Here is a 230686-nt window from a genome sequence, read left to right on the forward strand (position 1 = left end):
GGGTTTTTGGTGGGGCCCGGCCGGCTGATATCCAACTTCCACACGCGCGCCCCCCCCCCACCAAACCATTCTCCACCAAACAATCCAATTGTTAGCCGCATTAATATTTGGGTTGGGTAAAGAGGATTTTGTTTCTTAAGCAAAGAATTTAGTAGGATAGAAAAATAATTTCAGTATAAGAATCCAAACGAACATCACTACTTCCCTGATTTCAACTTAATCGATACAGTAGATGCTTACCCGTTTCATCACAGCCATTGTTGCGCTTACGATCGGAAACATGCCATTCTGCACGGAAAATTTTTAAAAAAAGGGGAGGTTCAATAAGTGGTGATCGAAAAACAGCTCTATACGTTTATGCTAGACCATTCACATCACATGGCGGAAGATTGGCTTCAAAGCAGAGCCACAGAAGAATATTATATTTATTCGCTTAACGCTTCAAAAGAGATTGAAAGTACGCTTCGAAAACAGCATATTAAATTCACCAATATGCTCGCTGACTGCATGATGAGTGGGCACGATCCTTATCCGTGGGCCAAAGAACTCGCCCAACAAAGGAAGAGTGCTGGCGTTCCGCTTATTAAAATTCTTCAGAATTTCAACCGCTGCCGAGAGATTTCCTGGCGGTATATCCAGCAGTTTGCCGATTCCTATGCCGAAGACGTCCGCACCTCTCACATCGGTGCGTGGAGTTTACAGTTTAACCGTGCTTTTGACCGTGTGATTGAAGTTTTCACCAGCCATTATCACCAATTCGACGATGCCGTAACATTCGAGCATCGAAACATGATCCAGATGGGAGTCCCCGTTATCCCCATTACTGAGAACATTGGAATTTTGCCGCTAGTCGGTGAATTGGATACATTTCGGGCCACTTTCATTCAGGAGCAGACACTAAACAAGGCAAGCAGCCTGAAGCTTCAGTATTTGATCATTGATCTGTCCGGTGTCTATACTCTCGACACCACGGTAGCCGATGAGCTCTTTACGGTCATCAAGCAGCTGTCCTTGCTCGGCATCAAAGCAATCATATCTGGAATTCGTCCGGAGATTGCACAAACCAGTATCAAGCTTGGTTTGAATTTCTCGGATATCTTAACGTTTGGAAGTCTTAAAGTCGCCTTGGCCCATTTACTTGAACCTAAGAAAAAAGTGAAGATTTAGGTTAACTGAATTTGAATTGCCGCAGAGTCTTCTATTCATTTAATCTTAGTCATTCAAAGTTCACAGCCTGTCTTTTAAAATGCTTCTTCATGGACTATGGAAGATTACAATAAAGCAAAGTTTAGGGTAGTTAATAGACTTTTTTTACCTCTGAATAGTACGTTGCCTCAATCCCCTATCGCCGAGCTTTCCTTCAAACACGATACCTATACTTTTAATTCCCAATGTTTCGAGATCACTAGGTTTTTTCTGCCAACACACAAAAACCGAATCATGGCCTTTTTAAAAGCATCTTAGATTCGGGGTTACAAACACTTTTCTTATTTTAATATAATTCTTCCCTGAACATCTGTCCTTTTCTTAACTTATGCTTTGGCCACAAATAAAAGGGCCGTAATTGATGAAAATAACTTTTTTCTAAATTAAACCAAACAACCTTCGCTATTTAATTTATGGGAAAATAACAAATATTATTTTACATAAATAGCAATGAAGAATAAAAGTAATTTAGAGGTCCCTTTTCTATACCCCTTATACCTTCCACCCCAATTCGTTAATGTAATAGTTTAATAGTTTTTTATAGTTTTCACCGTACTTCTCGTCCAATTCCTTGCTGAAGTCCTGTTCGATCTGCTGCATGATCAGGTCATGGTAGAAGCCATTTTTAAGCATCTCAATTACAGCTGGATGATCTGTCTCTGCCGAAGACGGTTTGAGTGTCCCGCCAAAGCTCCCTATAAAAGCTGTTTTTGAATCGCATAGAAGAGAGAATTTACGTTCATCTGTATGCCATTGATCATCTCTTTGGCGGACGATCACATTTTCCAAGGGTATGCTTGTTTCTCCAATCGATATGAGCACAACCGTTACTCCCCGTTTTTCTGCGTCGAGCAGTACGTCTTCCATCCATGAAAGGTCCTCTGCCCAGATTTCAGCTACAATCGATGTTTCCGCATTGGCGATCACTCTGCGGAGTGCAAGATCAAGTCCCCTGTTTCCCTGCCAATTATAAAAGGCGGGTGCAGGCTGCGGAGGAGTCTTCAATTCTTGGATAAGCACTTTGGACGTTTGCTCAAATTCTGTTTGAAAAAGACGCACCAAATCCTCGATCGGCACGGCATTGTATCGAACCGAATCTCCCTCCTTGCTTCGGCATGCGCCTTTTTCCGCGAGAGACCTTAGCGCGGAATACACATTTGCCCGTGACACCGCTACCCTTTTCGCCACTTCATAGCCTGTCAGTTCAGGTTCTTCGTGCAATGTGATATAGCATTTAGCCTCGAGTTCCGTCATTCCTAGTTTTTTCAATAGATCAATCATTATTTTCCCTCCGATTATTTCGGTGCCAGGCACCGCAGTAGTGTTTCTTAAAACTACTAAAGAGGAGTATTTTATAATACTACTTAATTTTATTCTACTTTATGATAGCCGAATATTCCATTATTTTTCATCTTCCTGTTGAATGATTGCCACAAATTTTAACGTTCGGTGTGTGCCTGGAGGAATTGCAATCGGATCTTAGTGATGGCGAGCCTTATGAAGGCAAAGAACAGATACACGTGTGCGTGATCAAGATGAGTAGCCTTGCAGAAAAGGCACCAACACAGGTTACTTCCTATAAACTTAGTCCCCGTACGCTCATTGTTGTCCGAGAAGGAGTTTTAGTTGCCATCGAAAAGCAATTGATCTCTTTTGAATTGATGAAACGCTGAAGGTATCTAAGCTACAGCTGGAAAAAGGCCTCTTGCAGCAATTTGATGACTATGTTTCTATATTGAATGCAGATATCCTGGATATTTTTGTGGACTGGGACTTCGAACTGGATAACAGTGTGATTACGTTCATTTTAAAACCAAAAGAATAACGTGCGGCAGTAATGAATTGGACAATGTGTGGCAAACATGAGCCGAAGAGTGAAGGGCGTCCTTTTCTTTTCGGCTCTTTTTGCGTCCGGAAAGAAGTGAAACGTGAACTCAAGAAATATTAACATTGTGTTTTAAGAGAGCTAAACATACTTAGCAAGTTATAACAAGGGGTTTTGTCGATATGGCTGACAAACACGAGATTTTGTTGTTTATGAAAGAGCTTCGTCTATTGCTTCAAGATTACAGTTGATGCAAGAAAGGGTTTTTCAGAAAAAACCGGTGAGGACATCCTGTTTTCAGCCACCATTGTTTATGAAGAGCAGCTTAGCCGATCAGATGAAACTAGCGAGCCGGACCTGTTAGAACGGGATGGTTAACAGCAGTAAATCGGGAGGAAGCAACGAATACTATATTAGGAATAAAAGAGGCGTCCTGTTTGAAAAAATGATCTGAAATGTCATCATAAAACTAAAAAATTCAGGTGGAACTCGATGGATAAATTGAAAGCAGAAAAGGATTTAAGCAGTTATATCGGAAGAATTCTTAGAGATCATTTTGGAAGAGGACCTGGCTCTGTTTTTGTAACACTGTCCAAACCCTATGTGACAATGTACTTTACAAAATTTCTTTCACCCACCGAACGTTCACTGCTTAACACCAACCAGGCAGCTTTTATCCAAAAGATACGGGATATGCTGATGGAGCAGGTCATTGGGGAAATTACGGATTACCTTAAACTGCAGCTTGGGATCGATGTTCAGGAATTTTATTATGATTGGAACCTGGACACTCAGACAGGGATTTTTCTTGCTGTCAGTAAGGACTCACCGGACAACCTATTAGCCGGTGCTTATAAAAACCAGGAGCAGGTTCATACGGAAATCGACCGGATGAGCTTTGAGGCGGAAAAGAGCCCCGAAGGAATTTCGTCCTACCTGCTGAATGCCAGAACGCTAATTATTTTCCGCGACAAAATTTTGGTTAGTATTGAAAAAGAAATGATCGCTCTGGGGGCCGATGAAACGCTCCGAATCGCAAAGCGGAGGCTGGAAAGAAGGCTGCTGGGTGAACATACGCCACAGCTGGAGAAGCTTCTTGGCACCACGATTGCTGACTATTTTATTGACTGGGATTTTGAGCTTGACCGGAGCGCTGCGATATTAATATTAGAACCAATTTCATAAGGGCAGCAACAAGCTAGGATGGAACTAGATGTAAGCCAAAAGGAAGGGCGTCACAGCCCTCTTTTTGGCGTTTTTTTATGATGTGCAGCAAAGGGGATGGTACGCATGCTACATGATCACCACTTAGGAAATTTAACAGGAAAACAAAGGGTAATGCGCTATGCTGGATAATGCAATCATTGTCAATATTCACTCTGAACAGGATATCGTGGCTGCAAGACAGCATGGGAAACGACTCTCCAAAAAGCTGAAATTCTCAACGATCAACCAGATTCGGATTACTACGGCTGTCTCAGAACTTGCCAGAAATATTTATTTATACGCAGGAAAGGGCAAAATAACGTTTGAATCCCTTTTTAAACAGCAGAAATCCGGCATTAAAATCATTGCTTCTGATCAAGGGCCCGGGATCAAAGAGGTTCGAAAAGTGCTGGAAGACGGCTACTCTACCTCAGGGGGCCTTGGAATGGGGCTGCCCGGGGTAAAACGGCTGATGGATGAATTTATCTTCGATTCACACGACGGGGCTGGCACGACCATCACTGCCGTAAAATGGGTGCAATGACGGTGAAAATCCAAGGTGTGTGATGGATCTGCGCCTTATTTTGACAAATGTTTGTCATTTGCTTCAACTCAGTTGACTACCGGCTCCGTATACCCCATGATGTCAAGTGTGAGTATATATTACTAAAGGAGCTTTTCTATGGATAAAGCCTTTAAAGGAATGGCCGTCTTTACAAGTGTCATCATGTTCTTATTAATGATCGCCGGAACTCTTGTGACTGACACAGACTCCGGCATGGGATGCGGCAGTGACTGGCCGCTGTGTAATGGTAAATTTATTCCCGAATATACCGTCGCAACAATGATTGAATATACCCATCGCCTGATCACAGGTTTTGCAGGGATTGTCGTTATTATTTTCTCCATCTGGGCATGGCGCCGTTACCGCGGCATCCGTGAAGTGAAGGGTCTTGCCATTCTTGGAATCAGTTTTATTATCGTAGAATCCATTATTGGTGCAGCAGCTGTTTTATGGCCGCAATCGGCTGAGGTTCTTGCGATGCATTTCGGATTTTCGCTGTTAGCCTTTACAGGTGTAGTTCTCTTGAGTGTGTTTGTCGTCCAAAAGGACAGGTCCCATTTGCTCGTTAAAAGCGCCGTATCGAAGCGTTTTAAGTGGTTTGCCTGGATTACGGTCGCTTATGCGTATCTTGATATCTATTCCGGTGCGTACTTGCGCCACGTAAAAGCAAGCCTGGCGTGTACTGATTTTCCTGGCTGCTATCCCGGCAATTTCTTGCCGCTGGCCGGCCTGCCGGGTATTCACTACCTTCACCGTATGGCAGCTGTCGTACTGTTCTGTCTTGTACTTGGATTGTTAATCTACTCCTACAGGCATTTGCGCGGCAACCGGCCGGATCTTTATTACGCATCACTTATCGCGTTTATTTTAACTCTCTTACAGGGTGTCAGCGGCGTGCTCGTCGTTCTGACCCGCTTGAACATTTTTGCTACATTGTCTCATTCAGCGTTAATCACTCTGCTGTTTGCGGTGCTGTTCTATATTGCATTGCAGACGAGGAAAAAACCTGAATAATGAAGAAAAACGGTCCAGGACGAGAAGCCTGGGCCGTTTTTTTATGTTGCTTGTACTTAGCCAGATGAAAATGATTGCGTCGAAACGAGTCAATTCATGTCGAAAGGAATCCAATCGATAATAACAATAGAATATCGATAATATATCCGTTTTATCGATAATAAAAGCCTTGGACAGTGGATGGACAAGATAAATAAGCTGAAAATCCTCCTAAACATGCAGTAAAAAGGCTTCCCACACCTCACAAAAGCCGAAATGCCACGGTTTTAAGCGTATGTAGAACTATTTACTTATTTATTCATCAAAAACACTTCAAATCTTTCAAAAAAAGCTAAAAAACGCAGCATATGAGAAGAGCAAAATAAAAGCCACAGAAGAACACACCTTCTGTGGCACTTAACTTTATTTCACATGCAAAAACTTCACGCAGACCGGATAAGGAACGAACGCATCCGATTGCAGGAGCGCCAGTTTGCCTGTATTTTCGTCTCTTGAGAAAAGAACAAGGTTGCCGGATTCCTGATTGGAAGCCACGATAAATTTTCCGGAAGGATCGAGCATGAAATCACGCGGCCAGTCGCCTTCTGTCGGCGTACGGTCGACAAATGATAATTCGCCTGACTCCTCTTTCACGCTGAAGATTGCGATGCTGTTGTGTCCGCGGTTACCTGCGTAAACAAAACGGCCGTCGGAAGAAACATGAATCGCACTTCCTTGGTTGTTTTCCGTAAAATCTTCAGGAATGGTGGAGATGGACTGAAGGATCGAAAAGCTTCCATTTTCTTCGTTGTATGCCAATACAATGACTTCTGAACTGAACTCGGTCATAAGGTAAGCTATTTTACCGTTCGGATGGAACTCGAGATGCCTCGGACCGCTCCCAGGCTTCACAGACAGGCTGCTCACCTCTTTTAGCTCTCCGTTGTAAAGTTGATACGTGATAAGCTTGTCGATTCCAAGATCAACGACCGCTGCATATTTTTCATCCGGGGTAAAACCTGCATAGTGAGTGTGCGGCTTTTCCTGTCTTTCATCGGGGCCAGAACCTTCATGCTGGATAACGGAAGTTGCAGGGTGCACGCCTTTTCCTTGTTCGACCGCCAAACGCTCAACCGTTCCTCTGTGATAGTTGGCCGTCAGTACGTTGCGGTTTTCGCGATCCACACTGACATGGCAAGGAGAAGCTCCCTCTGTCAGCTGGCTGTTCAGCAGTGTCAGCCCTCTTGATTCATTGGTGATCGAGTAAGCAGCAACGCCTCCCATATCTCCGTCCTTTTTTACGGCATAAAGGTATTGATTGTCTTCACTGATCGTTAAGTATGTAGGATTCCCCAGTTGAGCTGCTGCTTTAATATCTGTAATTCTGCCTTCTTCTGTATCGAGCGTAAAAGAGTAGATACCTTTGCTTTCACCTTTAGTATAGGTTCCGATATAGCCTGAGTACTTTGTCATCGTGATGATCTCCTCTCTAAAATTCTGATTTCTTAAATTTTAACACAAGCAGTCACAAAGAAACCTGTTCGAACCCTTATTGTTCGCGCAAAAAAAGCATGATATTCATTCCGAATACCATGCTTGAAGGTTTTATTCGACCGCATCCTCTGCTGTCCAGGCTGCTTTTGTGAGCGATTTTTCGAGTTGTTTTACCGCTTTTTTGAAGGCTTCAGTGTCCTTTGCCTGCTGTGCCTCAACCAATGCAGGCAATGGCTGAGCAGCGTAACCGGTAGTGAGTCCCGGTGCGAAGATCTGATGCTTGAACCAGCTTCGGCTCGCAAGTCCCTGTTTGCTGATCAGGTCACGCTCCTGCTGGATCAATGCGGAGTTCAGCTGTTTCCATTGCTTCGGCTTCCCTTTTCCGCTGTTCAGAAGGCCCTGGCTGTAAGTTTCCAGTTGATTCGAGGCTTCTTCCCACTCTTTCGCCTTTGCTTTTAAGCCGCTGATATCCACACCAAGTGTTCCGTCTTTCTCCACGTCAGCAAGCAGTTTTTGCACAGATTCCGCATACTCGGAGTATTGGAACGGAAGAACTTGTGCGTTGGCCAGCCTCAGGGCCATTAGACCGGTAAAACGACCCGCTGCAGCCTGATGTTTGTAGCCAGGATCAAAAAACCGTTCTACGGAATCGGAATTATCGTAGGCACTGTGATAAAGGCCGCCCGCTGCACCAAAGCCGACATCAGCAGAAGGCACACCGAGATGCTGAAGAAAAGCCGTGTAGTCTGAGCCGCTGCCCAACAAATCGATCTCTTGTTCTTTGCCGTCGTTGCGGGCAAGCATATCGTCATAGACGGACAAACCTGATCGGGGTTCTGTGACCTTTTTGGCCACATCATAGATCAAAGGATTTAGAGAAGGCACAGCACCAGCTCCGAAAAACTGTCCAGCGATGCCGTCCATGTTAATGTAGGCTACCGCATTCCTGGTCAGGTCTTTTTGATACTGTTCTGCATATTCAGTAGAACCGAGCAGTCCGTATTCTTCCCCGTCCCATCCAGCAAGGACGATCGTACGGTCCGGACGCCAGCCGTTTTCGTACATCTTGCCAAGGGAACGGGCCATTTCCATGATCGTGGACCAGCTGGAAATGTTATCACTTGCACCATACGTCCATGTATCCCTGTGGCCGCCGATGATGATTTTTTCGTTCGGATACTTGGCTCCTTTAAACGTCACGGTAATATCATGAATCGGTTTTGTTTCATACTCAATATCAAGGTTAAGGCGAACCTTGGAAGCTTCATTTCCGAGGTGATATTTAAAAGGAAGGCCTCCCTGCCATGCTTTCGGCGCCTCTTTGCCGCCCATGGCCTGAAGCAGTCCTTGTGCCTCGCCGTAGGAGATCGGCGTTGTCGGGATTCTTGGCAGAGAATTGGCTTTATTGGCCTGGATTCGTTTCACACCGTCGACCGATGCTTTCCCAGGAGTCAGCGGATCGCCCGGGTAACGGTAGATATAGAGGATACTTCCGCGCTGGATAGCATCTTTCGGGCGCCACGGTCCATCAGGGTAAACCGGCCCTTTGACATAGCCGTCATCTTTCGGATCGGAATAGATTAAAACGCCTTTCGCTCCGTATTGGGAGGCAAGATCCGGCTTCACGCCGCGGAAGTTTTTGCCGTAGCGGACGATGACGATCTTATCTTTGACCGATACGCCCTGCATGGCCAGTTCTTTGAAGTCTTCAGGGGTTCCATAGTTGGCATACACAAGCTCTCCTTCTACATCGCCTGAAGGGGAATAGGCGTTATAGCCTTCTACGACTTCGTTTTTAAAAGGCGTGCCTTTCTTTAAATCTTCGGTGACTTTGAGTTCTCGCTGAAACGGAGCGGTCTGGGTGATGGAGATGCTGTTGGGGTGGGATAGGTAGACATCGTACGTGTGGACCTTCGGCTTTAAGCCTGCTTTCTTCAGTTCGTTGAGCGCATATTGGACGCCGGCATCATTGCCCTTCGTGCCGACCAAAGCCGGACGTTTGCTTAGCGCTCTGCCGTACTTCTTGATCGAGTTTTCCTTTACACCGTTCTGGAATTTCGTTTCAAACTCTGTCTGCCATTGAGACTTGTCCTTCGCAAAACCTGTCAGATCCTCTTGCTTCGTCTGTGCGGATGCATGTGTGAAGGGCAGAGCTGCGGATGCCAAAAGTGCAAGCGCCATGCTGCTTGCCAGGTACTTCTTCCTAAGTGAGCCGGAATTTTTACGTTTTCCCAATCCTAAAACCTCCCTCGCTTTTTGACTATATTAGTAGAAGTCTGTAAATTCAGTCAATTTTTTACGTACGATTTGGAAAAAAATGAATCATTAGTCTTGCGAGGGGGTAAATGTTTGGTGCCAGGCACCGCTTTTTGACATATGTCAAAAGACGGTGCCTGGCACCAAAACATTTGAAACATCTCTAGTTTTTCAGGAAGAAGCACAGCGCTCTTGGCAGATCGTCCTTCCAGAAGATCCAGCGGTGCTCTTCGTCTTCCACATGATAATCAAGGGAAAGCTCTTTCTCCCCAAACACCTTCATCATGCTTTTGTTGCCGTCATAAATATGGGCGATTTCCCCGGTAACCGGCGACTTAAAGTTATTCTCCCGCTCACCGACTACCTGATAGATCTTCCAGTTCGGCTGCTGGATCTGACGCCGTGCATCCTCCGCCATCTCGTCATCAAATGCGGCTGACTGCAGCATGAGGTGAGACCATATCTCCGGCTTTTTTATGGCGAGATAAAGTGAGATGACTCCAGCAAGCGAATCACCGAGTGATCCCATTTTGACCACGTTCATATTGATGGCCTTCAGCTTCTGCTGCACGTCCGGCAGCACTTCGTTATAAAAGAAGTCGGTAAATGCCTCAAAGTGCTCGCCGTCCGGATGATACACCTCTCTTCGCTGTGATGGAGATCCCGGGCTTACCGCTACCATGACGAGGTTCTTGGCGAGTTCTGGCTTTTCCTCCAGCAGCTTTTCAAACGTTTCCTGGAGTCCTCCGAGTTTCATGTAATAATAACCGTCCTGCACGAAGAGAAGCTGGACATCCCCTTCCTGAAGCTGATCAGAAAACAGCCACTTCACGTCAATCTCGCGGTTTAACTGGCTGCTGTGCATTCGATTTTCGTTGATTAATAGACTAATTGGTAACCCTCCTGACTGACTGCTCTGTTTTATCCAAGAATTATCATAGCATGAAAGGGCCTCGCAGTTAAATTGCCCTATGAAAAACAATTCAGGACAGGCACAATGAGTTTTTTGAAAAAAGTGGTGAAAAATTCGCTTTTTCATGTTTTACAGACAGAATGAAGCGGCAAAAAGGGGAAAAACACCCTAATTCATCATAAAATTCGCGGCTGAGAGCGGTGGAAATGGGTTCCGAGCCTATATATTATTGATTTCTACATTATCGAAAACGGCAATTTTATTATCGATTCACTCCATTCGTTCTTTGAACATAAAAAACAGCCGCGCTTAACTGTAAACACGGCTGTCTTTCGAACTATTCTCCTGCTCCCTCAACGGCTTTTTCTTTTTTAATAAAAAAAGTAAGTACAATTCCAATGAGAGAAAGAACAGAAATGACCATAAAAGCAATGTTCGCGCCATACATATCCGGATGAGCAATGTCAGGGAGATGTTTGGCCGTTTCTTCGGTCGTCGTCATCACCGTAACAAGGATCGCTGTACCAACAGATGCAGCAATCATCCTCATCGTATTATCCATGGCCGCTCCATGAGGAATGAGCCGTTTTGGCAGCTGATTTAACCCGGCGGTGGCCGCTGGCATCATGACCATGGACAAGCCGAACATACGGACTCCATACAATACGGTGATATACGTGAACGATGTCGCCGGCCCTAAAAAGGAAAAGGCGAACGATGACACCGTAATGATGGTTAATCCGGTTAGCGCCAGCCATTTCGCTCCGATCCGATCAAAGATCCTGCCCGTGATTGGTGACATCAGACCGGTGATCAAGGCACCTGGCAGCAGTGCCAGACCTGCTTCAAACGCTGTGAAGCCTCTCATGTTCTGCATAAACAACGGAATGATTGTTTCCGCTCCGATCAATCCCATAAAGGTGATCATTCCAATGGAAACAGTGATTGGGAAGATTCCTTTCGTGAAGACACGGAACTCAAGCATCGGGTGTTTCAAGCGCAGCTGCCTTGTAATAAACAGCACAAGTGCTGCTGCACCCACCAAGAGGGAGATCACCGTACTCTTCGCCGTCCATCCGTAATTGCCCGCGCACGTAAACCCGTACAGCAGACCTCCGAAACCAACCGAAGACAAAACGATGGAGAGAACATCCACTTTCGGTTTCGTCACTTCTGTCACGTTTTTCAAAGCAAAATAGGCGATCAAAATATCAATAAGTGCGATCGGTAAGATTATAAAAAACAGAACTCTCCATGAATAATGAGAGGTTACCCAGCCTGATAAAGCGGGACCGATCGCTGGTGCAAAGGATATGACGAGACCGATTAATCCCATGGCTGCGCCGCGCTTATGCACAGGGAAAATCATTAAAAATACAGTTTGCATCAGCGGAAGCATGACCCCTGCACCGCTCGACTGGATGACCCTCCCAAGCAGCAATGTCTCAAAATTAGGGGCAAATCCAGCCACTAATGTACCAAAAGCAAATACGCTCATGGCGGTGATAAAAAGCTGCCTCGTTGAAAAGCGTTCCAATAAAAAAGCACTGACAGGAATCATGATCCCGTTCACGAGCATGAAGACGGTAGTCAGCCACTGGGCGCTGTTTGCTGTAATGTGCATCTCTTTCATAACCGGCGGTATCGCTGTGATCATAAGAGTTTGGTTCAATATGGCGATAAAAGATCCTGCGAGCAGGAGCGCTACGATGGTAGACTGTTTATAACTTGATGTTTCCATTCCTTTTTTGAGCCTCATTCCCTTTTATATTTATATTTTTGTCTTCATCTTATCTTAAACGTTTACGTATAGCTATTGAGCCGACTTTCTTTTTTGTGGTGTCAGGCACCGGCTTTTTACATATGTCAAAAAGCGGTGCCTGGCACCCTCAAACGTCCGAACAAAAAACCACCCTGCTTTGCCGCCGGGCGGAACAGGGTGGTTTTCACTTCGTTACTTCGTCTGTCTTACTTCACTGTCACTTTCACGGCTTTGCTTTCGCGTTTAGCGGCATCCGTCACCGTTACGTAAAGGACAGTGCCTTTCTTTTGTTTCTTGATGCTGGCTTTAAAGGTTCCTTTTGCGCTTACTTTTGTTGAAGAGATGACCTTTTTGGCTTTGTCTTTCACTTTGATCGTTCCGTTGGCTACTGCTTTGCCCGTTACTGCGGTTGATTTCGTCGTTACTTTATCCACTTTTGGCATATCAGGAGCCGGAGCTTTTCCTACCACTGCTTTCAGGGCTGTTTTTTCAGACCCGGAAGCGTTGGCAATCTCAACGTGGAGCACTTGGCCTGCTTTTTGAACCGGAATTTTAACGGCAAATGTTCCTAACGCGGGTACCGTTGTTTTTCCAAGCACTTTCTTGCCGTTCTTCACGGTAACTTTAGATCCTTTCGCTGCGATACCGGAAAGGGTGTTCAGATTATCAAGAACCGGGTTCACTTTTGCGTTGAGTTTAACCGCACTAAGTGCACTGAATGCATCCAATCTTCCCCATCCTGATGCTTCATCATAGCCTGGAACCGGTTTTGGTCCTTCTTCATATTGGTCATCCGGCTTATCGACTTCGCCAAAGGCAATATCATCCGCACTCTGTGTTAGAACTCTTTTAATATCTTTTGCTTTTAAGCGCGGGTTCTCAGACAGCAAGAGCCCTGCAACCGCTGCAACGTGCGGTGTGGCCATGGACGTTCCTGACATATACGTGACGTTTCCGTTTGGCACAAGACTTGGAATGTTGGAGCCCGGTGCTACGAGATCCAGTCCTTTGCCATAGTTGGAATAGTCGCCCACGACATCCATATCATTTGTTGCGCCAACACCGATCGCGTACTTCGAAGAACCTGGATAGCCGACCATGGAATCGCCGTCGTTTCCAGTCGCTGCAACAATGGTCGCACCTTTGTCAGAAGCATATTTCATCGCATATTCAAGCACACGGCTGTATTCGCCGCCAAGGCTAAGGTTGATGACCTTTGCCCCTTTATCTGCCGCGTATTTAATTCCCTTTGCGATCTGTTCGGTATCCCCGGAGCCAGAAGCGTCAAGAACTTTAACCGGAAGAATTTGTGCGTTCTGGTTGATTCCTGCCATGGAGTAGCCATTGTCCGCGGCTGCAGCGATGATGCCGGACACGTGAGTACCGTGGCCCATATCATCCAATGGAGCCTCACCAGATGTGACAAAATTTTTCCCGAGGTCAACACGTACTTTGTCTTTCAAATCAGCGAGGGTATAATCTACCCCGGTATCAACAACCGCGATCAGTGAGCTGTTCAGGTTTGATTGATCCGCGAGCTTTTTCATCGGTTCAAAATTGATGTCTGCTCCTGCAGCACCTTCATTTTTCCCTGTATTCTTCAGTGACCATTGATCGTTGTACTGAACATCATTGGACATGGAGTGATAATGCTGAACAGGTTCAACAAATTCTACGCCCGGCAGCTTTGCAAGCTTTTCCGCTGCTGCTTTTACTGACGCTGCTCCACTTTTTGATGTGGCGCTGTATTTGCCTGAATCATCTGCTCCATCCACGTTCACCACATACATGCTGCCAAGAATTTTATCTTCGGATTTGAATGCCGATTTTGCAGCTGATTCGATGCCAAAGGTTTGAAGCTTGTTGTTTATTGACTTGGTGGTATAGCCGTCTTTCATTTTAACAATAAGTTTGCTGGACATTTCTTTCGTGCTTTGCGGAACGAGTTCTGCTTTTCCTAAAAGATCAGAAAGTCTCTCGCCTGCAAGCGAAGAAACGCCTACCTGCTTGCCGATTTTTTCGATATCGTCCTTATAAGCATCAGGAGAGGCTTTCAGCACAATATCATAAAGTTCCTTGATCGAGTTCTGGTCTTTGCTGGAGAGGACATACGTGCTTTGTGCTCCGTTCTCTGCCAGTTCATTAAATAAAGGTTTTAGAGCGACAAGATTGTTGAACACATCCTGGCGAAGATCCTTGCTGAACACCATCTTTCCTACGAGGAATGGTGCGGTATTGTAATAGAGGGAGGAAAGAGATCTGCCTTCCTCAGTCTTTGACAGCAAGCCGTCACGCAGCTGGCGAAGCTGTGTTAAAAGCGCTTTTCCAGATTTCTGCTGTCCGGCACTCATTTCTACCGGGCATTCTTCTTCCCCAGCTGACTCAACGGATGGCGGAAGTTTTTCGCCTTTATAGCCGAGCGTGTAATTTGCTTTTTTCGGCTCAGCAGAAGCCGGCGGATCCTCAGGTGTTTCGGTATCTTCACCGAGGTATTCCACCTTTATGTAATAAGGTCCCTGCCATGCATACGGCACGACCAGCTTTACCGGTTTATCAGGTGTTTCGGTCGTTGTAAAGCCGCGATACATGCTAAATGTTTCATCATTTCCTGCTTTTTCAATGCTTGGATATACGGAAATGCTTAAATTTGCATCACTAGTTAATGAGATTCGCATATGAGAATCTTTTTGAATATCCTCTTGATTCGGTGTAATCTTGTACCATTGTGTTTGTTCAGGCTGGTCGAACGTTCCATCCACCGTTTGATCTTTCTCGAACGGTGCCGCTTTTTCAAGGGAAGAGCCGCCTTCTGCCTTCGCTACACGTGCTGCCGCTGGTGAAAACATGCCTGCGATCAGCGCGAATACAAGTAATAAGGCCGTCATACTCGATGTCTTTCTCATTCTCATTTTGATGCCTCCTTGGGTTATGGTCAAAAAAAGAAAAGGGCCTGTTTCGTCCATAACGCTATTTAAACACATTCAGCAGATTAATAGGTAAAATCTTCTAAAATTAACAGAAAAACATTCTATCGGCCTACTTAAACGGCTTCAGTTGCCGTAAAACGGTAATTATTTCCTACTCTGTTACCAAAACTAGCAAACCATATTTTTTATAAAAATTTACATTCTCGTCATTGAGGATCAGCTCAGTCCCCTTTCATTGATTTTTATGGGAAAATTTGCTTTAGTTAAATAAAGAATCATAACAAGAATGACGGAAGATCCGCCAAAGAAAGGAAACGATCCTCTTGTTTATTACGTTAACCATGCTCGTCATCGGACTGATCTGCGGTTTTGTCGGCGTCGGCGGAGCAGGTTTTATCATCGCTATATTGGTGCTTTTTCATATTCCGATCCACACCGCGCTCGGCACATCGCTTGCCGCCATGGCCTTTACAACACTGTCAGGAGCCTACAGCCATTTGAGGGAAGGAAACATATCGCTCAAGGCCGGCGTTTGGACAGGCGGATTTGGAGCCATCGCTGCTTTCTTCGGTTCCAGGCTGTCCTCCCTCATCCCCGGTGAACATCTGCATTATTTGACAGCTGGCATGCTGTTCCTGTCAGCAATCTTGTTTATTTTGCGTTTCTTTATGATGAAGCGCAAAGTGGAGGAAGTCATCGATGAAACGCTGGGCTACCCTACCTTGCTGGTAAAAGCGCTTCTGCTCGGTATGACAACCGGGCTTTTATCCGGAGCGTTCGGCATCGGTTCTGCCCCGTTCATTCAGATCGGGCTCATGCTGCTGTTCGGGCTGTCCATCCGCCAATCAATCGGAACAACGATGCTCGTTATTCTGCCGATCGCGGCTGGCGGCGGGTTTGGGTACATTATGGAAGGCTATCTTGATTTAATGCTGCTGTTTCAGGTGCTGGCCGGTACGATGGCTGGTGCTTACCTTGGCGCCAAACTGACGAAGTTTGCTCCGAAACCCGTGCTGAAGACTGCGATGGTTGCCACGCCGGTGGTCGCTGCGCTGCTGATTTTGTTTGAGTAGAGTGGTTTTTGGGGAAACGAAGTGCCGAAGAGGGCTTTTTTGAAGCGTTTTGCTTCAATTAAGCGCTCTTTTTTTGTTTTGGAGCGAAGAAATCTGATTAGCATTCGTAAAAAGCTTGCGAAACAGGGAGATAACGTAGTGGATCTAGAAAGCCTTCGTGAGTTTTTTTCAGGAATACGCGCCGATTGGGTTAAAATACGCGCGAATCTTCTCGTTTTACGATCCAATCTTCCCAAAATACACGCCAATCTAAAAAAATAGAGTGCTGCTCGCACTCTATTTTTTATTTTAAAGGATTGCAGTGCTTCATCGCTCCAACGCGAAGGGATATTTCTGAAATGCTGTTAACGCGATTGTGATTCCTAGAGGTTAGCGCCAGTTTTCACCCCTGAAATAAAGCTCCATGACGATTTATTATCGAAATTAGCTTTTTATTATCGAAAAAGCAATTTTATTATCGAAAATCTCATTTTATTATCGAAAACCTCCATTTTATTATCGATCCGTTTATACGCGACACCATTCGACAAGTTTTGACACAATGATTTCCGCAGCAACCTACCACCTCCACCAAAAAAAAGGCGGCCCTCAAGGAACCCCCTCTTTCTTCTTCTATATTAACTTGCTGACATCGAGATAGCCTTTTCCTTGCGTATTCCCCGGCAATCCCCAGTCTTCAGCGCTATTAAGCAGCTTTTCTTTTACTTCGTCAGGCGTCAGTTCCGGATTTTGCTGGAGAACGAGCGCTGCCACACCCGCACAGATCGGTGTTGCCATGGAAGTGCCGGAAAGTGAGAAGTAATTCTCGGCTACACGGCTGCTCTTAGAAACCTTGTCCAAGTAAGAACCCGGCGAACGCAGTGAAACAATATTGACGCCCGGGGTCAGAAGGTCTGGCTTTGTTATTCCGTCAATCGTAGGACCTCTGCTGGAAAAATCGGCAGGAATATCATCCGTGCGTTCAATCGTATTTTGATCGTCCATCGCGCCGACCGTAATGACTTTCGGGCTGATTCCTGGACTGGAAATCGTTTTTTCATCTGGTCCTTCGTTGCCGGCAGCGATACAGACAACGATCCCTTGTTTCCAGGCTTCTTCTACTATTTTTACAACAGGATCTTCAGCAGCTGGCTGAGTCGCCTGGCTTCCAAGCGACATGGAGATAATTTTAATCCCATACTTCTCTTTATTATCAATGCACCATTGCACACCCGCAATAACGGTGGACAATGAACCAGAGCCCGTCTTATTCAGCACTTTTACGCCTACAATGTTCGCTTCCGGCGCAGGGCCTTTGTATTTTCCATCCGACAAGTAGCCGTTTCCTGCTGCATCCCCTGCACAGTGTGTGCCATGCCCATTATCATCGTAGGTTTCTGATTTTTGGTTTACTAAATCCTTAAACGCTGCAATACGGTCTTTCAGATCGGCGTGAGGATAGACCCCAGTATCGACTACCGCAATCGTGACATCCTTTCCTGTGACTCCGGATGAGTTCAGGACATCCGCCCGAATGGAGGGTGAAGCCTTGTCCAGCAAAGCTTTAACTTCGCGGTCATGGTGTATTTTCTTAATATGAGTGCAATTATTTAAAAGTTCCTCTATCACATTGGCAGTTAATGTCGCAGAGCAAAAAGGAATACTTGTGAACTGATGATGGACGGCACACTTACGATTGCCTGAAACCGTCTGATAAACTTGTTCCAGCCCTAAAGAGCATGCGTCACCCTCTTCATAAAACTCAATAATCACCGGCAGTTTATTTCTCTTTTTCAATCGATTTTCCAGCATGGTATGAAGAAAACAGGGAACTTTTTGAAACGGCCGATATAAATTTACGAGCTGTAAACGCATTGACCGGTCCAGCTTATTGGCATGCTGGCGAACCACTTTTATCATAGAAAAACCAAACACCGTTTTTCCCCCTTTGTTTAGAAGTTGTACTATTCTATGAAATCTGCAAGAAAGGGAAACGGTGTTTGTCCATGCTTTTACTAGATTGTCGAAAATGATAGAATCGCCCTTATGTAAGTAGAGCGCCGGACGGGACTTTGTCCCATCCATCCGCTCAGCGGTGATGACGAGCCCTCGAGGGTTCATCTCAGCAACAGTATGAATTTCAATAAAAAGGACAGCTCCTTGGAAGAGCTGCCTCAATAATGCTTGTTATCTACTTTTTAGAGGGGGCCTTATCCTTCGGCCCGTGCCCGATACCGCGCAGGATTTGCAGGAGAATGTAGATCCCGCGGTTGATCTCAGGGTCGCGCAGTGCTTTCAGCAATCCGAAGAACCCTACATTTTTCACTGCGGGCACTTCTGTTCCTTCTTCCTTTTCCTTCCTCGTATACCGGGCTGTGAGGTGGTCGATGCCTTCAAGATTCAGCATGCCGAGCAATTCTATTAATCGGGTGGCATTATGCAGGATGGTAGAATTCGGTTTTTGATTGGCTTCATACGCAATGTTCCCCATGATGTGCTGCTGTTGGGAGATCATCGCGTTCAGCATGGACATGTTGCCGGTCTCATGCAGCAAAGAGGAGAATCGGATCGTCTCCAGCATCGCCTCCTTATTGTCAGACAAGGCATCCAGCAGTTCGTTCAGATTGTCTTCTCGTATTTTTTCCTTTGGTATCTCCATGCGTTTGATGTCCTTGATCCGCTCAGCCATCTTGTCTAACCTCCTTGCTTCCAGGGTAAATATAGTCTTTTCGATCCCACTTCTTCTGGACGTTCACGCCCGGCTGGGGATTGCGGTGCCCGCGTCTGTAATTGAACAGAGGCAGCGGCGAATCGCCCTTCTTCTCCAGCACCTCCACTTTTGCCGGAATCTCTTTGTAAGCCGGGGTGTTCGTATCTTTATCCGTATCGTTGTTCGTTAAATAGTTGATGGCACTCTTGCCGTTGTCATTAAGCGGCAGGTACATCTCGTTTCCGAACACTTCAGGGGAAACATGCACACGGGCTACCGTTTCACCTGAAGGGTTTTCCATCCGAATGGCCGAGCCTTCTTCCATTCCATATTTTTCAGCGGCTTCTTCGGATACAGCGATCCATGAGTTCGGCACTTTCTTGCGGATGCCTTCTGTATGGAACGTCATGTTGCCTTCATGAAAATGCTCGAGGATCCGGCCGTTATTAATATGAAAGTTATGTTCTTCCGTCGTACGATATTGGTGGACGAATTCCAAAGGATGCAGTCTCGCCTTTCCGTCATCAAAATGAAAACCTTCTGTATAAAGAAGCGGTGTATCCGATCCATCCTCACTGACCGGCCATTGCAGGCTCTTGAATCCTTCGAGGCGTTCGTAGCTTACACCTGCAAACATAGGCACGAGGCTTGCTGCTTCCGCCATGATGTCGGCAGGAGAAGAATAGTTCCAGTCAAAGCCCATTTCTTTTGCTATCTCACAATAGATTTCCCAGTCCGGCTTGGATTTGCCAAGCGGGCTTAACGCCGGGTACAAGCGCTGAATCCTTCGTTCTGTATTCGTAAACGTCCCTTCTTTTTCAAGGCTTGGAGAGGCTGGCAGAACAACATCCGCGTACTGTGCGGTATTCGTTAAAAACATTTCCTGTACGACGAAAAAGTCCAGCTTCTCAAAAGCATTGGTCACATAGTTGATATTGGAATCCACGACACCCATATCCTCGCCGGTCACGTACAGGGCTTTGAGCTTGCCGTCATGTATGCCCTGCACCATCTCATGGTTGTCCATTCCTTTTTCTCTCGGCAGGTCGACACCCCACGCTTTTTCAAACTTTGCAGCGACTTCATCATCCGTTACCTTCTGATACCCCGGGAGCGTGTCCGGCATGCTTCCAAAATCACTCGCACCCTGCACATTGTTGTGGCCGCGCAGCGGATAGGCTCCGGTTCCCGGACGACCATAGTTGCCTGTCACTAGCAAAAGATTGGAGATGGCAGTCGATGTATCAGAACCGATTTGGTGCTGGGTCACGCCCATCGCCCAGCAGATGCATGTTTTATCTGAATCGGCGATTGCTTCTGCCGTTTGGATCAGAACCTCCTTAGAGATCCCGGTGATTTCTTCCGCCATTCCAAGGGTAAAAGGCTGCAGGCTTTCTAAATATTCTGCATAACCGTTCACCTTTCCAGATAAAAATTCTTTATCATGCCATCCCTGGTCGATGATGTATTTCGTGACCGCGGAAAGCCATACGAGGTCTGTCCCAGGATTCGGATGAATGTAAAGATCGGCCCGTTCCGCCATCTCATGCTTGCGAAGATCGGCTACGATCAGCTTCTGGCCGAACAATTTATGTGAACGCTTGATTTTAGAAGCAAGTACGGGATGGGCTTCTGCTGTATTGGAGCCGATCATGATGACAAGCTCCGCGTTTTCAAGGTCCTTCATGGAACCGGCGTCACCGCCATAGCCGACGGTCCTTTGAAGACCCATCGTAGCTGGAGACTGGCAGTAGCGTGAGCAATTGTCAATGTCATTCGTGCCGATGACCTGTCGGGCCAGCTTTTGGATCAGGTAGGATTCCTCGTTCGTCGCTTTGGAAGAAGCAATGAAAGCCAGCGCATCCGGTCCGTGTTTTTCTTTGATCTCTTTAAACTTTTCCGTGATCAGACTGATCGCTTCGTCCCATTCGACTTCTTTAAAATATTCTCCGTCACGGACGAGCGGCCGGGTCAGGCGGGCCTCACTGTTGATATGGCCCCAGCCGAATTTCCCTTTGATGCAAGAGGAGATGCCGTTGGCCGGAGCTTCCTCTACCGGTTCGATTTTCAGGATCTCCCGGTCTTTTGTCCACACCTCAAAGCTGCAGCCTACTCCGCAGTAAGTACAAACGGTCTTCGTTTTTTCGATCCGGTCTTCCCTCATCTTCGCTTCAGAGTCTGAAACGGCAAACAGCGGGCCAAAACCAGTCTCCGCCTCCTTTGTCACTTCGATCATGGAACGCAGATAATCAGGACGGATATCCGTCAGAAAACCCGCTTGCCCCTGCATGCTGTTCTCCATTAAGGCGTTGCACGGACAGACCGTGACACATTGTCCGCAGCTGACACAGGAGGATTCCTCAATCGGTACATTGTCATCCCAAATAACCCTCGGCTGCATGAGATCCCAGTCGATCGAAAGGGTTTCATTGACCTCAACCGTCTGGCACACCTCCACACATCTACCGCACAGGATACACTGATCCGGGTCATACCGGTAAAACTGTCCGTGGTCTATGTCATATTCCTTCGGCTTAAACTCCTTAATCTGATGCTCGAGGCCCATATCTTTGACCGTGTTATGAAGGGTGCAATCTCCATTATTATTGTCACAGACCGTACAATACAGTTCATGGTTCTCCAGGATATTATCCATTGCATTGAACTGTGCTTCTTTTACCTCAGGAGTGCTCGTCCTGATGTCCATCCCTTCCTCCAAAAACGTCCCGCAGCCTCTTTTTACCTCGCCGTTTACAAGTACGGCACACGTATCGCACGTTTCGATGCTTCCCAGGCTTTCATGGTAGCAGACGTGAGGAATTTCAATGTTCTTATCAAGCAGGAGCTGAAGAACCGTCTGTCCTTGATCTGCCTGGTACTGCTCTCCGTTTACAATGGCTGAAACCTCTTTTTTCATGAAACTCCTCCTTTTTTTGTTAGGCTGTTTTAGTAACCATTACTGTTCTTAGGAGTGGTTGATTTCCGTTTCAGGATGCTCGCTTTCCGCGGGGCGAAGCTTAAGCCTTACCGGCGCAAGCGCCTGCGGGTCTCACCTGTCCCGCTTCTCCCGCAGGACAAGGAAGGCTTCGGCAGCGTTATATCGCACGAAGAAAATGTGAAATTCATTTTCGAGGAGTCTCGCACCTTGCACTCCAATCAACTTAGCGATGAAGATTATCTACAAGAATGCGCTCCAGAAGAAACCACGGCTGCTTTCGTCATCCTTGTTGCTTACTGAGAGTGGTTGATTTCCGTTTCAGGCTGCTCGCTTTCCGCGGGGCGTGCGCTGAACCCCTCGGCGCTTGCGCCTGCGGGTTTCACCTGTCACGCTCGTCCCGCAGGAGTCTCGCACCTTGCACTCCAATCAACTTGTCAATGAAGGTTCTTTACAAAATGGCCTTTAGTTATTAAAAAGGTAAAACTTTTATCACGAAATTATAAAAAGTAAATAGCTAACTTTATGAATTATCCAGCAAAAAAAGATACACGGAAATGATAAGCCACGAATAGGGAGTGAAGCCTCCTTAATAGACAAGTAACTGCACATAAACGCTCCGAATCATTCATGGGTTCACCTCACTCTTCCCGGATTGGTTAGTCTGCTCCTATCCTTGTTTCATTTCCCTCATTAACGAACGCGATAAACTATTTAAACGTAAAAATTATGATGATTAACGTCAATGTAAGAGTTCAACGTTTTATTCTGGGCAAAGAGGGGATTAAACACATAAAAGACCGTTTACATACAGGCAGCTGCCTGCCACTCTTTGCTGCTTCTAAGATCCCGCCTCCATTCAGCTGAAAGGAGTTCCTATGAAAAAAATCTTGTATTTGTTCAGCAGTTTCTGCCTTCTTTTTATATCCGGCTGTTCCTCGATCGATGTGCTGAATCCGAAAGGAAGCCAGGGTAACGAACAACTCTCCTTAATTAAACTGAGCATTTATATTATGATGCTCGTCATTATCGTCGTTGTTGCTCTCTTCATCTGGTTTGTCTATAAGTACAGAGCAAGGCCAGGCCATCAACCCTTCCCCCGCCAGGAAAACCGCAATAAAAAACTGGAGATCACGTGGACCGTGCTTCCATTCATCCTCCTCTTCATACTTGCCGTTCCAATGGTGAAGAGTGTATTTGGAGAAGCTCAGATGGACAATTCCAAAGCTATGAAAATAAAGGTTACAGCGAGTGAATTCTGGTGGAAATTCGAATATCCGGAAAAAGGAGTCGTCACCTCTCAGGAGCTTCACCTTCCAAAGGATCAACGCGTGGTCCTCGAACTTCATTCCAAGGATGTCATCCATTCGTTCTGGGTGCCGCAGCTTGGCGGCAAGCAGGACCTCATTCCCGGACGGACAAACAAACTCGCCATCACACCAGAGAAAATCGGCACCTATCAAGGGAAGTGTGCAGAATTTTGCGGGACCGGCCATTCTTACATGCGGTTTACCGTTAAAGTGGACAGCAAACAAGATTATGAAAAATGGCTGGATCACATGAAAAAAGACCAAAGCAGCGGCCAAAAGCTCAGTGCTGACGAGACTGAAGGCAGAAAGCTCTTTGGTAAGAACTGTTTAAGCTGCCATGCAACAAGCGGATTAACTGGAGCTGACAAAAAAGGTCCGAATCTGACTGACTTTGGTGACCGGGATCATGTGGCAGGAGTGTTAAAAAATACTCCGCCAAATCTCAAACAGTGGCTGAAGGATCCTGAAAAAGTAAAACCAGGCTCACATATGCCAAAACCTGAAGGGCTCAGCGAACACGACTACACAGCGCTTTCCCACTACCTGCAGACACTCAAAAAATGAGTCATCCAGTAACGAAGGGGGTCCAACATGTCGATACCGTTTTTCAGCACACACATCAAACTTGCTTCTGATATTATAGCGGCAGACCTTTCAATCATCGTCATGATGATCACAGCATTTGTTTTTCTTACCGTCGCGAAAAAATGGAAAGCCCTCTGGATGTTGATTCGGACGACCGATCATCGTAAAATCGGGATTCTGTATATCGCTTTTGGGTTTCTATTTTTCCTGCGCGCCGGCCTTGATGCCATGCTCATGCGAACCCAGCTCGCTTTTCCGGACTTCCATTTTTGGGTCTTTCATGGCGAAAAGTACAATCAAGTCATGACGACCCATGGTACGCTCATGATCTTTTTTGTCGCCATGCCTTTCCTGATCGGACTGATGAACATCGCTGTTCCACTGCAGATCGGGACACGGGATATGGCGTTTCCTTTCTTTAATTCCCTAAGCATGTGGCTGTTCGTAATAGGCGGTGTGCTCATTAATTTGAGCTTTGTTTTGGGCGGTGCCCCTTCCGCTGGCTGGACTTCGTATGTCCCCCTTGCCGCGGATAAGGATATTGCCGGAAACGGAACAGCCTTTTATGCAATGGGCTTGCAGGTATCTGGAATTGGAACGATCATGACGGCCATCAATTTCATCGTCACGATCTTGAAGAACAGGGCACCCGGCATGGGATTCATGAAAATTCCTCTGTTCACGTGGTCCGCTCTGATTACCTCGATTCTCATTCTGTTGGCTTTTCCGGCATTAAGCGCCGCCCTGATCATCCTTATCTTTGATAATCAGTTCGGAACTCAAGCTTATGACGGAGGAAGCGGAAGCCCGGTACTTTGGCAGCACTTATTCTGGGCGTTCGGCCACCCGGAGGTCTACATTGTCATTCTGCCGGCATTCGGTATTTTTTCCGAGGTGATCGCCACCTTTTCATCCAAACGAATCTTTGGCTATTCCTCCATGGTCTTGTCCATGCTCGTCATCGGCTTTTTAAGCTTCATGGTCTGGATTCACCACATGTTTACAGTAGGGCTCGGACCGCTCGCAAACGTTGTGTTTGGAATCACCTCCATGCTGATCGCCGTTCCGACGGGGATTAAAATTTTTAACTGGCTGTTCACATTGCGGGGCGGCTCCATCCGCTTTTCAACGGCCATGCTCTTTTCTCTCGCCTTCATCCCCTCCTTTGTGATCGGGGGCGTAACCGGGGTCATGCAGGCTGTCGTTCCTGCCGACTATCAATATCATGATTCCTATTTTGTCGTTGCCCACCTTCATTACGTGATGATCGCAGGCACCATTTTCGGGGCATTTTCAGGATTCTATTATTGGTGGCCCAAAATGTTCGGCTATATATTGGACGAGAAGATCGGGAAATGGCAGGCGTGGACGTTTATCATCGGCTTTCATGTCACCTTCTTTCCGATGCACATTTCAGGCTTGAAGGGCATGCCGCGGAGAACCTTCACCTACCTGCCCGAAGACGGCTTGTTTGAGCTCAATTTCATCAGTACGATGGGCGCCTACTTAATGGGCATCAGCGTGCTGCTGTTTGCTTGGAATCTTTTCTTCAGTTATCGAAAAAAAGAGAAAAAAGGGGTTGCCGATCCATGGAACGGCCGGACGCTGGAGTGGGCGGTATCCTCGCCTTCCTCCCACATGCGCTGGCCGCGTGCCCCGCTCGTCCGGGATCTTGAAGCCTTCTGGCATGAAAAAGAACGGGGAGACGGCACGCTGATTCCTTCTGCGAAAGAAGAGAGTCAAATCTTTGTAGAGAAACCGACCATCCTGCCTGTCCTTCTCAGCGGCGGTTTTTTCACCCTTTCATTCGGGCTTATTTTTGAAGTTCTGTGGATTGCAGTCATTGGAGCGGTGGGAATTCTCTTGCTGATGGGCTGGCGGTCGATTTCTTTTGAGCGGAACATCAAGCTGTACACAAGCAAACAGCTGGAGAAAGCCATCAGAAAGGAGGAAGGATAAATGGGTATGGAGACGACTGTGCAGGAGACGGCCGAAAGTGTTGTTGAACATCATTCCCAAAGAAAGACAGCGATGTTTCTTTTCATTTGTGCGGAAGCCGTTATCTTCGGCTGTTTGTTTGCAACCTATTTTGTCATGCTGCATCACCAGGGTAACGGGCCAGGTCCTAACGAGTTCTTTCACTTTAAAAAAATAATTCTTCCTACGATCCTTCTCCTCTCCAGCAGCCTGACCTGGTACTTTGCCGATGAAACACTGCGAATGAGAGAAAGCGGCAAAGCGCTGATGTTTACCGCGCTGACTGCCGCGCTCGCTCTCGGGTTCCTTAGTTTAGAAGTGTTGGAGTTTCTGCAGAATGTGAGTGACGGAAACACGCTGTCTCGAAGTCCATTCGTGTCCTCCTATTACCTGCTGGTCGGACTGCACGGCTGCCACGTCCTGTTTGGAGTCTTGTGGATGGGTCTCCTGCTGATGCATGTGAAGACAAAAGGTGATACCGAAGCGAACCGAGGCCGCTTTGCTTCGTTTGGGATCTACTGGCACTTCGTCGACTCCGTTTGGGTATTTATTTTCGTTCTGCTATATGGATTAGGGGAGTTTTTGTAAGAAAAAGCCCGTCCCACTGCGAAAAAGCGGGTCGGGCTTTCGTTCATTTCGTTGTTTATTGAGGGTTGAGGAAGCAAGTGAGAGGTTTACTGGCGAGAATGAGAAATTTACTGGCCAAATCGTCATATTTACTAGCCAAAATCAGAAAATACTGGCCAAAACAGAGGATTTACTGGCCAAACCGGAATTATGGTAAACTAGCGGTCGGCCTTTGTCACTCTATCCCTCGCAATCCCTCAAAACAGCACTTTACCTGGTTATCGCAGAATAATTTTTTTCAATCTCAGTAAGCTCGACTCTCCTGCCCTCTTTATGAGAGAGTGCAGCCGCTTCGTTCACTAGCGTCAAATTACGAATGTCCTCTTTGGTTATGGCAGGAGCCGTATTGTTCGTAATCGCGGCCACCCATTGCTCCATCGCTGAAGGCAATGCTTTTGGCAGCTGATCGGACATGATGACGCCTTCTTTTTCCACACGGTCGCTGATCAGCTCTCTCGGTTCGCGGTTCTCGATCAGCAGTGTGCCTTCGGTTCCGTAAAGCTCGAGCTGATCCGGGCATCCGTAGGAAAGGAATCCGGTCTCAATGGTTCCGAGCGCGCTTGATTCAAACTCAACGATGACAACTGCATTGTCATCTACGTCATGGCGGTTGGTCTGCTGCAGACGTGCCGTCACTGCTTTTACTTTTCCGCCTAAGCGGTTGGAAAGATAGATCGGATGCGCACCGAGATCGATGAGTGCCCCGCCGCCTGCCTCTTCTTTGTTAAAAAATTGCCCAGGCAGCCAGCCATGCTGGCTTTCTTCTGTCGGGACAGCACCATGATGGGCTACTCGGCAGCGTACCGACGTCAGATTCCCGAGACAGCCCTCGTCCAATATTTTTTGCGCGTAAAGGTAGAATCGTTCTGTAAGCCTCGGCAAGGAAACCATCAGCTGAACGCCTGCCTCCTCCACCGCTGAAAAGATTTCATCGCACTCTTTCACTGTTGGAGCCAGCACTTTTTCCGTAAAAATGTGCTTGCCATGCCTTGCAGCAGCGGTGATGATCTCGGTATGAGCGGTCGTTGGCGTCGTCACAATGACCCCCTGCACGGAAGGATTGGAGAGCACTTTTTCCAGATCGGCTTCAAACGGCACACCAAGCTCTTGAGCCCACTGTTCGCCCCGTTCGCTGTTTTCATCCCAAACGACGCTGATGTTGATGTCCTTGTTCTCGCTTGCTTCCTTCGCGTAATCCTTCGCATGAACATGCCATTTGCTTAATAGTGCCACATTGATCATCTATTCCAGCTCCCTTTATGTATGAATATGTATGACTCCCTTATTTCCCGTTATAGCCCCCTTGGAAACTTGGCGGCCATTTTTACTGGCCGATTTCCTTCAGCCGCTTCTCCACTTTAACGAAAAGCAGGACGATGAACAGCAGCATCACTCCCATCGTGGCAAACACCCCTGCCAGCTCGTTTTTTATCAATAGACTGAAGACCACGCCGAACACTGCCATCGCCACACCATATTTAATCATAAGGCCGGCACAATACGTATTGGCTTCGTTCCAGAGCTTCTCATTCTTCATGGAACGAAACGTGCGATAGCCGTACAGTGGATTGATTTTGGCCGGAGGCTTCACTTTCATGAAAAGTCCAGCTAAAACGAAGATTACACCAATCAGCAGACTGAACAGCAGGTTGGCCATCATCCATTCCCCCTCTTTTCTTTTTCCCTAAAAATACCATATGTTCATCAATAATGCTTCTTTTTTTTGCTTGTTGTTTGAGCGTTGGGTGATGGGTCGCTAGTTTACGTAATCCAGTTTTGGCGGGTAAATGTGCAATTCTGGCGGGTAAAATTCTCATTTCGGCGGGTAAATCGGTTGTGTCCGCGGGTAAACACTGCAAAACGGCGGGTAAACCCATATTTCCCGCCCGATCAAAAAGGATGACGCCCGCCCAGGCGCCATCCTTTTCTCTTTTTATCTAACTTTCGCTACAATCTTGCCCTTCACGTGGCGTTCGGACAGACGCACAAGCGCTTCTGGAACTTCCTCGAGTGAAACGGTCTCTTTCAGCATGGAATCAAGCTTTCCTTCTGCCATCAGCTTGAGCATTTCGTCTCCCATGATGGCGAGGTCTTTTTCTGAGCGCTCGTCGTTGGACTGATGGGCCGCACCTAAAGCGATCTCGTGGTAAGAAACGACTTTGGTGAAGTGTTAAAGGCATCTATGTGGGCACCTTGACGGTGAAAGGATTTGTCAAAGAAGGAACACCGTTTTCACCAGAACATATCGCAGACACTTTTTACACGATGAACCAAGAGCGCTCTGAGACAGAAGTCGCTTTTGAAGGAAAATAAAAAGACCCCAGGAGGAAATCAAATGAAAACTTTAGTTATTGCCGCTCACCCAAATATGGAAGGATCACTTGTAAACAAAACATGGATGAATCGTCTTCGTGACGAAGAGGATGTAACGGTTCATGAATTGTATGCTGCTTATCCTGATGGAAATATTGACATGGAGCGTGAACAAGAGCTTTTGCTGGCGCATGACCGCATCGTCTTCCAATTCCCGCTCTACTGGTACAGCAGCCCTGCTTTATTAAAAGAATGGCAGGATGTTGTGTTGACTTACGGATGGGCTTACGGCGCTGAAGGCACTAAATTGCACGGCAAGGAATTCATGCTAGCGATCTCAACCGGCGGACCGGAAGAAGCGTATCAAGCAGGAGGCTACAACAACTACAGCCTTAATGAACTGCTGAAGCCGTTCCAGGCGACTGCTAACCTGACAGGCATGCGTTACCTCCCTGTCTTCAAAATACAGGGCGTCCGCATATTAAATGAAGCGCAAGTGAAAGAAACCGCTGAAGCGTTGGCAGCTCAAATTAAAGCTCAGTTTTAATTGATATGGTGCCAGGCACCCCTTTTTGACATATGTCAAAGAGCGGTGCCTGGCACCGTTTTTTTAGTTTGCCTTTTGATTTTTACTTTTATTCTTATTTTTAAAATACGCCACTATGAAGACAATGATAGGGAAAATGTATTGAAAAGGAAGATGCAATAAGAGCGGAATGATCCCGATTCCTTCTTTAATATGCTCAGAATAGTTGCTTGCCATTGTCATGGACATGAAAAGTACGACAAGCCCGAGCGGATAACTCAGCCTGGAAGCCGGTTTTACGTTGAAGAGGTTCGCCGTCCCTATTACAGCCACGTACAAAAAGAGACTTATCTTAAAAAAACCTCCCACGACTAAAGCAATCATGAAATAGACATCCAGGCGCTCCAAAAAATCAGCGACCTGGATGGTTTGGATGGTGCTCAGCAAAGGGAATTGAGACAGTGCTGTAAGATTCACACCAAGGATGCTGATATTGAACATCATGACCAGAGCCAGCGACAGCCCACTGACAACAGTGGCAAGCACACTGGCGTTCCTCAGCTTTTTGGCATCCTCCACATAAGGAATAATCATCGTAAACACAAGGAGTTCTCCAAAGGGAAAATACAGGGACTCTTTTAGGGTGGTTTTAATAATCGGCTTCCAGCCGTTTTCTAGCACAGGCTGCAGGTTGTGGATATCAATTACTCCAGAGAATAATACGAGGATCACACCAGATCCTGCCAACAAATAAATGAAGACCAAAAAGAGTTCTCCTGTTCTCGCCAATACTTCAATTCCTTTTGAGACGGTATAGATAATGACCAGGATCATTAAGGTGTTGGCGATTAAAAGGGGTGTTTCAAAGTAAGCAAATGTCAGCAGCATGGTGCCAAAATCCCGCAAGACCCTTCCCGCGATATAAAGGTTATACAGCATGTACAAATAGGCAATCGGACGCCCGATTCCTTTGCCTACAACCTTTTGAAGGTATTCTGTCGGCAGCATGTCCGGGTAAAAACAATACAGCCGGTAACAGATGAAAAAAAGCCCTAATCCCCCAAGCATCCCCAGCAGGATAACGATCCACGCATCCTGCTTGGCTTCGATCCCCACCGCTACAAGCAGGGCACTGCCCAGCTCAAATAATAGAATGAGGACAAACAGCTGATATGGTGTTATTCTTGCTTTTTCCATTGCTTTGCCCCCTTCTTTTTATTTCTCATCTGTGAGATAAGAATTGTTCCTCAGAGCGGTTTGGCGAACGAAGGCATGGACCTTCACCTTAATGTTTGCTTTCGAAAAATAATCCTCCTCCCATTTTCCCGAAATCCTTTTCCATGTGTCAGGCTGCGAACGATGGACCGTATCCCCGAAGCCGAATATATCGGTTTTTTTATGTTGTGCCTCTTTTATGGCGCTTCTAATCTCTGCAGCGATCTCCTTTTCAAAACCTTTCTCCAATTGTGCGATCACATGCGGGTCTTTAAGATTAACAGGCACATCCGTTTCCCCTATATTTCCTTCGGTTTGTACACTGACAGTAAGCTGGGTACTTCCTTTCTTAACGGAAGAAGAAATCTTCGTGTTCTGCCGGAGTACTTCAAAAGCAATCGCTTCCTTCCTCCCCTTTTTGTTTATATTAACTTCTGTTTTTTGAGTCTTGTTCATCACCCAGACGGCTCCTTTGGCTTTCCTCCCATAGAGCCAGCCCTTAAGCTTTCCGCCTTTAAATAAAGCCAGGCCATCAATTTGGGGAGCTGCCTGGGGTGTTGACTGCGTGATGTTCTCAACGCGTTCTCCGATCGCACTAGAACCCTTTAAATAAAACCCGCTGATGACGGGCTGTTTTCCGTCATCCAATAAATCTTTTACCACATCCAATAAGGTTACATTGATCGCCTGCCCCCATACTCTTTCGGAGAACCTCAACAGTTTGATCACTTTGTTCGCTGGAACTTTATCGATGGCTGTCAGTGTTTTTACAATATCACTTGCCTTTGCCTTATGAGCGATCACGATGGTCGCTGTATTCCGGAACGTTGCATCCCTGTCAAAGGCATCCAGGATTGGATTCAACCCTTTTTTCTTCGCCAATTCGTCACTGACGACCAGCAGATTCGCATGGGCATAATAGAGGTTTCTCGAAACTTTGGTAGACATGCGGCGGCTGATCTCATCCATATTATTCCCTGTTGTCGAATACACGGAGACGGCATTGCCGCTGCCTCCACCTCCCCCTTGGAACCCTCCTGTCACATTGCCTGGATTAACAAATTGAAAGGTGCCTAAATATCTTCCTTTTTTATCAAGATCAATGCCAACCGCAGAGACGAGGGCCAGATCGTTCAGCTCTTTTTTGCTCCAGCAGCCTGAAAGCAATGAAAGCAGCAGTCCCACTGTGATAAAAACGATCACGCTACGTCTCATTTTGATCACCTTCATTTTCTGTAACCAGAATCCGTCTCTGTTCCGGCTCCGGTTTGCTCATATTGTCTCCATCACGCTGCTGGTTGGGTCCGCTGATGTAGGCCGGCCGTTTCGTTCCCGTCCACATGGGAGCCCGGATAAACGTGTCTCCCACTTCAGCAGGGATAAGCGGGGCAAGAGGTGACATGTAAGGAACGCCGAAAGATCTCAGGCTGCATAAGTGAACGACCAGCATGATAAAAACTAAAAGCATGCCATAAAAACCAAAGGTAGCGGCACTGATCATAAAAATAAAACGAAGCAGACGGGCCGATATCGCGATCGCAATGGACGGAGTGGCAAAACTGGCGATCGCGGTAATTGCTACGATAATGACCATGGCAGGCGATACGACTCCCGCCTGAACCGCTGCCTGTCCGATAACAAGGGCACCGACGATGGAGATGGCAGACCCGATCGCTTTAGGCATTCGGATTCCCGCTTCCCTCAGGATCTCAAACGTAACTTCCATGATGAGTGCTTCCACAAAACTCGGGAAAGGAACGGCTTCCCGCTGTGCGGCGATGGCAATCAAAAGCTGGGTCGGAATCATCTCCTGATGGAAGGTCGTTGCGGCAATATAGGTCGCTGGTCCGATGAGCGAGATAAAAAAGACCAGAACCCGCAATAATCTTATAGCGGTGGAGATGTAAAAACGTTCGGTGTAATCTTCAATCGACTGAAAAAACTGCACAAATACGGCAGGTCCGAGAAGAACGAACGGTGTTCCGTTAACGAAAACTGCAAAGCGCCCTTCCAATAGATTGCCCGCAACCGTATCCGGACGCTCGGAATAGTACAGGGTAGGAAATGCTGTAATGGATTGGTCTTCAATGAGCTGTTCGATATACCCGGACTCCAGAACTCCATCGATATCGATTTTATTAAGCCGTTTACGAAGCTCAACAATCACCTCATCCTTCGCTATTCCTTTGATATACATGATGGTGACGTTGGTTTTGGTCACTTTTCCAATTTTCATGGATTCGGTCCATAGCAGGGGATTCTGAATCAGTCTTCGGACCATGGATATGTTCGTTTCGATATATTCTGTAAATCCTTCTCTTGAACCTCGGATCGCCCGTTGTGTACTCGGTTCTTCAATGGAACGTTTTTCTCCGCCTTCTGTACATGCCCGTACGGCCGAAGAAAAGCCATCGACAAAAATAATCGTGTCCCCCGCCATGAGAGATTCGAACAAAACAGACCAATCATCAACCTGCTCTATGTTACCAAGAGGCACGATTTCCTCCACCATCGCCGCCAGATTTTTTTGATCTGGATCTTGAACACCAGGTTTCAGTATCGATTCGATCAAAAGGTCCTGAATGGTCTGCTGGTCCGTTATCCCCTTCACATAAACGATTGCTGTGCGGGCGTTAAACCGGGGGGAATGATTAAAAATTCGAATGATAACTTCACTGCTTTTTCCTGTCTGTGTTTTAATGATTTCAATATTCTCTTCAAGAACTGGCGAAATGGGAGAAGATGTTTGCTTTTTTTGCTTCTCTTCCTCTTGAGAAGGTTTATTTTTTTGAAGTGGTTTCTTTTTGAAAAAAGAAGGCATAAGAAGCAAAACCTTTCTACGTAATTTTCTTTTAGGCTTTCCTTGGCTCCTCTTCCTTATTCTGTTCCTTTCTTAATGGATCGTGTTCATTCGGGAGATACTATGTGTGCGGAGTGTGATAGAACGATGAAAATCCTGGGTATTACCCTATCGATGTTTATACTATTGACGTGTTTTTCTCTGACTTTGGATATCTACGAAGGATTTGATATGAAAACAGCGATCCTTAATGCCTTGTCTCCTTTCAAAGTAATGGAACTCATAGAAATCTGTGTTGTCTTTGTATTACTCGCTTTTTTTATAGCACAATCGGTCTTACAGCTGTTCACGAAGTACAAAAGTCAAAGGAGATCATAGAGCAATAAAAAAAAACGGTGCCAGGCACTCGCTTTTGACACATGTCAAAAAGCGGTGCCTGGCACCGTTTCACCGTTCTAGGTTAACTGTATATTCTTCAGAGCTTCTTTTCTGCTTAGTGGCTGGAGTTGCGTAGAGTTCACGAAATCGATGACGAAATCGGGGTTGGTCTTGGCATATTCCCTCAATGCCCAGCCGATCGCTTTGCGGATAAAGAACTCTTTGTTCTCCTTCTGCTGCTCAATGACGTATTTTAAGATGTCTTCATTCGTATCTTTTTTATAGCCTAGCTGATAAAGAATCGCAGTCCGGTTCAGCCACATGTTCGGTGAATGAATCCATTTCTCCACCAATTCCTGTTCCCGATGCTTGAACGTTTGTATGTAATGTCCCATATGGTGCTTGGCGATATGATCCACTGTATCCCACCACGACTTTTCAGTGATCGTGTTCTCTAATGCCTTAAGATCGTCTTCCTGCATGCCCTTCTTCAGCTTGTCCACAAAAAACATGCCCATGTACTGCATTTCTCGTTCTCTGTAGTTCCAGCATTTTTTCGTCACTTCCGGGATGCTCATCTCAGGCAGCCCGTACATTTTCACATGATTCTTCATAACCTCCTTCATGATCGGTGACTTCAAGCCGTAAAAGGTAAATTTATTCTTCATGTAAGACTGCATCTTTACCGCATCGGCCGGATTCTGCCTGCTTCGTATTTCTTCATGCAAGGTTTCAAGGTACGTCATCGTCATCTCCGTTAACCCCCTCAACAGTAGTTCCCTAAATTATAACAGAAAGGGTGCCAGGCACCAGCTTTTGACATATGTCAAAACGCGGTGCCTGACACCCTCCATTAACTCAACCTCTTCCTTCTTCCCACAAAAAACTTGCCAATATAGTAAGCCAGCACGGCGAAGACCGCCATGATCCCGGTATACGTAGAAATAACAAACAGGGCGCTCACATCGCCCCCGAAGCCATGCTCCCGGCCTCCAAAGTCTTCCCGTTCGCGTCCGCCGCCTCCCATATCACCGTCACCATCGAATCCAGAAGGCCGTTCTCCCTTGCTGAACGATCCCGGTGCCGGACTTCCCGATTGACCGCCATCACTCGTTCCGCTTGCCTGCTCTCCAGGACGCGGTCCGCCGAATCCCTGTCCGCCGCCGTCTCCATCCATGTCAGGCCTCTGCCCGAATGCCCCCTTGCCACCTTCAGCCATCGCCGGCTGCCCGCCGCTTGAAAAGATGCCGAACACACTCACCGGTCGTGAAATAAACCCTGTTTCATAGATCTGAAAGACACCAAACAGCAGAACAACTGCCATCGCTCCATTAGCCGCCCAGCCCATCCATTGTTTCGGTTCCTTAATGGAAAAGATGCGTTTCCAGACGTTGATGACCCATTTCCAATGCATGCCGACATGAATTCCCACAATGATCAAGGTCAAGAACGATAACGATATGTGCAGCAGCTTAAACCAGCCTTCATTTCCTATATTGATATTGGGAAAGAGCACCCTTGAAACAAAAATTCCGCTTACCATAATGATGGTCATACATACTAACAGTACAAGATTTAATCCATAGCTAAACCGTGTTTTTCCTGGCAATTTCTTATCGAATAGTTTCAAAGAAACATTCTTGATCCATCGCCAGTTCAAGGCCATGTGAGTCAGAAACGCAACCCCGATCGCCGTTCCTGCCACTTCGTGAAAGGTCATCCCGCCAAACACTCTCTTGTTAAACAGCAAAACAAACGTAATACTCATCGCCAAGTCCAAACCAAACTTTACATAATTGAGCTTTTTCATCTTTCATCACTTCTGTCCATTTCTTTATAGGAGCAACTTTAAACGGGTTTCCTTAAGATAACCTTAATTTTGAAAAATCTGGTTGCTTTCTTTCTCCTTCTTCTTTATAATCACTAAAAAACAACACATTTTCGATGAGGAAGAGAGTAATCCTGCATGCAGAGAAAAGCGAGTCAGGGACGGTGAAAGCCTGGCGGATGCTGTACGATGAACCGCACTTCTGAGGAGCCAGCCTGAACCAGTAATCCGTAGGGCGGCCGGGGAGAACCCCGTTATCAACGCCAAAGCAGGTTCTTTTTTGAACAATAAGAGTGGTACCGCGGGTCATACATCCCGTCTCTAAAATTTTTTAGAGACGGGATTTTTTTATTTTTCCATAAAAATGATTACAAGAGGTGGTCAACACTATGTCGGAGCTCAAAAAGGAATTTGCCCAACTTATCTCACATCAGCTTAAGGATGTGCCAGGTACAGAAGATATTGAAAAGCTGATCGAAATACCGAAGCACTCGGTGCAAGGAGATATCGCCTTCCCTTGTTTCACTCTTGCAAAAACGCTAAAAAAAGCGCCCCAGCTCATCGCGTCCGAACTCGCATCCAAAATCAGCTCCCCGCTTTTTGAAAAAGTGGAAGCACAAGGTCCCTACATGAACGGCTTTTATAAAAGAGAAATGGTCAGCAAGGAGATCGTCACAGACATTCTTGAACAAGGCAGCCATTACGGATCAGCCAAACAGGGCAGCGGAGAACACATTACGATCGACCTCTCCTCTCCGAACATCGCCAAGCCTTTTTCCATGGGGCACCTCCGCTCGGCCGTCATCGGAAACGCAATCGCCAACATTACCGAAAAATGCGGCTACAAGCCTGTCCGCATCAACCATATCGGTGACTGGGGAACACAATTCGGGAAGCTGATCGTGGCTTACAAGCGATGGGGCAGCGAGGATACGGTGAAGGAGAATCCGATCAAAGAGCTTCTCAGCCTTTATGTGAAATTTCATAAGGAAGCTGAAACACAGCCTGCCCTTGAGGATGAAGCGCGATACTGGTTTAAAAAGCTCGAGGAAAAAGACGAGGAAGCGACAGCCCTTTGGAAATGGTTCCGTGAAGAATCCCTCAAGGAATTTTCAAAAATCTACTCGCTGCTGGATATTGAGTTTGATTCATACAATGGCGAAGCATTTTATAACGATAAGATGGAAAATACGGTGACTCTATTAAAAGAAAAAGGGCTGCTTACGGAATCTGACGGTGCGGAGGTTGTCCGCCTTGATGAGTTCAACCTCCCGCCCTGCCTCATTAAGAAGTCGGACGGCGCTACCATCTATGCGACCCGGGACCTGACGGCAGCCCTCTATCGCCAGGAAACCTATCATTTTGCAAAAAACTTGTATGTCGTCGGACACGAGCAAAGCCTGCATTTCCAGCAAATCATCCTTGTTCTTAAAAAGATGGGCTATCAGTGGGCCGAGGAGATGATCCATATCCCGTTCGGCTTCATTTTAAAAGACGGTAAAAAAATGTCGACCCGAAAAGGCAAAGTCGTACTTTTAGAAGAAGTCATCCAAGAAGCGATTACGCTAGCCAGACAAAATATCGAGCTGAAGAACCCTGGCCTTTCCAACAAAGAGAAAGTGGCTGAACAGATCGGTGTTGGTTCTATTATCTTTCACGATCTGAAGAACGAAAGACTGAACAATATCGAGTTTTCACTTAAAGATATGCTGAAATTCGAAGGGGAAACAGGTCTGTATGTTCAGTATGCACACGCACGGGCCTGCTCCATCCTGAGAAAAGCCGGAAACGTGAGCTGTATAAACACCGGGCTTGAGGATGACTACAGCTGGGAGCTGGTAAAAACGCTCATGGAGTTTCCCAGGGTCATTCAAAAAAGTCTCAGACTCTATGAACCTTCCCAGATTGCCAAGTACTTGATCGACGTGGCTCAGGAGTTTAATGCATTTTACAGCCACATTAGAGTGCTTGAGGAGGATGAAACCCTCGCAAGCCGTGTCTCACTCGTCAATGCCGTAACCATCGTACTAAAAGAAGGTTTGCGCCTCCTCGGCATTAAAGCCCCTGATGAAATGTAACGCTTAAAGCGGCTGTCCAGAAAGTCGAAAATTGACCTTCAGGCAGCCCCTTTTTGGCTTGAAAAATCTTCAATGAAAAGTTAATTGAAGTGGAAGATGCGAGACTCCTGCGGGACTAGCGTGACAGGTGAGACTCCCGCCAGTGCTTGCACCAAGAGGCTCACCGCACGCCCCGCGGAAAGCGAGCAGCCTGGAACGGAAATCAACAGCTTACAGACTTCTTGGACAGCCCCTTTTTATTTTATATAAATATTCCGAAAAAAACCCTTGCATAAATGAACATAAAGTAACATAATTGAACAAAAGCTAATGATAAGGATGAACAGAATGCTCCCGTTAGAACGAAAACTAGAAATCTTAAAACGAACCGATAAAGAAGGAAAAGTTCAAATTGAACAGCTGGTTGAAGAACTGAACGTTTCTGGTATGACGATCCGAAGGGATCTGGCCCAGTTAGAAAAGGAAGGGAAAGTCATCCGGACCCACGGAGGGGCTGTTGCAGTGAACCCGCTCATCCCGGAAACCCCCTATCAAAACAAATCGATGACCAGGGTGAACCAAAAACACCTGATCGCCAAGTATGCGGCTAGCCTGATTCCGGAGGGGGCACAGATTCTATTAGACTCCGGGACAACCACTCTGGAGATTGCCAAAGTGATCAAAAACAGAGACGACTTAACGATTGTGACCAACGATCTGAAGATTGCCGCTGAACTGATCGAAAGTCCATCGGAGATCATCTGTACGGGCGGCACCCTGCAAAGAGGAATTGGTTCGTTCGTGGGCCCTCATGCACAGGACCTGCTTAATCAGATCCGAGTCGACCTTTTATTCATGGGCACGCACGCTATCAATCTTGAAAAAGGGCTTACCGCTCCAACAATGGAAAAAGCCTTGATTAAGAGATTGATGGCTGACGCAGCCACTACAACTTGGGTCGTAGCAGACTCTCAAAAGTTCAACAAAAGCTCTTTTTCACAAGTATGTTCTCTGGAAAAGATAGAAGGCATCATTACCGATGCAGAGTTAACCCCTGAAGATACGGTGCGATATGGAGAAATAACCTCCATATATACCGTAAAAGAAAACGAGGTGAGTCATGGATGAGAATTGCAGTGATCGCCGATGATCTGACAGGCGCCAACGCGACGGGAGTACTTCTGACCAAACAAGGTATATCAACAGCAACCATCCTGCATGGCTTCTCCCCGCAAACGGCCTATAACTATGACGCGATCTGCATTGACACTGACAGCCGCTACACCCCGAAGCACGTAGCGTACAAACGAGTTTCAGATATTATCGGCAGCCTGTCGGGACAGGGCGTAGAGCTCTTTTGCAAACGCATCGACAGTACAGGCCGAGGAAATATTGGCGGTGAAATCGATGCCTGCCTGGATGCTTTGGGAGAAGATTCCGTTGCCGTCGTTATGCCGTCCTACCCTGTGTCTGGACGAACAACCGTTGGAGGCTATCTGCTTGTGAACGGCACGCCAGTCCAGGAAACCGACGTGGCTAAGGATCCGCAAGCACCGCTGAACGAGTCGCACGTTCCTTCCATTATTAGCAGACAATGCGCCAAGCCTGTGGCCACCCTGGAGATGAATGAAGTCCTGCAAGGATTGTTCCAGCTCACTTCCTGCCTTCAGGAAAAAATCAGTGATGGCAGCCGGGTCATCGTAGCAGACGCCGTGAATGAAGAACAGATAGAAGCTGTCGCCAAAGCGATGGCGGCTCTGGATGTGACGTTCGTTCCTGTCGATCCGGGACCGCTGACTGCCGCTTATGTAAAGGAAAAATACAGCGGTTCTCCCTTCACACCGAAGATTTTGCTCACGATCGGCAGCTGTACGTCGGTAACTGGAAAGCAGATTCATCATCTGGCTGAAAACCTGCCGCTGCATACCGTTTATATCGATCCTTTAAAACTGGCAAGGGATGAGAATGGAGAAAGAGACGCAGAAATTGTAAGAGGAATGAACGAAGGGCTGCGGCTGCTGGAGGAACAAGCAGTTGTGCTGGTTACGACTTTCCAGGAGGATGCCCCGCTGCTTGATCTTCAGGCAATTGCCAAAGAGCAGCTCACAACCGAAGCATCGCTTGCCAGAAGGATTACAGACGGCCTTGCCATCATCAGCCAGAGAATCATCCAAAAAAGCAGAACGAGCATCAGCGGATGTTTTTCAAGCGGAGGAGATGTGACTGCTTCAATATGCGCCGCCGGTAAAACCCATGGCATTCAGCTGCTTGACGAGGTGTTTCCTCTAGCCGCCTACGGAAGGTTTATCGGCGGCTACCTCGACGGCCTGCCTGTCGTAACAAAAGGCGGCCTGGTAGGCAGTGAATCTGCGATTACAGAATCCGTTTTATTTTTACAGCGGCAGCTCACAAAAAAGACAAATGAAAAGGAGATATTATCATGACACAATATACTGCTAAACCAATCATTGCCATTCCTATGGGGGATCCTGCCGGAATCGGGCCTGAAATCAGTGTTAAGGCACTCGCAAAAAAGGAAATCTATGACCTTTGCCGCCCTGTTCTGATCGGGACAGCCTCCGTTGTTGAACAGGCGATGACCTTTGCTGGTGTTTCTCTTGGGCTGAATCCCATCAATGACCCCGCAGAAGGAAAATATGAATTCGGAACAATCGATATCGTTAATCTTGAGAATATAGATATCAGCCAGCTGAAGATCGGAAAGGTTCAGGCGATGTGCGGCCAAGCCGCTTTTGACTATATTGAAAAAAGCATTGCCTTTGCCAACAATGGGCTGGTTGACGCCATTGCCACCACACCGATCAATAAAGAATCCTTGAAAGCCGCAGAAGTGCCGTATATCGGACATACCGAAATGCTTGCCGGCCTAACGGGTGTAGACGATCCGCTAACCATGTTTGAAGTGCGTTCATTGCGGATTTTCTTCCTGACACGACACTTATCACTGAAGGATGCGATCGGCCAGATTACTGCTGACCGTGTGCATGATTATTTAGTCCGCTGTGACGAAGCACTAAAGCGTCTTGGAATTGAAAGTAGAAAAATGGCAGTAGCCGGCCTGAATCCTCACAGCGGTGAGCATGGACTGTTCGGCTCGGAAGAACTGGATGAGATCGGCCCGGGGATTGAGCGTGCGAAGCAGCAAGGCATCAATGCATTTGGCCCTGTCCCTGCAGATTCTGTTTTCCATCAGGCACTTCACGGAAAATATGATGCAGTGCTCTCCCTTTATCATGATCAGGGGCATATCGCCGCTAAGATGACCGATTTTGAACGTACGATCTCCATCACCAATGGCTTGCCGTTCCTTCGTACATCAGTCGACCACGGCACAGCGTTTGACATTGCAGGCCAAGGGATCGCGGGCTCTGTCAGCATGGAGGAAGCAATCAAGCTGGCTGCTCAATATTCTGTTCATTTCCGTACACTGAAGGTCTGATTTTAGAAAAACGAGAGAGGAATCACCGCCTCTCTCTTCTTCCAAAAACAAATGTAAACGGTTTCTTTTTCAACAATTTTAAAAACAGGAGGGGTTACGATGGCTTCAGCAAAATGGGGTAAGATCATCCCGGTCGCATTTATCATGTACATGCTCGCATATATGGACAGAATCAATATTGGTGTCCTGATGCCTTATATTCAAAAAGATTTGGACATTTCCTCGTCAGCCGCCGGGGATATTGCCGGAATTTTCTTTGTCGGTTATTTGATCCTGCAGATTCCCGGAGGCATTTTGGCCACGAAGTGGTCAGCGAAAAAGTTTATCTTCATTCTCATGATCCTGTGGGGCCTTGCCGCGATGGCAACAGGCTTTGTTCAGACAGAAGGCCAGCTGAAATTTGTCCGTTTTCTTTTAGGAGTTGCGGAAGGCGGGGTCTGGCCGGCTGTGCTTGTCCTGCTCGCCAACTGGTTTACCCTTAAAGAACGAGCAAGAGCCAATGCGTTCTGGATGGCTTGCCTGCCTGTATCCGCCATGCTGATGGCTCCCCTGTCAGGCCTTTTGCTTAAACATTTCGACTGGAAGACGGTTCTGATCTTGGAAGGTGTACCACCGCTGATCTGGGCGTTCGTCTGGTATGCCATGGTCAAAGATAAGCCTTCTGAGGCCAAATGGATGAGTGACCAGGAACGGAACGAGCTGACGGCTGAACTTCAAAATGAACAAAAAGGCGCCGTAAAATCATCCGGATACGGTGCAGCGTTTAAGAACATGACCGTATGGGGACTCGTCGTTATGTATTTCTTCTGGATGACCGGCTTCTACGGATACACCCTGTGGGTACCGAGCGTGGTCAGCACATTTACGAAAGACTCTGCAGTCATGGGCTGGCTGACGGCGATTCCGTTTACCTTCGCACTGGTAGGAATGGTCCTTAACTCTTATTGGTCCGACCGGCGCATGAACCGGGTGCAGCACGTGGTCATTCCTTTGCTGATTGGTGCTGCTGCGATGGTAGCAGGGCAATTTGTGGAATCACCCGCCCTTCAGATGATCTTGTTATCCATTACGGCGATTGGTGTCTATGCGCCGTACGGACCGCTTTGGGCGATTCCTACAGCGATCATTCCTGCAGGCATTGTGGGTGCGGCTCTCGGCCTGCAAAACGCCATTGGCAACCTCGGCGGCTATAACGGCCCAAAATTTGTCGGGCTGTTTAAAGACTTAACAGGCAGCTTCCATGCCGGATTCTATTTCCTGGCTGCTTCACTCGTACTTGCTGCCATCATCACACTTATTCTGGGACGGTCCATCCAGGCCAGCCAGAAGGCTTCATCAGACAAGCCAAAAATCCATAAAATCTCGTAGCATTTCAAGGCTGGTTTCTTACGGGCGGTCCACCGCTCCCGAGGAACCGGCCTTTTTTTCGTTCATTTATGTAAAAAGGCTTTCAAAAAAAGAAAAATTGAAATTTACTAAAATCTTTTGCATTTACCCTTGAAAAAAATTATTTAAGCATGTTATTATCGAATAATGAATTCGACACTAGATTCGACATCAATCGACATGAAGTAAATATTCACAATATTCTTATTCGGAGGTTTTTTTCGTGTCTACTAAAGCTCAGTCTTCACATACATTGATTATCGGCCTCATGTTATTTGCTCTTTTTTTTGGAGCAGGCAACTTAATCTTTCCAGCAATGCTCGGACAAACTGCAGGAACCAACGTCTGGATTGCGACAGCCGGTTTCTTGATTACTGGAGTCGGTGTACCGCTGCTCGGTGTTTTTGCTTTCGGAATTTCCGGCAGCAACGACCTCCGGGCGATGGGAAATCGTGTACACCCTTGGTTCAGTGCTCTTTATAGTTTTGTTCTTTATTTAGCAATCGGTCCTCTTTTTGCTTTGCCAAGAGCAGGAAGTGTTTCTTTTGAGATTGGTGTTAAGCCCTTTTTGCCAGAGAACAGCGGTCATTTGCCGCTTCTCATCTTCACGGTCGTCTTTTTCAGTATCACATGTGCCCTTTCACTTAATCCTTCAAAGATCGTTGATATCGTAGGTAAGATTTTAACGCCGCTTAAGCTTTCGTTCATCGGAGTGTTAGTAGCCGCTGCCTTCATTCATCCGATCGGCCCGATTCAGGCGCCTGCGAAAGAGTTTGTTCAAAACTCCTTCTTTAAAGGATTTCAGGAAGGTTACCTGACGATGGACACATTGGCTGCCTTCGTTTTTGGTATTATCATCATCAATGCCATCAAAGAAAAAAGAGGCAGCGATAAAAAAGTCATCGCAAGAACTTGTGCAAAGGCAGCTACCATTGCAGCTGCTGTATTGGCGATCGTGTACACATCCCTATCGTACATGGGAGCTTCCAGTGTTTCTGAACTTGGCCATTTAAGCAATGGCGGAGAAGTTTTATCAGCTGTAGCCAATTACTATTTCGGCTCTCTCGGGAATGTATTTCTCGGACTCATGATTACAGTAGCATGTCTGACAACCAGTGTTGGATTAGTTACAGCATGTTCCGCTTATTTTCACAGTGTTTTTCCGAAAATCTCATACAAAGCATTGGCTGTTATTCTTTCCTCTTTCAGTGCATTAACAGCAAATCTCGGATTGAACGAGCTGATCGCCATCTCAGTTCCTGTGCTGACAGCGATCTATCCGCTGGCCATCATGCTTATTTTCTTAAGCTTCGCCCACAACCTCTTTAAAGGGCGCTCAGAAGTGTATCAAGGAAGCTTGCTGTTTACCTTTATCGTTAGTCTATTTGATGGATTAAATGCAGCTAACCTATCGATAGATGGTGTGAATTCCTTTTTCTCAAACATCCTCCCTCTTTATGACACAGGGCTTGGATGGATTCTGCCGGCAATCGTTGGAGCTCTCCTGGGCTATGCTGTTAGTCTTGTAAGATCGAATGATACGGTTCTTCATTCTCATAAAGAAACCAGAAAAGTTTCATAATCAAATTAGATATAAAAAAGCTGAATGAGCAATCTCATTCAGCTTTTTTGTGTCCCTTTCACCGGTCGGGTGCATCTTCAACATAATCAGAGGTCGTAAAAGCCCCAACTGGAGGTGCCTGATTCTGCTGGGATGATTGCCCGCTCCCGCCGTTTAAATAGGCATTCGTTGAAGCTACCCATGTTCCATATTCACCCGCCAGCATAGATGTCGGCTTCATGTAAAGACGCCCGTTGATCAGATAATGGCGTGTGGTAATCGAGGGATCATCATAAATGAACAGATTGCCTGAAAAGGTGGCATAAGGTGAATCAAAAGAGATCTGTCTTGTATTTTCGGTCCAATATCCCTGAATTGGAACCGGAACTCCCCGAAAATTGAGGGTGCCCATTATTTTATTGTTTTCTATGGAGTTGAGGACGACCGTTCCCCAGATGAGCGGCCTGCCGCCGACATCCGCACTGATTCCCCATCTCGATGGAACTGGTAAGGCTATCATTGCTGCTTTCTCCCCTTTATGTTTAAGAAATTCAGCTTTCTTGCCAGTATATGTGCGGCCTGGGAGAATGCTCACCAACTGAATCGTGTATTACTTCTGACTGGTCAGCAGCTCTCCTGAACCCATGATGACGCTGCAGCCGCCAATTTTAACTTCCTCATACTCCCTTTCTTTGCGAATCGTAATATCAATGATGCTTGGTCTTCCCATTTCAAATCCCTGTTCACTTCGAATACGATAAACTCCTTGTTGATTCTGGGCAATGTCCGTATGCTCAACAATATAAGCACCTAATGGGCCGCTCGCTGCCCCTGTCGCAGGATCTTCAGGTATCCCCATCGCCGGTGCAAACATCCGGCTGTGTACAGTGGATAAAAAACTGAGTTTTTACTGTGATTCATGAAGCAATTTTTTAATGACCGGGACAGGATCATGCATCATTTATTGCAGCCGTAAGCTCTCCGGCGAAGGAGAGCTTATTTTGCTGCGATCAAGTTTTGCACGGCACTATCCAGAGATTGATCCGCCTGGAGCAAGCATTCTTTTTCGTTTTGAAGGGTCTTTTCCATATTAAAAAGGTCTTCCTCACGCTCCGCAATCATCCGCATTACTTCGTCCGGATTAGGTCCGCCCTGAATCTTGCGGCGTTTGACGAATTCACGTGGACAGACGATTCCCTTCCATTCTTCTTCTGTCAAGGCTGCAGGATAGATGCTGCTGATCCATGCGTTCGCTGCTTCCACCTCAATATCGTTCAATTCTTTTCCTGCTGATGTACACTGTTTCGCAACGGCGCTCGCGATCTGGTGCGCTTTTCGGAACGGGACACCTTTATCTCGAGCCAGCACATCTGAAAGTTCTGTAATCGTGATGCATGATTGGTTCGCACGCTTGCCGATCTTTTCTGCATCAACCTCCATCGTCCGGATGACGGCATGCATGAGCTGCAATACCCGTGATGCCTTCTCATAGCTTCGATACAGATGAGGCTGCAGGTCGTCTTCCGTGTCCACGATGTCTCCAAACGGTGTATTATGAATCATCTGGATGGCTGACATCGCTTCACCAGCTGCTGAACTGGCAAGGGATCTGGAATGCTCGATCGACACTGGATTCCGCTTTTGCGGCATGATGCTGCTGATCTGTACGTATGGATCGGCAACACGGATGACCCCGAATTCCCGGGTCGCCTGAAGAAGCAGGTCCTGGATCCAGCGGCCTGCGTTGATCATGAGTGTCATGACTGCAGTTGCCGTCTCCAGCAGATAGTCTCCGCCAGCAATGGCATCATAGGAGTTCTCTACAATACTACTGAACCCTAAAAGTTCTCGGACCCGGTCGCGGCTGATTGGAAAGCTTGTCGTGGAAAGGGCAGCGGCGCCCAGAGGTGAACGGTTGACTCCTTCATACGCGGACCATAGGCGATGAATGTCTCTTATGACGACATCATAGATGGCCAGCAGATAGTGGCCGAGCGTAGTCGGCTGAGCCGGCTGTGTATGGGTATAGGCGGTCATGACCGTTCCGGCGTGTTCCTTCGCCTGCTCCAGGAGGGCCTCGCCGAGCAAGAGTGTGTTTTGAATGAGTGTAAGTATATGATTCCTCAGAACAAGACGGTACATCGCTACTCCCATATCATTACGGCTCCTCGCAATATGAACCTTTCCTGCAAGGTCGGCACCTATTTCCTCTGCAAGCCGGCTTTCCATCATAAAAAATAAATCTTCATAAAGAGGATCATAATTCAGCTTGCGGAAATCGATCTGCCGTACCTTTTCCACACCTGAAAGAATCGCTCCTGCCTCATCTTTCGCCAGGATCTGCTGTTCAGCCAGCATGACCACATGCGCCCTGTGAATCGCGAACATCTCCTTAAACAGATAGTCCCGCTGATCGTTAAATACATGCCTCAGAAGGTGTTCCTCGTAGGTTTTTCCGGGAAACGAGCTGCCATCTTCGTGGATGAATTCATCCCTAGTTTTCACTTTTTTTCCTCCTTGTTTTTAGAGAGAGCGTTCGATCAAGTAGATACACCATCTTATGAAGCAGCGGATTGATGGGTTATGAAGACAAAAATGCACCTCCTGCTTGTGAACAAGCAGGAGGTGCTGAATTACTATCTATACTATGGCCGCTTTGGAGCCAATTCCACTGCTTGACGAAGCGCTTCGGTCATGCTTTTTTCATCTGCTATACCTTTACCTGCAATGTCGAACGCGGTTCCGTGGTCCACGCTCGTCCTAATAATAGGCAATCCGACTGTGATATTTACGCCTGCATCCAGTCCCAATACTTTGACCGGTCCATGGCCCTGATCGTGATACATGGCGACGACAATATCAAAATCACCGCGGACCGTGCGGAAAAATAGTGTATCAGCAGGAAGGGGGCCAACGACATTAACGCCTTCTCTTTGTGCCTTTTGCACTCCAGGTATTACTTTCTCTTCTTCCTCACCATATCCGAACAGACCGTTTTCCCCAGCATGCGGATTAATTCCGCAGACTGCGATCTTTGGCGACTCAATTCCTGATTTCTTCAACGTCTCATCTGCTAGTTTAATAACACGATAGACCCGCTCAGGATTAATCATTTTTACGGCATCAATGATACCGACATGAGTGGTAACATGAATGACTTTTAAGTTAGGAGCCGAAAGCATCATTGAAAATTCATCTGTTCCCGTCAGCTCGGCCAATATTTCAGTATGGCCCGGATACTTATGGCCACCTTTATGCAATGCTTCTTTGTTTAAAGGCCCAGTACAAATCGCATCAATCTTTCCTTTATTCGCAAGGTCAATCGCCTTGCTTAAATATTCAAAAGCCGCATGACCAGCAATAGGCGAAACCTGCCCAACCGGAAGATCTTCAGGCACCAGGTTCAAATCCAGACAATACACCGTACCATGTGTGAAATTCAAGTTTTCAAGTTCGTCTTCCGTAATCGTTTGAACTGTAAGGTGGCTATTCACATAGCTCTTTGCCCGCTCAAGAATTCGGGTGTCGCCAATGACAAACGGACGAGATAATTCATAGATTTCTGTGCTTGCAAGGCTTTTCAGAATGATCTCCGGACCCACACCGGCAGCATCTCCCATTGTAATTCCGACCATACTTTTATTTTGATTCATGCTCTAACACCTCTCCTGTCATATGTTTCAACGCTTGGACTAAAGAATTTTCATTGCCGAATCCGCCGGCCTTTGTAACCGTCCAGTACCGGCGTTTTTCATCACTTGCTATTCCTAACGGAAGCCCTGGCTCCACCTCAGACCGCAGTTCCATTTGGGACAACCCAACTTCCGAACAGACCGCCTTGGCCGTATCTCCGCCTGTAAGCACCAATCCTTCAATTGAAGGCACCCCATTAAGCAAAGAACGCGCGATGATGCCAAGCTCCCTTGAAATCATTTCCCCGATCTGATTTTTATGCAAACCCAAGTCCCTGCCAAGCTCCTGAGCTGCTGAACGGTTTTCATCTGAGCCATCTACATAAAGGACAAGATGGCGTTTTTCTGGAACCTGTTTTATTTTTTCGATCAGGCTCTGCAGATCATACGTCTTCCTGATAAGTTCTGACGGATCCATTTCCAACATCAGGGAGTCAGGCATTATACCAACCTTTCCTAGCTGTCCTTTTGTCGTTTGTGATAAGCTCGCCGAGACAGTAAGGGTCTGGCTCACATTGAGCTTTTCTCCTAAACCCTGTGGTTGAGCTGCTAGACCAAGAACAGCTGGAAGGTACTCGATCAGGCCAGCTGATCCTGCCCACACGGTTTTTTTATTTAATGCAGAAAAAACATAAGCCGCTTTCTCCAAATGCTTATCCGTTTCAGCATCACAGACAAACCAGGATACCCCCTCATCCAAGGACTCTAAAATTTTGGCCAAAACCTCTTCTTTCGAACGTGATAACAGAACGCTGTTCACGACGAAGATTTTATGATGAGCATACTTCTCGAGCAAAGCAGGGATATGGCTCTCCGTGACCGGTGTTTTCGGATCTTTGCCAAACTCGGTCGTTTCCACAGGCCGGCCGTCAACATATTGGGTGCCATTGATCGTCTGTCTGTTTAACTTTGGATATGCGGGAGAAATAACAAGCATTTCCGGCTTGAACACCTCATATACCGCTGCCAGTTCTGAACCGATATTGCCGCGAAGAGTAGAATCTATTTTTTTATAAACATGTACTTCATCCCGTTCCTTTACGTGGGAAGCCGCTTGTAAGATACGTTTGCAGGCTTCTTTTTCACCAAGAGCTCTGCTGTCAGTATCATATATTGCCACATCTGCTGCAGCAACTAGTGATTGGGAAAGATCCAGCCAAACGATTGAACGGAAGCCCTGTTTGGATAATTGGACACCCGAATCGTTGGCGCCTGTCAGGTCATCGGCAAGAATAAATAATTGCATTGATGAAAACTCCTTTATGAATGACGTCCAGTACATTTTTTAAAATTCTAAAAATTACTACCCCTAGTATAGCGTATTTTTCAAGCTAACTTAGCGACGGCAAAATGAAAAGATCAGACAAAGGAAAACTGGATTTTCCCATTCATCTCATTCTTAAAGAAATAGACGAAAGAGGAGTAGGGGGTTTGAAGGGGCAGGTAGTTTACATAATTAGAGTTTGGACAGTATTTGTGCGACTTTGGACAGTAAATGGCTTGGTTTGGACAGTATTTACCCTTTTTTGGACAGTAAAAGTGGATATCTGGACAGTAAATGAATTTGACAGGCATGTTCCCCCGTCAAATTCCCGCTCCGCAGGCAAAAACCACAACAAAAAAGCGTTCAGAACATGGAAAGTAACGTTCTGAACGCAAAAACAAAGCATTTTTACTCCAATTCATCACCAAAAGGACCAGAAAAGACGGGGAAGAAAATGGTGCCAGGCACCGGGATTACACAAGTGTGTAATTCGGGTGCCTGGCACCATTATAGTTAACTAGCCTTCAACTAACACAAGGGATTTGTCGTCGTAGTTGCGTTCGATGTGCTTCTCGCCCCATGCACACAGAGAATCGAGGATCTCCTGAAGGGACCAGCCGTAATCGGTAAGATAGTACTCCACTTTCGGCGGGATCTGCTGGTAGATCTTGCGTTCGATCACACCGTCTGCTTCCAGCTCGCGAAGCTGCTGAGTCAGCATCTTTTGTGTGATTCCAGGCATGGAACGCTTCAGTTCACTCGTTCTTTTTGTTCCTTTTGTAAGGTGGCAAAGAATAACGACCTTCCACTTGCCCCCGATCACTTCCAATGCTGCTTCAACCGGAATGTTATATTTCTTCATCTGCCTTCCTCCTCTTACAGTTACTTTTTTATACTATAGTTCAAAACGAACCCTATAATCGATATTAAACCGTATAAGACTTCTCGTATCATACCATAGGATTGCTTCTGTTTCAATGCCTCCTGTATAGGCACCTTCAAGTACCTATAGCACCACCGGGTTCCTACCGTACCAAGAGGTGGCTGTGGTACTTGAAAGTGCGTACTTCTCAATACTTCCGCTATGCTCCATAATAACCCTAGTCAGCCGCACAGATTCATTGGGCCCCTGTGCGATGGATATGCTGGCCACACTCATTTCTATCATGTTGAAGGGGGATTTATTATGGTTTCATATACTGTTTCACATAAAACCCAGCCATCAGAGAAAAAAGGAACGTTTGCGCTGCTCGCTCTTGCGATTAGTGCATTCGGAATTGGTACAACAGAATTTGTGCCAGTTGGCCTGCTTTCTTCTTTGGCTGATGACTTAAATGTTTCAATTACACTTGCTGGATTGCTCATTTCCGGTTATGCACTCGGTGTTGCATTCGGTGCTCCCATTCTGACTGCAGTTACTAGCCGTTTAAACCGGAAAACACTTTTGCTTCTTCTTATGCTCGTATTTATTGTCGGAAACACGGCGGCCTCGTTAAGCCACAGCTTTGCTTTATTGTTAGCAGCCCGTGTCATTACTGCTTTTTCACATGGCGTATTCTTTTCAATCGGATCGACCATTGCAGCTGATCTTGTCCCGGAAAATAAAAGGGCAAGTGCCATTGCTATCATGTTTACAGGTCTTACCGTAGCGACCGTAACCGGCGTGCCGCTCGGAACCTTTATCGGCCAGACGTTCGGCTGGAGAGCAACTTTTGCTGCCGTTGCCTTGCTTGGTGTCATCGCCTTTATCGCTAGTCTATTTTTGATTCCTAACAATTTAAAAAGTGCTTCAAAAGCTTCTTTCAGTGATCAATTCAAGCTGATCACCAACGGAAGACTGCTTCTTGCGTTTTCTATTACAGCGCTTGGCTACGGCGGAACATTTGTAGCCTTTACATTCTTGGCACCTATTTTAGAAAAAATTACAGGCTATCATCCTAAATCAGTAAGTATCATTCTGCTTGTATACGGGGTAGCAATCGCCATCGGAAATACGATTGGAGGAAAAGCAGCAAACAAGAATCCAATCCGTGCCTTGCTTTGGATGTTTGTTATCCAGGCCATCGTAATGTTTGTTCTTTTCTTTACCGCTCCTCTAAAAGTGGCCGGAACAGTAACGATCGTCATCATGGGACTGTTTGCATTCATGAATGTGCCTGGCTTGCAGGTATATGTTGTGCAATTGGCTGAAAAATATGTTCCATCTGCTGTCGATGTAGCTTCTGCCATCAACATTGCAGCGTTTAATGTCGGGATCGCAATTGGTGCCTACGTCGGCGGACTTGTCGTCGATTCCATCGGCTTGATTCATACGCCATGGGTTGGCGGACTGATGGTCGTTGGTGCTGTCCTGCTCTCTGCATGGAGCGGAGCGTTGGAACGAAGAACAGTGAACAAATAAGGAAAAGAGGGGTGCCTGGTGCATTCCTCTTTTGTGTTTATTTGGGTCGTGCTGAGATGTCGATAGTTTACATAACATTCTTTTCGCGGGTATTTTGCTTATTTTGGCGGGTAAACCGTTCATTTCCGCTGGTAAATCTCATGCCGTTCTGCCCGGCTTCTAAGCTTTAATAGAGCTTGCTTCCTCCATGATTTTACGGCGTGTATGCTCACTCCCTCTTCCTCTGCAATTTCGGCTTCTTTCATCTGGAGAAAAATCTTTTTAACCACCCATTTCCGCTGGTTCAGGGTCAGATCTGACAGATACATCTCCAATACTTCATTTTCAAGGGGAAGAACGCCCCCTTCAAAAGGTATGGTTTCTGTAAGCTCCAGGCTGAACCCGACATGAACGGCTTTATATTTGGCTTCCTTTTTTAGTTGCTCGAGCATTTTTCCTCTAACCGTTCGATAGGCAAATGGACCAAAGTCTCCTTTATTTTGGTCAAACCGTTTGAATGCTTCCCAAAGACCAATAAGTCCTACTTGGTAATACTCATCATAACGCCCGGTAACACCAAGGGACTGGATTTGCGATTTAATCAAGGGATCGAACTGAAGAGAGAGATTTTCAAAACTGGTTTTCATCTTATTTCATCCTTTAAAAAAGACACGTGCCTTACGTTTTATTCCGCCGGTAATCTAAACATAAAGCTCCATTTTCAGGCTGTCATATGATCAAAAGGGCAAAACCGTACGGGTAAAAGGGATGAAAATGATGTTTTCGAGAGGGGTAATGGAGGTTTTCAAAAGGTCATGATTAGGGGTTTGGTTATTTTCATTTATTTTTTATAGAGATGCCTCTTTTTTCACGGAACTTGCTATTTATAGGTGAAAGGAGGTGATGGACATGGCAACCACAGCAATCCAGGATACACAGCTTCGCATGGTGTTTGATGCAGGGATGGATGGCGATAAGCAGCTGTACAAAAACAAAAATTTTTCCAACGTAAAAACCTCTGCTTCGGCTGATCAGCTTTATGCGGTAGCAAACGCTCTTTCCCCTCTTCAGCAGCTGCCTTTAATCTCTGTTGAACGCAATGACTCACACAGCATTTATGCGTAAAAGACTATGAAAAACCAGGCATGATTCTATGGAAAGGAGGATACTAATATGGCTAAAACGTTGGAATTGCAGTTCCTTAACGAACAGGACAAAACGGTGACGATTTCCCTTGATGCTCCGAAAGAACCAGTGGATCCGGCCGCTGTCAAAGCCGCCATGGATACCATCATCGCCCAGAACATCTTCGTTTCGAACGGCGGAGATTATGTGAAGAAGAAGGGCGCCCGGGTCACGGACCGCACTTCAAGCGATATCGTTCTTCCATAACAGCGCAGTATGAACAAACCCCAATCGGCCGTCTTGCTGGTTGGGGTATCCTGCTTATAGGAGGTTAATAAAATGGAATCGTGGCTCTCTTTCGTAAGCGATGTTGGCTTTCCAGTGGTGGTGACGCTGTATCTTCTGCACCGGATCGAAGGCAAATTGGATACACTGAACCACTCCATCCTGTCCCTGGCCGAACGGGTGCAAAGATAGCACAAAAAAAGCCTTGTCCTCCTGATATGGAGAGCAAGGCTTTTAATTATTGCTGAAGAGTTTTGGCAAGGGCAATTGCACCGCACAATCCGGCATTGTCGCCCAGCCCCGGCGGTACGATAAAGTCTTGAATGTTTTCCTCGGTAAGCTGCGGATGCTGTACATAGCCGTTGAGCGTATCCAGCACTTTTTTGCGGATGAGAGGGAAAAGCTGTTCCTGCTTCATCACGCCTCCGCCAAGAACCATCTTCTTCGGAGAAAGAATAAGAATGTAGTTTACAAGAGCCTGGGAGAGATAGTGGGCCTGATATTCCCAGACTTTTTCTTTGCCTGCAAGCTCGATGCCCTTCTGGCCCCATCTCTTTTCAAGAGCCGGCCCTGCCGCCATTCCTTCCAAACAGTCTTTGTGGTACGGACAGCTACCTTCAAAATGATCTTCGGGATGTCGTCTGACTAAGATGTGTCCCATCTCGGGGTGAGTCAAACCGTGAAGGAGCTTGCTCTCTGTGATGGCGCCGACTCCAATGCCCGTTCCGACGGTCATGTAAATGCAGGAGTCCAAGCCTTTCGCTGCTCCCCATTCCAGTTCACCGAGCGCGGCTGCGTTCACATCCGTATCAAAAGCCACCGGAACGAGAATGTGCTTCTGAATTTCTCCAACCAGGTCGTACTGGGCCCAATGCGGTTTTGGAGTACTTGTGATGTAGCCATATGTTTCGCTGTTCTTGTCCAGGTCAACAGGTCCGAACGATCCGATGCCCATCGCACTGATCTCTTTATCGCGGAAAAAATCAACCACCTGGCCGATCGTTTCTTCCGGAGTGGTTGTCGGTATGCTGATCCGCTCAAAAACCTCTCCGTTTTCATCACCGATACCGCAAATAAACTTCGTGCCTCCCGCCTCTATCGCTCCGAGTCTCATACCATTTCCTCCTATGCCTATTATTGGTGCCAGGCACCGCTTTTTGACATTTATGTAAGAGAGGGTGCCTGGCACCGGCCGTTACACACTTGTGTAATGGCGGTGCCTGACACCCTGTTAATTCTTAGCTGCTGTGTGATGTTATGAAAGATGCGTTTCCTTTAAGAGAGAATTTCTTTACGGTAGATGGAACGATGAAATGGTCTCCCTTCTTGAACGAAGATGTCCCATTTTGCGTCTCGATCTCCCCTTCTCCGTCAAGAACGCTGACTAGAAGATACATAGGGTTCTCCAGGTCCAGCGCTGTGCCGTTCAATGCCCAGTGGTAAACGGTAAAATAGGATTCTTTGATCAGTTTTTTCACTGTCAGATCTCCCTGTTTGTTTTCAACAGGCTGGAAGTGGGCGTCCTCATGGGGAATCATCGCCACTTCAATTGATTGCTTAATATGAAGATCTCTTGTGTTGCCTTGAGCGTCTTTACGGTCATAATCGTAAACTCTGTATGTTACGTCAGAGCTCTGCTGGGTTTCAAGGATCATCGTCCCTGCCCCGATGGCATGAATGGTGCCGTTCGGAACATACACGAAGTCACCCGGCTGTATTTTTATTTTACGGAGAAGCTTGTCCCACTGCCCGTTGTCTACCATCGCCTGAAACTCATCCTTGGATTTTGCATGATGGCCGTAAACGAGCTCGGATCCTTCCTCGCAATCTATGATATACCAGCATTCGGTTTTTCCAAACGCCTCATGCTCTACTCGCTGTGCATATTCATCATCTGGATGCACCTGAACAGAAAGATCTGTTTTTGCATCCAAAATTTTAACGAGCAGCGGAAAGTCGTCTCCTTCCTGACCGGCAAAAAGCCCCCTGTGCTTTTGCCACGCCTCGTCCAGTGTCAAACCTTTAAGCGGACCATTCAATATAGTGCTTGGACCGTTCGTATGAGCAGAAATCCCCCAGCATTCACCCGTCGTCTCTGACGGAATCTGATAGCCGAAAGTCTCTCTTAGCTTTGTTCCTCCCCATATTCGGTCTTTAAATACCGGCTGCAAAAAAATCGGTTCCGCGTACATACCAACATCCCCTCATAGTTTCATCCAATACAATAGATACAGCTTCTATTTTACATTATTCCTGGGGGATAGTGAAACGTAGAGAGGAGGATTATCTATGGAAAATAAACACATTGCTGCTTAGTTTTGATAGAGGGCCACCCGCGGCCATACAGCAGTCCAATCTTTCTTTCGCAAGCGTTGTTCGTAAATGGCGTAAAACTCCCTTGATTCTTTAAAAAGTTGGGTAGGCCTCACTTCCATGGCAAGCACATCTTCCATTCCGCAGGGAGCTGTTATAAGGAGCCGATCCTGTTCGTCCAGTTTCGCTCCCAGAGCCGTTGGCGTTTCAGGGAATTTAGAAATAGCGTCCTCTGAAGAAACGTACGGCTGCAGATTATTGATCACATGCATCCTCGCCTGGTTTTTCACGGACCAGGGAACTTCCGGCATAAGCATTCTTAGCCTATCCTCGAGTATTTTTTCTTCACTTTCTTTCGGATGTTTCGGGTCAAAATAAATGACATCCACATCTTGAAGGGGTGTCTTTTTTTCAAATCCATGAAGTGCATCCCAAATCGCTGAACGGATCACTCCCGCACATACCCACCAATCGGGCAGCTGCAGCGTCTTGACCGCTTTTAATATCTCCATCAACCATGGATCATTTTCAAGGAAACGCTCGACATCTTTCTGATTTCTAAGGCTCATCATTTCTCTCCTTTTTAGACATAAAAAAAGCAGCTGCAGTTTTGGCTCCGATGCTTTATTTCACTTGAGTTATCGTCAGTTTATAGCTTTGCGTACTCCAATGATTGTTTTCTTCGTAAATTTGCAGATAGGATGTTCCAGGCAACACGGTATACGTAAAGGACTCAGTGCCGTTCAATCCTCTGTCGTTTGTCCTTCTGGCATCGGCAGGCTCTCCCTTAATGGTATGATCCATCCAGACTGTGCCGTCCATTCCGGAAACTCCGCTCAGTTCCGCCTTTACCGTCATTTTTTTGGTTGAGGAAAATTTAAACCAGTCACTGTCCATCGGCATATGATAGCGGTCGCTGTATGTCTTGCCCAGCTTGATAGATTTTGCCTTCCCCCTGCTGTTGCCTGCGTCTGCTGTGATTTTTGGAAGCTTATCAGAGAGCGCTCTGTCAGCTCTTGCCCTTCCATAGCCAGCAACGATGTTCCAATAAACTTTATAAGCAGGCAGCCTGGTTGCATTTTTTTCTAGCAAATATTCGATTTGACAGGACGAATAATCGGGATGCTTGCTTAATAGAAGTGAAGCCACTCCACTAACTGCAGGGGCAGAGAATGACGTCCCGTTAACCGATTCAAACGAGCCGGTTCGATTGGTGGTCCAGATATTCTCTCCCGGCGCGGTAAGATCAAGCCGCGGTCCATAGTTCGAAAAATCGGAGACACGATCTTTTTCATTGGTAGATCCAACCGCTAGTACTTCTGGGTAGGCAGCGGGATAACTGACCTTCATATGCTCGTTTCCTGACGCCGCAATCACTAGGATCCCTTTGGAGTATGCGGTTAAAATCATTTCATATACAAACTGGCTGTAATTTGTGCTCCCCATGCTGATGTTGATGATATCCGGCTTTTGGCTGATGGCGTACTTCAGCCCATCTAAAAAGTCAAACAGTGTTGCTCCTGCTGTGTTGCCGATTCTAATTGGCAGTATCTTTGCGTAAGGGTTGATGCCTGCCACTCCGGTAAGATTGTTGCTTTTGGCAGCAATGACACCGGACACCTTGGTGCCGTGGCCGACCCTATCCATTGGGTCAGCATCTTTTTCGTATGTATCGTAGCCTTTTAATGTCTGTCCTTTCAGATCAGGATGCCTATAGTTTACGCCTGAATCCAAAACAGCGACGGTCACCTTTGAACGTTTTTTTGCTGCCTTAAGGTTGTCCCAGGCCCGCGGCACCCCCATTCTTGGCAGTGACCATTGTCTGGCATAGAGCTTGTCATTCGCCTTAGAAAATGCTGTGAAAATAAAATTCGGTTCAGCGTCTTCTACCAATGGAGAATTGCGAATCCTGTCCAGTGCAGCCTGATAGTTAGCTGTATGCGGCAGCTCGATCGTATATATATTTTCCTTCTGCAAGTTGGCAGATGTGTTCTTGATTCTGTAGCTTTTCTCAAGCGCAGCAGCAAACTGTCTATTTCTTAATTAACGATAATCTGGCGGTCGTGAATGCCGGTTGTTTCATTGTCTGCAGCTGACAGAAAGGCGGAAGTCCTGTTTTCCTTTGAAAATGAACTGAGTTTGCGGTCCAGCATTTCCTGGTCATACGCTTCAGCAGAGATTGAAAAAAGCAGCAATAACAATACTGCCAGCAGGACCGTTGCCAGCGTCTTCTTTAACTTATTTTTCATTGTCCCTCCGTGCAAAAATATGTAAATTCATCTATAATTTTACCTTATTTTAGCAATGTAGCAAGAGGTAATGTCGGTGCCTGTAATGTCGGTGCCTGGCACCGGTGTTACATACATATGTAAAGGAGGTGCCTGGCACCTCTCCCTCTTAGCTCTTATATGTTTTGCTTCCCCAATAAAAGATGCTGTGCCCGTTCCATCTGATTTTCTCAGCCTTCCCGTTGTATCGTTGTTCGTAATGAAGATGCGCTCCTGTAGAACCTCCCGTGCTTCCAACCGCTCCAATCTTTTGGCCCTGCGTAACCTTCTTTCCGACAGAAACATTTATGGCACTCAAATGCCCGTATAAAGTCTGCCATCCTCCGCCATGATCAATAACAATGTATCTTCCATAACTGCGCCTTCCTAGATTTTTAACTTTAACTACTTTTCCCGCAGCTGAAGCGATCACCGTATCTCCCTCATCATACAAACGGTTTAGATCAACCGCATTTTGAGGGTTATGGTTCATTCTCGTTTGCCCGATCCAAACTTGTCCTTCTGGAAACGGTATCCGGAAAACCGGTGAAGCGTCTACCTTTTTAAATGGGGTTTCGAGCAAAACAGCAGCCGTACACAGCGGAATGATAAAGAAAAACATTAGTTTTACTTTTGGCATCTGTTTGGATTCTCCTTTTCAAGTTAATGGGGTGTGAATTCACTATGTAATTGGAATATCTTCTTTTAGGGTGCAGTAAAATCCAAAAATTACTGATGGGAAAAATGTGTAAAAAAAATGGTGCCAGGCACCGCGCATTACACACTTGTGTAATGGAGGTGCCTGACACCAAAATATTAGATGATTCCTTGTTTTGCCAAGGATGATTGAGGGCTGTTTTTTGAAACTAAACTCAAAAGAATGTACGCCGCAAGCGAAAGAACGACCGGCAGGACTACAGTATGCATTCCCCACAAATTAGGGGCAAAGGTATCCAGAAGGATGTAGGAAAGCACACCTGTAACGATGGACCCCACTGCACCTGCTGCATTTCCTCTCCTCCAATAAAGACCGAGGACGACAGGCCATATGAAAGCTGCTTCCAATCCTCCGAAAGAAAACAGGTTCAGCCAAATCAGCAAATCTGGAGGATTCAGAGCCATGATGAATACCAGAATTCCGATGATGGCAGTCACTGAAAAACTAAGCCGTTTAACCGATTGCTGGCTGGCTTCCGGTTTGATGTAATTAATATAGATATCCTTAACAATCGATGAGCTTACAATCAGCAGGATGGCGTTCACCGTCGACATGACAGCAGCAAGCGGTGCTGCGAGCACGATACCCGCAAGCCACCCTGGCAATACTTTCAGTGCGAGCATCGGCATCACCTTATCACCGATTTCCACTCCTGGTATGACAACTCTCGCAAACACTCCGGTCAAATGCATCCCAAGCATGATAAATCCGACGACAAACGTCCCGATGATCATGGCCTGATGCATCGCTTTTGAATTCCTATAGGACATGGCCCGGACAGAGATCTGCGGTAGGCCGACCACTCCAACCCCTACAAGCAGCCAGAATGAGGAAACATAAAGCGGCGTCAAAGACTTGTCTGCTCCATACGGTGAGATCAAGTTCGGGTTTTCAGCAGCAAGCGTTGAAATGATATGAGGAACACCTCCGCCAGCTATAATGGTTCCCGCGAGTATAACGAGCGTGCCGATAAACATAACGATTCCCATTAGGGTATCCGTGATTACGACTGCACGAAAGCCGCCCGCTATGACATAAACAAGAACGGAAAACGAAAAAATCAGCAGTGCCACAGGGTAGGAAACACCAGTGAATGATTCGATGAGCCGGCCGCCGCCTACCCACTGCGCAGCCGTTGCAGAAAACAAGAAGATGCTGATGCTTGCCGCGGAAAAAATAACGACCCATTTGTTTTCATAGCGTGCTTTTAGAAAATCAATAAGCGTGACTGCGTCGATCTTCCTGGCGACAATCGCAAACTTTTTCCCCAGAACAGCAAGGGTAAAATATCCGGTCACAAGCTGCGCCATCGCCAGCAGCACCCAGCCAAGCCCGAGCTTATACGCGATGCCGGGCCCGCCAATAAAGCTGCTCGCACTTCCGTAAGTCGCTACCATCGTAAGGGCTAGAACGAAGCCCCCGAGGTGCCTGCCTCCCAGGAAATAGTCCTGTAAAAACCCCGAACCACTCTGTACCTGGCGGGAGGTATAGATTCCGACGACAAACATTCCGATCAAAAAGGCAAGTAAAGGGATGACCACTTCCCAGTTCATCGCTGCTCCTCCTTTAGGTTCTGCCGTTCAGGTTCACCTTCAAAAGGGACGTCTTTGAAGAAAAATTTGACCATGATGTATACCAAAATAGAAAACACAATAAAACCGGCGACACAGCTGTAGAAGAACCATGCCGGCAAACCCCATATGTAGTGATACTCCTTAACCGGTTTACCGCCAAGCCCGTAGGCAAATGCGTACCACCAGATAAAGTTCAGAACGGCTAGCCCGATGCCCATCAGCGCTTCCCGATTGGATATTTTAAATCGCGGATCCATCTCAACAGCTCCTTTCAGAATCCGTCAGTTTTTGTAGATCAATGTGTCTATTATGCCATAAAATACTGTCATTTTCTCGGTGGTGTCTTGTACTTGGTTTCTATGTGCACTTTGTGGTGCCCTCTTTGTGGTGCCAGGCACCACGTTTTGACACTTGTGTAAGAGCGGTGCCTGGCACCAAAAAGGCCCCAAAAATAAAACAGCCTAGCTATTCGAAGCTACGCCGTTCGTATTCCTTATTTGATCGGCTCGATTGGGCCGCGCAGTTCCCCGCCCGGACTAAACTCCGAATAAACATTCACATAAGCATTTCCTTCGATGATCTCTTCCACAAGCCTAGACAAGGGCATTCCTTGAAGTGGTCCAATTAAATCATTACTGGTTATGCTCCCTGTTACAATCCCTGTATTTAAGCTGATGCCAGGTTTTATAGAGCCAAGAAGATAAGCGGTAACGGGACCGTTTTTCCCTGGTTGTCCTAAATGAATGCGCGCTTGAGTTAACTTCCTTAAATTATTAACCTGAAGCCGATAGTGCAGCTTGGTTCCATTGGAGCTTAGGACAAATTCTGTGGTGCCTGATGCCCGGGTGCCAACAGGGGGAACTACATGGTCGCCTTTTAACCTGCATAAAAAATTTTTCAACAACAATCCAACCACTCCTTTCCGATAGCTATTGACAGTATATTCAGGAAAGGAAAATAAGCTTGTTTATTCATCTAGAATTTTCAAAAAATAATTTTTATCGAGGTCAAATCGGTTGGTGGATTCTTGCGCATTTCCCGGGACATTTTTTTACAAAAACAAACAAAGAAATGTGATTCTTCACTTTTCTCGTAAAAACTCTGTAAAAACTATCAAAATTGTCAAAAAATATACTATATATTGAGAAAATTCAATAGACACTGTCCTATATCTAGTATAAAATGGGAATATATAGTGATAGTTACCTGGACGTGAAGTTATAAAACATTTTTCTGTATAGGGGGAATGGATATGACTCATCAAAATATAATAAAATTAAAACTTGAGATCGATGCCATCCGCTTAACTATGTACGTAATGAGCACCCGCGTAAACAACCTTGCAGACCCGCTTCTTGTACAGTTAAGCCAGCTGCTAGACCAAAAACTAAACGAATTGAATCAATGTGCATAAAGCTGTCACCCTATTTGGGGACAGCTTTTTTAGTTGGGTGCCTTTAGTGGGTGCCAGGCACCGCGTTTTGACACTTGTGTAACTGCGGTGCCTGGCACCCACTACGAATGCTAGTCTATGAACCGTTTACGTATGTCCGGTGTGGGGATCATGCAGTGGTCCTTTTTGCCGAACCATCTGTAACGGTTCTTGGCAATCCAGGAATATAGCCCATCGCGTAGCGGCTTAGGGATAACAACAAGAATATAGGCCACACTCCACAAGCCCCCGAGATCTCTCGCAATCTCAAGAGCTGCCGTTGATCTTTGATAGATAAGGCCCTTTTTTATATAAACGAGACTTTCAAAATCTTGTACAGGAAGAAGGAATTCACTGAGCAGCCCCTGGCCGGCATCCGATTGCAGGGAGCCAAATGAAATTCGCCCCTTCTTATCCTGTCTGATCAAAAAATTAACGATTCCGTTGCAAAAATTGCAGACGCCATCAAACAGCAAAATTGAGCCGTCCCTTTGCTTATCCCTCATGCTTGCCCCTCCCCTTCCTTACTTAAGATTCAAACCGTTACTTAAAACCAGCTCGTATGGACGTTCGCCTTTTGTATTTAGTAATTCACGCGCATGCCCTTCACCACAAGGGGAACAAAAATGAAGCTCGCAGCCCTCCAGTTCTAGTACAGCACATTCCGCCTGAAGGCCTTCATTGGTATATCCGGTACCTGCGGACAATCCTAGCCAGTCCTGCCAGAGCGAGGATGTTTTCTTCGCATCCTCTACAATGATGGACAAATGATTCATTTTCAAATCCCCTGCCGGATGGCTGCCGATGATACCTTTCTGCCGAAGGTCCGTTTCCCGATCTTTGTCCGGCTGCAGCCAGTCTATGAAAAATGGAGGCAGCAGTTTATCTTCGCTATCATGATTGGTTATGAAAAGCAGCTTCCAGCCTAGAATGCTTCCATCCTGTCGTTTGCGGCTTCCTGGAAGCAGCCTTGTCTCTAACCCTTTCTTCTCCAGCTGCACCTTTACCTCTTCTATTCGATTGGTGCGGATCGCAAACTGGCCTGGTCCCTGTTTGTCAGGCAAATCGCGCAGAAGCTGGCCGATCAAAGGGTTTTCCTTCGCCTGCTGGGCAATCTGCCCATTTTCAACAGCTAAAAACTCTACATAACTCAAGCCAAAATAGCAGAGTGCATTGAAGGTTCCCCAATTTTTATGGCTCCCGCCCTGAGAAGCGTAGAGACCTTGTTTTTTTAAAGCATCAATATGATTATTCAGTTCTTTATCGGTAAAGTACACAAGATGGTCAAACGCGAATGCCATGTTAACTCCTCCCGAAACTTTTATCTACTCTAAAATTACCAAAGTTGAAGGCAAAAGGAAAAAAATTGGTGCCAGGCACCGCGATTACACACATGTGTAAAGACGGTGCCTGGCACCAATTAAGGCACCAATCGAACCAATTAAAGGAATTTACGCGGTCTGCTCATTACCTGCTTTTTTGCTGACAGCAAGCGGACGTGTAAGGGCACTGACGATGAGAAGGACGATGATGTTGACCAGCAAGGCGACGATGCCGATGTTCAAATCTTTGACAGCTTGGGGGAGCATAGGCAGCAAGATTGCGAGCGTTGTTCCTTTGATAGAAACATAGGCCACCACGGCTACACCGCAGGCAATGCCGGCAAACGCTCCCTGCTTGGTCACGAAGGGCTTTTTCGCCAGACTGAACAGCAGCGCCGGGAACAGCTGGGTAACGAGGCTGTATCCCATCAGCAGCAGCGTAACTATGGTATCTCCGCCTTTAAAGGTGAAGAAAACGGCGATGAGCGCCATGACCGGCACAAGGTATTTTGCCAGCTTGGCCACTTGCTTGTCCGTTGCAGAAGGTGACACGACTTTATAAACATTTTTCGCAAAAAGGGTAGAAGCCGCCATGAGTAGCAGCGAACCTGGAACCAAAGCGGTAAGCAGTCCGGCCGCTCCGATCAATCCAATAATCCACGGATCGAACGTCTGGACAGCAAGCTTGAACAGTGAAAGATCGCCATCTGGCCCTTTCAATCCAGGAACTTTTAAGATCGCGGCAAACCCAACAAACATGACGAAAAGCAAGATGAGAGAATACAGCGGCATGAAGACTGCATTTTTGCGGAACACTTTTGCATTTTGAGCGGTAAAAGAGGAGGCAAACGTATGCGGCCACATATAAAACCCGAGGGCCGTCAATAGAACGGTAGAGATAAACCAGCTGACGCTCATACCTTCGCTCGGCAAAGCAAGAAAGCCCGGCCTTGCGGCTTCGATGGATTCAAACATGGGCTGAAAACCGCCGTAATGGTGGATGGGAAGATATATTCCAAGAAACAGTACGATCGCTAAAATCATGAAATCTTTTAAAACGGCCGTCCAGGCTGAACCGTGGATGCCAGAGATCATAACGTACACCGTCACGGTAATTACACCGATCCACACCGCGGCAACCGGCGAGATTTTTCCATATGAGGCTTCTGATACGATGATTCCCAATCCTTTCAGCTGCAGCACCAGATACGGAATCATAGCGACGATGCCGACAAGGGACACAAATACACCGAGGTAGGGACTTTTGTATTTGCTGACGAAAAAATCAGACTGTGACACGAGTTTGTTTTCATTGGCGTATTTCCAGATTGCGGGAAGCAAAAAGTAGGAAATGACATAGGCAAGTGCGCCGTATGCCAGGATGTATAATGACGGGCCGCCTTTTCCATACGCCCAGCCGCTTCCGCCAAGAAACGTAAACGTCGTGTAGATTTCTCCTGCCATTAAAAGGAACACGAACATCGTACCAAAACCCCGTCCCCCGACGCTCCATTGCTCGAGGTCCATATCTTTTCCCCGTTTGGCACGGACTCCAAGGTACAAGGACAGAATTAAAAACAATGCGAGTATGATCAGTGATGTGTTCATTTAGTGCTCCTCCTTGTTCACCGGATCTATTTTGTAAATAAGAGCCATCAAGGCGGCTGTAATCAAGACCCAAAGCAGGATCCAAAACATGAGGAAAGGCATACCCAGTACATAAGGTTCAACCTTGTTGGCAAAAACAAGCCCTCCAAACATCCCGATAAACGGCAATACCGCAATCCAATGAATCAGTTTCATGCGCCCGCCTCCTCTTCGTTTCTGTACAGCATTTTTTCGGCAGCCCGAACAAACATGGCGACCCCTTGCTCTAACGCATCTTCATCAATGGTAAAACGGGCGTGGTGATGCGGGTAGGTAATTCCTTTCGCCTTGTTGCCCGCGCCGGTAAAAAAGAAGCAGCCGTCCGCTTTTTGAAGGTAAGCAGAAAAATCTTCGGCAACCATATTCGGTTTCATCAATTCAACTTGCTCAGCTCCGTATAGTTCTTCAGCTGTCTCGTGAAGGAAGCGCGTTACCTCATCCTGGTTGATCACTGCCCGGTACCCATTCTCGTAGCGGAACTCATAAGCTGCTCCATGAGCGTCGGTTATTCCTTTGATGACCTGCTCCATCAGCTTGGGTGCCTGTTCCCTGACCGCGGGGTTAAAGCTTCTGACCGTCCCGCAAATCTCCACAGAGCCAGGGATGACATTATGTGTCGTCCCGCCGGTAAACTTTGTAACAGAAAGAACAAGCTGCTCCAGCGGATCGGTGTTTCGTGAAACAATGTGCTGAAGGTTGGTCACGACCTGTGAGGCGATTGCAATGCTGTCGATCGTTTGATGCGGAAGCGCTGCATGGCCCCCTTTTCCGTGAACGGTCAGAAAAAACGTATCTGGTGCTGCCATCATAGGCCCATAAACAATCCCGATTTTCCCTACTTCAAGCGGTGACCAAAGATGGGTCCCAATTACAGCGTCTACACCGTCCATCACGCCTGCCTGTACCATCTCCTCGGCGCCACCAGGGTAAAGTTCCTCTGCATGCTGAAAAATAAAACGGATTTCGCCTTGAAGCTCGTCCTTTTTCTGAGATAAAATTTTAGCCGCTCCAAGCAGCATGGCTGTATGCCCGTCGTGGCCGCACGCATGCATGACACCAGGCCTTCGGGATACAAAATCAAAATCGTTTTCTTCCATAATCGGAAGTGCGTCAATATCCGCACGAATGGCAAGCACACGGCCGGGTTCATTGCCTGTCAGTGTTGCCATTACACTGTTCTTCGTTGGACGGGAAAGCTCAAGATTTCCAAACGATTGAAGCATCTGGTAAATAAATTGGGACGTCTGTTCTTCGCTGAATGACAGTTCCGGATACATGTGAAGATGCCTGCGCCACTTCACAACCTGATCTTTTACCCGCTGACTCTCCTTTACTGCTGTTAACGTTCTCATGATTCTCCCCCACCTTCCCATCGATATGAAGGCCATTATATAAGAAGATTAATAGTTTGAAAAGAATAAATATACCGATTTTTCTGATATTTGAACCCGTTCTCATGGTAGCGATGTCCTAAGGCGGTGCCAGGCACCTCGATTACACAAGCATGTAACGGCCGGTGCCTGGCACCCACCGCCCCGTTTAATAATTATGATGTTTAGGGAAGATGATAAGAAAAAGGAGGCTGAGGATAATGGATGCGAAACGAGAAAACAACGGCGAACAAAATGACCTGCAACAGCAGGATCTCAGCAGTAATGAGGATTTTTCCCAAGACAAAGTATATGAGGAATTAGAATTTTCCGATCAGGCAGTCATCAGCGGTATCGTACATCATCTAGTACATCCTGGAGAAGCAGAAGAAGACTGCGAAGAAGAAACCACATAAAAAATGGTGCCAGGCACGCAAATTACACACTTGTGTAACAGCGGTGCCTGGCACCATGCATTTTGGTACGATGCATTTATTTTCTATGACCTCACATCACGCTTCTGGAAGACGGCAAACGTGATCACAAGGAAGACCGCCGTATAGGCTGCGAGCATGCCCAGGGAGAAGGAAAGTGACATACCTTTAACGAGCTGCATCCCTTCATCAAGATATTGGGTCAAATCCATGTTGGGAAACAGCGTGTATTTTGCCCATGATTTTCCGCTGAATATGGTTGTAAGAATGTTACCGGCAAACATAATGAACATGGAAACACCAATCGCCACAGAGCTGCTGTAAAACAGTGTGGAAATCATGAAGGCTAATGCAACAAGCACGGCGAATTCGATGAATTCCAGCCCCATGTTCGCCAATACATAATGGGAGATCGATTTTTCTTGGACTACCCCATCGACATTCGTCAAATACGGCTGGTCCATTCCGCCAAACCCATAGAATACACTGCCGATCAGCCATGTGGATACGATAAGAACGATCCACAATAAGAAGGCGAATCCAAGGGTAGCCAGAAGTTTGGAAAGCAGGATCTTCCAACGGCTGTATGGCCGGATCAGCAGCATTTTTACGGTACCCTTCGCAAATTCGGTTGCCACAATGTCACTCGCTACTACAATAACAAACAATCCCAATAACGAGGACAGCGGCGAAAAATCTTTCATAAACTTCCAGCTTGTTGTTTCATAAGGAGAGATATCATGCTTGATGGCGTATTGATTCTGTTTATACTCCGTTTCCAATGACTCCCTGAACATTTTGGGCGTTTTATCCTTTTTAGCCTGAGCAATTTCCTTTTTCAGTTCTTTATTCTGTTCCGTCAGCTCTTGCTTCCATTTTGCTTTTACCGACTCGTCTTCTGTAACCTTGCCGTAGATCGCCACGCCCAAAACGATAAGTATGGGAAGTGCAATAAACACCCAAGTTCTTACCCTGCTGAAAATTTTGACCCATTCATTAGTGACCAGTGACAGAAACTTCATTTAGATCTCCTCCTTTCCCCGTCATTTCAAGGAACCTTTCTTCCAGCGTTTTCTTCTTCAGTTGAATGCCGTATACCATAAGTCCTGCCATGACGAGCCTTTTATTGATATCACCGATCGCATCCGGCTGCTGGATCTGTAAAACGAGTTCATTCCCTTCCACCACAACCGGGATATCCGGAAGCTGTTCACCGAGAACCTCTTTCGCTTTTAAAAGATCGCCATCCACTTTGAAATGTACGGTGGCGTCTGCCTGATCGGTAACGTTGGTTACGTTATCTATCCGAACAAGTTTTCCGTGCTGAATCACAGCGACACGGTCACACATCAGTTCCATCTCCGCTAAAATATGGCTGGAAACGATGACTGAAGTCCCTTGATCAGCAAGCGCCCGCAAATAATTTCGCAAATCATGCATCCCTTGAGGATCAAGCCCGTTCGTCGGTTCGTCCAGAATTAGAAGTGAGGGATTGTGCAAAAGAGCCTGGGCTACACCGAGCCGCTGCCTCATGCCGAGCGAGTAGGCTTTTACCTTTTTATGAATGGCATACTCCATTTCCACCAGCTTCACGACCTCATCGATTCGCTCTTTCGTCACTCCTGGCATGATGCGTGCATATTGCATCAGGTTTTTGTAGCCTGTCAAATAGTCATACATTTGCGGATTTTCTACGATGGCCCCGATCTGTTCCATCGCTTTTTCATAGTTCTTGCGGATATCCAGGCCGTTCACCAGGATTTCTCCTTCTGTCATCGAAATCAAACCGACGATCATACGGATCGTTGTCGTTTTCCCCGCTCCGTTCGGTCCGAGCAGTCCAAAGATTTCCCCCTTTTGAACACTGAACGAAAGATTGTCTACTATATTTTTGCCTTTGATCCGTTTCGTTACCTGTTTTAATTCCAGCGTATGTACCGTTTCCATAATTCCTCCCTGTCCCCTGTTTCATCATTTCAGAATTTTTATCTAGTTTCCAAATAATAACATATCGCACTCTGTTTTACGGGTCAATCTCGTTAATAGTTTCATAAGTTTATAAAAAAAAGGTGCCAGGCACGCAAATTACACAAGTGTGTAATTGCGGTGCCTGGCACCTTTTTACTGGATCAAAAGAAAAGAACCTAAAGATTGCAGCCTGACGTCTCCTTTGAACGTTTCACCTGTTATGGCGTCCTTCCAGGTGCCCTTTGGCAAGGAGACCCGGTGACTTGCTGTCGTTGAATGATTCATCACACATAAGAACTTGCTGCCGGCCTCTCCATCCCGTATTACCATTTCAACATCGTCCGGCAGTTCGATCGTCTGTACGCCAGCCTGAGCAAAAATGTCTCTGTACAGCCGCACAAGAAAATAATCTTCTACCGCTGTACCGATATAATACACGTTGCCTTTTCCGTACTTGTTCTTCGTGATCGCAGGTGTACCTTCATAGAAAGCGTCCCTGTAGACGGCGAGGACCTCGGCCGATTTCGGCTCGATCAAGTCACACCACACTGTGGCCGGCGACATGATGTCCATGATGTTCCCCGCTATTCCCGTTACACGTGTCTGCTGGCCGGTCTGAAGCGACTCGTACTCGTGGACTTCGATGCCTGCAAGCTCTCCAAGTTCTCCGGGAAGCGTCATTTCTGTAACCGCATTGTTCGGCTCTTTCACCCCTGCCCGATAGGAAAGCACCACCGTTCCGCCATCTGCCGCATACTTCTTCAGTTTTTCCGTAAATACCGGATTGGTTAAAAAGTAAACGGGAACGATGACCGTTTTCAGCCCGTCAAGGCTGCTCTCCGGAGAGACCATATCAGTAGCCGCGTTCAAACGGTAAGCACCGGAATAGAAACGAAGCATCTCCTGCTTATGGGTAAACGCATCACTCTGCGGCTGGATTCGCCAAGCCCAGGCATTTTCCACATCGTAATACACACCGACTTCTGCTTTATATTTAGTGGCGATCCACTCATCTCCGAATACTTTCAGAGCATTGAATACTTCTTTCACTTCTTCAAACTTTCGCCTCGGCTTACCGTCGTGATCCAAGATTCCATGGCAGAATTCTTCGGTTCCGAAACGGGCGGCGCGCCACCTGAAATAGACGATCGCCTCCGCTCCCCGTGCAATAGCCTGGTACGTCCAAAGCTTGATGTGCCCTGAACGAGGCAGGTAGCCGATATGGCTCCATCCTTGTGCCCCGGATAGCTCCTCAAGCACCCAATAGCCTTTTCCGTCTTTTGTTGAACGGCAAAGATCATGCTGCTGGGCAATCGCGGCAGGCGGAATCGGTTCAGGTAGACCGCCCCAGACCGGGTAGTTGTCAAAGGATATGAAGTCGAGGTCCTTCGCGATATCCCGCTGTTTTAGGGCAAGTTCGGTAAAGACAAAATTATGGGTGATAAACTGCTGAACTGAAATATGCTCTCTTAAAATATCAGCCTGCAGCTTGTTGTACGCTGTATAGCTGTCTGCGCAAAACCGGTCAAAATCAAGCAGCAGACCCGGATTATGTTCCTGAAATACTTTCCGGGGAACAGGGATCTGCTCCCACGCCGTATAGGTTTGGCTCCAGAAGACCGTACCCCATGCTTCATTTAATGCATCCAGGCTGCCGTATTTGTTGCTGAGCCATTCCTGAAACGCCATGCGGTCTTCATCACCATAGCTGCGGTCCGATTTTTCATGGCCGTACTCGTTATCCGTCTGCCAGCCGATGACATCAGGATGCTGGCCATATTTCTCGGCCAGTTTGCGGACAATTTTTCTGGTGAATTTCTGATAGGTCTTGCTGTTCACCGTATAATGCCGGCGAGCACCGAAAGAAATCTTTACACCGTTCTCATCAACCGGCAAAATTTCAGGATACTGATGCGCCATCCATGCAGGAGGAGTCGCTGTCGGCGTACCGAGGATGATTTTTATCCCGTTTTCTGTAAGCAGATCAATCGCCTCATCAAAAAGGGAAAAATCGTACACTCCTTCTTCCGGCTCCATCAGCTGCCAGCCGAATTCGGCGATTCGCACCACATTAACTCCAAGCTCCTTCATCAGTCTTACATCTTCAGGCCATCTGGATTTTGGCCACTGTTCCGGATAATAATCTACTCCTATAAACATGCCGCTCACTCCTTTGTCTCTCTATTCTTTCACCGAACCGTGCAAAATACCAGAGATAAGCGGTTTTTAAAGCAGAAGTAAGAAAATCAAGACCGGTGAAGTAAGTACGGGACATTCGAACGCTTCTTCAGTTTCTTTCTTATCTAATGAGGATATCCGGCCGTCGCAGTGTTTGTCCTTCGAATGTTACTTCAAGGTAGGGCCATCCCCCGGTTTCGGTCAAAATTTCAGCTTTATTTTGTTGAATGAGGACGGTGTCTTCTGATTTCACACCGGGCAGCGAAGGATTCCATGTGAATACCATGTTTTCCTTCACCTCAGTTTCTGATTCCATTGTTGCGATAAACTCTCTGGAGTCATATCCAGTTGGCCCTCCTTGATGGAGGAGTTTCCAGTCTTCCGGATGGCCCTCTTCCACGTACTGCTGTATCCCTTTTTTGAACACTTCACCAACCGTTGTACCAGGTTTAGTAGCGGTTATAAAAGCCGCATCAATACGAGCGAGTTTTTCTTTATGATCAGACAGTTCCTGAGACAGCGGCCCGAAATGTACAACCCTTGTCAGGTTGGCGACAAGCCCCTCACGCTCACCGCAAATCACCAGCAGCCCATGCTTTTTCAGTTTCTTAGAAGTAGGAACCGGGTGGCGGTAGGAATAGATGCGTTCATCTGTAGCAACAAGCAAAACTTGAAGCCTGATCCCCTTAGATATCGCCTGTTCTGCCACCATCCCGGCAATTTCATGTTCCGTCTGCCCAGGCTCCATCTTCCGGCAAACCGATTCAAGTGACCACGCCGTATCCTGGCACAGCTTGCGGTAACGCTCCACTTCTTGTTCATCTAATATGGATCGAACACGTTTCAGTTCCTCCGTCATGTCGGCATAGTCTTTAAACGGCGTATCCGTCCCCATCCTTTTCCCTATTCCAAGTTCAGAGATCAAATGATCAGAGCCTTTAAACCACTCATCCGTCACCACTTTAACTTCATGAGAAAAATGGGAGAGTTCTTCTTCCTTTATGCGCCGTTCTTCCATCTTGGTCGTCACCACATAGATCTCATCTTCAAAAATCACAAGATCTGCAACACCTTCCGTGATTCCAAGCACGATCTGGTTCTGGCGGCCGCTTGTTACCCATGAAAAATGGTTCCGTTTTCTCAGCAGTATTCCGTCCAGATGGTTTTCTTTCATGATGTTTCTGATCTTACCTAGAGCCATTGTCCGGACCTCCATCGGCATAACCGTTCGGATGATGGAGATGCCAGTTCCAGGCGTGTTCTACCATTTCATGGACATCAGGATATTTTGGAACCCAGCCCAGTTCATCCTTTGCTTTTTGAGAAGAAGCAATAAGAATCGCAGGATCGCCTGCTCTTCGCGGAGAAGAAACAGCTTCGATCGTTCGGCCTGTAACCGTTCTGCATGTATCGATCACCTGCTTCACCGAGAACCCCTTACCGTTGCCGAGGTTGTATACGCCGCTCTCTCCAGTTCTCTTTAATTTTTCGAGAGCCAGGCAGTGAGCGTCAGCCAGATCCATCACATGGATGTAATCCCGGACACAAGTACCGTCTTCTGTCGCATAGTCCTCCCCGAATACAGAGATATGCGGCCGTTTTCCAAGGGCGGCTTCAAGAATGATCGGAATCAGGTGAGATTCGGGTGTATGATCTTCTCCAATTCCTCCTTTTGGATCGGCGCCTGCCGCATTAAAATACCGGAGAGCGACTGCTTTCAGCCCATAAGCCTGATCTGCCCAATGAAGAAGTCTTTCAATGGCCAGCTTCGTTTCTCCATAAGGATTGGTCGGAAGCGTCCGGTCGCTTTCCTGAATAGGGACGGTCTCAGGTTCCCCATAGACAGCGGCAGTAGAGGAGAAGACAATGTTTTTCACGCCATTTTTCACCATGCGGTCTACCAGATTCAATGAACCCGCCACGTTGTTCTGGTAATAAGGAATCGGATCTGCAACACTCTCACCTACAAGAGAGTTGGCCGCAAAATGTATAACTGCTTCAATGTCATTTTCTGAAAAAACGGTATCCAGCAAGGCGCTGTCATGCAGATCTCCTTCATATAACGGAACATCCTTCAGCACAGCCTCCCGATGCCCTTTTTGCAGGTTATCCAACACGATGACTTCTTCGCCTTTTTCACGCAGACACAATACGGTATGGCTGCCGATATAGCCTGCTCCTCCGGTTACCAATATGGCCATTATCTCTTCACCTCTTTGATTTCTTTTACACCGTCTCCAATTTCACAAACATAAAAGTCAGGCGATAAACCCGTTTGTTGTTTGTAGTTTGCTGCCACGTTCTGTTTGAATGCTTCTACCTGTCCGTCTTCCACGACGGAAATGGTGCAGCCGCCAAAACCAGCGCCGGTCATTCTCGTACCTATGCAGCCGGGCTGCTGCCCCTGAATGTCAAACAGTGCGTCAAGCTCCAGTCCGGTCACCTCATAATCGTCACGCAATGAAAGATGGGACTCCTTCATATACAGGCCAAACGCAAGTAAATCTCTATTTTCGAGTGCTGCTACGGCTTTTTGAACACGATCATCTTCAGTAACTACATGTCGGACACGCTTTTTAATCGTTTCATCAGCCAGATAGGCTTCCATTTTCTTAAACTGAAGAGGGCGAAGGTCACCGAGTGCATTAACATCCTCTATATGCCTTTGGATGATTTCCAGCCCTTGTTCACACTGTGCTCTTCGTTCATTGTACTTGGAGTCTGCAAGCCCTCTTCTTTTATTTGTGTTTGTGATGACAAGCTTGTATCCTTCGATTTCAAGAGGAATCAATTCAAACTCATAACTCTGGCAATCTAGAAAAACAGCATGGTCTTTCTTTCCGAATCCGACCGCAAACTGATCCATAATTCCGCTGTTTACACCGATAAACTGATTTTCCATCCGCTGGCACAGCTTGGCGAGCTCCAGCATGGGCAGTTCCTCTTTTTCCAATACTGAAAAACCAAGCGCACTGGCCATGCCTATCGATGCAGAAGAAGAAAGGCCCGCACCATTCGGAATATTGCCCGCGTATAAAACATCAGCCCCTGAGAGCTGGATACCCAGCTTCTGCAATTGCTGCAGGATACCTTTCGGATAATTTGCCCAATCGTCAGCCTTATCATAGACAATGGGCTGTTTTGTATCGATTGAAACCTCCAATGGGAAGTTCTCACTCTTCAAACGGTAGACACCATCGTTTCGCTGGCGAATGGCCATATAGGTTCCAATCGTTAATGCAGCTGGAAATACAAAACCGCCGTTGTAGTCGGTATGTTCCCCAATTAAATTTACGCGTCCGGGTGCAAAGAAAAGTCGTACTCTGTCGTTATTTCCCGGAAAATATTCTTGAAATCGTTTCACCCATTGGTTCTCCACGGCTTATTCCCCCTTACTTTCACTGTAACGCTTGATACATTGGCGCAGGATTTCTGCATTTTCTTCCACTTTGGTTGGATTAGCTGCTGCCCATCCTCCTGTTTCAGAGGAGGAATTAAATTTTAATTTGTCGTTAGCACGAAGCGGAGGATAGAACTCGATGTGAAACCGATAAAAATCCTTATACGGATCATTAGAGTTCGATGGACGCTGATGCATGACCATCATGTAAGGAAACAGCTTGTCATAGATTTTATCCATACCTCCGACAAGTTCTTGAAGCATATCCCCCAGTTCCGTTCTTTCTTCCTCCGTGAATTCGGTCAGTGCAGTCTTCGCTTCTTTGCTGACAATGTAAGCTCCGTACGGATAGTCCGTAAAGAACGGAATGAACGCAATAAAATGCTCACTTTCCAACAGGACACGCTCCCCGAACCGCTTTTCCTCGGCTACCATATCATCAAACATGTTCCGTTGGTTTTCTTCAAAATACTCTTTGCATGCTTCCAGCTCCGTTTTTACTTTTAACGGAATAAAAGGGTAAGCATACACCTGTCCATGCGGGTGAGGCATTGTAACCCCAACTTCCTCTCCGCGGTTTTCAAAGATCATGACATACTCATGATTCGGATCCTGATCCAGTTTGACGAATGTATCCGTCCAAAGGTTCATCAGCTTTTTCATATGATCTTTGGACAAATCAGGAATCGTGTCATAGTGGCCCGGTGAATACAGCACCACTTCGCACTTTCCATACGCTTCTTTCGTCTGATACAACCCGCCTCCTACTCCATCTGGTTTTGGAGGGTTTGGTGAAAGCACAGGGAAATCGTTGTGATACAGATGCACCTCATAGTTATCGGGAACTTTCCCGGATCCCGGGCAGAACGGACAAAAGTCTTTCGGCAAATGCGGTCTGTTCTGCCGGCTGGCAGCCACCATCGTCCAGTCTTTTAATAAAGGATTATATCTTAGCTCAGCCATACAAGCGCCTCCTGTCTTCTCTTTTTATTAATTTAATTAAATAAGTAGAGGGGTAAAAAGGGAGATGTGCCCCCCCCTTTACTTGTTGATCTTACGGTTTTCATTCTTAATGTTCTGAGAAGCTTCTTTTAAAGACATTTTTCCTTCATCCGTACATCGGCTTGTTGTTAAAGTATTCGTTGTTCTCCTTAAAATAAGCGACCTCTACGATCTGGCCAGCTTTCTGCACGGGTGTTCATCGCTTATACAGATTTCCCTGATTGAAGATCGCTGAATCAAAGCCCGCGATCCTGAACAGCCGGCAAGCATTCGGGTCAGCAATGCTGATATTGCTGCGAGCTTTCTTTTCAACAGGTTTTGTAAACGCCTTCCATGATCGTTAAAAGATACTTTGTTAAATTAAATTATTAAGTTTTAATTAGATTAACACACACTCTATTATTTGCATACTCCCATCTTAATGCTAGTCTTCTCTATCCGTATAATTGGAGATTTCAATTAGGTTTTCGTCCGGATCTCGAATATAGACAGAGTTAATCCTGCCCGCCGCCCCTGTTCGCGGTACAGGTCCCTCAATAACCGGCACTCCTTTTTGATCAAAGTGAGCGAGTACAGAAGTTAAAGGAAATTCAGTGATAAAGCAGAGGTCTGCTGAACCTGGAGTTGGGGCGTGTGCTTTTGGTTCAAATTCTTTGCCTGCTTGGTGAAGGTTAATTTTCTGGCTGCCGAATTTGAGTGCTTTTCGGTTTTTTTGAAAAGTAATGATCTCCATTCCTAATACATCATTGTAAAAATCACACGTTCTATCAATATCTTTTACGGTTAGAACAAAGTGATCCAAGCTGTTAATCTTCAATTCACTTCCTCCTTTTTGTCCCGGAATCAGGCAGTTTAAAGATATATAAATTTTATCCTATTCTATCGGTTATCGACAGCTTGATGGCTTCTGTTCAGAGCACAAAAATAACTGTATAATATATATTAATTAATTAATTAAATTAACTTGAGGTGTTTTCATGCAACGCGGCACGTTTCAATTGATGAAGTCGTTAAACCGGAACATAATACTGAATAAAATCCGTCTGGATGGACCCATTTCACGTGCACAGATCGCCAAAGATACGAAGTTGACGCCGCCTACAGTCAGTTCTATCGTAAAAGAGCTGATCGACTCGGGAATGATTAAAGAAAGTGAGCAAGGCGAGTCCAAGGGAGGGCGGAAGCCGACCATGCTGATCATTAATGCCGATAGCTTCTATGTTATCGGACTGGATGTAGGCCCTAAGGACATTAAGACCATCCTGACTGATTTAAACGGCAAGGTGCTTGAGTTTCATGAAAAGGTTCTTTTCAGTCCGCTTTCGAATCATGAGCTGCTCGATATCATGAAAGCAGAGATTCAGCAGATTATGGAGCAGTATGGTGAGGAAGAAGAGAAAGTGATCGGCATCGGCGTAGGGATGCATGGTGTAGTGGATGTGGAGCAGGGCATTTCCCTTTATGCACCAAACCTGAATCTGAGAAATATCCCGATAAAAGAGGAACTAGAGGTCAGATTCAGCCGTACGGTTAAGGTGGAAAATGATGCAAAGGCACTTGCTCTTGGCGAAGTTTGGTTTGGAAATGGAAACGGTGCGGACAGTGTGGTTGCGGTCAACGTCGGGACCGGCATAGGAGCCGGGATTGTGATAGATGGAAAACTGTTTCATGGCGAAAACTTTATTGCCGGAGAAATTGGACACATGACGATTGACATCGGCGGAAAGCAATGCAGCTGCGGCAACTACGGATGTCTTCAAACACTTGCAGCCGGCCCTGCCATAGCTGAAAAAGCGCAAAAAGAGGTAGCGATCGGAAGAGAAAGCATCTTACGGGAGATGGCCGATCACGATTTAGAGAAAATCGATGGAAAAATGGTTTACGAAGCAGCACTCCAGGGAGATGAGCTGAGTGTTCAAGTCTTGAAATCAACCGGGATCTATCTTGGGATCGGGCTGACAAACTTAATCCACCTCATGAATCCTAAACGGATTATTATTGGCGGAGGAGTATCCAATGCAGGAGATTTACTGATGGACAGCTTGAAGGAAACGGTTCAAAAGAAGGCGCTGACCGAAGCCGCAAAACATACCGACATCAGACTGTCTAAGCTTGGAAACAAAGCGACGGCAATCGGTGCCGTTTCTCTATTGCTTGTTGAATTGTTTTCGGTGAAATAAGAAAAGCTCCAGGGCGCTGGAGCTAAACATTAAAAAAGGTGCCAGGCACCCTGAAGGAATCAGGGACCTGGCGCCTTTTTATGTTATTTCTTTGTGATGATTACATTCTTCTCAACCGTGTTTCCGCCAAGGTCTGTCAGTTCAAGATGAACGGTATTTTTACCTTTTTTCAGGGAAACCTTTTGGCTGATTTTCTTCGTTAATGCTCTCTTTGCAAACGGCTCTTTAAAGTAATGGCGGTATGCCGCATTGTCGTTTACGAAGAAGCGCATCTCATCAAAGTTGTCCGCAAGCGTAATTTTAAGTGTTGCTGTTTTCGTTTTGCTTGACACTGTTTTCGGTGCATCTACTTTAATCGTTGGAAGAGTTGAATCCACAATCACCTGGCGGCTGAAGGCCACTCGGTTTCCGCTTTTATCAATCGCTTCAACCTTGAACGATTGGATGTTATCAGAAGTATAGGTAATCTTCTTGCTGAAATCGTACTGCTGTTTTGGTGCATTCCATACAAGCTTTGCAGGTTTGCCGTCGATCATGAATGATTTCAGTCCAGAATCATCCGTCACATGTCCGGTTACAGTCACTGTTTTGGAAGAAGTGATGCTTAACGCTTCAGGTGAATCTACTGTGACACTTGGTACGCTTGTATCTTTCCCGCTCATATTAACATTTTTCATTACTGAGTTACCTGCATAGTCGTAAGCAGCAAGAACTACTTTCGCGTGGCTAGGAAGGTCATTCAGCTTATATTCGCTTGCAGAAGAATCAAGCGGCTTGGAAAGAACGCTTTTTCCGTTAACTAAAACATCGTAGTAAGCTACGCCTGTTCCTTGATCGCCCGCTGTCCAGGAAAGCGTATGGCTATCTGCATTCCATTTTGCAGTAACAGCAGGATCTTTCGTATCGACATACACAGGGAACAATGCTTTTTGCCACTTAGCTTTCGGATAATCAACCACTGAACTTACTTGGTAGTAGTACAATCCGTCTTTTACTTTAGAACCATTCACCGTTCCATCCCAGGCAGCTTCTGTGACAGGAGTATACCCAGGTTCAGAACCGCCGTCATAATAGTTCTTCACCACATCTTCTTGTGTATCCAACTTGCGAAGTGATGTTTTATTTCTGTCAAGGATGGAGTATTCCACTTTTTTCGCGTTTCTTAGGAAAGAAAGCACCGGGAACGCTTCATCATAAAGCCCGTCTCCATCAGGTGAGAAAGAAACTTTATCTTTTAACACATTTTTCGATGCATCGCTTCCAAGGAACTCAAAGTCATCGTTCACTTCAGCAGCCAGGCCTGTCACTCCGTAGAACGTGTTGTCGTCATATACAGGAGCGTCAATGATCGGTGCTTTGTCCCATTTTCCGTGGAAACCAACGTATGGAACGCTTAGCTCAGGATATTTGTTGCCTGCATCTATTAATCTTACAAAACCTTCTACAAAGTAGCCGTTTTTGAAGATTTTGTCGAGCGGCATGTCATTAGCCCAGTCTACGGTATCTTTTAGATCGACCGTAACATTTACAGTTGCTGTGCTTTTTGCTTTGATCGCAATACTGCTCGCTTTCTTAGAACCAGAAGTGAAAGAAATCGGGAACGTTCCTCTATTCGGATCCTCTGAATCTCTTGTTCCATTTTTAAAGATTCCATCTGCTTCAAGCAGGTTCATGCCTTGAAGTGCAAGGTCTGTTTGAACATTGCCCGCAAGCTTGTACGTTACGTCTTTGGAGCTGTAGTTTTTAAGATTTAAAGTAAAGGTGAATTTATCGCCTACTTCTTTTACGGCTGCTTTTCCTTCACCTGATTTTGCTTCTGTTACAACCACTGGAGTTTTCATTGCCGCATGAAGGTCCATTAATCCTGCACCTTCAAGGCGTGGAGAATAGTAGTTTCCAGTTTGGCTCTCTGTATTGAACAAGCCATGATCGGCTTGCGGTCTTGATGTGTTCATTAAGATGTTTTTGGCGAGTTTAACGCGGGTTGCCCCTTTAACTTTGAAATCTTTGTCCACTCTTTCCATCACGAGAGCAGCACCGCCGGCAACATGCGGAGCAGCCATGGACGTTCCACTCATCACCCCATATTGGTTGTCGTTAAGCGTTGAATAAATCTTCCCGCCTGGTGCAGTGATTTCCGGTTTAAAGTCAAGGTTCGGTGTCACGCCCCATGAACTGAAATCAGACATCTCTCCTGCGTTTGGATTGGATGCGGAAATGGCTTTACCATCAAAAATCACTTCAAGCTTCTTGCCTTCTTTCGCTTTTGCTTCGAGCTGGTTGCCGTCAGCAATGCTTAAAGACACAAGAGGAATCGCCGGTTTGTCGAGGGCCATGTTGACGTAATCGCCATGGTCCACTCTACCTCGGATAATCACGCCTGCTGCGCCTTGCTTTTCAGCTTCGTGCTGAATCTTGGCGTAGTTAAAGTCACCGTTTCGGACAACGAAGACCACTTTTTCCTTCACATCTTTGCCTGTATAGTTAGGCGGGCTGCCGTCACCGACATAAACGACTTCCATCTTATCTTTATCAAACGTGCCGATCGGATTTGGAGATTCCTGCTTTTGGTAAGCAATGTATCCCATATCTGCTCCGTCTACTTTTAAGTTCATGCCTTCAAGTGTAAGCTTTGTGTTTTCAAGTGAAGCAACTTGAAGAGCTTGTCCGATCAATCCAGGAGACCCAACTACTCCTGTATCTGGATTAGACGGATAAGGGTTTCCTGCTCCATGTCCTGCGTAAGCAGAGTTGCCTGCAGAAATGGCACAAAGAATACCGTTGTTCGTTGCGTTCTGAATCGCTTTTTCCTCAGGGTCATCATGCTGTACGAATGCAGCTATTGATCCAAGGCTCATGTTGATCACATCAGCACCGAGTACAATCGCATCGTCGATCGCTTTAATATAAATATCACTGAACGTGGACGGCATTCCAGGGTCGTTTCCGAATACTTTAAGCGCTAAAAGCTGTGCTTCAGGAGCCACACCTTTAATTCCGCCATTGTCTTCGTCCCCGTTCGCTCCGACAATCCCTGAAACGTGCATGCCGTGCATGGAAGCACCAGGGCCAAGGTCGCGGATTTCATTGTCATGGTCCGCATAGTTGTATCCGTAAGGTACTTTTTCAGTAAAGTAGCTGCCTTTCAGTCCTTTGGAGTCTTTAAGGCCGTTCACTTTCCCGGATGTCAGCTTCACTTTTGTATCAGGGCTGAGCACCATATCTTTATGTGAAGGATCGATGCCAGTGTCGATAACAGCCACGACCGTTCCTTCACCTTTATATCCATAGTCCTGCCATGTTTCTTTTGCATGGATGATATCCTTGCTGTACAGCATGTTCGGCTTGTCCCCGTTAATTGACTCAGGACGTTTATATTCATGCGCAATATGTACATCTTTCACACCGTCAAGCTTTTCGATATCTTTAATATCACCATATTTGACTTCACCACTGAAGCCGTTAAGTACAGTTGTAAAGCTTTCCTTATACGATACCGGGATGTCTTCCTTCGCGATGTCCTCTTTCACTTCTTTTTGTCCATTGGCCAATTTTTTGGTCAGCGACGTTTTTTCGCTTGAGCTCAACGAACTGTAGCGCTTGTTTTGTGCCTGCGCATACTGAATCGCTGGTTTTTGATCAAGTTCGACTACTACGCGAACCTTATCATTTTTGCCGTATTTCTCTTCTTGAGGCAGTTTTTTAAGATCCAGGCCTTGAGGCTTTGTTCCCGCTGCCTTGCTGTGAGACGGCAGATTCCCCTGAGCATATGCCAGGTTGGAAAACGTCATGATAAATGCTGTCATCAACGCAATCCGTTTCTTCATCCAGTTTCCCCTTTTCTCTGTTTGAATTTTCTCTGGGTGAATGATCTTGCTGCTTTAAAAAACCAAAATTTCCATAATTTTAGTTTAATTCCATTATTCAGAAATCGCAATTTATATTTATTTTTTTTGATTTCTTTTTTTGGGTGCCAGGCACCGTGCGTTACATACTTGTGTAATAGCGGTGCCTGGCACCTCATATGCTTGTATGAATGGAAACGGGGAGGGATGGACAGCATGGATTCGTTGACGATGGCCGTTGTGGGAGTGATTTGCTTTCTTGTTTTTACTGGTTTGGTGGGATACGCCCAGACAGGATACCGCCTGAAGATGTGGATCAGAGAACTTCAGGAGCTTGAATCACAGGGAACGGCACAGCCGCGGTCCCGCTGGATACAGCGTGTTTGTTCGGATTACAGGCAGTATCATCTATCAGGAGTCTCATCATTGAATTCACAGGCGCTGATTGAAAAGCACCTTTTCCAGGAACGCATCCCTCTTCTTGGACTGATGCGCGTTCCTGTTGGAAATATCCAAAAGGTTCTGCAGCAGCTGCCGGCTTTTACGATTATTCTCGGTGTGCTCGGCACCTTTATCGGCCTCACTCTATCTCTCCTGTCCATGCAGGATACGCTGTTCAGGCTCGGAAGTTCTGCCTCTGGCCCGAATATGACCATGAACTCCATCATCTCATCCTTAACTGCTCCTTTTGAGGGAATGAGCGTTGCTTTTATAACAAGTATCGCGGGTATAGGAGGGGCCCTTATCCTCAATATTCTCCAGACAGGCTTTCTGTCCAGGGGATCTTCCCTTACGTACCTGCAGGGCAAGGTGATGTCGGACTGTGAAGTTTACCTGGACCATGCCTTCAACTGTCTTCTTTTACAGGAAAAGCCGCAGGATTCCGCCGAACGGCTGCTTGATCGCCTTGCAGCCAAAGTTGAGGAGAGCTTCCAAAAAAGCGTGGGCCATTTCGGAGCCTCTATGACAGAATTTACAGCTGGATTAAAAACCGCCATGGAGGACGTAAAAGGAATCTATGAAGCACAGCGTCTTCACAGTGAATCGTTTGCGGCTTCCGCATCAACTCTTGAACAGTTCGGCCTGCAGTTCCATAAAACCATTGAAAAACAAGATTCCATGCATAAAGCGGTCGACCAAAGCATTTCGGTGCTGGCCGCCCAGATCAAATCATTTGAACAGCAGCTGCAAAAAAGCACGGAACGCCAGAATGCAGGGCAGCAAACATTTGAGCTCCTGATCCAGCGTTCCGATAAAGTGCTGGCTGAATCACAGCGCCGCTCAGAAGAATTCGCCGGAAACATGGCACGCGCCCTTCAGGAACAGCTTCAGCACTACGCTAATCAGCATGATGCACTGGAGAGCAGGCTGGGACAGAAACAGGAGGAATGGTACTACCGCTATTCCGAAAAACAAGGAGAATACGGCAGAGCTGCCGCTGACTTCGCGTCCTCTGTCCAGCAGCTTGAAAAGGGCTTCTATAATGCCGTTGAACATATGAAGCGTGACTTTGTCGAGCAGATCCGGAATGTGCTGGAGCGAGAACGGCAGCTCAGCCAGCAATCCGGTCCGCAGCGAGGCGATGATATGAGAGAACTTGCCCGTACCCTTGAGAACCTTTTCCACGGGCTTTCCCGGGATTTTACGAGCAGCAACCGCACCCTTGGCGACATGTATCATCTTCTTCAGCGCATGTATCAGACGGCTATGGATAATCAGACCGTCTATGACTCCCGTGACCGGGACAATGAGTCAAGGCTTATCAGTTCGCATGAAATTAAAAGGCGGTGATGAACCGTGCGCGCCCGGAAAAACGTTTTTGCAGAACAGCCTCAGGAAGAAATCTACTGGCCCAGCTTTACGGACATGATGGCCATGATGGTGCTCATCATGATTTTCATTGCCATACTCGCATACGTCCAAAGTATTTATAACGCCTATGATCAGTCACAGATCAAACAAGAACTGCATCAGGTAGCGGATGTTAAAAAACACATCTCGGACCTGATTGAAAAACAGCTTGAACAGAATGTAGGAAAAGATAAAGTTGTACGCGGCCCGAACAATACGATCTCTGTAGAAGGAAACATATTATTTGATACGGGGAGCGCCGAGGTCAGCGCACAGGGCAAGAAGGTACTGAACCCTTTGGCTGATGCACTCGCCGCCATCATCGACGAGAAGGATATGAGTAAATATCTTTATATTATCCTGGTGGAGGGCCATACCGATTCGGTACCGTATGACAACTGGTCCCTTTCCACAGAGCGGGCAGTTGCGGTTGTAAAATATCTCGCCAAAGCCAATCCGAAACTTGCACGCCTGCCATATGCCCAGTACCTGGCCGCCACAGGATACAGCGAATACAAGCCCATCGCCAAAGGAAGCTCAGCAGCAGCCCTGCAAAAAAATCGCCGGATCTCCTTTCAAATCATTTTAGATGATGATAAATGGCAGAATAAGCTGAAGGATATTGTTAATCAGCAGTAACAGAGTCATTCTGAAGTCTTTAAGGGAATTGCTATCGACTCGTGCTTGCCTGAACCCGTTTACTTGCGGTTCGACACGTATTACTTGCGGAAACAGCTCTATTACTTGCGATTCGACAAGCTTTATTTGCAGAAATCGTCGTGTTACTTGCGGTTCGACAAGACTTACTTGCAAAACACATCATTTTCATAAAAAACGCACTCGCCCATCAAAAAAACGAAGGAAACGCTTATCCCTTCGTTTTTTCTGTGTTCAGCATGAGCTGGTAAAAGTGAACATCCTGCCACTCATCAAATTTGTAGCCTACTTCTTTAAAGTTGCCGACAAATTCGAAGCCAAACTTTTTATGCAGTTTTACACTCGCTTCGTTTCCGCCCGTAATGCTGCTGATTACGGTATGGTAGCCAAGATCAGCCGCCCTTTTCAGAATATCCTCCATTAAGGCATTGCCGATCCCTTGGCCGCGGAATTCAGAAGATATGTATAATGATAATTCAGTTGTGCGGGAATAGGCCGCTTTATCTCTGAACGGGCTAAGACAGCAGTATCCCGCCACTTTGCCGTCCAGTTTCGCAACAATCAGCGGAAAGTCGCCGCCGTATTTTTCAAACCAAACCTTTCGTTCTTCAAGTGTCTGCTCTTCTAAATCAAATGTAGCCGTCAGCGTTTTTATCGCATCATTATATATGTCCAGGATAGCTGGCAAATCGCGAAGAAGTGCCTCTCTTATATTCACCATGATATTCCTCCTCATGACTGTTATCTTGATGGTCTATGTTTACTGTACCAGAGTTTTTCCGAGAACGACAAAACAAAAACGAAGGGAAATTATTCCTCCCTTCGCCATATCTCTCTATTTCTTTGAACGTTCTGATGAGATCAGAAAGGCTTCCAATATATATCGCTTTGGAGCGGCACCAATATAATTGAACGGATAGCACGTACTGACCGTTAACACCGCGCGCGGTTTTGGAACGATCACCGTGCGGTCATCTTTGTCCACTATTCGAACCTTCCTTACTTTATACGTAAAGGTTCCGGCTGATGTCGTCACTTCAAGTTTGTCGCCTTTTCCTACTTTTCCGAGGCTGCGGAACACAGTGTCACGGTGGCCGGAAAGAACAGAGTTGTCCTTTTCACCAGGAAGAACGCTGTCTTTAAAATGGCCGACTCCTTTTTCCAGTTCATCTTCATTCGTTCCATGATAGATTGGCAGTTTCGCTTCCAATTTCGGAATGTAAAGGGTGCCCATCTTTTCCCCAATCGCTGGACGTTTGGCATACAGTGGCGCTTCACGTTTTTCCTCGTTTGTTTTTGCCGGCTTTTTCACAGGTTCGTGCAATGCTTTTGATTCCACTTTTTCACCGGCAAAATAACCACGTGTGTAACTAATGATATTCTTCGAAAACATTCCCAGGCCGAGAAGAATGATCACAATCGAAAAAGAAAGAAGAACAGCCTTTTTGGGCCGTCTTCCTCCTTCTTGGCGTCTGGTTGCCATTACGACATCCTTGCTCTTCTATATAGGAATAGCCCTGCTCCGGCAATTGCTAAGCCAGCAAGTGCGCCGTCAAGATTGTTGGAATCCGTCTTAGGCAATTTGCCGCCATTCACGGTTCTTGGCTTTTTGGCGACTGGCGCTGACAATTTTACTTCTTGTTTAACGGTTTGCGTAACCTTGCCTACTGTTGTTGCGCTGTTTCTAGCCTCGTCTGACGTGATCTTCAAGTCCGCAAGCATTTTTCCGTTCAGATCAAACAGTTGGATCAAAAGATAATCTCCGTCCAATACTTTCATCTGCATCAGCTCTCCTGCAGATACCGGTGTTTTCTTGCTGCCGTCTACAATAAAGAAGTTCGCTTTCATTTGGAAAATGGACATGAGCTCTTCAAAAGCGTTCCCGACTTCCTGGATCTGTGCTTTCGTCGGCTTTTCCGGATCGATGCTCATCATGCGCTCAGCAATGGATTCCAGTCTTTTTTCTGTATCTGGGGAGTTTAGATCTTTCTCGATGGATATGAGGTGGTCCTGCAGGTTTTGAATCTCAGCCGGAGTCAAATCTACTTCTGCCAGAGCCCCTTGAATCTCTTTTTCAATCTCCTTCATATCAGGCATTTCTTCATCAGGTGCCTGCAGGTCTGAAACCGCAAAGTACAGGTCATCTACATAAATATAGTCCTCGATGGCTTCTCCGTTCTTTGCTAAAAGATCCTTAAGCTGCTGCTCGTTCAAATCTAAATCAGTATAGATCTCATCAAGATTGCTGTTGTCGCTCTTGATGACAGCCCCGAGCGTTTCTTTCAGTTCATTGATGTCCTCAAAATCTGACAGCTCCATCCCCGCATAATCGGACAGATAGTTTTGGTAATCCTCTTTGCTAATTTCATAGCCGCGTTCATTGCTGATTTGTGCGAGATAGGCTGTAAGATCAGCATCCTTTATCCCTGCTGCAAACGCGTTTGCAGGCACAAAATAAAAGGCTATGAGAACAGCCAGCAAGCTTAATAGAATCTTTTTCATTCTTTCCTCCTGAAATGTGTTAGTTTTCCTTATATTAGTATAAATTATTACAATATAATTACATGTGACTTTTTTACTATTTATGAGAATAAAAAATGGAAGATTTACTCACTGCTCGCAAAAAAAGGCAAAAAAAAGACCGCCTCTTTAGGAAGCGGGGGACAAAAAGATATATAAAAAAGGGGGTACTTCTATCATTCCCGAAATCTCTTTTTTTATCCCTCATTTTTATAAAAGTTTTATAGTTTTTTTTTATGTCTCTAAAAACAAAAAATCGGGTATGACTAGTAAGAATGCATAAATGAAAGGAGAATGCACATTGCGTTACTTTATTAACATGAAGAGAGAGTTTAAAGATGAATTCGGCAAGGTGTATACCTTCGATCCCGCCCAGTGCAGGGAGAATGAAGATGAGATCGAGCTCATGAATCAGCTTGATACGATGGATATTGGAAAGCCTTATATTTTTCCGAAAAACGCTGTAGCTGAAATTACGAAACAAGAGTATGACCGGCTGACATCAGCAATCCATAAAGGAGTAGAAGGAGCTGACGCCCGGGAAGAGATTCTCTCAAAATACTCCAGAGACTGACTAACCGCTTGCAGAAGCGGTTTTTTTATTGTTCTTTTTTAAAGGCCTTTCTAAAAGGCTTTGGGAAAAGAGCCTTCATTGATCAGTTGATTGGAGTGCAAGGTGCGAGACTCCTGCGGGACGAGCGTGACAGGTGAAACCCGCAGGCGCAAGCGCCGAGGGGTTCAGCGCACGCCCCGCGGAAAGCGAGCAGCCTGAAACGGAAATCAACCACTCTCAGTAAGCAACAAGGATGACGAAAGCAGCCGTGGTTTCTTCTGGAGCGCATTCTTGTAGATAATCTTCATCGCTAAGTTGATTGGAGTGCAAGGTGCGAGACTCCTCGAAAATGAATTTCACATTTTCTTCGTGCGATATAACGCTGCCAAAGCCTTCCTTGTCCTGCGGGAGCAGCGTTACAGGTGAGACCCACAGGCGCCATGCGCCGAGGAGGTAGGCGCTTGCGCCGGTAAGGCTCACCGCCCGCCCCGCGGAAAGCGAGCATCCTGAAACGGAAATCAACCACTCCTAAGAGCAACAATGGTTACAAACAGCCTTTTTTTAAGAATCCTCATAACGGACTATTGTGCAGCATAGCCGGAGTATGGCAAACCCGATTGTTGAGGTTTATAAATGGTCCTTAGTTCACGTTTACGTTAACGTTATACTATGTTACGATAGTCCACGCATCATTAATTAGCGTAAGGAGATGTTAGTATGTGTGGTATTGCAGGCTGGGTTAACTGGTCAGAAGACCTCTCTCAACAACAATCTATTCTGCGGGACATGACAGGAGCGATCGAGCATCGGGGACCGGATGCAGACGGCTTTTGGTTTTCGCCTCGAGCAGCCTTCGGTCACCGGCGCCTGATTGTTATCGATCCTGAAGGCGGGCTTCAGCCCATGCTTCATGAACAGGGAGAGCAGACACTTGCTCTGACCTATAATGGTGAGATTTATAATTTTATTGAATTAAAAAAGGAACTGGAGGAACGGGGCCATACTTTCCGTACCCATTCAGATACAGAAGTTCTTCTTCATTCTTACATAGAATGGGAAGAAGAATGTGTCGATCATTTAAATGGTATCTTTGCTTTTGCCATCTGGGATGAAAAGAGGCAGAAACTGTTCATGGGACGTGACCATCTTGGGGTCAAGCCTCTCTTTTATGCACAGCGCGGCAGCTCCATTATTTTCGGCTCTGAGCTGAAGGTGCTGCTCGCCCACCCGGCTATTGAGCCTGAGGTGGACAAAGAGGGCCTTGCAGAAGTATTTTCTCTCGGCCCGATGAGCACTCCGGGTGTTGGTGTTTTTAAGGATGTAAAAGAAGTACGCGCCGGACACAGCATTACGTTTACAAGCAGCCAGACGCGCGTCAGACAATATTGGAAGGTGCAAAGCAAAGAGCATACCGATGACGTTCAAACGACTGCAGAAAAGATTCGATCTCTGCTCGAAGATACGGTAAAACGCCAGCTCATTTCCGACTTGTCGCTCGTATCCATGCTATCCGGCGGACTCGATTCCAGCGGATTGACAGCACTTGCAGGAAAGGATTTTAAAGAAGCAGGAAAGATTCTTCATACGTATTCCATTGATTTTGCCAACAGTGCAGAACATTTCCAGACGGACTTGCTCCACTTGGGGCTTGATGAACCTTGGGTAAAACGCGTGTCTGAACACGTTGGAACTCAGCATCACTCTACTGTCCTTGGGGCTAATGATCTGTTGGACAACTTCCTGAAGCCGCTGTATGCAAGAGATCTTCCAGGGCTTGGAGAGATGGAGACCTCCCTCTATCTTCTGTTCAGAGAGATGAAAAAGGACGCCACCGTCGCTCTCTCAGGAGAATCTGCGGATGAGGTATTCAGCGGATATCCTTGGTTCCATCAGGATGAGTTCCTGAATGGCAGCACGTTCCCATGGCGCCAGAGCCGCGGTAACTTTGGCAATATCCTGTCAGGGGAAGCCAGCGCCTCTATACGGCCTGATGAATACGCGGATCGCCGCTATCAGGAAGCATTGGCAGAAGTTCCTGAATTGGCCGGCGAGAGCGAGCTTGGAGCCAAACAGCGTCAAATGTCGTATCAGTTCATCACGCGCTTCCTGCCGTTCATGCTCGACCGTAAAGACCGCATGAGTATGGCCGTCGGCTTCGAAGTCCGTGTTCCATTCTGTGACTATCGCTTGGTCGAATATCTCTGGAATGTTCCGTGGGAAATGAAAAGCGTCGACAACATCGAAAAAGGAATTCTTCGCCGCGCATTAAAAGGCTACCTTCCTGACGATGTCAGAAACCGCCGCAAAAGTGCCTACCCGACCGCACAGGATCCGGTCTATTTTGGAGCCATCAAAAAATGGCTCATGGACATTGTGGAAGACAGCAATGCACCGCTTCGTCCATTGATCGATACGAATAAAATCAGAACGGTCGCTGAAGGTAAAACCGGAATGAGTGAGGGACAAGCCACAAAGCTGATGGAATATCTCATTCACGTCAACACTTGGCTGAAAGATTACCACATCAAACTTGTATAAAATGGTGCCTGGCACCTTTCATGAAAAAAGCACACCCGCGCTCGCGCGCGGATGTGCTTTTTTTATCATTTATTGATCAGACGATTCAGTATCAGTGCTCGTTTCTTGATCCCGCTTGCTTTCATCTGTACTGGTTTGATCTGCTTGTTTTTCATCATCTACTTTTTGTTCTGTGCCTGTGCCGCTTTCCTTTTTCTCGGTGTCGCTGTTGTTGCAAGCTGTCATTAACATAATCGCCATAAGAGAAGCCCCAATTTTCATTAAGAAACTTTTATTCATCCCATCGTTCTCCCTTCGATTAGCTCAGATTAGAACCGCTCCGCTTCACCATGTACCAGCGGCTCTATCCACACTATAGCAGGAAAACATCCCATTTAGTCGCGATTTACCAATACCTTACATAGCCTTTACAGTGCCTTAAAAAAAGAAAATGGTGCCAGGCACCGGCTTTTGACATATGTCAAAAAGCGGTGCCTGGCACCATCAATTACAGAAACTATCTTCCAACAGCAAATGTGATTTCAGCGTCCATTGCGAGCTCGCCGTCCACTGTTGCCGTTACTTTCCCTTTTCCGATTCCTCGGCGAATTTGAAGCAGCTCCACTTCCATCAACAATGTGTCTCCCGGTCTTACCTGGCGCTTCCATCTTACTTTGTCTGCACCGGCAAACATGGCGATCTTTCCTTTGTATTCATCCAAAGACAAGAGCGCCACCGCTCCGGTTTGGGCACAAGCTTCTAAGGTTAATACGCCTGGGAAAATATTATAATCAGGAAAATGCCCATTAAATACTTCCTCGTTGGCCGTAATATTTTTCTTTCCGACCGCACGTTTTCCCGGCTCGAGCTCTTCAATTGTATCAAGAAGCAAAAATGGATAACGGTGGGGGATGATTTCTTTGATCTGTTCAATGTTTAGTTTCATACCGAGATACTCCTTTTCTTTCTGGTTTACGGTTCTATTGTTTCTATGTATCTCTGCACATTATACATGATAAAAAAAGGTTAATCCAATAGGCCGAGAGGAAGAGAACGGGTTACCGCTCCCCAGTCAAAATAAAAAGAGAGCCGCAGCTCCCTTGTCTCTTCACATCATTCTATTCGCTATACTACTTATCTTTGTTCACCAAATCAGAGATATGCGTCCATGTCTCTTTCTTGAACACATCCCCTGCTTTGCCATCGCCTACAACTGAATAGCCAATCACAGATCCAACTACAAGGCAGATCACCATTAAAACAAAAATTACAATCAGACGGAGCCAGATCGGAAAACGGCGTCTTTTTGACTTCCCGGTCTTTTGCTCTTTCTTTTTGTTTTCCCGCGATTTTGGATTCTTTTCTTTAACCGCTTCCTCTTGCTTCATCACTGCCATTTTATTTTTACGGTATTCTTCCCTGCTGAGCTCGTTCGCCATTTTTCATCACCTGTTAACGAATTCCGTTGACAAGCCCCATCATTTGGTCAGCCATCGTAATGGTGCGTGCGTTGAACTGGTAGGATCGCTGCATATTGATGATATCCGTCATTTCATTTCCTGTATTTACGTTGGACATCTCAAGGGCACCCTGCTGCATATTAACGCTAGCCGGATTTGCCGCCCGAACCACTTGATTTTCATTTACACCAGCCGGAATTCTAAAATTGTGCCCCACCGCTTTAAGCAGCTGGGGATGGACGACATCAACGAGCGCCATTCTGCCGCTGTTGACGACCCTTCCATTACTTAACGTTACCGAAATATTCCCGTTTTGTCCAATAGAAATTTCTTTGTATCCGGCAGGAATACGAATCGGCCCTTTATCACCCATCACCGCACTGCCGTCAGAGGTAACGAGTTCAAGGTCACCCTTCCCTCCTCCTGGCTTTAAATAAAACGCACCATCACGTGTGTATTCCGTTACAGTTTTTCCATCGGTGTCCTTTTTCTGGACCTGGAAAAAGAGCTCAGGGCTCAATAGGGCGATGTCCAGCGGGCGTTCTGTCGTCTTGATCGCCCCCATCTCCAGGCTGACTGCCGTAGAGCTGACTCTCGCACCGCTTCCTGCACGAATTCCCACAGGGGTAAGGCGGCCGACTTCATTCTTGCTATCAAATTTATTATTGATCTGCTGAAAAAGAAGGTCAGAAAATTGAACATTTCTTCGCTTAAAGCCATTAGTATTGCTGTTTGCCATATTGTTGGCCGTTGTATCGAGCTTCTGCTGCAGCTGTCCCATGGTCACTGAAGCGTTAATCATAGATGTATTCAATGTCTGTCCCTCCTTATCCGATCTTTCCTACTTCATTCGCTGCTTTTTCCATGCTTCGGTCATAAGCCTGAAGCACTTTTTGATTGGCTTCAAATGAACGGTAAGCTTCCATCATATCTGTCATGGATTGTTCAGCATCTACATTGGAACGTTCAACAAACCCTTGTTTTACTTGATAGGCGACCTGCGGATTTGCTGTGGCAGAGCCTAGTTTCTGAGTGCCTTGAAGCTTCAATAAGCCGTTGCCCTCTTTCACCAGATCCATCGGGTTCGTAATCAGTGCCACTCCCAATCTCCCTGCATTACGGCCGTGATCAAGAATGACGCCCTCTCCGTTTACTGTGAAATTTTCATCAGAGACAGTGATATTTTTTCCGTTTGTATCCAAAACATAGTTCCCGTCCGCTGTAACCAGATTGTTTTTGGCATCTACGGCGAAATGGCCGTTCCGTGTATAGCGTGTTTCACCTGCGGCGGTTTCCACCATATAGAATAAAGACCCTGGCTTGCCCGTTTTTTTATCGATTGGAACGGAACCCTGCACGAGAGCAAGATCGGTGTTCACACCACTTTCCTGCATATCTCCCTGAACAAAGTTCGGAATGGCTTCCTGCATGTAGACACCTGTCGCCAGCTGGCCGCTCTGTTTTTGGCCTGGAATGGTTAATGGCGTTTTCCCGTTTGAGTCCATTCTTTCTAACAGCATGGAAGGAAACGTCCTAAGCGATGACTGATCTGCCTTATAGCCCGGTGTGTTGATATTGGCAATGTTGTTGCTCAGCATTTCCTGGCGCCGCTGCTGAGCAATCATTCCGGCAGCTGCAGTATAAAATCCTCTTAGCACAGTGGTTCCCCCTCTTTTTCGCACACTTCTTCTTGTCTTTATTATCGGCAAATACTTTTGGATGTTTATGCTCGAACAAAAAAAAAGACCCCCTTTTTTATGAAAAGCAGGTCTTGGAATTACGCTTTATCTTATTTTCCGTTTTGGAAGCTTATCAATGTGTTCAAGCATTAGGCCCGTACCGTTTGCTACAGCCTTCATCGGTTCCTCCGCTATAAAAATAGGAACCTTAAGCTCCTCGGCGAACAGCTGGTCAATACCATGGAGCAATGCCCCTCCGCCCGTTAAGATAATTCCGCGGTCAATGATATCCGCAGACAGCTCAGGAGGCGTTTTTTCCAGAACGCTTCTTGCTGCCTGAACCATCATCATGACCGGCTCAAGCAAAGCTTGTGTGATTTCTTCTGAATGGATGGTAATCGATCGCGGAAGGCCTGTTACCATGTCACGCCCGCGAATATCCATCTCCTCATTTCGAGCACCAGGGAAGACGGTGGCCACGTTCAATTTAATGTTTTCTGATGTTCGTTCTCCGATCAACAGCTTATATTCTTTCTTGATGTAGTTTAGGATTTCACTGTCAAGCTTGTCCCCACCCATCTTAATGGAAGAAGCCGTAACGATATCGCCCATGGATAATACCGCAACGTCTGTTGTTCCGCCGCCGATATCTACTACCATGTTGCCGCTCGGCTGGAAGATATCCATACCTGCTCCAACAGCCGCCACTTTCGGTTCTTCTTCCAGATAAATCGCTTTTCCTCCGCATTTTTCAGCGGCTTCCCGAATCGCTTTTTGTTCAACAGAGGTAATGTTTGCAGGGGTGCAGATCAGAATTCTCGGTTTGGTAAACATACCCTTTACATTTATTTTATTAATAAAATGTCTTAACATCTGCTCTGTTACTTCAAAATCAGCGATTACTCCATCTTTTAACGGACGGATCGCCACGATATTGCCTGGAGTACGTCCCACCATCCTGCGGGCTTCTTCACCTACAGCAAGCGCTTTCCCCGTGTTTGTGTCAATCGCCACAACAGATGGCTCATCCAATACAATTCCTTTTCCTTTAACGTAAATCAGTACATTGGCCGTACCGAGGTCAATACCAACATCCCTTGAAAACATTCATATATCCTCCCTGTATGTTCCGCAACGCTTTACAAAAATCGTCAATTTTCGAATTTCTATCCAATAAAACATTCTATCATAAGTTTTGTTGAACCGGGAAAAAATATGTTAACTTTTTTGTATATTTCCTGAACGCACAACAGCGGCATGCATTTTATGCACGCCGTGTGAAGTGGTGTATCTTATTGTACGACTTCCTCTGCACCCTTTTTGTACTTTACCCGTGTCGCTTCACCACCCCGTAGATGTCTGATAGACTTATGGTACTCTAAAATTTCTTTCACGTTGTTCGCCAAATCCGGGTTGATTTCAGGTAATCGTTCCGTTAGATCTTTATGAACGGTGCTTTTCGAGACACCAAATTCTTTTGCGATCATACGCACTGTTTTTCTTGTCTCCACGATATACCTTCCTATCTTGATGGTTCGTTCTTTGATGTAATCGTGCACACCACTCGCCTCCCCAAATTGGATGTGAGAGATGCGATAGAGACTTCTATGTTCAAGCTACGCGACCTGTCCTTGTGTGTCGTCTCCATGAAGTCAGAGTGTCCCGTCCCCTTTTCACCGCAGCCATACTACGTCTTCTCACCGCTCACCCTCAAAAGAATTGTAGGTTTTGTAACATCTTATTAAGACGAACGTACTTATATGCCAAAATCTCAAGAAGGACAAGGGAAAAAAGAAAAGCTGAAGGACCTGATTAGGCCCGACAAGCGCTGGAACTCTCACACAGCAACACGCTCTTTGTGTTGAGGTGGGGGAGTGAAGGGACTCGAGGGCCTGGGTCCTGAAGCTGGATCGAGAAAAGCTGAAGGACCTGGTTAGGCCCGACAAGCGCTAGAACTCTCCTAAAGGAGCACGTGTTTTGTGATCATGCTGTGCATTACTTGCGGTTTGGCAAGGTTTACTTGCGAAAATGCTCTGTTTATTTGCGATTATGCCTCGTTTACTTGCGAAAATGTCCTGTTTACTTGCGAAATTGAGGACTTTACTTGCAAAGCACATCATTTTCATAAGTAGCCCACAGGAAACACTACTTTCCCCCAAAAAAGCAGCCCGCACATCGCGGGCTGCTTTCTCAATTTGTTCAGTTATCGTTTGCAGATGACTGTTTAGAGTTTTCGCTGGTTGAAGAAGATTCTTTTTCTTTGTTTTTCTTAGGAGCAGTACTGCTGTCCTGAACACTGTCAGATTTGCTTTTTTCAACTGAAGCTTTCTCTTCCTTATTGCTCGCTTGTTCTTCCTTATCCGCTAGCTTCTCAATTTGGGAAGCCGATTGGTTCCATGCAGATACAGGATCTACAGCGATTCCATCTTTGCGGATTTCAAAGTGAGCATGAATTTTGGCGTCCTTGTCATACAGGTTTTGGCCGGCTGTACCGACAACTTCACCTTGGTTTACTCTGTCGCCTTCTTTCACTTTTACAGAGGCTAAAGAAGAGTAGTGTGTAACAAGGCCGTTCGTATGCTCAACTTCAACAACGTAGCCAAGCTCTGGATCTTTCACTGATTTTGTAACATTACCACTCATGGCAGCAGCGACATCAAATGTTTTTCCGCTCTCAGCAGCAAGGTCAATTCCTTTATTTTGGTAGTAGATATTATTATAAAATACGAGAGCAGCTTCTTGTTCTTTAGCAGATGCATCAGGATCAAAGAATTCTTTTTTAATCGCTACGCTGTTTGGATCCTTTGCCGGCATCTTGAATACTTCTTTAGAAACACTTACCGGAACGGCTTTATTATGATTGTCAAAAGCACTGTTCGGCGTATCCTTAGAATTAGAAGCTTCATTTTGATACCACAAGACGGAAGCTAGTACTACTGCGGCAAAAGCGAGATAGACTGCCGGATATACCCAGCGTTTTTTCATAAACCTGCCCACTTTCCTGCTTTTTAGCGGAACTGTTTTTTGGGATTGTTTTTCTTCATCTTTCATTTTTATCATCACCTCAGCAATCATTCTGAACAGGATTCAGAAAATATATACTTTGGTATGAAAAAAATTGGGATATTATTTTTCGACAAAGACTTGAATACTATGCATGATTCCCAAAACTTTATTTTTCTCCGCAGGATTAGGAAGGGGTTAAACACAAAAGACCCGGCTTTTTCGCCGGGTCTGGAAGGGTTACTGCTTTGCGGTGGAACGGCCAGGATCAGGCTTGTATTCTGAAATGGCCACTCCTTTGTAATAGTATTTTACAATTTGCTTGTAGTTCTTGCCGGCCTTCGCCATGCCGTTTGCTCCATACTGGCTCATCCCCACTCCATGGCCGAAGCCTTTCGTCACTGCAATCACTTCTTGTTTCTTTTTCGTCAGCGTAAAATCGGCTGAGCGAAGACCCAGTTTTTCACGGATCTCTTTGCCCTTAAAGCTTTTTCCGTCAATGGTCATACGGGCGATCCGGTTTCCTGCGGTTTTCTTTGTTACCGTGCCCACTTCTCCGTCCTTTTGAATTACGACCCCCAGCCTTCTCTCAACATCCAGCAAAGAGATCTCCTGTTTCTGGACGAATTTAGGAGTGTTTTGATCCCACGGGCTTTTTACGCTTTTTAGATAAGGATATTTCGTTCCCCAATAGTCCTCGCTGTTTTCGGTATAACCATTGCTTGTTGAAAAGAAACTCGCAAAGATCGGTTTCCCGTCGTACGTTAAAATCTTTCCTTTCGTCTCTGCTACCGCTTTGGTGATCTTCTTCATCTTTTCTGGATATTCGTCTCCCCACAGCTTCTTCAATTCATCATCATTTTTGTAGACCTGATGAAGAATGGAATCCGTCACAGCCGCCCCGCCTGGAAGGTTTCCCCCTTGAGCGCTGTCCAAAAGCCTGGCGATGTACGTTCTGGCTGTTAACGCTTGAGCCTTTAACGCCTCAAGTTTAAAGTCAGCGGGCATTTCAGAAGCGACCACTCCTTTGACGTACTCCTCGAGCGCGACCTTTTCCACCTTTTTCTCAGCTGTGCGGTAGACGGGTACAGCAAGTGTCGATGCTAGACTCGGTATGGCAGCTCGTTTGATTTCCTTCGGCTTTGTCTCTAGCAAAAAGGATGATTTGGAAGAGTAGGGTAGCACGAGCAAAGCCGGAAGAAGGACGGTGACCACAACAAAGACAGAGACGAAGAAGGTAATCGGCTTCATTTTCATGAACATTCGGCCTGGCCTCCACTGAATTGATTAGTCTTTACAATTTATGGAGGGAGACAAACTATTAGAACTTGTTTTTCCTTTCAATCTCAGTTCTACTTTTCAATCTCATAGAAAAAGGGGCTGTCCTGAAAGTCGAAAATTGACCTTCAGGCAGCTCCTTTGACGTGAAAAATCTTCAATGAAAAGTTGATTGGAGTGCAAGGTGCGAGACTCCTGCGGGACTAGCGTGACAGGTGAGACTCCCGCAGGCGCTTGCGCCAAGAGGCTCACCGCACGCCCCGCGGAAAGCGAGCAGCCTGGAGCGGAGATCAACAGCTACCAGACTTCTTGGACAGCCCCTTTGCTTTTTAATAGACGCCAACTGCATCAAACGACTTGTTGACCGAGTTGACTTCCGCAGAGCCTGATCCATACAGATCAGCTGCCGCTTGAACGAGCGCAGCTCTCGCTTGGCTGAACGTGGCGTTCGACGTGAGATAAACCGTGTTGGCGCGGTAATAAATCGCTCCAAGCTTGCTGTTGCCGATGCCAGTAACCGTTACGCCGTAATGGGTTCCTCCAACTGCAAGCAGATAAGCCTGCTTATTGATGATGCCGCTGTTCGTATGGACACCCCCATTGTCACTAGTTCCAGTATAACGTTTGGAATAGTGGTCTGGATCGCCATATTTCGCAGGATCGCTCATCGAACGAAGAGCATCATTCGGTGTATTCGGTGTGTAGATGTCTTCTCCGATTTCATAATCCGGATTACGGTTGTCATAATACTCGACAAGCGTTCCAAAGATATCAGAAATAGCTTCGTTTAATGCACCTGATTCATTTTGGTACACCAGATTGGAGCTGCGTTCCGTAACCGCGTGGGTTAATTCATGCCCTATTACATCCAGGCCGCCGGATAACGGAATAAAAGTAGTTCCGTCACCATCTCCGTAAACCATTTGCGTCCCGTTCCAGAAGGCGTTGTTATAGCTGCGGCTGTAATGGACAGTCGATTTTAGTGCTCCGCCTTTATTATCAAAGGAGTTGCGTCCAAATACGTTTTTGTAGTAATCATACGTCACTCCGGCATAGTAATGAGCGTCTACCGCTGCACCGTCGTATGCGGCATTATATGTGTTATCAGCATCCGCCCATAATGAACCTGGAAGGAATTGGCGGTTCTTTCCGTCATATGTAAAGATCCCGCTTCCTCTCGTATTATCCTGTAAGTAGTAGGTTGAACCGGATAACAAGGTTCTCAACGTTTTTGAGTCACCAAGCACACCCTTTCCTGTTCCGGTTGCATTGGTTCCGGTTAAGGTTCCTCCTGGTTTGGAAGCAGCCTGCCCACCATTTGCTTCGTCAAGGTTATTATACTTGTTCACAATCTTTCCTGTAGCTGCTTCAACAAAATAGTTATAATTCCCCGGCTTTGGAGACAGGAAATTTAAATTTACAAGATAGGCATAAACAGCTTTTTCACCTGATGTGTAGACAACAAGATCGGCTGTCGGTGCCTTTTCATAATCGGGGGTATATCCAAGATCTTTAACTGCCTTGGCGATTGCCTTCCTAGCAGAGATTTTCTTAGTATTTTTCAAGCTGCTCTTTTGATCAAGGTTCGGTACAGTTGAACCTGAAACCACTGTCAAAACTCCGTCTCTGTCAACATGAGCTACCTGAGTAGAACCCCAGACAGGAACTCCCTTATATACTTGCTGCAGGCGCAAAACAGTGGAACCTAGCTTGTCCTTTTGCTGAGATTGAACAGCAAAAGAATCTTCCGCTTTTTGTGACCCAAAATTATATGCACTCTTATGCTGGTTTAAGTAACCAAGAACAACAGCTTCGGCATTATGTCCAGAGGCTTTCGTCAACTTTCCAGAAACAAATTCAGGCGTACCTTTTTGTTCGCTTATCTTGTAATTGGACAGCACATTTTTTGGTGCTGCTAAAGAACTTGCCGGTGTAAGAGCCGATGCTGCCAAACCAAATGATAATCCCAATGCCAGAGCCTTTTTCTTCATCGATCATATCCCCTTTGTCATGTATAGAATGGCCTTGCTTGATTTAATAGTACATGAATTATATTTAATTTCAAACTATTCTAAAAATTTTGAATATATACTCCCAGTCTTTCTTCACTTTCTATATCAACTAGGTCATTTCCCTTACTTTTTAATAGCGGAATTCTTATGCTCTTCTTACTATCCTTTCAAACCCGCAATAAAAAAAGCTCCCTGCAATCTGCAGGAAGCTTTCTTTAAACTATAAATTAAGCAAGATTAGATTTTAATGATACCGATGATTTCTCTTCTGCTGGAGCGGCTGTTGATTCTTCGTTAACACGCTCGATGTCAGCTCCAAGATCATGAAGTTTTTCAGTAAATTTCACATAGCCGCGGTCGATATGTTTAAGCTCAGTTACACGCGTATAACCGTCAGCTGCAAGGCCGGCAAGGACCAGTGCTGCTCCCGCTCGCAAATCAGTTGCTGCAACCTCGGCTCCCTGTAATGATACAGGTCCGTTGATTACGGCAGAGCGGCCTTCGATTTTAATATCTCCGTTCATGCGGCGGAATTCCTCAACATGCATAAAACGGTTTTCAAACACAGTTTCTGTAATGACACTTGTACCGTTTGCCCGAAGAAGCAATGCCATCATCTGAGACTGCAAATCTGTCGGGAAGCCCGGATGCGGCATAGTTTTAATATCAACTGGTTTTAATTCTTTCGGACCAATGACACGAAGACCAGTTTCCTCATCTTTAATGGTAACACCCATTTCTTCCATTTTTGCGATTAATGGGCGAAGGTGCTCGGCAATCGCGCCTTCAACAAAAACGTCTCCGCCAGTAATAGCTGCAGCAACCATGTACGTACCTGCTTCAATGCGGTCAGGAACCACAGCGTGCTCCGAACCTGAAAGCTCTTCAACACCTTCGATACGGATTGTACCAGTACCTGCGCCTACTACTTTTCCTCCCATGGAGTTGATGTAGTTTGCAAGGCAAACAATCTCAGGCTCTTTAGCTGCATTTTCAATAATGGTTGTTCCTTCAGCAAGGGCAGCAGCCGTAATAATGTTTTCTGTTGCTCCTACACTTGGGAAGTCCAAATAAATTTTTGCACCTTTAAGGCGGCCATCTATGCTGGCTTCAATAAATCCATTCCCGATTTTAACAGTGGCACCCATGGCTTCAAAGCCTTTTAAGTGCTGATCGATCGGACGTGATCCAATTGCACAACCGCCAGGAAGTGCGATTCTCGCTAATCCTACGCGTGCAAGCAAAGGTCCCATTACCAAGAAGGATGCACGCATTTTACGAACATATTCAAATGGCGCTTCTGTTTTTAAAGCTCCTGAAGCATCCACTTGGATCTCGCCATTCTCAAATTTAACTTCAATATTTAAATAACGCAGTACCTCGTTAATCGTATATACATCAGCAAGGGTCGGCACATCTTTAATCGTGCTTGTGCCTTTACTGGCTAAAATGGATGCTGCGATGACAGGCAGTACCGCATTCTTTGCTCCTTCAACTTTAACAGAGCCTTCTAACCGCCTACCACCACGGACAATGATTTTTTCCAACGAAATTCCCCTCCGCGTCCAATTTCTATATTAATATTCAGACGTAATTATTGGTGTTCCAATTGTGACGGCTGTTTGGCCGCCCATTCCTTGATTTCTAATTGCAATCTGCAGATTCATAGCTTTGTGAGCTGTATTAATTTTCTCATCCCAATGCTTAGTATATGCCGAGATTGATACAAACGTCTCTTCCTTCAGTTCTTCGACAGGAACAGCGGAGAACGTTGTCATGAGCTCAAGTGCTTGTTTATACAAACCGACGTCCATTGTACCACTATGTACCCCTGTGATACAAGAGAAAGTTGAAGTTTCTCCTTCAAAATAGGTAGCGACCCTACTCTGAAACGATCGTGCAAAATGCTGAAATTGATTTTTATTCCAGCCCTTTCCTTCGACCGCATAAACAAGATACGTTGCAAGCTTTTCTTTTTGGGGGTATCCCACCAGCGTAAGGCGCTCTTTTATGCTCCCTGCTTGAGAATATCGCACCCCAGTAATCTTTAAATGTTCTTGCATATTCATATTGTTCCATTTATAACCTTTAGCTGCATTCTTTAATAATGCCGCTTTTTGTCGATACCCATTTAGATCGGAAGTAAAACCTGCACTTCCTTTAGTATAAAGCGACCATTTTTTCACAATAATACCTTGCTCGTCCATCGCTTGCTTCATGTCCGAAATTTTGCTTATATTTGCTGCTTCTCTTGCTAGCACACTCTCATAAGAATGAACCAATAATATAATAGCAAAAAATAAAACAATACTCTTTTTCATTTTATTCCACCCGTCCTCTCCTCTATTCTCATTCTTGCCAGAGGACGGTCCATTATTCATGGAAGTTGCAGTCATATTCCGACAGAAACTTCACCTTATTTACTTTGTTCAACAGTGAACAATCTTTTGCTGCATTGTGAGCTGAGACGGTTAGTAGGTATGTGTTAATTAAAATAAATATTTAAGCTGTGTGGAATAATTCAAATACATGAGAAAGAAGCTGCTTACGAGGCTGGCAACAGCGATCGTTACTAAGACGAATAAAACGCGTGCTTGGATCACCTTGCCCTTTTTGATGTACGAGTCAAATTTTATTGCCTGCATGGCCCACCATGTGATGACGAGAAAAAGCAGGTGAACGAGGATATGAAGCAGCGCTTGCTGCCCGGCTTGTTCAAACAACTGGGTTCCTCCTTGCCACAAGGCCTTATCGGCCAAGTGCTTACTAAACACCATCATGATAACATACACCAATAGAAAGTAGCATAAACTGAATTTTACCATAAAGGAACAGACAAAAGGCCTATTTTCAATCATGTTCCCAATTTTGACATATCTTTAAAATCCAAGGGATTTCCCAAATAAAAAAGGAATCTGCATCGCGGCAGATTCCCTTATTTTTGTCCTAATGTCTGGAAAAAATCTGTGAGATGAAATTCATTATAAAAGAAATGGAGGGCGGTTCCCGGGAAGATACCGAAGAATACGGTTGCCGCTGCACATAAAGCCGTTACAAACAGGAGGCCCTTCTTATGCTGGATAGCCCGCTCTTCCTGCCCTGAACGAAAAAACATCTGGCCAATAATGTTGAAATAATAGAAGTAAGAGACAACCGTGGCGGCCATTAGAATCCCTGCCAATATGTAATGTCCAGGGTTGGTTCCAAGGGCATTCATAAAGATTCCGAATTTCCCCGCAAAGCCTGCTGTAGCCGGAATGCCCGCCAATGACAGAATAAAGATGGTCATGGCGACAGCAAGCCAGGGAGAACGCTTATATAAGCCGGCAAAGCCCGATATATCATTCGTCCCGCTGGCTGCTGTTACTTCCTGAATGACAGCAAAAGCACCAATATTCATAAACAGATAGGCAAGAAGATAAAACCATGTTGTTTCAAACAGCAAAGCCGAGACGGAAACGAACGGAACGAGAATATAGCCAGCCTGCGCAACCGACGAATAGGCGAAAAGCCGTTTAATGTTCCGCTGCCGGAGGGCGATCATATTGCCGGCAATCATGGTTGCTCCAGCGAGAACAGCGAGATACGGCTGAACTTGAAGAAGCAGCGGATCTCCTTTAATGCCGGGCGCTGAACTAAAGCACAAGAGAAAAAACCTCAGGATGATGGCAAATCCGGCTGTTTTCGAGACCACGCTTAAAAAGGCGGTAACAGGAAGCGGTGAGCCTTGATACACATCGGGTGCCCACATATGAAAAGGAGCAGAGGCGATTTTGAAAGTTAACCCTGCAAATGTGATAAAAAAAGCAAATACGAGTAAAAACTGATTCTGAAGGATGCTCGTATCTCTCAATGCTGCACCTACTGCATACAGGTTTGTTTCCCCAGTCAACCCAAATACATAGCTCATCCCAAACATTGTGATGGCTGTTGAAATCCCGCCTGTTACTACATATTTAAAAGCAGCCTCATTCGACTCCAACTTTCTTTTTCTCATACCTGCCATAACATAGGAGGAAAGAGAAAGGAGCTCCAGGCCTATAAACAGGGTGATCATGTCCCCGCTCGAAGCCATAAACATGGCCCCAAGGAGAGCAGTGAGCAGCAGATAGTAGAATTCCCCACGGTACTCTTCTTCTTCACCCATCCGGTAGTCATAAGCTAAAACTAAAATCAGCCCTGTTCCCAGAAGCAGGATCAGCTTAAACGCCTTCGAGAAGGAGTCAAGCCGGTACATATCATGAAAAAGTGATGCTCCTTCATGTCCAAATTGCAGATATAAAAAAATGAAAGCCGCTGCTATTCCTGCAATGGCCAATATCCCGAGAGGACGGCGGCTTTGCGTTCGTGGCATAAACAAGTCCAGCAAAGACAGGATAATAGCTGTTCCCAAGATGGCAAATTCAGGCGCCATGATTCCCCAGTTCATTGAAGTTAACGTGTGAAGATCCATCTGGCTACCCCCTTAAGCCTAACAAGATTGTGTCTAAAACCGTGCGTAATGATTCACTCAGCATTCCTGGATAGATTCCAATAAAGAGCACTAAAGCCAAAAGAACAAAAGCCGGCACCCTCTCTCGGAGCGTCAAGTCATAAAAGCCGCTATGAGCGTCCTTTGGGGGCCCGAAGGTTACAGAAAGAACAGCCCGCAAAATATAAACCGCAGTTAATACGATACCGAGAGCCCCCACTGCAGCGATAACCGGCATGACCTTGAAGAGTCCGAGAAAGGCCAGAAACTCACTGATAAATCCGGACATGCCAGGAAGTCCCAGCGACGCAAGCCCTCCGGCAAGCAGGATGCCTGCAGTGACCGGCATGGCGCCTGCAAGACCACTGTAGACCTTAAGGTGTGAAGAACCAGTCCGTTCATACAGCACCCCGATCAAGAAGAACAGCAGGGCAGAGATCAATCCGTGGGAAATTAGCTGAAAGACCGCTCCCTTTACTCCTGCTTCATTCAGTGCCGAAAAGCCGATCAATACGATCCCCATGTGGGAGACGGAAGAATAGGCCAGTACTTTTTTCAAATCCGTCTGTACGATGGCAAGAAAGGCACCATACAGAAGGTTGATGACACCCAATACTGCTATCCATACTGCCATCCGTTTGAATTCAGACGGGAAAAATCCGATACCGAACGTGAAGAGCCCGTATGCTCCGATCTTTAAAAGAATTCCGGAGTGGATCATAACAACGGAAGGCGGTGCCTGTACGTGCACACGCAGCATCCACGTGTGAAGAGGAACAATCGGCAGTTTGATTCCAAAAGCCACAAACAGAGCAATCAGGATGGACATACGGAACGTGCCTCCGAGAGCAGGATCGGTATGTCCGCCGAGTGTTTTCGCCAGTTCTCCATAGTTTAGCGTTCCTGTTCTCATAAAGAGTGCAACGAATACAATGAGCAGAATGGCAGAACCGATTCCGTTATAGATCAAGAAACTGTAAGCAGCCTTTTCCCTGTCTGCATAACCCCAGCGGCCGATCAGGAAAAACATCGGGATAAGCGTCAACTCAAAGAAAATAAAAAAGAGAAAGAGATTTTGAGAAGCGAATACCCCCAGCATACCGAGCTCTAATATCAAAAAGAAGATGAAATAGCTTTTCCAGTCCTTCTTGATCGTCCAGGAACCGAGAGCGGCCAGTACAGAAATAACAGCGGTTAGCAGCAGGAGAACAAGAGACAGACCGTTGACGCCTACTTCATAGTCGATAGCAAAAGATGAGCCTGCTCCAACCTGATCCATTTTATAAGAGATCCAGTTACCTTGTTCAGCAAGCTGGATCCCTGAAGCTGAGCGATCAAAGGTAACTGCAGCAATGATGGCAAGAAGCAGGGGCAGCAGCGTGCCCAACAGGCCTGCAAGTTTTAAGGCCTTTTCATTTTTGGATGGCATTACACTCAAAGCAGCAATACCGGCCAGCGGGGAAAACAATAGGATGGATATCAGATGGCTCATGAAAAATACCCCCCTGCAACAGCAAAGAATAATAGGATGATAACGAGTCCCGCAACAGCGACGGCACCAAATCTCTGAACCTGGCCATCGTGCATGGAGGAACCTCTTTTACCGAGCCATTGAACGAGGCCTGCCGTTCCGTTCACAGCTGTTTCAACGAGATACCGGTCAACATAGCTCCAAAAATAACTGAACAGCGTTGTGCCTTTAACGACTGTAGCATCATAAGCTTCATCCACGTAATACTTGCGGTAAATAAGCGTGCTGAGAGACGGAAGAGAACGAGACAGCCAGTTTCTTGACAGTGTTTTTTTACCGTACATAAGGTAGGCCAGAAAGATTCCCGCCAAGGATACGATCGTGGCAAGGATCGGAATCCATACCGGTCCATGTTCTCCTTCTGCAGCAATGCGGACAGGGCCGTGGCTTAAATAATGAGCTAAAAACGTACCAAACCAGGGGGTATTTAAATAGCCTGCCACGACAGCCAGAAAACCTAGAACCAGCATGGGAAAAAGCATGGATACATCGGATTCTTTCACCTTTTCATGCGCTTGGCCTGAATTCCCTGCGAACACCATAAAAAACAGGCGGAACATATAAAAAGCGGTAAAAAAAGCAGCGAGGAGAGCGAGGATAAACAATCCGTAGCGGCCGTCCCCGTAAGTGGCCATTAAAATTTCATCTTTACTGAAGAAACCGGATAAGAGCGGAAATCCGGAAATGGACAGTGCTCCTATTAAAAATAAAGGAGCCGTAAATTTCAGCTTCCTCCAAAGGCCGCCCATCTCTTCAATATTTTGAGTATGTACGGCATGAATAACACTGCCTGCGGCCAGAAACAGCAGTGCTTTAAAGAAAGCATGTGTCATCAGATGGAAAATCCCTGCTGTATAGCCGCCTGAGCCAAGGGCTAGCATCATGTAGCCAAGCTGGCTCACGGTGGAATACGCCAGCACCCGTTTGATATCTTTCTGCATCAGGCCGACGGATGCGGCGAATATTGCAGTAATTCCGCCGACAACGGCTACAGTTGTCATGGCTGCGGACGATGCTTCAAAGAGCGGGTACATGGAAGCCACAAGATAAACACCTGCTGCGACCATCGTTGCCGCATGGATAAGGGCGGAGACCGGCGTCGGGCCCTCCATAGCATCTGGGAGCCACGTATGAAGCGGGAGCTGCCCGGATTTCCCCACGGCACCCACAAAGATCAGAATGGCCGTCAGTGTTATCATTTCTGAGGAAATATGGTGACTGGCAGCTGCTTTGAAGATTTCATCGTATTCAAAGCTCCCCGTCTGCCAGTATAAAAGAATAATCCCGATGAAGAGCCCAACGTCCCCGATACGCGTCATGATGAAGGCCTTCTTCGCAGCCGCCTTGGCTTCGGGTTTAAAATAATAGTATCCGATGAGGAGAAACGATCCTAAGCCGACCAGCTCCCAGAAGATATACACCTGAAGCAGGTTAGGAGACAAGACGAGCCCCAGCATCGCAAACGTAAACAAACCAAGATAGGCATAAAAGACAGGAAAACGGCCATCCCCATGCATATAGCTCTTCGAATACACATGCACGAGAAAGCTTACAAGCGTTACGATGACGAGCATCAACGCATTCAGCGGATTGATTTCATATCCCATCGTTACAGCATGTTTGCCGATATACAGCCATACTCCTTCTGCCTTGTATGACTCCCCTCCCCATTGGCTGGCCATGACAATCACTGCCAGGATCAATGAGATGAAGGTGCATCCAATACCGGCGTAGGCAGAAGCTTCTTTTAGTTTTTTTCCAAAAAGTAAAAGAAGGATGAAGGATAGCAGCGGTAACAGTGGTATCAGCCAGGCATTCTGCATCATCTTTTCCAACCCCTTTTTAGCGCTTCATAATATCCATTTCATCCACATTGACGGTCTTGCGGTTTCGGTATAGTGCCATAAGAATGGCGAGCCCAACCGCCGCTTCAGCAGCCGCAACGGTGATGGTAAAGAGAGAGAAGATCTGTCCGGTCAGGCCGGGCTTCGCTCCGTATTTCGCAAATGCAACAAGGTTAATATTCACTGCGTTCAGCATCAGTTCGATGGAAATAAGAACAATAACAGCGTTTCTTTTTGTCAGCGCTCCAAACAGCCCGATGCAAAACAGGATGAGGGCCAGTACGAGATAAACAGACAAAGGAATGCTGCTCATTTTTTAGCCTCCTCTTCTCCGTCCCTTTTTGCCAGCACGATCGCCCCGATTAATGCCACCAATAGAAGGACAGAAGTCAGCTCAAACGGAATGATGTATTTCGAGTAAAGTTCTACACCAATTTTTTTCGTATTTTCAATGTGAAGGCCAACAGCCGGTGCCCCCAGGCTCAGGCGGTTGATTCCAAAAAACATGATCAGGAAAAAGACAGCAACCCCTGCTCCTGACAATAGAACGGTCAATTTCGGCATTTTTGTTTCCGTGTCCTTTTCGTGGCGTGTCAGCATGATTCCGAACAGCATGATGATTGTGATGGCGCCCGAGTAGATAAGTACCTGAACAGCAGCCACAAACTCAGCAGACAGCGTGATGTAGATTCCTGCTATAGCAAGGAATGTAAAGACAAGCGCAACGACCATATGAACGACATTCGACAGGTTGATCATCAGCACCCCGCCCCCAATGGCCGTTAAGGCAAGGACAAAAAAAGCAATCATCTCTCCCGTCATGCTTTATTCTCCTTCCTCACATTGTTGTCGTTCTCATCGAGCCAAGCCAGATCCTTAAACAGTTCATCACGGCTGTACTCCGCCAGTTCGAAATTGCTGGTCATGACGATCGCTTCTGTCGGGCAGACCTCTGTACACAGGTCACATAGAATACAGATTTCAAAATTAATGTCGTACGTGTCAATGATCTTTCCCTTTTTCCCCGGATCGGGATGGGGCTTTCCTGTCAGCTGAATGCAGTCTGTCGGGCAGATGTTCGCACACTGGTTGCAGACAATGCACTTTTCAGGGTAGAATTTCTGGATTCCGCGAAAACGGTCAGGCATCTGAAGGGGAACGTCCGGATATTGGGTCGTAACATTCTGCTTCGTCAAATTGCTGAGCGTATATTTCAAGCCTTTCGCAAGACCTTTCACCTCACACCACTCCTTTTTTGCAGTCTAGTAAACTCGCATTGCGGGCAAGAGCGAAAACAAGTCCGCTGCACTTATCTTAAAAATATTTCTTTTACGACGGCACTGACAAAAATGTTGAGTAAAGCGACCGGCAAAAGAACCTTCCAGGCAAACTCCATGAGCTGATCAGCCCTTAAGCGCGGCATTGTTCCCCGGATCCAGATCATAAAGAAGACGATCAGGCTGAACTTCAAAGCAAACCAGATGATGCCCGGAATGAAGCCTAAAAACGGAATGGGTTTCCATCCGCCAAGGAACAGCACAGTCGTTAGTGACGCCATTGCAAATAGATACACATATTCCGTAAGCATGAAGAAGGCCCAGCGAAATCCTGAATACTCTACGTGATAGCCGGCAACCAGTTCGGATTCTGCTTCCGGCAAGTCAAACGGTGTACGGTTCAGCTCCGCTATAGAGGAAATCAAAAATACAATAAAGCCAAGCGGCGATAAAAAAATATAAGCTACTTTTTCCTGGCCTTCTACAATGTCTGTCAGGTTAAGGCTTCCGCTGAATAAGATGACACCGATCACAGATATGACTAGCGGAATCTCATACGATATCATCTGTGCCGCAGATCTCATCCCCCCAAGGAGCGAGTATTTATTGTTGGAAGCCCAGCCGGCCATCAAGATCCCAACCGTAGTAATACCTGATATTGCTATGTAATACAATAGGCCGATGCTAAGGTCGGAAAACTTCAGATGATCAGAAAAAGGGATGGCCGCTAACACCATGAAAGCTGGAGCAAAAGCGAGAACCGGCGCCAAAATAAAAAGCGGTTTATCGGCCAGCTTTGGAATGGTGTCTTCCTTGAGCAATAGCTTCAGTACGTCGGCAACGGTCTGCAGAAGGCCAAAGCGTCCACCGACCCGGTTCGGCCCTGGACGGAGCTGCATGAATCCGAGCACTTTTCGTTCCGCCAATATGGCATACGTTACAAATCCGAGAACAATAACCAGCAGGCAGGCTCCTAAACCAAAAAAGACAGCCGCGTGGATCCAGCCTGGAGGCGAGGATAACAAATGATTGATCATCAGCCGTCCACCTCCCCTAAGACAATGTCGATTCCGCCGAGTATGGTAATCAGGTTTGAGATGTTTTCACCGACAAGAAGTTTGGGCAAGATCTGCAGATTGTAAAAGGAAGGTCTTCTGAATTTTAAACGGTAAGGCTCCTTTTTCCCCTCCGAAGCGATGTAGCAGCCGATCTCCCCGCGCGGCGACTCAATCCGAACGAAGGCTTCTCCTTTTGGCGGCTTGATGATCTTCGGCACCTTCGCCATGATCTCTCCGTTTTCAGGAAACTGTTCCACCGCCTGCTCGACGATCTTTAAGGATTCTTCGATTTCCGCCATCCGGCACTGATAGCGGGCCCAGGCATCTCCGCTGTCGTATGCGGGGACATCAAACGTGAACCGGTCATAGATGGAGTAAGGTTCGTCTTTTCTCAAATCCCAGCTGATCCCCGTACAGCGCAGGTTGGCGCCGCTTAACGAGTAATCAAGAGCCTCCTCCTTCGTATAAAAACCAACGCCTTTTACACGATTCAAAAAGATTTCATTTCCGGTTACAAGATCGTGATATCCTGAAAGCTGCTCCCGCATGTAAGGAACAAACTCTCTAATCTTCTGGATCCAGCCTTCTGGAGCATCCCACTTCACTCCTCCGATCCTCATATAATTGAAAGTCAGGCGTGCCCCTGATATTTCGTTTAACATTCCGATAATGGCTTCTCTCTCCCTGAAGGCATAGAGAAACGGGCTCATTGCTCCTATATCCAGGAGGTACGTTCCAAACCAGACTAAATGGCTCGCGATCCGTCCAAGCTCCATCACGAGAATACGGAGATATTCCGCCCGTTCAGGAATTTCAATGTTCATCATCGTTTCAACTGCATGGCAGATGACATAATTGTTCGTCATTGCAGCAAGATAATCCATACGGTCTGTGTACGGAATGATCTGTGTGTATTGAAGGTTTTCAGCGAGCTTTTCAGTCCCGCGATGCAGATATCCAATGACCGGCTGGGCTTCGATAATGGTTTCTCCGTCAATTTTCAGCACGATCCGGAACACCCCATGTGTACTCGGATGCTGAGGACCGACATTCAGCAGCATTTCTTCGGTGCGGATCACCGGCTACACCTCCACATCATACGGTTCATAATCTTTGCGGAGCGGATGGCCCACCCAATCGTCAGGCATCATAATCCTCGTTAAGTTTGGATGCCCGGTAAAGGTGATTCCCAGCAGGTCGAAGGCTTCTCTTTCCGGCCAGTCTGCCCCCGCCCAAAGAGGAGCTAATGAGTCAATGACTGCTTCTTCTCTATTGATTCTTACTTTCAATGCAACTGGACTGCGATGTGTGTAGGAATAAAAATGATTGTAGACCTCTAGGTGAGTTTCAAAATCTGTGGCGTGAAGTTCTGACAAATAATCAAAACGAAGTTCATCGTGGTGTTTAAGAAGTTCGGCAATTTTAAAATATGTATCCGGTTTGGCAACAAGGGTCGGAGCATCCTTGGAAAGCGGATTGATGTAGCTGTCTTCAAGCACATCTTCCCCCAATGTCTTCTTGATCACGCTGACATAACGGTCAAGAAGCGGTTGTAACGGAGATGGCTTTTGTTCTTCAGCTGGCACCTCTGTCTTGGCTGTGGCAGCTTTGGCTCTTGCAGCGGCGGCAGCGGCGGCTTTCGCTTTAGCAGCAGCAATAGCCTTTGCTTTTTCGTCGGAAGGATGGGATGAGTCTGCTGCTCCCTCTCTGGCTGCTCTCGCTTTGGCAGCAGCGGCTGCTTTGGCCTTTACGGCTGCAGCGGCTTTTGCTTTAGCAGCTGCCTTTGCTTTTTCGTCGTCCGCTGGATTAGATGAGTCTGCTGTTCCATCTCTTGCTGCTCTTGCTTTGGCGGCTGCGGCAGCTTTGGCCTTTGCGGCTGCAGCGGCTTTTGCTTTAGCAGCTGCCTTTGCTTTTTCATCAGCCAAAGGATCCTCCGGAGTGCTTGATGTTTCTTCTTTTTGTCTTAAAGCTTTTTGCTTTGCTAGTTCAGCAGCTTTCGCTTTAGCTTCTGCGACAGCTTTTTTCTTTTGTTCCTCAATGCTTAGTTCCTGGGCGGGACCACCGCTCTCCTCTTTTTTCTCGAGAGCTCTTTGTCTGGCAAGCTCCAGGGCTTTCGCTTTTGCTTCAGCAGCTGCCTGTTTTTTTAGTTCTTCCTTCGATAACGGCTCGCTGGATTCAGGGGATTTTCCATCATTTTCGTTTGGCATGTCTTACATCACCTTCTTCCCAGTCTTCGCTTCGTAACGGATCTTCTCCTGCAATTTATTGATTCCATAAATGAGTGCTGCAGGATTTGGCGGACATCCGGGAATATAAACATCAACGGGAACGATCTGATCCACTCCCTTAACGACGGCATAAGACTTGATATAGGGTCCACCGGCTGTTGCGCAGGAACCCATGGCAATGACCCATTTGGGCTCAGGCATTTGTTCGTACAGCCGTTTAAGGACTGGAGCCATCTTTTTCGTCACCGTCCCGGATACGATCATGACATCGGATTGCCGTGGCGAGGTCCGAAATATACTGCCAAAACGGTCAAGGTCATAGTGGGATGACCCGGTTCCCATCATTTCGATGGCACAGCAGGCAAGGCCGAATGTAAGCGGCCAGAGCGAATTGCTCCTTGCCCACGCTTTAATCTGTTCTAAAGTGGTTAAAAAGATATTGCGTTCAAGCTCTGCTTTTTCTTCAGGTGAAATATCCGACAGCTTCAGATCCATTTCAGCACCTTCTTCTTCCAAGCGTATAAGAGGCCAAGAGCGAGCATTACAATAAATATCCCCATCTCAATGAGGGCAAAGGCCCCAAGATGGTCATAGGCGACAGCCCATGGATATAAAAACACAGTTTCAACATCAAAGATGACAAACATGAGGGCGAACAAATAGTATCTTACGTTAAATTGGATCCAGCTTTGATGAAAGGGTTCAATTCCGCTCTCATATGTGGTCGATTTCTCTTTAGTCGGTTTATATGGGCGGAGCAGGCGTCCTGCCGTTAATGCCCCGACCGGCAAAAGAATTCCCAATGCGAGAAAGACGGTTACAACAAGGTAATTGTTTTGGTAAACATGTGTTAAATCCATCCATTACCTCCCTAATCATCAGAATTTTTTAAACATTATGTAATCGTATTCATTATAGCAAATTCCAAAATTTGTGTCGACATTCGGGGGGAGGAGCTGCGGGCTCATTACTATACTCCTATTATATGAGCTTGTTCGGGGGATAGAAGGAGGGTGTTTATGAGTGTCAGGAAGGAAGCCGAACTGGAGTGGACGAAACAGAAATATGACGTGATGGCAAAAGGCTACCAATATTACACCAAGGTTAGAGACCGGTTTCTCGAGGCAAAAGGGGAAGAAGATTATACTGCAATTCTCGATGAATTGGGAGGGATGGAGAAGCTTCCGTATTCCAGGAAGGCTTTTCTGAATACAGCCGAGCACGTTTGGGGCTATTTTAAAAAAGCAGCGATACAGGATGAAAAGCAGCAATTCTTTGAACTGCTTGAGAATTGCAGTTCACTGCCGGATGAATTCTTGCTTTCTCGGTCTGAATCGGCAAAGCTATTGAGCTATATTAAACAAACCTTGCTTGTTTCTTATCCTAACCCTTATTTAGAGCAATCCACGTTATTGAAAAAGGTGCCAGGCACCGCTCTTTGACATATGTCAAAAGAGGGTGCCTGGCACCTAAGATATAAAGTAGTTAGATCGCTTCTGTGCTGTAGCTCATTTGGCGTTCGAGTTCTTCAGTGTGCTGCTGAGTTTGTTCTGGTGTCCAGTTTAAGTGTTTCGCCATCAAGGCAATTCCTTTTTCTTTCCATTGGCGTACGTAAGCAATGTCAAAGTACATCGCGCTTGTACGGCGGATAAAGTAGTCAGCTGGTGTTGTTGCCATCTCTTCGTCCATAGCGTAGATCAATGTTGCATAGACTTGGATCGGCAGTTTATTAAGATCGGCTTCTTTCTGGCCGTCCCGGATGATTTCAAACAGACGGTCCACGTTGGAACCGTATTTTTTCACAAGCTGTTCTGCATCGTCCTTGCTTAATCCAAGGTTGAGGCCCTCAGAAACTTTTTGACGGATATATTCAGGGTAGTGGCTGCTTCCGCCTACGTTACCGCCAGATAATACAAGGTGTTTCGTATTGCTGGTGTCGTACTTGATTCCCACTTCTTTCTCAAGCTGGCCAGCAACGATGTCCGCCACTTTTTCCGCCATTTTACGATATCCGGTTAATTTACCGCCGGCAATCGTAATCAATCCTGAAGGCGAGAAGAACACTTCGTCTTTTCTGGAAATCTCAGAAGGATCTTTTCCATCTTCATGAATCAATGGACGCAATCCGGCCCAGGAAGATTCAATGTCTTTTTCTGTGATCTTCACATCAGGGAACATGAAATTGATCGCTTTTACTACATAATCAACATCATCATGTGTAATTCTTGGGTTCTTCAAATCACCTTTGTAATCGGTGTCTGTTGTACCGACATACGCTTTTCCTTCACGCGGAATCGCAAACACCATTCTTCCGTCCGGTGTGTCAAAATAAACCGCTTGGCGGAGCGGGAAACGTTCCCCATCGATTACAAGGTGGATCCCTTTTGTATGGTGAATTCTTTTTCCTTTTTTGGACTTATCAATATCGCGCAGTTCATCAACCCAAGGTCCGGCTGCGTTAACAATTTTCTTGGCAAAGATTTCATGCACTTTTCCAGAAAGTGTGTCTTCCGCTTTTACACCAAGAAGTTTGCCGTCCTTATCGTAGATAAAGTCTATCACTTTAATATAATTGACAGCCTTGCCTCCGCGATAGACCGCTTCTTTCATAATTTCAAGAGTTAGACGAGCATCATCTGTTTTATATTCCACATAATAACCGCCGCCTAGAATGTCTTTCTTTTTCAATAATGGCTCACGGTTCAATGTTTCTTCTTTGCTTAGCATGGATCGGCGTTCTTTTCGTTTTACACCTGCCAAAAAGTCATAAACCTTAAGACCGATGGAAGTAGAAAATTTGCCGAATGTCCCTTTTTTGTACATTGGAAGAAGCATCCACTCCGGTGTCGTTACATGGGGTGCATTCTCATAAACGATTGCACGCTCTTTACCTACTTCTGCAACCAGGCCGACTTCGAACTGTTTTAAGTAGCGAAGTCCGCCATGGACAAGCTTAGTAGAACGGCTGGATGTACCTCCTGCGAAGTCCTGCATTTCCAAAACGCCTGCTTTCATCCCTCGAGTCGTGGCATCAAGAAGAATTCCTGCTCCTGTCACTCCGCCCCCGATCACTAATAAATCCAGGGAAGCAGTTTTTATATCCTCTATATATTGTTCTCTTTTATTGCTTGAAAATTGATTATTATCCATATCACGCCGCTCCTTCTTTTATCCCTCAATGTTATTCTTTTCCTAAAACACTCAAATTAAAGCGTATATTTTTGTCCAGAGAACAAAAAAGAGACCACAATACCCCTGAACCTATCTCAGGGTATTGTGGTCTCTCCGTAGCTCCGACCGTTATTAACTTAGTGCTATCATAACAAGTTATGATGAAGTTTGCAAATGGTGCGCTCGAATTTTTATTTAAGGATCTTTTCTAAAAGATTGTTGCTTTGGGGAACATTTTTGTAAAGTTCCTTCTTTGACAAGTTGATTGGAGTGCAAGGTGCGAGACTCCTCGAAAATGAATTTCACATTTTCTTCGTGCGATATAACGCTGCCGAAGCCTTCCTTGTCCTGCGGGAGCAGCGGGACAGGTGAGACCCGCAGGCGCCTGCGCCGAGAAAGTAGGCGCTGGCGCCGGTAAGGCTCACCGCACGCCCCGTGGAAAGCGAGCATCCTGAAACGGAAATCAACCACTCCCAATTATTTAAAAACTCGTGCTGCTTCAACGGCTTTTTTCCAGCCTTTGTATAGATCTTCGCGTTCTTTTTCTTCCATGGCGTTGTCAAAATCTTTTTCTACTTTCCATTTATCTGCAATGGCTTCACGGCCGCTCCAGAATCCTGTAGCAAGGCCCGCGAGATAAGCCGCGCCTAAAGCCGTAGTTTCATTGATTTCCGGACGCTCCACCGGAACTCCAAGAATATCGGACTGGAATTGCATGAGGAAGTTGTTTTTCACCGCGCCGCCGTCCACGCGAAGCTTTTTCAGTTCAATGCCAGAATCAGCTTCCATGGCTGTCAAAACATCACGAGTCTGGTAAGCAAGGGACTCCAGCGTAGCACGCACAAAGTGTTCTTTTTTCGTTCCTCGCGTCAAGCCGAACACAGCTCCTCGTGCTTCACTGTCCCAATATGGCGTTCCGAGCCCAACGAAAGCCGGTACAACATACACTCCATCAGATGACGTAACACGCTCTGCAAGTTCTTCACTTTCAGGAGAAGTACGGATTAGCTGCAGGCCGTCTCGAAGCCATTGAACTGCTGAACCCGCTACAAAAATACTGCCTTCAAGCGCGTACTGTACTTTTCCGTCAATTCCCCAAGCAAGTGTAGTTAATAGCCCATGCTCAGATCTGACGGCCTTTTCTCCAGTATTCATGAGCATAAAGCAGCCGGTGCCGTACGTATTCTTCGCCATGCCTGTTTCAAAGCACGCTTGGCCGAAAAGTGCAGCCTGCTGGTCGCCGGCAATCCCTGCAATTGGAATGCTTTCACCGAAGAAGTGATAATCGATCGTTTGGCCGTAGACTTCTGAAGATGATTTTACTTCAGGAAGCATGGATGCCGGAACGTCAAGGATATCAAGCAGTTCTTCATCCCATTTCAAATCGTAGATGTTATACATCAAGGTTCTTGAAGCGTTCGAGTAATCGGTAACGTGTGCTTGTCCGCCAGTCATTTTCCACAATAACCACGTATCAATCGTTCCGAAAAGAAGGTCGCCCTTTTCTGCCTTTTCGCGTGCACCTTCCACGTTATCCAAGATCCATTTTACTTTTGTACCTGAAAAATACGCATCGATCAGCAGGCCTGTCTTGTCTCTGAATAGATCGTTGTGTCCCTGCGCCTTTAGTTCTTCACAGATATCTGCCGTCTGTCTTGATTGCCAAACAATCGCATTGTAAACAGGCTTCCCGGTATTTTTGTCCCATACTACAGCTGTTTCACGCTGATTTGTAATTCCGATCGCCGCTATTTCTTTTGGAGAAGTGTTCGTTCCTTCCAGTACCTGGGCAACAACAGCAAGTATGCTTCCCCAGATCTCCTGGGCGTTATGTTCAACCCAGCCCGGCTTGGGGAAATGCTGTGTGAATTCTTTTTGTGCAACAGATACAACTTCGCCTTCTTTGTTAAAAAGAATTGCGCGTGAACTTGTTGTTCCTTGATCCAGTGCTAAAACATATTTCTTATCCATAGAAATAGCTCTCCTTTACAAATGAACTGGTTTTTATGCATTCTAATGTGTTTTTTGTGTGTTAGTTCTTTATTCTCTCACCGTGTCTGAGCCCTTGTGTACCGCTCTTGCCGGCAAGATGAGCCGCTGCAAATATCAATGCCGATAATACGGTCCAGCTCCAAAAGAAAGCGGTTACCTTGCCTTCAAACAATGCTTGATAAAGAAGTGCGCCAAATACTCCGCCTAAAATCGGGCCGACAACAGGAATCCAGGCATACTTCCAGTTAGATCCTCCCTTGCCGCTGATCGGCAAAAAGAAATGTGCCAGTCTCGGCCCAAGGTCACGTGCCGGGTTAATCGCATATCCGGTAGGTCCTCCGAGAGATAATCCAATCGCTACAATCAGGAAACCGACGATCAAAGGATTTAATCCTTCTGTAAATTTATTCGCTCCAATAGACAAAAGTCCTACCAGTAAAACAGCTGTTCCAATAAACTCACTTAAAAGATTCGATAATGTATGTGGAATTGCAGGGTCCGTAGAAAAAACGCCAAGTTTCACAGCTGGATTCTCTGTCTGTTCCCAGTGAGGCAGAAATTGAAAATAAACAATAATTCCGCCCAGGAAACCACCAAGCATCTGTGCAGCAATATACCCTGGAACCTGTGACCAGCTAAAGTCTCCAATTGCAGCCAATCCTAACGTAACCGCTGGATTTAAATGTGCACCGCTGAACTTACCGACAGCGTATACAGCCATCGATACAGCAAGACCCCAGCCAAGACCCACAACAATCCACCCTCCGCCTTCTGCCTTGGATTTCTTTAAGCTAACATTGGCAACAACGCCGCCACCAAAAATAATTAAGATCATTGTTCCGATAATTTCTCCGAGTATCGGTGACATCCTTCTACACTCCTTTCCAAATTAGACAAGAGAATGGAAAATTTCTCTTAGCCTGCCCCATTAATGACATTTGGTGAAAAAAAAGACCAGCAAAAATATCCCTTAAGTTATTGTAAGGGCTTCTGCTGATCTCCGATTCTCCATCAAATTATTAACTTGTCTAATATTTAATCATAGCTTGAAAACGCTGTCAATGGGTAAGGATATGGAAAATTCATGCATCACCTTTACCAGAGTTCCTTATCGGAAGTGGTCACCGCCACTGCCCCTCCTTGAATCGCCAGATCGATCTCTTCTTTTGTCCGGATCAATCCGCCTGCAAACACAGGAATACCCGTTTTTTCATGAACTTCTTTGATGATGTTCGGCATCAATCCAGGCAAGACCTCGATAAAATCAGGCTGTGTCTTCCCGATAATTTTATAGCTTGTTTCCAGTGCGATGGAATCAAGCAAAAATAACCGCTGTATGGCGGTTACACCTTTCTTTTTTGCCGTCGCAATGACATTTGACCGTGTTGAAATGATGCCAGCCGGCTTGATTTCCTGGCAGATAAATTCCGCAGCATATTCATCTGCTTTTAAACCATTGATCAAATCCGCATGGACAAATAGCTTTTTATTGGCCTGGCCGGCAATTTTCACCATACTTTTCAACTGAGCAATGTGGCTGTCAAGAATGACGATGTATGTATACTCGCTGTTCAGTAACTGCTCAAGTTCCTTCCATTTGCGAACAGCCGGTAATATAGTTTGGTTTCTAAAGCTCATTTGTTTTTCCTCCAACATGCGGGTTTCCCTTATTATATACTTTTTCGTAAAAAAAAAGAAAAAGACTTGGTAAGTCGCCCGGAAACTTCACGATGCTGCCAGAATTCTTCCTATAGTCACCCGAAATATCCCTTCTTGTGCAAAAAAAGCCTCCCTGGCCAAAGCCAGGGAGGCTTCTTACTTTATTTATCTGCGGCTCGCGATTTCAATACGGTTGACCGCACGCCGAAGAGCAAGCTCTGCTCTTTTATGGTCGATATCGTCTTGATTTGTTGCTGCCAGACGGCGCTCAGCACGCTCTTTAGCCGCTTGAGCACGTTCCATCTCAATCTCGCTTGCTAGTTCTGCAGATTGAGCAAGAACCGTTACTTTTTCAGGCCGGACTTCGATAAATCCACCGCTAACGGCCACATAAAGTGTTTTTCCATCCTGGTGCACACGAACTGCACTGATGGTTAAAGGAGCAACCAACGGAATATGTCCAGGCAAGACACCAAGCTCTCCGCTTTTTGCTTTTGCACTGACCATTTCTGCCGTTCCTTCAAACACGGGACCATCAGGGGTGACTACACTTACTTCTAAAGTTTTCATTTCGTCTTACCCCCTTATAGGTTTAGACCATTGTCTTTGCTTTTTCAATAACATCTTCAATAGAACCTACAAGACGGAATGCATCTTCCGGAAGGTCGTCGTGCTTGCCTTCAAGGATCTCTTTGAATCCTTTGATGGTTTCTTTAACAGGAACATAAGATCCTTTTTGTCCGGTAAACTGCTCAGCAACGTGGAAGTTTTGAGATAAGAAGAATTGGATACGGCGTGCACGCTGTACAATCAATTTATCTTCTTCAGATAACTCGTCCATACCAAGGATCGCGATAATATCCTGTAATTCTTTATAGCGCTGCAATGTTTGCTGAACTTGGCGTGCTACATTGTAGTGTTCTTCTCCAACAACTTCAGGAGTAAGCCCGCGTGAAGTAGAGGCCAATGGATCTACCGCAGGGTAGATACCCATGGCAGTCAATTTACGCTCAAGGTTAGTTGTTGCATCCAAGTGGGCAAACGCGGTTGCCGGAGCCGGGTCAGTATAGTCATCCGCAGGTACGTAGATCGCCTGGATGGATGTTACGGAACCTTTTTTCGTGGATGTAATACGCTCTTGCAATTGGCCCATTTCTGTTGCAAGTGTAGGCTGGTAACCTACCGCTGATGGCATACGGCCAAGAAGGGCAGATACTTCAGAACCTGCTTGCGTGAAACGGAAAATGTTGTCAACGAAGAACAGTACGTCCTGGCCTTCTTCGTCACGGAAATATTCAGCCATAGTCAACCCGGAAAGTGCTACACGCGCACGTGCTCCAGGAGGCTCATTCATCTGGCCGAATACCATTGCTGTTTTCTTGATAACACCAGAATCGGTCATTTCGTGGAAAAGGTCATTTCCTTCACGAGTACGTTCACCAACACCAGCAAATACGGAAAGACCGCCATGCTCTTGAGCGATGTTGTTGATCAATTCCTGGATAAGTACGGTTTTACCTACACCCGCACCTCCGAAAAGACCGATCTTACCACCCTTAACATAAGGGGCGATAAGGTCAACGACTTTAATACCAGTTTCAAGGATTTCAGTGCGTGTTGTAAGGTTTTCGAAAGTAGGTGCTCCGCGGTGAATCGGATCACGGCGAACATCAGCAGGAACCGGTTCCCCAAGGTCGATGTGGTCACCAAGCACGTTAAATACGCGGCCAAGTGTCGCACTTCCTACAGGTACGGAGATCGGCTTGCCTGTATCATTGATTGCCATTCCACGTACAAGACCGTCAGTAGAATCCATCGCGATGGTACGGACAGTGTTGTCACCAAGGTGAAGGGCTACTTCTAGAGTTAATTGAACGCCTTCAGCGTCAACAGTTAATGCATTCAAAAGTTCCGGAAGACTGTCATTGAATTTAACGTCAACAACAGGTCCGAGAATCTGAGTTATATAACCTTTATTCATCGTTTCCCCTCCTAACTTCTGGCACTGGTTTGTGCCGGCATGCCTGAATGAGGCATAAAAAATCTATTCGAGTGCCGCAACCCCGCCGACAATCTCGGTAATTTCCTGAGTGATGGCTGCCTGACGTTCACGGTTATACGTAAGCGTAAACTGGCCGATCAATTCGTTTGCATTGTCAGTTGCATTTCTCATCGCTGTCATACGAGAAGCATGCTCTGCTGCTTTAGCGTCCAATAACGCTCCGTAGATCAAGCTTTCAGCATACTGTGGAAGCAAGACTTCAAGAATTTCTTCTTCAGAAGGCTCGTACTCGTAGGAAGCAGTTGATGTGCTCGCTCCATCAAAGTCAGTCAGCGGAAGGACTTTCTTTTCCGTTAGTTCTGACTGGATGGCACTGACGAAATGATTATAGTACATGTAAAGCTCGTCGAATGTTTCGTTAGCATACAGATTGACTGCTTTGCTCGCGATCGCTTTAATGTCTGCAAAAGATGGCTGGTCAGCCAGACCGGTAATGCTGTCCAAGACCGGCATGCTGCGGCTCTTAAAGAAGTTAAGGCCTACCTTACCCACAACGATGATCGCATATTCATCAGGAGACTGATGGCGCTCTTTAATCGTACGGAAAACGTGACGAAGAACGTTGGAGTTATAGGCACCTGCCAAACCGCGGTCTGCTGTGATGACAAAATATCCCGTCTTTTTCACAGGGCGGCTCAAAAGCATAGGATGGCGTGCACTCTTGCTTCCTGAAGCAATGCTGGAAACGACCTCCTGGATTTTATCCATATAAGGAACAAATCGTTTGGCGTTTTGCTCAGCACGGTTCAAGGCAGCAGCGGATACCATCTCCATTGCTTTTGTAATCTGCATTGTCTTTTTTGTTGCATCGATTCTAGCTTTAATATCTCGTAATGCCACTCGTATTCACCACCTTTTATTTAAGCTGGTTGCAGGATGCATGGGTGCATCCTGCGCAGTTATCTATTGAAAAACATATCGTTACTGTTAGCACTGGATCTAGCTTCAGTGCTCAGGCCCTCGAGGTCGCTTCACTCTCACTCCTCAACACAAAAAGCGTGTTGCTGTGTGAGAGTTCCAGCGCTTGTCGGGCCTAAGCGAGCACTTCAGCTTTTCTTATGCAAATACTTTTTTAAACGCTTTGATCGCGTTGTCCAGATCGTCGCCTTCTGGAAGTTTTCCAGTCGTTTTGATTTGGTCAAGAACGTCTTTAGTGTTTGTTTCCATGTATGCATGAAGCTCTTCTTCAAAGCGAGTTACATCCTCAACAGCTACATCGTCAAGATATCCTCTTGTTAATGCAAAAAGGCTGGCAACTTGAAGTTCTACGCGAAGCGGTTTGTGAAGTCCTTGTTTAAGTACTTCTACTGTACGCGCACCACGGTTAAGTTTCGCTTGAGTCGCTTTGTCCAGATCCGAACCGAACTGAGCAAATGCTTCAAGCTCACGGAAAGATGCAAGGTCAAGACGAAGGGTACCGGATACTTTGCTCATCGCTTTAATTTGAGCTGATCCCCCTACACGGGATACAGAGATACCTGCGTTAATTGCCGGACGTACACCAGAGAAGAACAGGTCAGACTGCAAGAAGATCTGTCCGTCTGTAATGGAGATAACGTTTGTCGGGATATAAGCAGATACGTCACTCGCTTGTGTTTCGATGAAAGGAAGTGCGGTAATAGAACCTCCGCCTAATTCATCGTTTAATTTCGCAGCACGCTCTAAAAGGCGTGAGTGAAGGTAGAAAACATCCCCTGGATAAGCCTCGCGGCCTGGAGGACGGCGAAGAAGCAAGGAAAGCTCACGGTATGCTGCTGCCTGTTTTGAAAGGTCATCATAAACGATCAATACGTGTTTTCCGTCCCACATGAACTCTTCAGCCATGGATACACCGGCATACGGCGCCAAGAAAAGAAGAGGTGCAGGCTGGGAAGCACCAGCAGAAACAACGATCGTGTAATCGAGAGCACCATGTTCGCGAAGAGTTTCAACAACACCAGCAACGGTGGACTCTTTTTGTCCGATCGCAACATAGATACAAATCATGTCCTGATCTTTTTGGTTGATGATCGTATCGATGGCTACAGCTGTTTTACCAGTTTGGCGGTCACCGATGATCAGCTCACGCTGTCCGCGTCCGATTGGAACGAGGGCATCGATCGCTTTGATTCCTGTTTGAAGCGGCTCATGTACAGACTTACGAGCCATTACTCCAGGAGCTTTTTGCTCGATCGGGCGTGTTTTCACTGTTTCTACCGGCCCTTTACCATCAATAGGAAGGCCAAGCGGGTTAACAACACGTCCTAAAAGCTCCGGTCCTACAGGAACTTCCATGATGCGTCCTGTACGTTTAACCTCGTCTCCTTCACGGATCTCCTGGTAAGGCCCAAGGATGATGATACCGACGTTGTTTTCTTCAAGGTTCTGGGCCATACCCATAACACCGTTAGAAAATTCAACAAGCTCACCAGCCATAACATTATCCAATCCATGCGCACGGGCAATACCGTCACCGACTTGAATAACTGTACCGACATCGTTAACTTCGATTTCAGACTGATAGTTTTCAATCTGTTTTTTTATTAAAGCACTGATTTCTTCAGCTTTAATGCTCATGAATTTCACCCCTATCTTTTTAGCCTTGCGTAGCGGCTAATTGACGTTCAATACGCTCTAGTTTCCCGCGGACACTTCCGTCAAAAATACGGTTGCCGATGCGGATTCTTACGCCCCCCACGAGGCTTTGGTCAATAATATTTTCAATGCGCAGCCGCTGCTTGCCTACTCGTTTCGCGAACGTTTCCTCAAGCTGGCGTTTTTCATCTGCAGATAACAAGCGGACAGAGTAAACAGTTGCATCAGCAATGCCGCGCGATTCATTTGCTAATCCAATGAATTGGCTGGCCATCTCAGTGATCAAACCTTGGCGGTTGCGGTCGATGAGCAAGAAAACTGTGTTCAGGACCGGTGCTGAAATGTCCGTGCCAATGCTGTCTTTTACGATTTGTTTTTTCTGCTGTACAGAAATTTTCGGGTGGTTTAAAATCTTTTGGATATCATGGTTTTGTTCCATGATGCTTTTTACGAGGCGAAGCTCAGCTTCTGCCTTATCAAGATTCTCTTGCCCTACTACTTCAAAAAGCGCTGATGCGTAACGTTTTGCAATTACAGTAAGATCTTTGCTCATCTAGCTTCGCCTGCCTCTTGAAGATAATCCTGGATTAACTTCTCCTGGCTGCGCTCATCTAGTTCTTTCGCAATGACTTTAGAAGCAATCATAACGGATAGAGAAGCGACTTCATTACGGAGAGTAGCCACAGCTTTTTCTCTTTCACTGGCAATGTCAGCAAGTGCTTCTTCTTTCACACGGTTGGCTTCGCCGCGGGCAGCCTGAATGATGGCTTCTCCTTGGACTTCACCTTGTTTTTTCGAATTTTCAATGATAGCTCTTGCTTCCTCACGCGCTTGTTTTAATTCTTGAATTTGTGCAGCGAGATGCTGTTCCGCTTCTTTGCGGTTTGTTTCTGCTGCTTCGATTTCATTTGTTATATAAGATTGACGCTCTTTCATGATGCCCATTAACGGACCCCATGCATACTTGCGTAACAAGAGCATTAAGATTATGAATGCTAGTAACTGGAAGAGAATATCTCCGCCGTTAACACCACCGGTTGCAGCACCTAAAATTAAGGATTGCACGGTATTTCCTCCCTTCAATAGGTCATACATAAGGAATGGCGAAGAAAAGTTCCAGTTTTGAAACATGCTTCGCCATTATTGAGATCTTTTTAAATCTTGCTGTTATTACTTCCCAAGAACGATAAATGCAATAACAACACCGATGATAGGAAGTGCTTCAACTAACGCAACCCCGATAAACATTGTTGTTTGAAGCGTACCGCGTAGTTCTGGTTGACGAGCAACCCCCTCAACTGTACGTCCTACGATAAGACCGTTACCAATACCTGCACCTAGTGCTGCTAGACCGATTGCAATTGCTGCTGCAATAAGATTCATTTTTGTATTACTCCCTTCTATTCCCCTGTAAATTTTATTTTTTTGTTCCCGGCTATTTGGCCGGAAACGGAAATTATATTAATTAATGGTCATCAGCCACTTTATGGGCTAAATAAACCATTGTTAACATGGTAAAGATAAATGCCTGGATAGCACCTACGAATACCGAGAACCCTTGCCATACAATCAATGGGAAGATTCCCAGAATACCAGCAAAGATACCTTGGTGTGAGAGACCCACGAGAAGGCCGAGAAGAATTTCACCGGCATAGATGTTACCGTAAAGCCGAAGACCCAGCGTAAGTGTGTTTGCGAATTCTTCAATCAGCTTTAATGGGAAGAAAAGCTTGAATGGTTTGAAGAACTCTGAACCATATGCTTTAGCACCCTTTAACTTCACTCCATAATAATGGCTTAAAACCACTACCATAACAGCGAGTGTCAATGTGATCGTCGGGTCTGCTGTCGGGGACTTCCACCATAATTCATGTCCGAAAGCTACTGCAAACGGCAGTCCCAGCATATTGGAGACAAAAATGTACATGAGCAGCGTGAGTCCTAACGTTAGAAAGCGTCCGCCGGTATGCCAGTCCATTGTGCTATTAATGATTCCTTTTACAAAGTCCACTACCCATTCGAGGAAGTTTTGCATTCCGCCCGGTCTCATGGACAAGGCACGGGTAGCCAGTACAGCAATCAGGAAAACAATAAGTGATGAAACTGTAATCATCAATACGTTAGACAGGTTAAATTGCAAACCCATAAACGTATGTATCGGAGCTTCGTGTTCCACCTGTGTTCACCTCTTTTCCTTTGGAGTACGTATGGTTTTAGTTAGTGAATCTATTAACATGATAATATAGACCGTCATCAATCCAATTACCACACTTAACAAATTGAAGAATTGCGGGAATCTAATGGCAATTAGCGCCGCGAGACCTCCCATGAGAAGTCTTGATAATGAGCCCATTGTCCTGACTTTCTGCTGGTTAATGACTGCTTGTCCGAGCCGCTCGATACTGGAGTACATACTCCAGAGATTAAATAGACTGAACAGGGTGCCGAATGATAAACCGAGGAAGATGGATTTGCAGGACGTTACTCCGTATCCGAGGACAAAAAAAGAGAGCATAAAGAGTGTATACTTTATGTATCTTCTGTAGGTCATGGTGTACTCGGTCATTTGCGTTCTTCTCCTGATTGGTTGGATAATAAACGGATCATGCCATAAACGCCGGCTCCAAGCCCTAGAAACAAGCCAATGATGAGGAACAAAGGACTTGTTCCCGTGAAGCGATCCAGCCACATACCGCCGAAAAGTCCAAGCAATATACCTCCAACTAGTGTTGACAATATACCTGACATTAATGCCATTGCTTTATAAGGCCGTTTCCCGGTGCTCATCGCATGGACTCCTTCCGAAATATAAGCAAGAGTTCAAAATATTAGGAAACGCGCTAGTCTCCTAGTATGAAAACCTTACCATATTCCCTTTGTAAGGATACAATAGCGGTACCTCGGTGTCAACGCAATTAGGGGTTAAATATCGTATAAATTGTGGAAAATCTGTCACAATTCCTATATGTTTATTCAAATGCTCTATAATATTGCTTTTCCTTAGGAAAATCGCGGGATATTACACAATATTAAATGTTCATTTATGTATAAAATTCAGGTTTTTGCAGACACTTTTGAGTGATATCGAATCACGAGGAGGCTATCACTTGAAACTTACTAAAACAGGATTTTTATTTGCTTTCTTTTTGATGATTTTAGGGGCATGCATGAACAATGCAAACGACCGGAAAAATAATGTGGAACCCCATCAGACCGGTTACTACGAAGACCAGAACCGGAACAACAGGGTCAACATATCAACCGAGCCCATGCGGCAGGATTACGCAAAGTGGGGGAAAATCGCTCTTGAACGGACAAAAGAGAAGTATCCGAACAGCGCGATCAGCGACTATCAGTACGATACTCGCCGCGTCAATGCTGACGGAACCGTCATTGATTTCTTTGACTTCATCGTAACCGAGAACAATGTTGAAAAAGACATTAAAGTAAAAGTTCTCCATAACCCGGACAACGGAAAGCTTATTTCCGTAGCGTTTGAGGAGATTAGTTGATTGGATTTTAGTAAGGAACGCTCCGTTTCTGTTCATTCCGGGATGCCCGGGGTGAGCGGAGGGGCGTTTTTAATTTTTGCGGGCAAGTTGATGGATTTATTAGGGGATTTTCTTTAAAAAGCAGGCAAAAGGAGTTTAGTTGCTGTATTTTTAGCTCGAATTGCATGAAGGAGCTCTATAAGGGGGGAGAAATCCAGCTTCAAAAAGAAAATCAGTCAAAATAGAGGAAAGCTAGGGTGACCTGGATTTTTATTATCGAATTCCTGATTTTATTATCGAAAATCTTTTATTATTATTGAAAACGTTGATATATTATCGAAACGTCCACATTTTTTATCGAACCGTTTATCCACGACACATTTCGACGCGATTCGCTACATTTATTCCCCCTTCCATCATTTCGCCCACAAAAAAAAGAAGCATCGGAGATTTCCGCCGGTGCTTCTTCAACTTCGCTTATTTTGTTCCGAAAAGACGATCCCCTGCATCACCAAGACCAGGAACGATATAGCCGTGGTCATTGAGTTTCTCATCAAGGGCTGCCAAATAGATGTCCACTTCAGGATGGTCTTTGTGGATCAATTCGATTCCTTCAGGAGCAGCAACGAGACACATCAACTTAATGTTTTTCGCACCGCGGTTCTTCAGGGAAGTAATAGCTGCAGCGGCTGAACCGCCAGTTGCCAGCATCGGATCGATCACAATAAAGTCGCGCTCTTCCACATCGGATGGAAGCTTAACGTAGTATTCAACTGGCAAAAGTGTTTCCGGGTCGCGATATAGACCTACATGCCCAACTTTCGCTGCTGGAATCAATTTTAAGATGCCATCTACCATTCCAAGACCAGCACGGAGAATCGGTACAAGCCCCAGCTTTTTCCCGGCAATTACTTTCATTTGCGCTTCAGCTACAGGAGTTTGAATGGTTACCTCCTCAAGCGGAAGATCCCGCGTGATTTCAAAAGCCATCAATCCCGCTACTTCATCCACAAGCTCACGAAATTCCTTTGTTCCTGTTTCAACGTCACGAATATGTGTTAATTTATGCTGTATCAATGGATGATCCAGAACAAAAACATTACCCATCCTGCTACCTCTCCTTTTTCACAACGGGCTTGTCCACCCGAACTTTTTCTTTGCACATAACCTCTTCCGCATTTTACAGAAAAAAAGGAGCCACTTCAAGGATTAAAAAGCTTCCAATTCGAAAAACATGAGGCTGTCCAATATGGCTATAACACTGAAAGGTGCTGTCTATCTGGAAGTAGTTGATCTCCGTTCCAGGCTGATCGCTTTCCGCGGGGCGTGCGCTGAACCCCTCGGCGCAAGCGCCTGCGGGTTTCACCTGTCACGCGCGTTCCGCTGGAGTCTCACACCTTACACTCCAATCAACTTGTCAATGGAGATTGTTTTGCAAGTAATGACTCCACAATCAAAATTTTTTAAAAGGAGCTGCCAGAAGGTCAGTTTATGACTTTCTGGCAGCTCCTGCGGCAAGACGGTTATCCTTTTCTGCTCAATATGATCATGCTCACTGTAATGATCACAAAGGCTGTGAAGGCGAGCATCGGGATCGTAATAAAGCCCAGCCAGTTGATATAATCCTGCGAACAAGGCACACCTGATGTGCATACTTCAAATTCCTGCAATGCCGGAATCTTTTGCAGCGCGATGTGATAGCCTGACACAAATATACCTAAAACAGAGAGAGGCAGCACATAACGGGCAATTCTGCTGTCCTGATGGTAGAAAGCCACACCTAGAAATACGGCGAGCGGGTACATCAGGATCCTCTGGTACCAGCAAAATGTACACGGAACGTAATGCATGACCTCACTGAAGTAAAGTGAGCCGATGACCGCGATGATGGCCGTCAGCCAGCTCAGCAACAAAGGCTTGTTCATCTTACTTCTTCCCTTTCGCTGCTTCTTCTACTTGTTTCTTAAAGTCTCCGTACGTGCTTCCTGTAAACTTTTTGCCGTTTACAAAGAGTGTTGGAGTAAATTCCACGTTTAGCTTGCTTACGAGTGCCTCATCCTTCTTTACGTCCTCATCATGATTCGAGCTGCTGAATGCCTTTTTCACTTTGGCTGCATCTTTTTCAGACGTCGCTTCTGCCAGCGTCTTCACCAGGAAGCCCTCTTTAAAGATATCACGGTGTTCGTCTTCTGGGTCTGCGGGCTGCTTTTTATATAAGAGCTCGTGGAACTTCCAAAAGCTGTCGTTGCCTAGTTCCGCATACACGGTTTCCGCAAACTGTGCCGATCGCCTTGAATCTACGTTGATGAACGGGTAGTTGATAAAATAAAACTTAATTTTGCCTGTTTTAATCAGGTCTTTATCAACTTCAGGGAAAAATGACATGTTGAAGTTTTTGCAGTTCGGGCATTTATAATCCCCAAATTCAATAACCTTCACATCAGCAGATTGATCACCTAAATAAGGCTGCCCTTTATAATCAATCGAGACATTTTGATTCGAGTCTTTCCCCTTGTCCCCCGGATTGCCCACAAACAAGACGACAATGATACCTAACGCAATAATACCGATGAACCAGAAAATCCAGCTTGAAGATTTTTGGTTTTTGTTTCGGACATAGTTTTTCGTCTGAGACTTTGCCTTGCTCTTTCCTTTTGGTTTTTGTTTAGCCATCTTTTCACCTCTACTACCTTAAATTTATATACTAACTATTCAATCACAGATCAATTCTCCTTAAGAGTATACAAGTTTTCTGCAATTTACAAATGAACATTCTCTTAACTTTACAGAATTTAAGCGAGGTGTGATTGAAACGCCAGCTATCACCTCCCGCCTTTGAGGTAAAAGACTTGGGGGCTATTCTAAAAGATTGTTGCTTTGGTAACTTTTTTGTGAAAAACATTCATTGATTAGTTGATTCGAGTGCAAGGTGCGAGACTCCTCGAAAATGAATTTCACATTTTCTTCGTGCGATATAACGCTGCCGAAGCCTTCCTTGTCCTGCGGGGGTAGCGTGACAGGTAAGACCCAAAGGCGCTTGCGCCGTGGGGCTTAACGCACGCCCCGCGAAAGTAGGCGTTTACGCCGGTAAAAGCGAGCATCCTGAAACGGAAATCAACCACTCCTAAGGAGCAACAAAGGTTACGAAACAGCCAGCTACAAAAAAAGACGCCCTCTGCAGGGCGCCTTTGTAAAAACATCTCTTTTCTTACTCGTACAGCTTATACTTCCCGGCAAGAGCAGCTACACGCTCGCTTGCTTCCTTCAATGCTTCTTCACCTTCAGGATTTTTAACAACAAGCGCGATCAGGGATGCAATTTCATCCATGTCTTCAAGTCCGAAGCCACGGGATGTAACAGCAGCAGTACCGATACGGATTCCGCTTGTTACAAACGGGCTTTCAGTATCGAATGGAATCGTGTTTTTGTTTACGGTAATACCGACATCATCCAATGCTTTTTCAGCAATCTTGCCCGTAATGCCGAGCTTGCTTACGTCAATCAGGATCAAATGATTGTCTGTGCCATCGGACACAAGCGTGATTCCTTCTTTTTTAAGAGAATCAGCCAGCCTTTTTGCGTTATCAATGATTTGTCCGGCATACGTTTTAAAGTCTTCGCTTAATGCTTCGCCAAATGCGACAGCTTTAGCTGCAATGACATGCATAAGGGGTCCACCCTGGATTCCAGGGAAAATGGATTTATCAATTTTCTTGGCAAACTCTTCTTTACAGAAAATCATTCCGCCGCGAGGGCCGCGCAATGTTTTATGCGTAGTTGTTGTTACAAAATCAGCGTAAGGAACCGGATTCTCATGAAGCCCCGCTGCCACAAGCCCAGCGATATGCGCCATGTCTACCATGAGATACGCTCCTGCTTCATCGGCAATCTCACGGAACTTTTTGAAATCAATAGCTCTTGGATAGGCACTCGCACCAGCCACGATCACTTTCGGCTCATGCTCAAGCGCTTTTTGGCGGACATCCTCATAGTTGATGAGATGAGTTTCTTTGTCCACCCCGTACTCAACAAAATTGTACAAAACGCCGGAAAAGTTAACCGGGCTTCCGTGAGTCAAATGCCCTCCGTGTGATAGATTCATTCCGAGGACAGTGTCACCTGGCTCCAATACGGTAAAATACACAGCCATATTCGCCTGTGCACCGGAATGAGGCTGAACGTTGACATGTTCCGCTCCAAAGATTTTCTTGGCACGGTCTCTTGCTAAATCCTCAGCTACGTCAACATATTCGCATCCTCCGTAATAACGGCGGCCAGGATATCCTTCCGCGTACTTGTTGGTCAGTACGGATCCTTGAGCCTCCATTACCGCTTGACTTACAAAGTTTTCTGATGCAATAAGCTCAATCTTATTCCGCTGACGGCCTAGTTCGTCCTGTATAGCAGCAAAAACTTCTTGATCTTGAACAGCTAGCTTTTCCAAGTGTGCGCATCCCCTTCGTGTAAAAGTCCTTAATTCAAACCCATTGTAACATAGCCTTCCGGGGATTTGTTACGTCTCTTTTAATTTAAAAAAGAGTAGCCGCTTCCATTTTTTCCACACAAAAAAGAACAGTCCCCCATAAAAAGGGAACTGCTCCTTTCCATTACATTTCCAGCCTTTTTCTTTGGAAATCGGCAATCTGTTTATACTCATCCTCCAGGCTGCGTGAGACGGATAGGAAGATGGACATCAGCTCCTGATACGTATCGACGTTTTCAGGGTTTGGCTTGTGCTGATGCGTGCTGCCGACCATCTCGGATACGATGGAGAAATCATCAATTTCTTCTAATGCATACAATCCAAGGATGACCGCCCCGAGACAAGAGCTTTCGAAACTCTCAGGAATCGTCACATCTTGATTGAAGATGTCAGCCATCATCTGCCGCCAAAGAGCAGAACGGGCAAACCCGCCAGTCGCCTGCACCCCTTTTGGAATCCCGATTAATTCCTGAAGAGCGAGCAAGACACTGTAAAGGTTGAAAATAACTCCTTCGAGCACCGCCCGGATCATATGCTCTTTTTTATGGTAGAGAGCAAGCCCAAAGAATGAGCCGCGCGCATTGGCGTTCCAGAGCGGCGCTCGTTCTCCTGCCATGTACGGGTGAAATAAAAGACCGTCGGCTCCGGGAGAGACCTTTTTTGCGATTTCAGTCAGCATCTCGTAAGGATCGACTCCAAGGCGCTTTGCTGTTTCTGCTTCAGCGGCACCGAACTGGTCTCTGACCCATCGGAACGTCATGCCGCCGTTGTTTACAGGTCCCCCGATCACCCAATGTTTATCTGTCAGCGCATAACAGAACGTCCGGCCTTTCTGGTCGGTGATCGGCCTGTCACTGACCGTACGGATGGCACCGCTTGTCCCGATCGTAACGGCAACAACACCCGGTTCAATCGCGTTAACACCAAGGTTGGAAAGCACGCCGTCACTGGCTCCGATAATAAACGGAGTTTCCGTGCGTAAGCCCAGTTTATCGGCAAGTTCAGGCGCAAGCCCTTTTACAACATGGGTAGTCGGAACAAGCGTGGAAAGTTTTTCACTCGTAATGCCGGCAATGCTCAAAGCTTCCTGATCCCATTCCAGCTTTTCAAGGTTCATCATTCCTGTTGACGATGCGATGGAATAGTCGATAAGAAACACTCCAAAAAGCTTGTAAAACACATACTCTTTGATCCCGATGAACTTATGTGCAAGCGTATAGGCTTCATTCAGTTCATGCTTCATCCAGAGAAGCTTTGACAGCGGCGACATCGGGTGGATCGGTGTACCTGTTTTTAAGTAAACTTCATGGCCGTTGAGTTCTTCCTTAATTTTTTCGGCATAGGAAGCACTTCTGTTATCCGCCCAAGTGATACTCTTCGTCAGTGCATTCCCCTTGGCATCCACTGCAATGACACTGTGCATCGCTGAACTGAATGAGATCAGCTCTAGATCATCCGGAGAAACGAGACTCTCTGCCATATTTTGTTTGATACAGGTAAATACGGCTCTCAAAATTTCTTCCGGCTCCTGCTCTGCAGTAGACGGCGTTGGACTTAACAGCGGATAGCCCACTGTATGCTGAGAAATGACAGCTCCTTTTCGGTCAAATATCACTGCTTTCGTACTCGTTGTCCCGATGTCCACACCCATCAAGTACTTTTTTGAATCCATACCTACCATCCTTTCCGATCTTACACTTGCCTGTCTATAGCTTAGTATGTAACGAAGTCCGTTTGAAATTACATGATAAAAAGAGAGGGTGACACTATTAGAATAAGTCACCCCCTTTGCTTGAAATTATTTTTTTACCACTGCATGCCCGCCGAATTCATTGCGAAGAGCAGCTACTACCTTGCCTGTGAACGTATCGTCCTCAAGTGAACGGTAGCGCATCATGAGGGAAAGAGCGATAACCGGTGCTGGAACTTGAAGGTCCAGGGCAGCTTCCACTGTCCATTTTCCTTCTCCAGAAGAGTTCATCACACCTTTAATGCCTTCAAGCTTAGGATCTTTGGAGAATGCGTTCTGAGTCAGCTCCATGAGCCAAGAGCGGACAACTGAACCGTGGTTCCACATTTTCGCAACCGCTTCATAGTCATAATCAAACTGGCTTTTCTCAAGAACTTCGAATCCTTCAGCGATCGCCTGCATCATACCGTACTCGATGCCGTTGTGAACCATTTTCAAGAAATGTCCGCTTCCGACTTTTCCTGTATAGAGGTAGCCGTTTTCCACGGAAAGATCTTTGAAAATCGGTTCGATGATTTCAAATACTTCAGGCTCTGCACCGATCATTGTACAAGCACCGTTTCGTGCTCCGTCAGTGCCTCCGCTTGTCCCTACATCGACAAAGTGAAGCTCTTTTTCTTTTAACTCTTCTGCACGCCGCAGTGTATCTTTATAGTTGGAGTTTCCGCCGTCGATTACAATATCTCCAGGCTCCAATACGTTTTTCAGTTCAGCAAGAACATCTTCTGTTATGTTTCCCGCAGGTACCATCATCCAAACTACACGCGGTGTGCTTAGTCCGCTGACTAGTTCTTTGATCGATTCAACGCCTGTTGCTCCATCGTTCGTAATATTTTTCACCTGTTCTTTGTTCACGTCTGTCGCTACTACCTCGTGGTTGTGGTCGAGCAGATTAAGAACAAGATTGTAACCCATTTTACCAAGGCCGATCATTCCGATTTGCATATATAAATGCCCCTTTCAAACAAACCATGATTATGGTTTTTGAAAATTTTTTTCTTCCATCGCTATTATATACTAAAATTTTTTCCGTTTACAAGAAAATAAATTTCATATTATGATAGAGCCAAACGTCACGGTACAAGAAAGGAAGAACGAACATGGCAGCTTCAAACTGTTTATCCAAAATTCGCTCTTCTTATGGCATATTAAGCGAAAAAGAAAAAAAGATTGCTGACTTTATATTGGAGAATCCTCAAAATATCATCCACTCGAGCATTAATGAAGTGGCTGATCATTTGGAGGTAGCGGATGCGACGGTCTTCCGGTTTTGTAAAAGGCTGGGCTTCAAGGGATTTCAAGCATTAAAAATTGCACTTGCCTCTGATATTGTCGGCCCGCTTCAGGATATCCATGAGACCATATTAGAAAGCGACACACCTGCCCAGATCGCCGAAAAAGTATTTCAATCCAACATCGGCACACTCGAAGATACCCGGCAGATGCTGGATGAAAAAAGTTTTCAGGCGTCTGTCGATTGCCTGCTCGCCGCTCAAAAGATCGAATTCTACGGAAACGGCGGATCAGGCATCATCGCTATGGACGCTCATCATAAATTTATCCGTACCGGCAAACCAAGCATCGCTTATACCGATACGCACTTTCAGCTGATGTCTGCCTCCCAGCTGACGGAGCGGGATGTGGCTCTCTTTATCTCCCATTCCGGAACAAATAAGGATTTGCTGCACGTCATGAGGGTGGCGAAAGAGAATGGCTGCCGCACCATCTCGCTTACCGATTATGCAAAGTCTCCGCTCAGTGAGAAGGCTGATATCTCCCTGCATACGATCTCGAGGGAGACTGAATTCCGGTCTGAAGCACTCTCTTCCCGGATTGCACAGCTCAGTATTATCGATGCGCTCTATGTGAATGTGATGATGGCCGGCAAGGAAGAAGCAAAAAAATCGCTGCAGCGCATGCGGTCGGCGATTTCGGAGAAGAAGTTCTAACAAGAAACTGCAGAGGGGAAGAATTACTTGCGGAATTGATACTTTTACTTGCGGTTCGACATGGTTTACTTGCGGAAACTCTGCGTTTACTTGCGAAAATCGCCCACTTACTTGCAAAAATGCTTCAAATACTTGCAAAACCCATCATTTTCATAAGAAACCACCCTCTCCAGCACAAAAAAAAACCGCCCTTCTACAGGCGGTTTTTTTCTTTATCTATTAAAAGCAGCGGATGTCTTCCTTGGATGGATATACAGCACGCTCTCCGCCAATCAGCTTTGGCCTTGTTTTGGCGAGGGTAACGTGGGCTTCCCCGATGCTTTTTACTTCCGTTCTTACGGGTACAGCAACATGCTTCAGATGCATGCCGATAAAGGTATCCCCGATATCAATTCCGGCATCTGCTTTAATGTATTCAACGACGACTGGATCATTTAGATGATGGAAGGCATAAGTGGCGAGTGCGCCGCCTGCCGAACGCGCAGGCACAACACGGACTTCTTCATATCGAAGCCTGTCAGCGATCTCACGCTCCATCACAAGTGCTCTGTTCAAATGCTCACAGCATTGAAAGGCAAGAGCGGCCTGACTTTCTTCCTGAAAGGTTTTTACCCCATTATAAAGAGCTTGAGCCGCTTCCATCGTTCCGGAAGTGCCAATTTTCCCTCCGGTTACTTCACTCGTACTGGCCCCTACGACCAGCAGCTGTCCCGGCTTTAACTGGGCTTGTTTTTGTAAATCAGATAGTGCATGAAAGACCTGCTTCTCAACAGTTTGCAGCTGGTCACTCATTGGTTGAATCGTCCCTTCTTTTGAGGTGAGAATCAGCGTCCAGCCTCTTCTGTCACCCTTTCGTTGCGGTACTTCCGCCTATTTTGCACCCTGCGCTTCATAATCAGAAATTTTTCCGACTCGTTTGCTGTGGCGGCCGCCTTCATATTCTGTCGTCAGCCATACCTTTGCAATTTCCAAAGCCAGTCCAGGTCCGATGACCCGTTCACCCATCGCCAGCACGTTGCTGTCATTGTGCAGGCGTGTCGCTTTGGCGCTGAACAAATCGTGCACAAGGGCACAGCGGATTCCTTTTACTTTGTTTGCCGCTATACTCATACCTATTCCCGTACCGCAGATTAATATGCCCCGATCAGCCTCTCCGCTTGCCACCATTTCCGCTACGGGAATGGCGTAATCCGGATAATCTACCGAGGTGCTGCATTCACAGCCCATATCTTTTACATCCATGCCCATCTCCTGCATCATGCTCACAATTTCCTTACGAAGCTCTACTCCTGCATGGTCTGAACCAATCGCTACTCTCATCTGATCCTCCTGTATATTTCCGTATTCTACTTCAATTTTAAATTGAATTTTACATTGTTTCAACCGGTTAAACCGGTGATAACGGAAATATGAAGAGGCCATCTCTGTTTAAATCTTTTTTATGAGTTTTTCAATGAGGCTTTCAAGCTCGGCTCTCGTCTCGCGATAAAGATCGATACTTCCGCCAAACGGGTCAATGATGTCCAGGGAAGGCAAGCTGTTTTCCAGCGAGATAATTTTTTCTTTGAAAGGCTGAATATCAGCTTCAAATTTCTCCTGAACCGCTTGCTTGTCATTAGTATCGGCCTGATCCCATTTATTTTTATAGAAAGCTCTTATTGTTTCAATTTCAGCATACGCCTGATGAAGCTCTGAAAGCTGCTTTTCATAGTCATCGTTTTGATAGATGTATTCTTTAAGTGTGTATGCTTTCTCCACAGCCTCCGGATATTGATGGCAAACCGTATGTTTATGGCTTTCTGTCATCGTCAGGACAAGGTCGGCCCAACGGACAAGTGTTTCAGTCAAGGGTTTGGATTCATGTTTGAATGGGATGCCTTGTTCCGACATCGCCGTCACCGCATGGGTACTCGCCCCTGCCCCCTCAGCGGCAAAGACGCCAGCTGACCTTACTTCAACTTTTCCTTTTCCCAGGTATTTAAGCAATGCAGCCGCCATCGGACTTCGGCACGTATTTCCTGTACAAACAAATAAGATCTTTTTCATGATTTCCCACCCTCATCTTCAATGTCTTTATTTACAAGTATAAAAAAAGATTGGCTCAGTGCCAATCTTTCAATTATTGTTTCAGCATTATAAGGGAAGCAGGAGCTTGATGCCAAAAGCCAGCAGAATTAATCCGCCGAGCGCTTCACTGTAGGATCCGAGCCACTTTTGAACTTTTCTACCCATCATCAGACCTCCCCATGTCAACAGCATGCTCATAATTCCGAACATGAATATGGTGAGAAACGTACGGGCTCCGTAAATTCCCAGACTTAGTCCAACAGAGAAACTATCCAGGCTGGCGCTCACAGCAAAAAGCAGCAGACCAAACCCGACAGGATTCACTAACGGCTCATTCTCAGGCTTGAATGAAGAACGGATCATCTGCAAACCAAGAAGGAGCAGCAAACAACCGCCGATGATGACTGCAATACCCCCAAAATGAGAAGAAATCTGCTTGCCAAGCAATAGTCCTGCAAGAGGCATCCCAATATGAAACAGTCCGATGACTACTCCTATTTTCACAATCTGCCTCAGCCTTAATTGCAGCATTCCCATACCGATCCCAATAGAAAAAGCATCCATACCAAGAGCAAAAGACATGAGCCAAAGCGTCAGCCATTCACCGATTGTTACGACGTCCATTCACCTTCCCCCTAACTCCGCTAGTACAACCTTATGCACGTCCGCCATTGATTAGAATCGACGTTTCCGTTCCTCGAAAAAACCAAATATTAAGCAATTTTCGACATTAGCAGGGATATAGTTTTTTTTACCGTAAATAAAGGTTATAGAAAAACGGGAAGAATCGGAGGGGAAATTTTCATGGCTGAAGACGGGAAATCGATTCATCCGGCAGTTGCTGAATCAAAAAAGAAAGCACACCGTATGGAAATTACAAAACAGCAGAGCATGACGTTCAAGTTTATAAAATCAGGCGAAACTTTCGTAATGACCGAGTGCAGCGGTGAACTCTCTGACTCATTGGGCTATAAAGAAGAATGGGTGATCGGAAAGACGCCTGAAGAAATTTTTCCGAAAGAGCTCGCCGCCTTTAAAATGGATTGTTACGAACAGGCCTGGAAGGGAGAGTATATTACATATGAAGCCCAACTGAACAATGTCCCATTCCTCGTATCGTTAAATCCAGTCTTTGAAAATGGAAAAGTCGTTGAGGTGCGGGGCTTAAGCATCGATCTGATCCATAGGGTTATGATGGAGAGGCAGCTGGAAGAAAGTGAGCAAAGGTTCCGCTCGCTGATCGAGCATAACATCGATGCACTATTTTCCCTTGATTCCCAAGGGAAGTTTACGACCGTCAATCCGGCTGCAGAACTTCTTACCGGCTACTCGGGGAAAGAACTGCTCAGCATGACCTTTCATCCCCTGCTGATGGAAGAACATCTGGAAAAATCAGTCCAAGGTTTTGAGGAGGCCCTTAAGGGCACTCCAAAAACATACGATATGAAGATGAAAAGAAAAGACGGAGAAATTCGGTTTGTAAATCTGACCATCACACCGATTATCGTAAGCGATGACGTACTGGGACTGTATTGTATCGGAAAGGATATTACGGAAAAGAAGAAGCAGGAAGCCGAACTGAGGGAAACAAAAGAAACACTGGAGTCGCTGTTTACTCATTCCGCAGACATGATCGCCATCTATGATTTCGATAAACAAACGATCAAGCTGAACCCCGCTTTTGAAAAAACGTTCGGGTGGACAGAGGAAGAATTAAGGGACTGCAGAAGCCCGATTTTCCCCATTGTCCTTGATCAATATTTACAGGAATCACTGGAGATGATCCAGACGGTGAAAAAGGGAATTCCCATTATAGGCCACGAGATGATTTGTCAGCGCAAAGATGGATCCCTGCTGAACTCGAGTGTCACGCTGTTTCCCATATTTGATCAAAACGGCCGAGTACACGCATACTCGGGTATTTCACGTGATATCACTGAAAAAAAACGACAGGAAAAAGCCTTGCGTGAGAGCGAAGAAAAATACCGCATCATTGCCGAAAATACGATGGATTTAATCGCAACATCCGACAGGCAAGGGAAGATCACATACTCCTCACCTTCCAACAAGATGATTTTAGGTGTGGATCCTGCAGATTATCTAGGAAAAAATGCCATTGATTTCCTGCATGAAGATGACAAAAAACGGGTAACTCTCCTCATGCGCCGCATGGTCCAATCGAGACAGCCTGTAAAATATGAAGCTCGCTGGAAACATAACGATGGTTCCTATGTTGTATTGGAAACAAACGCAACACCAGTCATCAATGAAAAAGGCCATGTGGAAAGCGTCGTGGTTGTATCCAGAGATCTCACCGAGCGGAAAAAAACAGAAGAAATGCTTAGAAAATCCGATAAGCTTTCTGTTCTGGGCCAGCTGGCTGCTGGTGCTGCCCATGAGATCCGCAACCCTTTAACCTCTATAAAAGGGTTCTTGCAGCTGCTTGAATCGAAAGCAGAGAATGACTTTGAGTACTATGAAATCATGCTCTCTGAAATTGACAGGATCAATTCCATTGTCAGTGAATTTATGGTCTTGGCCAAGCCGCAGGTTATGAATCTCGTGCCGACCAACATCACTGAACTGATGCGCCATGTCATCTCACTGATTGAAACACAGGCCATATTGATGAACGTGCAGATTTATTTTAAAGCAGAGGACGATCTGCCTGTAATCTCCAGTGTGGACAACCAGCTTAAACAGGTATTTATCAATCTGCTGAAAAATGCGATAGAAGCGATGCCGGATGGCGGAAACGTGTTTATTTCCATTGAACGGAAAGAGAACGATCTGGTGGTGTCGTTTGCGGATGAAGGGTGCGGAATTCCTTCTGATAAGCTCTCTTCACTCGGTGAACCCTTTTATACAACAAAAGAGAAAGGGACAGGGCTCGGCCTTATGGTCTGCTATAAGATTATTGAGGACCATGGCGGGAGGATCCACGTGAAGAGCGAGCTGGGACAAGGCAGCACCTTTAAAGTGGTGCTTCCCATGCTCTCGATCGATCAGGAGGGCGCCCCCTTTATTGTCTGACCATAAATAAACAGGACAGCCAGCTGTCCTGTTCCTTTTTGCTCTATTCTTTAATGATCTGTCCGCCTGCCGATTTCTCAAGCCTGTTCATAATGGCTGCACCTACGCCCTTTTTCGGGAACACTTCTCCATAGATGATATCCACATCACTCTCGTTAAACGCCCGCAAAGCGTCGTACAGATGATGTGCGACACTTTCCAGCTTTTCACGTGACCCGCACGGAATAATCGTATCTGCCTGATAAAAGGATGCATTTTCTTCTGAAGTGAGAACACCGATTTTCCGCCCTGCTTCTTTTTGCTTGTCCACAAGCTCCTGCAAAAACGCAGGAGAGCCATCCACAAGATAAAGTGGAGCATCCGGCGCATAATGCGTGTATTTCATGCCCGGAGATTTGGGTGCTTCCTTCTCATTGAGGAGTCCAGGATCCATGGATGTTTCACCCGCCGCCTCTTCAAGCTGCTCTTTTGTGACTCCTCCCGGGCGAAGGATGACAAGTGTTTCGGCCGTGCAGTCGACCACTGTGGATTCCACACCGACCCCTGTTGCCCCTCCGTCCAGAATACCAGGGATTCTACCTTTTAAATCCTCATAAACATGCTGGGCAGTCGTTGGAGAAGGCCTTCCAGAGACATTGGCGCTGGGAGCCGCCAGCGGAAGACCGCATTCCTTGATCAGTTTCATGGCAACGGGATGATCAGGCATCCGAACAGCCACTGTGGATAACCCCGCTGTCACCCGGCCGGCCACATCCTCTCCCTTGGGCAGAACCAGTGTCAGGGGACCCGGCCAGAACGCATCCATCAGTTTTTTTGCCCGTTCCGGGATGGAAGCAACAATCCCCTCAAGCTGTTCAGTACTTGCGATATGAACGATCAGCGGATTATCACTCGGTCTTCCCTTTGCCCGGAAAATTTTCTCGATGGCTTCATCACTGAGCGCGTTTCCTCCAAGTCCATATACTGTTTCTGTAGGGAACGCCACCACTTCATTTTTCTTTATCCAAAAGGAAGCTTGCGTAATTTGTGGATATTCTTTTTCTTCATCCATTTTTTTATCCACAGACCATACTTCGGTTTTATACTCTATCATGTGAAAAATCCTTTCAAACCGCCCAATCTGTGTTCTAACGCTCATTTCGCACATCATCCACAAGTTATACACAAATGCTCCAGAAATGTGCATAACTTGTGGATAATCATTTGTCATTCAAGGTGCAGTACAGGAGTACAACATCTTTTTCAGCTGTTTTCTTGTAGTGGGCGGTATTCTCAATATGGGAAGGAGTTCCTTTTTCGGCTACCGGCTGAAACGATAAAGGCTCAAAAAGGTGAACAGCTTTCGTAAGCAGATACAGGGTTTCCACTCCTTTTTCCTTACAGTATAGCAAAATTCTTTGAATCAATCGCAGAAATAGTTGTTCATTCGAATATTCTTTCTTGATGACGAAGGAACGCAGCAGCCCGTCCTGGCCAACTCTTTCCAGGCCCACTGTTCCGATCGTATCTCCTTCATCATTTTCCACAACCAGATAGTTCTCGATTCCCTCTCTGATCCCGTCCGTTCCGAGACCTGCCTGCTTTACCAGGTCACCGAGACTTCCTGCTTCATGCGGCATAGCCGCCCGTAAACGAATTGTCATGGTGTTCACCCCTCTAGCATTTTTTATAAAAGTCTATGAAACAACCATGAAAGTTATGCAGGGCTTTTAAGAGAAAAGACTCCCGATCTTATCTGCGATGGTGGTAAAGAAGTCTGCCAGAAAGAATTTAACTTCTATTTTTTCTTCCTCAGGCTTTTGAACAACGGGTGCGTCCTGAGCAGTTCCTGAGGCTATTTCCTTTACACCCTTCTGATCTGCTTTAACCGCGTCTCCGTTTTCAAAATCAAGGAAACATAGAGGCGGAAACAATACACACCACCAATTGGCTCCTTTACCTTTACCAAGTGTAATGAGGACCGCTTCATACTTTCCGGCAGGGTAGATATTATTTCCGTACATTTTTGTCGGGAAGGCGACATGATTGTTGAATTGAACTTTGTAGGGAATGCTGAGCCCGGCATCTTTCAAGTAGGACTTTACCACGTTTTCAACTTCAGGCAAATGTTTTCGGATCACTTTTTCGGCCTGATCATGTGAATCCAGGCCACCCACCCAAGTTGTGATCTGTTCGTTCACTTTATCCCGGATTCTTCTTTTCAGTGCCTGATCTTTTTCCGCGTCACTGTTTGCCAGAATCCGTAGCCTGATGGCATCACTCGGAATTTTAGCAGAGTCATTCATGGTGGCATCGGCCACCTTCGTTTGGGTTTCAAAAAACAGCAGCATCGCGATCAGCGATAGGAATAGTATAGTCATTAGCGATTTTTTTGATCTTTTCATGTTTAAAACTCCCCTTTCCTTTTCTATCCTCATTGTGGCCACGGAAAGGAGAAATCATACTATGAATCTAGTAAACAAATACCTGAAAAATATGACAGAAACCGGCTGTGAAATAACGGACTTTGTCACAAATTTATTAAACATATCAAAAAGGTCACATAATTCCTCTGTAGTGTAGGAGGTCTGCTATAGTAAGGACATCCCTATCACCCCCTTTTTCATGTAGATAATGAAAAAACAAAGAGCCTCCCGCTACTGGCGGGAGGCTCTTTTTGTCTTATTGCACGGTTGCTGTATTCAATGAATCAAGCTGCTGCTGCAAAAATTTCGCAAGCTCCAGCATGCCATATTTTCCGGCAGCCGCTTCAGCATCAGAGTTGTAATTGGTGTTCGTATTGATATCATACGTATAGATCGTGCCGTCTTTATCTTTTATAAATTCGATCCCGGCAACATGAATCTTGTTGTCTGCCAGAACACTCATATAGTTTTCAATGATTGACTCATTGAAGTTCTCCTGAATTTGAAACTTCGGCTTGGCCGGCGTTTCCTCTCCTGCAGGACAAAACAGGTCACCGATCTGGCAGGCGTCTGCCGGACAGAGTTCAAAGCCTTCCGAGGTATCCACCCGAACCGCATAAACAAACTTGCCGCCGACAAATTCGCAGCGTGTAATATAAGATTCCGGCGATTCAATATATTCCTGTATCAATGTGATGCCATCCACCGGCTCTTCGAAATCAGGGCCAAGCACATACTCTTTCAATCCTTGATATGAATGGAAAAGCTGAACACCAAGGCCTTTTCCTGCACGGTTATGCTTTGTGATAAACGGTTTGCCGCTGAACTGCTCAGCTGCCTGCAAAATTTGGTCCTTGCCAACAGCCGCAATGGTTTTGGGCGTCTTCACCCCATGCGCCTCAAGCTCTAAATATTGAACGACCTTGCTCACCTCAAGCTGAAGGGCGCGGCTGCCATTCAGCACTTTTCGGCCATGTGCTTCCAGCCAGGCAATGACACCGGCAGCAAGTTCCGGTGCATAACGGTGTCCTCTTGTATGTGAGGAAGCACTCATGCGGCTGTAAAAAATGCCCTCGGGCGGGGCTTCTGCCAGATTAACCGTTCCCTGATCGAGATGCCATGGCTCATAAGGCACTTGCAGCTCATCCAGTCTCTTTGTGAGATGATCTGTCCATTCATCGTTCTCATGTATGATATATACTTTTTTCATGGTCATCCTCCTTATTTCGCATGTTCTTTCCGATAGCTCTCTACCAAAGGCATCACCTGTTTTGAGAAACGTTCCATCTCTTCTAACTGAGGGGAGAATTGCAGTAAAAGGAGTCCGAGGCCGGCTTCTTCATATGCTGCAATCCGCTCCGCAATCTGTTCAGGTGTGCCGATCAGATTCGGCCTCAGCCCCCGGTTGGAAACAGAGTAGTCGTACAGCTGAATCTGCTGTTCAAGCTGCGACTTGCTCGTAAAATCTTTAAACCCAGCATATGCGCTGGACTCTTTTACATCTGTAATCCTCTGCAGTTCCGCTTGGGCTTCTTCTTCAGTATCCCGGCAGATCACATAGGCCGCCATGCCGAACGAAGATAAAGGTTCTTTCCCTGTTTGCCCGCGGCGGTTCTTCATGTCATTGATCTTAACGGCGATCTCTTCGACAGTGCCGCCATGCATGACGTAAGCGTCACAGGAGGAAGAGATAACCTGTTTACCCCTTTCACTTTCTCCGCCAGCATACAAAATGGGATTTGGCCGCTGAACAGGTTTAGGGAAAAGTTTCGTATCGCTAAACTGATAAAACTTGCCGGAATAATTGAAGGTTTCTTCTGTCCACAGCCCCTTTAGAACATCAAGAAACTCTTGCGTACGCTCATATCTTTCGTCGTGGGCAGTAAAAATGCCGCCATACTGCTTCGCTTCCTCTTCCCACCAGGCAGAGACGACATTAAGTGTAAACCTCCCGCCGCTCATTTGGTCGATGTTTGCCGTCATTTTCGCCGTTACAGCAGGATTATGGAATCCCGGCCTTACCGCTGTCATAATTTCTATTTTCTCCGTTACGGCCGCGAGACCCGCTGCCGTTGTCCAAGCCTCAAGAGAGTCCTGCTCCGGCCCTTTTATATCATTCAAATACAGTTCCGCGATCAGCGTCGTGTCAAACCCCCATTTTTCCGCGGACTGAATAACCTTCTTCGCATAATCAAACGTCGGCGGCATGTTCTCATCTTCCACATTTCTCAGCCATCCGCCAAAGATCGGCAACCAAAATCCAAATCTCATCTACCTTTTTCTCCCCTCTGCCTTTTAAAAACATTCTGCCACTAAAAGAGACCCTGAAAGTCCATCCCTTCAGTGCGGAGGAGTGGTCAGGACAACGGCCTGACCCTCCGACTATCTAAAAAAACTTCCCCTTTAGATAAGGGGAAGTTTTTGACCGCTCCATCTTATCTTCCAGGATCTACTCCTGCTGGATTTAGCACCTTCTAAAAATAGGTTGCCGGGTTTCATAGGGCCAGTCCCTCCACCGCTCTGGATAAGATTTATTTAATTAATAGTAATCCTACAATAGAAGTAGGTATTTCGTCAATTTTTAGGATGTGAGAATAGATGATATTGAGTTGCGTTTGACTGGCGAATAAGTCTGAAAATTCAGTTCGGACCAGTTATTGCTTGTTTCGCTCAATTATTCTCCGTTCGGCTCAATTCAGTGCCATTCCGGCCACAAAAAAGAAGCCCCCAGCACAGCTGAGAGCCCCTTCCACTCTTCTTAAAAGCCAATCTCCGCGATAACCATCCGTTCTTTTTGGCTGATATCCTTTACTACCGAAACAACCGACCCAGGGAACGTGACCCTGAGCATTTCAGCCACCGTCTGGCCCTGATCATGGCCGACTTCAAAGGCAACAATGCTTTGTGCGTTCAGAACGAGGGGCAGCTCTTCCATAAACCTTCTGTAAAATACGTAGCCGTCCTCACCGCCGCTAAGTGCACGGAAAGGCTCTTGATCCTTAACGATCGTCTCAAGCTCCATTATTTCACGGTCAGGAATGTAAGGAGGATTCGACACAACGATATCTGCTTTTTCTCCGCCCTCGATCAGAGGCTGAAGGAGGTCTCCATGAATAAAACGAACAGATGCCTCAAGTTCTTCAGCATTTTTCTTTGCGACTTCCAGGGATTCCTCAGCAATATCGATCGTGGTTACCGAAAAACGAGAATTTTCCAGTGCCAGCGTAATGGCAATGGCACCGCTCCCCGTCCCGACATCGACTGTCTGGATCTTTTCTATGCCAGGGAACCTCATCATGGAGCGCTGAAGCACTTCATATACGAGCTCTTCTGTTTCCGGCCGAGGAATGAGCACCTCTTTATTCACCGAAAAGCGTCTTCCGTAAAACTCTTCAAAACCAATAATGTATTGGACAGGCACTCCATCGCCATGCTTTTGTACAGCTGCTTCAAATGCTTCTTGCTGCTTTGGAAGAAGCTCTTCATCCAAACCAAGAAGCAGCTCCGTCCGGCTCAGATTGCCAAGTACATGACGAAGCAGAAGCTCCCCGGTTTGAGGTTCCCGTCCCTTTTTCGTTAAAAAAGATGAAGCCCAGTTCAGGGCTTCATGCCGTTTCATCGCTTTCATCTTATGCTTCCGTCTGGGCCTTCATTTTGCTTGTCTGGTCTTCTGTAATTAATGCTTCAATGAATTCGTCCAGCTTGCCGAGCAAAATTTGATCCAGTTTTTGAAGAGTCAGGCCGATGCGATGGTCCGTTACACGGTTTTGCGGGAAGTTGTACGTACGGATCCGTTCTGAACGGTCGCCGGTACCCACTGCAGATTTACGGTTTTCATCGTATTCTTTTTGTTTTTCCTGCTGAATTTTATCATAAACACGCGCGCGAAGAACCTTCATCGCTTTTTCCTTGTTTTTGATCTGTGATTTTTCATCCTGACAGGAAACAACGGTTCCAGTTGGAATATGCGTCAGACGAACAGCGGATTGAGTCGTGTTAACCGATTGTCCGCCCGGTCCGCTTGACGTAAACGTGTCTACACGGACGTCCTTATCATGAATTTCAACTTCCACTTCTTCTGCTTCAGGAAGGATCGCTACTGTCGCTGTAGACGTATGGATACGGCCGCCGGACTCTGTAGCAGGAACACGCTGTACGCGGTGTGCTCCGTTTTCATACTTCAGCTTGGAGTATGCCCCGTTGCCGTTGATCAAGAAGATGATCTCTTTGTAGCCGCCAAGCTCGGTGTAGCTTGCTTCGATTACTTCTGTTTTCCAGCCTTGCACCTCGGCATAGCGGCTGTACATTTTGTAAAGGTCGCCTGCAAATAGGGCGGCTTCGTCACCGCCTGCTGCTCCGCGCACCTCGACGATTACGTTCTTATCATCGTTCGGGTCTTTTGGAAGAAGCAAGATTTTCAGCTGCTGAATGTACTCTTCAATCTTATCTTCAAGCTCGGAAACTTCCTCTTTCACCATGGCGGTCATCTCGGCATCAAGCTTTTCTTCGAGCATTGCTTTTGCTTCGTCGAGCCCTTCTTTTGCTTCTTTATACTCGCGGTAAACCGCTACTGTATCTTGAAGAGAAGACTGTTCTTTGGAGTATTCCCTTAATTTATTCGTATCGCTAATGACTTCTGGGTCACTTAATAGATCATTTAATTTATTGTATCGGGCTTCTATCGTTTCTAAACGTTCTAACACGCTTTTCACCTCATTTTAATGGCATAACATTCTAATTATAATACAGGGGAAGTCACCCGTCAAAAGCCTTCAGACTGTGTTTTGACGGTTTGAAGGCAAAAAGAAATCCCCGGAGCTACAGGTACTGCCCGAGGAGAGAGTCAAATTTCTTTTTCATAGCTGAGCGCCAGCCTTCTGCCAGTTCATTCAGACCGGCAAGCATGGTAAGCCCTTCTCTGTTTTCCTTGTCTATGTATGTCATTCTGTTAACAAATTCGACAGAGATCCCGGCTCGATGTTTTTCTTCAATAACAAGCTTGTCTCCCGGGCTGACAGTGCCTTCTTCCAGTACCCGCAAGTAATAGCCGGAGAAACTGGTATCCTGAATATATTTGACCATCAACGGCTGTTTGAGTTTGGCAGCCACCTTAAAACAAGGCTGGCGCGGCTGGCTCACTTGGACCAGTGCCTCCCCAAGCCGGAAGATGTCACCGATAAAGACCTCTTTTTCGGTAAGGCCTTCAACGGTAAGATTCTCACCGAAAGATGGTACGTCCAGAGAGATTCCCAGCCCTTTCTCCCAATACGCATAATGATCATGAGAATAGACACAGACTGCTTTATCCGGACCGCCATGGTGCACGGTGTCCGCCTGTATATCTCCTTCAAATTGAAGATTTGACAAGAATAATGGACTACGGGACGGCTTTTTATTGATCGCCGAGCTTATGTCTTTTCCCTGCCACGAAAGAAAATCTGCCTTTCCAGTATTCAAAGCTATAATGGATCCTTCCACAACTGCACCCCCGCTCTTTCTTTTATCGTACTCTATAGGGATGCGCCGGGCAAAGGTTTTTAATACATGGATGTATGGTTTTTCAGCGCTTCGTAATCCAGTCGCTGCTGATTCATGCGGATGGCCTTTGTCAGTTCTTCAATCACGACTTTTTCATCGGTTATAATATTGAAAACAAAGGGAATGGTTGCAAAGTGGCCAAAAAATTGGGTACACCCTTTGTGCCGTATGTCGTGCTGCGTATCAGTAACCGGATTGACTTTCACAATAAAATTTCCCATGGATTCATAGATAGGATCCAGCGGCTTCTCTTTCAACTTTTTGATAAGTGTGGTGATCGGAACAGGATGGTCGTTCCAGTCCGTTCCGTTCGATAAGATATCCAGCATTTTCTACACCTCTCTATTATGATTGTTCGACAGCGCCGGCAGGTTCTTGTTGGTACAGAAAGTGTTGAAAGAAAAAAAGGATACGGTGCAAGAATAGCGAACACCCATTTAACAATGACTAAAAGAAAACGAAGGGGAATACTATAGAAGAACAGAAAGGGGATAGAGTATGAACTATTGTATTATCGGCGGAGATGCGGCCGGGATGAGTGCTGCGATGCAAATCGTCCGCAACGATCCGGAGGCCCGTATCACCATTTTTGAAAAAGGGGGCATCTATTCTTACGGCCAATGCGGACTCCCCTATGTAGTGAGCGGACTCATTCCATCTTCTGAAGAACTGATTGCCCGCGATGTAACCACCTTCAGGGAGAAGTATGGAATGGACGCCAGAACCTATCATGAAGTGACCCGGGTTGATCCAGGGGAAAAGACCATTTACGGCATACATACAAAAACGAATGAGGAATTTGTTTTTTCATATGACAAGCTTCTGATTGCAACTGGGGTCAGCCCTGTCATGCCGCAATGGGAAGGAAGGCACCTGCCAGGCATCCATGTTGTGAAAACGATTCCTGACGTTGAGAAAATCAAGAAGGACCTTGATCCTTCCATCCAGGACGTCACCATTATCGGCGGAGGCTATATCGGGCTTGAGATGGCAGAAAATCTTAGGCTTTTAGGGAAAAGGGTAAGGATTATCCAAAGAGGGCCCCAGCTAGGCGCCATCTTTGATTCCGATATGGCAGAACTGATCCATGAAGAAGCCCAAAAACATGACATAGAAGTTTGTTTGAATGAAGAAGTTCAGCGGTTTAAGGGAGATGACCGGGTTCAATTCGTAAAGACGAACAAACGGGACTATCCAACGGACATGGTCATCGTATCTGTTGGTGTAAAGCCGAATACATCATTGATCGAAGATACGGAGATCCGGCTTCACGAGAGCGGAGCCATCCTTGTCAACGGGTACATGGGGACCAATGTGAAAGATGTCTATGCTGCTGGAGATTGCGCGAGCCATTACCACCTGATCAAAGAAATGGATGATCATATTCCTCTTGGCACAACGGCGAACAAGCAAGGCCGGATTGCAGGCCTGAACATGTCAGGAAAGAGACAGACGTTCAAAGGAATTGTCGGCTCCTCCATCATTAAGTTCATGGACCTTTCTCTTGGAAAAACAGGAATATCCGAGAAAGAAGCGGAAAAGCTCCATTTCCCGGTTGAAACAGTAATGACGCGCGCAAAAGACATTGCCGGCTATTTTCCTGGAGTAGAACCGCTGCACGTCAAAATCATATTTGACGCCAACAACCAGCGCATTCTGGGCGGGCAGTTTATCGGCAAGCATGGGGTGGACAAAAGAGTGGATGTTTTGGCCACAGCCATGTTTCACAAAATGGACCTGCACGAACTCGAGGATTTGGATCTTTGCTATGCTCCTCCATATAACGGGGTATGGGATCCGATTCAGCAGGCTGCGAGAAGAGCCAAAAAATAAAACGGCATTTGTCTGTGCGGGAAGCACGGACATTTGCCGTTTTTTCACCTTCTGCTGTCCACTTTAACTGAAAACTTATAGCGTGGAACGGCCTGCTCTGCTGCTGTTTTAATGTCTCGGCGCATCTTTTCTTTTTTACGGTCAGATACGCTTGAAGGCACGTTTAAATGAATATGCGCATAGTTTCCATTGATGGTCACCATCTGAGGGTTGATGCCCGTCTGGCTGACGACCGCCTCACGAATTTTGTCCTGATCATCAGAGATATCAAATCGGGCTGTATTCAATTTCTGATAGTCATTGGGATTCTTATTCGTTTCAGAACTATAGTTGAACTTTGGGTTATTTTTTGTCGCATGGTAATTAATAATCCCATGTCCCCAAATGTTGTCTTTCATATTCTTGGCTGATTCATTTGCCGTCGGTTCAAAATGATCTTTAGACGTCGGAGAACATGCCGCCAGCAGTGAAGCAAGGATAAGGAAAACTCCTGTATTTTTCACAGAAAACACCTCCCGTAATCTTAGGGTTTGTGTTAAGCCTAAAAAAATACAGACAAAAAAAGGATGATTCTAGAAAAGGTGCCTGACACCATCAAAAGAATCATCCATTATTTATTCAGATTGTTCTGCCAGGCTTGCAAGCAGATTATTCAGCTTTCCCGGCACTTCATGACAATGACGGCAGCGTGGTTCATAGGACTCGGAAGCGCCAACTAATATAATGGGATCATCATAAGAAGCCGGTTTTCCGTTGATCAGCCTTTGTGTACGGCTGGCCGGTGATCCGCATACCATGCAGATCGCGTGCAGCTTCGTTACACTTTCAGCAAGCGCCATAAGCTTTGGCATCGGGCCAAATGGTTCGCCTCTGAAATCCTGGTCAAGTCCTGCAACTATTACCCGAATGCCATGGTCGGCTAATTCCTGAACGACAGAAATGACATCCTCATCAAAGAACTGAATTTCATCTATGGCTACCACTTCAGTGTCAGGAGAAACACTTTTCAGGATATCAACTGATTTTTCGACCGGTCGGGCAATGACTGCGGTACCGTTATGAGAAACCACTGACTCTTCACTGTAACGGTTGTCGATCAGTGGTTTAAAGACTTGAACTTCAAGCTTTCCATATTTCGCCCGGCGCACCCTGCGTATCAATTCTTCTGATTTTCCTGAAAACATGCTTCCACAAATGACTTCTACCCAGCCATTCTGCTTCATTACGTACATGTTTCTGTTCCCCTTCCCATGCATGGTATTTACATATATTATGTACTCATCTATTTAGCTGAACGCCTTATAACGAGGCGGCAAATTTCTCTTTATTTACAAAAAAAAGGAGCAAGAAGTTCTCTTGCCCCTTACAACTTGCAGCATATTACTTAAGATTGTATTTCTTTTTGAAACGGTCAACACGTCCGCCGACATCTGTAAACTTCTGACGCCCAGTATAGAAAGGGTGTGTATCGGAACTAACATCCACTTTGATGACAGGATAAGTATTTCCATCTTCCCATTCAATGGTTTCGCTAGAAGACATTGTAGAGCCGGATAAGAACTTATAACCGCTGCTCGCATCAACAAATACAACTTTATTATAAGTCGGATGTAAATTTGGTTTCATTTCGTTCTCAACTCCTTCTGCCCTGAATCCTGAGGACCCAGAGTTAAAATAAGCACATAGCAGTAGTATAACAGGGTGCTGTTCATTTTGCAACAGCATTCCCTTTATATTCTTCAGGAATTCGACAATGATTTTACGCGCTTGTTCGTGCCTGACTTCTCAGCCTCAAACATCGCGAAGAAATCCTCATTGCTGGTTGTTTTTCGTAAACGCTTCATGAACGTATCTACGAAATCATACGAATCATCCATTGTTTTTCGGATCGCCCATAACGATTCAAGGTGATCTTTCTGGATAAGCATTTCTTCTTTTCTCGTTCCTGAACGGCGAATATCGATTGCAGGGAAGATTCGTCGTTCAGCAAGCTTACGGTCAAGGTGCAGCTCCATGTTGCCTGTCCCTTTGAACTCTTCATAGATCACATCATCCATACGAGAACCCGTTTCAACCAAAGCCGTTGCCAAAATCGTTAAGCTGCCGCCTTCTTCAATGTTTCGGGCAGCCCCGAAAAAGCGCTTCGGTCGATGGAATGCAGCCGGGTCAATCCCCCCTGACAATGTACGTCCGCTTGGAGGAATGACAAGGTTATACGCACGGGCAAGACGTGTAATGCTATCCAACAGGATAACAACATCTTTTTTATGTTCCACAAGGCGCATCGCACGTTCTAATACGAGCTCTGCAACTTTAATGTGGTTTTCCGGCACCTCGTCAAACGTAGAGCTGACGACATCGCCTTTAACGGACCGCTCGATATCTGTTACTTCTTCCGGACGCTCGTCGATCAGCAGGACAATCAGTTCAGTATCAGGATGGTTAGTCGAAATGCTGTGTGCGACCTCTTTTAAAAGACTGGTCTTACCAGCTTTAGGAGGCGCCACAATCAATCCGCGCTGACCGAAACCAACCGGTGCAATCATGTCCATGATACGGGTTGAAAGGTTCGTACGTTCGGTTTCGAGCACCATTTTCTTTTCAGGATAAAGAGCCGTTAACGCAGGGAAGTGAACACGTTCTTTTGCTGTGTCTGGATCCTCGCCGTTTACCGCTTCAACCTGAAGCAATCCATAATAACGTTCATTTTCCTTTGGAGGACGGACTTTACCGGAAACCTTGTCCCCGTTTCTTAGATCAAACCTGCGGATCTGCGAGGCCGAAATATAAATATCCTGGGAACTTGGAGAATAGTTGATCGGACGCAAAAATCCAAAGCCTTCATTCGGAATAACTTCGAGAATCCCTTCCATAAATGAATATCCATCCTGTTCAGCCTGTGCTTTAAGAATGGAAAACATCAATTCTCTTTTCGTTAATTTCCCATAATAAGGAACTCTATATTGTCTCGCAAGTTCATATAATTCTTTTAATTTTTTTGTTTCTAATTCAGATAATACTAAGCCCATAATGACACCACACTTTATTCTATTTTCTAAACACTGTGTTTTCTGTTTTTAATCGTTTTTTATGAAAGAACAGGGCAACAGAAATGAAGGGTTGGAAGGATACTATTGAAGTAAGTAAACCAGAAGTGGAAATTTCATATTATAAATAAACAGTACTTCATATTTTAACCACAAATTGCGGGTTTAATCAAGTCATAGATAAAGACAGGATGAAAAAAGTAAAAATCCGGACGCTTCCTCTTCCGAACAAATGATGCAGAAGAGATAGGCGCCGGACTATATAAAAAGGACTATGGTCTAATGACAAGATCAGGTTTCTTTTTCAGACTGTGGCGCCCATCGATAAATCGAACGGTACCTGACTTTGCACGCATGACGACAGAGTGCGTCGTACCGATCGTCCCTTTAAACTGGACACCTTTTAAGAGTTCTCCGTCTGTTACACCTGTTGCAGCAAAAATCGCATCATCGCCTTTGACGAGATCTTCCATACGGAGGACTTTATTAATGTCGGTGATCCCCATTCTGCGGCAGCGTTCTAATTCTGAGTCATTTTGGGGAAGCAATTTACCTTGTATTTCTCCACCAAGGCACTTTAAAGCTACTGCGGCAATGACACCTTCAGGAGCTCCTCCTGATCCAAATAAGATATCCACGCCTGTTCCTTCAAATGCTGTATTAATGGCTGCAGCCACATCACCATCAGAAATCAGCTTAATTCTTGCACCAGCTTCTCTGATCTCCTGGATGACTTTCTCATGTCTTGGGCGGTTAAGGACGATTGCAACAAGGTCCTCAATGTCCTTATTACGTGCTTTGGCAACGGCTCTTAGGTTGTCGATGGTTGGTGCATCGATGTCGATCTGGCCTACCGCTTCTGGACCTACGGCAATTTTATCCATATACATATCCGGTGCATGCAGAAGGTTTCCGTGGTCCGCCACAGCCAAAACAGCTAAAGCATTCCAAGTTCCGGAAGCCACAATGTTCGTTCCTTCGAGAGGATCTACCGCTACATCTACACGCGGGCCATAGCCTGTTCCCAGCTTTTCACCAATATAAAGCATAGGAGCCTCATCCATTTCTCCCTCGCCAATGACGACCGTTCCCTTCATCGGGACAGTATCAAAAACATCGCGCATGGCAGTTGTTGCTGCATCATCTGCTTCATCCTTTACGCCCCGGCCCATCCAACGGGCTGAAGCAAGTGCTGCGGCTTCTGTAACACGTACTAGTTCCATTGATAAACTACGTTCCATTGAAATAACTTCCCCCTTCTAGAAAAACGCTTACAAAAATTAGAAATGCTGAAGTGGCCGTTATGGTCCGACTAGCACTGGAGGTCTTGAGCATAAAACGTTCTTTGTTTTCTGCTCAAGAACGAAGTGACCAAGGATGAAAAGAGATGTTCCTTTTCATCCATCGAGGACCAGGACACTGAAGCTGGATCATATTGAAAAGCTGAGACGCCTGTCGAAAGCGCCTATTTCTCGATCTCTTCCATTTCCTCGACATCAAGGTTTTCACGCCAGATTTTCGCGCCAAGCCCCAACAGTTTATCAACAAGTGATTCGTAGCCGCGATCAATATGTTCAAGACCTGAAACTTCTGTGATACCTTCTGACATAAGACCGGCAACCACAAGAGCCGCTCCTGCACGGAGATCACTGGCTTTTACTTTGGCACCCTCAAGGCGGGCCTGTCCATTAATTATGGCAGATCGGCCTTCTACCTTCACGTTGGCACCCATTCTTCTCAACTCATCAATATGCTTAAATCGTGCAGAATAAATGGTATCCGTTACGATACTCGTTCCTTCCGCTTTCGTGAGCAATGAAGTGAACGGCTGCTGAAGATCCGTAGGAAAACCAGGATAAACCAGAGTCTTAATATCTACACTTTTTAACGGATTTCCGCTGTTATGAATAAGGACTTGATCATCTTTTGTTTCTATATGAACGCCCATTTCCCGGAGCTTGGCAATCAATGACTCTAAATGAAGCGGAATAACATTATCTATTAATACTTGCTGGCCAACCGCTGCTGCCAATATCATGTAGGTACCTGCTTCGATTCGGTCTGGAATGATAGAGTGGCGGCATCCGTGAAGATGGTCAACTCCATCGATTCGGATCACATCTGTACCTGCACCTTTAATTTTTGCTCCCATACTCGTAAGAAGAGTGGCAACATCAATAATTTCAGGCTCTTTTGCCGCGTTTTCAATGATGGTTTGGCCCTTGGCTCTAACCGCAGCAAGCATAATGTTAATTGTCGCGCCGACACTCACTACGTCTAAATAGATTCGTGCGCCGATGAGCTCATCTGCACGTAGGTAGATGGCTCCTTGCTCATTGGTAACTTTTGCACCTAATGCCTCAAATCCTTTAATATGCTGATCAATAGGCCTTGGGCCAAGATTACAGCCTCCCGGAAGACCGATGACAGCTTTTTTGAAACGGCCAAGCATAGCACCCATGAGGTAATAAGAGGCTCTAAGTTTCTTAACCTTTCCGTTGGGAAGCGGCATAGCAATCATTTTTTCCGGATTAACAGTCAATGAATTATTTTCATCCAATTCGGCTTCTCCGCCGATTTCTTCCAACAAATCTCTTAACAAACGTACATCTGATATATTAGGCAGCTGATCTATGATGACTTGGGATTCTGCAAGAATGGTAGCAGGGATTAATGCAACCGCACTGTTCTTGGCTCCGCTAATATGAACGGTTCCTTCAAGGGGATAACCCCCTTCAATCATAAGCTTCTGTTCCATGGTTTGCTCCCTTCTGCATCAAGCGGTTAACTCCAGTCGTTGTTGCTTGTAGTATTCTCAACAACTGGAATATCATGCTAATTTTTGGTTTTTTATGGTAAAAAACCAAAAACAAGCACCACGGGAGGTGGTGCTTGGATAGGTTATAGTATCTTCTAGCCGCGGTTTTTAACAGCTTCCCAATCGCTTAAGAAACGCTCAATCCCTTGGTCAGTTAATGGGTGGCTCACGAGGCCCTTGATGACCTTGAGCGGAATCGTTGCAATGTGTGCTCCACGAAGGGCTGCTTCTGTTACGTGCACAGGATGGCGGACAGAAGCTGCGATGATTTGGGCAGGAAGTTCGTGGATCGCAAAGATTTCAGCGATTTGTGAAATCAATCCTAAACCATCTTGTCCGATGTCATCGAGTCTTCCAAGGAATGGTGATACATAAGTAGCACCCGCTCTTGCAGCCAATAACGCCTGGTTGGCATTGAAGATCAATGTAACATTGGTTTTAATGTTCATTTCACTAAACGCCTTTACTGCTTTCAAGCCTTCTGTAGTCATCGGAACTTTAACCGTAATGTTCGGTGCGATAGCAGCAAGCACTTTTCCTTCTTCAATCATTTCTTCCGCTTTTAATGAAATAACTTCGGCACTAACAGAACCAGGAACAAGAGCAGCGATCTCACGAATGCGGTCATGAAAATCAACGCCTTCTTTCGCCACTAAAGTTGGGTTTGTTGTAACCCCTGATAAGATGCCAAGCTCATGTGCTTCGCGGATTTCGTCAATATTTGCAGTATCAATAAAAAATTTCATTATTCATTCACTCCTATATTAAAGTGGTTGTACAGACACGATGTCTAAATTCCCTTTTAGTCTTTTCCACACAACAACTTTCATACCCGAAATTAGTAACCCTTTTTTACATCTTCATTGTAAATGAAACCGCCTATAATGTATAGGCGGTTTCATGCAGAGAAATAAAAACGGCATGAGCCGTTTTTATTTTCATATCATTCTTACGCCTTGTTTGAAGAACCGAACTCGCGCATTTTACCTTGAACTGTTTCCTGGATTGCATCACGGGCAGCAGTAAGGTATTTACGTGGGTCGTATTTATCTGGGTTGGCAGCAATAAATTCTTTTACTGCATTGAAAGACGCAATTTGGTTTTCAGTGTTTACGTTGATTTTAGCTGTACCTAGAGAGATTGCTTTTTGGATATCGTGTGTAGGGATTCCTGTTCCGCCATGAAGTACAAGAGGAACACCAGTTAATTCATTTACTTCTTTCATGCGGTCGAAGCCAAGGTTCGGCTCACCTTTGTAAGGTCCGTGCACGCTTCCTAGTGCAGGAGCAAAGCAATCTACACCTGTTTCGCGTACAAGCTGATCACATTCAGAAGGAATAGCGTATGCTGCTTCAGCATCATCAACTACAAGATCATCTTCCTGTCCGCCGATACGGCCTAGTTCAGCTTCAACTGACACACCGTGGAAGTGAGCAAGTTCTACAACTTTTTTCGTTAATGCAATGTTTTCCTCAAGCGGGAAATGAGATCCGTCAATCATAACGGAAGTGAAACCGGCATGGATTGCTTCAGCACATTTTTGGTAGCTGGAGCCATGATCCAAGTGGATCGCAACCGGTACAGTTACTTTATATTCTTCGATTAGTTCTTTAACCATGCTGACGACAAGTTTAAAACCACCCATGTAACGAGCAGCGCCTTCTGAAACGCCAAGAATTACCGGAGATTTTTCTTCCTGAGCAGCTTTGAGAATCGCTTGGGTAAATTCAAGGTTATTAATGTTGAATTGACCGACAGCATATCCTTCCGCTTTTCCTTTTTCGAGCATTTCTTTCATTGACACTAAAGGCATGTTTCATGTCCTCCCTTTACTATTGGCACAAAAAAACGAAAAAAGAATCATCTTCAATCTTTTTCCGAAAATGCCATATGTTAAACATTAGTTAGTCTTTTTTCAAACCTATTATAGCATACCAATAGCGCTTGAAAACCGCAATAAATCAGGCTTTTTGCGTGCAAGCGCTACCAATGCCGATATGTCAATGATTTGTAGAATTTTTTCTTATCCTGCGCTGATTGGTAATTCTTTCCTCACCGCTGCGCGAATTTCGTCAATGTCGAACGGTTTCGCAAAATGGGTGATGGCCCCGAGCTTTATCGCTTCATGGATCATATCCAATTCGCCATAAGCGGTCATGATGATGACTTGAATGGAGGAATTCATTTTTTTGACATGGCGTAAAATTTCCAATCCGTCCATCCCTGGAATTTTCATATCCAAAATCACAAGATCCGGTGTTTCCTCTTCAACGATCGAAAGAGCCTGCACGCCGTTTGCAGCCTGAAACGTCTGATACCCCTCTTTTTGAAAAATCTCATTTAAAAGAATCCGAATTCCGTATTGGTCATCCACAATCAATATTTTACTCAACCTGCTCACCTCTGACATAATTTTTTCGATCAATTCCATATTCTAACTAATTCTGTGAATCCTGTCGTTTTCCTGCTGCTTCGAGTGAAATAAAAAAATCAATGCGTTATACTAAACCAAACTACCGAAACGAAGAGGAGATCTTATGTTAAAGATATTTTTCACCCAGCTTAATGGGATTTTTTCTAAAATCCAGCAGGATAATGAATTTGCCTTTGAAGACGCAGCCAGGCTCTTAGCGCAGACTGTTCTATCGCATGGCACTGTCTATTTTACAGGAAAAGATGAGATGGAGGCAGTGTGTGCTGAAGGAATCCATGGACAAGAGGCTTTTTCAAATGCGAAGCCGCTGAACACAAAAGAGATCAGCCAGTTAACGAGTGTAGATACCGTGCTTGCCTCCGCCCGTTTTCATGACGATGAGCCTGTCCTCAGCCTGCTTCAGGAAATCAAACAAAACACAGATGCGAGCATCATTTTTCTTGCCTCACGCAAGGAAAAAGGGGAAGAAGCGGCTCCACATTGTGATGCTTTTATTGATTTAAAGGTAAAAAAAGGACTTGTTCCAGCTGAAAACGGGGAACGAATAGGAATTCCTTCTGCCATGGCAGGTTTATTTGCCTATCATGCCTTGTTTTTAACGGCAAAAGAGATACTTGAAGAGTACGAAGATTGATTTACTGGCGGGGATGCAGGATTTACTGTCCAAAAAGCGTAAAATACGAGCCAAAATTTAAATTTACTGTCCAAAATTGCATATTTACTGTCCAAACCGCCATTATGTAAACTAATTACCTTACCAAAAAAAATTTAAAAACAATGAAGGAATATGTCAATATTTGCCGAATTCTCTGTAATAAGGAGGGACGAACGTCCTAATCCTTATCCAGCCCCTTAATAACCTCAACCTTCCTTCGAGCAAGCAAAAGCCTCCTTCATAAGCCCCTTCTTACAAAGTGCTTACAGCCAAGGTCAGCAGCAAGTCAGAGCGCATTCAGCAAAGCATGGCCCTATATTCGTCCACTGTCCTGCGGTCGCCCCCCTCTCAAACCGTACGCGGAGAACTAATTAGGGCCGGTAATGCTGAGCTTCAACCGGCAAAATTAATCTTAAAATCATAAAAAACCCGGCTGAAATCAGCCGGGTTTTCTGTTTGCTATGTCCAGTAAAGTGCGCTTACGCTTCTCTTATTAGTTTTTCATTTGCAGAGCAGCTCCTATAAATTCACGGAATAGAGGCTGCGGACGGGTCGGGCGCGAGATAAACTCTGGATGGAATTGAGAAGCGACAAACCAAGGGTGATCTTTAAGTTCGATAATTTCGACTAAACGGCCATCAGGGCTGGTTCCCGAAAATACAAAACCTTCCTTCTCCATTTGGTCACGATATTCGTTATTGAACTCGTAACGGTGGCGGTGGCGCTCATAAACCACTTCATCCTGATAAGCATCATATGCTTTGGATCCTTCGTTAAGCTTACATGGATAAAGCCCTAGACGAAGTGTACCGCCAAGGTCTTCCACATCTTTTTGCTCAGGAAGCAAATCGATAATCGGATACTCGGTGGACGGAAGAAGTTCTGTGGAATGTGCACCATCCATGCCCAGCACATTTCGCGCAAATTCAACAGACGCCAGCTGCATGCCAAGGCAGATTCCGAGGTAAGGAACTTTGTTCTCGCGGGCATACTGGATCGTGAGGATTTTCCCTTCCACACCACGGTCTCCGAAACCGCCGGGAACAAGGATTCCATCTACATCCTTCAGTGTTTCAGCCACATTTTCTTTTGTTACATCTTCAGAGTTGATCCATTGGATATCAATATCCGCATCATGGTGATATCCTGCATGGCGCAAGGATTCAACCACTGAAATGTAGGCATCCTGAAGTGCTACGTATTTTCCGACCAATGCGATTTTTGCTTTTCCTGACAAGTTCAGTACGCGGTCGATCAAGCCTTTCCATTCACCCATGTCAGCTTCTTTGCAGTCCAATTTTAAGTGGTCGCAAACGATCTGATCCATATTTTGTTCTTGAAGGTCGATCGGAACACGGTACAGAGTATCTGCGTCACGTGCTTCAATGACCGCTTTTGGATCAATATCACAGAAGAGGCCGATTTTTTCTTTCATATCGTCAGAGACTGGCATTTCCGTTCGAACGACGATGATGTTTGGCTGAATTCCAAGGCTTCGAAGTTCTTTTACGCTGTGCTGTGTCGGTTTTGTTTTCAACTCACCGGCAGCTTTAATGTAAGGAATAAGAGTACAGTGGATATACATTACATTTTCCGAACCAACATCACTCTTGATCTGGCGAATGGCTTCAAGAAATGGCAAACTTTCAATATCCCCTACAGTTCCCCCGATTTCAGTGATGACTACATCAGCGTTAGTCTCACGGCCCGCGCGGAATACACGCTCTTTAATTTCATTGGTGACGTGAGGAATAACCTGTACTGTGCCACCCAAATACTCTCCTCTTCTTTCTTTGCGGAGAACAGTAGAGTAGATCTTACCCGTTGTAACAGAACTGAATTTATTTAGGTTAATATCAATGAAACGCTCATAGTGTCCAAGGTCGAGGTCTGTTTCAGCGCCGTCATCTGTTACGAAAACTTCGCCGTGCTGATAAGGACTCATCGTTCCCGGATCCACGTTAATATAAGGATCGAACTTTTGGGTAGTTACCTTAACACCTCTGTTTTTTAACAATCGGCCCAAGGAAGCTGCAGTAATCCCTTTTCCAAGAGACGAAACCACTCCCCCTGTTACAAAAATATACTTTGCCATTCTTTATTCCCCCTCTGGATTTCACAATTAAGTATACCCCTCTGCTTCTGTTTCAAGCAGAAAGGACAATATAGTATAAGAAGCTTAAAATAAAAAAAAACAAAAGTGACTCCTCCCCAATAAAGGGGGCACTTTTGTTTTTATCCGCAAAAAATTATTTATATATACGTTTAGCCCAAAAATGATTTTATCGGCTTTCCAATCGAATGTCAAGGACTAGAAAGAAATTTGCAAAAGTAAGAAATAACAGGAAAAGCGGATGCGTCCTGCTAAAGTCCGACAAGTGCTGGAACTTTTACACAGCAACACGCTCTTTGTGTTAAGGAGTAAGAGTGAAGCGACCAAAGACGAAATTATATTCTAAATTTCGTCTTGCGAGGACTTATGACGAAATGGTGTTTCATATTTCGTCCTGGACGCTGAGCTAGACATTATAAAAAAACAACCCGGCGGGCGCTGTTTTCAGGCTCCACCGGGCAGAATATCTCATATGTGTTACTTGTCTTCTTTATCTTCGTTTTCAACCTCGTATAATTCCTCTTCAGCGGCCTCGTCTTCTTCGTCTTCGATATCTTCATCCAGCTCTTCTTCGCTGTCTTCAAATTCGTCGAAGTCCTCGTCCAATTCCTCTTCGTCCTCTTCGTCATCGTCGTCATCGTCGTCGTCACTGCTGCTCGCTTTCGCAAACTCATCTTCAACGTCGAGAGCATCGAAGTCTTCTTCATCAAAGTCTTCTTCGAACTCGTCAAAATCTTCATCTTCAGCGACAACCTTTTTGCGTTTCGTTGGCTTGTTCGTGTTCCCAAGCTCTTCTTCACTGCTCTCAATCGGATACCAAGCTTTAAGACCCCACTTGTTGTCACCGAGAGAAACAAAACGGCCGTCGATGTTCATGTCTGTATAAAAATGTGATAGACGGCGTTCGACTGCAGCATCAGATAATCCCTTCATATCTTTAATACGCTGAACTAGCTCATAAAAAGGAACTGTTTGTTTTTCTTCTTTTAAAATTTCAAAAGCGATCTCAACCATGGCCATTTCCACGATGTCATCTTTTGAATAAGATTTGACTAAACTCAAGTTGGCACTTCCTTTCAAATCAATAAATCTATTTATGTTATAGATGCACAAGTTTTGTTCTAGAAGAATTATACTCTTCATTATAAACAAATCTTCCAAGGATATGCTAGATGAATGACATCTTTTTTTTAAAAACTGCTTCTTTGAAAGGGTGCCTGGCACTATCAGTTAACTCAAAAGGTGCCAGGCACCCCATAAAAGGATTAATTACTGCGCTTACTTTCTTCGGTGTCAGGCACCGAATTTTGGTGCCTGACACCCTTGGCTGGATAGCCATATTTCTACCCTTCGAAGCAATTAGTTTTGTTTATTAGGGTGTCAGGCACCTTTGGGTTAACTTCGGGTGCCAGACACCCGTTCAGTGAGGTTTTTAGCCTAAAAATAGAAAAAGAGGATACATCCTCTTTTTCTATTTTTCTTTTTTATTCTTTTCCCATATTGTTTTTACATATTTCTACGGTATTTGCCGCCCACTTCATATAAAGCAGATGTGATTTGGCCAAGGCTTGCTACTCTGACGGTCTTCATCAGTTCTTCAAAAATGTTCCCGCCGTTCAAGGCTGTTTCCTGAAGTTTGCGCAGTGCTTGAACCGATTGTTCAACATGCCTGTTTTTGAAATCATTGAGGCTGGCGATCTGCTGTTCCTTCTCTTCCTTCGTTGCCCGTGCCAGCTGCATGTTAAATTCTTCATCTTTTGGAGGGTTGGGATTCAGGTACGTATTGACACCGATGATCGGCAGCTCTCCATTATGCTTTTTCATCTCATAATACATAGACTCTTCCTGTATCTTTCCTCGCTGATACTGTGTTTCCATCGAGCCTAAGACACCGCCCCTTGCATTCAGCCTTTCAAATTCCTGAAGGACTGCTTCTTCTACAAGGTCAGTCAGCTCCTCAATAATAAAGGATCCTTGAAGTGAATTTTCATTGCGGGCGAGACCCATTTCCTTCGTAATAATAAGCTGGATGGCCATCGCTCGGCGAACAGATTCCTTTGTCGGTGTCGTGATTGCTTCATCATAGGAATTGGTATGCAAAGAATTACAGTTATCATAAAGTGCCATCAACGCTTGCAGGGTCGTACGGATGTCGTTAAAATCGATCTCTTGCGCATGAAGCGATCTTCCAGACGTTTGAACATGATACTTCAGCTTCTGGCTTCGCTCATTTGCACCATATTTATTTTTCATTACTGTTGCCCAGATTCTTCGTGCGACCCGGCCGATCACCGCGTATTCCGGATCTAAACCGTTACTGAAGAAGAACGATAGATTTGGTGCGAAATCGTCAATGTTCATACCTCGGCTTAAGTAATATTCCACATAGGTGAACCCATTCGCCAACGTAAACGCCAGCTGTGTGATCGGGTTAGCGCCGGCTTCTGCAATGTGATAGCCGGAGATCGAAACAGAGTAGTAGTTACGCACATTATGGTCGATAAAATATTGCTGGATATCGCCCATCATGCGAAGAGCGAATTCAGTCGAGAAGATACATGTATTCTGCCCTTGATCTTCCTTCAATATGTCTGCCTGAACCGTTCCGCGTACACTAGCCAGTGTCTTGGCGGCAATCTCCTTGTACTCGTCTTCATTCGGACGGCGGCCATTTTCCTGCTCAAATTGTTGAAGCTGCTGATCAATCGCTGTGTTCATGAACATGGCGAGAATGATTGGCGCTGGACCGTTAATCGTCATTGAAACAGAGGTGCTTGGCGCAATCAGATCGAAGCCGTCATAAAGCTTTTTCATATCTTCCAGCGTACAGATGCTGACGCCGCTTTCTCCGACTTTTCCATAAATATCCGGACGATAATCAGGATCCTCGCCGTACAGGGTAACGGAGTCAAAGGCTGTGCTTAAGCGCTTGGCATCATCGTCTTTTGAAAGATAGTGGAAGCGTCGGTTCGTTCGTTCCGGCGTTCCTTCTCCTGCAAACTGGCGCTTCGGATCTTCACCCTTTCGCTTAAACGGGAAAACTCCAGCTGTATAAGGGAAGGCGCCCGGCACATTTTCCTTCATCACCCATTTTAGGATCTCTCCCCAGTCTTCAAACTTCGGAAGTGACACTTTGGGTATGTTTAAGCCTGAAAGACTTTTGGTTGTAAGCTCTGTGACAATCTCTTTGTCTCTGATTTTTGTCACAAACTCCATGCCGCTGTACTGCTCTCTCAGCTTCGGCCAGTTGTCGAGTGTTTTCTTGGAGTACGGAAGAAGCTTCTCCTCTACTAGATCTCTTGCTTCTTCTAAGGTGGAAACAACTTCACCATTGGCGTTGATCTCTTGGATGGTTTCGATCGAACCTTTGAGCTGATAGCTTTTTCTTGCGTACTTCACTTGTTCATTCATGGTCTTGTAGTAATCTCTCATTGTATAGACAAGGTCATTCAAATACTGGCTTCGCTCACCCGGGATGATCACATTCTTTTTTGCAACTGTTTCTTCAGCCAGAGGCTTGAGCTGCCAGCCTAATGAACATTTATCATTTAAGGTATGGATCAATGCGCGGAACAGGGTATTCGTTCCTTCGTCATTAAACTGGCTCGCAATGGTTCCATATACGGGCATACCATCCAATTCTTTTTCAAACCATTGGCGTGAGCGCTGATATTGCTTCCTTACATCCCTTAGAGCATCTTCTGAACCTTTACGCTCGTATTTATTGATCGCGATAAGGTCAGCATAGTCGATCATGTCAATCTTCTCCAGCTGTGAAGGTGCGCCAAACTCGCTCGTCATGACATACATGGAGACATCAGAAATATCTACAATTCCAGCATCTCCCTGGCCAATCCCGCTCGTCTCGACGATGACCAGATCATATCCTGCTGCCTTTACAACTGAAAGAGCATCACGAATAGCCGCAGAAAGCTCTGACCGTGAACCGCGTGTTGCGAGACTGCGCATGTATACGCGAGGATTGTAAATGGAATTCATACGGATGCGGTCGCCAAGCAAGGCTCCGCCTGTTTTTTGCTTTGTAGGGTCGATGGAAAGGATGGCTACCGTCTTATCTTCAAATTCATTCACGTAACGGCGCACAAGCTCATCGGTTAAGGAGCTTTTCCCTGCTCCGCCCGTTCCCGTAATACCCAGTACAGGCACGTTTTGCTGCGAGCTTTTCACCTGTTGAAGCACCTGCTCAGCAGTGGCTGCCGTTTCCTTTGGAGCGAACTCCCCGTTCTCGGCTACAGTGATCAGGCGGGCGACCGCACGGCTTTCCTTTTCAGGAAGCTTCTCAAGTTCGTCCGTCAGTTCTGTAACGGTCTGAAAATCGCACTCCTGCAGCATAAAATTGATCATACCCTGCAGTCCGTTGATCCTGCCGTCTTCAGGAGAGAAGAGGCGGGTTACGCCGTAGCTGTGCAGTTCTTTTATTTCCGGCGGAATAATAACGCCTCCGCCTCCGCCAAATACTTTAATATGGCTTGCTCCGCGTTCCTTTAACAAGTCGATCATGTACTTGAAGTATTCAACATGGCCGCCTTGATAGGAAGATATAGCGATCCCCTGAGCATCTTCCTGAATGGCTGCACTCACAACCTCGTCTACTGAACGGTTATGCCCAAGATGGATGACCTCAGCGCCGCTTGACTGCAAAATACGCCTCATAATGTTAATAGACGCATCATGTCCGTCAAATAGACTGGAAGCGGTTACAAAACGGATATGGTTCTTCGGCTGGTACACTTTCGGATTACTCATTTTCCCTTCTCCTCTCAAACAACATAATTACCTGGCTCCGCCTGTAAGGCTGCGGTTCAAAACTCCATATAAAAGCAGATAGGTCTGCATGTTCGTATACTCTTCTAATGTATATTCTTTTCTGAGGCTCCAGCGGCGGAAGGTCCACATTTGGCCGTGAACTAAAATGTTATGGGCCAGAAGCTTAACTTCTTCCTCATTCAGATCCAGTTCACCCTGTTCCACCGTCCGTTTCAGGAGCTCCTCAAAAATGGCTGTCATCTCCAGCTCTTTTTTCAGCACATACGGCAAGGCTTCCCGTGACAGTGATTTGGCTTCCTGATACATGACGAGCACTTCATCCTGCATTTCATCGACTACATTAAAATAAACCGCAATCGCTTTTTTTACATGGTCAATGCTGCCCTCTGTCAGGGAGATCTGTTCATGGAGCTTTTCTTTTACCCCTTCATAAATACTGTCACAGACCAGGTATAAGATGTCTTCCTTTGAACGGATATACTCGTACAGCGTTCCGATGCTGAACCCGGAGGCCTTTGCGATTTCCCGGGTTGTTGTTCGGTGAAAGCCGTTTTCCTTAAACAGGTTAACCGCTGCCTTTACCATTTCTCCGCGCCTTTTCTGGATAAGCTTTTCATCTTTTACAAGCGAGGGTACTTCCTTTCTTCCCAAAGCAATCACTCTTTTCTGTCCTGGTTTTTCTCCCAACCCTCGAGGATTTTCTCTGCAGCCGAATACGGATCAAGCTGCCCTTTCTGCACATCGGGAAGCCATGAATACCCGTTGCTTTCCTCTCTCATAAGAAGGGTTCTCATCAGCTCGTAGTGCACGACTTCTATGACTTCCTGTTTCAGGCTGCGGACCCGCCGCTCTTCTCCCTCACCACTTTCATCAAGGTATTGGCGGTGGGCACTCAGCTGATCCCATACCTCCTGGAGCCCTTTGTTCTGAACAGAGATCGTCTGAACGATCGGCGGACGGTATGGTGCATCATGTTTCACAAGATCAAGCATTGCTTCAATTTCAGACAAAAGCTTTGGCACACCGGGAAGATCGGCTTTATTGACGATGAACAAGTCGGCAATCTCCATGATCCCTGCTTTGAAAACTTGAACCACATCACCGCTTCCCGGATTTAATACAACGGCAATGCTGTCGGCAATTTTCATAATATCAAGCTCCGACTGGCCAACCCCCACCGTTTCGATGAGGATCACGTCAAAACCATAAGCATCCATCAGCCGAACGGTTTCCTTTGTTGTCCTGGCAAGACCGCCAAGGCTTCCCCTTGTTCCCATGCTGCGGATGAAAACATCTGGATCTGTAAAGTGTTCACTCATTCTCACCCGGTCACCAAGAATAGCGCCGCCGCTAAACGGGCTGGTCGGATCAACCGCCACCACACCGATCGTCATGCCCTTGCTGCGCAAAAAGGTAATCAGCCGGTTGACGAGGGAGCTCTTGCCTGCACCAGGGGAACCGGTAAGGCCCACATAATGAGCCTTTTTCTGAAGAGTATGAATGTCCTTTAACAGTTCAAGCTTTTCGGGGTGATCGTTCTCAACATAGGAAATGGCTCTCGCAAGCGCTCGTTCATCTTTGTTTTTTATGCGTTCGGCCAAAGGGTGCATTTTTGTCCTCCTTAATCTTTCAGAAGCATTTTGGAAATAACCAGCCGCTGTATTTCCTGTGTTCCTTCATAGATTTGAGTGATTTTCGCATCGCGCATATACCGTTCAACAGGATACTCTTTTGTATACCCGTATCCGCCGAATACTTGCACGGCATCCGTCGTTACTTCCATGGCGATGTCACCGGCAAACAGTTTGGACATCGCGGATTCTTTTCCATATGGGAGGCCTTCGCTTTCACGCCACGCTGCTTGATAGGTTAGCAGTCTTGCAGCCTCTACTTTTGTGGCCATATCGGCTAATTTAAACCCGATTCCCTGATTTTGTCCGATGGATTTTCCGAACTGTTTTCTTTCTTTGGCATAGGTTACAGCAGCATCCAACGCACCTTGCGCGATTCCGACAGCCTGCGCCGCGATCCCGTTCCGTCCGCCGTCAAGTGTCATCATGGCGATCTTAAAGCCATCTCCCTCTTTGCCGAGCATGTTCTCTGCAGGAACCCTGCAGTCTTCCATAATGAGCTCCAATGTCGGTGATGAACGGATCCCGAGTTTTTTCTCTTTCTTACCGAAGGAAAAGCCCGGTGTTCCTTTTTCGATGATGAATGCGGAAATGCCGCGGTGTCCTGCAGATTGGTCTGTCATCGCAAACACCACATAAATTTCAGCTTCTCCAGCATTTGTGATAAAGATTTTAGAACCATTGATAATGTAATCATCGCCGTCTTTTCTGGCTGTTGTTTTCATATTGGAGGCGTCAGACCCTGAGCCTGGTTCTGTCAGGCCATAGGCTCCCATTTTTTGCCCTTCTGCCATCGGACGAAGGAACTTCTGTTTTTGCTCTTCTGAACCAAATTTAAAGATCGGCCAGCCAGCAAGTGAAGTATGCGCCGATAGTGTTACCCCAGTTGAAGCACAGACACGGGAAAGCTCTTCAACCGCAATGACATACCCAAGATAGTCCCCGCCGATTCCGCCGTATTCTTCCGGCCAAGGGATCCCTGCCAGGCCAAGCTCTGCCATCTTGTCGAAAAGGGCACGGTCAAACCGCTCTTCTTCATCCCTCTCTGCAGCTGTCGGCTCTACTTCCTTTTTTGCAAAATCACGCACCATTTTGCGGATCATTTCGTGTTCTTCAGATAGTTGAAATTGCATGTTCTTTTTGCCTCCCAGTTTAATCTTGTAATAAGTGCTTGCTCAGCACGATACGTTGAATTTCACTCGTTCCTTCATAGATCTCACAAACTTTGGCATCCCTGAACAGACGCTCTACCGGGTACTCTTTCGTATAGCCGTATCCCCCGTGTACCTGAATAGCGTCGATCGCCACCTTCATGGCCGTCTGTGAAGCGATCAGCTTTGCCATCGAAGCCTCTTTTTTGCACGGAATGCCCAGGGTACGAAGATTAGCAGCACGGTAGGTCAGAAGTTTGGCCGCCTCTACTTTTGTTGCCATGTCCGCAAGCATGAACCCAAGTCCCTGCTGGGCACCGATCGGCTTTCCGAATTGTTTGCGGCTTTTAGCGTATTCCAGGGAATGCTGAAGACCTGCTTCGGCAATCCCGAGTGATTGTGCTGCAATGCCAATTCTGCCGGCTTCAAGGTTGCTTAATGCGATTTTGAAGCCTTCTCCTTCAGTCCCGAGCAGGTTTTCTTCTGGAATTTCCGCCTGGTCGAAGATAATCTCGCACGTATTCGAACCGTTCAGCCCCATCTTCTTCTCTTTTTTTCCGATCGAAAAGCCTGGTGAGCCTTTCTCTACGATAAAAGCTGAAATTCCCTTTGGTCCCGCTTCAGGGTTTGTCGAAGCAAAAACGATATACGTATCTGCCGCACCCGCATTGGTGATAAAGATTTTAGATCCGTTCAGAATGTACTTATCGCCCTTTTTTACGGCTTTTGTTTTGAGGGCTGCTGCATCAGAACCCGCGCCCGGTTCCGTTAAAGCGAAAGCACCTAAATATTCACCGCTTGCGAGCTTTGGAATAAACCGCTGCTTTTGCTCTTCATTTCCAAAATGATAAATCGGATTGGTTCCAACGCTTGTATGAACAGAAAGAATGACACCAACCGTTGCACTCACCTTTGACAATTCATGAATGGCAATAATATACGAGGTGTAGTCCATGCCTGCACCGCCGTATTCCTCGGGTATGGGAATCCCCATAAGGCCCAATCCAGCCATCTTTTTTACAACTTCTGTTGGAAACTGATCATTTTCATCCATCATATCCACGATGGGTTCAATTTCTTTCTGTGCAAAATCGCGCACCATTTTTTGCATCATGAGCTGTTCTTCTGTAAACGTGAGATTCACGTTTTATTCCCCCTGTCCAAGCATTCCTGCATCAGCTGTAGGTGTAGAACCCTTTACCTGATTTCTTTCCGAGCCAGCCAGCTTTCACATATTTGCGAAGAAGCGGGCAAGGCCGGTATTTGTCATCTCCAAAGCCTTCCTGGAGTGTTTCCATAATGTATAGACATGTATCAAGACCGATAAAGTCTGCCAAGGTCAGCGGCCCCATCGGATGATTCATTCCAAGTTTCATAATTTCATCGATAGCTTCCGGTTCAGCCACTCCTTCATAAAGTGCAAAAATAGCCTCATTGATCATCGGCATCAGGATCCTGTTGGAAATAAAGCCAGGAAAATCATTAACCTCAACAGGCACCTTGCCTACCTGTTTCGTCACGGTCTCAATGACGTTATATACCTCGTCACTTGTTTGCAGTCCGCGGATAATTTCAACGAGTTTCATCACCGGGACCGGATTCATAAAATGCATGCCGATGACACGTTCCGGCCTTTTCGTTACAGCTGCAATCTCAGTAATAGGAAGGGAAGAGGTGTTACTCGCCAAAATGGCATGTTCCGGCGCCATCTCATCAAGCATCTTAAACATCTGGGTTTTGACATCCATATTTTCTACCACTGCTTCAATGACCAGGTCTGCATCTGCTGCGTTTTGAATGCTCGTTGAAGGGTGGAGGCGTTCTAAAACAGCCTCTCTTTCTTCGGCTGCCATTCTTCCCTTTTCCACCTGGCGAGAGAGTTGCCGTGAAATAGAATCCAGTCCTTTTTGTACAAATTCTTCTTTAAGATCGTGGAGAAAAACCTTGTAATTTGCCATTGCACATACTTGAGCGATTCCTGAGCCCATTTGTCCGGCTCCGATTACCATGATGGTCTTGACGTTCATTCTGATTCCCCCTTTGTTTATTTCACTTCAATAAGAACTGCATCACCCTGGCCGCCGCCTGAGCAGATGGATGCGATTCCCAGTCCTCCGCCGCGTCTTTTCAGTTCATGAATCAATGAAACAATGATTCTCGCTCCGCTTGCTCCGATCGGATGCCCTAAGGCTACCGCTCCGCCGTTTACGTTTACTTTTTCCAGATCAAGGTTCGCAAGCTCTGCACTTGCCAGCGCCACTGCTGCAAAAGCTTCGTTAATTTCAAAAAGGTCGATTTCTTCAAGCTTTTTTCCTGTTTTTTTCAACAGTTCGTTAATGACAAGGCCCGGTGTTTTTGGGAAATCCTTTGCGTCAAGAGCGATTGCCGCAGCCCCGAGAATGGCAGCCATCACTTCTTTTCCTTCTTTTTGCGCCCGTTCTTCTGACATAAGAACAAGAGCTGCTGCACCGTCGTTAACTCCAGGAGCGTTCCCGGCTGTAATGGTTCCTTCCTGAGAAAAGACCGGCCCAAGTTTAGCCAAACGCTCAGCAGTCGTATCTTTTCTTGGTGCTTCATCTGCTGTTACAGAAACAGGCTCTCCTTTTCGCTGTGGCACCTCTACAGAGACAATCTCTTCAGCAAATGTTCCATTCTCGGTTGCAGAAACGGCTCTTTGATGGCTCCTGAATGCCCACTCATCCTGTTTCTCACGCGAAATTTCAAGCTCTTGCGCCACTTGGTTTCCGTACGTCCCCATGTGAACGCCAGTAAAAGAACACGTAAGCCCGTCATGTGTCATCAAGTCCTTCACCTGGCCGTCTCCCATACGGTAGCCCCAGCGAGCTTTTGGAAGAATGTAAGGTGTATTGCTCATTGATTCCATACCGCCAGCTACAATGACCTCTTCATCACCAGCACGGATAATCTGATCCGCCAAGGTTACGCTCCTCATTCCGGAAGCACACACTTTATTGATGGTCTCGGTCTTAACTTCCCAAGGCAATCCCGCTTTCTTGGCAGCCTGGCGAGAAGGGATCTGTCCCTGTCCGCCCTGCAGCACACAGCCCATGATCAGTTCATCTACTTGGTCTGCTCTGACATCCGCTCTTTGCAGCGCTTCCTTAATCGCTGCTGCACCTAGATCAGATGCAGATAATGTGCTTAATGATCCGCCAAACTTACCGATCGGTGTACGTACACCGCTGACAATGACTGTTTTACCCATGAGAATCCTCTCCTTTTGTAAAATTAAAACGCTTTCAAGATGTACCGAGCGAACGCTCGGTCAACGAAGATCCATGGGTTAACCTGCTGCCAATGGACAGCAGGTTAACCTTGGCTGCTCTTAGGAGTAGTTGATTTCCGTTTCAGATGCTCGCTTTCCGCGGGGCGGGCGGTGAGTCTTACCGGCGCAAGCGCCTACCTCCTCGGCGCAGGCGCCTGTGGGTCTCACCTGTCCCGCATTTCCCGCAGGACAAGGAAGGCTTCGGCAGCGTTATATCGCACGAAGAAAATGTGAAATTCATTTTCGAGGAGTCTCGCACCTTGCACTCCAATCAACTTGTCAATGAAGTATCTTTACAAAAAGGTTCCTAAAGCAGCCATCTTTTAGGAAAGAGCCTTTTCTTTTGATGAACCAAACAACGATCTTTCAAGAATTTCGACTACATCCAATGTTTGGACTCGGTCTTCTACTTCCTTCGCTTTTGTTCCATCACTCAGCATCGTTAAGCAATATGGACACCCGCTTCCGATCATCGTTGGATTCACTTCAAGCGCCTGCTCCGTTCTTGCCACGTTGACACGCTGACCGGCTTTTTCTTCCATCCACATCATCCCGCCGCCGGCACCGCAGCACATGCCGTTTTGACGATTGCGGTTCATCTCAACAAGCTTCACCCCAGGGATCGCTTTTAAAATCTCACGAGGCGGTTCATAAACCTCGTTATAACGTCCAAGATAGCAGGAATCGTGGTAAGTGATGACTTCATCCACTTCAAATTTCGGTGTGATGCGTCCTTCCTTGATCCAATCTGCCAGCAGCTCTGTATGGTGATAAACCTCACCTTCATAGCCAAACTCCGGATACTCGTTTTTAAAGGAATTGTAGGCATGCGGGTCAATCGTAATAATCTTCTTCACATTATGTTTTTCAAATAACGCGATATTGCTGTTGCAAATTTCCTGGAACAAGAACTCGTTTCCGATTCGTCGAGGCGTATCTCCGGAGTTCTTTTCCTTGTTTCCAAGGATGGCAAACTTGACGCCAGCCTCATTCATGATTTTTGCAAAAGCAAGTGCAATTTTTTGGCTTCGGTTGTCGTAAGCGCCCATCGAGCTGACCCAGAACAAGTATTCAAATTCTTCTCCGGCTTTCTCCATTTCTTTTACTGTAGGAACCGAAACGTCTTCGCGAAGCTCTCGCCAGTTTTCTCTTTCTTTCTTGGAAATTCCCCAAGGGTTTCCTTGCTTCTCGATATTTTGGATGGCCCGTTTGGAATCTGCGTCCATCTTTCCTTCTGTAAGGACCAGATAGCGGCGCATGTCGATGATTTTATCCACGTGCTCATTCATAACCGGACATTGATCCTCACAGTTTCGGCAAGTGGTACATGCCCAGATCTCTTCTTCCGTCATGACTTCGCCGATCAGTTCAATATTATATTCAAACTTGAACGCGGAGCTTCCGTCTGTCGCAGCAGCCATTTCTTTGGCGCCCTGTCCTTTTCCTGCGGCTTCAAAAGCAATCTGGTTGCCTTTTGTATTCGCGAAAGCAAAGGAAGGCATCCAAGGCGTGCGTGAAGTAACCGCCGCTCCTTTTTCAGTGAGGTGATCCCTTATTTTAATTATCATATCCATCGGTGAAAGCATTTTGCCTGTACCTGTGGCCGGACAAACATTTGTACAGCGTCCGCATTCTACACAAGCATACAGATCGACAAGCTGCTTTTGGTTGAAGTCTTCCACTTTACCGACGCCGAAAACTTCTTGTGTCTCATCTTCAAAATTGATGGAAGAAAGTTTTCCTACTTTATCCTTCCTTCCCAGCCAAACATTCAGCGGGCCCGCGATCAAATGAGCATGCTTGGACTGCGGCACATAGACAAGGAACGTGAGAAGGAACAGCAGATGAAGCCACCATGAAATAAAGAATATGGTGACGACCGCAGCTTCCGGCAGCCCGCCAAGGATATAAGCGAGGCCTGAAGCAATCGGTGCCGTCCATTCAAGTTCCTGATTATGCCAAAGGATTTCCATGGCGTTGCCAAGAAGGACGGAAAGCATTAATCCACCAATGAACAGTAAGACAAGTCCTGCTTTAAAGCCCCGTTTAAGGCGTACCAACTTTTCGACATATCTGCGGTAAAACGCCCAAACGACAGCCACAAGTATGAGGAAAGTTACGATTTCCTGAAAAAATGTAAATCCGGGATAAAGCGGCCCGAGCGGGAGGTGAGACCCAGGGGCAAGCCCTTTCCATATAAAATCAATCGCACCAAATTGGACAAGAAGGAATCCATAGAAAAACAACACATGAATGATCCCGCTCTTTTTATCTTTTAAAAGCTTCTTCTGACCGAATACATTTACAAGCACAGCTTTAATCCGTTCCTGCACGGTATGGTCAAATTCGACTTTTTTACCCATTTTGATGAATTCATACCGCGTTTTCACCACATACGCAAACAAATAGACGGCGTAAGCGGTTACAAGAATAAAGGCAATCCAGTTCAAAATCTGTAAACCGTTCATCAATTATGCTCCCTTCATCTTTGTCTGTTGCTTTCCCTTTTCCTATATATGCCTTAAATAACTATTCAAAAAGGGGAGAATTTTCTGAAACCATTATAACATATAAAATATAACTGAATGAGCATTCAGTCAATATTATTCAAAATAATTTTTTCGGGTGGCTGACACCGATGATTCTCCTGATTCTTGGAGATACTAATCAGACCTATTTCCACAAGAAAGGAGTACCGCCATGGCCATCGTATACAGTATTTTAATCCTCCTGCTTGCAGCCGTTATAATAGCAGTGTTTGTTTGGCTCGATTTTCAATTAGGCAAGAAAAATGTTGCGAAAAAGGAGCTGGAAGATCCTGCTGTCTGTACGGGGGAAGCGGTTCTCATCACGACCGGTACGGATTTTTTCGATACGTTGTTTGAGGAAATAGAACAAGCCAAACATCATTTACATATTCAATTTTATATTTTCAATGAGGACTGCATCGGCAAAGAGATGACATCTCTTCTGAAAAGAAAGGCGAGAGAAGGAGTAGCTGTACGTTTGCTCGTTGATTATATGGGCAGTTTTTTCCTAAAAAAGAAAGCCATACATGAAATGAAGCTGGCAGGGGTTCAATTTGCCTATAGCTTTAAGCCCGAATTTCCTTACTTCTTTTATAAACTGAACCGTAGAAACCATCGGAAAATAACGATTATTGACGGAAAAAAAGGATTTACCGGGGGATTCAATGTAGGAGACGAATATTTAGGAAGGGATCCGAAGCTTGGGGATTGGCGCGATTATCATTTACAGCTGGATGGCCCTGTAATCCATTCCTTGCAGCACCAATTTCTTCTCGATTGGGAGGAGGCTTCGTGTGAAAAGTTAAGCGAGAAATCTTATTTTCCGGAACTTGAAGAGGGGCCTCAGACTTTTACGGCCCTTTTCTCATCCAAACAGATCTATTCGTTCTTCTTGCAGCGAATTGAACAGGCCCAAACCCGAATCTTTATCGGCTCACCCTATTTTATACCGGATGCCAGCCTGCAGAGAGCTCTCCTTCATGCACTGAAACGCGGTGTGGAGGTAATCTTGCTTGTCCCGATGAAATCCGATCATCCGCTCGTAAAAGAAGCTTCCTATCCGTACCTGAGGGAACTGTTAAAAGCCGGATGCCGTGTCGACCAGTATTATGAAGGTTTTTTCCATGCGAAAGTTTTTATGGTCGATGAAAAAATCTGCGATATTGGCACAACAAATTTCGATCTGCGAAGCATGTTTACCAATTCAGAAGTAAACTGCATTTTCCATGATCCGGAACTGATTAAAGTGACGCTGAAGGCCATTGAAGTAGACTTAGCCCGTTCCGAAACCCTGCAAGTCACGGCTTTGGACAGGCTCTCGCTCTGGACAAAAACAAAAATTCAGATCTCACGGGTTCTTTTACCTTTTTTATAAGTTTTGTTTAAGTTATGCTTAAACGGTGAATGAACGAGTATGACTTGACTTCAAAGGGGCTGCTGCAATGATTGTATCTTTTGGTTTTGTTTCCACCGCTCTTACCCTTTTCGATTCATCACCGTCAAAAACGATGACTTTTGCCACTTGGTCAAAGCTTGAAAAAGAGGAACGGGAACAGCGACTAATTTCCATTACAAAAACAAATTTAAAAAATGCACTGCGAATCATTCACTACAACATCGCTTCTCAATTTCCTTTATATCGGATGTCTTCCTCGATCGTTCCGCTGGCGACTCACCCTGACGTCGAATGGGAGTATTTAAAGCATACTGCTGAGGAGTTTCGTGCGGTTGGGGACCTTGTGAAAGCCCACGGCCTCCGTGTGAGTCTGCATCCAAACCAGTTTACCCTGTTTACAAGCGCCAAGGAGCATATTACGGATAATGCTGTGAAAGACATGGAATACCATTACGCCATGCTCCAGGCGATGGGTCTTGAAAAGGAAGCACGGATCAACATCCATGTTGGCGGTACTTATGGGGATAAAGAATCTTCCATAGCACGATTCCATGAAAATATTAAAAAATTGCCTGCTCCCGTTAAACAGACCATGACACTTGAAAATGACGATAAAACCTATACGACTGAAGAAACGCTGGACATATGTGAAGCTGAAGGGATACCCATGATGTTTGATTACCATCATCACCTGGCCAACCCCAGTTCCGTTCCGCTGGAAGTACTTCTTCCCCGTTTTATTGCGACATGGCAAGGCACCGGGCGGCCGCCTAAAGTCCATCTATCTTCACCAAAAACAGAAAAGGCCTACCGAAGCCATCATGACTTCGTAAGCCTCGACTATGTGATGCCTTTCTTTAAAATGATCCAGCCATTTACGGATGAGCTGGATGTGATGATCGAAGCAAAACAGAAGGATATCGCCCTCATTCGATTGATTGGTGAACTCGCCAAGGTAAGGGGAATCAAACGGATGAGCGGAGGCACCTTGATCATCTGACGGACTCGGCCCAATGGGTCAGTGCGTGGTTAAAGAATCTGTACTGTTTAACTGGGATCTGATGGAATGCTCCCGGAACGATGATGGTATCGGTATGCGGTACGAGTCTTTGATAAATCTCCTTATAGGGTAAAAAATAAAAGGACCGGGAACCGTAGAACAATAACAGTGGTACTTGGATCTCAGGCAAGGATTCCGTGCAGCTATACTTCATACTTTCCTCATAAAAACGCCGCCAGGTCATCTGGCTGCCTTTTTTGCATTCCTCTGCAATTTCTTGCCTGTCTTCTCCATCCACTTTATGGGACCAAGCCAAACCGTTTATTAAAAAGCGAGGATAATGTGAAGCAAGATGGATCCCGAGCCTGAATTCTTTTTCTAAAAACCAGGACGCCACTTGCGGAAAACCTCCGCTTAACACGAGAGCCCGTACCCTCTCAGGGTAGCGCAGAACAAAATCCTGAGCCACCGTACCTCCCGCAGAATAACCGCACAGGATAGCCTTCTCGATTTCCAGTTTATCCAGCAAAGCGAGCAGGTCATCACTCAGTGTTCCAATCGTGAACGAGTCCTCCCTGCACAGCGTGTTGCCATGTCCCCGCATATCGTATGTAATCACTTTGAAATTCTGGTTTAGCCCTTCATGCTGATACTTAAAAATACGGGAAGTCAGCGCTGGAGGGTGGATAAAAACAAGAGGAAGACCTGACCCCGATTCTCTGTAAGATGTATGCACATCTCTTGCTGCCATACAAACCACCCCTCTTTATTCATGGCTTCATAAAAAGCGAAAACGCCCAAAGATAGATCTTGTATCCCAGGTAAATCCCAACGATTCCGGCAATGCCCGATAAGGCTGGCGGAGCAGGAATCGGCAGCTTAAGCATGGCAAAAACGATGCCTACAGCTGCACCTGTAATCAGTGCTAAAATAACCAGCTTCATTCTGCATTCCTCCCTCCGTTTATGGTCTCCAGTGATACGCAGTTTATCCCCCAGAAAAGCGCAAGCTCCTGGCCGCTTGCGCTGGACATAAAAAAAGGGGGCTGTCCAGAAAGTCGAAAATTGACCTTCAGGCAGCCCCTTTTTGGCTTGAAAAATCTTCAATGAAAAGTTAATTGAAGTGGAAGATGCGAGACTCCTGCGGGACTAGCGTGACAGGTGAGACTCCCGCCGGTGCTTGCACCAAGAGGCTCACCGCACGCCCCGCGGAAAGCGAGCAGCCTGGAACGGAAATCAACAGCTTACAGACTTCTTTGACAGCCCCTTTTCCTCTATTTACATTCGGTCAGGTGCGGAAACACCCACAACCTTCAATGCGTTTTCAATCGTGATTTGAGTGGCCTTCATCAACGCGTAGCGAGCGGTTGATTTTTCTTTATTTTCAGCATCGAGCACTCGCTCAGCATTGTAGAAGCTGTGCAGTGCAGATGCCAGTTCAAATACATAGTTCGTGATGCGGTGGGTGAGCATCTTATCAGCCGCTTCATCAATCGCAGCCGGGAATTCGCCGAGCTTTTTCAGCAGCTCAACCTCTTTTTCAGAGGAGACGTGAGAAAGGTCAAGCTCTCCGTCGCAGGACAAGCCCATCTCCGCACCCTGGCGCAGCATGCTGCATACACGGGCATGTGCGTACTGCACATAGAATACCGGATTCTCGTTTGATTTTGAAACCGCTAAGTCCATATCAAAATCAAGATGAGTGTCAGAGCTTCTCATCGCGAAGAAGTAGCGAGTTGCATCTATGCCTACTTCTTCCATTAGATCTTTCAGGGTTACAGCTTTTCCCGTACGTTTGCTCATCTTTACTTTTTCCCCGTTTTGGAACAAGGAAACAAGCTGGATAATTAAAACATCGAGCTGTTCACGGTCATAGCCAAGCGCCTGGATGGCCGCCTTCATTCGAGGAATATAACCATGGTGATCTGCTCCCCAAATGTTAATCAGCTTCTCAAAACCTCGGTCAAGCTTATCCTGGTGATAAGAGATATCCGGTGTCAGATACGTATACGATCCGTCATTCTTAATCAGAACACGGTCTTTATCATCGCCAAAGTCCGTTGTCCGGAACCAAGTCGCGCCTTCTTCTTCATAGACAACCCCTGCATCTTTCAGTTTCGAGAGGGCCTTGTCGATCTTTCCGGATTCGTAAAGGGACGTTTCAGAATACCATACATCAAAATTAACCCGGAATTCAGCCAGATCGATTTTTATTTTCTCAAGTTCCTTATCAAGGCCGTATTGGCGGAAGAAGTTGAAACGCTCTTTTTCATCAGCTGCAGCCCATTTGTCTCCGTACTCTTCAGCGAGGTCTTTTCCGAATTCAATAATATCTTTACCGAAGTATCCGTCCTGCGGCATTTCCTTTTCTTGCCCAAGAGCCTGAAAGTATCGTGCTTCAATGGAATAAGCAAGGTTATTAATCTGGTTTCCCGCATCATTAATATAATATTCACGGGAGACTTCATATCCTGCACGATCAAGGATGTTGCAAAGAGAATCACCAACAGCTGCACCACGCGCATGTCCAAGGTGAAGATTTCCTGTCGGGTTCGCTGATACAAACTCAACCTGAACCTTCTTCCCACTGCCGAATTCTGTTCTTCCGTAATCTTTTCCTGCTTTAAGAATAGCTGGAATTAAGTCTGTTAAATACGCATTATCCATGTAAAAGTTTATGAATCCCGGACCTGCAATTTCAAGCTTGCTGATGGATGCCTTACTTTTATCAAAATGATTCAGAATTTCTTCTGCAATCATTTTTGGTGCTTTCTTGGCAATACGAGCGAGCTGCATCGCCATATTGGTCGCGTAGTCCCCGTGCGACTTATCCTTTGGAATTTCAAGAACCACTTCTGGAAGCTGTTCTCTTTCTGCCAATCCTGCCTTAATTACCGCTTCTTCAATCTCTTGTTTTAAATGTAGCTTTACCTGATCTACAACGTTCATGACTTTGCCTCCTGAAAATTGATCTTTATCGAATAATTGCCTGTGTCTTCTCCCTGCAGTACAAGTCCATACTTCAAGAGCAAATCGCCTTCTTTGCTCTGCTGGTTCCAGCGGAAATTCATCTGATGTGTGGTTGTTTCCATCCATAGCTGGCCATATGGGGTATCGTACATCCCCTGTGTTGTCTGCCCGATCAAAAACTTCTGGCGCATGGCCACACTGCCGCTCCTTAAGATGACTATGCCTTCATGGTTCATTTTAATTACATTGTTGACTGAACCCGCGCCCTCTATAACTTCCGTATATTTGAGAAACGTACTATCCCCTTTGCGGTAAAGCGTTCCTTCCGCTTCGCCTTTATGTACATCTTTCTCCTTTGCATGCTGAATGACGGTTTCCATTATTAAATTGACCGAAATTACAGCGTCTTGTCCATCCATGTCGGATCCGTCCTTTTTATCATTTCTATTAAAATACAGAAGCACTGATTTGTTCTGTATGCCAATCTCATATGATTATTGTTTATAACTCAACTATTATAAAGGATTCTTCCCTATTTCTTCAACCTTACCCTTAAACAAAGAAAAACGCACTTCTCCTTCTGGAAGTGCGTCATGCGATTGGAAGGATGATTTTAACAGCTGTACCTCTGCCGGAATCGCTTTCTATATTGATTTGACCGAAATGCTCCTGGATGATTTTATAGCTCGTCATTAATCCGAGCCCGGTTCCCTTCTCTTTTGTCGAATAGAACGGCTCACCCAGTTTCTTTAGGCTTTCAGGCGGGATTCCGCATCCCTGATCCTGAATAATAATTTCAATGTTTCTGCCTTTGCGCTCACTGTCGATGTGGATGATTCCTCCATCCGGCATCGCTTCAATCGCATTTTTCACTAAGTTAATAAACACCTGCTTCAGTTCATTTTCCACACAGTTAATAAGAGGAAGATTTTCCTCCAAATCACAAACGATATGGACATTGTGAACAAGAGCCTGGCGGTCAAGCAGGTCCACGACGTAATGAATGAGCTCTTTGATGCCCTTCTTTTCGACCGTCTTGGATTGAGGTTTGGCAAGGATCAGCAGTTCCGTGATGATTTGCTCAATCCGGTTCAGCTCATCCAGCATAATGCCATAATATTTCTCGCAGTCCACGATTCCTTTAGATTGAAAAAGCTGAATAAAACCCTTCAGTGCGGTAAGCGGATTCCGGATTTCGTGAGCTACCGAAGCCGCAAGCTGGCCTACAATCGAAAGTTTATCAGACTTGCGAAGCAGTTCTTCCGCTTCCTTTCGTTCGGATATATCCCGTGTAACAGCGATAATTTCAATGACTTCACCGGTTAATTCATCCTTAATTCCCCGGCAGGTCGCTTCAACACAGTGGTATTCGCCTTTTTTGCTCTTCAGCCTGAATTGGAAGTTGCTGATTTCGCTTCCCTTTAACAGTTGTTCATGTACCTTCAGCGATCGCCTAATATCACTTGGATGAAAGAGATCAAAGGCTTTTTTGGACAGCAATTCCTGAGGGGTATATCCGAGCAGCTGCTCGCATGCAGGTGAAACGTAGAGCATTTCTCCCTCCACATTATGAGTGGAGATTATATCGGTAGAGTTTTCGGCCAATAGCCTGTATCTCGATTCGCTTTCCTGCAGTTTTTCATGGGACAAAACCTGGTCTGTGATTTCCCGCCCGAAAACGAGCAAGTTTTTCCGAACGCCTTCCTCATCAAAGACTGGAATCTTGTATACATCAAAAATCCTGGCGCCTGAGGCCGTCGGAATCTTTTCTACACAACGCTGAAGTTTGCCTTCTTGCCAAACCCCTTCATCGGTTTCAATACAATAATCAAAAACCGGTTTGAAATAAGGAACTAACTGAGCAAGATCAGCATCGGTTTTTCCGATAAAATCTGTATGCGGGTAACCAAATATATCACCCGAAAATTTATTGGCGTAAACAAATTTCCCATATCCGTCCTTAATCCCGATAAAGTCAGGCACAATATTAGTTAAGGTAACCAATAGATCTTCCTGAAAATTTTCAATAGCTCCTGAGTTAACTTCTTCAACATCTGTGTTTACAGGCTTGAGAATACAGACTTGATATGCTTCATCTGTACCCAGATCATCTATACTCACATCCACAATCATCGAATCATGCATATCTCCAGACAATACAGCCTGCTGTTTGTTTCGTTTTATATTCAAGTCTGGAAGGAGGCTTGAGATGGGTAGGCCTTTCAGCTCCGCCTGTGCCCGGCCTGTCATTTTTTCTGCGGCTGAATTGATCTCCTGTATAGAAAAATCCTTGGTTAGAAGTATGATGGCATCCGACAGCTGATGCATAAAAGGCATCATAGACCTTGTAAGCTTATTTCCCATTCCCCTCGCTCCTTTCTGCTTTTGCATTCATTTACCTTAATAACTATATCAAAATAGACACAATTTTGTAACTTTTTTCGACACAAAAAGACTAAAACCAACAAACGGCTTTAGTCCTTTGTTTACTCTATTATTTTTTGTTGACCCAGCCGAGGAGAATTTCCCGAAGGAATTTACTCGCAGCGATCGGCGTCTGTTCAGAAGGGTCATAGATTGGAGCTACTTCAACCAGGTCAGCACCAATCACGTTGATGTCAGACTCGGAGATTAAGTGAATCGCTTCCAGCAATTCTTTGGATGTGATTCCACCTGCTTCCGCTGTTCCCGTACCCGGTGCATGAGCAGGATCAAGAACGTCAATGTCGATCGTCACGTAGACATTGCGGCCGGCAAGCGCAGGAAGTACCTTTTTCAAAGGCTCAGCCACATCGAACTTATGCATATGCATGCCGGATTCTTTGGCAAATTGGAATTCCTCTCTCATTCCGGAACGAATACCGAAAGAGTAGACGTTTTCCGCTCCGATCAAACCGCACGCCTTGCGAATAGGAGTGGAGTGGGAAAGCGGCTCTCCCTCATACTGCTCCCGAAGATCAGCATGGGCATCGATATGGATGATGGCAAAATCATCATACTTGTTCTTCAATGCCTTAAAAATCGGCCAAGATACGAGATGCTCTCCGCCCATGCCAAGTGGAAACTTGCCGGCGTCAAGCAATGTTGCAACATATTCTTCGATAAGATCAAGACTGCGCTGCGGATTTCCGAACGGAAGCGGAATGTCACCTGCGTCAAAATAATTTACTTCTTCAAGATGCTTGTCCGCGTATGGGCTGTATTCCTCAAGCCCCAAAGACACTTCACGGATTCTTGCAGGGCCGAATCGTGAACCCGGGCGGAACGATACCGTCCAGTCCATCGGCATTCCGTAGAGGACCGCATCTGCATTATCATAATCCTGTTTGCTTAAAATAAATACATTTCCAGAATAGGCTTCGTCAAATCGCATGACTTTTGTTGCCCCTTTCTCTTTCTGTGTGGCTTCAGCTCCGGCTTTCAGACCATTTTGGCAATTTACTTGCGAGAATGATGGGTTTACTTGCGAAACTGCCGGCTTTACTTGCAAAACTGGTAAGTTTACTTGCAGAAATCGGTCTTTTACTTGCGAAAAAGGAGACTTTACTTGCGAAACGCCTCATTTTTCATAATCGCTGAAGTTCGGCTTCAGCCTTACTTGATCAGATCTCCTACAAACTTCGGCAATGCGAAGGCTGCTTTTTGAAGATCTTTTGTCCAGTATTTCGTTTCGATGTCATGGAAACGCTCTTCGTTCACTTCCAATGGATCGTATTGTTTTGAACCGATCGTGAATGTCCAGAGCCCGCTTGGGTACGTCGGGATGTTCGCCGTATAAAGACGGGTGATCGGGAAGATTTCGCTCACGTCTTTAAATACTTTTGAGATCAATTCAGGTGTAAACCAAGGGTTGTCTGTTTGAGCAACGAAAATACCGTCCTCTTTCAGCGCTTTTGAGATACCTTCATAGAAACCTTTTTCAAATAATTTCGCAGCAGGCCCTACAGGCTCAGTAGAGTCAACCATGATCACATCATACTTGTTCTCGCTTGTTGCGATGTGCATGAAGCCGTCATCCACTTTTACTTCCACGCGCGGGTTATCAAGCTCACCTGCGATTTCAGGAAGGTATTGCTTTGAATACTCGATAACCTTGCCATCGATTTCAACCAATGTTGCTTTTTCTACTGAAGGGTGCTTCAGTACTTCACGGATGACACCGCCGTCTCCTCCGCCGACAACAAGAACTTGCGTTGGGTTCGGGTGAGTAAACAAAGGTACGTGTGCTACCATTTCATGATAAACAAACTCGTCCTTTTGCGTGGTCATGACCATACCGTCAAGCACAAGCATGTTTCCGAATTCTTCTGTTTCTACCATATCAAGCTTTTGGAATTCTGTTTGCTCCGTCACATATGTGCGTTTGATTTTCGCAGTAATCCCAAAGTTTTTCGTCTGTTTTTCCGTGAACCATAATTCCACGTTCATCACTCCTCTATTTGAAATGCCAGGCATCGTTGTTCTTTTAACAAACATAACGATTATAGCATTTACCCTTTTGTTATTCCACACGCAATTTCGGTTAAACCTTACACCAGAGAGCTGACGATCTACGGTTTTGCTGCAACTGAGACAACACCGCTTTCAAACGGCTTGATTAAAGCGTACAAAGCTGCGGTATACGGCAGCTCCAGCATGCTTTGTTCCGCCAGCCTTAGTGCGCCTCCCTGCAAATGATCGACCTCAAGAAACAGGCTCTTGCGTCTGTCCTGATGCATGGAAGAAGTAGCTTCGTAAGGAAGGCCTTCAATTCGTTCCATTGTCTCCTCAATGTCCTGTTCTTCCAGTCCGACTTGAAAAGTATTGGCAAGGTTCTTCATTTCCGTCAGCACGGAACGGAACAGCTGAAGTGTCTCCTCTTGTTCTCGTATTCTTCCGATTGGCAGGTTGGCTGCCGTTGTTACTCCTGAGAAAGCCGTAATGAACATATATTTTTGCCAGAGACTTTTAATAATGGCAGGACTCAGTGCAGCATTCATCCTGCTTTTTTCCATCATTTGATAAAGGGATTCACACATTTCCTGCTGTGAAGAAACTAGCGCACCAAAAACAATGTCATGCTGCCCGCTCGTATGTATCACATGCCCTTTCTCGTCCAGGGTGGCAATGATAAAAGCCAAGCCGCCGAGCACAGCATCCTCTCCAAGCTTGTCCTGAAGCTTATAAATATGTTCGATCCCATTCAGCAGAGGAAGGACTCGAGCTCCCTGTCCAACAAGAAGTTTCAGGAAAGGAAGCGCCTGTTCAAGATGATAGCCTTTTAAAGATAGCAAAACAAGATCACAGGAGCCCGCCTCATCCGGATGAAGAATCAGCTTTGGTTCATCCAGCTCGTAATCTCCTGCCACACTATGGATAAACAGGCCCTGCTCCTCGATCTCTCTCTTTCTTCTTTCCCGTACTAAAAAGGAGACCTCGTGGCCCGCCTCAAGCCACCTTCCCCCAAAATAGACTCCTAAGGCGCCTGCTCCAAACACAACAACCTTCATCTTCTCACCTTGCCTTCTATTATATTCGGAAATTTCTCTCTTTTTATAGTACCGCAAAGTAAATGGATACCCAAATGAAAAAACGGTTTCCATAGCCGCCTTTTTTCCTATCTTTTTTAACATTGAATGTTATCTCGCGGCAGATGGTATAATGAGAAGACAATAGTATAGGTTCCTTAGGGTGGTCGGCGCACTCCTATAAGCTAAAAGCTCAACCAATCGTGTAAAGGCTTTACGCGAAAGGGGGTGATGCCTCTGACGATATTTGAAGCGCTTATGTTCGCGGTCGCTTTTGCGTCCCTTATCGTTTCTGTTTTATCGCATAAAAAATAGACCGCCCTTCAGCCCCAACTCAAGGAAACGGTCTATTTTTCTGACTTTGCTTTGAATCATAGCCGATCCCCCTGGGGAGAGCCGACTATTGACAGCCGCTGGCCAGCATGCCAGCGGTCTTATTTTATTACGTTTCTGCCTTTATCATACCATCATTATGAAAATTTGTCAGTGAAAGCCTCATTAAAGCCGCTTCAAAAGATTTTCTGCACTTTGCTTCGCTTCAAACATCACTTTTTCTTCATCCATCGTCAGCAGTTCCCGATTTTTCATAACAATCTTCCCATCGATCATAACGGAATCTACATCCTGTCCGGCAGCGGCATACACAAGCAGAGAGGCATCATGATGTGCCGGCAGCAGATGCGGCTGGTTCATGTTAAGAAACAGCAGATCCGCTTTTTTGCCAGGTTCAATACTTCCTGTTTCCTGGCCGATCCCAAGAATTTCAGCACCGTTCTGCGTTGCCATGGTCAATACTTCATGAGCGGATAGGGAAGAAGCATCCTCATGAAGCAATTTTTGCATCCAGGCTGCTGCCTTCATTTCCATAAACATGTCCAGTGTGCTCGCACTTCCCGGACCGTCTGTTCCCAGCCCTACATTAAGCCCGCGTTTTTTCAGCTCGACCACATTGCTTGTTCCGCACCCGAGCTTGGCGTTGCTCACCGGATTGTGAATGATGCCGCCCTTAACCGATTCCAGAATGGAAAGGTCTTCTTCCGTAAAGTGAACGCCGTGCGCAAGAACAACCCTTGTATCTTCAAAAAATCCAGCCGCCTGAAAGTATTGCACCGGGCTCATGCCGTGCCGTTCTTGAATCATCACCCGCTCATCCGAGGTCTCTGCAAGGTGGGTGTGCAGCGGCACATCCAGTTCTTTTGCCAGCTTTACAGCGTCACTTAAGAAATCCGGCGGGCACATGTATGGTGAATGCGGGGCAACCATTGCCGTGATCCGACCTTCAGCGCTTCCGTGCCAGCGCTCCACAAGCTGGCGTGATTCCTCGATACGGTCACTGTAGTTGGAGTCCATCGCGATCATCCCTCTTGCCAACGAGGCACGTATTCCGGTCTCCTGCACCGCTTTTGCAATCGTGTCCATATCTATGTACATATCGGCATAAGCCGTCGTACCACTTTTGATCATTTCCGCCATGGAGAGCATGGCTCCCCAGTAGCGGTCTTCACTCGTCATCTTCATCTCTGCCGGCAGCATCTTTTTATTGAGCCAATCCATTAATGGCAGATCATCACTGTAGCAGCGCAGCAAGGACATCGGTGTATGCTGGTGCCCGTTGATGAGGCCTGGCATGATAAGAAAGTTCTTCACATCCCACACTTCATGATCGCTGTACAGGTGCTCCAGGCTCCCTATCTCTTTGATCGTATTTCCTTCTATTAATATATCATCCTGCTTCGCCGTCCAGGTTCCATTCATTTCATTAAGATATCGTGCATTTTTTAAAATCAACGCCATGCTCTTTTCATTCTCCTTCCGATTCATCGTATGTATGGGACAAGTATAACATTTCCCCGCTCCTCTACGTTTAGAAGACGCCTTATCCTCCCATACTAGTTAATGAAAAGCTTTTTTTAAAAATATTGAGCATGGTCACTATTGGCACAGAGCTTCCTTGACAAGTTGATTGGAGTGCAAGGTGCGAGACTCCTGCGGGATGAGCGTGACAGTTGAGATTCCCGCAGGCGCTTGCGCCAAGAGGCTCAACGCACGCCCCGCGGAAAGCGAGCAGCCTGAAACGGAAATCAACCGCTCCAAAGTGCATCAAAGGTTATGCAAACATTTAATGAAAAAATGAAGGAGGGTATAGGCATGTCCTGGATCAAGCGCTGGAAGGAGTACACTGCACTACAAAAAGCAAAAGCAATCGGCAAACTGGCCGCCTTTATGGGCGGAGGAATGGCTGTATGCCTTCTCGGCGTGCTGCTGCTGGCCAAACTGATGGGCCCTCCTCCTTTGCTCGTTCCGCAGACGACTGTCATCCATGCCCGGGATGGAGAAGAGATCGGCGAAATCAATAATTCCGGTGAGAAGCGTTTTTGGGTTCCATTGGACAAAATGAGCCCTGCCCTTATACAGGCGACTATCGCCATAGAAGATAAGAATTTCTATCATCATCACGGTTTCGATCTAAAACGAATCGCCGCCGCTCTGCTGGCAGACATCAGGGCCGGAGCAAAGGTTCAGGGAGCGAGCACCATCTCCCAGCAGTTTGCGAGGAATCTCTTTTTAACTCATGATAAAACGTGGTTTCGAAAAGCGATGGAAGCCTTTTACACGATAAGGCTGGAGATGAATTATTCAAAAAATGATATTCTCGAAGGTTATTTAAATACCATCTATTACGGTCACGGAACATATGGCATACAATCCGCTTCTGCTTATTACTTCGGCAAAGATTCAAGCCATCTCAACGTTTCCGAAGCCTCCATGCTGGCAGGCATACCAAAAGGGCCAGCCTATTATTCTCCTCTCTATCATGAAGAACGGGCAAAAGAGCGGCAGTCCATCATCTTAAGAGCAATGGAGAAAAACCAGTTCTTGTCTAAGAAGGAAGCAGCGGCTGCAGCTGCAGCTCCGCTTACGATCGTGAGCGAAAAAGAAGAACAAAAGCCAAAAATCGCGCCTTACTTTCAGGCTGAGGTTATGAAGACACTGAAGAACAAGCTAAAAATCGACCCGAAGCTGGTAGAGCTTGGCGGACTTCACATCTACACGACCCTGGATGTTTTCATGCAGAAAGCCGCCGAAAAGGAGATTGAGGAACGAATCGATCAAAATTCCTACATTCAGACCGCTCTTGTCTCCATGGATCCGAGGAACGGAGACGTTAAAGCACTCGTCGGCGGCCGGAGTTTTGCAGAAAGTCCATTTGACAGGGCCGTCCAGGCAAAACGTGCGCCAGGTTCAACCTTTAAGCCGTTCTTGTACTATACAGCGTTAAAAAACGGCTATACGCCATCCACTGCCATTAAGAGTGAACCGACCTCGTTTGCGATGGGGGACGGGCAAAAGGATTATGAGCCAAAGAACTACAACAACCTGTATGCCTATGATTTCATCACTCTCTCTGAAGCTCTGGCGCTATCCGATAATATTTATGCGGTCAAGACCAACCTTTATCTCGGGCCGAAAAAACTTGTCAAAGCAGCGCGCCAGTTCGGGATCAAGAGCCCTTTATCCAGTGTTCCTTCCTTAGCTCTCGGAACAAAAGGGGTAAGCGTCATGGAGATGACGAACGCCTATAACCTATTCGCGAACGGAGGCAAAAGGGTCGAACCGGTTTTCATTAAGAAAATCACCGACAGCAAAGGGAACGTTATTTATGAGCATCAATATAAGAAGAAACAGGTTCTCGACAAACGGGCCGCTTTCGTTATGACCGACTTGATGAAAGGGATGTTTGATGAAAAGCTGAACGACTACACGAAGGTCACCGGCTCAAGCATTGATCAGTACTTGACCCGTCCGGCTGCAGGAAAATCCGGCTCCACACCAACCGACAGCTGGATGGTCGGCTTTACACCGCAGCTCACAACAGGCGTCTGGATCGGCTATGACCAGGGAAAAGAGATCAACCGGATCAACGATGGGAGCTATTCCAAAAAAATCTGGGTCCATTACATGGAAGACGCCTTAAAAAATGAGCCAGCAACTGCCTTTAAGAAGCCAAAAGGCGTCGTCAGTGTGATGGTCAATCCAAAAAACGGAAAACTTGCTACGGAAAATTGCCCAGTGAAGCGGCGTACGTATTATATAGAAGGAACAGAGCCAACAGAATACTGCCACGAGCATGCGGGGGACCGCCCGTTGGATGACAGCGGACTCGATCAGAAGAGAAAAGGATGGTTTCAGAAGGTCTTTCCTTGGTGGCATTAATTTAATGGGGATAAAAGGATCCGCTCTCAGGTGTTTTGAGGCGGATCTTTTGGTTTACTTGCGGAATTGGTGCTATTACTTGCGGTTCGACAAAGATTACTTGCGACTTTCCGTGCGTTACTTGCGAAAATGCCCGAATTACTTGCGATTCGACACATTTTACTTGCAAAACGCATCATTTTCAAAGGCTCTTTTCTAATAGATTGTTGCTTTGGAACATTTTTGTAAAGAGTCTTCATTGACAAGTTGATTGGAGTGCAAGGTGCGAGACTCCTGCGGGACTAGCGGGAGCCTGAAACGGAAATCAACCACTCCCAAGAGCAACAAAGGTTACGAAAACAGCCTTTTCAAAAAAGCGCTCGAACAAAAACCTCGACAAAATAAACAGCCCGGGTGCTCGAAAGCTCCCGGGCTGTTTATTGTCCTAGCAACATTGTGTGTGCAATGCTAGTTTCAGTTTACTGTATTCCACGGAATTGTCACAAGTTTTTTAGAAAATGTTCAAAAAAGGTTCATAACTCTTCCAATTTTATGGCAATAATTTCCTTACTCCTTCTGGAGAACGGTTAAACGTGCCTTCATCATGGTTTTTTAAAAACTCTCCCAGCAGCACTTTTGATTTTTCATCCATGTCGTCGATGATAACATGGCCTTTTAATGATTTATCCATTCGGTTTACGTGCTCAGGCAGGCTTTTATAGCCTCGCCGTGCTTCTGCATCAATCTGCATTTCACATGCAGTCACACCGTAATAGAAAGGCCCTTCTTCATTTCTGTTAATCGTTACCCAGACGAGCCAGTACAACCTTGGATTTGGAGTATTGGCTCGGTCAGGCGTAAATTTAATACGCTTTTCTATATCACTGCGGGCATGCATCGCACCCATATCCACATAGGCATCACCATCAACAGGGTCTACGATGACAGGCGTCATATGGTCAAGGCTTAACGCTCCTACTCCGTAACCGCCATGGCCGTCTGTAGAGTCACCGCTTAAAATCGTGAATCCCATGCCTTTTTTGTTTTTATTCTGATCTGATCCGAAAATATCCTTCATGATAAACCTCCCGACATCACTTCAATTCTATCTCTATTTTACCACAACTCTCAGCGATTTAAGACTGCAATGCCTTTTACCCTCGTATCATATGAAGATAAAGAGGTAACAATACAAAGGGAAAACGTGTTTAAATAGATTGCATTACATCCTAAAAACGAATATTATAATTAAGCATTCAAAAAAACGTTCGTATTTATTGGAGGTACACCCATGTTTTCATCATTCTTTAGACTAAAAGAACGCGGAACTAACGTAAGAACCGAAGTCATTTCAGGGATTACAACCTTTTTAACGATGGTCTACATCGTTGTCGTCAACCCTATTGTTCTTCACTCTGCCGGGGTTCCTTTTAATACAGTTTTCATAGCAACCATTATCGCTACGGTTGTTGGAACGCTCTGGATGGCACTGTTCGCCAACTTGCCAATCGCCATCGCACCGGGAATGGGGCTCAATGCCTATTTCGCTTTTTCAGTCGTCGGCAACCATACCAATATCTCGTATCAAACCGCTTTTGGCGCTGTGTTCGTAGCCGGTATTATCTTTGTCATTCTATCTTTGACACCTTTTCGTGAAAAATTAATCGAGGCGATTCCCGCCAACTTAAAATACGGCATCACCGCTGGAATTGGTTTGTTTATCGCCTTTATCGGGATGCGCATGACGGGGATCATCACCGCTCATAAAGAAAACTTGGTCGCTTTGGGAAACCTTCATTCTCATTCCGTTATGCTTGCGCTCGCCGGATTGGCCATTACCCTCATCTTAATGGCTTTGAATGTGAATGGTGCGCTATTCTTTGGAATGATTATTACCGGGATTATTGCGTACTTTACCGGCCAATTAAAATTCAACGGCATCGTTTCCGTTCCGGAGATGCCAAAATCTTTATTCATTTTCGGAGATCCGATGACCGCTTTCGCTGACGTCTTTCATTACGGACTATTCGCCGTTGTCTTCTCCTTCCTGCTCGTAACCATTTTCGACACAACTGGAACAATGGTCGGTGTCGCCGAGCAAGCCGGTTTAATGAAAAATAATAAAATGCCAAAGGCCCGTGAAGCGCTGCTTTCAGATTCTGTAGCCACTACAGTAGGTGCAGCTCTTGGAACAAGCCCGACAAGCGCTTATATTGAATCTTCTTCTGGTGTAGCAGCAGGAGGACGTACTGGCCTTACATCTGTTACAGTTGCCGTTCTTTTTATCATATCTGCCTTTTTCTCGCCGCTGGTGGGGGCCATTTCCGGTCTTTCAGCGATAACAGCTCCGACGTTGATCATTGTCGGCAGCCTGATGCTTGGAGCTTTAGGAAAGATCAAATGGGATGAGCTGGACGAAGCGTTCCCTGCTTTTATTATCATTTTGACCATGCCGCTGACATCAAGCATCGCAACAGGGATTGCTTTCGGGTTCATCTCCTACCCCCTATTAAAAATTGCCCGCGGCAAATGGCGTGAAGTACCGTTTCTCGTGTATTTGTTTGCAGTATTGTTTTTCTATCAGCTCGCCTTCTTGCCTCATTAATAAAAAAGTTCTTTAAAGCATATTGCTGGTATGCATTCAGCTGAGCATTACTATGCGAGGCCCAATATGATAGAAAATCAAAAATATGCTATAACATCCCTTTTGAAAATAAAAAACCGAAACCAACATAAAAACCAATCTCAACATGGAGTTTTCTCCAAAATGTTATAAAAAAGGGGAAAGAAGCCAGCTGATCACCATTCAGCTGGCTTCTTTCAGTATATATAGATTTATTTAATTGATATTCAGTTTTCCTTGTGCGGTTTGACTTGCGCTATTGCCGTATTCATCTTTTACTTTGACTTCCACGGCTGCTCCTCTGACTTTTATGTTAGAGGTTGCCGTGTAGTATCCTTCATAATGTCCAGGCGTTGTCTCTTGCATAGGAAGCTCTGTTGCGTTGGTTACTGCTGCCATGGCATTCGTGAGCGGCATATGAATAACAAACGAGGCATCCAGATCCTCAGAGCTGTCGAATTCAATCTTGACCGTCTGGCCGGACTTCAGGTTTTTATCGCTGTCCGGCTTGAGGTTCTCGATGACAAGGTCCTCATACTGGGCATACACGGTTACTTTTTTAGATACGGCATTGCCAGCCTTATCGGTTGCCGCAACTTTAATCACGTTTTTCCCTAACTCGAGCATCATTCTGTAAGAGTAGCTGCCGTCCGCTTTGACGGTCACATCCTTTCCGTTTACCGTAACAGATTTAAGGTGGTCTTCTGTTACTTTTCCTTTAACGGTTACGGTCTCTTTGTTCGTTTTCAACCCGTCTGTCGGGCTGTCGATGACCAGCTTCGGCTGCTTCTGGTCCAGTGTCACTTTCACAGGAGCTGATGCATCTGTGCTTCCTCTGTCGGTAACCACCTTGGCGGTCAGGATGTTTTCGCCGTTGGAAAGTATGACATCTGCTGCAAACTTCCCATCTTTATCCGCTGTAGCTTCTGCCGCTTTTTCTCCATCTTTTAACACATGCACTTTAACGTTAGGAGCGGTTTGCCCTTCCACAGTCACCGTCTCTTTATTGGTAAAACTTCCGTCTGCAGGAGACGTAATAACAGGAGCCGTTACTTCATAATCCACAAGCGCGCGGATCATGTAGTTCCCTTCATCCGCTGGTGATGGTGACCAGGCACCCCCGACATACTGCCAGCTTCGGCCCGCATTCGTTCCGTCTTCATCTGTAGCAAGTCCTGGCGCATTCGGATTCGCCTTAACTTGGAAATACACCATGTAGAAATCACCTGATACTTGAATGCCATAGCTGGAGAGGTCGATTTTCGTCCATTCTCCGTTTCGAAGAGCCGTAGCATCAATAGGCCCGGCTATTTTCTTGCCAGGTGCTCCATCCGGTCCGCTTGCACCATAAACCGCAACTTTCATTTCCGCCGCCTGGAACTGGCCATTCCGTATCCCAGAAACGGAACATTCCGCCCGTTACCAATCCTTGCTCTTTTCCTGCTGGCAGGGACATTTTAACACCCCAGCCGTTGCCTGCATCGTAGAAGGCATGGGCATTTTCAGCTGTTCCGTCATCATAGCCGATCTCTCCGCCCGGTGCGGAAATAAATGGCTTAAGCGCTGCATCCTTGTCGGTTGTTTCATTTCCATTGACCACAGCCTGCATGTCTTTGCCATAGTACCCGGAAGCCATGACCTTGAGGGTATACGTGCCTTCATAGACATTAAGGCTGTAATTCCCGTTCTCATCTGTTTTTACTGGCTGAACCGCAGCATCCTCTGCCACATAAACGACAGCATCCTTGATCGGAGCTCCGGTTTGCTCATTGGATACCGTTCCTGAGATTGTTCCCTTTGGAATCTCTTCCAGCACAAAGTTCTTTTCCGTTTCACCGTCTGCTGAGATATGGACACTCTGCTGCTGTGAACGATAGCCATAAGATTCTGCAACGAGTGTGTAGTCTCCAGCTGCATGCGTCAGAGAGTAAGTTCCGTTTGCAGGGTTGGTTTTCGTGGAACGCCCTGTTTCCAGCACACTCACCTCGGCATTGATCGGAAGGCCGTTTGGAGCTGCCGCTTTTTTGCTTTCATCGGTACTCTTGAACTCAAGTTGGTTCACTGGCTGGATTTTTTCTGGATTCACTGCTTTTTTCGCATCATCCTTTACATCGCCTGCTGTTTTAGCTTGAAGCTTTTTGCCAGCTTTTGTTGTTCCAGCAGGAGCAGCGGATAATTTTACATCATCCAAATACCAGCCTGGCTTCACGACGCTTCCGTCCGTTTTTAAGTTAAACGCAATATAGATCCGCTGGTTGGCATAGGCAGAAAGATCAACCTGTGCATCCAGCCATCCATTGCTCTTGTTCGTAAATCTGGCTTTTTCTACCCAGTTCTGCTGATCGGCAGAAACAAAGATCTGCGCATAATCATAGTTGTTCTCGATTTCATACCAATGCTTCAGCTGCAGGTAGGCAGGGCCGTCACCCAGATCTACAGGCGGCATCATCAAGGCCATGTTTGCACTGTTGTCATAATTTCCTTCAAGATTGGTTGCATACACTTTTGTGCCTGATGCTGCGTTACCTGGCCCTGAAGTCGGGGTACCCCATTCCCACGTATTTTTATCTCCCCAAGAGGTCCAACCAGCAGGCTGAGTTTCAAAATCGGTGGAGTAGCCTGTACTGATGCCAGGATGAACGTCCACGCTGTACGTATCAGTGGTTACGTCGTTCTGTCCGTAATCTGCGATCTTCCAGCGGTAAGATACCGTTGGGACAGCAACCGCATTTCCCGGGAGAACCGCGGAATATGTTCCTTCACTGTAGTTTCCGCTCGTTCGTTCCGCATCAACAGACTGCCAGTTTCCTTCGCGGTCCTGATACTGAAGAGTCACTGAAGAAACACTGACGTTATCCTTGACTGTGATCGATAACGGAAGGCCCATGCCCGCATACGTATCAGCTGGTGCTTCATGCGTATAGGTTGGTGCTTCTGAATCTTCTCCTTCTTTCATGACAGCACCCTTCACTTTACCTAACCCGCTGATGATGGAGGATACGGCATCAAACGCATTTACCAGTCCATATCCATATCCATTGTTCGGGCTTTCGGAGTACTCACTGTCCGTTAGAGGAGTGGCTGTGGTTTTAAGAATTTCTTCAATATCGGCTACGGTTAGAGAAGAATTGACCTGTCGCAGAAGAGCCACAACAGCAGATACATGGGGACCTGCCATAGAGGTTCCGTTCCATCCTCCCTCATAGTTGTTGCCAGGAATGGAAGAACGGATGTTGACGCCTGGAGCTGAGATCTCGGGCTTCATAATGCCGCCATACGGAGAAGGTCCCCGCAAGGAGAAAGAAGCAAGTTTGTTGTTGATGTCTGTGGCCCCGGTTGCAAAAGACTCCGGGTAATTCGCCGGGTTGGCGACTGATCCAGGTCCGCCCGGATTCGTTAACGTAGTGTTACCTGCGGAAAATTCGGGGAAGATTTCGGCTGCACGCCAGTTTTGTACCATTTGACGGTACCAGTCATCGATGCCGGGTCCGCCCCCCCATGAGTTGTTCACCACATCGGGTGCTTTTTCGGGATGGGGGTTCCCGGAAGCATCTGTCGGAGCGATGATCCATTGTCCTGCCTCAAGCAGATCCGCATCACTTCCTCCAGAAGGAGTAAAAGCCTTAACAGCGATCCATTTTGCTCCAGGTGCTACACCGATCTGGTTGTTTCCGTTCGGTTCGCCTCCTACCATGGTGCCCATTGTATGCGTTCCATGGTTATTATCATCATACGGCGCTGCTCGTCCAGCAGTCGCGTCAAACCAGTTGAATTCATGGTTTACTGAACCGTTGGATGCATTATAGCCGCGGTATTTTTCTTTTAATGCCGGATGGTCCCACTGTACTCCGGTATCGATATTGGCTACGACTGTCCCTGAGCCATCGATTCCCATGTTCCAAGCTTGCGGCGCACCGACTCGGTCGATGTTCCACTCCACGGATGCTGTTTCTGCTTTCGTTTCTTTTCCAGCTTTAGCGGCCTTATCTGCCGCTTTAGCTGCTTTTTTCGTAGGAATAGCTTTTCCTTTTGCTTCCTGTACAGGCTGGATATGCCTGATTTCATTAGGAAGAACCTTATCGACTTCAGGAAAAGAAGCCACTTTTTCCATAACAATCTTTGTGGCTGTAACCGCCATCCCGTTCACGATAAAGTAGGAACGGATATCCTTTGCGTTCCCTTCCTTTTTTTGCTGACTTAAATATTGTTTTACACCAGTTTGTGTTTCCAGCGCGGTTGCGCGCAGTTCGGAAACGACGGCGGATCGTTTGTTCAATTCTGTTTTATAGGCGCTGAGCTTCTGTTTCTTAGCCATTTGGGCAGCTTCTTTTGCCGCCTTTGCTGAATTGGCCTGTTCCTTGAACTTAATGAGGAAGGTGACCAGATCCTTATCGTCAAATTGCTTTTGAAGCTTGCTGCTGATTTTGGCGCTGCCTGTCGCGTTGGCTTTTTTCATGGATACGAAGGCTTGAGTTTTTGCAGTTTTTGCAGATACCGCTGCACCTTTCGGGAGCAGTAAAGGAAGCAGTAAACACAAGCACATCACTAGACTGAATAAGCGAAGATGTTTTGCTCTCATTCGTTCATCGTCCTCCCTTCATTTTTCACCGCTGAACCGACAGAAATAACTAAACAACCCTCCTTCTGTTGAATTTGGTGTAAAAACTATGTAAGATCCCTGGAAGATAGTTTAATCATAAGGGATGAAAAATGAGGAAGTAACCAGAAAATTCAGAATTTTGTAAAAATGAATCGATGGTATTTGTAAAAGAATGGGTATTACTGCGTGGTATTCCTAATGTAAAAAGGGTGAATTGCCTTTAATAGTTTACAAAATACTAAATCATTTAAAGGATTTATTTGTTTTATTTGGAAAAAATTTAATTATAGTCGAAAAGACTCAGCCCCTCAATCTTTTAGATGCAGCTAAACTATTTTACCGGCTATTTAGTCATTCACACACGTACCAAACAATAACAGCGACAATTATCACAGTTCCATTCTCCTGTTTTATCCCACATAAAAAAGCTGATCTGCCGCCGTTCATATTTCAGGCATAATCAGCTTTTGGGGCTTAAAATATAGAGTTTCCTGAGGAAGCAGGCTTTTCATTTTTTCGTTCAAATCCAACCATTGTGATGGCTTGCTGCAGGCTTCCGCATACAGAAACTCCCTCAAAACTAACACCTAAAGAGACAACAGTCTGAGCAATTTCAGGGCGAATCCCTGTTAACACTACTTTAATCCCAAGCAGTTTCAATGAGTTGATGACTTGAAACAAATTATGAGCAACCATGGTATCGATGATCGCTACTCCTGAGAGATCAATCATCAATTGTTCCACTTGAAGTTCTGTGCAGCGGGTCAGCGTTTGCTCCATGATCATCTGGGACCGGTGTGTGTCAATCTCCCCAATAATCGGAAGCACGGCAATTCCCTTCGCCAGAGGTACGACCGGAACCGAAAGTTCAAGGATCGCAAGCTGGGCGACCTCCATCTTTTTACGGTTATGCCGGACGAAGGCGATGCTATAGCTATAGATGCACCGGTCTAGCAACGTGTCAATAATGGATGTAATTTGTATGAACTCTTTCCTCGAAAGATCAACTTTCTCGGCTTCCTCATCAATGATATGCAGCATAGCCTGGCGAAAAAAACGAAGGCCATCCAGCGATTCATCCAACGGAATATCCTCCAGAACAGCAATTTCTCCTGCTTTTTCTCCCCATTTCGTAATTTTTTGAAAGGAAGTATCATAGTCTGATACCAGCGCTTCTCCCAAATAGAAAAGAAACTGTTCATATAATTGCTTACTTTCTTCTTCTGTAATCGTCCTCAGCTTCCGATCCATCATTTTCTTGATGGATTCGGGGTTCTCCTTCATCTGAAGATAGGCTGATCTCTCGGTTATCTTTTGGATCTGCTCTACAATTCTCTCACTGATGAGCTGAATCTTCTTTTTGTTCATATGTTCTCCCAGTAACCATTAGAATACTTTTATTTTACAAGAATCTATTATATTTACAACCAGTATTTTACATAGAGAATAAACATTAATCAGAGCGCCCGAAGAGGTATACTTACTGAACAATACAGTTTTCAAGCTGGCTGATAAACGTATAACCCTCCTGAATTTCTGCATCGCTGTATTTTTGTTTTGCCTTTAATGTCTGAATCTTGACTTTAACTTCGTCTGCCGGCAAATGCGAAAAAAATAAAATGGTAGAAACAAGTTCGAGAAATCGTGAGGACTGTTCGTTCATGGACCTTACGCATTCCCCAAGTTTCGGTATCTTCTTTCCATAGCTAGTCAAAAAGTCTTCTCCCTCATTATTTAGAGAATAGCGGTATTGGGAATAGCCGCTGACTTTTTCTTTGATTTCATGCACATAGCCCAGGTTGCACAGTTCTTCGACGCGCAGCGTTAATTCTTCTGAATAAGGGCCGTAAAAGTGAAACTCATATTTTTCCTGAAAAGGGAAGTTCAGCTTTTTAGCGATATAAATCATCTTCTGCAGCTTTTTTCGACCGATGACTTCCCCGGCCTCCTTAATGACCGTTATGACCTTTAAATGATCATCAAACACAGTATTTCCCCCTTAGCATAAAACCTGTTAATCCTTTTTCAGTATGTGTTTTATCTTTTGTTTCAGCTTATTGTCATCTATCTTTTCAATCAGATCAGCTGGATAGTAGAGCTTATGGTCTGTTCTTCTTTTCCCTGAAATCGCTTCTACTACATCTGATTCTCTTGAAAGTTCACGGATTTCGCCATTCGCTTTTAAAAGGTTGATAGGCAGCCTTTCCTCTTTTTCCCCTGGTCTGTAAAAGTCGTACGGTAAATCAGAGGAGGAGTCAATAACAAGATAGTATTTCGGGTCGATGCCCGCTTCCTCAAAATAACCTGACAGGCGCAGAACTTCTGAAACAGAAACCATCTCCGTGTATTTAAAAAGCTTCCGGTCCAAAAAGCGGCGGCAGAGGTCACGCAAGATTCGGTCTTCCTCGTCCATCCAAACTTGGAAATAATACTGCATGACTCCCTCATCCAGCTTTATGTAGTCCTCTAATGTAATTTCCCCTTCGAACAGTGAGCAGAAATGCGTTAAATCCTGCTTAAATTGATAGCCCCCCTGATAGAGGTCCTTTGCCCGGTGAAGGATTTTGCTCAAAATCACTTCGGCGCTTCTCGTTACCGGGTGAAAATACACCTGCCAATACATCTGGTATCGGCTCATAATATAATCTTCAACAGCATGCATGCCGCTTGCTTTAATAACGGCTCCATCTTCCATCGGGCGCATGACCCGGAGGATTCGCTCGAGATCGAAGTTTCCGTAGCTTACGCCTGTGAAATAGGCATCGCGCAGGAGATAATCCATCCGATCAGCATCTATCTGGCTGGAGATCAAACTGACGATCAGCTTGTCATGATAGGTCTTTTCGATGACTTCTGCTACTTTTCTGGGGAATTCTTCTCCTTGCAAGCGGAGAACCTCATTCACTTCCGTATCGCCTAAAAGAATATCCCTTGTATAATCTTCATGATCCACACCGAACACTTTCTCGAATGAGTGGGAAAAAGGTCCATGTCCAATGTCATGCAGCAGTGCAGCACAAAGAACCAGCATCCGTTCGTCTTCGTTCCAGTGCGGCCTGTTTTGAAAAATTTCAACGATCCGTCTTGTAATCTCGTATACGCCGAGAGAGTGGCTGAAACGGCTGTGTTCAGCTCCATGAAACGTCAAATAGGTAGTACCCAGCTGGCGAATCCGTCGAAGGCGCTGAAATTCACGCGTGCCTATCAGCCGCCAGATCAGCTCGTCCCTTACATGGATGTAACGGTGAACCGGATCTTTAAACACCTTTTCTTCATTCAACTGACCCATTTCTTTCGCCATATCGTAATAAATGCTCCTTCAGCCGCAATTAGTTTATGTTTATAGTTCTGCTAAAAAAAGAAAATCCCTTCTCATGCTTGTGTTCGCCAGAAGGATTGTCCTATTTGCTGTATGATTATTTTCATTGTGAAGTATACCCTATTTTACGCGGTTTTGAATCATGAAACAACAAACAAAAAAAGCGGTTTTCGACAGCTGTATATCTTCTTTCGCAGCCATGCTTTCTTTTTCTTGTGCTATCAAAAAAAGAAAGGAGACCCATGGGGCGCTCCTCTCTTTTTATTGCGTATCAACGACCTGGCTGTCTTTGTCCTCCTGCCGGTAGGCGTCGACCAATAATAAAATGGCTGAAATAATATGCATGATCATGCCGACAAACGGGATCCATGCGATGCAGGAAGTCACGATGCCGAGAATGCTTCCGTGCCTTGCTCTCCCTTCTTTCGCTGAAAAGACGAGAGTAGCAATATGGAGGGCAAGCGCAATAGCAAGCGGCGTCCATAGAAAGGAAACCACGATGGTTCCTCCTACAAACGGAATGCCCAGGAGCGCTTCAAATCCTCCTGAAACCCACTTTAACGTCCTGGATAGGTTCTTATTCAACAGATCTCCTCCTTTTGTCCTTTTCTCTTCCATTCACTATACCTATGCTTACGTAAATACATTCCAAAAAGTTGCAATTATTTTTCCGGCATGGAAGCTCTGCGGCCTGTTGCGTTATACTAGTAAAGAATGATAGAAGCAGGAGGTTGACTCGTGGATCACACACAACAAAACCAGAACAGTCAGGCTTGGAATGAAAAGTCTTACGAAGCCTGGACCCATCGATTTGGCGAGCCGGCGAAAGCCGCTGCTAAAATAAAAAAAGACCCGGTAAAGCGGCTGAGTCCGCTTGAAACCTATATAGGTGATGTGAAAGGAAAAAAAGTCTGCAATCTTCTTGGATCCCATGGCAGCAAAGCGGTTGCTTTGGCACTGCTTGGTGCAGAAGCAACCGTCATCGACCTTTCAGAACCGAATGAACGCTACGCTAAAGAGCTTGCCCGTGCGGCCGGCGTCCCGCTTCGCTATATCAAGAGCGATGTTCTTGAGCTGCCGGAGGAAGAACTTTCAGGAGAATATGATCTTGTTTTTACAGAGAACGGAATTCTTCATTATTTTACAGATCTGGTGCCTTTCTTTACGTCGGTATACCGCTTGCTTAAACATGGTGGAAGGTTCGTCCTGCAAGATTTCCATCCGATCTCAACCAAGCTGATTACCTCACAGGGAAAAAGCCAGTCTGCCAGAAAACACAAGGTGAGCGGAGACTATTTCAGTACGGCTCTGGAAACGGTGGATGTATCGTATTCCAAGTTTCTTCCTGAGCTCCAATATGCGACAGAAGAGGAAAGAAAGCCATTTCAAGTATCCATCCGCAAGTGGACACTTGGTGAAATCATTACTGCGATCGGAGCGTCCGGCCTGTTTATTACAGGGCTGAAAGAAGAGCCGCATCCTGGTGATTTTGACCAGGGTATTCCTAAATCCTTCATCATTGAAGCAGAGAAGCGTGATTAGTATGAACGCTTCATTGTTATTTCAGCCAAAATGGCGCATTATCGACCAGTCCAGCCTCGGGCCGTCTTTTGATGCCCTGCAGTCTTTTGCAATGGATGATACGCTCTGCACATCGATTGGAGCTGGAGAGTCTTCTCCAACCGTCCGTACTTGGGTGCATCATGACACCATTGTCCTCGGCATCCAGGATACACGTCTTCCGCATCTGAACGAAGGCATACAGTATTTAAAATCAAGGGGATACCGGGTGATCGTCCGCAATTCGGGCGGTCTTGCTGTGGTGCTTGATGAAGGCGTTTTGAATATTTCCATCATCCTTCCCGAAAAGGACAGCAGTATCGAGATCAACAAGGGATATGACACGATGGTCGAGCTCATCCAAAAAATGCTGAGCCCGTATGGTATTGCTTTCGAAGCAAGAGAGATCATCGGCTCGTATTGTCCGGGAAGCTATGATTTAAGCGTGGATGGAAAGAAGTTTGCAGGCATCTCACAGCGGCGGATCCGCAATGGGGCGGCCGTGCAGATCTACTTATGTGTCAACGGGAGCGGTTCCGGGAGAGCAGAAGCAATCCGGGAGTTTTACCGTCATGGTCTTCAGGGAGAACCCACGAAATTCAGCTATCCCGAAATAAGGCCAGAAGTGATGGCCTCACTGTCCGAGTTGACCGGAACAGAGCTGTCTGTCAGCGACTTGATGACTAGACTCCTCTTTGTATTAAAAGAAGAAAGCAGCCACCTCGTTTCATCCCCTCTGTCCGTAAGTGAGATTCAATTACATGATTACAACTATCAGCGGGTATGGGAACGAAATGAAAAAGCACTGGAGATTTAATCTCTCAGTGCTTTTTTCCATACAGCAGGGCGCTTACGCTTTTCTTTTATAGCGCCTGCATGGCCGTAATGAGGGCAAGCTTGTAAACATCTTCCTCGTTGCATCCGCGGGAAAGATCGTTCACCGGCATGTTAAGACCTTGCAGGATCGGTCCGATCGCTTCATAGCCGCCGAGGCGCTGAACCATCTTGTATCCGATATTTCCTGTTTCAAGGCCTGGGAAGATAAAGACGTTCGCTTCACCTTTCAAAGGAGAATTTGGTGCTTTTTTCTGTGCAACCGATGAAACAAACGCTGCATCGAACTGAAGTTCACCGTCAAAAGGGAAATCAGGGTTCATTCCGCTCAAAAGCTCAGTCGCCTCTACTACTTTTTCAGTTTCAGCTGATTTAGCTGATCCTTTTGTTGAAAAGCTTAAAAGCGCCACTTTTGGGTCAATGCCGAAGACTCTTGCTGTATGTGCGCTCACTAATGCAGACTCAGCAAGGTCAGCGCTAGATGGTGCGATATTGATGGCACAATCAGCAAAAACATATTTTTCTTCGTCTTTTACCATGATAAAAGCGCCGGATGTCTTTTTAATACCTTCTTTTGTTTTGATGATCTGCAGGGCAGGGCGAACAGTATCAGCTGTGGAATGAGCAGCTCCGCTCACAAGTCCATGGGCTTTTCCTGTATAGACCAGCATGGTGCCGAAGTAGTTTTCATCCAAAAGAATTTGGCGTGCCTGTTCTTCTGTAGCTTTGCCTTTGCGGCGTTCTACGAAAGAAGCAACAAGGCTGTCGAATTCAGGATAATGCTTAGGATCGATTAACTCGATGTCGCCAAGGCTGACTCCAATTTCCTTTGCTCTTGAAGTGATCTCTTCTTTATTTCCAACCAAAATCGGTTTAAGGACGTTTTCTTCAGCCAATCTGGCTGCTGCAGTAAGAATGCGTTCGTCGGTGCCTTCGGGGAACACAATCTTGGGATTCTGCTGTTGCACTTTTTCTTTTAAATCTTTAAATAAATCGCTCATGCGAGGTCCTCCTCTTCGGGTTCATTCCATACTAGGGTACTCTTTTTTGCGCCTGTTTTAAACCTATTCCCTGAATTGAAAGCGCCTGTGCCAAGAAGTTGTTATTTTTAGAAAAATGGAAAATATAAAAAGGATAATTATGTAATCTGTTTGAATCTTTTTAAAAGACAATACGTATATCTTATTATCAATTTCAAGGAGGATGTCCAATATGTCTTTTATGAACAAAATGCTGGCCAGTGTTGGAATAGGAGCAGCGACCATTGATACGATTTTAACCAAAAACAGGTTCATTCCCGGAGAGGAAGTAAGCGGCACCGTGCAGATTACTGGCGGAAAAGCAGCACAGCCGATCGACTCGATTTCGATTTTCCTGATGACCGAATACATAAGAGAATCCGATGATAAGAAATACAGGGAACAATCAGCTGTAGCCCGCCACCGTGTATCTGATTCCTTAATCATACAGCCCGGGGAAATGAAAAAGATTCCTTTCTCGTTTCGTATTCCCTTTGATGTTCCGCTGAGCATCGGACATACACCGGTGTGGCTGAAGACCGGGGCTGATATTAAAAATGCAGTTGACCCGTCAGACAAAGATTACATTACCGTAAATCCAGGGCCTCTTGTCAGAAGAGCGATGGAAGCAATTGAAGGACTGGACTTTGTGCTGCGTCAAACGACTTGTGAAGCTGCTTCACGCTATATAAGCGGCCGCCTGCCGTTTATTCAGGAATTTGAATATGTGCCAACCGGCATGTTCAGGGGTAAACTGGATGAACTTGAAGCGGTATTCCTGAGTGACGGCAGTTCCTTGGAGATCATTTTGGAAATTGATAAAAAAGCAAGAGGGCTGTTCGGCATGCTTGAGGAAGCGATGGATATGGATGAAAAGCATGTCCGGCTGGCCTTTACAGAAAGAGAGCTTCAGGACACTTCTATTCTTAGCAGTAAAATCACCGCTGCCATTCAGCGTTTTGCGTGATCTCTACTTAAAGCTCTCCCTTTCTGTCCCGAACTGTCGGGGATTTTTTTTTATTCAAGCGGATGTGGTATATTGGATAGGAGTGAAATTATCATTATGTCCAAGGAGTGACAATACATGAGTGAAGCTGCACAAACCCTTGAAGGCTGGTACTGTCTCCATGATTTCCGTAAGATGGACTGGGTATCCTGGAAAGCGATTTCAAGTGATGAACGCGAAGCTGCCATCAAAGAATTTATGACGTTTTTGGAAAAGTGGGAAGGGGTCGAGGCCCGCAAGGAAGGCAGCCATGCCCTTTATTCGATCGTCGGCCAAAAAGCAGATTTCATGCTGATGCTGCTGCGTCCAACGATGGAAGATCTTAATGAAATCGAGAACGCATTCAACAAAACAGCATTTGCTCAATACACGATTCCTGCCTATTCCTATGTATCTGTCGTTGAATTAAGCAACTATAATCCATCCAATGATGTAGATCCCGAAACAGATCCCATGATTCAGGGCCGCCTAAAGCCGGAACTTCCGAAATGGAAATATGTTTGTTTCTATCCGATGGACAAGCGCCGTGAAGGAAACGATAACTGGTACATGGTGCCGATGGAAGAACGCAAGAAAATGATGTACAGCCACGGCATGATCGGCCGCAGCTATGCAGGCAAGGTCAAACAAATCATTACCGGTTCTGTCGGATTCGATGACTGGGAGTGGGGAGTTACACTCTTTGCCAATGACGTTCTTCAATTCAAAAAACTCGTCTATGAAATGAGATTCGATGAAGTAAGTGCACGCTATGGTGAATTCGGTTCTTTCTATGTCGGTAACCAACTGATAAAAGAAGCCGTACCTGGATTTCTGCACGTATAAAGAAAAGCTTCAGCGCCCTGCTAAGGTCCTCGAGGTCGCTGAAGCTGGACATCCCATCCCAGAAAGCTGGTTCTCATGCCGCGCACACGCGTGACATGAGAACCAGTTTTTTTTGGTCTAACAGGCGGCATGTTTACATATGATGAAATGTAGTTTTCCGGGCTTCTTCAGCATTCTATTAAACGTTATAGAACTTATACCGGTCCGCGTGTTTAAAAACCTTTTTACAAGGGGGATGCAAGTATGACAAATTACAGGCAAACACAAGGCCAGCAAACAGGGGGAGGCATGCCGCCCTACTATGGCAGTATGCCTCAATCAGGGCAGATGGGAATGGGACAAATGGGCCAGATGCCGCAGGGACAGCAAGGACAGGGAGGTTATACAGGACCTGGGATGATGCCAGAGATGGGGATGCCGCCTCAAGGGCTCGGTGCAGCCTACGGACAGCACCCTACTGATATTGCCGCACCCGGACAGCTGCCGCTTGAGCAATCTTATATTGAAAATATCCTGCGGTTAAACAAAGGAAAAGTAGCGACAGTTTATCAAACATTTGAAGGCAGTGATAAGTGGAATTCAAAAGTATTCAGGGGAGTTATCGAAGCTGCAGGTCGTGACCATATTATCCTGAGTGACCCCCAAACTGGAAAACGCTTTCTCCTTCTAATGGTCTTCGTCAATTACATTACCTTTGATGAAGAAATCGAATACACCTATCCTTTTGGCGGCTCCCAGGGAAGCCAGCAGCAACAGCAGGGCCAGGGCCAGGCCCAGGCCCAGGGACAGACCCAAGGGCAGCCGATGTCAACCTACAGCCCGAGGTAAACCAATACAAAAAGAGCTTTGTCTAAGCAAAGCTCTTTTTTCCTTTTTACAGCCCTTTTACAGCTGCGATAATGAATAGCACCCAGCCTGCAATAAATGCCACTCCGCCAAACGGGGTGATGATGCCGAGCTTAGAAATACCAGTTGTGCTTAATGCGTACAAGCTGCCGGAGAACAGGATAATTCCAATGAACATAAGCCAGCCTGACCAATGCAGCGCTCCTGAGTTTGTCAGTTTTCCCGCGAGAAGCCCGACGATCAAGAGTCCGATGGCGTGATACATATGATACTGTACACCCGTTTTATAGACTTCAATCATACGCTCTGATAGTTTTCCTTCCAGACCATGGGCACCGAAAGCTCCCAGAATAACCGCCAGTGCAGCATTCACGGCACCCAAGATTAAAAACAGCTTCATTTCCAATCCACTCCTCTAGTTTTCTTTTATCATACCAGAAAGTAAATGAGGTTATGAAACATCCGATTTTTTCAGTTCCTCTTTTTCTTTTAGCCTTTGACCGTATTGCTCCATCTTTTTTTCAAGCTCCTCTTTATCAACCAGCTCATCCCGCAGATCTTTTATTACAGCTTCCAAGCTTTGAATCCTTTTTTCAAACTGCAACATCAAATAGCCAGCCAGTAAAACCGGAAAGCCCACATTCCCAAGGAGATTTACTAGCCCTAGCCAATCATTAGCTGTATTCATTCAAGATCTCCCTCACTTTTACTGTATATTTTTACGAACATTTGTTCGTAAAAATAGTATAAACCCGAACAGTAAAATTTACCATCATACATTCTACCGTTTTTAAAAACATGCCATAAGACCTAGTAAACAAAAAAAGGCTTCTGGGAAGTTTCTGCTTCCCAAAAGCCTTAAGCTTGTTTATTATGCATTCGTTGTCTTTGCCTGATCGTCCGACACGTCTTTTACAAAGGCTGTTTTCGTAAGCCTTGTTGCTTTTGGGAGTGGTTGATTTCCGTTTCAGGATGCTCGCTTTCCGCGGGGCGTGCGGTGAGCCTCCTCGGCGCATGCGCCTGTGGGTCTCACCTGTCCCGCTGCTCCCGCAGGAGTCTTGCACCTTACACTCCAATCAACTTATCAATGAAGCTTCTTTACAGGAAGGTTTCCAAAGCAACAATCTTTTAGAAAACAGCTTTTACAAAAAAGGAGAAGACGAGGAGAATGCTTAAGAATAGTATGGGAAGATTGAACCCTGCTGCAGAACCAAACTTCTCGGATACTGCCCCGACCAGCCAACCTGCAAATGCCCCGCCTATTCCCGAAGAGACATAGACCAGTCCCAGCGCCGAGCCTCCGGTTTCTGAAAGTTTCGTGCCGATGGCTGTCGCTGTCGGAAACAGCACTGAGAAGAAGAGCCCTGCCGCCGCAAACAGATATACCCACTGATCAGCGTAAAACTTACTGATCAGTACGGTGATGACCGCAAGAAACGCGAAGATCAGGATGGTCTTTTTCTCACCCATTTTCTCTGCGATCCAGCCGCCTCCCAGCCGTCCCACGGTAAAGAGAAGAGAAAATACGGAAAGTATAGTGGTTACTAGTTTTCCTTTCTCCGCATTGGTTGCTCCGTTAAGATCTAATGATTTTAGATAGCTCGGAAAGAAGTTCAAGAAAGAAACCTCAGCTGAAACATAAAAGATCAGGATAAACATAATAAAGACGAACTGTGCGTTCTTAAGCATTTCCTTGAAAGCAGAAAGACTCGCACGGTCTGCCTTTCCATCTGGCAGTTTTACCGCAAGAACAAATACAATGAATGCCACTAATAAGACAGCGATGCCAATATAAAATACCCGCCACGATATATCCGAAGAAAACATCCAACGAAGAATCAAAGGAGTGGCGAACATCCCAAGCCCATAAACCCCCATCGTTATATTGAACATCAAACCTTGTTTATCGGGGTAAACCGCCGGAACAATCGCATTCGATGCCACTGTCATGGCACCCAGGCCAAAGCCGACAATCATATAAAATCCGAGGAAAAACATGATGGTCTGGGCTGAACCTGTTCCAAACAGCCCCGCTCCCATTATGACTGCTCCTTGATGGTCATCAGCTTGAGGCCTTTCTTGTCCACGAGGTAGCCGATGATGGGACTGGCGATCGTAAAGCCCCATTGATTAAATAAAAACGACAAGGCCGAACTGATTCAGGTCGAGCCCTATGTCTTTTTTTACTTCATCCAAAACGATGCCCTTCGTACTTGAAAGCCCTCCCAATAAAAACATCGTAAAACCCATAATGATCAGTGCCGTCATATTTCTGCTTCTTTTCAACTTTTTCACTTCCCCTGTTCCGGATAAGAATCATGTCTTAAGCACCACTTTTCCCGAAAATGGAGAAATTAAATCCAGAAGACATCCGCCGTTCACCAAATGGCTTTCCAGGCGGCGAGACTTCCTTCATAATGAAGAAAAAGGAGAGGAAAGGGTGAGCGTTTTGAAAAGAACATGGTGGAAAGAAGCTGTCGTCTATCAGGTCTACTGGCGCAGTTTTTTCGATACAGACGGAGATGGCTACGGCGATCTGGAAGGCGTCATTCAAAAAATGGACTATATTAAAAAACTTGGAGCAGATGTAATCTGGCTTAATCCAATCTATGAATCTCCTGATTTGGACAACGGCTATGACATCTCAGACTACCGATCAGTCATGAAGAAAGCAGGAACGATGGAGACGTGGGAGAGATTGCTTAACGAAGCTCACAGCAGAGGACTGAAACTCATCATGGACCTTGTTGTGAACCATACCTCCGATCAGCATCCATGGTTCATCGAGTCGCGTTCATCAAAGGATAACCCGAAGAGAGACTGGTACATCTGGAAGGATGCGGTAAACGGCCGGGAACCGAACAATTGGCGCTCTTATTTTTCTCCTTCTGTATGGGAACTTGATGAAAAAACAGATCAATATTATATGCACTCTTTTGCCGTTCAGCAGCCGGATTTGAATTGGGAAAACCCTGAAGTAAGAGAAGAGATCTACAGCATGATGAAATTTTGGCTTGATAAAGGAATAGATGGATTCCGTATGGACGTAATCAACCTTCTGGCAAAGCAAAAAGGTTTTCCGGATTCTGACCATCCTGAGAACATTGATTACCTAGGAAATAACCCTGGTATTCATGACTATCTGCAAGAAATGAATGAAAAAGTACTGCGCCACTATGATGCAATGACGGTCGGAGAGATTCCGTTCGTTACACCTGAAGATGGCTTAAAGTATGTCGGTGAAGACCGGCATGAGCTGAACACATTGTTTCACTTTCAAGTAGCTGACGACATGCCCTCCTGGGACATGCTCCGCTACAAGGAAATTCAGCAAACATGGTACGATGGCCTGCATGAGAAAGGGTGGAACTCTCAATTCCTGAACAATCATGATCATACCCGGCAAGTGACACGCTACGGAAACGACAAAGAATACCGAATCGAATCAGCTAAATTACTTGCCGCCATGGTTCATACACTGCCGGGAATGCCTTATATATTTCAAGGTGAAGAAATCGGTATGACCGGTGTAAGGTTTGATACGATCGGTGAATATCATGATATCGCGATGAAAAATAAATATGAGGAAGAAACGAGCAAAGGCAGGGATCCTCAGGAAGTGCTGCATGAGCTTCAGCCGTTAAGCCGCGATAATTCCAGGACTCCTATGCAATGGAACTCATCAGAGAATGCCGGCTTTAGTGAAGGAAAACCCTGGCTTAACATGAACCCTAATTATAAAGAGATCAATGTTGAAAACGCTCTGAATGATCCCAATTCCGTTTTTTATTTCTATCAGAAGCTGATTTCTTTGCGAAAAGAACACGATGTGATGGTTTATGGCAACTATAAGGATTTGTCAGAGGGTGATGCAAACCTGTACATCTACAGCAGAAGCCTTAACGGTGTGACATGGCTGATCATGCTGAATCACAGCGATGAGCCCAGCTCATTCTCTCTTCCAGCATCCCTAACTGTGAACGAAGATAATCTGATTCTCGGAAACTATACGGCGATCAGCGGCCAAAACGTTCTGCAGCCTCATGAAGCAAGAATATATCAACTATAAAAAAAAACAGGCTTCATCCGTTAAGGATAAGCCTGTTTTTCTGTTGTCTAGAAATCAAAAATGGAATCGCCGTTGCCCTCTTCTTCATCGTCCATCTTCTTATTCTGTTTAGGCAGTGTGCCTGTAAATCCAGGTGGAGCAGAAATAGGGGAGGGCGGCACCCACTGGTTGTCTTCTCTGGTGCTGTCAGAATCCAGCATGAGATCGCAGAGTGTCTTAATGGCGGCCGCGTTCTCCTTTATTTTTGGCGAACTCTCCGGGAGCTGCTTTAGTTCTGTCACATGCTTTTCCATCAACGTAATGATATGGCGAACGGAAATACTCATGATTTGCTCTCCTTCCGATAAACCTTCTTTGCTGTACTTATAGTAACACATTTTTTCTCCACGAAAAAAAGACAGTCTTAAAGAGACTGCCCGACATACTCCGCACATTTATTATTGAAATTCACAATGATTCACGGTGATCCAGGCCGAGAAACCCTATGAATTATCCGTTTTAATAGACTTTTGGATCTGCCAGCAGAATACCTTTCCCGTTCATCGATCTCTTTAAGTATTACTAAGTAGTATTTTGCCATCCTTAATAATATCATTTACCCTCTCCCCTCGATTTAAATTTTCCAATACCGAATTGGTTAAGAAGTATCTATCCACTTCACTTTACGGCGTTCTTGTTTATAGTTGTTGATTGGTTTGAAGAGCGGACGTTCTTTCTTTTTCACCGCTTTAGCCAGCAGGTTCGCAACCCGGTATTTCTGCTCTTTCACAAGAACGGCTTGCTCCACCCTGGTGATCATCAAGGAAACCGCCTTCTGAAACATCACATTCACCGTAAATAGAATAATGGCTATTAAATACACAGATTGTTCCATATCCGTACATCCCCCTTTTTAATAGTAAATCTATTTTAATGGATTGCCAGCCTTGCTTTGGGCCTGTCCCCCTTTCTTCCTGACATGATGCTTTAACAACTTACTATCATATGTTCTTGATAGCTTGATTATACGGAGTGGAAAAGGAAATGTTTGTCACAATGTGCTTCGTTTGCTTGTTTTTTTCCTACATATCTTTGCGTTGTCCAACAAAAAACGAACCATTCCTGAAAGAGTTATCCCTTCTGACAATATTTCAGCCTGTTTTTTTATCGATAACACGCTTGTTTCGTCTAATAAAAACTTTTTAATTTGGATTTATGAGGATGTTTCGATAAAATAGTAAAAAAAGAGTTCTATAGAAGGGAAGATCAACATGGCAATTTTGAATGAAATTTTAGCGTACAATGAAAAGTTCGTGGAAAATAAAGAATATAAAAAATATCAGACAGGGAAGTTTCCAGAAAAAAAGCTTGTTATTATTTCCTGTATGGATACGAGGCTGACGGAGCTGCTTCCACAGGCCATGAATATAAAAAATGGAGACGTTAAGATCATCAAAACCGCTGGTGCTATTATTGCGCATCCTTTTGGCAGTGTCATGCGAAGCATCCTTGTCGCCATCTATGCCCTGAAGGCATCAGAAGTCTGTGTCATCGGCCATCACGATTGCGGAATGAGTGCTCTTGATCCCGATGATTTTTTGGGAAAAATGAAAGATCAGGGAATAAAAGAGGAAACGCTCAACACTTTAAAATATTCCGGTATGGATTTCAATCAATGGCTGAGAGGGTTTGATAAAGTAGAGGATGCCGTAAAAAGCAGTGTAAGCATGGTAAAGAATCACCCGCTTCTCCCTGAGACTGTCAGCGTCCACGGCCTTGTCATCGATCCCGAAACCGGAAAGCTCGATGTCGTTGTTGACGGGTATACGAACGTACCCAAAGAGCAAAGTTAATATAGCGTATTAGAGGAACGGAAAAATAAAGAACGCACCATTCATCATTTGAACGGTGCGAAATTTAAGGTCAGGAGCTTATTTTCGTAGAAGATAAGCTTCTCTTTTTTTAATCCAAGGCTCTGCCTGGGCTTATGCTAATTGTTTCACGACTTCTTTCGCAACGCTGATTGTGGATTGCGGGTTTTGGCCAGTGATTAACTTTCCTGCAATTTCAAAGTGATCTGACCAGTTAGGGCCCGCAACAAAGCTTGATCCAAGTTCACGTAATCGGGTTTCCAAAAGAAATGGCATAAATCGATCAAGTGTCGTTTCTCTTTCTTCTTCATCTGTAAATGCTGTAACAGTTTTGCCTGCGTATTAATAAAAAAATTTATGGATTAAAAGTTTCCTGAACGATAAAAAGCTCCTAAACGCTGCAGTTAATACAGGTTTAGGAGCTTTATTTTGATATTTCCGGAAGTTTAACCGAAAAGACCGTTCCTTTATTCGGTTCGCTTGTTACAGTTACTTCCCCATTATGCTGCTCAATGATTTTAAAACTCACCATGAGGCCAAGCCCGGTTCCCGTATCCTTTGTCGTAAAGAACGGTTCTCCCAATTTCTTCAGCTGGTCCTCCTCCAGGCCATGTCCTTCATCTTTAACTTCAATGAGCGCATAGCCGCCGCTTGTCCGTTTGACCGATACCTCAACCTTGCTTCCTTGTACGGATGCTTCCACAGCGTTTTTGATCAGATTGATAAACACCTGTTTCAAGGAATTGGAGTCTCCCCTGATTAGGCAGTCTTTATCTTGAATGCCGTATTGGATTGAAATATTGGAAAGGCTTGCGTACGCTTCCATCAGCAGCAATGTTTCTTTTACGAGCCCTGACAGATCTACTTCATCATAAGTAAACTGCTTCACCTTTGCCAGCTGCATGTACTCTTCTAAAATCTGGTTCATTCTGTTAATCTCAGCCAGCATGATATTCGTGTATTCATCCGATATGTGTTCCTCCCGCATGAACTGCACAAATCCCGACAAAATGGCCAGCGGATTCCGTATCTCGTGAGCTACACCTGCAGCCAGCTGACCAATGACCGAGAGCTTTTCAGATTGGACGATCAGTTCTTCTGTACGCTTCGTTTCTGTTATGTCCCTGTAAATCCCAGCTATTGCTTTAATCGTGCCGTCAGGTTTGCGTATCGGGGAAAAGGTGACGGAGACCGGAAACAGCTCTTCTGTTTTCTTTTGGTTGACCATTTCATACCCTGCAACTGCTTCTCCTTTTATAATCCTTTGAAACACTTCCCGAATCAGCTGTTTTTGTGTGAATGGAATATGCTGAAACGGCTTTTTCAAGATCTCTTCTTCCTTCCATCCATAAAGCTCAATGAAAGCCCGGTTCACCGCGAGAACATCACCTTTCAGATTCTGAACGAGGATAGCGTCTGCTGTCTGCGAGAAGATGGAATGGAAATATTCTTTCGATTCCAGAAGCTGGCTTGCTGTATGCCTTTCCCTGTTCTCAGACCTCATCCGGAGACTTTCCGTAAACTGAGTAGATAGAACGAAAAAGAGGGTTGAAAAAACAAGAAGCAGAAGGATAAAGACAAGATCAAAATCTTCAACCGAGGAAAACAGCTCCCGTTCCGCAAAAAAGAAATATGATGACATGGCCACCGCCAGGACACCCGCATAAATTATAACTTTATATTGGCTGTAGATCATACTAAGCAGCAGACAGAACCATATGTACAAATAGTTGACCAACACGGGCTGGAACGTTATCAAACAGAACAGAAACCCGAAAACACCCGTGACGGTGAGATACATCGAAAAAATAGGAGTGCGGTTTCGGACAGCAAAGAAGGTAATAAACCCTCCGATGCCTAAGCCTAACGGCAGCATGAACGAAACGATATCACGGTCGAATATAAAATCAAAGAGAATATCAACGGCAAAGAAACCCCATAGCATTTTATAAAGGAGCGTATTTCTTTTTTTAATTACATTCAATTGATCTGTATGAAAACCGTTCACCATTCCGGCTCCTTTGTTCTAGAAATTACTCCATCAACTGGATTATATCACAAATAAAGGAACTGCCCCCGAAACAAAAGACCAGCTTAAGTCCCGCAATATGTACGGAAGCCTTAAGCTGGTCTGAATTCAACTTTTTACTTGTTCAGTTTCGTAATTCTGCCTTCTGTTTTAGGATCAACTGTACCTTTTGCTTTGATGTATTTTACAAGTGCTTCAAGGTCCACTATGTCGATAGAAGGGTTCTTGCCGTCCTTTAAGGTCGTATATCCGTCTCCGCCGCCTGCCATAAAGTTATTAACGGTTACAGAATAGGTTTTTGCAGGGTCAACAGCGGTTCCATCAGGAAGCGTAATGCTCACGATGCGGTCACCAGCAGGCTGTGAATCATCATAGGTGAACTTAAGCCCTGCAATCTGCAGTATCTTCGCACGTGTTGGATCTGCCCATTGCTCGTTCAAAAGGCTTTTTACTTGGGCACCTGTAAGATCCATTTTCACAAGATCATTACCGAAAGGCTGTACTGTAAAAGCTTCCTTCCACGTAATTTCTCCTGCATCAATATCTGCACGCACGCCGCCCGGATTCATGAAGGCAAAATCTGTGCCGGTCTGCGCTTTCATGGAATCAGCGATCAGGTTCCCCATTGGGGATTCTCCGTCTGCATTGATGTCCTTAGTAATATAGTTAGGTGTTGTACCGATCTTTTCATTTAAAATGGGAGCAACGTCCGCTACATATTTGTCAACAAATGCTTTGATTTCAGGATCCGGAGCAATTTTGCCGCGGTCAACAGTTACGACTTCAGCGCTCTTTTTCACGATATCCTGTGTTTTAGGATCGATGACAAGATCTACATCAGAGAACGCGGTTCCAGAAGAATAGGATTGTACGAGAAGCTTGTTGTCGACTACTGCATTCGTAAGCGCATGGTTGTGCCCGCCGAACATAACATCAACTTCATCGTCAACTTTGTTCGCCATATCCACGAGTTCGCCTGTTGCATTCTGTCCGTCAGCTGTAGAGTTCGCCGGATTGTGGGCAAGCACGACGATGGACTTAATTCCTTTTGCTTCGAGTTCTTTTGCATATTTGTTGATGGCTTCTGTCTCATCGGTAAATTCAACACCTTCTACGCCGCTCGGGATAACGATGCTAGGCGTGTCAGAGAGAACAACACCGATGATGCCAATTTTTGCTCCGCCCACTTCTTTGATCACATAAGGATCAAGAAGCGGTTTGTTTGTGCTCTTGTCAATCACATTGGCTGCCACATAAGGGAAGCTCGCCCCTTCAAACTTGCCGTACTTTGCTTCTGTTTTCGGATGGCTTCCACCGTGGATCAAACGCAGCATTTCTTTTACGCCCTCATCAAACTCATGATTTCCAATCGTTGCAGCATCAAAGCCCAGTTTGTTCAAAAAGCGGATCGTCGGCTCGTCCTGAAGCAAAGCTGATACCGGAGAACTTGCTCCAACTGCATCACCCGCATGAAGCAAAAGCGTATTCGGGTTCGTTGTTTCACGCTGTTTTAAGTAGGCTGCAAGATATTCAGCACCGCCTGCGTTGATCTTCGAGTTGTACGTATCAAGCTGGCCGTGGAAATCATTGATGCCTAAAAGCTGCACATTAATGTTCTCAAGCTTTTTAAGTTTATACGAATATTTCGCAAAGCCTTCTGCTGCAGAGCCGACATATTTAATGGCTCCATCTGCCGGTATTGCCTTTTGAGCGTCAGGTGTAGATTCAAAGGTTACATTCGGTTCACCTGCTACAGAAGCAAACTTCCAGTTTTGATCTGCAGAAGGATCAATCGTGCCGCGTTCACGAATATAGTCGATGATGACTTGACGGTTTTCATCCGGATACAGGTTGACTGCCGTTTTATTTTTTACACCCGGGAACAGTCCGTTTGCACGGTAATTATTCGTCGCAACGATAAATTCCTGGTTATTGTCGATTGGCTTGCCGTTGTATTGAAGGTTTTTAATACGGCTGGAATCAGCATTGATCACATTTCCGTCTTTATCATATTTCGCCGGCTGTGTCACATCGACGTCATAGGTAACGCCATCGATCACATCAAAGTTATACGTCGGGAAATCATTGTTCACAAGCGCCTGCTCTTCTTTTTTGGACGGATCAATCTTGTTGAACTGCCCAGCTGACATCTCGAGCCATTCTTTTACATCAGAGCCTTTCACTTTAACAGTCGCTACAGTGTTCGGATACAGATAAAGGTCAGAGACGTTCTTAATCGCGATGGTGCCTTTCGGAATATTGGTGTAGTAGTTCGCACCGTTTCTTCCCCCTGCTTTAAATGGAGCCCCTGCAGATAATACTGGCAGACCTTCATCCTTTGTGCCTTTTAATTGCTTTTCAACGTACCATTTTTGTGCGTTCGTAACGATTTGAATGGATGGGTCATCTTGGACAGTTGCGAAGTAGCTGTTGATATCAGCACTTGTTTGTCCTACCGGCTGGCGGACATAGGCAATGGTGCCTTGATGGTCTTTTTTGATCGCTTTAATGATGCTTTCGTCAGTTTTGGCGAGACTTTTCTTGTTTACTTTGTCATAAACCGCTCTTAATTGAGTCTTTGCCTTGTCGATAGACCATTTTCCTTTGACTTTCACAAGGCCAAGGTCCATTACGCCAAGCTGGTTGCCCCAGTTTCCTGGCATGATGACCGGCTTCCCGTTAATCGTTCCGTTCTTTTCATCAACACCCGGAAGGTTTGCGAAATCGCCAGGGAATGTTTTGTGATTGTGTCCGGAAATAATCGCATCGATGCCTTTGACTTTTGTCAGGTCGTAGGCGGCATCCTCCTCCATCTGTTTGCGGTCTGCATCACCGATTCCGGAGTGCGCCAGAGCAACAATGATGTCAGCCCCATCTTTTTTCATTCTAGGAATATAGGATTTTACCGTATCGACGATATCCTTTGTGATGACTTTTCCATCAAGGTTGGATTTATCCCACATTGTAATTTGAGGAGTAACGGCGCCGATTACACCGACTTTAATGACTTGTTTATGTCCTTTTGCATCAATGACTTTCTTTTTAATAATTTTATAAGGCTTGAAATAGTTCTTGTCGTTGTAAGGGTTTCTATCATGATCATCTTTAAAGACATTGGAATTCACGTACGGGAAAGGAGCATCATCCAATACCTCCTGAAGGTAATCCAGGCCATAGTTGAATTCATGGTTTCCTACAGTTGCGGCATCGTATTTTAATAGTTTCATCGCTTTGAAGACCGGATGCATTTCTCCGTTTTCAAGCTTGTCCACTTTCGCTTTGTAATCACCGAGCGGGTTACCTTGAATCAAGTCCCCGTTATCAAAAAGAAGGGTGTTCTTAGATTCGCTTCTCGCCTTTTTAATGAGGGTTGCCGTTTTTGCCAAACCGAACTCATCTGTTTCCGCGTCTTTATAATAATCATAATTTGCGATATGAGTGTGGATATCGGTAGTGCCCAGAATCCTAAGCTGAACGGATTCCGTTTTGCTCTGCTTCTGCGGTTTAGCTGCTGCTTTTACTGAATCCATAGTGATTGGTGAAGCAAGTACGGTTAATGCCATTGTTGATGCCAGTAAAGAACGTCCCATTGAAGTAAAGGACTTTTTCCCCATACGTATCCCCCTAAAATCATTCAGTTATTTTATTGCCAATCTAATTATATATTTTGAAAATAAAAATTAAAGACTTTATTCGTAAAATAAACTGTAAATATTTTAAAATTATGTAAAAATAGTTATAAAGACCCATTTAAATACAAAAAAAGCTGCCGGAACAGTTTCCGGCAGCTTTTTGTTTAATGAATTTATTGAAAATTGACTGGTTCTTGTTTTTCACTTATAGGCGAAAACTCATACCCTTGTTTCTTTAGGACACCAAGCAATTCTGGCAGTTCTTTGGCTGTCAGCTCTTTATCATGCATCAGGATAACAGGATCATGATGGTTCTTTTCCACTTGTTCCACTTGCTGCAACGTTTTATTGACCCAGCTGTCATCCTTGCTTCCCCAGTCAACACTGTCTACGTTCCAATCCCACATGATAAACCCGTCACGTTTAAGCGCCTCAACATACTCAGGTTTCATATACGGCACACTTCCATAAGGAACACGAACGAGGTTCGAATGGATCCCAGTCAGGTTTTCCAGCGTCTGGCGGCACGTTTTCATTTCACCCGTAACCGTTGATTCACTATGATAAAACGCATCTTTATCATGTGTCACCCCGTGGCAGCCAACTGAGTTTTGGCTGTACGCCAGGCGCATCGTTTCGATTGGATATTGCTCCATATGCGGCGCGAGCATAAAAAAAGTCGCCGAAGCGCCATAGTCATTTAAATCCTTCATAAGCTGTCCCGTCGTTTCTGACGGACCGTCATCAAAGGTTAAATACACTTTTTTGTGTTCGGTTTGCTGTTCTGCGTGAGCTCTGTTTTCATCCATGGGCATCGCCATAATGGCCAAATACAACAATACAAGCGAGCCTATCGTTTTCATTGCCATTTTCAAACCTATCCCTCCAAACGATTTTACATCCTTACAAGCTATTCGGTGGATAGGATTCCTTTGCCGGGATATCAATGGCTTTCAAGCAAAATTGATTCTTTTGAAGGGTGTCAAATGGAACCGGTTTTTGAATAGATCCGGAATTTCTTCATAAAAAAGGATGCTTCAGCGTGGAAGCATCCCTTCTGTCAGGCTGATCGCCTTCCCTTTATTAATTTAAAGACAATAATCACGATGGCCGCAATCAGAAGAATATGAATGATACCACCAGCAATCTTAAAAATAAGTCCCAATAGCCATAGTACGATTAATATACCGATAATTGTCCAGATCATTTGGGTATCTTCCTTTCTTTTTTCATTACGTTTTATTTTCCCCAAAAGTAATAGGTATAAAACGCTCAGGTTCATTTTTCCATGTTTACAAAATACAAAAAGCGTGTACATAACAAGTGTATTCAATTCGAGAGGGAGGAATTTGATCATGGCTGTTAAACCATTAGTACGAGAATTTTCTACGGAACAAGAAGTAATTTCTGCGGTCAACGAGCTTGAAACACGGGGAATTGACCACGATGACATCTACGTCCTCGCACACGAAAGAGACGACACGCGTTACATCGCAGATGCAGCAGATGCCAACACCATTGGGACGGCAGAAGAAGGACTAGGAACTGCCATTAAAAATCTCTTCCAAAAACGCGGTGATGAACTCCGCAATAAACTTGAAGAAGTCGGGTTAAGTCCAATTGAAGCGGAGCAGTACGAAAGAAAACTCGATGAAGGTAAAGTCCTTGTACTTGTTAAAGGCGATAACAACCTAGACACTTGGTTGTAAAGTTAAAATATAGGAAAGGGGACAGGGCTCACTCGTCGTGAAGCCTGTCCCTTTTTTGCATTCCTTGCGGCGGAGATTGGAAACGAATGCGTCGAATCGTGTCATTTAATGTCGAGTATAAACCGATTGAACATAAAAATTTTCGAACCTGATTTTTCAGTACTTCCATATGAGTGGCTCATTATTTGCAAAAAGGAGCCCTGTGTAAAGGCTCCTTTTCTTATGACACTGAAGAACTGATGGTCAGATGCTTTTTTATAAACGTTATTGCTGTTTGATTAAAAATATCAGGCTGATCGACGTTGCAAACGTGGCCGCAATCCTTTATGGCCACAAGGCTTGAGTACTTTTTCTGTCCGATGAATGCCCGAATGGCTGGCAGAAACATATAGTCTTCCTCCCCCATGATATAAAGGGTAGGAATGGGCAGCTCCCTTTCCCTCATCGTCCGCAGGAAGGGGTTCACCCTCTGTGTCAGCTGAAACCACCGTTTGAATTCCTTTTGGCACAATTTTTTCGCTTCCCGGATGAATAGCGACCTTGACGTTTCATGCCGCTTGTTCGGCATGATCACCCATGCAAAGAGCCGATACAGCCACATGAAGGGGATAAAGGCTTTGACAGCATTCCCCAATGTGATCAGAAGGCGGGAGCGGAAATTAAGTCTCATCACTGCCCCGCCGAGCGTCATCGAACGGACACGGCAAGGCGCCATCTCGGCGATCGTCTGGATCAGGATCGTTCCGAGAGATATTCCCACAAAATGAGCGCACGGAATGTCCAGATGATCCATCACTTCAAGTACATCCTTACTGATATCCTCAAACGAATAGTTGCGAAGAAGAAAGCGGTCGGACTTGGAGCGTCCGTGCCCTCTTAAGTCGACTAGAAGAACGTTGAATTCCTGCTTGAATTCCCGGATTTGTTTATACCAGATAGAAGAGCTTCCGCCGGCACCATGAACGAAGATTACCCATTCATAGCCGCTGCCCTTTTCATACGTTTTATAATGAAGCAAGCGATATTCCTCCATAGGTTGTGGCTGCTGTTTTAAGTTAAGCTCATTGTAGCACAGGCATTGCCGCATTTGGCCCGTTATAATTTTACAAAGTTTTGTCAAAACTGAAAACAGCGATATAATGTTAGTATAATAGAGTGATAGATACATAAAGGAGGCTGAAAAAATGAGTAAAGAAAGCTCATTTGACATCGTTTCTAAGGTAGATTTGTCAGAAGTGGATAACGCGATCAATATCGCCATGAAGGAAATTAAAAACCGCTATGACTTTAAAGGCAGCAAAAGTGACATTTCATTGAATAAAGGCAATGAGGAGCTTACGCTGATCTCTGATGATGAATACAAAATGGAGCAGCTGAAGGACGTCTTGATCAGCAAATTGATTAAACGGGATGTCCCGATTAAAAACCTGGATTATTCTAAAATTGAGCAGGCTTCAGGCGGTACAGTTCGCCAGCGTGCCAAGCTCGTCCAGGGCATCGACAAAGAAAACGCAAAAAAAATCAACACCATCATTAAAAATTCAGGCGTGAAAGTGAAAAGCCAGGTGCAGGATGATCAAGTTCGCGTGTCCGGCAAAAACCGTGATGATCTTCAGCAGATTATCGCTGCCATCCGCCAGGCCGACTTGCCGATTGAAGTACAATTTATCAATTACCGATAAAAGCTGAGAGATAAAAGCATGCGCCTGTCCCGATGATCCGGGGCAGGCGTTTTTGTTTGGGGTTGGGGTGGTTTCGTGGATAATCCCTGAAATGAATGCGTCGAATCCGGTCGATTGGTGTCGAGTATAAACCGTTCGATAAAAAAAGACTGCTTTTCAATAATAAATTGGTATTTTCAATAATAAAAAAAGATTTTCGATAATATATCGGCGTTTTCGATAATAAAATCCCTCTGAGTACATCTACAGAGAAAATAAGCTCCATCCGGCGGCCAAAAAGGGCTGATGAAACGGCAGAAAGCTGGAAAACTCACTGCTTGACACCCTATTAAAGCCTTTTTACTCAAAAACTTTCTCAATTCAACCTGAAATCTTCTTTTTTAGCGAAATGTTTTATTTATCGTGGAACACACGCATTCCCGGGTTTTTCTATGCTTGTTTTAAGCATCAGTATGCGAGGCCCCTTATGATAGAAAACCAACATTATGCTTTAAAAAAGCCTAGATTAAAAAAACAGCTGGCCGCCAGCCAGAACCGGTTCGTTTTTTATGCTTTCCACCGGAAAAATGAAGGTCCAGGGCATGCTGGTTTCAGCTTCCAGCACGATTTGCGGGATGGTAAAGACCGATTCTGCAATGGTCCTTCCCTCCTCTTTATAGGTAAGTTGTTTTTTTTCAACAGTAAATCTATCTTGTTTAAAATTATGAAGAACACCGGTAACGAGCAGCTCTCCTTTATAATTCAAAGCCGTTCGGATCATGGAAAAAGAAATCTCCTGTCCTGCAGGGATGGATGTTTCTCTAAAAACTTTTTCTATCGTTTCCCGATCCTGATCGGCGACCGCTTTATCCCATGAGTTTTCGTACACTAAACGCTGCATGATAACACATCCTTTTTGATGTTGCTTTCCGTATCATATCATATTTTTTTCCTGTAAACCGCCAACCCCAGCTTAAAAAAACGCCCGGGGCAGCCCCCAGGCGTCTAAGCTTTCACGTTTCTCCAGATGTTTAACGCAAACAGCACGATACCCAATGCAGTGATGGTCGCGCCGATCGCGATAAACGTCTCTGCCTGTTCATGGCCGTACACATAAAAGGACAGCGACAGCAGCATGACCGGCAAGCCGATGTTATGCAGCCAAAAATGAATCTTCCCAAGCCTGCTTGCAGCGGCTTCAGGAAACAAATGATAGATGATGCCGGCGAGTGTGAGCGCAGTCCAGCCAAGCAGGTTAACGTGAGCATGCACACTCTTCAGTTGAAAACCGTGGGAGATCGACATAAACATCCCCAGTCCGACTCCCAGTACAAAATACAGTGCAGAAATCTTAATTAATCGTATTCCCATTGGCACACCTCCCTTACTAAAAGAGTATGTACCTAGGAAAATAGTCATGACATTCTTCCTTGAAAATTATTGCTTCAATCGTTTGTAAAGCGCGTGAGTGCCGCTGTTTTCCTCGCCTATCTCAGCAAGTTCCTCGTATAAATCTTTAGCCAGCTTCAACCCTGGAGTCAAAAGGCCCATTTCCTCCGCTGATTCGAGGGCAATCTTCATATCTTTTATAAAATGCTTCACGTAGAAGCCTGGTTCAAAGTTTCCTTTGATGATGCGCGGCGCCAAATTTGAAAGCGACCAGCTGCCCGCTGCACCTGATTCAATGCTTTTCAATACAGTAGACGGATCCAGTCCGGCTTTTTCAGCGTAAATAATCGCTTCGCACACACCGATCATACCTGAAGCGATCGCGATCTGATTGCACATTTTAGTATGCTGTCCGGCCCCGGCTTTTCCTTGATAGACAATGTTTTGGCCCATCAGCTGCAGAATGGGAAGAACAGCTTCGAAGTCTTCCTTCTCTCCACCGGCCATAATGGACAGCCTTGCTTCACGCGCTCCCACGTCTCCGCCAGATACTGGTGCATCAAGTGCATGAAGTCCAAGCTCTTTTGCTGTACTGGAGATTTTTTCAGCCAGCCGCGGGCTCGAGGTCGTCATATCCATCACATACGAACCTTTTGCTGCATTTTCCAGGATACCGTTTTCTCCAAAATAGACCTCTTCCACATCCGACGGATAGCCGACCATCGTGACCACCACTTGTGAAGCCTGTGCCACTTCAGCAACCGTGCTCTTCCATTCAGCCCCTTGGCTCAGCAGCTCTTCTGCCTTCTCTCGTGTTCTCGTATAAATATGTACGGAATGCCCTGCTTTTAATAGATGAGCAGCCATGCTTTTTCCCATTACGCCGGTTCCAATAAATCCAATTGACTTCTTTTCACTCATGATTGTGTCCTCCTTCTTTATCTTTGTTTCTCATTATAGAGAAATCAAAAGTAACATACTAATGATTTTATTTTTGCTGTGGAGGTCCTCTATCAGGTAAGGTAGATTTAGATATGAAAGCGAAGGCGGGATGAACCATGAAACTATTGTTGTTAGGATCTACCGGAAGGGTGGGCAGCGGTGTCTTGGAAAAGGCGTTAAACGATGGCCATAAAGTGCACGTACTCGCAAGACATCCAGAAAAACTCGCGGTGTACCATGAGAACCTAACGATTCATACGGGAGATACCACCGTAAACGCGGACCTTGAAAAAGCGATGGAAGGCTGCGAGTCTGTCATCAGTGCGTTAGGATCGGATGGAGGTACCGTGCTGACGGATTCCATTCCAATTGTTATACAGGCGATGATGGACCGGGGAATCAAGCGGCTGATCACGGTCGGAACGGCTGGTATTCTTGAAAGCCGTACAGAGCCTGGATTACTTCGCTATCAATCAAGCGAATCGAGACGGAGGCTGACAAGGGCAGCTGAAGAACATCACCGCGCTTACCTTGCCATGAAGCAATCACCTCTTCAGTGGACGGTCGTTTGTCCGACCTATTTGCCTGACGGGCCAGAGACAGGAAACTACCGGGTGGAAAAGGATTACCTCCCTATGGACGGAACACAAATCAGCACAGGAGACACTGCTGACTTTGTATACAAGCAGCTTTCCTCCAACGACTTTTCCCAAAGCCGTGTGGGGATTGCTTATTAGAAAGAATGCGGAAGCGCCCTGCCAAGGTCCGATAAAGAAGACACGCTTCATGTTCTTTATGAAGCAATGTCGTACTTATGCCCTGTGGGTACAAGCGCTGGAGCTAGACATTACATCAAAAAAGCAGCCCGTCAGATAAACTGAACGGGCTCTGTAATTTATGCTTATTCTTCTGTTTCCTCATAATACTGAAGTTCCTTTTCCAGTATGGTATCGACCTCGAGCTCTGTCAGGTTTGTTTTTCTTGCGAGATGGTCAATGAGCTCGTCCATATCCACATCTGCATTCTGCATTTCAAAGTAACGCCCTTCCTCTTTTAAAACGAGACGTATCTTTTCTTCCTCGTAGGATGTCTTTTCTTTGATATACTGCACAGCATTCTCAATTTTTTGTTCAATGTTCAAGCTGTTTTCCTCCTTTTATGGTCATTTCTTATTACTACCCGTTTGCGGAAAAGCTATTCGGTTCTTTTTATGTATAGAAAAAAGCAGGAGAGTTCCTGCTTTTTAATAATACGGTGAAATCATTAAGTAAACAATAACACCCGTCAAACTGACATACAGCCATATAGGCATTGTCCAGCGGGCAATCTTTTTATGCTTTTCCACCTGCATGTTCAATCCGCGGGCAAGTGTGAACAGCGCGAGAGGAACAATAAGCGCGGCCAAAATAATATGTGTGATCAAAATAAAGAAATAGATGTACTTTAACGGGCCGTCTCCGCCATATTTAGTAGATTCGGCAAGATAGTGATACGTAACATAAGAAAGCAAGAACAGAGCAGTCGTCGTAAATGCTGCAAAGATAAAACGCTTGTGCAGCTTGATGTTTTTTCTAAGGATAAAAAATAGCGCCGCCAAAAGGAACACAAAGGTAAAGCTGTTAAAAATCGCGTTCAGACGGGGGAGAAGATGAACATCAAACGACACCTTGCCATTGTAAGCCGGTAAGAAAAACAAAATGACAACAAGAACATTGATCGCTATCGAAAGCCCAATGACAACAGGCGTATAATTTCTCTGCTTGACGGTAGAGTTTGATTGATCGCTCATGGATTGGTCTCCTTCATAATCTTCTTTTTTCGTTTCCTATTCTACCATTGTAGACAACAAACCTGAAGCTAACTCCCCCTGGAAATCACCAATTACAGCCATCTGTCAAAAAAACTACAAATTTAAGCGCAGTTAAAAACCCCCTGAAATCATCAGGGGGCTGGAAGTCTTATGATCTATGCTTTTTGCAAAAACTTTGTGTCATCGATCTGCGCTTCCCATTTTCTCACTTCATCCATCACGGATTTTACGCAGCCCTCTTCAAACGGCGAAACAAGACCGGCGATGTTCACCAGCTCAGTAAATGGAAGACTTCCTCCACGGCCGCACAGTTCAAGGTAATCCTGCCATGCTGCCTTATGATTCTCCCGTGAACGTTTCCAGAACTGAAGCGCGCAAACTTGAGCGAGTGTGTAGTCAATGTAATAGAACGGCGTGCGGTAGATGTGGGTCTGCATCTGCCAGAAGCCGCCTTCTTCTAAGAACTCAATGCCGTCAAAATCACGGTGCGGCAAATATTTCTCCTCCAGTCGGCGCCACTCTTGTTTTCTCTCATTCGGTGACGCATCAGGATTCTCGTACACAAAATGCTGAAACTCATCGACAGCCACACCGTAAGGGATAAATTTAACTGCTGCGGCCAAATGGTCATAAAGATAGCGCTCTGTATCTTCCCCGAAGAACTGCTCCATCCAAGGATACGTAATCAGCTCCATGCTCATGGAGTGAATCTCGCAAGCTTCCAAGGTTGGAAATTGGTATTCAGGCACTTCATAGCCTCTGCTCGTATACACCTGGAAGGCATGTCCCGCTTCATGAAGCAGTACCCGGATATCGCCCTGTGAGCCGTTAAAGTTTGTGAAAATGAATGGTGACTGGTACTCACTGATATACGTACAGTAGCCCCCAGGCGCCTTGCCTTCCTTCGCGATCAGGTCAAGCAGCTCATTTTCAACCATAAAGGTGTAAAACTCATCCGTTTCCGGTGACAGCTCTTTGAAAATTTTGGCTCCCTGCTCAACAATCCAATCCGCATCACCTTTTGGTTTTGGATTTCCCTGCGGAAAACTGAAGGATTCATCATAGAATTTAAGGCTGTCCACCCCAATGCGCGCCTTTTGTTTCTCCCTTAGAGACGTGCAGAACGGAACGATATGCTCTTTGACTTGATCACGGAATTTTTTTACCATGTTCTTGTCATAATCCGTTCGGTTCAGACGGTTGTAAGCGAGCTCTACAAAGCTTGGGAAGCCGAGTTTTTTAGCGATCGAAGTACGGAGCTTCACCAGCTCATCGTATTGTCTGTCCAGTTCTTCCTTATGGTCATTAAAGAAGCCGAACTGCGCTTCCACGGCTTGTTTTCGGATGGCGCGATCCGGTGATTGGGTAAACGGAATGAGCTGTGCCAGTGTTCTTTTTTCACCTTGGAAATCAATTTTTGCGGAAGACAGCAGCTTTACATACTGGCTTTTCAGTTTGTTTTCCAGTTTAAGGTCTTCAACGACTTCCGGTGAATACGTTTTTAGCTCTGCATCCGCAAGGTTAAACAGATGCTTGCCCCACTTGCTTTCCAGTTCTTTTCTATACTTGGAATGGACGATTGCTCGGAAGAACTCGCTTATCATCCCTTGATAGACTGGAGTGTTTTCATCCATAAAATCGTGCTCTTCTTTATAAAAAGGGTCTTCTGTATTTGATGTATACCTGATATGTACAATATTTTGCATCGTTTCGAAATGGTTTCGGATGAATACAAGCTCTGCCATTACCTCGTCTTGCTCATTGAAAGAAGCTGCGTGCTCAAAGCTTTCCAATTTTTGTTTAAACTCTTCTTGAAGCTGTTCCATATTGGGACGTTTATACGTAAACTCACTGAATTTCATGTGATCTTCTCCTCTCTTTCACCTGCTGTATTCAACACAGCCGCTTCTTTTCCTTTTTTGAATGAAAAGACTAGGGTTTAGGCCAAAATGTGTTTTATTATAGAGATAACAGTCAACTAACAGGAGCGTATCGTATGAATTCTAATCCTTATTCAAATAATCCGTTTAAAGGCACGTTCGGCAGCCTTGAAAACCTTGCAGATACGATCAGCGAAGTCCTTCATTGCCCTGTAACGATCGAAGACGCCAATCATCGGCTTCTGGCCTACAGCACCCATGAAAACAGCACGGATCCTGCACGCATTGCAACCATTATCGGCCGCCGTGTGCCTGAGAAAGTCATTAACAGCCTTTGGAGAGATGGGGTTATCCCAGGACTTCAGGCCAGTGATGAACCTCTTCGTGTATCCTCCATCTCCAAAGTCGGCCTGGGTGACCGTGTCGCCGTTTCCATTCGAAAAAATGAAGAGATCCTCGGCTACATCTGGGTTCTTGAAGTGGACCGACATCTATCTGATGAGGATTTGGAGCTTTTGAAGAAGGCCGCACAGGCGGCCAAGAACCAGCTGCTTCAGCTCTATACCGGTTCGAGAAGAAAGCAGGAAAGCCTTCAGGAATTTTTCTGGAAGCTGCTGACCGGCCACAGCAGTAATGAGGAAGCCATTCAGGATAGCCTGCGGGACCTTGGAATCTTGCCCAGTTCTTCTGTCTCCGTACTGATCTTTCAGTTCCCTGAGGAGATTGATGCGGGGTTCGAGAAAAATGTAAGCTACATCACTTCTGTCAATCAGAGCGTTAAAGCCCAACTGACAGCAGTAGATGAAAATCAAATGATCATGCTCGTCACCTCTGCACTTAAAGAACCGCTTAGTGAAATCCTACAAGAGTTTATTCTTTCTTTTACTCAGCAAATGAAGGAGCGTTTTGGAGTAGATGGCATTACAGCGGGTTTTGGCGGGGTCTACAGCTCGTACCATCTTACAGAAAAAAGCTACATGGAAGCACTGCAGGTCCTTAAAATAAAAAACCGCTTTAAAGAAGGGGCATCCGATCTTTTTGGCTATGAAAATTTAGGTGTTTATCAGTTCCTTGATGTCATTCACCAGAAGCAGTCCGCGAGCCGCTACAGAAATCCAGCGCTTGATAAATTGCTGGAGTACGACCGGCTCCATAAGACCGATCTGTACAACACGTTGGATACGTACCTGTCTGCCGGTTCCAATACACATCTTACAGCCAGTCTGCTCCATATTCATCTCAACACACTGACCTATCGGCTGAAACGAATTGCCGAAATCGGGCAGATCGACTTTAGGAATACGAACCAGAAAACGATGCTTTATCTGGATTTGAAGATTCAGCAGCTTTTTTATTGAAGAGCATTTGTGAAATTTCACAAATGGTCTTCTTTTTTTTCTCTTTTCCTCACAAAGAAATTTAAAGAGGAAAGGATTATACTGTAGGCACAGTAATAATGAAAACGCCATCATTTATGGCGCCAGGAGGTTTTTACAATGATTATTGGTGTACCTACAGAGATTAAAAACAACGAGAACCGTGTAGCTTTAACGCCGGCGGGTGTAGTTACTTTAATAAAAGCTGGACATGAAGTATTAGTAGAAACAAACGCGGGAGAAGGAAGCGGATTCCCTAATGAAGAATACGCTGCAGCCGGCGCAAACATGTTTGACAGCGCTGCGGACGTTTGGGCTAAAGCAGACATGATCATGAAGGTTAAAGAACCTCTTGCTTCTGAATATAATTACTTCCGTCCTGGATTGATTCTTTTCACATACCTTCACCTTGCAGCTGAGCCAGAGTTGGCGGCAGTTCTTACAGAGAAAGGTGTAACAGCGATCGCTTATGAAACTGTTGAGCAAAACCGTACGCTTCCATTGTTGACTCCAATGAGTGAAGTAGCAGGACGCATGTCTGCACAAATCGGTGCTCAATTCCTTGAAAAACCAAAAGGCGGAAAAGGTATCCTTCTAGGTGGTGTACCAGGAGTTAAGCGCGGAAAAGTAACCGTAATCGGCGGCGGTGTTGTTGGAACAAACGCTGCAAAAGTAGCAGCAGGACTTGGTGCTGACGTGACCATCATCGACTTAAGCCCAGACCGTCTTCGCCAATTGGAAGACATCTTCGGAAAAAGCGTACAAACGCTGATGTCCAGCCCAATGAACATCGCGGACGCAGTAGCAGAATCTGACCTTGTAATCGGTGCTGTTCTTATTCCTGGTGCTAAAGCACCAAAGCTAGTTACAGAAGAAATGGTTAAATCCATGACTCCTGGATCTGTTATCGTAGACGTAGCGATCGACCAAGGCGGTATTTTCGAAACGGTTGACCACATTACAACACATGACAACCCAACTTACGAAAAACACGGCGTTGTTCACTATGCAGTAGCTAACATGCCTGGTGCGGTTCCTCGTACATCTACTATCGCATTGACGAACGCAACCGTTCCTTTCGCTCTTCAAATTGCAAACAAAGGTGTAACAGAAGCCGTATTGTCCAACCCTGCATTGAAATTGGGCCTTAACGCAGCCGGCGGACATATCACTTACGAAGCAGTTGCTAAAGATCTCGGGCTTGAGTATGTTCCTGCAGAATCTGCACTTGAAAAAGCTTTTCAAGCCATCTAATTTATAAAAGCTATTAGCACTTTCCTCTCTTCTTTAAGAGGGGAGGGTGCTTTTTTTATGTCTACTCAATGGAGAGATACTTCCGCTTTTCTTTATTTCCCGGTAAATAATTTGTCGAACGAGCACCAATGTACATTGCTTTCTTTTCCACTTTCTCCTATAATTTTACTTTATGAAAAACTAAATACACCGCGGTTCGAGAACTCCCGCTGTAACAAAACTAGGAGGTTATTGGCGTGTTTAACGTTTATTACGGTATTTTATTTGCTGCCGTGAACTTTATATTATTCTTAATCAGTTACCGTCTGTTTGGCCGTAATGGTTTATATGTATGGGTTGGAGCAGCTACCATCCTGGCGAACATCCAAGTGGTAAAAACGATTGAGATGTTCGGTCTAGTGATGACACTTGGTAATACTTTGTATTCCGCAATATACCTTTCTACCGACTTATTAAATGAAAAGTACGGTCACCAAAGAAGCGAAGAAAGCCGTTTGGTTTGGCTTTTTCACGCTAATCATGACAACTGTAATCATGCAGATGGTCTTGTTGTTTGAACCCGCTCAAAGCGATATTGCCCAAAAGCCGATGGAAGCACTGTTCGGGCATGGGTCTATGAACGGAACGTATGGTTTGAGATTTTCATTACGACCTACCTGCTAAAATTTATCGTTTCTGCTGCATCCACACCTGTTTATCTTGCAAGAAGCTTTAAATTCAAGGAAGAAACAAAGGGGCTGTCCTGAAAGTCGAATATTGACCTTCAGGCAGCTCCTTTGACGTAAAAAATCTTCAATGAAAAGTTGATTGGAGTGCAAGGTGCGAGACTCCAGCGGGACTAGCGTGACAGGTGAGACTCCCGCAGGCGCTTGCGCCAAGAGGCTCACCGCACGCCCCGCGGAAAGCGAGCAGCCTGGAGCGGAGATCAACAGCTACCAGACTTCTTGGACAGCCCCTTTTTTAGTGGCTGCTGCTTATTTTTTCATTTCTTTAATCATGGAATCCAACACTGCATTTCTTTCGGCAAGCTTTTGATTGACCTGCTTCTGAATGAGCAGCATTTGATCAAAATGGGTTTCAATTTTTGCTTTGTCTTTCGCTTTGATTGCTGCCTTAAGATTTTTCTTTTCCGTCTTGGCCTTATCGCGGAGAGCCTTCATCTCGTGACAGATCTTTTTCATTGCCTGATGGTTCTGATTTTGGTGCCAGGCACCGGGCTTTTCATTCCCCGTATGCAGTCTGAGGATCGTATCCTTTTTTAACAGCGCTTCCTGCTTAAGTTCGTAATACTGGATTTTCAATCGGTTTTTCTCGTGAAGCTTGTCTTTGTAAGGGGCAAGCTCTTTCCACATATGGTCTCTATGCATGTGGTGTTTTGGCTGTTTTCCACTGTTTCCTTCTGCGTTTGCATGTACCAGTCCTGTGAAAAGCCCGATGCTTAAACAGAGTACTGTGGCTAAAATCATCACACGTTTCATGATGTTCATTCCTCCTTTGATTGGTGATACATCATTAGTGTGAGCAGCTTACAAGAAAATATAGGAAAAACATTATGTAATTTTTTTCATAAGTGATAGTCCTATAGATGCCGCAGCACACGATTGACCGTTTCACGGCGCAGGCCGACAAACTGGCCGATCTCCTCCTGTGTCAGCACATCTTTTACCGACATATCCGGAAAATATTGCTGAAACCAGTTTTGCAGCAAATCCACCCGTTCTTTTGTGGCGACAGCGGTCAGCTGGTCGATGCGCTGCTGCATCATTCGAAGCTTTGTTTGCAGCAGCAATGCCACTTCCCGGTACTTTTCCGGGTTCTCCGAGAGCTCCCTGTACCACTCTTTTTCAGGAATCACTTCCACTTCGGCCGGAAGAAGAGCCATAGCCGTCCCATGATAATCTTTTTCGCTGATTAGCGAGTGGTGCGGGATTACTTCTCCAGGCACGATCAAATTCAGCAGTGAAGCGGTTCCATCTTCATGTACACGGACCACTTTAAGGAGCCCGCTTTTCAGTTCAAAGAGCGGACCGCTTTCTCCCTGACGAAACAATATTTCCCCTTTATGTAAAAACACGACGTGTTCCACCTCTTTGCATAAGTCTCATTCAACTATAACATGCAGACAAAGGCGGAAAAAGGAGATTCTATAAGTTTAATAATCTCTTCCTTTTCCGGAATCGGATATTTCAAGCAGGTCACCGGGATAGGGCTCAAACCAGCTTTGGCGGAGTATTTCTTCGTCTTCAAAACGGTATGCCCATGATTTGAGCAGTGCCATCACGCTCGAAAACGGCTCTTTTTTCTCCGCTACTTTATCTGTAAGCTCCAGAAAGTATGATTTTTCTTTGTCGTTTAAGAAACGGTCAAATGCTTTTGCCATTTCCTTTGCAGCATTTATGCTGGAATCATAGCGTGCCGTCCTCAAAAAAAGGCGGCGCAGCCCCTTTTCATACAATGAAAACAATTCCTCTGGCTGTTCTTTATTTTTCAAGATGCGCGTCAGAACCTTTTGTGTCGGGCGGCTGTAGGCAAGAAACAAATACTTGTTTACTTCATGAAAGTCCGTCAGCCTTTGTAGAGACTCTTCTTTTTTCAGTTCCCTGTAGGCAGCCAGCAAGAATATTTTTGTGAAAAAACGTTCCCTGATCAGGAAGTTATTGAGGCGCCCCTCGTCTTCTACGGCTAAATGGGGATACAGCTCAAGCACTTTGCCGCCAAAAAGGCCGC

General features: G+C 45.8%; 212 protein-coding genes, 3 pseudogenes and 1 riboswitch (1 of these 216 cut by a window edge). Of the genes and pseudogenes, 51 read left to right on the top strand and 164 right to left on the bottom strand.

The window, feature by feature from the left end:
* Positions 1 to 327: 327 nt before the first annotated feature.
* On the top strand, positions 328 to 1167 hold the full coding sequence (locus tag M1K46_RS25725) for an STAS domain-containing protein (protein ID WP_256224997.1): 840 nt from the start codon (positions 328 to 330) through the stop codon (positions 1165 to 1167).
* A gap of 531 nt (positions 1168 to 1698) precedes the next feature.
* Here the strand turns inward: M1K46_RS25725 and M1K46_RS03790 are convergent.
* Positions 1699 to 2487 (bottom strand): TrmB family transcriptional regulator, encoded by a 789-nt coding sequence (locus M1K46_RS03790; RefSeq protein WP_062237157.1) that lies wholly within the window; start codon positions 2485 to 2487, stop codon positions 1699 to 1701.
* A 185-nt stretch (positions 2488 to 2672) separates the two neighbouring features.
* On the opposite strand from M1K46_RS03790, the gene M1K46_RS03795 reads away from it, so the two are divergent.
* The 4 genes from M1K46_RS03795 to M1K46_RS03810 all read left to right on the top strand — a co-directional run bounded on the left by M1K46_RS03795 (position 2673) and on the right by M1K46_RS03810 (position 5816).
* A complete protein-coding gene (locus M1K46_RS03795; protein WP_256224999.1) occupies positions 2673 to 2879 on the top strand; it encodes a hypothetical protein in 207 nt (68 codons plus the stop codon).
* 644 nt (positions 2880 to 3523) lie between these two features.
* Positions 3524 to 4216, top strand: a complete 693-nt coding sequence (locus tag M1K46_RS03800) for a DUF2294 domain-containing protein (protein ID WP_256225000.1) — start codon at positions 3524 to 3526, stop codon at positions 4214 to 4216.
* Positions 4217 to 4379: 163 nt separating this feature from the next.
* On the top strand, positions 4380 to 4781 hold the full coding sequence (locus M1K46_RS03805) for an anti-sigma regulatory factor (protein WP_256225211.1): 402 nt from the start codon (positions 4380 to 4382) through the stop codon (positions 4779 to 4781).
* Positions 4782 to 4919: 138 nt separating this feature from the next.
* Positions 4920 to 5816 (top strand): COX15/CtaA family protein, encoded by an 897-nt coding sequence (locus tag M1K46_RS03810; protein ID WP_256225001.1) that lies wholly within the window; start codon positions 4920 to 4922, stop codon positions 5814 to 5816.
* Between the two features lie 402 nt (positions 5817 to 6218).
* On the opposite strand, the gene M1K46_RS03815 is transcribed toward M1K46_RS03810, so the two are convergent.
* The 5 genes from M1K46_RS03815 to M1K46_RS03835 all read right to left on the bottom strand — a co-directional run bounded on the left by M1K46_RS03815 (position 6219) and on the right by M1K46_RS03835 (position 15129).
* Positions 6219 to 7268, bottom strand: coding sequence for a lactonase family protein (locus tag M1K46_RS03815; protein WP_256225002.1), 1050 nt, complete (start codon positions 7266 to 7268; stop codon positions 6219 to 6221).
* Positions 7269 to 7400: 132 nt separating this feature from the next.
* Positions 7401 to 9524: a M28 family metallopeptidase gene (locus M1K46_RS03820; RefSeq protein ID WP_256225004.1), complete on the bottom strand. Its 2124-nt coding sequence runs from the start codon at positions 9522 to 9524 to the stop codon at positions 7401 to 7403.
* Between the two features lie 184 nt (positions 9525 to 9708).
* Positions 9709 to 10410, bottom strand: coding sequence for an alpha/beta hydrolase (locus M1K46_RS03825; RefSeq protein ID WP_256225005.1), 702 nt, complete (start codon positions 10408 to 10410; stop codon positions 9709 to 9711).
* Between the two features lie 385 nt (positions 10411 to 10795).
* Positions 10796 to 12199, bottom strand: a complete 1404-nt coding sequence (locus tag M1K46_RS03830; RefSeq protein WP_091010228.1) for a DHA2 family efflux MFS transporter permease subunit — start codon at positions 12197 to 12199, stop codon at positions 10796 to 10798.
* Between the two features lie 227 nt (positions 12200 to 12426).
* Positions 12427 to 15129 carry a S8 family peptidase gene (locus M1K46_RS03835; RefSeq protein WP_256225006.1) on the bottom strand — a complete coding sequence of 901 codons (2703 nt, stop codon included), beginning with the start codon at positions 15127 to 15129 and terminating at the stop codon, positions 12427 to 12429.
* Between the two features lie 341 nt (positions 15130 to 15470).
* On the opposite strand from M1K46_RS03835, the gene M1K46_RS03840 reads away from it, so the two are divergent.
* The gene (locus M1K46_RS03840) at positions 15471 to 16220 is read left to right on the top strand and encodes a sulfite exporter TauE/SafE family protein (RefSeq protein ID WP_375162171.1); all 750 of its coding nucleotides are present in this window, start codon (positions 15471 to 15473) and stop codon (positions 16218 to 16220) included.
* 612 nt (positions 16221 to 16832) lie between these two features.
* Here the strand turns inward: M1K46_RS03840 and M1K46_RS03845 are convergent.
* The 3 genes from M1K46_RS03845 to fdhF form a co-directional block, all read right to left on the bottom strand.
* A complete protein-coding gene (locus M1K46_RS03845; protein ID WP_256225007.1) occupies positions 16833 to 18134 on the bottom strand; it encodes a S8 family peptidase in 1302 nt (433 codons plus the stop codon).
* A 256-nt stretch (positions 18135 to 18390) separates the two neighbouring features.
* Positions 18391 to 18888 carry a DUF1641 domain-containing protein gene (locus M1K46_RS03850; protein WP_256225008.1) on the bottom strand — a complete coding sequence of 166 codons (498 nt, stop codon included), beginning with the start codon at positions 18886 to 18888 and terminating at the stop codon, positions 18391 to 18393.
* Complete coding sequence (gene fdhF, locus M1K46_RS03855) at positions 18881 to 21826, bottom strand: formate dehydrogenase subunit alpha (RefSeq protein WP_256225009.1); 2946 nt, start codon at positions 21824 to 21826, stop codon at positions 18881 to 18883. Before fdhF ends, M1K46_RS03850 begins: the two co-directional genes overlap by 8 nt.
* Positions 21827 to 22722: 896 nt before the next feature.
* Here fdhF and coxB point away from each other — a divergent pair.
* From coxB to M1K46_RS03870, 3 genes are read left to right on the top strand one after another with little or no spacing between them, the layout of a single operon-like run.
* Positions 22723 to 23718 (top strand): cytochrome c oxidase subunit II, encoded by a 996-nt coding sequence (coxB, locus tag M1K46_RS03860; RefSeq protein ID WP_256225010.1) that lies wholly within the window; start codon positions 22723 to 22725, stop codon positions 23716 to 23718.
* A gap of 27 nt (positions 23719 to 23745) precedes the next feature.
* A complete protein-coding gene (locus M1K46_RS03865) occupies positions 23746 to 25698 on the top strand; it encodes a cytochrome c oxidase subunit I (RefSeq protein ID WP_256225011.1) in 1953 nt (650 codons plus the stop codon).
* Entirely contained in the window at positions 25699 to 26304 is a 606-nt protein-coding gene (locus M1K46_RS03870; protein ID WP_256225012.1) for a cytochrome c oxidase subunit 3, read from the top strand. It abuts the gene before it with no gap.
* Positions 26305 to 26553: 249 nt separating this feature from the next.
* On the opposite strand, the gene M1K46_RS03875 is transcribed toward M1K46_RS03870, so the two are convergent.
* The 3 genes from M1K46_RS03875 to M1K46_RS03885 form a co-directional block, all read right to left on the bottom strand.
* The gene (locus M1K46_RS03875; protein WP_256225013.1) at positions 26554 to 27585 is read right to left on the bottom strand and encodes a Gfo/Idh/MocA family protein; all 1032 of its coding nucleotides are present in this window, start codon (positions 27583 to 27585) and stop codon (positions 26554 to 26556) included.
* A gap of 82 nt (positions 27586 to 27667) precedes the next feature.
* Positions 27668 to 28003, bottom strand: a complete 336-nt coding sequence (locus M1K46_RS03880) for an SdpI family protein (protein ID WP_256225014.1) — start codon at positions 28001 to 28003, stop codon at positions 27668 to 27670.
* A gap of 273 nt (positions 28004 to 28276) precedes the next feature.
* On the bottom strand, positions 28277 to 28411 hold the full coding sequence (locus tag M1K46_RS03885) for a zinc-binding dehydrogenase (protein ID WP_256225015.1): 135 nt from the start codon (positions 28409 to 28411) through the stop codon (positions 28277 to 28279).
* Positions 28412 to 28678: 267 nt separating this feature from the next.
* Here M1K46_RS03885 and M1K46_RS03890 point away from each other — a divergent pair, with 267 nt between their 5' ends.
* Positions 28679 to 29203, top strand: coding sequence for an NAD(P)H-dependent oxidoreductase (locus M1K46_RS03890; protein WP_256225016.1), 525 nt, complete (start codon positions 28679 to 28681; stop codon positions 29201 to 29203).
* Positions 29204 to 29266: 63 nt separating this feature from the next.
* Here M1K46_RS03890 and M1K46_RS03895 read toward each other — a convergent pair whose 3' ends face one another.
* The 5 genes from M1K46_RS03895 to M1K46_RS03915 all read right to left on the bottom strand — a co-directional run bounded on the left by M1K46_RS03895 (position 29267) and on the right by M1K46_RS03915 (position 35385).
* A complete protein-coding gene (locus M1K46_RS03895; protein WP_256225017.1) occupies positions 29267 to 30379 on the bottom strand; it encodes a GerAB/ArcD/ProY family transporter in 1113 nt (370 codons plus the stop codon).
* Between the two features lie 18 nt (positions 30380 to 30397).
* Positions 30398 to 31612 (bottom strand): Ger(x)C family spore germination protein, encoded by a 1215-nt coding sequence (locus M1K46_RS03900; protein ID WP_256225018.1) that lies wholly within the window; start codon positions 31610 to 31612, stop codon positions 30398 to 30400.
* Entirely contained in the window at positions 31602 to 33218 is a 1617-nt protein-coding gene (locus M1K46_RS03905; RefSeq protein WP_256225019.1) for a spore germination protein, read from the bottom strand. The genes M1K46_RS03900 and M1K46_RS03905 overlap by 11 nt, the downstream gene beginning before the upstream one ends.
* Positions 33219 to 33652: 434 nt before the next feature.
* Positions 33653 to 34327 carry a DNA alkylation repair protein gene (locus tag M1K46_RS03910; protein WP_091009514.1) on the bottom strand — a complete coding sequence of 225 codons (675 nt, stop codon included), beginning with the start codon at positions 34325 to 34327 and terminating at the stop codon, positions 33653 to 33655.
* A gap of 101 nt (positions 34328 to 34428) precedes the next feature.
* The gene (locus M1K46_RS03915; protein ID WP_256225020.1) at positions 34429 to 35385 is read right to left on the bottom strand and encodes a DUF4405 domain-containing protein; all 957 of its coding nucleotides are present in this window, start codon (positions 35383 to 35385) and stop codon (positions 34429 to 34431) included.
* Between the two features lie 407 nt (positions 35386 to 35792).
* Here M1K46_RS03915 and argS (M1K46_RS03920) point away from each other — a divergent pair, with 407 nt between their 5' ends.
* From argS (M1K46_RS03920) to brnQ, 6 genes are all read left to right on the top strand, one after another.
* Positions 35793 to 37481: an arginine--tRNA ligase gene (gene argS / locus M1K46_RS03920; protein WP_256225021.1), complete on the top strand. Its 1689-nt coding sequence runs from the start codon at positions 35793 to 35795 to the stop codon at positions 37479 to 37481.
* Positions 37482 to 37808: 327 nt separating this feature from the next.
* Entirely contained in the window at positions 37809 to 38588 is a 780-nt protein-coding gene (locus M1K46_RS03925) for a DeoR/GlpR family DNA-binding transcription regulator (protein ID WP_062238502.1), read from the top strand.
* Entirely contained in the window at positions 38585 to 39904 is a 1320-nt protein-coding gene (locus M1K46_RS03930) for a four-carbon acid sugar kinase family protein (RefSeq protein ID WP_256225022.1), read from the top strand. Before M1K46_RS03925 ends, M1K46_RS03930 begins: the two co-directional genes overlap by 4 nt.
* A complete protein-coding gene (gene pdxA, locus M1K46_RS03935; RefSeq protein ID WP_256225023.1) occupies positions 39901 to 40920 on the top strand; it encodes a 4-hydroxythreonine-4-phosphate dehydrogenase PdxA in 1020 nt (339 codons plus the stop codon). Before M1K46_RS03930 ends, pdxA (M1K46_RS03935) begins: the two co-directional genes overlap by 4 nt.
* Before the next feature lie 99 nt (positions 40921 to 41019).
* Positions 41020 to 42288: an MFS transporter gene (locus M1K46_RS03940; RefSeq protein WP_053356557.1), complete on the top strand. Its 1269-nt coding sequence runs from the start codon at positions 41020 to 41022 to the stop codon at positions 42286 to 42288.
* Between the two features lie 241 nt (positions 42289 to 42529).
* Entirely contained in the window at positions 42530 to 43888 is a 1359-nt protein-coding gene (gene brnQ, locus M1K46_RS03945) for a branched-chain amino acid transport system II carrier protein (RefSeq protein ID WP_256225024.1), read from the top strand.
* 58 nt (positions 43889 to 43946) lie between these two features.
* Here the strand turns inward: brnQ and M1K46_RS03950 are convergent, their stop codons facing one another.
* From M1K46_RS03950 to M1K46_RS03975, 6 genes are all read right to left on the bottom strand, one after another.
* Positions 43947 to 44387, bottom strand: a complete 441-nt coding sequence (locus tag M1K46_RS03950) for a hypothetical protein (RefSeq protein ID WP_256225026.1) — start codon at positions 44385 to 44387, stop codon at positions 43947 to 43949.
* Positions 44388 to 44477: 90 nt separating this feature from the next.
* Entirely contained in the window at positions 44478 to 44741 is a 264-nt protein-coding gene (locus tag M1K46_RS03955; RefSeq protein ID WP_256225027.1) for a PhzF family phenazine biosynthesis protein, read from the bottom strand.
* 122 nt (positions 44742 to 44863) lie between these two features.
* On the bottom strand, positions 44864 to 46372 hold the full coding sequence (gene argH / locus M1K46_RS03960) for an argininosuccinate lyase (RefSeq protein ID WP_256225028.1): 1509 nt from the start codon (positions 46370 to 46372) through the stop codon (positions 44864 to 44866).
* 140 nt (positions 46373 to 46512) lie between these two features.
* Complete coding sequence (pdxA, locus tag M1K46_RS03965; RefSeq protein ID WP_256225029.1) at positions 46513 to 47520, bottom strand: 4-hydroxythreonine-4-phosphate dehydrogenase PdxA; 1008 nt, start codon at positions 47518 to 47520, stop codon at positions 46513 to 46515.
* The gene (locus M1K46_RS03970) at positions 47507 to 48805 is read right to left on the bottom strand and encodes a four-carbon acid sugar kinase family protein (protein ID WP_256225030.1); all 1299 of its coding nucleotides are present in this window, start codon (positions 48803 to 48805) and stop codon (positions 47507 to 47509) included. The genes pdxA (M1K46_RS03965) and M1K46_RS03970 overlap by 14 nt, the downstream gene beginning before the upstream one ends.
* A 535-nt stretch (positions 48806 to 49340) precedes the next feature.
* A complete protein-coding gene (locus tag M1K46_RS03975; RefSeq protein WP_053356546.1) occupies positions 49341 to 49685 on the bottom strand; it encodes a winged helix-turn-helix transcriptional regulator in 345 nt (114 codons plus the stop codon).
* Between the two features lie 324 nt (positions 49686 to 50009).
* On the opposite strand from M1K46_RS03975, the gene M1K46_RS03980 reads away from it, so the two are divergent.
* On the top strand, positions 50010 to 51224 hold the full coding sequence (locus M1K46_RS03980; RefSeq protein WP_256225032.1) for an MFS transporter: 1215 nt from the start codon (positions 50010 to 50012) through the stop codon (positions 51222 to 51224).
* Positions 51225 to 51343: 119 nt separating this feature from the next.
* Here M1K46_RS03980 and M1K46_RS03985 read toward each other — a convergent pair whose 3' ends face one another.
* A complete protein-coding gene (locus tag M1K46_RS03985; RefSeq protein ID WP_256225033.1) occupies positions 51344 to 51850 on the bottom strand; it encodes a sigma-70 family RNA polymerase sigma factor in 507 nt (168 codons plus the stop codon).
* Positions 51851 to 52112: 262 nt separating this feature from the next.
* Here M1K46_RS03985 and M1K46_RS03990 point away from each other — a divergent pair, with 262 nt between their 5' ends.
* From M1K46_RS03990 to M1K46_RS04000, 3 genes are all read left to right on the top strand, one after another.
* Positions 52113 to 52328, top strand: a complete 216-nt coding sequence (locus tag M1K46_RS03990; RefSeq protein WP_053356541.1) for a DUF1659 domain-containing protein — start codon at positions 52113 to 52115, stop codon at positions 52326 to 52328.
* Positions 52329 to 52376: 48 nt separating this feature from the next.
* Positions 52377 to 52595: a DUF2922 domain-containing protein gene (locus tag M1K46_RS03995; RefSeq protein WP_053356540.1), complete on the top strand. Its 219-nt coding sequence runs from the start codon at positions 52377 to 52379 to the stop codon at positions 52593 to 52595.
* A 72-nt stretch (positions 52596 to 52667) separates the two neighbouring features.
* Positions 52668 to 52805 (top strand): YvrJ family protein, encoded by a 138-nt coding sequence (locus tag M1K46_RS04000; RefSeq protein ID WP_053356539.1) that lies wholly within the window; start codon positions 52668 to 52670, stop codon positions 52803 to 52805.
* A 46-nt stretch (positions 52806 to 52851) separates the two neighbouring features.
* On the opposite strand, the gene M1K46_RS04005 is transcribed toward M1K46_RS04000, so the two are convergent.
* The 9 genes from M1K46_RS04005 to M1K46_RS04045 all read right to left on the bottom strand — a co-directional run bounded on the left by M1K46_RS04005 (position 52852) and on the right by M1K46_RS04045 (position 60392).
* The gene (locus M1K46_RS04005) at positions 52852 to 53727 is read right to left on the bottom strand and encodes an ROK family protein (RefSeq protein WP_256225034.1); all 876 of its coding nucleotides are present in this window, start codon (positions 53725 to 53727) and stop codon (positions 52852 to 52854) included.
* 124 nt (positions 53728 to 53851) lie between these two features.
* Complete coding sequence (gene manA / locus M1K46_RS04010; RefSeq protein WP_053356537.1) at positions 53852 to 54805, bottom strand: mannose-6-phosphate isomerase, class I; 954 nt, start codon at positions 54803 to 54805, stop codon at positions 53852 to 53854.
* Positions 54806 to 54925: 120 nt separating this feature from the next.
* Positions 54926 to 55495, bottom strand: coding sequence for a nucleotidyltransferase family protein (locus M1K46_RS04015; RefSeq protein WP_091009459.1), 570 nt, complete (start codon positions 55493 to 55495; stop codon positions 54926 to 54928).
* A 55-nt stretch (positions 55496 to 55550) separates the two neighbouring features.
* Positions 55551 to 56903, bottom strand: coding sequence for a S8 family peptidase (locus tag M1K46_RS04020; RefSeq protein WP_256225035.1), 1353 nt, complete (start codon positions 56901 to 56903; stop codon positions 55551 to 55553).
* A gap of 62 nt (positions 56904 to 56965) precedes the next feature.
* Positions 56966 to 57175, bottom strand: coding sequence for a hypothetical protein (locus M1K46_RS04025; RefSeq protein ID WP_256225036.1), 210 nt, complete (start codon positions 57173 to 57175; stop codon positions 56966 to 56968).
* A 148-nt stretch (positions 57176 to 57323) separates the two neighbouring features.
* Positions 57324 to 57833, bottom strand: coding sequence for a M23 family metallopeptidase (locus tag M1K46_RS04030; protein WP_256225038.1), 510 nt, complete (start codon positions 57831 to 57833; stop codon positions 57324 to 57326).
* 176 nt (positions 57834 to 58009) lie between these two features.
* Entirely contained in the window at positions 58010 to 59464 is a 1455-nt protein-coding gene (gene panF / locus M1K46_RS04035; RefSeq protein ID WP_091009449.1) for a sodium/pantothenate symporter, read from the bottom strand.
* Positions 59461 to 59742, bottom strand: a complete 282-nt coding sequence (locus M1K46_RS04040) for a YhdT family protein (RefSeq protein WP_062238416.1) — start codon at positions 59740 to 59742, stop codon at positions 59461 to 59463. Before M1K46_RS04040 ends, panF begins: the two co-directional genes overlap by 4 nt.
* Before the next feature lie 236 nt (positions 59743 to 59978).
* Positions 59979 to 60392, bottom strand: a complete 414-nt coding sequence (locus M1K46_RS04045) for a CHRD domain-containing protein (protein ID WP_053356531.1) — start codon at positions 60390 to 60392, stop codon at positions 59979 to 59981.
* Positions 60393 to 60737: 345 nt separating this feature from the next.
* Here M1K46_RS04045 and M1K46_RS04050 point away from each other — a divergent pair, with 345 nt between their 5' ends.
* On the top strand, positions 60738 to 60899 hold the full coding sequence (locus tag M1K46_RS04050) for a Spo0E family sporulation regulatory protein-aspartic acid phosphatase (protein WP_175501972.1): 162 nt from the start codon (positions 60738 to 60740) through the stop codon (positions 60897 to 60899).
* Between the two features lie 110 nt (positions 60900 to 61009).
* Here the strand turns inward: M1K46_RS04050 and M1K46_RS04055 are convergent, their stop codons facing one another.
* The 5 genes from M1K46_RS04055 to M1K46_RS04075 all read right to left on the bottom strand — a co-directional run bounded on the left by M1K46_RS04055 (position 61010) and on the right by M1K46_RS04075 (position 65238).
* Positions 61010 to 61423 carry a thiol-disulfide oxidoreductase DCC family protein gene (locus M1K46_RS04055; RefSeq protein WP_256225039.1) on the bottom strand — a complete coding sequence of 138 codons (414 nt, stop codon included), beginning with the start codon at positions 61421 to 61423 and terminating at the stop codon, positions 61010 to 61012.
* 18 nt (positions 61424 to 61441) lie between these two features.
* Complete coding sequence (locus M1K46_RS04060) at positions 61442 to 62218, bottom strand: VOC family protein (protein WP_256225040.1); 777 nt, start codon at positions 62216 to 62218, stop codon at positions 61442 to 61444.
* A 150-nt stretch (positions 62219 to 62368) separates the two neighbouring features.
* Positions 62369 to 63847: a sodium:solute symporter family protein gene (locus tag M1K46_RS04065; protein WP_256225041.1), complete on the bottom strand. Its 1479-nt coding sequence runs from the start codon at positions 63845 to 63847 to the stop codon at positions 62369 to 62371.
* Positions 63848 to 64042, bottom strand: coding sequence for a DUF3311 domain-containing protein (locus tag M1K46_RS04070; protein ID WP_053356525.1), 195 nt, complete (start codon positions 64040 to 64042; stop codon positions 63848 to 63850). It lies immediately after the preceding gene.
* Complete coding sequence (locus tag M1K46_RS04075) at positions 64039 to 65238, bottom strand: M20 family metallopeptidase (RefSeq protein ID WP_256225042.1); 1200 nt, start codon at positions 65236 to 65238, stop codon at positions 64039 to 64041. The genes M1K46_RS04070 and M1K46_RS04075 overlap by 4 nt, the downstream gene beginning before the upstream one ends.
* 239 nt (positions 65239 to 65477) lie before the next feature.
* Between M1K46_RS04075 and M1K46_RS04080 the strand changes: the two genes are divergently transcribed.
* On the top strand, positions 65478 to 65672 hold the full coding sequence (locus M1K46_RS04080) for a hypothetical protein (RefSeq protein ID WP_256225043.1): 195 nt from the start codon (positions 65478 to 65480) through the stop codon (positions 65670 to 65672).
* An 83-nt stretch (positions 65673 to 65755) separates the two neighbouring features.
* Here the strand turns inward: M1K46_RS04080 and M1K46_RS04085 are convergent, their stop codons facing one another.
* From M1K46_RS04085 to M1K46_RS04120, 8 genes are all read right to left on the bottom strand, one after another.
* Positions 65756 to 66712, bottom strand: coding sequence for an ABC transporter permease (locus tag M1K46_RS04085; protein WP_256225044.1), 957 nt, complete (start codon positions 66710 to 66712; stop codon positions 65756 to 65758).
* Positions 66687 to 67637, bottom strand: coding sequence for an ABC transporter ATP-binding protein (locus tag M1K46_RS04090; protein WP_256225045.1), 951 nt, complete (start codon positions 67635 to 67637; stop codon positions 66687 to 66689). Before M1K46_RS04090 ends, M1K46_RS04085 begins: the two co-directional genes overlap by 26 nt.
* A 174-nt stretch (positions 67638 to 67811) precedes the next feature.
* On the bottom strand, positions 67812 to 69818 hold the full coding sequence (locus M1K46_RS04095; protein WP_256225046.1) for a beta-galactosidase: 2007 nt from the start codon (positions 69816 to 69818) through the stop codon (positions 67812 to 67814).
* Between the two features lie 139 nt (positions 69819 to 69957).
* Entirely contained in the window at positions 69958 to 71037 is a 1080-nt protein-coding gene (locus tag M1K46_RS04100; RefSeq protein ID WP_256225047.1) for a M24 family metallopeptidase, read from the bottom strand.
* Entirely contained in the window at positions 71024 to 72037 is a 1014-nt protein-coding gene (galE, locus tag M1K46_RS04105; RefSeq protein WP_256225048.1) for a UDP-glucose 4-epimerase GalE, read from the bottom strand. Before galE ends, M1K46_RS04100 begins: the two co-directional genes overlap by 14 nt.
* A complete protein-coding gene (locus M1K46_RS04110; RefSeq protein ID WP_256225049.1) occupies positions 72037 to 73215 on the bottom strand; it encodes a galactokinase in 1179 nt (392 codons plus the stop codon). The genes galE and M1K46_RS04110 overlap by 1 nt, the downstream gene beginning before the upstream one ends.
* A gap of 3 nt (positions 73216 to 73218) precedes the next feature.
* Entirely contained in the window at positions 73219 to 74199 is a 981-nt protein-coding gene (gene galT, locus M1K46_RS04115) for a galactose-1-phosphate uridylyltransferase (protein ID WP_256225050.1), read from the bottom strand.
* A 463-nt stretch (positions 74200 to 74662) separates the two neighbouring features.
* Positions 74663 to 75055, bottom strand: a complete 393-nt coding sequence (locus M1K46_RS04120) for a VOC family protein (RefSeq protein ID WP_256225051.1) — start codon at positions 75053 to 75055, stop codon at positions 74663 to 74665.
* A gap of 160 nt (positions 75056 to 75215) precedes the next feature.
* On the opposite strand from M1K46_RS04120, the gene M1K46_RS04125 reads away from it, so the two are divergent.
* Complete coding sequence (locus M1K46_RS04125; RefSeq protein ID WP_256225052.1) at positions 75216 to 76418, top strand: ROK family transcriptional regulator; 1203 nt, start codon at positions 75216 to 75218, stop codon at positions 76416 to 76418.
* An 83-nt stretch (positions 76419 to 76501) separates the two neighbouring features.
* Here the strand turns inward: M1K46_RS04125 and M1K46_RS04130 are convergent, their stop codons facing one another.
* Positions 76502 to 80245, bottom strand: a complete 3744-nt coding sequence (locus M1K46_RS04130) for a S8 family serine peptidase (protein ID WP_256225055.1) — start codon at positions 80243 to 80245, stop codon at positions 76502 to 76504.
* A gap of 234 nt (positions 80246 to 80479) precedes the next feature.
* Here M1K46_RS04130 and M1K46_RS04135 point away from each other — a divergent pair, with 234 nt between their 5' ends.
* Together M1K46_RS04135 and M1K46_RS04140 are read left to right on the top strand one after the other, a co-directional pair.
* On the top strand, positions 80480 to 82054 hold the full coding sequence (locus tag M1K46_RS04135) for a hypothetical protein (protein ID WP_256225056.1): 1575 nt from the start codon (positions 80480 to 80482) through the stop codon (positions 82052 to 82054).
* A gap of 6 nt (positions 82055 to 82060) precedes the next feature.
* Positions 82061 to 82753, top strand: a complete 693-nt coding sequence (locus M1K46_RS04140) for an OmpA/MotB family protein (RefSeq protein WP_256225057.1) — start codon at positions 82061 to 82063, stop codon at positions 82751 to 82753.
* Positions 82754 to 82982: 229 nt separating this feature from the next.
* Here the strand turns inward: M1K46_RS04140 and M1K46_RS04145 are convergent, their stop codons facing one another.
* The 3 genes from M1K46_RS04145 to M1K46_RS04155 form a co-directional block, all read right to left on the bottom strand.
* Positions 82983 to 83492, bottom strand: a complete 510-nt coding sequence (locus M1K46_RS04145) for a GNAT family N-acetyltransferase (protein ID WP_256225058.1) — start codon at positions 83490 to 83492, stop codon at positions 82983 to 82985.
* Positions 83493 to 83606: 114 nt separating this feature from the next.
* Complete coding sequence (locus M1K46_RS04150; protein WP_256225059.1) at positions 83607 to 84254, bottom strand: class D sortase; 648 nt, start codon at positions 84252 to 84254, stop codon at positions 83607 to 83609.
* Complete coding sequence (locus M1K46_RS04155) at positions 84254 to 85273, bottom strand: processed acidic surface protein (RefSeq protein WP_256225061.1); 1020 nt, start codon at positions 85271 to 85273, stop codon at positions 84254 to 84256. Before M1K46_RS04155 ends, M1K46_RS04150 begins: the two co-directional genes overlap by 1 nt.
* 319 nt (positions 85274 to 85592) lie before the next feature.
* Here M1K46_RS04155 and M1K46_RS04160 point away from each other — a divergent pair, with 319 nt between their 5' ends.
* The gene (locus M1K46_RS04160) at positions 85593 to 85865 is read left to right on the top strand and encodes a hypothetical protein (protein WP_256225062.1); all 273 of its coding nucleotides are present in this window, start codon (positions 85593 to 85595) and stop codon (positions 85863 to 85865) included.
* A 216-nt stretch (positions 85866 to 86081) separates the two neighbouring features.
* On the opposite strand, the gene M1K46_RS04165 is transcribed toward M1K46_RS04160, so the two are convergent.
* On the bottom strand, positions 86082 to 86366 hold the full coding sequence (locus tag M1K46_RS04165) for a hypothetical protein (protein ID WP_256225064.1): 285 nt from the start codon (positions 86364 to 86366) through the stop codon (positions 86082 to 86084).
* A gap of 195 nt (positions 86367 to 86561) precedes the next feature.
* Here M1K46_RS04165 and asnB point away from each other — a divergent pair, with 195 nt between their 5' ends.
* Entirely contained in the window at positions 86562 to 88382 is a 1821-nt protein-coding gene (gene asnB / locus M1K46_RS04170; protein ID WP_256225067.1) for an asparagine synthase (glutamine-hydrolyzing), read from the top strand.
* Positions 88383 to 88451: 69 nt separating this feature from the next.
* On the opposite strand, the gene M1K46_RS04175 is transcribed toward asnB, so the two are convergent.
* From M1K46_RS04175 to M1K46_RS04290, 24 genes are all read right to left on the bottom strand, one after another.
* Positions 88452 to 88661 carry a hypothetical protein gene (locus M1K46_RS04175; protein WP_256225068.1) on the bottom strand — a complete coding sequence of 70 codons (210 nt, stop codon included), beginning with the start codon at positions 88659 to 88661 and terminating at the stop codon, positions 88452 to 88454.
* Positions 88662 to 88878: 217 nt separating this feature from the next.
* Complete coding sequence (gene fabZ / locus M1K46_RS04180) at positions 88879 to 89307, bottom strand: 3-hydroxyacyl-ACP dehydratase FabZ (protein WP_053356504.1); 429 nt, start codon at positions 89305 to 89307, stop codon at positions 88879 to 88881.
* A gap of 184 nt (positions 89308 to 89491) precedes the next feature.
* Positions 89492 to 89800 (bottom strand): DNA-directed RNA polymerase subunit beta, encoded by a 309-nt coding sequence (locus M1K46_RS04185; RefSeq protein ID WP_234293341.1) that lies wholly within the window; start codon positions 89798 to 89800, stop codon positions 89492 to 89494.
* Positions 89801 to 89813: 13 nt separating this feature from the next.
* Complete coding sequence (locus tag M1K46_RS04190; protein WP_053356503.1) at positions 89814 to 90635, bottom strand: flagellar hook-basal body protein; 822 nt, start codon at positions 90633 to 90635, stop codon at positions 89814 to 89816.
* Between the two features lie 13 nt (positions 90636 to 90648).
* Positions 90649 to 91479, bottom strand: a complete 831-nt coding sequence (locus M1K46_RS04195; protein WP_256225069.1) for a flagellar hook-basal body protein — start codon at positions 91477 to 91479, stop codon at positions 90649 to 90651.
* Between the two features lie 126 nt (positions 91480 to 91605).
* Positions 91606 to 92607, bottom strand: coding sequence for a rod shape-determining protein (locus M1K46_RS04200; RefSeq protein WP_256225070.1), 1002 nt, complete (start codon positions 92605 to 92607; stop codon positions 91606 to 91608).
* Between the two features lie 185 nt (positions 92608 to 92792).
* Positions 92793 to 93059, bottom strand: a complete 267-nt coding sequence (gene spoIIID, locus M1K46_RS04205) for a sporulation transcriptional regulator SpoIIID (protein WP_026677325.1) — start codon at positions 93057 to 93059, stop codon at positions 92793 to 92795.
* A gap of 640 nt (positions 93060 to 93699) precedes the next feature.
* Positions 93700 to 94551: a M23 family metallopeptidase gene (locus tag M1K46_RS04210; RefSeq protein ID WP_256225072.1), complete on the bottom strand. Its 852-nt coding sequence runs from the start codon at positions 94549 to 94551 to the stop codon at positions 93700 to 93702.
* Between the two features lie 192 nt (positions 94552 to 94743).
* Positions 94744 to 95766, bottom strand: coding sequence for a stage II sporulation protein D (gene spoIID / locus M1K46_RS04215; protein WP_256225073.1), 1023 nt, complete (start codon positions 95764 to 95766; stop codon positions 94744 to 94746).
* Positions 95767 to 96110: 344 nt separating this feature from the next.
* Positions 96111 to 97772, bottom strand: a complete 1662-nt coding sequence (locus tag M1K46_RS04220; protein ID WP_256225074.1) for a M4 family metallopeptidase — start codon at positions 97770 to 97772, stop codon at positions 96111 to 96113.
* Between the two features lie 248 nt (positions 97773 to 98020).
* Positions 98021 to 99340, bottom strand: coding sequence for a UDP-N-acetylglucosamine 1-carboxyvinyltransferase (murA, locus tag M1K46_RS04225; RefSeq protein ID WP_256225076.1), 1320 nt, complete (start codon positions 99338 to 99340; stop codon positions 98021 to 98023).
* Positions 99341 to 99370: 30 nt separating this feature from the next.
* Complete coding sequence (locus M1K46_RS04230) at positions 99371 to 100114, bottom strand: YwmB family TATA-box binding protein (RefSeq protein WP_256225077.1); 744 nt, start codon at positions 100112 to 100114, stop codon at positions 99371 to 99373.
* Between the two features lie 168 nt (positions 100115 to 100282).
* On the bottom strand, positions 100283 to 100516 hold the full coding sequence (locus tag M1K46_RS04235) for a DUF1146 family protein (protein WP_254781666.1): 234 nt from the start codon (positions 100514 to 100516) through the stop codon (positions 100283 to 100285).
* A 212-nt stretch (positions 100517 to 100728) separates the two neighbouring features.
* Positions 100729 to 102246, bottom strand: a complete 1518-nt coding sequence (nuoN, locus tag M1K46_RS04240) for an NADH-quinone oxidoreductase subunit NuoN (protein WP_256225080.1) — start codon at positions 102244 to 102246, stop codon at positions 100729 to 100731.
* A gap of 4 nt (positions 102247 to 102250) precedes the next feature.
* On the bottom strand, positions 102251 to 103756 hold the full coding sequence (locus M1K46_RS04245) for a complex I subunit 4 family protein (protein WP_256225081.1): 1506 nt from the start codon (positions 103754 to 103756) through the stop codon (positions 102251 to 102253).
* On the bottom strand, positions 103753 to 105621 hold the full coding sequence (nuoL, locus tag M1K46_RS04250) for an NADH-quinone oxidoreductase subunit L (RefSeq protein ID WP_256225082.1): 1869 nt from the start codon (positions 105619 to 105621) through the stop codon (positions 103753 to 103755). Before nuoL ends, M1K46_RS04245 begins: the two co-directional genes overlap by 4 nt.
* A gap of 16 nt (positions 105622 to 105637) precedes the next feature.
* Entirely contained in the window at positions 105638 to 105952 is a 315-nt protein-coding gene (gene nuoK / locus M1K46_RS04255; protein ID WP_053356491.1) for an NADH-quinone oxidoreductase subunit NuoK, read from the bottom strand.
* Positions 105949 to 106461: an NADH-quinone oxidoreductase subunit J gene (locus M1K46_RS04260; RefSeq protein WP_256225084.1), complete on the bottom strand. Its 513-nt coding sequence runs from the start codon at positions 106459 to 106461 to the stop codon at positions 105949 to 105951. Before M1K46_RS04260 ends, nuoK begins: the two co-directional genes overlap by 4 nt.
* Entirely contained in the window at positions 106458 to 106877 is a 420-nt protein-coding gene (gene nuoI / locus M1K46_RS04265; RefSeq protein WP_062238335.1) for an NADH-quinone oxidoreductase subunit NuoI, read from the bottom strand. Before nuoI ends, M1K46_RS04260 begins: the two co-directional genes overlap by 4 nt.
* Positions 106878 to 106948: 71 nt before the next feature.
* Complete coding sequence (gene nuoH, locus M1K46_RS04270; protein ID WP_053356488.1) at positions 106949 to 107953, bottom strand: NADH-quinone oxidoreductase subunit NuoH; 1005 nt, start codon at positions 107951 to 107953, stop codon at positions 106949 to 106951.
* Complete coding sequence (locus M1K46_RS04275; protein WP_053356487.1) at positions 107953 to 109053, bottom strand: NADH-quinone oxidoreductase subunit D; 1101 nt, start codon at positions 109051 to 109053, stop codon at positions 107953 to 107955. Before M1K46_RS04275 ends, nuoH begins: the two co-directional genes overlap by 1 nt.
* A 3-nt stretch (positions 109054 to 109056) precedes the next feature.
* Positions 109057 to 110181 carry an NADH-quinone oxidoreductase subunit C gene (locus M1K46_RS04280; RefSeq protein ID WP_256225086.1) on the bottom strand — a complete coding sequence of 375 codons (1125 nt, stop codon included), beginning with the start codon at positions 110179 to 110181 and terminating at the stop codon, positions 109057 to 109059.
* A 3-nt stretch (positions 110182 to 110184) separates the two neighbouring features.
* The gene (locus tag M1K46_RS04285; RefSeq protein ID WP_053356485.1) at positions 110185 to 110697 is read right to left on the bottom strand and encodes a NuoB/complex I 20 kDa subunit family protein; all 513 of its coding nucleotides are present in this window, start codon (positions 110695 to 110697) and stop codon (positions 110185 to 110187) included.
* Positions 110688 to 111062: an NADH-quinone oxidoreductase subunit A gene (locus M1K46_RS04290; RefSeq protein WP_053356484.1), complete on the bottom strand. Its 375-nt coding sequence runs from the start codon at positions 111060 to 111062 to the stop codon at positions 110688 to 110690. The genes M1K46_RS04285 and M1K46_RS04290 overlap by 10 nt, the downstream gene beginning before the upstream one ends.
* Before the next feature lie 159 nt (positions 111063 to 111221).
* Between M1K46_RS04290 and M1K46_RS04295 the strand changes: the two genes are divergently transcribed.
* A complete protein-coding gene (locus M1K46_RS04295; protein ID WP_256225087.1) occupies positions 111222 to 111644 on the top strand; it encodes a DUF1722 domain-containing protein in 423 nt (140 codons plus the stop codon).
* Positions 111645 to 111687: 43 nt separating this feature from the next.
* On the opposite strand, the gene M1K46_RS04300 is transcribed toward M1K46_RS04295, so the two are convergent.
* The 14 genes from M1K46_RS04300 to M1K46_RS04365 form a co-directional block, all read right to left on the bottom strand.
* Entirely contained in the window at positions 111688 to 113352 is a 1665-nt protein-coding gene (locus tag M1K46_RS04300) for a glycerol-3-phosphate dehydrogenase/oxidase (protein ID WP_053356482.1), read from the bottom strand.
* Between the two features lie 498 nt (positions 113353 to 113850).
* Positions 113851 to 115344: a glycerol kinase GlpK gene (gene glpK, locus M1K46_RS04305; protein ID WP_256225089.1), complete on the bottom strand. Its 1494-nt coding sequence runs from the start codon at positions 115342 to 115344 to the stop codon at positions 113851 to 113853.
* A 61-nt stretch (positions 115345 to 115405) separates the two neighbouring features.
* Positions 115406 to 116233 (bottom strand): MIP/aquaporin family protein, encoded by an 828-nt coding sequence (locus M1K46_RS04310; protein WP_256225090.1) that lies wholly within the window; start codon positions 116231 to 116233, stop codon positions 115406 to 115408.
* 227 nt (positions 116234 to 116460) lie between these two features.
* Complete coding sequence (locus M1K46_RS04315) at positions 116461 to 117003, bottom strand: glycerol-3-phosphate responsive antiterminator (RefSeq protein ID WP_053356479.1); 543 nt, start codon at positions 117001 to 117003, stop codon at positions 116461 to 116463.
* A 186-nt stretch (positions 117004 to 117189) separates the two neighbouring features.
* The gene (locus tag M1K46_RS04320; RefSeq protein ID WP_256225091.1) at positions 117190 to 117594 is read right to left on the bottom strand and encodes a F0F1 ATP synthase subunit epsilon; all 405 of its coding nucleotides are present in this window, start codon (positions 117592 to 117594) and stop codon (positions 117190 to 117192) included.
* A 22-nt stretch (positions 117595 to 117616) separates the two neighbouring features.
* Positions 117617 to 119005 (bottom strand): F0F1 ATP synthase subunit beta, encoded by a 1389-nt coding sequence (gene atpD, locus M1K46_RS04325; RefSeq protein ID WP_256225092.1) that lies wholly within the window; start codon positions 119003 to 119005, stop codon positions 117617 to 117619.
* A 63-nt stretch (positions 119006 to 119068) separates the two neighbouring features.
* A complete protein-coding gene (atpG, locus tag M1K46_RS04330) occupies positions 119069 to 119932 on the bottom strand; it encodes an ATP synthase F1 subunit gamma (RefSeq protein ID WP_156419071.1) in 864 nt (287 codons plus the stop codon).
* Positions 119933 to 120142: 210 nt separating this feature from the next.
* Positions 120143 to 121642, bottom strand: coding sequence for a F0F1 ATP synthase subunit alpha (gene atpA / locus M1K46_RS04335; protein ID WP_053356476.1), 1500 nt, complete (start codon positions 121640 to 121642; stop codon positions 120143 to 120145).
* 19 nt (positions 121643 to 121661) lie between these two features.
* On the bottom strand, positions 121662 to 122213 hold the full coding sequence (locus tag M1K46_RS04340) for a F0F1 ATP synthase subunit delta (RefSeq protein ID WP_091009331.1): 552 nt from the start codon (positions 122211 to 122213) through the stop codon (positions 121662 to 121664).
* Positions 122210 to 122755, bottom strand: a complete 546-nt coding sequence (atpF, locus tag M1K46_RS04345; RefSeq protein WP_062238493.1) for a F0F1 ATP synthase subunit B — start codon at positions 122753 to 122755, stop codon at positions 122210 to 122212. Before atpF ends, M1K46_RS04340 begins: the two co-directional genes overlap by 4 nt.
* A gap of 75 nt (positions 122756 to 122830) precedes the next feature.
* Positions 122831 to 123043 (bottom strand): F0F1 ATP synthase subunit C, encoded by a 213-nt coding sequence (gene atpE, locus M1K46_RS04350; RefSeq protein WP_061973519.1) that lies wholly within the window; start codon positions 123041 to 123043, stop codon positions 122831 to 122833.
* A gap of 82 nt (positions 123044 to 123125) precedes the next feature.
* Positions 123126 to 123836, bottom strand: coding sequence for a F0F1 ATP synthase subunit A (gene atpB, locus M1K46_RS04355; RefSeq protein WP_062238317.1), 711 nt, complete (start codon positions 123834 to 123836; stop codon positions 123126 to 123128).
* 6 nt (positions 123837 to 123842) lie between these two features.
* Positions 123843 to 124226 carry an ATP synthase subunit I gene (locus tag M1K46_RS04360; protein WP_062238316.1) on the bottom strand — a complete coding sequence of 128 codons (384 nt, stop codon included), beginning with the start codon at positions 124224 to 124226 and terminating at the stop codon, positions 123843 to 123845.
* Positions 124223 to 124447, bottom strand: coding sequence for an AtpZ/AtpI family protein (locus tag M1K46_RS04365; protein WP_248254407.1), 225 nt, complete (start codon positions 124445 to 124447; stop codon positions 124223 to 124225). Before M1K46_RS04365 ends, M1K46_RS04360 begins: the two co-directional genes overlap by 4 nt.
* Positions 124448 to 124767: 320 nt before the next feature.
* Between M1K46_RS04365 and M1K46_RS04370 the strand changes: the two genes are divergently transcribed.
* A complete protein-coding gene (locus M1K46_RS04370; protein WP_062238314.1) occupies positions 124768 to 125172 on the top strand; it encodes a DUF3889 domain-containing protein in 405 nt (134 codons plus the stop codon).
* Positions 125173 to 125628: 456 nt separating this feature from the next.
* On the opposite strand, the gene upp is transcribed toward M1K46_RS04370, so the two are convergent.
* Entirely contained in the window at positions 125629 to 126258 is a 630-nt protein-coding gene (gene upp / locus M1K46_RS04375; RefSeq protein ID WP_053356468.1) for a uracil phosphoribosyltransferase, read from the bottom strand.
* A 142-nt stretch (positions 126259 to 126400) separates the two neighbouring features.
* Between upp and M1K46_RS04380 the strand changes: the two genes are divergently transcribed.
* On the top strand, positions 126401 to 126646 hold the full coding sequence (locus M1K46_RS04380) for a hypothetical protein (RefSeq protein WP_256225097.1): 246 nt from the start codon (positions 126401 to 126403) through the stop codon (positions 126644 to 126646).
* Positions 126647 to 126674: 28 nt separating this feature from the next.
* Here M1K46_RS04380 and M1K46_RS04385 read toward each other — a convergent pair whose 3' ends face one another.
* The 5 genes from M1K46_RS04385 to gnd form a co-directional block, all read right to left on the bottom strand.
* Positions 126675 to 127076 (bottom strand): disulfide oxidoreductase, encoded by a 402-nt coding sequence (locus M1K46_RS04385; RefSeq protein WP_062238312.1) that lies wholly within the window; start codon positions 127074 to 127076, stop codon positions 126675 to 126677.
* A 1-nt stretch (position 127077) separates the two neighbouring features.
* Positions 127078 to 127824, bottom strand: a complete 747-nt coding sequence (locus M1K46_RS04390; RefSeq protein ID WP_256225098.1) for a DsbA family protein — start codon at positions 127822 to 127824, stop codon at positions 127078 to 127080.
* 535 nt (positions 127825 to 128359) lie between these two features.
* Positions 128360 to 129595 carry a serine hydroxymethyltransferase gene (gene glyA, locus M1K46_RS04395; RefSeq protein ID WP_256225100.1) on the bottom strand — a complete coding sequence of 412 codons (1236 nt, stop codon included), beginning with the start codon at positions 129593 to 129595 and terminating at the stop codon, positions 128360 to 128362.
* Between the two features lie 163 nt (positions 129596 to 129758).
* Positions 129759 to 131306 carry a gluconokinase gene (gene gntK, locus M1K46_RS04400; protein ID WP_256225101.1) on the bottom strand — a complete coding sequence of 516 codons (1548 nt, stop codon included), beginning with the start codon at positions 131304 to 131306 and terminating at the stop codon, positions 129759 to 129761.
* Between the two features lie 126 nt (positions 131307 to 131432).
* On the bottom strand, positions 131433 to 132329 hold the full coding sequence (gene gnd / locus M1K46_RS04405; RefSeq protein WP_053356463.1) for a phosphogluconate dehydrogenase (NAD(+)-dependent, decarboxylating): 897 nt from the start codon (positions 132327 to 132329) through the stop codon (positions 131433 to 131435).
* Positions 132330 to 132484: 155 nt separating this feature from the next.
* On the opposite strand from gnd, the gene M1K46_RS04410 reads away from it, so the two are divergent.
* The gene (locus M1K46_RS04410) at positions 132485 to 133333 is read left to right on the top strand and encodes a MurR/RpiR family transcriptional regulator (RefSeq protein WP_256225103.1); all 849 of its coding nucleotides are present in this window, start codon (positions 132485 to 132487) and stop codon (positions 133331 to 133333) included.
* Positions 133334 to 133552: 219 nt separating this feature from the next.
* Here M1K46_RS04410 and M1K46_RS04415 read toward each other — a convergent pair whose 3' ends face one another.
* The 4 genes from M1K46_RS04415 to M1K46_RS04430 form a co-directional block, all read right to left on the bottom strand.
* Complete coding sequence (locus M1K46_RS04415; RefSeq protein ID WP_256225104.1) at positions 133553 to 134125, bottom strand: TIGR01440 family protein; 573 nt, start codon at positions 134123 to 134125, stop codon at positions 133553 to 133555.
* Between the two features lie 78 nt (positions 134126 to 134203).
* Positions 134204 to 134653 carry a ribose 5-phosphate isomerase B gene (gene rpiB, locus M1K46_RS04420; RefSeq protein ID WP_256225105.1) on the bottom strand — a complete coding sequence of 150 codons (450 nt, stop codon included), beginning with the start codon at positions 134651 to 134653 and terminating at the stop codon, positions 134204 to 134206.
* A 108-nt stretch (positions 134654 to 134761) separates the two neighbouring features.
* The gene (locus M1K46_RS04425) at positions 134762 to 135379 is read right to left on the bottom strand and encodes a low molecular weight protein arginine phosphatase (RefSeq protein WP_256225107.1); all 618 of its coding nucleotides are present in this window, start codon (positions 135377 to 135379) and stop codon (positions 134762 to 134764) included.
* Positions 135380 to 135466: 87 nt separating this feature from the next.
* Positions 135467 to 136024 (bottom strand): manganese efflux pump MntP family protein, encoded by a 558-nt coding sequence (locus M1K46_RS04430; protein WP_256225108.1) that lies wholly within the window; start codon positions 136022 to 136024, stop codon positions 135467 to 135469.
* Between the two features lie 180 nt (positions 136025 to 136204).
* On the opposite strand from M1K46_RS04430, the gene M1K46_RS04435 reads away from it, so the two are divergent.
* Positions 136205 to 138433: a PAS domain S-box protein gene (locus tag M1K46_RS04435; RefSeq protein WP_256225109.1), complete on the top strand. Its 2229-nt coding sequence runs from the start codon at positions 136205 to 136207 to the stop codon at positions 138431 to 138433.
* A 43-nt stretch (positions 138434 to 138476) separates the two neighbouring features.
* Here M1K46_RS04435 and M1K46_RS04440 read toward each other — a convergent pair whose 3' ends face one another.
* The 9 genes from M1K46_RS04440 to M1K46_RS04480 all read right to left on the bottom strand — a co-directional run bounded on the left by M1K46_RS04440 (position 138477) and on the right by M1K46_RS04480 (position 146705).
* Positions 138477 to 139526, bottom strand: coding sequence for an L-threonylcarbamoyladenylate synthase (locus tag M1K46_RS04440; protein WP_256225110.1), 1050 nt, complete (start codon positions 139524 to 139526; stop codon positions 138477 to 138479).
* 106 nt (positions 139527 to 139632) lie between these two features.
* Positions 139633 to 140076, bottom strand: a complete 444-nt coding sequence (locus M1K46_RS04445) for a GNAT family N-acetyltransferase (RefSeq protein WP_062238293.1) — start codon at positions 140074 to 140076, stop codon at positions 139633 to 139635.
* Between the two features lie 66 nt (positions 140077 to 140142).
* The gene (gene spoIIR / locus M1K46_RS04450; RefSeq protein ID WP_256225111.1) at positions 140143 to 140817 is read right to left on the bottom strand and encodes a stage II sporulation protein R; all 675 of its coding nucleotides are present in this window, start codon (positions 140815 to 140817) and stop codon (positions 140143 to 140145) included.
* A 277-nt stretch (positions 140818 to 141094) separates the two neighbouring features.
* Positions 141095 to 142048, bottom strand: coding sequence for an ATP-grasp domain-containing protein (locus tag M1K46_RS04455; protein WP_256225112.1), 954 nt, complete (start codon positions 142046 to 142048; stop codon positions 141095 to 141097).
* 11 nt (positions 142049 to 142059) lie between these two features.
* Positions 142060 to 143109, bottom strand: coding sequence for an LLM class flavin-dependent oxidoreductase (locus M1K46_RS04460; RefSeq protein WP_053356452.1), 1050 nt, complete (start codon positions 143107 to 143109; stop codon positions 142060 to 142062).
* A gap of 161 nt (positions 143110 to 143270) precedes the next feature.
* Positions 143271 to 143369, bottom strand: a riboswitch (SAM riboswitch).
* 227 nt (positions 143370 to 143596) lie between these two features.
* A complete protein-coding gene (prmC, locus tag M1K46_RS04465; RefSeq protein ID WP_256225213.1) occupies positions 143597 to 144457 on the bottom strand; it encodes a peptide chain release factor N(5)-glutamine methyltransferase in 861 nt (286 codons plus the stop codon).
* A gap of 10 nt (positions 144458 to 144467) precedes the next feature.
* Complete coding sequence (prfA, locus tag M1K46_RS04470; RefSeq protein ID WP_053356451.1) at positions 144468 to 145541, bottom strand: peptide chain release factor 1; 1074 nt, start codon at positions 145539 to 145541, stop codon at positions 144468 to 144470.
* Between the two features lie 115 nt (positions 145542 to 145656).
* A complete protein-coding gene (locus tag M1K46_RS04475; RefSeq protein WP_256225114.1) occupies positions 145657 to 146316 on the bottom strand; it encodes an MOSC domain-containing protein in 660 nt (219 codons plus the stop codon).
* Positions 146317 to 146375: 59 nt separating this feature from the next.
* Positions 146376 to 146705, bottom strand: coding sequence for a hypothetical protein (locus tag M1K46_RS04480; protein WP_053356449.1), 330 nt, complete (start codon positions 146703 to 146705; stop codon positions 146376 to 146378).
* Positions 146706 to 146874: 169 nt separating this feature from the next.
* Here M1K46_RS04480 and M1K46_RS04485 point away from each other — a divergent pair, with 169 nt between their 5' ends.
* The gene (locus M1K46_RS04485) at positions 146875 to 148209 is read left to right on the top strand and encodes an FAD-dependent oxidoreductase (protein WP_256225115.1); all 1335 of its coding nucleotides are present in this window, start codon (positions 146875 to 146877) and stop codon (positions 148207 to 148209) included.
* Positions 148210 to 148253: 44 nt separating this feature from the next.
* On the opposite strand, the gene M1K46_RS04490 is transcribed toward M1K46_RS04485, so the two are convergent.
* The 9 genes from M1K46_RS04490 to M1K46_RS04530 all read right to left on the bottom strand — a co-directional run bounded on the left by M1K46_RS04490 (position 148254) and on the right by M1K46_RS04530 (position 156466).
* Entirely contained in the window at positions 148254 to 148712 is a 459-nt protein-coding gene (locus tag M1K46_RS04490; RefSeq protein ID WP_256225116.1) for a hypothetical protein, read from the bottom strand.
* A 111-nt stretch (positions 148713 to 148823) separates the two neighbouring features.
* Entirely contained in the window at positions 148824 to 149441 is a 618-nt protein-coding gene (locus M1K46_RS04495; RefSeq protein WP_256225118.1) for a thymidine kinase, read from the bottom strand.
* Between the two features lie 148 nt (positions 149442 to 149589).
* The gene (locus tag M1K46_RS04500; RefSeq protein ID WP_053356445.1) at positions 149590 to 149835 is read right to left on the bottom strand and encodes a type B 50S ribosomal protein L31; all 246 of its coding nucleotides are present in this window, start codon (positions 149833 to 149835) and stop codon (positions 149590 to 149592) included.
* A 113-nt stretch (positions 149836 to 149948) separates the two neighbouring features.
* Entirely contained in the window at positions 149949 to 151238 is a 1290-nt protein-coding gene (gene rho, locus M1K46_RS04505) for a transcription termination factor Rho (RefSeq protein WP_256225119.1), read from the bottom strand.
* Between the two features lie 290 nt (positions 151239 to 151528).
* Positions 151529 to 152497 (bottom strand): class II fructose-bisphosphatase, encoded by a 969-nt coding sequence (gene glpX / locus M1K46_RS04510; RefSeq protein WP_053356443.1) that lies wholly within the window; start codon positions 152495 to 152497, stop codon positions 151529 to 151531.
* 224 nt (positions 152498 to 152721) lie between these two features.
* Complete coding sequence (locus M1K46_RS04515; RefSeq protein ID WP_053356442.1) at positions 152722 to 154014, bottom strand: UDP-N-acetylglucosamine 1-carboxyvinyltransferase; 1293 nt, start codon at positions 154012 to 154014, stop codon at positions 152722 to 152724.
* A 155-nt stretch (positions 154015 to 154169) separates the two neighbouring features.
* A complete protein-coding gene (gene fsa / locus M1K46_RS04520) occupies positions 154170 to 154820 on the bottom strand; it encodes a fructose-6-phosphate aldolase (RefSeq protein WP_053356441.1) in 651 nt (216 codons plus the stop codon).
* 203 nt (positions 154821 to 155023) lie between these two features.
* The gene (fba, locus tag M1K46_RS04525) at positions 155024 to 155887 is read right to left on the bottom strand and encodes a class II fructose-1,6-bisphosphate aldolase (protein WP_053356440.1); all 864 of its coding nucleotides are present in this window, start codon (positions 155885 to 155887) and stop codon (positions 155024 to 155026) included.
* Between the two features lie 210 nt (positions 155888 to 156097).
* Entirely contained in the window at positions 156098 to 156466 is a 369-nt protein-coding gene (locus M1K46_RS04530; RefSeq protein WP_369795851.1) for a response regulator, read from the bottom strand.
* A 145-nt stretch (positions 156467 to 156611) separates the two neighbouring features.
* Between M1K46_RS04530 and M1K46_RS04535 the strand changes: the two genes are divergently transcribed.
* Entirely contained in the window at positions 156612 to 157142 is a 531-nt protein-coding gene (locus M1K46_RS04535; RefSeq protein WP_256225122.1) for a DUF2529 family protein, read from the top strand.
* Between the two features lie 514 nt (positions 157143 to 157656).
* On the opposite strand, the gene M1K46_RS04540 is transcribed toward M1K46_RS04535, so the two are convergent.
* From M1K46_RS04540 to M1K46_RS04585, 10 genes are all read right to left on the bottom strand, one after another.
* Positions 157657 to 159258 carry a CTP synthase gene (locus M1K46_RS04540; RefSeq protein WP_053356438.1) on the bottom strand — a complete coding sequence of 534 codons (1602 nt, stop codon included), beginning with the start codon at positions 159256 to 159258 and terminating at the stop codon, positions 157657 to 157659.
* Between the two features lie 495 nt (positions 159259 to 159753).
* Complete coding sequence (rpoE, locus tag M1K46_RS04545; RefSeq protein WP_256225123.1) at positions 159754 to 160338, bottom strand: DNA-directed RNA polymerase subunit delta; 585 nt, start codon at positions 160336 to 160338, stop codon at positions 159754 to 159756.
* Positions 160339 to 160782: 444 nt separating this feature from the next.
* On the bottom strand, positions 160783 to 164043 hold the full coding sequence (icmF, locus tag M1K46_RS04550; RefSeq protein ID WP_256225124.1) for a fused isobutyryl-CoA mutase/GTPase IcmF: 3261 nt from the start codon (positions 164041 to 164043) through the stop codon (positions 160783 to 160785).
* Between the two features lie 27 nt (positions 164044 to 164070).
* Positions 164071 to 164715 (bottom strand): TetR/AcrR family transcriptional regulator, encoded by a 645-nt coding sequence (locus M1K46_RS04555; RefSeq protein ID WP_062238486.1) that lies wholly within the window; start codon positions 164713 to 164715, stop codon positions 164071 to 164073.
* Positions 164716 to 164720: 5 nt separating this feature from the next.
* Positions 164721 to 165674: a methylmalonyl Co-A mutase-associated GTPase MeaB gene (gene meaB, locus M1K46_RS04560; RefSeq protein ID WP_256225125.1), complete on the bottom strand. Its 954-nt coding sequence runs from the start codon at positions 165672 to 165674 to the stop codon at positions 164721 to 164723.
* A gap of 11 nt (positions 165675 to 165685) precedes the next feature.
* Entirely contained in the window at positions 165686 to 166828 is a 1143-nt protein-coding gene (locus M1K46_RS04565) for an acyl-CoA dehydrogenase (protein ID WP_091009248.1), read from the bottom strand.
* A 19-nt stretch (positions 166829 to 166847) separates the two neighbouring features.
* Positions 166848 to 167990 (bottom strand): acyl-CoA dehydrogenase, encoded by a 1143-nt coding sequence (locus M1K46_RS04570; RefSeq protein WP_256225126.1) that lies wholly within the window; start codon positions 167988 to 167990, stop codon positions 166848 to 166850.
* 31 nt (positions 167991 to 168021) lie between these two features.
* Positions 168022 to 168873: a 3-hydroxybutyryl-CoA dehydrogenase gene (locus tag M1K46_RS04575; protein WP_256225127.1), complete on the bottom strand. Its 852-nt coding sequence runs from the start codon at positions 168871 to 168873 to the stop codon at positions 168022 to 168024.
* Positions 168874 to 168890: 17 nt separating this feature from the next.
* The gene (locus tag M1K46_RS04580) at positions 168891 to 170072 is read right to left on the bottom strand and encodes an acetyl-CoA C-acetyltransferase (RefSeq protein WP_256225128.1); all 1182 of its coding nucleotides are present in this window, start codon (positions 170070 to 170072) and stop codon (positions 168891 to 168893) included.
* Between the two features lie 383 nt (positions 170073 to 170455).
* Positions 170456 to 172600 carry a heterodisulfide reductase-related iron-sulfur binding cluster gene (locus M1K46_RS04585; RefSeq protein WP_256225129.1) on the bottom strand — a complete coding sequence of 715 codons (2145 nt, stop codon included), beginning with the start codon at positions 172598 to 172600 and terminating at the stop codon, positions 170456 to 170458.
* Between the two features lie 232 nt (positions 172601 to 172832).
* Here M1K46_RS04585 and cls point away from each other — a divergent pair, with 232 nt between their 5' ends.
* Entirely contained in the window at positions 172833 to 174035 is a 1203-nt protein-coding gene (cls, locus tag M1K46_RS04590; RefSeq protein ID WP_256225130.1) for a cardiolipin synthase, read from the top strand.
* 67 nt (positions 174036 to 174102) lie between these two features.
* Positions 174103 to 175056 carry a UV DNA damage repair endonuclease UvsE gene (uvsE, locus tag M1K46_RS04595; RefSeq protein WP_256225131.1) on the top strand — a complete coding sequence of 318 codons (954 nt, stop codon included), beginning with the start codon at positions 174103 to 174105 and terminating at the stop codon, positions 175054 to 175056.
* On the opposite strand, the gene M1K46_RS04600 is transcribed toward uvsE, so the two are convergent.
* From M1K46_RS04600 to M1K46_RS04640, 9 genes are all read right to left on the bottom strand, one after another.
* Positions 175049 to 175807, bottom strand: coding sequence for an alpha/beta fold hydrolase (locus M1K46_RS04600; protein ID WP_256225132.1), 759 nt, complete (start codon positions 175805 to 175807; stop codon positions 175049 to 175051). The genes uvsE and M1K46_RS04600 overlap by 8 nt on opposite strands.
* Positions 175808 to 175826: 19 nt before the next feature.
* Complete coding sequence (locus M1K46_RS04605; RefSeq protein ID WP_062238484.1) at positions 175827 to 176000, bottom strand: XapX domain-containing protein; 174 nt, start codon at positions 175998 to 176000, stop codon at positions 175827 to 175829.
* Positions 176001 to 176333: 333 nt separating this feature from the next.
* Entirely contained in the window at positions 176334 to 178004 is a 1671-nt protein-coding gene (gene argS / locus M1K46_RS04610; RefSeq protein WP_256225133.1) for an arginine--tRNA ligase, read from the bottom strand.
* Positions 178001 to 178444 (bottom strand): DUF1934 domain-containing protein, encoded by a 444-nt coding sequence (locus M1K46_RS04615; RefSeq protein ID WP_248254448.1) that lies wholly within the window; start codon positions 178442 to 178444, stop codon positions 178001 to 178003. The genes argS (M1K46_RS04610) and M1K46_RS04615 overlap by 4 nt, the downstream gene beginning before the upstream one ends.
* A gap of 172 nt (positions 178445 to 178616) precedes the next feature.
* Positions 178617 to 180389 carry a PAS domain S-box protein gene (locus tag M1K46_RS04620; RefSeq protein ID WP_256225134.1) on the bottom strand — a complete coding sequence of 591 codons (1773 nt, stop codon included), beginning with the start codon at positions 180387 to 180389 and terminating at the stop codon, positions 178617 to 178619.
* A gap of 130 nt (positions 180390 to 180519) precedes the next feature.
* Positions 180520 to 181398 (bottom strand): agmatinase, encoded by an 879-nt coding sequence (gene speB / locus M1K46_RS04625; protein ID WP_256225135.1) that lies wholly within the window; start codon positions 181396 to 181398, stop codon positions 180520 to 180522.
* Between the two features lie 221 nt (positions 181399 to 181619).
* Positions 181620 to 182447: a polyamine aminopropyltransferase gene (speE, locus tag M1K46_RS04630; protein ID WP_053356421.1), complete on the bottom strand. Its 828-nt coding sequence runs from the start codon at positions 182445 to 182447 to the stop codon at positions 181620 to 181622.
* 128 nt (positions 182448 to 182575) lie between these two features.
* Positions 182576 to 183637, bottom strand: a complete 1062-nt coding sequence (locus M1K46_RS04635) for a ketopantoate reductase family protein (RefSeq protein WP_309144575.1) — start codon at positions 183635 to 183637, stop codon at positions 182576 to 182578.
* A gap of 393 nt (positions 183638 to 184030) precedes the next feature.
* Positions 184031 to 185326, bottom strand: a complete 1296-nt coding sequence (locus M1K46_RS04640) for an amidohydrolase (protein ID WP_256225136.1) — start codon at positions 185324 to 185326, stop codon at positions 184031 to 184033.
* Positions 185327 to 185680: 354 nt separating this feature from the next.
* On the opposite strand from M1K46_RS04640, the gene M1K46_RS04645 reads away from it, so the two are divergent.
* Positions 185681 to 187747, top strand: coding sequence for a transglycosylase domain-containing protein (locus tag M1K46_RS04645; protein ID WP_256225137.1), 2067 nt, complete (start codon positions 185681 to 185683; stop codon positions 187745 to 187747).
* 529 nt (positions 187748 to 188276) lie between these two features.
* Here M1K46_RS04645 and M1K46_RS04650 read toward each other — a convergent pair.
* Positions 188277 to 188804: a YwhD family protein gene (locus tag M1K46_RS04650; RefSeq protein ID WP_053356420.1), complete on the bottom strand. Its 528-nt coding sequence runs from the start codon at positions 188802 to 188804 to the stop codon at positions 188277 to 188279.
* Positions 188805 to 189017: 213 nt separating this feature from the next.
* Between M1K46_RS04650 and M1K46_RS04655 the strand changes: the two genes are divergently transcribed.
* A complete protein-coding gene (locus M1K46_RS04655) occupies positions 189018 to 190331 on the top strand; it encodes an NCS2 family permease (protein WP_256225138.1) in 1314 nt (437 codons plus the stop codon).
* Positions 190332 to 190565: 234 nt separating this feature from the next.
* Here M1K46_RS04655 and M1K46_RS04660 read toward each other — a convergent pair.
* From M1K46_RS04660 to M1K46_RS04680, 5 genes and pseudogenes are all read right to left on the bottom strand, one after another.
* A pseudogene (locus M1K46_RS04660) lies at positions 190566 to 194928 on the bottom strand (S8 family serine peptidase).
* A gap of 495 nt (positions 194929 to 195423) precedes the next feature.
* Positions 195424 to 196317: an STAS domain-containing protein gene (locus M1K46_RS04665; protein ID WP_256225140.1), complete on the bottom strand. Its 894-nt coding sequence runs from the start codon at positions 196315 to 196317 to the stop codon at positions 195424 to 195426.
* 112 nt (positions 196318 to 196429) lie between these two features.
* The gene (locus M1K46_RS04670; RefSeq protein ID WP_053356416.1) at positions 196430 to 196936 is read right to left on the bottom strand and encodes a YwgA family protein; all 507 of its coding nucleotides are present in this window, start codon (positions 196934 to 196936) and stop codon (positions 196430 to 196432) included.
* 27 nt (positions 196937 to 196963) lie between these two features.
* On the bottom strand, positions 196964 to 198250 hold the full coding sequence (locus M1K46_RS04675; protein WP_256225141.1) for an HD domain-containing protein: 1287 nt from the start codon (positions 198248 to 198250) through the stop codon (positions 196964 to 196966).
* 279 nt (positions 198251 to 198529) lie between these two features.
* Complete coding sequence (locus tag M1K46_RS04680) at positions 198530 to 198853, bottom strand: hypothetical protein (RefSeq protein WP_256225142.1); 324 nt, start codon at positions 198851 to 198853, stop codon at positions 198530 to 198532.
* Between the two features lie 153 nt (positions 198854 to 199006).
* On the opposite strand from M1K46_RS04680, the gene M1K46_RS04685 reads away from it, so the two are divergent.
* Complete coding sequence (locus tag M1K46_RS04685; RefSeq protein WP_256225143.1) at positions 199007 to 199810, top strand: class I SAM-dependent methyltransferase; 804 nt, start codon at positions 199007 to 199009, stop codon at positions 199808 to 199810.
* A complete protein-coding gene (locus tag M1K46_RS04690) occupies positions 199806 to 200645 on the top strand; it encodes a lipoate--protein ligase family protein (protein ID WP_256225216.1) in 840 nt (279 codons plus the stop codon). Before M1K46_RS04685 ends, M1K46_RS04690 begins: the two co-directional genes overlap by 5 nt.
* A 46-nt stretch (positions 200646 to 200691) precedes the next feature.
* On the opposite strand, the gene pta is transcribed toward M1K46_RS04690, so the two are convergent.
* The gene (pta, locus tag M1K46_RS04695) at positions 200692 to 201663 is read right to left on the bottom strand and encodes a phosphate acetyltransferase (protein ID WP_256225144.1); all 972 of its coding nucleotides are present in this window, start codon (positions 201661 to 201663) and stop codon (positions 200692 to 200694) included.
* Positions 201664 to 201874: 211 nt separating this feature from the next.
* Here pta and M1K46_RS04700 point away from each other — a divergent pair, with 211 nt between their 5' ends.
* The 3 genes from M1K46_RS04700 to gerQ all read left to right on the top strand — a co-directional run bounded on the left by M1K46_RS04700 (position 201875) and on the right by gerQ (position 204340).
* Complete coding sequence (locus M1K46_RS04700; RefSeq protein ID WP_256225145.1) at positions 201875 to 202648, top strand: sporulation protein; 774 nt, start codon at positions 201875 to 201877, stop codon at positions 202646 to 202648.
* Positions 202649 to 202765: 117 nt separating this feature from the next.
* Positions 202766 to 203512 carry a hydrogen peroxide-dependent heme synthase gene (gene hemQ, locus M1K46_RS04705; protein ID WP_256225146.1) on the top strand — a complete coding sequence of 249 codons (747 nt, stop codon included), beginning with the start codon at positions 202766 to 202768 and terminating at the stop codon, positions 203510 to 203512.
* A 243-nt stretch (positions 203513 to 203755) separates the two neighbouring features.
* Complete coding sequence (gene gerQ / locus M1K46_RS04710) at positions 203756 to 204340, top strand: spore coat protein GerQ (protein WP_375162172.1); 585 nt, start codon at positions 203756 to 203758, stop codon at positions 204338 to 204340.
* Between the two features lie 46 nt (positions 204341 to 204386).
* Here the strand turns inward: gerQ and M1K46_RS04715 are convergent, their stop codons facing one another.
* The 4 genes from M1K46_RS04715 to M1K46_RS04730 form a co-directional block, all read right to left on the bottom strand.
* Complete coding sequence (locus tag M1K46_RS04715; RefSeq protein WP_248254464.1) at positions 204387 to 204758, bottom strand: DUF423 domain-containing protein; 372 nt, start codon at positions 204756 to 204758, stop codon at positions 204387 to 204389.
* Positions 204759 to 204809: 51 nt separating this feature from the next.
* Positions 204810 to 205046: a YvrJ family protein gene (locus M1K46_RS04720; RefSeq protein WP_256225147.1), complete on the bottom strand. Its 237-nt coding sequence runs from the start codon at positions 205044 to 205046 to the stop codon at positions 204810 to 204812.
* Positions 205047 to 205486: 440 nt separating this feature from the next.
* Positions 205487 to 206398: an MFS transporter gene (locus tag M1K46_RS04725; protein WP_256225148.1), complete on the bottom strand. Its 912-nt coding sequence runs from the start codon at positions 206396 to 206398 to the stop codon at positions 205487 to 205489.
* 90 nt (positions 206399 to 206488) lie between these two features.
* Positions 206489 to 206644: a hypothetical protein gene (locus tag M1K46_RS04730; protein ID WP_256225149.1), complete on the bottom strand. Its 156-nt coding sequence runs from the start codon at positions 206642 to 206644 to the stop codon at positions 206489 to 206491.
* A gap of 163 nt (positions 206645 to 206807) precedes the next feature.
* Between M1K46_RS04730 and M1K46_RS04735 the strand changes: the two genes are divergently transcribed.
* The gene (locus M1K46_RS04735) at positions 206808 to 208427 is read left to right on the top strand and encodes a glycoside hydrolase family 13 protein (protein ID WP_256225218.1); all 1620 of its coding nucleotides are present in this window, start codon (positions 206808 to 206810) and stop codon (positions 208425 to 208427) included.
* 47 nt (positions 208428 to 208474) lie between these two features.
* Here M1K46_RS04735 and M1K46_RS04740 read toward each other — a convergent pair whose 3' ends face one another.
* On the bottom strand, positions 208475 to 208753 hold the full coding sequence (locus tag M1K46_RS04740) for a YwdI family protein (RefSeq protein ID WP_256225150.1): 279 nt from the start codon (positions 208751 to 208753) through the stop codon (positions 208475 to 208477).
* 311 nt (positions 208754 to 209064) lie between these two features.
* Entirely contained in the window at positions 209065 to 209301 is a 237-nt protein-coding gene (locus M1K46_RS04745; RefSeq protein ID WP_053356406.1) for a hypothetical protein, read from the bottom strand.
* Between the two features lie 376 nt (positions 209302 to 209677).
* Here M1K46_RS04745 and M1K46_RS04750 point away from each other — a divergent pair, with 376 nt between their 5' ends.
* A complete protein-coding gene (locus M1K46_RS04750) occupies positions 209678 to 210259 on the top strand; it encodes a beta-class carbonic anhydrase (protein WP_256225151.1) in 582 nt (193 codons plus the stop codon).
* 132 nt (positions 210260 to 210391) lie between these two features.
* On the opposite strand, the pseudogene M1K46_RS04755 reads toward M1K46_RS04750, so the two are convergent.
* From M1K46_RS04755 to M1K46_RS04775, 5 genes and pseudogenes are all read right to left on the bottom strand, one after another.
* Positions 210392 to 210613: pseudogene (locus tag M1K46_RS04755) on the bottom strand (type 1 glutamine amidotransferase domain-containing protein); the annotation flags it as partial.
* A gap of 88 nt (positions 210614 to 210701) precedes the next feature.
* A complete protein-coding gene (locus M1K46_RS04760; protein WP_256225152.1) occupies positions 210702 to 212285 on the bottom strand; it encodes an ATP-binding protein in 1584 nt (527 codons plus the stop codon).
* Positions 212286 to 212422: 137 nt separating this feature from the next.
* Entirely contained in the window at positions 212423 to 215920 is a 3498-nt protein-coding gene (locus M1K46_RS04765; protein ID WP_256225153.1) for a bifunctional 2',3'-cyclic-nucleotide 2'-phosphodiesterase/3'-nucleotidase, read from the bottom strand.
* A 191-nt stretch (positions 215921 to 216111) separates the two neighbouring features.
* On the bottom strand, positions 216112 to 216807 hold the full coding sequence (locus M1K46_RS04770) for a polysaccharide deacetylase family protein (protein ID WP_256225219.1): 696 nt from the start codon (positions 216805 to 216807) through the stop codon (positions 216112 to 216114).
* A 191-nt stretch (positions 216808 to 216998) separates the two neighbouring features.
* Complete coding sequence (locus tag M1K46_RS04775; RefSeq protein WP_248254472.1) at positions 216999 to 217145, bottom strand: lmo0937 family membrane protein; 147 nt, start codon at positions 217143 to 217145, stop codon at positions 216999 to 217001.
* A 148-nt stretch (positions 217146 to 217293) separates the two neighbouring features.
* Between M1K46_RS04775 and M1K46_RS04780 the strand changes: the two genes are divergently transcribed.
* Positions 217294 to 217647 (top strand): general stress protein, encoded by a 354-nt coding sequence (locus M1K46_RS04780; RefSeq protein WP_091009162.1) that lies wholly within the window; start codon positions 217294 to 217296, stop codon positions 217645 to 217647.
* 220 nt (positions 217648 to 217867) lie between these two features.
* Here the strand turns inward: M1K46_RS04780 and M1K46_RS04785 are convergent, their stop codons facing one another.
* Positions 217868 to 218665, bottom strand: coding sequence for an alpha/beta fold hydrolase (locus M1K46_RS04785; protein WP_053356399.1), 798 nt, complete (start codon positions 218663 to 218665; stop codon positions 217868 to 217870).
* Positions 218666 to 218831: 166 nt separating this feature from the next.
* On the opposite strand from M1K46_RS04785, the gene M1K46_RS04790 reads away from it, so the two are divergent.
* Positions 218832 to 219329: a YajQ family cyclic di-GMP-binding protein gene (locus tag M1K46_RS04790; protein WP_256225154.1), complete on the top strand. Its 498-nt coding sequence runs from the start codon at positions 218832 to 218834 to the stop codon at positions 219327 to 219329.
* A 505-nt stretch (positions 219330 to 219834) separates the two neighbouring features.
* Here the strand turns inward: M1K46_RS04790 and M1K46_RS04795 are convergent.
* The 3 genes from M1K46_RS04795 to M1K46_RS04805 form a co-directional block, all read right to left on the bottom strand.
* Positions 219835 to 220209: an SLAP domain-containing protein gene (locus M1K46_RS04795; RefSeq protein WP_256225155.1), complete on the bottom strand. Its 375-nt coding sequence runs from the start codon at positions 220207 to 220209 to the stop codon at positions 219835 to 219837.
* Between the two features lie 104 nt (positions 220210 to 220313).
* Positions 220314 to 220679: a cytochrome-c oxidase gene (locus tag M1K46_RS04800; RefSeq protein ID WP_256225156.1), complete on the bottom strand. Its 366-nt coding sequence runs from the start codon at positions 220677 to 220679 to the stop codon at positions 220314 to 220316.
* A 66-nt stretch (positions 220680 to 220745) separates the two neighbouring features.
* On the bottom strand, positions 220746 to 221618 hold the full coding sequence (locus M1K46_RS04805; protein ID WP_256225157.1) for an NAD(P)-dependent oxidoreductase: 873 nt from the start codon (positions 221616 to 221618) through the stop codon (positions 220746 to 220748).
* 137 nt (positions 221619 to 221755) lie between these two features.
* On the opposite strand from M1K46_RS04805, the gene M1K46_RS04810 reads away from it, so the two are divergent.
* Positions 221756 to 222376: an NAD(P)-dependent oxidoreductase gene (locus tag M1K46_RS04810; RefSeq protein ID WP_256225158.1), complete on the top strand. Its 621-nt coding sequence runs from the start codon at positions 221756 to 221758 to the stop codon at positions 222374 to 222376.
* 164 nt (positions 222377 to 222540) lie between these two features.
* Here M1K46_RS04810 and M1K46_RS04815 read toward each other — a convergent pair whose 3' ends face one another.
* The 3 genes from M1K46_RS04815 to M1K46_RS04825 all read right to left on the bottom strand — a co-directional run bounded on the left by M1K46_RS04815 (position 222541) and on the right by M1K46_RS04825 (position 225311).
* Positions 222541 to 222780, bottom strand: a complete 240-nt coding sequence (locus tag M1K46_RS04815) for a hypothetical protein (RefSeq protein ID WP_256225159.1) — start codon at positions 222778 to 222780, stop codon at positions 222541 to 222543.
* A 102-nt stretch (positions 222781 to 222882) separates the two neighbouring features.
* Positions 222883 to 223428, bottom strand: a complete 546-nt coding sequence (locus M1K46_RS04820; RefSeq protein WP_053356392.1) for a DUF420 domain-containing protein — start codon at positions 223426 to 223428, stop codon at positions 222883 to 222885.
* 176 nt (positions 223429 to 223604) lie between these two features.
* Positions 223605 to 225311 (bottom strand): M3 family oligoendopeptidase, encoded by a 1707-nt coding sequence (locus M1K46_RS04825; RefSeq protein ID WP_256225160.1) that lies wholly within the window; start codon positions 225309 to 225311, stop codon positions 223605 to 223607.
* A gap of 134 nt (positions 225312 to 225445) precedes the next feature.
* Here M1K46_RS04825 and M1K46_RS04830 point away from each other — a divergent pair, with 134 nt between their 5' ends.
* From M1K46_RS04830 to M1K46_RS04840, 3 genes and pseudogenes are all read left to right on the top strand, one after another.
* Positions 225446 to 226687: a PucR family transcriptional regulator gene (locus M1K46_RS04830; protein ID WP_256225161.1), complete on the top strand. Its 1242-nt coding sequence runs from the start codon at positions 225446 to 225448 to the stop codon at positions 226685 to 226687.
* Between the two features lie 138 nt (positions 226688 to 226825).
* Positions 226826 to 227959 carry an alanine dehydrogenase gene (gene ald, locus M1K46_RS04835; protein ID WP_256225162.1) on the top strand — a complete coding sequence of 378 codons (1134 nt, stop codon included), beginning with the start codon at positions 226826 to 226828 and terminating at the stop codon, positions 227957 to 227959.
* A 236-nt stretch (positions 227960 to 228195) separates the two neighbouring features.
* Positions 228196 to 228705: pseudogene (locus M1K46_RS04840) on the top strand (queuosine precursor transporter).
* Positions 228706 to 228933: 228 nt separating this feature from the next.
* On the opposite strand, the gene M1K46_RS04845 reads toward M1K46_RS04840, so the two are convergent.
* From M1K46_RS04845 to M1K46_RS04855, 3 genes are all read right to left on the bottom strand, one after another.
* Positions 228934 to 229437, bottom strand: a complete 504-nt coding sequence (locus M1K46_RS04845; RefSeq protein ID WP_062238179.1) for a hypothetical protein — start codon at positions 229435 to 229437, stop codon at positions 228934 to 228936.
* A gap of 101 nt (positions 229438 to 229538) precedes the next feature.
* Positions 229539 to 230033: a Crp/Fnr family transcriptional regulator gene (locus M1K46_RS04850; RefSeq protein ID WP_062238176.1), complete on the bottom strand. Its 495-nt coding sequence runs from the start codon at positions 230031 to 230033 to the stop codon at positions 229539 to 229541.
* Between the two features lie 78 nt (positions 230034 to 230111).
* Positions 230112 to 230686, bottom strand: the 3' portion of a protein-coding gene (locus M1K46_RS04855; protein ID WP_256225163.1) for a YbgA family protein. Its footprint extends 388 nt past the window's final position; the window shows 575 of its 963 coding nt (coding positions 389–963); its start codon lies beyond the right edge, outside the window; its stop codon occupies positions 230112 to 230114.

Origin of the sequence: Fictibacillus sp. WQ 8-8 (genome assembly GCF_024494405.1) — a bacterium.
Classification (GTDB): domain Bacteria; phylum Bacillota; class Bacilli; order Bacillales; family Fictibacillaceae; genus Fictibacillus_C; species Fictibacillus_C marinisediminis.

Coding starts and splice junctions, on each gene's coding strand:
- M1K46_RS03790 (WP_062237157.1), bottom strand. CDS start 2,487: ATGATTGATCTATTGAAAAAACTAGGAATGACGGAACTCGAGGCTAAA.
- M1K46_RS03800 (WP_256225000.1), top strand. CDS start 3,524: ATGGATAAATTGAAAGCAGAAAAGGATTTAAGCAGTTATATCGGAAGA.
- M1K46_RS03810 (WP_256225001.1), top strand. CDS start 4,920: ATGGATAAAGCCTTTAAAGGAATGGCCGTCTTTACAAGTGTCATCATG.
- M1K46_RS03815 (WP_256225002.1), bottom strand. CDS start 7,268: ATGACAAAGTACTCAGGCTATATCGGAACCTATACTAAAGGTGAAAGC.
- M1K46_RS03825 (WP_256225005.1), bottom strand. CDS start 10,410: ATGCACAGCAGCCAGTTAAACCGCGAGATTGACGTGAAGTGGCTGTTT.
- M1K46_RS03830 (WP_091010228.1), bottom strand. CDS start 12,199: ATGGAAACATCAAGTTATAAACAGTCTACCATCGTAGCGCTCCTGCTC.
- M1K46_RS03835 (WP_256225006.1), bottom strand. CDS start 15,129: ATGAGAATGAGAAAGACATCGAGTATGACGGCCTTATTACTTGTATTC.
- M1K46_RS03850 (WP_256225008.1), bottom strand. CDS start 18,888: ATGGCTGAGCGGATCAAGGACATCAAACGCATGGAGATACCAAAGGAA.
- fdhF (WP_256225009.1), bottom strand. CDS start 21,826: ATGAAAAAAGAGGTTTCAGCCATTGTAAACGGAGAGCAGTACCAGGCA.
- coxB (WP_256225010.1), top strand. CDS start 22,723: ATGAAAAAAATCTTGTATTTGTTCAGCAGTTTCTGCCTTCTTTTTATA.
- M1K46_RS03865 (WP_256225011.1), top strand. CDS start 23,746: ATGTCGATACCGTTTTTCAGCACACACATCAAACTTGCTTCTGATATT.
- M1K46_RS03870 (WP_256225012.1), top strand. CDS start 25,699: ATGGGTATGGAGACGACTGTGCAGGAGACGGCCGAAAGTGTTGTTGAA.
- M1K46_RS03875 (WP_256225013.1), bottom strand. CDS start 27,585: ATGATCAATGTGGCACTATTAAGCAAATGGCATGTTCATGCGAAGGAT.
- M1K46_RS03880 (WP_256225014.1), bottom strand. CDS start 28,003: ATGATGGCCAACCTGCTGTTCAGTCTGCTGATTGGTGTAATCTTCGTT.
- M1K46_RS03885 (WP_256225015.1), bottom strand. CDS start 28,411: ATGCTCAAGCTGATGGCAGAAGGAAAGCTTGATTCCATGCTGAAAGAG.
- M1K46_RS03890 (WP_256225016.1), top strand. CDS start 28,679: ATGAAAACTTTAGTTATTGCCGCTCACCCAAATATGGAAGGATCACTT.
- M1K46_RS03895 (WP_256225017.1), bottom strand. CDS start 30,379: ATGGAAAAAGCAAGAATAACACCATATCAGCTGTTTGTCCTCATTCTA.
- M1K46_RS03900 (WP_256225018.1), bottom strand. CDS start 31,612: ATGAGACGTAGCGTGATCGTTTTTATCACAGTGGGACTGCTGCTTTCA.
- M1K46_RS03905 (WP_256225019.1), bottom strand. CDS start 33,218: ATGCCTTCTTTTTTCAAAAAGAAACCACTTCAAAAAAATAAACCTTCT.
- M1K46_RS03910 (WP_091009514.1), bottom strand. CDS start 34,327: ATGACGATGACGTACCTTGAAACCTTGCATGAAGAAATACGAAGCAGG.
- M1K46_RS03915 (WP_256225020.1), bottom strand. CDS start 35,385: ATGAAAAAGCTCAATTATGTAAAGTTTGGTTTGGACTTGGCGATGAGT.
- argS (WP_256225021.1), top strand. CDS start 35,793: ATGTCGGAGCTCAAAAAGGAATTTGCCCAACTTATCTCACATCAGCTT.
- M1K46_RS03925 (WP_062238502.1), top strand. CDS start 37,809: ATGCTCCCGTTAGAACGAAAACTAGAAATCTTAAAACGAACCGATAAA.
- M1K46_RS03930 (WP_256225022.1), top strand. CDS start 38,585: ATGAGAATTGCAGTGATCGCCGATGATCTGACAGGCGCCAACGCGACG.
- pdxA (WP_256225023.1), top strand. CDS start 39,901: ATGACACAATATACTGCTAAACCAATCATTGCCATTCCTATGGGGGAT.
- M1K46_RS03940 (WP_053356557.1), top strand. CDS start 41,020: ATGGCTTCAGCAAAATGGGGTAAGATCATCCCGGTCGCATTTATCATG.
- M1K46_RS03950 (WP_256225026.1), bottom strand. CDS start 44,387: ATGATAGCCTTACCAGTTCCATCGAGATGGGGAATCAGTGCGGATGTC.
- M1K46_RS03955 (WP_256225027.1), bottom strand. CDS start 44,741: ATGTTTGCACCGGCGATGGGGATACCTGAAGATCCTGCGACAGGGGCA.
- pdxA (WP_256225029.1), bottom strand. CDS start 47,520: ATGAATCAAAATAAAAGTATGGTCGGAATTACAATGGGAGATGCTGCC.
- M1K46_RS03970 (WP_256225030.1), bottom strand. CDS start 48,805: ATGCAATTATTTATTCTTGCCGATGACCTGACAGGCGCCAACGATTCG.
- M1K46_RS03975 (WP_053356546.1), bottom strand. CDS start 49,685: ATGAAGAAATATAACATTCCGGTTGAAGCAGCATTGGAAGTGATCGGG.
- M1K46_RS03980 (WP_256225032.1), top strand. CDS start 50,010: ATGGTTTCATATACTGTTTCACATAAAACCCAGCCATCAGAGAAAAAA.
- M1K46_RS03985 (WP_256225033.1), bottom strand. CDS start 51,850: ATGAAAACCAGTTTTGAAAATCTCTCTCTTCAGTTCGATCCCTTGATT.
- M1K46_RS03990 (WP_053356541.1), top strand. CDS start 52,113: ATGGCAACCACAGCAATCCAGGATACACAGCTTCGCATGGTGTTTGAT.
- M1K46_RS03995 (WP_053356540.1), top strand. CDS start 52,377: ATGGCTAAAACGTTGGAATTGCAGTTCCTTAACGAACAGGACAAAACG.
- M1K46_RS04000 (WP_053356539.1), top strand. CDS start 52,668: ATGGAATCGTGGCTCTCTTTCGTAAGCGATGTTGGCTTTCCAGTGGTG.
- M1K46_RS04005 (WP_256225034.1), bottom strand. CDS start 53,727: ATGAGACTCGGAGCGATAGAGGCGGGAGGCACGAAGTTTATTTGCGGT.
- manA (WP_053356537.1), bottom strand. CDS start 54,805: ATGTACGCGGAACCGATTTTTTTGCAGCCGGTATTTAAAGACCGAATA.
- M1K46_RS04015 (WP_091009459.1), bottom strand. CDS start 55,495: ATGAGCCTTAGAAATCAGAAAGATGTCGAGCGTTTCCTTGAAAATGAT.
- M1K46_RS04025 (WP_256225036.1), bottom strand. CDS start 57,175: ATGAAAAATAAGTTAAAGAAGACGCTGGCAACGGTCCTGCTGGCAGTA.
- M1K46_RS04030 (WP_256225038.1), bottom strand. CDS start 57,833: ATGCCAAAAGTAAAACTAATGTTTTTCTTTATCATTCCGCTGTGTACG.
- panF (WP_091009449.1), bottom strand. CDS start 59,464: ATGAACTGGGAAGTGGTCATCCCTTTACTTGCCTTTTTGATCGGAATG.
- M1K46_RS04040 (WP_062238416.1), bottom strand. CDS start 59,742: ATGGATCCGCGATTTAAAATATCCAATCGGGAAGCGCTGATGGGCATC.
- M1K46_RS04050 (WP_175501972.1), top strand. CDS start 60,738: ATGACTCATCAAAATATAATAAAATTAAAACTTGAGATCGATGCCATC.
- M1K46_RS04055 (WP_256225039.1), bottom strand. CDS start 61,423: ATGAGGGATAAGCAAAGGGACGGCTCAATTTTGCTGTTTGATGGCGTC.
- M1K46_RS04060 (WP_256225040.1), bottom strand. CDS start 62,218: ATGGCATTCGCGTTTGACCATCTTGTGTACTTTACCGATAAAGAACTG.
- M1K46_RS04065 (WP_256225041.1), bottom strand. CDS start 63,847: ATGAACACATCACTGATCATACTCGCATTGTTTTTAATTCTGTCCTTG.
- M1K46_RS04070 (WP_053356525.1), bottom strand. CDS start 64,042: ATGAAACTGATTCATTGGATTGCGGTATTGCCGTTTATCGGGATGTTT.
- M1K46_RS04075 (WP_256225042.1), bottom strand. CDS start 65,238: ATGAGAACGTTAACAGCAGTAAAGGAGAGTCAGCGGGTAAAAGATCAG.
- M1K46_RS04080 (WP_256225043.1), top strand. CDS start 65,478: ATGGATGCGAAACGAGAAAACAACGGCGAACAAAATGACCTGCAACAG.
- M1K46_RS04085 (WP_256225044.1), bottom strand. CDS start 66,712: ATGAAGTTTCTGTCACTGGTCACTAATGAATGGGTCAAAATTTTCAGC.
- M1K46_RS04090 (WP_256225045.1), bottom strand. CDS start 67,637: ATGGAAACGGTACATACGCTGGAATTAAAACAGGTAACGAAACGGATC.
- M1K46_RS04095 (WP_256225046.1), bottom strand. CDS start 69,818: ATGTTTATAGGAGTAGATTATTATCCGGAACAGTGGCCAAAATCCAGA.
- M1K46_RS04100 (WP_256225047.1), bottom strand. CDS start 71,037: ATGGCTCTAGGTAAGATCAGAAACATCATGAAAGAAAACCATCTGGAC.
- galE (WP_256225048.1), bottom strand. CDS start 72,037: ATGGCCATATTGGTAACCGGAGGAGCAGGCTATATCGGCAGCCATACC.
- galT (WP_256225050.1), bottom strand. CDS start 74,199: ATGGCTGAGCTAAGATATAATCCTTTATTAAAAGACTGGACGATGGTG.
- M1K46_RS04125 (WP_256225052.1), top strand. CDS start 75,216: ATGCAACGCGGCACGTTTCAATTGATGAAGTCGTTAAACCGGAACATA.
- M1K46_RS04130 (WP_256225055.1), bottom strand. CDS start 80,245: ATGAAGAAACGGATTGCGTTGATGACAGCATTTATCATGACGTTTTCC.
- M1K46_RS04135 (WP_256225056.1), top strand. CDS start 80,480: ATGGATTCGTTGACGATGGCCGTTGTGGGAGTGATTTGCTTTCTTGTT.
- M1K46_RS04145 (WP_256225058.1), bottom strand. CDS start 83,492: ATGGTGAATATAAGAGAGGCACTTCTTCGCGATTTGCCAGCTATCCTG.
- M1K46_RS04150 (WP_256225059.1), bottom strand. CDS start 84,254: ATGGCAACCAGACGCCAAGAAGGAGGAAGACGGCCCAAAAAGGCTGTT.
- M1K46_RS04155 (WP_256225061.1), bottom strand. CDS start 85,273: ATGAAAAAGATTCTATTAAGCTTGCTGGCTGTTCTCATAGCCTTTTAT.
- asnB (WP_256225067.1), top strand. CDS start 86,562: ATGTGTGGTATTGCAGGCTGGGTTAACTGGTCAGAAGACCTCTCTCAA.
- M1K46_RS04175 (WP_256225068.1), bottom strand. CDS start 88,661: ATGAATAAAAGTTTCTTAATGAAAATTGGGGCTTCTCTTATGGCGATT.
- fabZ (WP_053356504.1), bottom strand. CDS start 89,307: ATGAAACTAAACATTGAACAGATCAAAGAAATCATCCCCCACCGTTAT.
- M1K46_RS04185 (WP_234293341.1), bottom strand. CDS start 89,800: ATGGCGAACGAGCTCAGCAGGGAAGAATACCGTAAAAATAAAATGGCA.
- M1K46_RS04200 (WP_256225070.1), bottom strand. CDS start 92,607: ATGTTTTCAAGGGATGTTGGTATTGACCTCGGTACGGCCAATGTACTG.
- M1K46_RS04210 (WP_256225072.1), bottom strand. CDS start 94,551: ATGAAAGATGAAGAAAAACAATCCCAAAAAACAGTTCCGCTAAAAAGC.
- spoIID (WP_256225073.1), bottom strand. CDS start 95,766: ATGTTCATGAAAATGAAGCCGATTACCTTCTTCGTCTCTGTCTTTGTT.
- M1K46_RS04220 (WP_256225074.1), bottom strand. CDS start 97,772: ATGAAGAAAAAGGCTCTGGCATTGGGATTATCATTTGGTTTGGCAGCA.
- M1K46_RS04230 (WP_256225077.1), bottom strand. CDS start 100,114: ATGAAAAAGAGTATTGTTTTATTTTTTGCTATTATATTATTGGTTCAT.
- nuoN (WP_256225080.1), bottom strand. CDS start 102,246: ATGGATCTTCACACGTTAACTTCAATGAACTGGGGAATCATGGCGCCT.
- M1K46_RS04245 (WP_256225081.1), bottom strand. CDS start 103,756: ATGAGCCATCTGATATCCATCCTATTGTTTTCCCCGCTGGCCGGTATT.
- nuoL (WP_256225082.1), bottom strand. CDS start 105,621: ATGATGCAGAATGCCTGGCTGATACCACTGTTACCGCTGCTATCCTTC.
- nuoK (WP_053356491.1), bottom strand. CDS start 105,952: ATGAGCAGCATTCCTTTGTCTGTTTATCTCGTACTGGCCCTCATCCTG.
- M1K46_RS04260 (WP_256225084.1), bottom strand. CDS start 106,461: ATGACGGGAGAGATGATTGCTTTTTTTGTCCTTGCCTTAACGGCCATT.
- nuoH (WP_053356488.1), bottom strand. CDS start 107,953: ATGATCAATCATTTGTTATCCTCGCCTCCAGGCTGGATCCACGCGGCT.
- M1K46_RS04280 (WP_256225086.1), bottom strand. CDS start 110,181: ATGCCAAACGAAAATGATGGAAAATCCCCTGAATCCAGCGAGCCGTTA.
- M1K46_RS04285 (WP_053356485.1), bottom strand. CDS start 110,697: ATGGATCTGAAGCTGTCGGATATTTCACCTGAAGAAAAAGCAGAGCTT.
- M1K46_RS04290 (WP_053356484.1), bottom strand. CDS start 111,062: ATGGATTTAACACATGTTTACCAAAACAATTACCTTGTTGTAACCGTC.
- M1K46_RS04295 (WP_256225087.1), top strand. CDS start 111,222: ATGAGTGTCAGGAAGGAAGCCGAACTGGAGTGGACGAAACAGAAATAT.
- M1K46_RS04300 (WP_053356482.1), bottom strand. CDS start 113,352: ATGGATAATAATCAATTTTCAAGCAATAAAAGAGAACAATATATAGAG.
- glpK (WP_256225089.1), bottom strand. CDS start 115,344: ATGGATAAGAAATATGTTTTAGCACTGGATCAAGGAACAACAAGTTCA.
- M1K46_RS04310 (WP_256225090.1), bottom strand. CDS start 116,233: ATGTCACCGATACTCGGAGAAATTATCGGAACAATGATCTTAATTATT.
- M1K46_RS04315 (WP_053356479.1), bottom strand. CDS start 117,003: ATGAGCTTTAGAAACCAAACTATATTACCGGCTGTTCGCAAATGGAAG.
- M1K46_RS04320 (WP_256225091.1), bottom strand. CDS start 117,594: ATGAAAACTTTAGAAGTAAGTGTAGTCACCCCTGATGGTCCCGTGTTT.
- atpD (WP_256225092.1), bottom strand. CDS start 119,005: ATGAATAAAGGTTATATAACTCAGATTCTCGGACCTGTTGTTGACGTT.
- atpA (WP_053356476.1), bottom strand. CDS start 121,642: ATGAGCATTAAAGCTGAAGAAATCAGTGCTTTAATAAAAAAACAGATT.
- M1K46_RS04340 (WP_091009331.1), bottom strand. CDS start 122,213: ATGAGCAAAGATCTTACTGTAATTGCAAAACGTTACGCATCAGCGCTT.
- atpF (WP_062238493.1), bottom strand. CDS start 122,755: ATGTATGACCTATTGAAGGGAGGAAATACCGTGCAATCCTTAATTTTA.
- atpE (WP_061973519.1), bottom strand. CDS start 123,043: ATGAATCTTATTGCAGCAGCAATTGCAATCGGTCTAGCAGCACTAGGT.
- M1K46_RS04360 (WP_062238316.1), bottom strand. CDS start 124,226: ATGACCGAGTACACCATGACCTACAGAAGATACATAAAGTATACACTC.
- M1K46_RS04365 (WP_248254407.1), bottom strand. CDS start 124,447: ATGAGCACCGGGAAACGGCCTTATAAAGCAATGGCATTAATGTCAGGT.
- upp (WP_053356468.1), bottom strand. CDS start 126,258: ATGGGTAATGTTTTTGTTCTGGATCATCCATTGATACAGCATAAATTA.
- M1K46_RS04380 (WP_256225097.1), top strand. CDS start 126,401: ATGGCTATAACACTGAAAGGTGCTGTCTATCTGGAAGTAGTTGATCTC.
- M1K46_RS04385 (WP_062238312.1), bottom strand. CDS start 127,076: ATGAACAAGCCTTTGTTGCTGAGCTGGCTGACGGCCATCATCGCGGTC.
- M1K46_RS04390 (WP_256225098.1), bottom strand. CDS start 127,824: ATGGCTAAACAAAAACCAAAAGGAAAGAGCAAGGCAAAGTCTCAGACG.
- gntK (WP_256225101.1), bottom strand. CDS start 131,306: ATGGATTCAAAAAAGTACTTGATGGGTGTGGACATCGGGACAACGAGT.
- gnd (WP_053356463.1), bottom strand. CDS start 132,329: ATGCAAATCGGAATGATCGGCCTTGGTAAAATGGGTTACAATCTTGTT.
- M1K46_RS04410 (WP_256225103.1), top strand. CDS start 132,485: ATGGCAGCTTCAAACTGTTTATCCAAAATTCGCTCTTCTTATGGCATA.
- M1K46_RS04415 (WP_256225104.1), bottom strand. CDS start 134,125: ATGAGTGACCAGCTGCAAACTGTTGAGAAGCAGGTCTTTCATGCACTA.
- rpiB (WP_256225105.1), bottom strand. CDS start 134,653: ATGAGAGTAGCGATTGGTTCAGACCATGCAGGAGTAGAGCTTCGTAAG.
- M1K46_RS04425 (WP_256225107.1), bottom strand. CDS start 135,379: ATGAAAAAGATCTTATTTGTTTGTACAGGAAATACGTGCCGAAGTCCG.
- M1K46_RS04430 (WP_256225108.1), bottom strand. CDS start 136,024: ATGGACGTCGTAACAATCGGTGAATGGCTGACGCTTTGGCTCATGTCT.
- M1K46_RS04435 (WP_256225109.1), top strand. CDS start 136,205: ATGGCTGAAGACGGGAAATCGATTCATCCGGCAGTTGCTGAATCAAAA.
- M1K46_RS04440 (WP_256225110.1), bottom strand. CDS start 139,526: ATGATAGAGTATAAAACCGAAGTATGGTCTGTGGATAAAAAAATGGAT.
- M1K46_RS04445 (WP_062238293.1), bottom strand. CDS start 140,076: ATGACAATTCGTTTACGGGCGGCTATGCCGCATGAAGCAGGAAGTCTC.
- spoIIR (WP_256225111.1), bottom strand. CDS start 140,817: ATGAAAAGATCAAAAAAATCGCTAATGACTATACTATTCCTATCGCTG.
- M1K46_RS04455 (WP_256225112.1), bottom strand. CDS start 142,048: ATGAAAAAAGTATATATCATACATGAGAACGATGAATGGACAGATCAT.
- M1K46_RS04460 (WP_053356452.1), bottom strand. CDS start 143,109: ATGAGATTTGGATTTTGGTTGCCGATCTTTGGCGGATGGCTGAGAAAT.
- prmC (WP_256225213.1), bottom strand. CDS start 144,457: ATGAAACGGCATGAAGCCCTGAACTGGGCTTCATCTTTTTTAACGAAA.
- M1K46_RS04480 (WP_053356449.1), bottom strand. CDS start 146,705: ATGCTGGATATCTTATCGAACGGAACGGACTGGAACGACCATCCTGTT.
- M1K46_RS04485 (WP_256225115.1), top strand. CDS start 146,875: ATGAACTATTGTATTATCGGCGGAGATGCGGCCGGGATGAGTGCTGCG.
- M1K46_RS04495 (WP_256225118.1), bottom strand. CDS start 149,441: ATGTACGTAATGAAGCAGAATGGCTGGGTAGAAGTCATTTGTGGAAGC.
- M1K46_RS04500 (WP_053356445.1), bottom strand. CDS start 149,835: ATGAAACCAAATTTACATCCGACTTATAATAAAGTTGTATTTGTTGAT.
- rho (WP_256225119.1), bottom strand. CDS start 151,238: ATGGGCTTAGTATTATCTGAATTAGAAACAAAAAAATTAAAAGAATTA.
- glpX (WP_053356443.1), bottom strand. CDS start 152,497: ATGGAACGTAGTTTATCAATGGAACTAGTACGTGTTACAGAAGCCGCA.
- M1K46_RS04515 (WP_053356442.1), bottom strand. CDS start 154,014: ATGGAACAGAAGCTTATGATTGAAGGGGGTTATCCCCTTGAAGGAACC.
- fsa (WP_053356441.1), bottom strand. CDS start 154,820: ATGAAATTTTTTATTGATACTGCAAATATTGACGAAATCCGCGAAGCA.
- fba (WP_053356440.1), bottom strand. CDS start 155,887: ATGCCTTTAGTGTCAATGAAAGAAATGCTCGAAAAAGGAAAAGCGGAA.
- M1K46_RS04535 (WP_256225122.1), top strand. CDS start 156,612: ATGTTAAAGATATTTTTCACCCAGCTTAATGGGATTTTTTCTAAAATC.
- M1K46_RS04540 (WP_053356438.1), bottom strand. CDS start 159,258: ATGGCAAAGTATATTTTTGTAACAGGGGGAGTGGTTTCGTCTCTTGGA.
- icmF (WP_256225124.1), bottom strand. CDS start 164,043: ATGAGTAATCCGAAAGTGTACCAGCCGAAGAACCATATCCGTTTTGTA.
- meaB (WP_256225125.1), bottom strand. CDS start 165,674: ATGCACCCTTTGGCCGAACGCATAAAAAACAAAGATGAACGAGCGCTT.
- M1K46_RS04565 (WP_091009248.1), bottom strand. CDS start 166,828: ATGCAATTTCAACTATCTGAAGAACACGAAATGATCCGCAAAATGGTG.
- M1K46_RS04575 (WP_256225127.1), bottom strand. CDS start 168,873: ATGAACGTCAAGACCATCATGGTAATCGGAGCCGGACAAATGGGCTCA.
- M1K46_RS04580 (WP_256225128.1), bottom strand. CDS start 170,072: ATGGGTAAAACAGTCATTGTCAGCGGTGTACGTACACCGATCGGTAAG.
- M1K46_RS04585 (WP_256225129.1), bottom strand. CDS start 172,600: ATGAACGGTTTACAGATTTTGAACTGGATTGCCTTTATTCTTGTAACC.
- cls (WP_256225130.1), top strand. CDS start 172,833: ATGGCCATCGTATACAGTATTTTAATCCTCCTGCTTGCAGCCGTTATA.
- uvsE (WP_256225131.1), top strand. CDS start 174,103: ATGATTGTATCTTTTGGTTTTGTTTCCACCGCTCTTACCCTTTTCGAT.
- M1K46_RS04600 (WP_256225132.1), bottom strand. CDS start 175,807: ATGGCAGCAAGAGATGTGCATACATCTTACAGAGAATCGGGGTCAGGT.
- M1K46_RS04605 (WP_062238484.1), bottom strand. CDS start 176,000: ATGAAGCTGGTTATTTTAGCACTGATTACAGGTGCAGCTGTAGGCATC.
- argS (WP_256225133.1), bottom strand. CDS start 178,004: ATGAACGTTGTAGATCAGGTAAAGCTACATTTAAAACAAGAGATTGAA.
- M1K46_RS04615 (WP_248254448.1), bottom strand. CDS start 178,444: ATGGATGGACAAGACGCTGTAATTTCGGTCAATTTAATAATGGAAACC.
- M1K46_RS04620 (WP_256225134.1), bottom strand. CDS start 180,389: ATGGGAAATAAGCTTACAAGGTCTATGATGCCTTTTATGCATCAGCTG.
- speB (WP_256225135.1), bottom strand. CDS start 181,398: ATGCGATTTGACGAAGCCTATTCTGGAAATGTATTTATTTTAAGCAAA.
- M1K46_RS04635 (WP_309144575.1), bottom strand. CDS start 183,637: ATGTTAAAAAAGATAGGAAAAAAGGCGGCTATGGAAACCGTTTTTTCA.
- M1K46_RS04640 (WP_256225136.1), bottom strand. CDS start 185,326: ATGGCGTTGATTTTAAAAAATGCACGATATCTTAATGAAATGAATGGA.
- M1K46_RS04645 (WP_256225137.1), top strand. CDS start 185,681: ATGTCCTGGATCAAGCGCTGGAAGGAGTACACTGCACTACAAAAAGCA.
- M1K46_RS04650 (WP_053356420.1), bottom strand. CDS start 188,804: ATGAAGGATATTTTCGGATCAGATCAGAATAAAAACAAAAAAGGCATG.
- M1K46_RS04655 (WP_256225138.1), top strand. CDS start 189,018: ATGTTTTCATCATTCTTTAGACTAAAAGAACGCGGAACTAACGTAAGA.
- M1K46_RS04665 (WP_256225140.1), bottom strand. CDS start 196,317: ATGAACAAAAAGAAGATTCAGCTCATCAGTGAGAGAATTGTAGAGCAG.
- M1K46_RS04675 (WP_256225141.1), bottom strand. CDS start 198,250: ATGGCGAAAGAAATGGGTCAGTTGAATGAAGAAAAGGTGTTTAAAGAT.
- pta (WP_256225144.1), bottom strand. CDS start 201,663: ATGAGCGATTTATTTAAAGATTTAAAAGAAAAAGTGCAACAGCAGAAT.
- M1K46_RS04700 (WP_256225145.1), top strand. CDS start 201,875: ATGTCTTTTATGAACAAAATGCTGGCCAGTGTTGGAATAGGAGCAGCG.
- hemQ (WP_256225146.1), top strand. CDS start 202,766: ATGAGTGAAGCTGCACAAACCCTTGAAGGCTGGTACTGTCTCCATGAT.
- gerQ (WP_375162172.1), top strand. CDS start 203,756: ATGACAAATTACAGGCAAACACAAGGCCAGCAAACAGGGGGAGGCATG.
- M1K46_RS04715 (WP_248254464.1), bottom strand. CDS start 204,758: ATGAAGCTGTTTTTAATCTTGGGTGCCGTGAATGCTGCACTGGCGGTT.
- M1K46_RS04720 (WP_256225147.1), bottom strand. CDS start 205,046: ATGAATACAGCTAATGATTGGCTAGGGCTAGTAAATCTCCTTGGGAAT.
- M1K46_RS04725 (WP_256225148.1), bottom strand. CDS start 206,398: ATGGGAGCGGGGCTGTTTGGAACAGGTTCAGCCCAGACCATCATGTTT.
- M1K46_RS04740 (WP_256225150.1), bottom strand. CDS start 208,753: ATGAGTATTTCCGTTCGCCATATCATTACGTTGATGGAAAAGCATGTG.
- M1K46_RS04745 (WP_053356406.1), bottom strand. CDS start 209,301: ATGGAACAATCTGTGTATTTAATAGCCATTATTCTATTTACGGTGAAT.
- M1K46_RS04750 (WP_256225151.1), top strand. CDS start 209,678: ATGGCAATTTTGAATGAAATTTTAGCGTACAATGAAAAGTTCGTGGAA.
- M1K46_RS04765 (WP_256225153.1), bottom strand. CDS start 215,920: ATGGGGAAAAAGTCCTTTACTTCAATGGGACGTTCTTTACTGGCATCA.
- M1K46_RS04770 (WP_256225219.1), bottom strand. CDS start 216,807: ATGGCAATGAAAACGATAGGCTCGCTTGTATTGTTGTATTTGGCCATT.
- M1K46_RS04775 (WP_248254472.1), bottom strand. CDS start 217,145: ATGATCTGGACAATTATCGGTATATTAATCGTACTATGGCTATTGGGA.
- M1K46_RS04780 (WP_091009162.1), top strand. CDS start 217,294: ATGGCTGTTAAACCATTAGTACGAGAATTTTCTACGGAACAAGAAGTA.
- M1K46_RS04790 (WP_256225154.1), top strand. CDS start 218,832: ATGAGTAAAGAAAGCTCATTTGACATCGTTTCTAAGGTAGATTTGTCA.
- M1K46_RS04795 (WP_256225155.1), bottom strand. CDS start 220,209: ATGCAGCGTTTAGTGTACGAAAACTCATGGGATAAAGCGGTCGCCGAT.
- M1K46_RS04800 (WP_256225156.1), bottom strand. CDS start 220,679: ATGGGAATACGATTAATTAAGATTTCTGCACTGTATTTTGTACTGGGA.
- M1K46_RS04805 (WP_256225157.1), bottom strand. CDS start 221,618: ATGAGTGAAAAGAAGTCAATTGGATTTATTGGAACCGGCGTAATGGGA.
- M1K46_RS04810 (WP_256225158.1), top strand. CDS start 221,756: ATGAAACTATTGTTGTTAGGATCTACCGGAAGGGTGGGCAGCGGTGTC.
- M1K46_RS04820 (WP_053356392.1), bottom strand. CDS start 223,428: ATGAGCGATCAATCAAACTCTACCGTCAAGCAGAGAAATTATACGCCT.
- M1K46_RS04825 (WP_256225160.1), bottom strand. CDS start 225,311: ATGAAATTCAGTGAGTTTACGTATAAACGTCCCAATATGGAACAGCTT.
- M1K46_RS04830 (WP_256225161.1), top strand. CDS start 225,446: ATGAATTCTAATCCTTATTCAAATAATCCGTTTAAAGGCACGTTCGGC.
- ald (WP_256225162.1), top strand. CDS start 226,826: ATGATTATTGGTGTACCTACAGAGATTAAAAACAACGAGAACCGTGTA.
- M1K46_RS04845 (WP_062238179.1), bottom strand. CDS start 229,437: ATGAAACGTGTGATGATTTTAGCCACAGTACTCTGTTTAAGCATCGGG.